The following is a 228,403-nucleotide window of genomic DNA, read 5'->3' as shown; positions in this document are numbered from 1 at the left end:
ATCGGGGGCCACTCCCAGGCGGAGGCCGCGCAGCGGCTCGAGGCCGGGCTCGCCGACAAGGTGAACCGGCCGATCGCCACCACGATCGGCGGCGAGGACGCAGAGGTCGACCCGGCCGCGCTCGGCCTGCGCGTCGACTACGACGCCTCGGTCGCCGAGGCCGGTGGCGAGGAGAGCTGGGACCCCGTCCGGCTCTGGAACTACTTCACCGGCGGCGACGCGCTCGACGCCGTCGTGACCGTCGACGAGGCGGCCTACCAGACCTCTCTGGCCACCCTCGACGAGCAGCACGGCACGCCCGCGGTGGACGGCACCGTCACCTTCGAGGGCGCCGAGATCGCGAAGACCGACCCGACGACGGGCAAGGCACTCGACCCGAGCGACACGCTGACCGCGCTGCGGGCGGCGTACCTCCAGGACGACCCCGCCGTCGTCGCCCTGGAGCTGACCGACGTCGTCCCCGACATCGACGCGAGCGACGTCCAGGAGGCCCTCGACACCTTCGCCTCCCCGGCGGTGGCGGCGCCCGTGACGCTCAGCTTCGACGGCTCGGACGTGAAGGTCTTCCCGGCCGACTACACCGAGGCGCTGAGCCTGGTGCCGACCGACGGCGAGCTGGTGCCGACCCTCGACGCGGCGAAGCTCACCGAGGTCGTCGGCTCGAAGGTCACCGCCGGCGCGGCCGTCGACGCGAGCGTCGCGCTCGTGGACGGCCGGCCGCAGGTGATCCCGGCCAGGCCCGGCGTCACCTTCGACGACCAGCAGCTCGAGGACGGCTTCCTCGACGCCGTCGCCAAGCCCCAGGGCGAGCGCACGCTCACCCTCGACGCCAAGGTCGCGCAGCCGGCGTTCACGACCAAGGACGCACGCGCGCTGCAGGTGAAGGAGCGGGTCTCGAGCTTCACGACCTACTTCCCCTACGCGGAGTACCGCAACGTCAACATCGGCCGCGCCGCCGAGCTCATCAACGGCACGCTGCTCAAGCCGGGGGAGACCTTCTCGCTCAACGACACCGTCGGCGAGCGCACGGAGGAGAACGGCTTCACCGAGGGCTACGTCATCAACGACGGGATCCTCGTCACCGACCTCGGAGGCGGCGTCTCGCAGATGGCGACGACGACGTTCAACGCGATGTTCTACGCCGGCCTCGAGGACGTCGAGCACAAGCCGCACTCCTTCTACATCGACCGCTACCCGGTCGGCCGAGAGGCGACGGTGGCCTGGGGTGCGGTGGACCTGAGGTTCAAGAACGACACGCCCTACGGGGTCCTCATCCAGGCCAACGTCACCCCGTCGACACCCTCGTCGTCCGGCGTCGCGACGGTGAGCATGTGGTCGACGAAGTACTGGGACATCACCGACTCGACGGGCGAGCGCTACAACCTCACGAAGCCGAAGACGCGCCGCGTCGACACCGTCCAGTGCCACCCCAACACCGGCTACGGCGGCTTCGACATCGACGTCGTCCGATACTTCCGGCCCGTCGGCGCCAACACCGAGACCCGCGGCGACGAGACGTTCCACACGACCTACACCCCCAGCGACACGGTCATCTGCACCAACCCCGACGCCACCGACGGCTGATCAGGGCGCCAGCCGGTGCAGGTCGCGCGGGAACAGCGTGACCTCCCGGACGTTGGCCGTCTCCACCAGCCGGCCGATCCAGCGCTCGAGCCCGATGGCGAAACCGCCGTGCGGCGGCATGCCGTGGCGGAACGCCTGCAGGTAGGCCAGGTAGTCGGCCGGGTCCTCGCCGCGCGCGCGGATCGCGGCGTCGTACGCCGACGCGCGGTGCAGGCGCTGCCCGCCCGTCACCAGCTCGAGCCCGCGGAAGAGCAGGTCGAAGCTGTTGGACCACCGCTCGTCGTCGGGCTGGGGGTGCGTGTAGAACGGCCGCTTCGCCATCGGGTAGCCCTCGACGGCGAGGAAGTCGCTGCCGTGCTCGGCCAGCGCCCACGCCCCGAGCGCCCGCTCGTGCTCGGGCGCCAGGTCGGGCTCGTCGGCAGGAGCACCGACGAGCGTGAGCGCGTCGGCGAAGTGGATGACGGGGATCTCGGCAGGTACGACGGGCACGCGGGCGCCCGTGCGCTCGACGGCCTCGTCGGCCGACGCGACCTCCTCCACCATCCCGGCGAGCACCTCGCGCAGCACCGCGAGCACGTCGCGGTGGTCGCGGACGAAGCCGAGCTCGACGTCGAGCGAGCGGTACTCGGCGAGGTGGCGCACGGTGTCGTGCGGCTCGGCGCGGAAGACCGGCCCGACCTCGTAGACGCGCTCGAAGACCCCGACGAGCTGCTGCTTGTAGAACTGCGGGCTCTGGGCGAGGTAGGCCGGCCGGCCGAACCAGTCGACCTCGAAGACCGACGAGCCGGTCTCGGTCGCCGACTCGACGATCTTCGGCGTCGCGACCTCGGTGAACCCGAGGCCGTCGAGCGTCGCGCGGAAGCCGCGCAGCGAGGCGGCGGCCAGCTCCCACCGGGCCTTCTGGGCGGGGTGCCGCCAGAGCACCGGGGCGTGGTCGAGCAGGACCGGCAGCGAGACGTCCAGGCTCGGTCGCCAGAGCTCGGCCGGCGGCGTCTCCGCCGGCTCGGTCAGCAGCTCGACGACCGCGTCGGTGACCTCCACCCCGCCGGGCGCCTGGGCGTTGGCCGTCGCCGTGCCGGTCACCCGGACGGTCGTCTCCTCGGGTGGCACCGGCGTGCCCGGCGGCAGCACGACCTGGGCCAGCCCGCTGCGGTCGCGCACGACCAGGAACGTGACCCGGGCCAGCTCGCGACGCCGGTGGACCCAGCCCTCGAGCGTGACGGCCGAGCCGGTCTCGGCCGTGGCGAGTGATGTGCAGAGCGTCCTCATGTGTCCTCCAGTGGCGTAGGCCCTGGAGGTGTGGGCGGGGGCGAAGTCGCGGTGCCACCACACCTTCGCCGGACTCACCCGTCAGGGACGTCCGGCCTCTCGTCGGTGACGTCGGACGCACGGACGACCGCTCCGCTGCCGGCGTGCAGGAGGGGTGTCAGGCCTCACGGTCGTCGACGCCATGGTGGGCGACGCCCGGGTCCGGCGACAACCGGATATCTCGTGCGGCCCCGGCCTAGGCTCGCCGCATGCTGGTCCACCTGCGGCTGACCGTGCCCGCCGACCTCACCGACGACGTCGTCGACCTGCTCTCCGACGACGACCGGTCTGCCAACCTCACGATGTGCCGTGGCGCGTCGATCTCGCCCGCCGGTGACCTCGTCGAGTGCGACGTCGCCCGCGAGCTCGCCGGTGAGGTGATCGGCCGGCTCAAGTCCCTCGGCCTCCACGAGACCGGCGGGATCGTGGTCACCACCCCGACGAGCACGCCGTTCGTCGCCGCGCGCCGGCTCGGTGACGTCGCGCCGGGCGACCCGGACGACGCGGTCATCTGGGACATGGTCGTCGAGCAGTGCTGGGCCGCGAGCCGGCCGACGGTGTCGTACCACCTGTTCTTCGTGCTCGCGACGTTGCTCGCCGCCATCGCGGTCATCACCGACTCCGCCGTGCTGGTGATCGGCGCGATGGTCGTCGGGCCGGAGTTCGGCACCGTCGCCGCGATCGCGACGGGTCTCGTCCTGCGGCAGCCGCGACTCGCCCGCCGTGCGGTCTCCGTGCTCGCGTGGGGCGTCGTCGTGTCGGTCGCGGTGGTGACCGTGCTGGCCCTCGTGGCGGGCCTCACCGGCCTGGTCACCGAGGAGATGGTCACCCGCGCACGGCCGCAGACCGGTTTCATCTGGCACCCGGACCGGTGGTCGTTCATCGTCGCGCTGATCGCCGGCGCCGCCGGGGTGCTGGCCATGACGACGTCACGGGCCAACGCGATGGTCGGCGTCTTCATCTCGGTCACCACGATCCCGGCGGTCGGCAACCTCGCGCTGGCCCTCGGCGTCTGGGCCCCGTCGGAGATCCGGGGCTCGGCGGCCCAGCTCGCCGTCAACATCGGCGGCATGGTGCTCGCGGGGATGGTCGTCCTGGTGCTGCAGCGGCTCCTCTGGGTGCCCGCCCTCACCGCGTCGCAGAAGCTCTTCGCCCGGAGTCAGCGCGCCGCGAGGTAGCGGTTGGAGTGGTGGGTGACGAACCCGAGCCGTTCGTACGTCGCCAGCGCAGGGACGTTGCCCACCTCGACGTGCAGCCACGCGGTCGTCGCGCCCAGCGAGCCGCCCCAGTCGAGCAGGTCGGCGATCACGGCGGTGCCGAGACCCTCCCGCCGACGGGTCGGGTCGACCTCGACCGTGTGCAGGCCGATCCAGTCGCCGTCGACGAACGCTTCACCGCGCGCCGTGCCGTCGCCGATCTCCACGACGCACGCCTGCCCGGTCTCGGTGATCCGGGCGTCGTCGAACCCGCGACCGGCGGCCCTCAGCGCGCGCGGGACCGGCGCGAGCTGGAAGTGCGAGTCGCCGCCGTCGACGACCTGCCAGCCGAGGCTGCGGAACCACCGCTCGAGGCTCGACTGCTGCTCCACCTGCACCATCGGCACCTGGCCGCGTGCCTCGTAGAACCTGCGGACCTCGTTCGTTGCGTGGCTGAGGGGGAGGTCGGCGTCGCCCATGGCCAGCGCCGAGTTGGCGCGCTTGCGCGGCCGGTCGCCGTCGGTCGCCGGACGGCAACGCAGGACCCACTCGCCGAGGTCGACGCGCTCCATGTCCGGCCACAGGCCGAGACCGTGGCCCTCGGCCTCCCGCGCCCGGACCTTCGCCCGCACGGAGGCGCGCGGTGGCACCGGCTTGCCCGTGACGACGTCGGCCAGCGCGATGGTGACCGGGCCGGCCCGGTCCGGGGGGCCGTCGCGGTCGATGGTCAGCGCGTCCGCGCCCCACGCCGTGCAGACGCCGAGGACGTCGCTGGCACGACCGTCGGGCAGGAGGTGGCGTACGACGATCCGCCGGCCGACGACGTGGGGGCCGAGCGTGTGGCTGCCGAGGCCCGTCCCGCCACTCGTCCCGCCACTTGTCTCGTCGTGGTGGGGTTCTGACGTCTCGGGCACTCCCCGGATACTAGAGTGGCGACGTTGCACCCATCGTTCCCCGCGTTGCTCTCAGGAGGATCTGGTGACCTACGTCATCGCCCAGCCGTGCGTCGACCTCAAGGACCGCGCGTGCGTCGACGAATGTCCCGTCGACTGCATCTACGAGGGCAAGCGGATGCTCTACATCCACCCCGACGAGTGCGTCGACTGCGGCGCCTGCGAGCCGGTCTGCCCGGTCGAGGCGATCTTCTACGAGGACGACACCCCGGAGGAGTGGAAGTCCTTCTACGACGCCAACGTGCACTTCTTCGACGACCTCGGCTCGCCCGGCGGTGCCGCCAAGATGGGCGTCATCGAGGCTGACCACGAGCTGGTCGCGGCGCTGCCCCCGCAGGAGCACGACGAGTGACGTCCCAGCCGGTCTCCGGCCGGCTGCCCGACTTCCCCTGGGACAAGCTCACGACGTACGCCACCACGGCGCGCTCCCACGCTGACGGGGTCTGCGACCTCTCGATCGGCACGCCGGTCGACCCGACCCCCGCTGTGGTCCAGGACGCGCTTCGGGCGGCGACCGACTCGCCGGGCTACCCGACGACCATCGGCCTCGAGGCGACGCGCCAGGCCGCGATCGACTGGCTGGCGCGCCGCCACGGCGTGACCGGCCTCGGCCTGGACGGCGTGCTGCCCGTGACGGGCTCCAAGGAGCTCATCGCCCACCTCGCGCTCCAGCTCGGCGTCGGCGCCGGCGACCTCGTCGGCTACCCCGAGCTCGCCTACCCGACCTACGAGGTGGGTGCCGCCCTGGCGGGCGCCGAGGCGATCGCGACCGACTCGCTGACGGCCTTCGGACCGCGCACGCCGCGGCTGCTGTGGATCAACAGCCCGTCGAACCCGTCGGGCCGGGTGCTCCCGCTCGACCACCTGCGCAAGGTCGTCGAGTGGTGCCGCGAGCGCGGCACGACGCTCGTCTCCGACGAGTGCTACATCGAGTGCGCCTGGGAGGGCGACGCGCCGCTCTCGATCCTCGACCCGCAGGTCAACGGCGGCTCGCTCGACGGCCTCCTCGCCGTCCACTCGCTCTCCAAGCGCTCCAACCTCGCGGGCTACCGCTGCGCCTTCGTCGCCGGCGACCACGCCCTGGTCGGCGAGCTCCTCGCCGTCCGCAAGAACCTCGGCCTGATGATGCCCGGCCCGCTCCAGCACGCGATGGTCGCCGCGCTCGACGACGACGCGCACGCCGACGCCCAGCACGCGACGTACGCCGCTCGCCGCACCGCCCTGCGCGCCGCGCTCGAGGGTGCCGGCTTCCGCGTCGACCACTCCGAGGCCTCGCTCTACCTCTGGGCGACGCGTGACGAGGACTGCTGGAAGACCGTCGCGGACCTCGCCGACCTCGGGATCCTGGTCGCGCCGGGGGAGTTCTACGGCGTCGCCGGGCGTCAGCACGTCCGCGTCGCCTTCACCGCGACCGACGAGCGCGTCGCCGCCGCGGTCTCCCGTCTCGCCGGCTGACGCCGCGCGCGCGGCCCGGCCCTCGGTCGGGCAAGGTGGAGGCAGCGACGGACGAGCACGGAGGTGCAGTGATGCGGGTGACGGTGCTGGGCACGGGCAACCTGGGCGCAGGGATGGCGCGCTCGCTGCTGCGCGAGGGCCACGAGGTGACCGTGTGGAACCGGACGCGCGAGCGCGCCGAGTCCCTCGCCGCCGACGGAGCCGTGGTGGCGACCGACGCTGCGCACGCGGTGCTCGGGGCCGAGGCGGTCGTGACCGTGCTCTTCGACACCGCCTCGGTGCTCGAGGTCATGTCGCAGGTGTCGCTCGACGAGGACTGCGTGTGGCTCCAGTGCGCCACGGTCGGTATCGAGGGTGCGACGGCCGTCGCCGAGCTCGCCCGCGACCGGGGGTGGCGGGTCCTCGATGCGCCGGTGCTCGGCACCAAGGGGCCCGCCGAGAAGGGCACGCTGGTCGTGCTGGCCTCCGGCGACGACGAGGTGCTGGCCGCGGCTCGGCCGGTCACCGACGCGGTGGGCAGCCGGGTGGTGCGCGCAGGTGACGAGCTCGGCGACGCCTCGCGGCTGAAGCTGGTCTGCAACGCGTGGGTGGCGTCGCTGACCGCAGCGCTGGGCCAGTCGGTGGCGCTGGCCGACAACCTCGGGCTGGCCCCTGCGTTGTTCTTCGAGGCGATCGACGGCGGACCCGTCGATGCGCCCTACGCCCACATCAAGGGGGCGGCGATGCGTTCGGGCGACTACGACACCTCCTTCGCCGTGGACGGCGTGGTCAAGGACCTCGGACTGATCCGCGACGCTGCGCGGGGCTCGTCGACCGACGACCGGCTGCTGGGCGCGGTCCTCGAGCTCTTCGAGGCCGCGAGCTCCGTCGGCCGCGGTGACGACGACATGGCCGCGGTGCGCACGGCGTTCTGAAGGTCAGCCCGCCCCACGACGCCGGAGGACCGGTGGCCGTCGCGGGGAACTGTGCACCCGAGTCTCCCGCTTCGGCACCCAGATCTCGGCCGACAAGCGGGGCGGTCACCGGATATCCGGTGACTCCAGCCGGGAAGACCGACCTCCTCAGTCGAGGACGTCGACGTGGACGTGGTCGCGATGCTCGAGGATCGCCCGGTCGCCGGAGGAGGACGAGGGGACGCGGTAGTCGCGCCAGCCCTGGCTGGAGCGGCGGGCCTGCCAGATGCGGCCGTCGAAGATGATCGTGCCGAGGTCGAGGCGGTCGGCGTTGGCGACGAGGTAGGTCGCGAGCGCCCAGCCGCGCTTGCGGTTGTCGGCGTTGATCGGGCGGTAGAAGACGTCGATCGCGCGACCCTCGTAGTGGGCCGAGCCCTCCATGTGGCCGGTCGAGACGCCGGCGGGCTCGAAGCCGCCGAGCGAGAGCGTGCCGAAGCGTGCCTCGAGGTCGGCCCGCACGGTGGCGGCCCGCGGCACGAGGCCCGCGGGGTCGAGCTCGTCGCTGGCTTCGTCGGCGTCGTCCGGGACCTCGCACCACATCGCCTCCGGCGAGTTGCCGGTCAGGGCCGAGGCCAGGGCACGGCCGTCGGCCTCGTGGTCGGCGTACGCGTCGGGATAGGCCGAGCGCTGCACCTCCTGCGCGGCGACGGTGATCTCCATCGTCTCGTAGCCGTCCACCTTCGCGAGGGCGTCGTAGAAGGCGTTGGTCGCGTAGACCGGGTCCATCAGCTCCTCCACGCTGCCCCAGCCCTGCGACGGCCGCTGCTGGAACAGCCCGACGGAGTCACGGTCGCCGTAGTCGATGTTGTAGAGCTTCGACTCCTGGAACGCCGTCGCCAGCGCGATGCTGGCCGCGCGCGCGGGCATCCCGCGCTCGATCGAGATCGCGGTGATGAGCGAGGCGTTCTCGGCCTGCTCGAGGTCGATGTCGACCGAGTGGCCGTCGACCTCGGCCGTGCAGCCGGTGCTCGCGAACGGCGTCGGGACGGTGCCCCGGTCGACGAGGACCAGCGTGGTCGCGACGGCGCCGATGGCCACCACCGCTCCGATGGTGGCCGACCGCAGGGTCGGCACGCGACCCGCTAGTTCGCGTGCAGCGCCGCGTTGAGGGCGATCCCGTCGCCCTTCCACGGCACTGCCTCGATGGCGCCGCTGACCGAGTTGCGGCGGAAGAGGACGTTGTCGACGCCCGAGAGGGTGGCGGCCTTCACGACCTGCGGCTTGCCGTCCATGTCGGTGACGGTGACCTTGGTGCCGGCGGTGACGTAGCAGCCCGCCTCGACCACGCAGTCGTCGCCGAGCGAGATGCCGATGCCGGCGTTGGCGCCGAGGAGGCAGCGCTCGCCGATCGAGATGACCTGCTTGCCGCCGCCGGACAGCGTGCCCATGATCGACGAGCCGCCGCCGACGTCGGAGCCGTCGCCGACGACGACGCCGGCCGAGATCCGGCCCTCGACCATCGAGGCGCCGAGCGTGCCGGCGTTGAAGTTCACGAAGCCCTCGTGCATGACGGTCGTGCCCTCGGCGAGGTGCGCGCCGAGGCGGACCCGGTCGGCGTCGGCGATGCGGACGCCGGTGGGCAGGACGTAGTCGGTCATCCGCGGGAACTTGTCGACGCCGAAGACCTGCACGACGTGGCCCGGCACGACCGTGCGCAGCCTGGCCCGGACCTTCTCGAAGCCCTCGACGGCGCACGGGCCGGCGGAGGTCCACACGACGTTGGCGAGCAGGCCGAAGATGCCGTCGAGGTTGACGCCGTGGGGCTTCACGAGGCGGTGGGAGAGCAGGTGCAGCCGCAGCCAGACGTCCTCGGTGGACGCCGGGGCGTCGTCGAGGTCGGCGATCTCCACGAGGCGTACGACGCGGGTGGTGCCGCGCAGGTCGTCCTCGCCGCCGTCGAGGTGGGCGAGCTCCTCGATGGGTCCGCCCTCGGTCGCACCGAGCACGGGGGAGGGGAACCAGGCGTCGAGGACGGTGTCTCCGTGGAGGGTCAGCAGGCCGTAGCCGGAAGCAGCAGTCACCCGGCCAAGCCTACGGATCGGGTCCCACGGGGAACGAAAGTAGGGTTTCCGGGCCGATGTGGTCCGGGGCACACTGACCGGGCCGGAGGGGGTCCGGTGTCGTACGGGGAGGACCGCACATGCGCAGGCACGTCTCGATCACGAGCACCATCGGACTGGTCGCCGCGCTGGCCGCAGCCGTGACCGCTGCCCCGGCCACCGCGGCGGACGACGATCCTCGGGTCGCGCCCCGCTCGTTCGAGATGCGTGCGCCCGCCTCGTCGTCGTACCGCACCGGGGAGGCGACGCGGCTCGTCAGCGCGACCGCGACCTTCACGCCGGCCAAGCGGGTGCCGGGAATGCCGACGAGCACTGCTCCGCAGCACCAGTTCGTCATGCCTGGCGGGAGCTTGTCGGTCACGGTGAGCTACGGATACGACTGGCGCACCGACGCGCTGACCTACCACTACAGCCTCGACACCGAGATGGGGGCGCCCGATCCGACGGGCAAGACCCGGACCCTGCTCGGCTTCGGCACGATCCAGGGCAACAGCTGCCAGGTCGAGGAGGCGACGTCGGCGTGGCTCTACAGCAACATCCCGGACGTCCTGCTCTACGACGACAAGGACACCCCCGACCTCGCCAGTGCCGCTGCGTGGAACTGCTCGGTGCTGCTCGTCGACAACGGCAGCACCAGCTCGACGCCGTACGACGCCTTCGTCAGCGCGCTCGACGTCGTGACCGCCACCCCGCAGCTCAGCGTGCGGACGCCGAAGCGGGACCGACTGGTGAAGAAGGTGTGGACCCGGATCCCGGTCACGGTCGCGAACGCCGCGCCGGAGGGCGTCGACGCTCGCGACGTCGTGGTCACCGGGTCCGGCAAGGGCGTGAAGGTGCGCCCCTTCGAGGTCGGCGCGCTCGAGGGCGAGGACGACACCGAGGGCTACGTCTGGGCCAGGCTGACGCGTCCGAAGGCGACCCTGAGGCTGGTGGTGAGCGAGAAGGGTGAGGTGCTCGGCCGCTCGACGGTGAAGCTCCGCACGCGACCCGCGCCGAGGCCTCCGCGCGCCGGATCGTGGTCGGCCGCGGGCGTCGACTTCACCGTGCGCGGCGGCAAGGTCCGCGGCTTCCGGATCACCACCCAGACCCGGTGCGGCGGCTACCCCGACATCCCGACCACCACCACCAACTCCTACTCCTTCGTGACGACCGCGATCCCGCGCAACAACGAGCTCGTCGGCACGGAGCGCAAGGACGCCGGCGACGCGTCGTACTCGGCCTACCTCGAGATCGAGTTCGTCAGCCCGACGAAGGCCAAGGGCTCGTTCTCCTACTACGGCCCCGCGCGGTGCGTGGCGGTCGACGGGTTCACCGCCAGGCTCTCGCGCTAGGACGCCGTCACTGCCCGGTGCGGCCGTCGACGCACTCGCGGACGAGGTCGGCGTGGCCGCAGTGGCGCGCGTACTCCTCGATCATGTGCACGATGATGTCGCGCACCTCGGTGGGGTCGCCCTTGGCGTCGACGACGGTGTCGAGGTCGGTGCGCTCGAGCACCTCGCGGGCGTAGGCGATCTCGCCCTGCCACAGCGCGTGGCTGGCGCGGACGAGGTCGTCGTCGACCTCGGGGAAGTTGAAGCCGGTGTCGCCGCCCTCCTCCTGGAAGAGCCGCGGGAGGTCCATCCGCTCCTCGATCACCCGGCGGAACCAGCTCTGCTCGACCCGCGCCATGTGGCGCACGAGCCCCAGCAGGGAGATGTTCGACGGCGGCACGGCCTTCGTTGCCAGCTGCTCGGCCGTCAGCCCGTCGCACTTCATCGCCAGCGTCTGGCGGTAGTGCTCGAGGTAGCCCACCAGGCAGGCCTTCTCACCCGTCGTCGCGCCCGCCTGCATCCGCGGGTCCTCGGCCTCGGGCAGCCACATGCCGTTGAAGTTCATGGGCGGCAGCCTTCCGCATGCGGTCGAGCGGGCCAAACGAGTTGTCCCCGTGAACCGATTGGCAGCAACCCGCGCCGGCGCCGTACGATCGCAGCAGGCGCTTGAGCCGTCATCAGCGGCGAGCCTCGGGAAGAACGGGTACGGCGATCCGGCCGCGGCCCCGGTAGAACCCGACGGGTACGGCCCGACACAGCCGCAACGAAGCGGGGATCCCCGGATCCCAAGCGAGGTGGTACCGCGGTCACTCGATCGTCCTCGTGGATGTCAGCCACGAGTCGAGAGTCGAGCCAGGACCCATGACGTACCCCAAGGTCAGCCACACCGCCCCGGACGAGGGCGCGACCGGCGTCGCCGGCAGCCCACGCTTCCCGGCGATCGAGGAGGCGGTGCTGGCCTACTGGGCCCAGGACGACACCTTCCGCGCGAGCGTCGAGCAGCGCGACGCGGGTGCGAACGGCGAGAACGAGTTCGTCTTCTACGACGGCCCGCCCTTCGCCAACGGCCTGCCGCACTACGGCCACCTGCTGACCGGCTACGTCAAGGACCTCATCCCGCGCTACCAGACGATGCGCGGGCACAAGGTCGAGCGCCGCTTCGGCTGGGACACCCACGGGCTGCCGGCCGAGCTCGAGGCGATGCGCCTCAACGGCATCAAGACCACCGACGAGATCGTCGAGCTGGGCATCGAGAAGTTCAACGAGGCCTGCCGCCAGTCCGTCCTGAAGTACACCGGCGAGTGGCGCGACTACGTCACCCGCCAGGCGCGCTGGGTCGACTTCGACAACGACTACCGCACCATGAACCCCGAGTTCATGGAGTCGGTCATCTGGGCCTTCAAGCAGCTCCACGACAAGGGCCTGGTCTACGAGGGCTTCCGGGTGCTGCCCTACTGCTGGCAGGACGAGACCCCGCTGTCCAACCACGAGCTGCGGATGGACGACGACGTCTACCAGATGCGCCAGGACCCGGCCGTGACCGTCGGCTACGACGTCACCACCGAGGGCCCGTTCCGGGGCGTCAAGGTGCTGATCTGGACGACGACCCCGTGGACCCTGCCGTCCAACCTCGCGGTCATGGTCGGCGAGGACATCGACTACGTCGTGGTCGAGTCCGACGGCCCCACCGGCAGCACCGAGCGCTACCTGATCGCCGAGGCCCGCCTGGCGTCGTACGCCCGCGAGCTGGGCGAGTCGCCCACCGTCACCTGGCGCGGCAAGGGCACCGACCTGCTCGGGCTCGAGTACGCCCCGCCGTTCAGCTACTACGCGGGCCACGACCGGGCCTTCCGCCTCGTGCCGGCCGAGTTCGTCACGACCACGGACGGCACCGGGCTCGTGCACACCGCGGGCGCCTTCGGTGAGGACGACAAGGTCGTCACCGACCGCGAGGGCATCGAGGCCGTCATGCCGGTCGGCAAGGACGGGCGCTTCACGTTCCCCGTCGTCGACTACGAGGGCATGCAGGTCTTCGACGCCAACCTCCACGTCATCGACCACCTCAAGGCCGCGACCAGGGGGGAGGGGGAGACGGGGAGCGTCACGCCCGGCACCGTCCTCGTCCGACGCGAGACCTACGACCACTCCTACCCGCACTGCTGGCGCTGCCGGCAGCCCCTGATCTACAAGGGCGTCTCGTCGTGGTTCGTCGAGGTGACCAAGGTCAAGGAGCGCCTCATGGCGCTCAACCAGGACATCCGCTGGGTGCCCGACCACATCAAGGACGGCCAGTTCGGCAAGTGGCTGGAGAACGCCCGCGACTGGTCGATCACCCGCAACCGCTTCTGGGGCAGCCCGGTGCCGGTGTGGAAGTCCGACGACGAGCAGTACCCCCGCATCGACGTCTACGGCTCCTTCGAGGAGATCGAGCGCGACTTCGGCCGGCTGCCGCTCGACCAGGAGGGCAACCCCGACCTGCACCGGCCCTACGTCGACGACCTGACGCGCCCGAACCCCGACGACCCGACCGGCAAGAGCACCATGCGCCGCGTCACCGACGTCCTCGACGTCTGGTTCGACTCGGGCTCGATGAGCTTCGCCCAGGTGCACTACCCGTTCGAGAACAAGGACTGGTTCGACCACCACTTCCCGGGCGACTTCATCGTCGAGTACATCGGCCAGACGCGCGGCTGGTTCTACACGATGCACGTCCTGGCGGGCGCGATCTTCGACCGCCCGGCGTTCTCGACGTGCCTGAGCCACGGCATCGTGCTGGGCAACGACGGCCAGAAGATGTCGAAGTCGCTGCGCAACTACCCCGACGTCCGCGAGGTCTTCGACCGCGACGGTGCCGACGCGATGCGCTGGTTCCTCATGTCGAGCCCGATCCTGCGTGGCGGCAACCTCGTCGTCACCGAGCAGGGCATCCGCGACTCGGTGCGCCAGGTGCTGATCCCGCTGTGGAACAGCTGGTCCTTCTTCAGCCTCTACGCCAACGCGTCCGCCGGGGGCGAGGGCCGCGACGCCACGTGGCGCACCGACAGTGCGCACCCGATGGACCGCTACATCCTGGCCAAGCTGCGCGACTACGTCGCCGCGATGACCGACCAGCTCGACAACTACGAGGTGGCCGCGGCGTGCGACTCGACGCGCAGCTTCCTCGACGTGCTCACGAACTGGTACATCCGCCGCTCGCGCGAGCGCTTCTGGGACGAGGACGGCGACGCCTTCGACACCCTCTACACCGTGCTGGAGGTGGTCTGCCGGGCCACCGCGCCGCTGATGCCGCTCACGACCGAGGAGGTCTGGCGCGGCCTCACCGGCGAGCGCTCGGTCCACCTCACCGACTGGCCGACGGTCGACGACCTGCCGGTCGACGACGCGCTGGTCGCGTCGATGGACACCGTGCGCGACGTCTGCTCGGCCGGCTCGGCTCTGCGCAAGGCCGCGAACCTCCGCAACCGCCTGCCGCTCTCGCGGCTGACCGTGGTCTCCGAGGCCGACCTCACCGGCTTCGAGTCGCTCGTCGCCGACGAGCTCAACCTCAAGTCCGTCGACGTGCTCGCGGCCGACGCGCCCGAGGCGACGGCGTACGGCGTCTCGCAGCGGCTCAGCGTCAACGCGCGCGCCGCAGGACCGCGGCTCGGCAAGGACGTCCAGCTCGCCATCAAGGGCTCGAAGTCCGGCGACTGGTCGGTGGCCGAGGACGGCACCGTCACCGCGGGCGGGCTCGCGCTGGTCGAGGGGGAGTACGCCCTCGAGACCGTCGCCGGGTCCGCCGACGACGACACCGCCATCGGCATGCTGCCGCGCGGCGGCTTCGTCGTGCTCGACACCGCCGTGACGCCCGAGCTCGAGGCCGAGGGCACCGCCCGCGACCTGGTGCGCGCGGTCCAGCAGGCCCGCAAGGACGCCGGCCTCCAGGTCAGCGACCGCATCGCGCTCACGGTGGCCGGACCGGAGGCGACCCTCGCCGCCGCCCGCACGCACGAGGCGCTGATCGCCGACGAGACGCTCTCCACCTCGGTGTCGTACGACGACGCGGCCGAGGTCGACGTACGTGTGACGCGCGCCTGATCCGGGTAGACGCCGACGCATGGACGCACCGACCGACCTCGACGCGCTCGCCGAGGCCCTGCGGGTCGACGGCGTCGTCGTCGACCGGGTCATGGGGTCGGGCGAGGCGCAGGAGGCCCACGACCGGATCGCGCAGCTCGTGCGCGAGACGCCGTTCCCGGTCTACGTCGCGCTCGTCCAGCAGCCGGACGGGCTGCCCGACGACGCCATCGAGTCGACCGAGGTGCTGGCCGGCCTGCTCAACCGCCGGCTCGGAGACGGGCTCTACGTCCTGCAGACGAGCGAGAGCATCCAGCAGGTGTACGCCTTCGGGCTCGGCACGGAGCCGGCGCGCCTGAGCCTGGGCGCGCACAGCAACAACGACCTGTTCGACGAGGCCATGCAGGACGTGGGCGGACACCCGTACGGGACGGACGGCTACGTCACGGTCCCGGCGGTGGCCAAGGCGGAGGCGCAGGCGCGCGCAGCCGAGGAGCTCGTCGAGATGGGCGGCGACAGCACCAGCGGCGACTACCCCGCCACCCTGACGCGAGCAGACGCCGATGACCTCGCCGAGCACGCGCTGGAAGTCCAGGCCGCGGCGCAGTGGCGCCCCTCCGTCGGCGACTACGTCGAGGTCCGGACCGCGTCGCGCGGGTTCTCCGCGCTCGTCGGCGGGCTGGTCGCACTCGTGATCGCGCTCCTGCTCGGCCAGACGCTGCGCGGGTGGCCCCGCAACGGCAGACCACGCTCCGGCGAGGCGGCGGTGAAGCGATCTGCCGTGACCGCGGCGGCCGCGCCGCCGCCCGACCTCGAGGTCGAGCGGGCGCGTGCGTCGCGGCTCGCCGACGTGCTGGCGAAGAACCTCGAGCGGACCGACTGGGACACCGTGCAGGACCGTGAGCTGGCGGGCCGGGCACTCAGCGCCCGCGACGCCGCCGAGCCCCTGCTCACCTCCGACGACGTCGCCGACCTCGTCGGCGCCCGGGTGCTCACGCAGATCGGCGCCGCGGACCTCGGCCGCGGCCGACGCGGGAGCGGACCGCCCTTCGTGCCGTGCTACTTCGACCCGCGACACAAGCCGGGAACGTCGACCGCGTCGTGGCGCCTCGGCGACGGGCAGGTCGAGGTGCCCTGCTGCGCGACCTGCGCCAAGGCGGTGGCCCGGGGCGAGACGCCGCAGCACCTGCGCCTGGCCGCTCGCCGCGGCACCGAGCCCTACTGGGAGCGCGACGACGTGTGGGCGCGCACCGGCTTCGGCGCCGTCTCGGACGACCTGGCGCGCGACGTCCTCGCCGATCGGGCGGGCCGACGATGAAGCGTCAGCTCGCCTGGGTGGTCGGTGCCGTCGTCGGCATCGTCGTCGGCACTGCGGCCGCCTTCGGTGTGCAGGGCTGGCAGGAGTCGCGCGAGGCCTCCGACCTGGACCGCCGCATCGCCAGCGACCAGCACGAGGACGTCGTACCCGCCCCGGTCGACGCGATCCGCGAGCTGCTCGCCCAGGACACCCTCGTCGTGGTGGACCCGCTCTTGGCCGACCGGGTGTCCGCGGAGGACCTGCAGCGCGCCGAGGAGGTCCTGGCGAGCTCGCCGGTCCCTGCGCGGATCGCCTACCTGTCCTACCCGGACGGCCTCGACGTCGGCTACACCGCCTCCGGCGCCGGCCCGCAGTGGTGGACCAACGTGGGCGAGGTGGGCCACTACGCGATCCTCTGGGACAACGGCTCCGCCGAAGTGGGGTCCGTCGGGCTCGAGCCCGACTACCTGACCGACCGCACGAAGGGCCAGCCCGGTCCGGCGCTGGAGCGCATCGCCGCGGAGATGGCGACCTGGGAGGCCGTGCCGATCGACGACGCTCCCTACGAGCCGGGGGACTTCGACTACTGGGAGGGCATCGGCGGCGGGCTCGCCGCGGCCCTCCTCTTCGGGGGGCTCGGCGTCGTGCCGGGCTTCCTGCTCCTGCGCTGGTACGTCGGCACGCGACGTCGGAAGGTTGGCTGATGGCCGAGATCACCGATGCGACGATCGCCGAGATCGAGCAGCAGCTGGCCGGGGACGGAGTCTGGATCGATCCCGCGTTCGCCAAGGGCCACGGCATCTCGGCGGCCGACGAGGCCGCGATCGAGCAGGCCGTCGCCGGCACGCAGGACGCCGACCTCAAGGTCGTCCTGGTCGACATCGACTACGGGGACCCGCGCTTCCAGGGGAGCTTCGCCAGCCTCACCGCCTGGCTGCAGGACGACTTCGGCGGCGACGCGACCTACGTCGGCTGGGACGATCCCGACCTCAGCGTGCAGGCCTTTGGCGACCAGCCGGACACCCTCTACGTCGACAACGTGGCCCAGCACGAGCACCCGGGTGACATCGCCGCGCAGGTCCTGATGGCGCGGGAGCTGCTCGAGGACGGCACCGCCGAGGCGCTGTGGAACGACATCCCACGCGACGAGCGCTACTCCTGGACCGCCGACGAGGGCATCCAGGCGTCCGAGGTGTTCGGCGGGATCGGCATCGTCGTGGCCGTCGGCGCCGTGGTCGCCGGGGTCGTCGTCTGGGCCCGCAGGCGCCGGGGGCGTCGTCCCGTCGGCTTCACCCTGCCGAGCACCGTCCTCCACACCATCCGGGCGGCCGAGGACCGGCGCCTGCGCGAGCAGGCCGAGACCGAGGTGCTCGCCCTGGGCGAGGCGATCGGGAGCGGCGAGGCCACCGGCACCGCCAACGGCCTCGCGGCCTGGCAGCAGGCGCTCGACCACTACGCCGCGGCCCGCTCGATCCTGTCGCAGGACGCGGCACCGGCCGACGTCGTCGGTGCGCTCGTCCTGGCCCGTCGCGGCGAGGACGCCCGCGCGACCGCGCAGGAGAGGAAGCCCTCGGCCTGGACGCCCCCGGTGCGTTGCTGGTTCAACCCGCTGCACGACGGACGCACCACCGAGGTCACGTGGCGGGATGGCGGCCGGGAGGTGGACGTCCCGGCCTGTGCGTCGTGCGCGGAGGACGTCCGCGCCGGCAGGGAGCCCGACGACGTCCTCGACTTCATCGAGGGCGACTCGACGGTCCACTACTACCGCCTCGACCTCGGCGCGTGGAGCACGACCGGCTACGGCACCCTCGACCGCGACCTCCTCGGTGCCCTGCGGACGAGCAGGTCGCGGCGCGGCATCGCCGGTCGTTGACCGTCAGCGGACGACCCGCAGCCGCAGGCGGTGCTTCGGGCTGGTGCCGGCCTTGTTGGTGGCGGTGACCACGACCGCGTAGCGACCGGGCCGCAGGACCTGGAACCGCCCCAGTCGCGCGGTGATGAGGAAGCTGCCCCTGCCCGCCTTCACCCTGCCGGTGAGGCGCAAGGGGGTGCCTGCGGCGAGGGGTCGTACGACGACCCGCACCCGCGCCGCGGTCGAGAGCTCGAGCGTCAGCTCGGACTCGGTCGGCACCGTCCCGCGCCCGCGCGTCGCGCGGATGGTGCGGTGCTCCAGCCGGGCGCTGGTGATCGCGGGAGCGCCGAGCGCCTCCCGGCAGCGGAACGTGGCGGCGTACGTGCACCGGGTCGCGTTGCCGACGGCGTCCGTGAGCGTCACGCGGACCGGCCGCGTGCTCCTGCTCTGGTGGGTGACCGAGGTCCCGGTGGCGGTGGTGCCGTCGGCGAAGGTCCACCGGGCGGTCCGGACCTTCGACCACACGTCGTGCGCCGTGACGGAGTACGACGTCCGCGCACCGGAGTGGCGCGAGGTGATGCCGGTGACGACCGGGCCGGCGGCGTCGAGTCCGCGGGCCTGGACGATCCAGTGGGCGCCGTCGTGGCGCGACCACGCGGTGGTGGCGTTGCCGTCGGCGTCGACGACGAGGGCGGGGTTCCAGGCGTTGCCGCCCGGCTCGGAGAGGTCGACGGGGGAGGTCCAGTCGCCACGCGCCGGAAGCCTGGCCGCCTGGACCGTGCGGGCGGTGTCGCCGTCCTTCCCGGCGAGCGACCACACGGCGGTGGCGTTGCCGTCGGTGTCGACGTCGACCTGCGGGGTCCACGCGTCCTGCCCGGCTGCCGAGAGGGCGGTGCGGGCGGACCAGTCGCGACCGATGCGGCCGGTGGCTGCGGTGACGATCCACCCCGACCCGTCGTTCTCCTGCCAGACCGCGGTCGCGCGCCCCCGCGCGTCGACGGCGACCTGCGGCGTGTCGAAGGCGTCGACCCCGGGGGAGGAGAGGTTCGTGACGTTGATCCAGTCTCCTGCCGCCGGTCGCGTCGCGGTCTGCACGACGTAGCTCGCGCCGGTGAAGCCGCCCCAGACGGCCGTGGCGTTGCCCGCCGGGTCGAGGGCGACGTCGGGGGTCGTGGTCGGTGCGGCCGTGCTGGACAGGTCGACCGGTGCCGACCAGGTCCCGGCGGTCCGGGTGACGGCCTGCACGCGGCTGCCGGCGGTCCAGAGCACGGTGGCCACTCCCGAGGCGGAGACCGCGACGTCGGGGTTGCGGGCGCCTGCCTCGGAGAGGTCCTGCGGAGCGGACCACGTCCCGTCGGGCTGCCGGGAGGCTGCCTGCACGATGAACGCACGCCCGTCGAAGTGCGACCACGTGGCGGTCACGGCTCCGTCCGCACCGGCGGCGACCTGGGGGAAGTCCGGCTTCTGGCTCAGGTCCCTCGACGCGTCGGACGCGACCTCGACCGGCGGGCTCCACGAGCCGCCGATCGGCCGGGTCGAGGCGAGGACGACGCTGGAGCCGAGCTCGTTGCGGCGCCACACGACGGTGGCCGCGCCGCCCGGTTCGACGGCGACCTGCGGCTCGAAGATGCTCGGGCCCCCGGCGATGTCGACCGGAGCCGACCACGCCCCGCCCGCCGGGCGCGACGACGCCTGGACGACGAGCTGCGTGCCGTCGTAGCGCGACCACACGGCGGTGGCGTTCCCGGCCGCGTCGACCCCGACGTCCGGGGTGTGGGCGTTCTGCCCCCCGGCCGACAGGTCGACGAAGACGTTCGTGACCGGTTGCCACGTCGGGGCCGCCGCCGTGGGTGCGGCGACCAACGTCGCTCCCACCACGCTTGCGGCGACCGCCACGACCAGCTGCTGCGTGCGTCGTTCCACCTGTTCCCCCTGTTGTCCTCGCGCTCGACCGTCGCCGGATCGTGCCACGCGCGTCCGGCTCGCGCATGCGACGAGCCCAGCTCCCGAAAAGTTGCGGGGGCCCACAGCCTCGTCACAGGCCCGCGCCACGTCCGGCACAGAGCGCGCCGCCACTGTCTCCGTCGAGGCCGCCCCGCACCCCCCGTGGGGCGGCCCACCAGACGAAGCAGACGAGGAGACGCCCGTGCGCGTGGGTTGGCCCGGCAGGTGGTTGAGGACCAGGCGGAGCAGGGTGGTGGCGGCAGCCGTCGTCGCGCTCGCCGTCGCCGCGAGTGCCGGAGGATGGCTCTGGCTCCGCCCGGACGCCGAGGCGGTGGCGACGTCGACGACGCAGACCGTCTCGACCTCCACCTTCGAGCAGACGGTGACCGCGAGCGGCACGCTCCGGGCGGCGAGGAGCGAGGACCTGTCCTTCGCGGTCGCCGGCACCGTGCGTGCCGTCCTGGTCAGCGAGGGCGACCGGGTGAGGAGGGGGACGGCGCTGGCCCGCGTCGACGCCACCTCGCTCGTCGCCGCACGCACCGCCGCGCGGTCGTCGTACGACGCCGCGCTGACGCAGCTCGACGAGGACCTCGACGCCGGTGCGTCCGACGTGCAGGTGGCGGCCGACCGGTCCTCGGTCGTCGCCGCGAAGGCGTCGTGGGTCGAGGCCCGCGAGGCCGTCGACGACGCCGTCCTGCGCGCCCCGATGGCTGGGACCGTCGTCGCGCTCGACCTCGCCGTCGGCGACACCGTCGGCTCCGGCTCGAGCAGTGGCTCCAGCAGCGGGACCGGGTCGGCCGGGGGCTCGACGACCGGGTCGAACAGCACCAGCACAAGCACTGGCACCAGCACGAGCACCGCCACCAGCTCGGCCCAGGTGACCATCGCGACCACCCGTCGCTTCGCCGTCGACGCCGAGGTCGCGGCCGCCGACATCGAGGGCGTGCAGGAGGGGCTCCAGGTCGAGCTCACCGTCAGCGGCGTCGACGAGGCCGTCTACGGCACGGTCGCCTCGGTCGGCGCGGTCGCCTCCACGAACAGCAGCGGAGCTGCGGTCTTCCCGGTCGAGGTCGAGGTCACCGGCAACCGCAAGGACCTCTACTCCGGCACCTCGGCCGACCTCTCCATCGTCGTCAGCCAGCGCACCGACGTGCTCACCGTGCCCACCCGGGCGGTCGGGACGGAGGACGGCCAGGCCTACGTCACCCTCGAGGTCGACGGCAAGGAGGTGCGGCGCGACATCGAGATCGGCGAGGCCTCCGGCGCCTCCACCGAGGTCACCTCCGGCCTGGCCGAGGGGGACACCGTCGTGGTGCCCGCCTTCTCCGGCCCGGGCGCCGGCACCGGCTCGGACGACGGGGGCCAGCAGGGCTTCCCCGGCGGCACGCCACCGAGCGGGATGCCGAGCTTCCCCGGCGGCGGCCAGATGCCGGGGGCTCCCCAGTGAGCGCCATCATCGAGCTCGCCGGCGTCCGCAAGTCCTACGGCACCGGAGACGCGGAGGTCCACGCCCTGCGCGGTGTCGACGCCCGCGTCGACGAGGGGGAGTACGTCGCGGTCATCGGCCCGTCCGGCTCCGGCAAGTCGACCCTCATGCACATCCTCGGCTGCCTCGACCTGCCCAGCGGCGGGTCGTACCACCTGGCCGGCGAGGACGTCTCCGGCATGAGCGAGGAGCAGCTCGCCGACGTCCGCAACCGCCGCATCGGCTTCGTCTTCCAGCAGTTCCACCTGCTGCCGACGCTGTCGGCGATCCGCAACGTCGAGCTCCCGCTCGTCTACGCGGGGGTCCCCGCCGACGTACGACGCCAGCGCGCCGGCGCTGCCCTCGACCGGGTCGGCCTCGGCCACCGCACCGGACACCGACCGGGCGAGCTCTCCGGGGGCCAGCAGCAGCGCGTCGCCGTGGCGCGCGCCCTGGTCACCGAGCCCGCGCTCGTGCTCGCCGACGAGCCGACCGGAAACCTCGACTCGACGTCGACCCACGACGTGCTCGGGCTGCTCGACGACCTCCACGAGGCCGGCCGCACGATCGTGCTCATCACCCACGAGCACGAGGTCGCCGCCCGGGCGGGGCGCAACCTCGTCATCGACGACGGCGCGATCACCAGCGACGTACCGACAGCGCGCGCCGCGCTGGGGGTGCGGTCGTGAGCTGGGCCGAGACCCTGCGGACCAGCCTCGAGGCCGTCCGCGCGCACCGGATGCGCTCGCTGCTCACGATGCTCGGGATCGTCATCGGCATCGCGTCCGTCATCCTCACCGTCGGCCTCGGCCAAGGCGCGCAGAAGGAGGTCCGCGACCAGATCGATGCCCTGGGGCGCAACCTGCTGATCGTCTCGCCCGGCAGCAGCACCGACAGCTCGGGCATGCGCGGTGGCTTCGGCTCCGCCTCGACGCTCGACCTCGACGACGCCGCGGCGATCGCCGACGAGACGGTGGCCCCCGACGTCGCTGCCGTCGCGCCGGTCACGTCGAGCAGCTCGTCGGTCACCGCCGGCGACACGAACTGGACCACGCAGGTCTCCGGGACGACCACCTCGTGGCTCGACGTCCGGGCCCGCACGGTCGCGTCCGGGAGGTTCTTCACCTCCTCCGAGGCCGAATCGGGTGCTGACGTCGTCGTGCTCGCCTCCGACACGGCCGGGGAGCTCTTCGACCGCGGCAACCCGGTCGGCCAGACCGTGCGGGTCGGCGGCACCGAGCTCACGGTGATCGGCGTGCTGGAGGAGTCCGGCGCCTCGACGAGCGGGACGTCGAGCGAGGACGACCAGGCGGTCGTCCCCCTCGCGACCGCTGCCCGGCTCACGGGTTCGTCGTCGACGTCGCTGTCCACGATCTACGTCGAGGCCACCGACTCCACCACGCTCAGCGCGGCCTACCAGGAGGTCGAGGCGCTCCTGCTCAACCTCCACGACGTCGGGGGCTCGGACGAGGCCGATTTCACCGTCTCGACGCAGGACTCACTCGTCGAGACCGCCAACTCCACCAACGAGACGATGACCGTCCTGCTCACCGGTGTCGCGGCCATCTCGCTGCTCGTCGGCGGCATCGGCGTCATGAACATCATGCTCGTCTCGGTCAGCGAGCGCGTGCAGGAGATCGGACTGCGCAAGGCGCTCGGCGCGACCCCGTCCTCGATCCGGCGGCAGTTCCTGCTCGAGGCGTCCGTGCTCGGCCTGGTCGGCGGGTTGCTCGGGCTGGGCGTCGGCATCGTCGGAGCGCTGGTCCTGCCCTCGCTGATCGACCAGACCGTCACCGTCTCGGCGCTCGCGGCAGTGGGCGCGGTCGGCACCGCCCTCGCGCTCGGCATCGGCTTCGGCGTCTACCCCGCGGGCCGCGCCGCCCGCCTCACCCCCATCGACGCGCTCCGCAGCAGCTGAGCGCACCCGTCCGTCGTACCCCCGAACCCAGGAGAACCACGTGAACAAGCACCTCACCCTCGCCCCGGCGGCGCTCGCCGTCCTCGCCCTCTCGCTGTCCGCGTGCTCGAGCAGCAACGCCGACACGTCCGATGCCTCGTCGGCGGGGGGTGGCAGCAGCAGTACGCCGTCCGCCGGCGCCGCGCCCGACGGCGGGCCGGGCGGTGGGCAGGGTGGCGGCGTCCCCGGAGCCAGCGGCGAGGTCGCGGCCGTCCAGGGCGACGTGCTGCAGGTGCAGAGCCAGGTGTCGGGCCAGGTCGCGGTGACGCTCACCGGCTCGACCGCGATCACCACGCAGGTGCCGACCAGCCTCGACGAGCTCACCGTCGGCAGCTGCGTCGTCGTCATGGGCACGACGGCCGACGACGACTCGGCGACGGCCGCGACCACCGTCCGGGTCACCGACCCGGTCGACGGGGAGTGCACGGGCGGCTTCGGCGGAGGCGCTGGCCAGCGCCCGTCCGGCGCGCCCTCGGACGCGCCGTCCGACATGCCGAGCGACATGCCGAGCGACCTGCCGTCCGGTGGGCCGGGTGGCGCCGGCGGCCCGGGCGGGATCGTCGCCGGTGAGGTCACCGCGCTCGACGACGGCGGCTTCACCGTCGCCGCTGTCGCGATGGGCGCACCGGGGGAGGACAGCACCGACGCCACCACCTCGGACGTGTCGGTCACCGTCGACGACTCCACGACCTTCACCACCACCGAGGACGGTACGGCCGACGACATCACCGTCGGCGTCTGCGTCTCGGCGCAGGGCGAGGCCGACGACACCGGCGCCGTCACCGCCGACTCGGTCTCCGTGAGCGACCAGGTCGACGGCGAGTGCTCCGTCGGCGGATTCGGCGGGATGGGCGGCGGCATGCCCGGTGGCCCGGGCAGTTCCGGCGACTCCACCACGGACTCCAGCCAGGACTCCAGCCAGGGCGCCTCGTGAGGCGCCCTCGCGGCCGGGCCGGCTGGCTCGCCGTGGTCGGCGTCTCCGGCGTCCTCGTGGCCGGAGGCGCGACCGTGGCCACCAGCTTCGGCGCCACCACGACCGGCGACTACCGCACCGCCACCGCGGCGACCGGGTCGGTCGAGGAGCACCTCGCCCTGTCCGGCACCGTGAGTGCCAGCGGGCGCACCGACCTCGCGTTCTCCACGTCCGGCTCCGTCGCGAAGGTCCTCGTCGAGCAGGGCGACGAGGTGGAGGCCGGACAGGTCATCGCCCGCACCTCCGGCACCGAGCTGCAGCGCAGCCTGGACCGTGCCCAGGCCACGCTCGATGCCGCGAAGGCGCAGCTCGAGGCCGACATCGACGCCCAAAGCGACGCGGTCGCCTCGGCGACAGCGTCGAGCACGAGCAGCAGTACGACGACCGCGAGCACCGTTGCGGCCAGGACCACGTCGTCGCCCACGATCACCACAGTCGCCGCGCGGACGACGGCCGTCCGTACTGTCTCCGCGAGCGAGGACCCCGCCGTCCAGGCGGCGCTCGCCCAGCTGGCGGAGCAGCAGCAGGCCGTGCTCGCCGCCCAGTCCGCCGCCACGACCGCCCTGGCCACGGCGAGCACCGCGCTCGAGGCCCAGACCACGACGTGCGCCGCCGACCCGGCCGCCCAGGCCTGCGCCGACGCACTGGTCGCCGTGCAGGCCGCGCAGCAGGCGGCGGCCACCGCGCAGGAGGACCTCCAGACCGCGCTCGGCACCCTCGGCAGCACCCTCACCACCGCGATCGCCGCCGTCGACGCGGCCGCGCAGGCCGAGACCGAGACCCCGAGCGAGACCCCGACCGAGACCCCGACGGGGGAGCCGACCGAGGAGCCGACCGGGACCCCGAGCGGGTCCCCGACCGGCCAGCCGGGGCAGTCCGGAGAGCAGCCCGAGGGTCAGGCCCCGACGGGTGGCCAGCAGCAGCTGCCGAGCGGGGGCACCGAGCAGTCGACGCCCGGTGGAGCCACGAGCGGCGGCGCGTCAGGCGGTGTGGGACAGAGCGTCACCGCCGCCACCCTCGCGCAGGACCAGGCGGCGATCGACCAGGCGAAGGCGGACCTCGTGGACGCAAGGCAGGCACTGGCCGCGACCGAGCTGACCGCGCCCACGGCCGGCACCGTCCGCTCGCTCGACCTCGCCGTCGGGGACGACGTCACGGCCGGTACGACCGTCGCCGTCGTCGTGGCCGCCGGTGCGACCACGGTGGCCGCCGAGGTCGACGTCGCCGACGTGGCGTCGATCTCGGTCGGCCAGGGCGTCGACGTCACCGTCCTCGGCGCCGACGACACCGTGACGGGCGAGGTCACCTCGGTCGCGGCCGAGCCCACCAGCGGCACCACGACGTACGCCGTCGAGGTCGTCCTCGACAACGCCGACCGGACCGTCCCGCTCGGGACCCCGGCCTCGCTCGAGGTCGTCACCGCGTCGGTCGACGACGTGGTCACCGTCCCGACCTCGGCGGTCAGCACCTCGCCGACGACCAGCGTCACGGTCCTCGCGGACGGCACGACCAGCCGCCGCCAGGTGACCCTCGGCGCCCGCGGCTCGACCCGCACCGAGATCACCGACGGGCTCGAGGCCGGCGACGTCGTCGTGCTCGCCCAGGTCGACGCCGACGTGCCCGCCGGTGGCACCACGACCACCACGGGAGGCTTCGGCGGCAGCGGGTTCGGTGGCGGGCTGCCCGGGGGCGGGGGAGGGTTCAGCGGACCACCCGGAGGGTGAGGACGACCCTCAGGGGACGATCCGGAGCCGGGTGACGGCCCGGTCGGAGCCGTAGCTGTTGGCGGCCCGCACCACGACCCGGTAGCGGCCCGGGGGCAGCAGCAGGCCGTTGCGGCGCGTGGAGAGCACGAGGTGGCGCTCACCCTCCCGGACGTCCTCCACCACCCGGCGCGCGGACCGATGACCTTCCACGGGACGGATCACCAGCCTGATGCGCGTGGTGTCCCACACGTCGGCGAGCCGGAAGGACAACCGGGCTCGACGCGGTGTCGCCGCCGTGTCGCCGTACGCCGACAGGGTGCCGGGCCGCAGGCGCACGTGGTGGAGCGTCGGCTGGCTGTACGTCGGCTCCGGTGGGAAGGGGTTCGGCAGGACGTTGATCGTCGCGCTGCCCGTGCTGGCGTTCCCCGCCCCGTCGGTCACCGTGACCATCGCCTTCACGACGCCGGCGGTCCTGAGCTCGCGCGTCACGGTCGCCCCCGATGCGGTGACGCCGTCGCTGAAGAGCCAGCTCACCGACGCGATCCCTGACTCGTCGTCGTGGGCGGCGGCCGTGAACTGGACCGTCGAGTACTGGTAGGGCTGCCAGCACTCGCACCTCACCGACTCGACCACGGGAGGTGTCGTGTCGCTGGCTCTCGCCCCAGCACCGGCCGGGACGAGCGCTGCGGCGACGGCGAGCGGCAGGGCGACGGCGACCCTCATCGCACCACCTTGAGGGTCAGCTTCCTCGCGGTGCTGGATCCGGCGGCGTTCGTGGCGACGGCGGTGACCTTCCACGTCCCGACGGTGAGACGCTTCTTCTTCCCGATCTTCGCGGTGAGGGTGAAGGTGTTCCTCCCGGCCCGAAGGTTCTTCGTCAGTCGCAGCGGCTTCTTCACGCCCTTCTTCTTGAAGGTCAGGGTGAGCTTCGACGCGGTCGTGACGGTGACGGTGACCTTCGCCCTGCGGTCCTTCTTCGGTCCGGTGAGGTGGATGGTGCCTGGCCTGAGCTTCAGCCCCGACACCGCCGGCCGCGCCGGCGCGGCGGCTGGTGCTGCTCCGACGGTGGCGGTGCTCGAGCGGCTGGTGGTGTTGCCGACGGCGTCGGTGACGGTGGCGGTGACGGTGTAGGTGCCGGGCGCTGTCCAGGTGTGCGAGACCGAGGCGCCGGATGCGGTGGTTCCGTCGCCGAAGGACCAGGTGGTGCCGGCGACGGCCGACCAGACGTCGTACGCCGACAGCGACAGGTTGACAGGCTGGCCGGCGGTCGCAGTGGCTGGAACGGCGAACCCGCCCACGACGGGACCTGCGGCATCGAGCCCGGCCACCTGCACCCGGTAGCGCCCGGTGTCGGGCAGGTAGTGGAACCAGGCGACGGACGCATTGCCCCAGGGGTCCACGACGGCGTCCGGTTCGACCGTCTCCCCGTCGAAGGCCGACACGGGCGAGCCGGCGCTCCAGGCCGCGCCGGGGTGCCGGAGCGCCGCTTGCACCTGGGTCGTGACACCAGGTCCGGCCAGCGTCCAGACGGCGACCGTGGTCCCGTCGCGACCGACGGCCAGGTCAACAAGTCCCTTCGTGGACCCGACGGGCGAGATCGTCTCGGGGACGGCCCAGCCCCCGCCCGGTGCGCGCGTGGCCGCGACCGCGCGTGTGTCGCCGCCGATGAGCTGGGTCCAGACCGCCGAGGCGTTCCCGGAGGTGTCGAGGCCGACGATGGGGCCGGCGAAGACGTCAGAACCGGGCTTGGACAGCGTTGTCGCGATGGACCACGGGCCGCCAGCCTGTCGAGAGCTGGCCTGCACGCGCAGGTTGCTGCCGTCGGACCGCGTCCACACCACGACGGCGGAGCCGGCCTGGCCCGCTGCGACCCGGGGTCGCGCCGCTCCATGGCCGGCTTCGGACAGGGTCGCCGGGATCGACCAGTCCCCGCCGGCAGGACGCGACGAGGCCTGGGCCAGGGAGTACGACCCGTCGTAGCGCGTCCACGCGGCGGTGAACGTGCCGCCGGCATCGACTGCGATGGCGGGGGAGATGGCATCGCCGCCGACCTCGCTGAGCGTGACTGGTGTGGTCCAGGTGCCGCCGACGGCGTGGGTGCTCGCCTGGATACGAATCGTGGCACCGTCGGACCGAGACCAGACGACGGCGGCCGTCCCTGAGTCGTCGATGGCCACGCGGACCCCGTTGGCGGACTGGCCTGCAGCAGACAACGTCTCGACGGGGGACCAGGCGCCATCGGGGGTCCTGGTGGTGACCTGGACCCGATCACGGCCCCCGTCGCTCCTGTACCAGGCGGCGACGGCGCCGCCCCGGGCGTCTACCTCGACCTGCGGGGTGTAGGCGTGCTGACCGGCCTGCGACAAGGTGACGGGAGCCGACCACGACCCGCCTGCCGGCCGCTGGCTCGTGGTCACGAGGTAGTGCGTGCCGTTCGTCTGCGTCCAGACAGCTGTCGTGGTGCCCGATGCGTCGACTGCGAGCTTCTGGCCCACAGCGTCGGAGCCGGCGGAGAGAGTCACGGGCGGGAGCCATGTCTCAGCCGCCTGGGCAGGCGCGACCAGTGCGGCCCCGGCCAGCAGAAGCGCACCACCCAGGACGACGGAGCCGATCCGCTTGCGCCTCATCGGACCACCTTCAGGGTCAGCTTCTTCGCGGTGCTGGATCCGGCGGCGTTCGCTGCGACGGCGGTGACCTTCCACGTCCCGACTGTGAGGCGCTTCTTCTTCCCGATCTTCGCGGTGAGGGTGAAGGTGTTCCTCCCGGCCCGAAGGTTCTTCGTCAGCCGCAGCGGCTTCTTCACGCCCTTCTTCTTGAAGGTCAGGGTGAGCTTCGACGCGGTCGTGACGGTGACGGTGACCTTCGCCTTGCGGTCCTTCTTCGGTCCGATGAGGTGGATGGTGCCTGGCCTAAGCTTGAGCTTGCCGAGGGTCGGAGCTGCCACCTGCGCTGCGGTCACGGTGGCCGTGCTCGAGCGGGTGGTGGTGTTGCCGACGGCGTCGGTGACGGTGGCGGTGACGGTGTAGGTGCCGGGAGCGGTCCAGGTGTGCGAGACCGAGGCCCCGGATGCGGTGGTGCCGTCGCCGAAGGACCAGGTGGTACCGGCGACGGCCGACCAGACGTCGTACGCCGTCAGCGACAGGCTGGTGGGCTGACCGACCGTGGCCGTGGCGGGAGCGGTGAAGCCCGTGATGACCGGGCCTGACACGTCCAGGGCGGACGCGCGAATGCGGTAGCTGGGCGCACCGTCGTCCTTGTCGCCCCAGGTCACGACGGCGTTGCCCGCGGGATCGACACCCGCGGCCGAGATGGTGGGGGTGCCGCTCGAGAGACGGACCGGAGCCCGCCAGGAGCCGTCGCCCGTGCGCGTCGAGGCCTGTGCCTGCGACTGGTCGGTCCCGGAGAGCAACCAGGTCACCACCGTGTGCGCTCCACGGCTGGCGACGGCGGGATACAGACCGTTCTGGCCTGCCACGGAGATCGCCGTGCCGGGGGTCCAGAGACCGTCCGGGCGGCGGATGCTGACCTGGATCCGGTAGTTGGCGCCGACGAGCTGCGACCACGCCACCGTGACGACACCGGCCGCGTCCACGGCCGCCGCCGGACCACCGAAGACGTTCTGGTCGGGGTCGGAGATGTTGACCGGGATGGACCAGCCCGAGCCCTGAGGCCGACTGGTTGCCTGGATGCGCGGACTGGCGCCGTCCGAGCGGATCCAGAGGGCCGTGGCGGTCCCGTCGTCGGCGACGGCGACGGTGGGCGCGGACGCGCTCTGGCCCGCATCGGAGATGGTGGACGCCACCGTCCAGTCGCCGTCCGGGGCGCGGGTGCTGCTCTGCACCCGGTAGTTCGCGCCGTCCGAGCGGCCCCAGACGGCGGTCAGCCGCCCGGTGCCGTCGACTCCCACGCTCGGCTGGCGGGCCGCGTTGCCGGCCTCGCTGAGCGTGGTCGGGGTGCTCCAGGCGCCGTTCGCGCCCCGCGAGCTCGCCTGCACGCGCCGGTTGGTCCCGTCACTCCTGACCCACAGGACGGTGGCGCGTCCGGTCCGGTCGATCGTCACGGAGGGGGACGACGCGCCCTGGCCCGCTTCGGACAAGGTCTCGGCCGCCGACCACCCACCGGAGGCGCCGCGCACGCTGGCCTGGATCCGCGACGTCGTGCTGGGCCCGGACTCCCAGACCGCCACGAGGTCGCCCCGGTCGTTGGCGGCCAGCTGCGGTGCGACCGCGGCGCCGACGTCGCCGGACAGCGCGACTGCGGCGGACCACGCGCCCGCTGCCGGACGTGAGCTCGCCCGGACCACGTAGGTGGTGCCGGACTTGCTGACCCAGACCGCGGTGGCGTTGCCGGCCGCGTCGACCTCCACGACCGGGTTGTAGCTGTCCACGTCGGCGTCCGACAAGTAGGTCGCCGGGAGCCAGGTCTCCACGGCCACGGCAGCCGGCGTGACGAGCGCGGCGGCGGCGAGCGCAAGCACCGTGGCGACCGAGATCGATGCGACGCGCGCCCGCCTCATCGGACCACCTTCAGGGTCAGCTTCTTCGCGGTGCTGGATCCGGCGGCGTTCGTGGCGACGGCGGTGACCTTCCACGTCCCGACGGTGAGGCGCTTCTTCTTCCCGATCTTCGCGGTGAGGGTGAAGGTGTTCCTCCCGGCCAGAAGGTTCTTCGTCAGTCGCAGCGGCTTCTTCACGCCCTTCTTCTTGAAGGTCAGGGTGAGCTTCGACGCGGTCGTGACGGTGACGGTGACCTTCGCCTTGCGGTCCTTCTTCGGTCCGGTGAGGTGGATGGTGCCGGGCCTGAGCCCCAGCCTCGACACCGCCGGCCGCGCCAGCGCGACGACCACGGTGCCGGTGCGGGTCGAGGAGTTGCCGACCGCATCGGTGACGGTGACCGCGACGGGGTAGGTGCCCGGCCCGGTGTAGGTGTGGCTCGCCGCGGCCCCCGTCGCGGTGCTGCCGTCGCCGAAGGCCCAGGCAACGGAGGCGACCGACGACCATGCGTCGGTCGCGGTCACCGAGAAGGCGGCCGCGGCGCCTGCCTGTGCGTTCGTCGGCAGGCTCAGACCGGTCACGCGCGGACCCGCGACGTCGAGGGCGCGGGCGTGCAGCGTGTCCGCGCCGTCGTACTGCCGCCACCCGACCAGCACGTCGCCGTCGGGGGCGAGGGAGGCGTCGATGGGCGTGCGCACCGGAGCGCCGGAGGTGTTGCTGAGGTCAGTGGTGCTGCTCCAGGTGCCGCCTGTCGGACGTGTGCGGGCCTGCACCACGGTGGGGTCCATCACCCCGAGGCCCCACACGAGGGTGGCGTTGCCGGCCGGCGTCACCACGACCTCGGGCGAGGTGGCGTTGACCCCGTCGGCGGTGAGCGCCTCGGGAGTCGACCACGCACCACCCTGCTGACGGACCGACGCCTCGACGACGTCGCCCGCCCCGCGGTCGCGTGCCCAGGTGGCGTACGCCGTGCCCTGGCCGTCGATGGCCAGGCTCGGGAGGCCGGCATTGGCCGCGGAGAGGTCCACGGGGCTGCTCCAGGTGCCCGTGGCGCCGGCCCGGGTGGCCGACCGGACGAAGTAGCCGGAGTTCCCCCAGGCGACCACGGCGCCGCCGCCCGGCGCGACACCCACCTGCGGGTAGTACCCGACCTCCCCGTCGGGCGAGAGGTTGGCCGGGGTCGACCACGACCCGTCGGTGTCGCGGACGGAGACCTGCACCTGGTAGCCGCCGTTCTGGAACCGGGTCCAGGCCACGGTGGCACGTCCGGCGGCGTCGAAGTCGACGTCCGCCAGGGTGGTGACGGCACCCCCGGCGCTGAGGTCGCGGACCGGCGACCAGGCGTCGCCGGAGAGTGTCGACGACTGCACGACCAGGGCGCGCGACCACACGGCGGTCACCCGGCCGGCGTCATCGACCGCGATCGTCGCCCAACCCGCCGAGGCGCCGGGTGCGGACAGCTGCGTCGGCGCGCTCCACGTCCCGGCGGGGGACCTTGTCGACGTCTCCACGACGCTCGTCCCGCCCACCGACCGCAGCCACAGCGCGACCCAGGAGCCGTCGGGCCGCGCCACCACGTCGGCGTACAGCACACCGGGGGCGAGGGCGGTCAGCGTCACGGGGGCCGACCACGCGCCGCCGGCCGGGCGTGCGGCGCTGCGCACGAGGCTGCCCGACCCGGTGTCCTGCACCCAGAGCGCGACGGCGTCGCCGGTGGGACCGAGCGCGACGCGCGACTCGCGCACGGCCTCGCCGGTCGGCGAGACCGTGGTGTCGGCCTGCCACGTCGGGGCCGCCGGCGCGGCGGCCGGGACCAGCAGGGAGGCGAGGACGACCAGCGAGGTGGTCGTGCCGAGGCGGGCGAGGCGGATGTTCATCGTCTGACCTGTCGGTGCGCAGGGGGCCCGGACGCGCACATGGACGAGCCCCCGAGCCGGCGTGCGCCCCCGTGACGCCCGCTGCCCCGACGGTCGGCGAGGTGGCGCGCGGTGGCAAGAGTGGTAGCACGGGGGACTAGACCACTGACGCGGGAGGCGGCTGGTTGAATCGGGGCATGCCACGCCTCGATCTCTCCGCCGACGTCGTCGCGCTCACCCGCCAGCTGGTCGACATCGAGTCGGTGAGCCACCACGAGGAGGAGATCGCCGACGCCGTCGAGTCCGCCCTCCGGACGCTGCCGCACCTCGCGGTGACACGGCGCGGGCACACGATCGTGGCCAGCACGGACCTCGGCCTCGGCGAGCGCGTCGTGATCGCCGGGCACCTCGACACGGTGCCGCTCAACGACAACCTCCCGGCCCGGCTCGAGGACGGCATCCTGCACGGTCTCGGCACCTGCGACATGAAGGGCGGCGACGCGGTGATGCTCAAGCTCGCCGCCGACGTGACGGCGCCCAACCGCGACCTCGCCTTCATCTTCTACGAGGCGGAGGAGGTCGACTCGGTCTTCAACGGTCTGCGCAAGCTCACCGAGTCCGACCCCGACCTGCTCCAGGCCGACTTCGCCATCCTCATGGAGCCCAGCAACGCCGCGATCGAGGCCGGCTGCCAGGGCACGATGCGCGTCGACGTCCGCACCACCGGCGAGCGCGCGCACAGCGCGCGGAGCTGGAAGGGCGTCAACGCCATCCACCTCGCCGGGCCGGTCCTGGCCCGCCTCAACGACTACGTCGCCCGGCAGCCCGAGATCGACGGCCTGACCTACCACGAGGGCCTCAACGCGACGGGCATCCGCGGCGGCGTCGCCGGCAACGTCGTACCCGACGAGTGCGTCGTCGAGGTCAACTTCCGCTTCGCCCCCGACCGCAGCGAGGCCGACGCCGAGGCGTTCGTCCGCGACTTCTTCGAGGGGTACGACGTCACGGTGACCGACCTGGCCGCCGGGGCCCTCCCCGGCCTCGACCGCCCGGCAGCGAAGGCGTTCGTCGACGCGGTCGGGGGAGGGGTCGCTCCCAAGTTCGGCTGGACCGACGTCGCGCAGTTCACCAAGCTCGGCATCCCGGCGGTCAACTTCGGCCCCGGCGACCCGATGTTCGCCCACAAGCAGGACGAGCACGTCCCCACCGAGCACGTCGAGCGCTGCGAGCGCATCCTCAAGGAGTGGCTGTCATGAGCGGGTCCACCGCCTCGCACCCGGAGCCGGCCGACCGGATGAAGGGGCCGGTGATCGAGCGTCGCGGCCAGGTCACGGAGGGCTCCACCACCGACCAGCGCCTGCTCGACTCGCGCGGCCCGACCGACTGGGTCCACACCGACCCGTGGCGCGTGCTGAGGATCCAAGCGGAGTTCGTCGAGGGCTTCGGCGCGCTGGCCGAGCTCGGCCCGGCAATCGGTGTCTTCGGCTCTGCCCGCACGAGGCCCGACCACCCGCACTACGCCGTCGCCGAGGAGGCGGGCCGCAAGCTGACCGAGGCCGGCTTCGCGGTCATCACCGGCGGCGGGCCCGGTGCGATGGAGGCCGCCAACAAGGGGGCGTGCGAGGCCGGCGGGGTGAGCGTCGGGCTCGGCATCGAGCTGCCCTTCGAGTCGGGCCTCAACCAGTGGGTCGACAAGGGGATCAACTTCCGCTACTTCTTCGCCCGCAAGACGATGTTCGTGAAGTACTCCCAGGGCTTCGTCGTGCTGCCCGGCGGACTCGGCACGCTCGATGAGCTGTTCGAGGCGCTCACCCTCGTGCAGACGCAGAAGGTCACGTCCTTCCCGATCGTGCTGATCGGCACCGACTACTGGTCGGGCCTGCTCGGCTGGCTGCGCGGGACCGCGCTCGCCGACGGCAAGATCAACGCCTCCGACCTCGACATGATGGTGCTCACCGACGACGTCGACGAGGCCGTCGCGATCATGGTCGCCGCGCGGGAGGACGGACGATGACCTGGCTCTTCGCGATCCTCGTCGTGCTCGCGATGGGCGGTGTGGCCCTCGTGGCCTCCGGCCGCGGCGGGTCGATGGCGCCGGCGTACGACGACCGCCCCGACGTGGTGCTGCCCACCGACCGCCCGATCGGGGCGGAGGACCTGCGCACCGTCCGGTTCCCGCTCGCGGTGCGCGGCTACCGGATGTCCGACGTCGACGCCCTGCTCACGCGGCTCGCGACCGAGCTCGAGGACGCGCGCTCCGAGGAGGGTCCGGACGCCGGTCGGGACGCCGGTCCGGGCGCCGGGGTCGACTCGTCTGGCGACGCGCCGAACGTCTAGGGCAGACTGCCGCGTCATGTCGTTCCAGATCGTCGTGTGGATCCTCACGGCCCTCGCGGCTGTGGCGATCGTGCTGACCCGCCTCCGCCTCAGCGGCGACGCATCGGCGGGCCAGTTCTCGATCAGCCGACGCCTGCCCGTCGCGCACTTCGTGTTCGGCACGGTCGCGCTGGTCCTGTGGCTCGGCGTCCTGGTGTCGCCGGAGGACACCTTCACCGGCGGCCCGCTGTTCGGCATCCTCGCGATCGCGTGCTGGTGGATCACCGCCGTGCTCGGCCTGCTCGTCCTGGCCCGGTGGCTGCCCTCACGCGGCCGCCACGTCCCCGACGCCGAGGGCGACAGCTGGAGCGACGGCCCCGGCCTGTCCCTGCTGGCCCACCTGGGCATGGTGGTCGGCGTGCTGGTCTTCACCTACGCCTACCTCACGGCCGCGGTCTGATGCGGCGCCTGCTGGTCGGCCTGCTCGCCGCGGCGGGCGTGCTCACCGGCAGCGTCGCGGCTCCCGGCCCGGCGACGGCGGTCGAGGCCGGTCCCGGTGACCGTCCCGCCGTCGTGGAGGTGCGCACGATCGGCACGTCGGTGCAGGGCCGCCCGATCCGGGCGTGGCGGCTCGGCGAGCCGGGCAGGCGGCGGATCGTCCTCATCTCCACGATGCACGGCAACGAGCCGCACACCCGCCGGATCCTCGAGACGCTCCGCGACGGCCGCCGCATCACGGGCGTCGACCTCTGGGTGATCCCGACCTACAACCCCGACGGGCTCGCGCGCGGCACCCGGCGCAACGCCCGCGGCGTCGACCTCAACCGCAACTTCCCCTACCGCTGGGCCGACCTCGACGGCAGCTACGAGTCCGGCCGCCGCCCCGGGAGCGAGCCCGAGACCCGCGCGGTGATGGCGTTCCTCACCGACGTCGACCCGATGCGGGTGATCAGCTTCCACCAGCCCCTCAACGGCGTGGACACCGACACCAAGGACCCGCGCTTCGCCCGCCGGCTGGCCCGCGCGCTCCGCCTGCCGCGGACGCGGCTCGACTGCGGCAGCCTGTGCCACGGCACGATGACGATGTGGTTCAACCACGAGTTCCGGGGCGCCGCCCTGACCGTGGAGTACCCCGGCCGCCCCTCCCGCCACCGGATGGTGGTCGCGGCGCCGCGCCAGCTCCTCGGCGCGCTCCACGCGCACCGCGGCCGGGAGAAGTAGCCGGGCCTACCTGCCCCGGAAGACCGGCTTCTCCTTCGCGACGAACGCGTCGACCGCGGCGAGGTGGTCGGCCGTACCGCCCGTGAGCGCCATCTTCTTCGCCTCGAAGGCGAGGGCGAAGTCGAGCGGCTGCGCGGCGGAGTACGCCACCGCCTGCCGGATGCTGCCGTAGGCCACGGTCGGGCCGGCGGCGAGGCGCGCCGCGAGCTCGGCGACGGCGGCGGGGAGCTCGTCGGCCGGGACGACCTGCGTGGCCAGTCCGAGCTCGAGCGCCTCCTGCGCGGAGACGGTGCGCGGGAAGTAGAGGAGATCCATCGCCTTGGCGGTGCCGACCAGGCGGGGCAGCGTCCAGCTCGAGCCGGTGTCGCACGAGAGCGCGACGCCGGCGAAGGAGGTGTTGTAGCCGGCCGAGTCGACGAGGATCCGGAAGTCGGCGGCGAAGGCCAGGCTGGCGCCGGCTCCCGCTGCGACGCCGTTGACGGCGGCGATGACCGGCTTCGGCATCGTCGCGAGCGCCTGCACGATCGGGTTGTAGTGCTGCGTGACGGTGTCCGAGAGCGGGATGTCGGCGTCGCCCTTCAGGCCCGCGAGGTGCTCCTTGAGGTCCTGGCCCACGCAGAAGGCCTTGCCGCTGCCGGTGAGCACGACGCAGCGCACCTCGGCGTCGTCGGCGACCTGCTGCACGGTGTCGCGCAGGAGCTCCTTCGTCGCGACGTCGAGGCCGTTCATCGCCTCCGGCCGGTTGAGGGTGATGGTGGCGACCGAGTCGGTGACGTCGAGGAGAACGGGTGCGGTGGTGGGATCAGCCATGAGGGGCAGTCTGCCGGAACCTTGACGCACATCGGTGCGCCCCTGTGGTGCCGATCACGCGGCTCATGAGGGATACTGGACGTCGTACGACGCCGATCGGGGCGGCCAGCGACATCCAGCCGCCTCGATTCGCATGTGAAGAGCCTCCATCCCGAACCGATGGCTGAACAGGAAGAGGTGCGCCGATGGCCGCCATGAAGCCCCGCACGGGCGACGGACCGCTCGAGGTGACCAAGGAGGGCCGCGGCATCGTGATGCGCGTCCCGCTCGAGGGTGGTGGGCGCCTGGTGGTCGAGCTGAACGCCGATGAGGCGACGGCTCTCGGAGACGCCCTCAAGGACGTCGTCGGCTGATCGTGGCCATCGCACAGCTGCCGACCCAGGTCTCACCTCCCGAGTTCGCGCTCTCTCCCGCGCTGCCCCACCAGGTCGGCGGCGCGGAGGTCTGGGCGTTCCCGGTCCTGCCGGGCGACGACGGGCCGCTGCTCGGCCCCGGCGCCGACGAGGCGTCCGAGGCGCTCGGGACCGACCTGCTCGCGGCGGTCGAGGCCGCCCGAGCGACCGGTCGCACCGGTGAGGTGACCACCGTCCCGGTGTCGGCGGCTGACGACGACGTGAGCCTGGTGCTCCTCGTCGGCGTGGGCGACGCCACCGTGACCGACTTCCGGCGTGCGGGCGCAGCCGTCGCCCGGGCCGCGAAGGACCGGGTCAGCGTCGTCACCTCGATCGCCGCCATCGCACCCGACGAGGGCCTCGCCGCCTTCGTCGTCGGGGCGATGCTCGGCTCGTTCTCCTTCCACTGGCGCTCGAACGGACCGAAGGAGCACCCGGTCGCGCGCATCGTGCTCGCCGACGTCAGCGACGACGGCGCGGCCGACGACGCGCTCGCCCGGGCCATCGCGCTCGGCGGGGCCGGCTGGCGCTCCCGGGCGCTCGCCACGGTCCCGGCCAACCTCAAGACGCCCGCGTGGCTGGCCGACCAGGCAGTGGAGGTCGGCGAGGCCGCGGGCCTCGACGTCACCGTCTGGGACGCGGAGCGACTCCGCGCCGAGGGGTTCGGCGGGATCCTGGCCGTCGGCGGCGGCTCGGTCAACGAGCCGCGGCTGATCCGGATGGACTACACGCCGAAGGGCGCCTCCAAGAAGGTGCCGACCGTCGTGCTCGTCGGCAAGGGCATCACCTTCGACAGCGGCGGCCTCGACATCAAGCCCAGCGAGGGCATGCTGACGATGAAGCGCGACATGAGCGGCGGTGGCGCCGTGATCGCGGCGATGGCGGCTCTGCGCGACGTCGACTGCCCGGTGCGCGTGGTCGGGCTCGTGCCCGCCGCGGAGAACTCCGTGAGCGGCTCCGCTATGCGACCCGGCGACGTGATCACCCACTTCGGGGGTCGCACCTCCGAGGTCAACAACACCGACGCCGAGGGCCGCCTCGTCCTCGCCGACGCCATGGCCTACGCCGTGTCCGAGATCGGGCCCGCCGCGATCCTCGACATCGCCACCCTCACCGGGGCGATGAAGGTGTCGCTGGGCCAGTGGACCGGCGGCTTCTTCGCCAACCACGAGGCGCTTGCCGAGCAGGTCGAGGCCGCTGCGTCGTCCTCCGGTGAGCTCGTCTGGCGGATGCCCCTGGTCGCCGACTACGAGGAGAAGGTGTCCTCACGCATCGCCGATGGCGACAACGCAGCCGGCGGCGCGGGCGCGATCACCGCGGCGCTGTTCCTCCAGCACTTCGCCGGTGACGTCCCGTGGGCGCACATCGACTTCGCCTCGGCGGCCGAGTCTCCGGCCGACCGCAACGAGTGGACGGCCGGCCCCAGCGGCTGGGGTCCGCGGCTCCTGCTCGCCTGGCTCGGCTCCGACGACCCGTTGGCCGGCATCGCCTGAGGCTGAGGCCGGGACCCGCCGTCCGGGCGGCGACCCGCTCCCGATGCTTCACCATGGGATGTCGGGGAGCACCACACTTCCCACGGTCAACTGCATGAGGGAAGTGCGGGTTCGGCGACATCCCATGGTGGAGCGACGCCAGGCGCGGGGTCAGGCCTCCTCGGGCGCCCACTCCTTCTTGGCGGCCAGCAGGCCGTCGCCGACGGGGAGCAGGACCGGCACGAGGGCGTCGTGCTCGAGGATCGCGCGGCCGAGGTCGCGGATGGTGACGGTCTCCTCGTCGCGCTGGGCCGGGTCGGCGACCCGGTCGTGCCAGAGCGCGTTGTCGAAGACCACCACGCCGCCGGGGCGCAGCAGCCGCAGCGCCTCCTTGAGGTAGGCGGCGTACTCGCGCTTGTCGCCGTCGCAGAACACGAGGTCGTAGTGACCGTCGGTCAGGCGCGGCAGCACGTCGAGCCCGGCGCCGGCGATCGTGCGGGCGCGGTTGGGAGGGATGCCGGCCTCGGTGAACGTCTCCTTCGCGAGGCGCTGGTGCTCGGCCTCGATGTCGACGGTCGTCAGCACGCCGTCGGCGCGCATGCCGCGCAGCAGCCACAGGCCGGAGACGCCCGTCCCGGTGCCGATCTCGACCACCGCGCGCGCGTCGAGCACGGATGCGAGGAAGCGGAGCGCCGCACCACCGCCCGACCCGATCGGCGTGACGCCGACCTCCTCGGCACGGCTGCGGGCTGCGGCGAGGATCTCGTCCTCGGCCACGAACGACTCGGCGTAGGACCAGCTCGCGGGCTTGATCGGCGTGGTGGTGGGCACGAGCGCGACTCTATCGCGGGGAACACTGGCGCCACCTCGCTCGTTGGACTGCTCAGCGGGCACCCGCCCGACGCCGGTTTCTTGGGCGGAGCGCATGGGGTTCACAGGGAACTCTCAGGCGCGCTACCTAGCGTCAGGAAGGACAGCGAACCGTTGCAGCTGCGGTCGAGGAAGACGAGTCAGGGAGACTCCGTGGGCGAGCAGGTCGACACCCGGGTGGACGCCGCAGGGCCCGCCGCCGTCCCGACGTGGGACGAGGTCGTCGAGCAGCACTCCGACCGCGTCTTTCGCCTGGCCTACCGGCTCACCGGCAACCGACCCGACGCCGAGGACCTCACCCAGGAGGTCTTCGTCCGGGTGTTCCGCTCCCTCGACACCTACACGCCCGGCACCTTCGAGGGCTGGCTCCACCGGATCACGACCAACCTGTTCCTCGACGGCGCCCGTCGCAAGCAGCGGATCCGCTTCGACCCGCTCTCCGACGAGCGCGCCGCCCGGCTGACCAGCCCGGCGCCGGCGCCCGAGCTCGCGGTGGCCGAGCAGACCTTCGACGACGACATCGAGACCGCCCTCGCCACGCTCCCGCCCGACTTCCGCGCGGCCGTGGTGCTATGTGACGTCGAGGGCCTGAGCTACGAGGAGATCGCCGAGATCATGGGTGCCAAGCTCGGCACCGTACGCTCCCGCATCCACCGCGGTCGCACGATGCTCCGCAAGGCCCTCGCGCACCGGGAGCCGGTCGCCGGCAGCGAGCGCTACCGGGGAGCGGTGTCCTGATGAGCCACCTCGGATCCCGCGTCAGCGCACTCCTCGACGGCCGGCTCGCGCCGGAGGAGGAGGAGCGCTGCTGGAACCACGTCCACGCCTGCCACGCCTGCCGCGACCTCGTCGAGGAGGAGGGCTGGGTGAAGACCCAGCTCGCGCAGCTCTCGTTCGGCGCGTGCGAGTCGCAGCCGTCCCACGACCTGAAGTCGGCGCTGCTCGGCCAGTGCCCCTCGAGCCAGCCCGGCGCCGGCTCCGCGCTGGCGGCCCCCCAGTTCCCGACGAGCCAGCATCGTGCCCGGCGTGGCCTGGTCGCGATCGGCGGTGGCGCTGCGAGCGCCTGTGTCGTCGGCGTCCTGGCCCTCGGCGTCGCGGGCTCCCCGCGGGTCGAGCCCCGCCCGCCGGCCACCGACCTGAGCCGCCCCGTCGGCCCGATCGCGCCCGCGATCAACGTGGAGGACCGGTCCGCGCGCCGCCCGGCCTCACCCTCCCGGACGCCCCTGGCTGAGCAGCTGGTGGCGTTTCGGGAGAAGATTGCTCCGTGACCGACGAGCACAGGCCAGACGAGCAGAGCGACCTCCCGGCGGACGAGCCCACCCAGCCGCTCGCCGGCTGGCGGCCCGCCGAGCCCGCGCCTGAGCCTGCCCACGAGCCGGCACCCGACCTGACGACCGATTCCGTCGCGGAGCCCGAGCCTGCGCCCGAGCCTGCCGCCCAGCCGCAGGGGCAGGCCTACGGGTCCGGCCCGGAGACGGTCGCCAGTGCTGATCCCGGTGCTGATCCCGGTGCCGACGACCCGGAGCCCGCCGACGACGCGATGCTCGCCGGCCCGCCGCCGTACGCAGCCCGCTTCGGCGAGGAGCCCACGCAGCCCCAGCAGGTGCAGCCGCACCCGACGACCCCGATGCCGGTCCAGGGCCCGCAGGGACCGTTCGGCCCGCCGCCGCCCCAGGGTCCGGGTGGCCCGGGCTGGTTCGGCCCCGGCCCGTACCCGCCTCGTCCCGCCTACGCCCAGCCCGTGCCCCGCAGGACCCCGCTCTGGCTGTGGCCCGCGGTGGCGTCGGTGGCGCTCGTCGTCGGCGTGCTCGGCGGCCTGGCCGGGGGAGCGCTGCAGGACGAGCTCGCGTCGCAGCGCGGCACCAACAGCAGCGGCCTCGGCGGCGTACGCACCCAGACGGCGGCACCGCTCGAGGCCGACAACGGCTCCGTGGCAGCCGTCGCCCAGGCGCTCCTGCCGAGCACGGTGCAGATCGTGGCCGAGTTCGACGGCCAGGCCGCCGGCGCCACCGGGTCGGGCTTCGTGCTCGACCGCGACGGGCACGTCGTCACCAACAACCACGTCGTGGCCTCCGCCGCCTCCGACGACGGGCCGATCGTGGTGATCGACCAGGCCGGCACCCGCCACGAGGCGACCATCGTGGGACGCAGCTCGGTCTACGACCTCGCCGTCCTGGCCGTCACGGACGCCGGTGACCTCGAGCCCGCCGCGCTCGGCGCCTCGCAGGTGCTGCACGTCGGTGACCCGGTCGTCGCGTTCGGCGCTCCGCTGGGCCTCAGCCAGACGGTCACCTCGGGCATCGTCAGCGCCCTCAACAGGCCGGTCACCACCTCCGGTGAGTCCGACGACGACTCCTCCTACATCAACGCCGTCCAGACCGACGCCGCGATCAACCCCGGCAACTCCGGTGGTCCGCTGGTCAACCTCGCCGGGGAGGTCGTCGGCGTGAACTCCGCGATCGCCACCACGGGCGGCGCGACCGCCGAGTCGGGCAACATCGGCGTCGGCTTCGCGATCCCGATCGAGCAGGTCCGCACCACCGTCGACCAGATCCTCAGGACGGGCGAGGCGCGCTACCCCGTGATCGGCGCCCAGGTGCAGACCGGCGGCCAGGCCGACTCGGTGGGCGCGACCATCACCGAGGTCCAGGCGGACACGCCTGCCGCGCGGGCCGGGCTCGAGGCCGACGACGTGATCGTGGCGGTCGACGACCAGCCGGTGCAGGACGGCATCGCCCTCATCGTCGCGATCCGGACCCACCTGCCCGGCGAGGTCGTCGAGATGTCGGTGCTGCGCGGCGGCGAGGAGCGCGTCGTCGAGGTCGAGCTCGACGGCAAGGTCGGCTGAGCCGACTCCGCGGGACCGGCGTCAGTCGCTCTCGACGTCGGCCTCGACGAACGGGTGCTGGTCGACGAAGGCCTTGGTGTCGGCGTACATCCGCTGGATGAAGTCCTCCAGCTGCGAGCGCTCGACGCGCCACTGGCCACGCCCCCCGATCTTGATGGCAGGCAGGTCGCCGCGACGGACCAGCGCGTAGACCTGCGCGCTCGAGGTGTTGAGAACCTCGGCGACGTCGGTGAGCGTCAGGAAGCGGGGGTCGTCGGCCATGGCCCAATCGTGCCACCGACGCAGGTGCCGCGCCGTCACCCGGGTCCGGCCCTGTGGAGGAGGACCCCTGTGGAGAAGCAGGTGTCAACTCGGCCCTGACGGGCAATGATGTCCCGCGTGTCTCGGATCCCGTCCCGTCCCGCGCGCGAGGTCGACGTGCCCGCCGCCGTCCGCACCCGCTCGCCCGGCTGGCGCGACCCACGCCTGTGGGTCGGCATCGTGCTCGTGACCGGCTCGGTGGTGGCCGGTGCGCGCATCCTGTCGTCGGCCGACGACATGACCCCGGTGTGGTCCGCCTCGTCCGACCTGGTCGTCGGGCAGACGATCACGGCCGACGACCTCCGGGCGACCAGCGTCCGCTTCGGCGACAGCGCCGACCACGACCGCTACCTCCCCGTCGACGAGGAGCTGCCCGCGGCGCTGACGCTGACCCGGCCGCTCGCGGCCGGTGAGCTGGTGCCGGCCGCTGCCCTGGGTGAGGCCGGTGACGACGACACCGTCTCCCTGTCCATCTCGGTGGCCACCGAGCACGTCCCCACCGACCTCACCCGGGGCTCGCGCGTCGACGTGTGGGTGGTCGACGACCGGATCGCCGGCGGGCGCGGGTCGCGCCCCGCGGCGGAGCTGGTGCTCGACGACATCGCCGTCCTCGACGCGCCCCTGGTCTCCGACACCTTCGCTGCTGCCACCACCCGGCAGCTCGTGCTCGCCGTCCCGCAGTCCGACGAGGAGCAGCTCGGCCTCGTGCTGGCCGCCAGCGGCGACAACCGCGTCCGCGTCGTCGGTCGGGGCTGAGGCCGTGATCTGCGTGCTCGTCCTCGCGGCAGGCGAGGCGTGGGAGTCGCCCGCCCTCGCCGCCCTCGAGGCCCACCCGGGCGTCGTCGTCCTCAAGCGCTGCGTCGACGTCGACGACCTCCTCGCCTCGGTGACCAGCGGCCAGGCGGACGTCGCCGTCATCGCGCTCGACGCGCCGGGTCTCGACCCCGCGAGCATCGTCCACCTGCGCCGCCACGCCGTACGCCCCGTCGCGGTGACCTCGGCACGGTCGGCCGACCTCGACGTCGCCGAGCACGCCCAGCGCCTCGGCATCGGCGCCGTGGTCGGTGCCGGTGAGCTCGCCACGATCCCCGACGTCGTCACCACGGTGGAGGACGTCGCCGACACCCGCGTCCGCGAGCGCGCAGCAGCCCCGGTCCCGGCCGAGCCCGACGACGCCCCGGGTGGCGGGCGGCTCGTGGCGGTGTGGGGTCCGGCGGGAGCCCCGGGTCGGACGACCGTCGCCACCAACCTCGCCGCCGAGGTCGCCCGGCGCGGGACGGACGTGGTGCTCGCCGACCTCGACCCCTACGGCGGTTCGGTGGCCCAGCAGCTGGGGATCCTCGACGAGGTCTCGGGGCTGCTCTCCGCCTCGCGCCTGGCCGCGTCCGGCCAGCTCGACGAGCGGTTCGCGTCGGTGTGCCGCGGTGTCGGCGAGCACCTCGCCGTCGTCACCGGCCTGCCGCGTGCCGACCGCTGGCGAGAGGTCCGCTCCGCGCAGGCCGACCAGCTGCTCGACCGGGCTCGCGGGCGGGGCGAGGTCGTGGTCGACACCGGGTTCTCGCTCGAGGACGACACGGCTGCCGACTTCGGGGGCCGGCCGGGTCGCAACTCGCTCACCCTGGCCGCGCTCGACCAGGCGGACGAGGTGGTGGTCGTCGGCTCGGCGGACCCGGTCGGCCTCACCCGGCTGGCCCGTGGGCTGGTCGAGCTCCGCGAGCGCGGCACCGCGGCACCGGTGCGGGTCGTGGTCAACCGGATGCGGGGCTCGATCGGGTGGTCGGAGAAGGAGATCGCCGGCATGGTCGAGGGGTTCAGCAGGGTCTCCGGGCTCCACTTCCTCCCCGAGGACCGCACTGGTGTCGACCGGTCGCTCGTGGCGGGGCTGCCGCTCGCCGAGGTCGGTGACTCCGCGCTCGTCCAGGGGCTGTCCGGGCTCGCCGACGCCGTGTTCCCGGCCACCGTCACGACCCCGCACGGGCGTCGTCGTGCCGGGCAGGGACGTCCCCGGCTCCTGGGTCGTCGCGCGGTGGGGTGAACCACATGACGTCACGTCACGTTCATCAGTTCAGCAGCCACGGGGTACGGATCCGCGTAGCCTGATGACGTCCCACGATGAGGAGAACTCGGTGACTTCCCCCGCTCGCGCATGTGCCTTCGCGCTCGCTGTGCTGCTGATCGGCGCGACCCCCGCCCACGCCGCTGCCGCCCGAGAGATGCGCGGCACGACGAAGAACGACGTGATCAACGGCAACCAGAAGCCCAACCGGATCATGAGCATCGGTGGCGACGACCAGGTCCGCGGTCGCAGCGGCGACGACACGATCTTCGCCGGCAACGGCAACGACATCGTCTACGGCGACGACGGCAACGACTGGATCACCGCGCAGCCCGGCAACGACTGGGTGGCGGGCGGCCTCGGCAACGACAAGGTCGACGGCGGCCAGGGCGACGACGTCCTCTACGGCGGCGAGGGCGACGACATCATCGCCTCCAACGTGGGCGACGACGTCGCCTACGGGGAGGCCGGCAACGACATCCTCAACGGGGGGCCGGGCAACGACCGGCTCATCGGCGGCGACGGGTCCGACAAGCAGGTCGGCAACGACGGGGACGACTACATCGACGCCGGCCCCGGCGACGACGGCGCCATCCAGGGCGGTCCCGGCAACGACGTGCTGATCGACGGTCCCGGCCACGACTGGCTGATCAAGGGCGACGAGGGCGACGACACGATCTTCCTCGGCCCCGGGGCCGACAAGGTCTTCGCCGAGCAGGGCAACGACACCATCTACGTCCTGCCCGACGGCTTCGAGGACCGAATCCACTGCGACGACCCGACGCAGGGCGACAACGGCACCGCCGACCGCGTCATCTTCGTCGGCTACCGCGACCCGCTCGACGTCATCGACTACCGCGGCTCGTGCGAGATCGTCACGGTCACCACCGAGGCGCCGCCCGGCTGGCCCTACGGCGAGGTGCTGACCCGTCCGGTCGGACCGGTCATGCCGCGAACAGCAGGTACAGACCTCCGACGGTGAAGCCCACCATCGCCACCAGCAGCGGCAGCTGACCCGTCAGCTGGTGCCGCTGGGGGAGCAGCTTGATCGCGCGGTCGTGCGCCGCCACCACGCCGACGACGTGGCCCAGCGCCACCGCGAGCACCTTGGTCACGGCCAGGAACGTCGGATGTGACGAGATCCAGTAGCTGACGCCCAGGTCGGCGGTGCCGAGGTAGTTGTCGCCGCGGCTGAAGGGGTCGCTGAGCTGGATGACGACCTGCTGGCCGTACTCCACGAAGTACGACAGGTAGTGGGCCACGATGTAGCCGACGATGATCGGCACGACGGAGTGGGCGAACAGGTCGGGCAGCGCGCGCCGCGGCGTCCGGCTCGTGACACCGGTCGCCATCGTGGCCACCGTCAGGATCAGCATCACGCCGCCGGAGAAGGCGATGAGCGCGAGCGTGTCGGGGACGAGGCGGGTCGTCGAGAGCGACTGGACGAGCTTGAGCCACACGGTCGACTCGCGGAAGGAGTCGAAGGCCGTGCTGCCGAAGAGCACGCCGACGACCCCGACGAGACCGGGCCGGGCGACGAGGGTGTCGAGGTTCGCCAGCGGGCTGCGCAGCACGAGGACACCGTCGCGGCGGCCCCAGACCGACAGCTTCGCGACCAGCGACGAGTAGACCTCGAACGGGTCGGCTCGCTCGAGGAAGGCGGTGCCCCAGACGGCGGAGCCGATCAGCATGATGCCGAGGTACGCCGCAGCCCACAGGCGGACCGGACCGAGGTCGGTCGAGTAGGGGTAGACCAGCTCGAGCCACACGAAGGCGAACAGCCCGAGCGCCGCCGGCCAGTAGCCCAGCCTGGCGGGATAGGCGTACATCCCCTCGCCCTCGGGGACACCGGAGATCTTCGCGAAGAGCATGCTGATCGTCCGGGCCGGGCTGATCGCCTTGAAGAACTCGCCGAACAGCAGCGAGGCCGGGACGAGGCCGACCCAGAGCAGGACGTAGAAGGTCCCGAAGAAGGGGTTGGTCAGCGCGTCCTTGCCGAAGACGGCGGCCGCGCCGACGTAGAGGAAGAACGCCATGCCCAGCACCCGCAGCGCGATCGCGAGCGCGCGGGACGAGACCAGGCGGTCGAGCCACTCGGGTGCCTCACGACCGCTGGTCGCGGGGTCGTAGCGCGGCTCGCGCCACGCGACGGCGAGGACCGTGAACGAGATGACCAGCGCGGCGACGGCGCCGGCGATGGCGAGCTCGGACGGGATCGGGAGGTCCTTGGCCCCACCGAGCCCGTGGGCCGAGATCGAGCCCAGGGGGCTCACCTGCCCGGCGCTCAACGCACTTCGAGCTGGAGCACGACCGAGGCCGGGTCGTGGCTCTCGACCTCGACGACGCCCGGGCGGTCGATGGTGATGTCGTGCTCGGAGGTGCCCTCGTCGTAGGCGATCTCCTGCTCCGGCGTGCTGTGCACGTGGAACTCGCCCGCCTCGTCGGCGGTGACCGTCAGCTTCAGGGTCTGCCCGATCCCGAGCTCGACGCGCTCGCCGTTGGGGGTGAAGGTGTCCTTGTCGCGGGTCACCGTGACCGCGACGGCGTCGCCGTCGGCACTCGGCGTGGCGGCCGGCGGGTCGGCGTCGCTGCCACCGCAGGCGGTGAGGCCGGCGGCGAGGAGCACGACGACGGGGACGAGGCGCGCGAGACCGCGACCGGACACAGGCTTCTCCTTCAGCTATGGGGCTCTGCCAGAATCCCACGAGAGCCAAGCACGTCGACGAGAGGGCAGGCATGAGTGAGCGGAGCGAGCGAATCGTCCAGCGCAGTGTGACTCGTGCCTCGTCCGCGCACGGAGCGAAGCGAGTACGTGGATGAGTGAGCGGTTGGGTCCGCGGGACCTGGCGATCCTGGCCGCGGAGTCCCCGACGACGCCGATGCACAACGCCACCGTCGAGATCTTCGACCCGGGGGAGTCCGGCTTCGACCACGACCGGCTGGTCGACCTGATCGCCGACCGCATCGCGTTCGTGCCGCGCTACCGCCAGCGCCTCCAGCAGGTGCCGGGCCGGCTGGCGAACCCCGCGTGGGTCGACGACGAGAACTTCGACCTCGGCTACCACGTCCGCCGCTCCGCGCTCCCGCGGCCGGGGACGATGGACCAGCTGCGCGAGCTCGTGGCCCGGATCGCCTCGCGGCCGCTCGACCGCAGCCGGCCGCTGTGGGAGTGCTACTTCGTGGAGGGCCTCGAGCACGGGCACGTCGCGCTGCTCACCAAGAGCCACCAGATCCTCGTCGACGGACGCGAGACCGTCGACATCGGCCAGGTCCTGCTCGACACCTCGCCCGACCGCTCGACCCTCGGCCACGACGACGACTGGCACCCCCGGCGTACGTCAGGCCCGGTCGGCGCCGCGGTCAACGCGGTCACCGACACCTTCGAGCGCCCGAGCATCCTGTGGCGCACCGCGGTCGCCAACGCCGAGTCGCTGGGACGCCAGGCCTCTGCCACCGGCGCCCGGGTCAGCGAGGTCGCCACCGCGCTCTCCGGCCGCCGGCCGGTCCACACCGGCCCGGTCAGCCGCAAGCTGTCGCAGCAGCGGCGCTTCGTCACCGTCCGCACCGAGCTCGCCGACCACCGCCGGATCCGCGAGGTGCACGGCGGCACCGTCAACGACGTCATCCTCGCCACGATCACGGGCGGCCTGCGCGGCTGGCTGATGACCCGGGCGGAGTCGATGGGCGGGCTGAAGTCTCTCAAGGCGATCGTGCCGATGTCGGTCATCGACGACGAGCTCGAGGCGACGTCGCTGGGCACCCAGATCACCGGCCACCTCCTCCGCCTGCCCATCGCCGAGGCCAACCCGGTGCTGCGCCTGCACCAGGTGAGCTACGACCTGAAGGCCCACGGCGACAACGGGCGCGCGGTCTCCGCCCGCCGGCTGTCGGGCATCGCCGGCTTCGCGCCCACGACGTTCCACGCGCTGGGCTCCCGGCTCGCCGCCGCCGAGCTGCGCCACGGGTTCCACATCTCGATCACCAACGTGCCCGGGCCACAGTTCCCGCTCTACGCCGACGGCGCGCGGATGCTGGAGTCGTACCCCCTCCACCCGCTCCTGCCCGACCACCCCGTGGCGATCGGGGTGACGTCCTACGACGGGGGCGTCTTCTACGGCATTACCACCGACCGCGACGCGGTCGCGGACGCCGACGTGCTCGGCCAGTGCCTCCTCGAGGCGCTCGAGGAGCTGCGCGACACCGACACCCGCCCGCGCGCACCGCGTGGCCGCAAGAAGGCCGGCGCCGGACCGAAGGGGTCACGCAGATGACGCGCCGCTACCTCCCCACGACGCTGCCGCTGCTCGCCGAGGACTGGGCGGGCGAAGGCCCCCGGGTCGCCGACCCCGTCCTCGCGCCCGACGACGGGGAGGAGACGGAGTACGCCGCCCTCATGACCGCCGCGGACGCCTCCGCCGAGCTGGTGGCAGGCCTCCCCGACGGCAGCCGGCGCCGGGTCGTGGTCGTCGTCGAGACGCCCCGTCCCGACGACGGGGTGCTGTGGCGCCACGTGGTCGCCGTGCACGTCGACAGCGACGACGACGCCGAGGCGGACGACGACCTGGCGTGGTGGGCGGTGCAGGAGGTCGGTGACCTCGTCGCCTCCCTCTGATCGGCGCCTTGGAGGCGCGCGCCCGTCTCTGACACGATCACCGGCATGGACGCGATCACCTTTCCTCCGGCTCCCACCAACGAGCCGAACCTGACGTACGCACCTGGCAGCGCGGAGCGGGAGACCCTCGTGACCGAGCTGGCCAGGCTCGAGAAGAAGCAGCAGACCTTCCGCGCCGTGGTCGGCGGGAAGCGTCGCAACGGTGGCGGCGCGGAGATGAAGGTCGTCCAGCCGCACGACCACGCCCACGTGCTGGGCACGCTGAAGAACTCCACGACCAAGGACGCCGAGGCCGCGATCAAGGCCGCGAACGACGCGGCGCCGGCCTGGCGCGCGATGCCGTTCGACGAGAGGTGCGCGATCATCCTCAAGGCCGCGGACCTGCTGGCCGGACCGTGGCGCCAGACGCTCAACGCGGCCACGATGCTGGGCCTGTCGAAGACGGCGTTCCAGGCCGAGATCGACGCGGCGTGCGAGCTGATCGACTTCTGGCGGTTCAACGTCCACTACGCCAAGCAGATCCTCACCGACCAGCCGATCGCCAACAGCCCCGGCATCTGGAACCGCACCGACCACCGCCCGCTCGAGGGCTTCGTCTACGCGATCACGCCGTTCAACTTCACCGCGATCGCCGGCAACCTGCCGACCGCCCCCGCGCTGATGGGCAACACGGTGATCTGGAAGCCGTCGCCGACCCAGCAGCTCGCCGCCTCGCTGACGATGGAGCTGCTGGAGGAGGCCGGCATGCCGCCCGGCGTCATCAACATGCTCCCGGGCGACGGCCTCGACGTGTCGAAGGTGGCGCTGGCCCACCGCGACCTCGCCGGCATCCACTTCACCGGCTCCACGCCGACGTTCCAGCACCTGTGGCGCACGGTGGGGGAGAACATCACCGGCTACCGGTCCTACCCCCGCATCGTCGGCGAGACCGGCGGCAAGGACTTCATCGTCGCCCACCCCTCGGCCGACCCCGACGTGCTGCGCGTCGCGATGATCCGTGGCGCCTTCGAGTTCCAGGGCCAGAAGTGCTCGGCCGCCTCGCGCGCCTACGTCGCGAGGTCGGTCTGGGCGAAGATCAAGGACCAGCTGATCGCCGACACCGAGGCGCTCGCGATGGGTGACGTCACCGACTTCACCAACTTCATGGGTGCCGTCATCGACGACCGCGCGTTCGCCAAGCACAAGGCCGCGATCGCCCGCGCCAAGCGGCAGAAGCACCTCACCGTCCTCGCCGGCGGCCAGGTCGACGACTCGGTGGGCTACTTCGTGCGCCCGACCATCGTCGAGTCGACCGACCCGACCGACCAGATGTTCTCCGACGAGTACTTCGGCCCGATCCTCGCCGTCCACGTCTACGACGACGACCGCTTCGAGAAGGTCGTGGAGCAGATGGAGTCGTTCGCCCCCTACGCCCTGACCGGCGCGATCATCGCGCAGGACCGGGCAGCGATCGCGTGGGCCCGCAAGACGCTGCGCTTCGCGGCCGGCAACTTCTACATCAACGACAAGCCCACCGGTGCCGTCGTCGGCCAGCAGCCCTTCGGCGGCGGCCGCGCGTCGGGCACCAACGACAAGGCCGGCGCTGCGGTCAACCTGCTGCGCTGGACCTCGCCGCGCTCGATCAAGGAGACCTTCGTGCCTCCGAAGGACCACCACTACCCGCACCAGGGCTGATGCACGTGCCGGTCACGGTCCCGCTGCGCCCCCTCTGGCACATGGGTGCCCTGCACCCCGTCGAGCAGTACCTCACGCTGCTGCTGGCGTTCGGCCCGTTCGTGGTGCTCGGGATCGTGATCTGGCTGCGCTCCAAGGAGCACGACGGGGCCGAGTAGGCCCTCAGCTGAACACCGGCAGCCGTACGTCCCCGAGGTCGGCACGCTCGGCGTCGGTGGGCTCGGCGCGACCGGTGCCGACGGTGGCCACCCGCTCGTCGCCCCACCCGTCCAGCGTTCGTCCCAGGAGCTCCTCGACGACCCTCCTCGCCTCGGCCAGTCCGGAGGGGGAGGGTCGGGTGGCCCCCGGTCCGAGGTGGGCGACGAGGTCGAGGTGGTGCAGCGTCGCCTCCACCGCCAGCGTGCTGGCCAGGTCGGACGCGGTGATGGCGTGTCCCTGGGTGGCCACGACGTCGCCTGGCCCGAGGGCGGAGACCGCGTCGACGGCGGCCGCGGACGCCTCCTGCCACCGCTCGCGCAGGGCCGCGAAGCTGCGGAGACCGGCCTCCACGCGCGTGAGCCGCCGGCTCTCCTCGTCGGCCTCGGGGTCGCTGCCCCACTGGCGCCAGTAGGACACCGCGTCGCAGTCGGCCGGCCGTCGCGCCGGCGAGTGGGCCGCCACCAGTGCGCGTACGGCGTCGGCGTGCAGGTGGAGGAGCAGGTCGCGCACCGTCCAGCCCACGCACCCCGTCGGGGTCCACGCGTCGTCCTCGCCGAGGGCGCCCACCGCAGCGGCGAGCGCGGCGTAGGACCCGGCCAGCACCGTCACCGCGTCACCCGCGGGCCAGCCACTCCACGCCCACCTGGTGCTCGACGTCGAGCGCGGCGCCCACCATGTCCTTGATGAGGCCCTCGACCTTGCCGCCGACCAGCGGGATCCGCACCGAGACGTCGAGCTGGACGACCTCGCTCGTGGTGCCGCCGGACTCGGTCAACGTGAGCGTCCCCGCCGCCTCGCCGGGCTTGCCCGGGATGGCGAGGTGCACGTCGGCCGAGGTGGGCGAGGTCCAGGTCTCCTTCTGGACGATCACGATCTCGTCGCCGACGAACTTCTGGGCGAACGACGGCAGGCCGTCGCTGGAGCGCACCTGCTCGATGGTCACGTGGTCGCCGTCGATGCTCGCCGAGCCGCGGGCCACCTTCTGCCTGGCCAGCACCTCCTCGCGGAACGCGACGTCGTCGAGCATGGCCGCGACCTGCTCCGCCGTGGCGTCGTACGTCAGCGTCTTGGTGAGCTTCGTGCCCATGGTGACCACCTGCATTCCGTGTCGTCGTGGTGTGGGGACGGGGCCTGCGAACGGGCCCGGATCCGGCGTCCATCATGGCCCAACGACGGAGCCGACGCGCGGGTACGACCCCGTGTTGTGACCGTCACTGAGGGGTTCTAGTGTCGGGGCGTGGCGACTCCCGAGGAGACCAAGGACCAGCAGCTCGACGCGGCGGCTCAGGCCCGTCCCGAGTGGGGCGACCTGCTCCGCAGCTACTACCGGCACGTGGCTCCGGAGGAGGTCGGCGAGCGGTCGCCGGAGGACCTCTTCGGCGCCCTCGGCTCGCACTACGAGCACGCCGTCTCCCGCCCGCAGGGCACCGCGGCGGTCCGCGTGGTCACCCCGACGACGGCCGAGTCGGGCTGGTCGGCGGGTGGCCGCTCGGTGGTCGAGGTCGTCACCGACGACATGCCGTTCCTCGTCGACTCGGTGACGATGGAGCTGAGCCGGCTCGGGCACAACGTCCACGCCGTCATCCACCCCCAGTTCAACGTCGAGCGCGACATCACCGGCGAGCTCCAGCACGTCCACGCCCAGGAGCCCGACGCGGACTCACACGAGGGTGCCGAGTCGTGGATGCACGTCGAGATCGACCGGCTCGACGACGAGGAGGCGGCCGAGGTCACCGACGGCCTCCAGCGGGTGCTGCGCGACGTCCGCGAGTCCGTCGAGGACTGGAACAAGATGCACGCCCAGGTGCTGTCGGTCGTCGCGGACCTCGACTCCGCCCCGCCGCCGCTCCCCGCGGACGAGCTGCGGACCGGCCGTGACTTCCTGGCGTGGCTCGCCGACGATCACTTCACGTTCCTCGGCTACCGCGAGTATGTCCTCGAGGTCGACGACGCCGACCCCGACGAGTGCGGTCTCCGCGCCGTCCCCGGCACCGGCCTGGGGATCCTGCGCCACGACCAGGACCTCTCCAGCGCCTTCGCCAAGCTGCCCCCGCTCGTGAAGGCGAAGGCCCGTGAGAAGACGCTGCTCGTCCTCGCCAAGGCCAACTCCCAGGCGACCGTGCACCGTCCGGCGTACCTCGACTACGTCGGCGTCAAGACGTTCGGCCCCGACGGCGAGGTCGTCGGCGAGCGCCGCTTCCTCGGCCTCTTCTCCAGTGCCGCCTACACCGAGTCGGTCACCCGGATCCCGGTGCTGCGCGAGAAGGTGAAGGAGGTGCTCCGCCGCGCCGGCTCCGACCCGCGCAGCCACGCCGGCAAGGCGCTGATGGACACCCTCGAGAACTACCCGCGCGACGAGCTCTTCCACACCTCGCCGGCCGACCTCGCGCCGGTCGTGCAGGACGTCATGTTCGCGCGCGAGCGCCGCCAGCTGCGCGCGTTCGTCCGGCGCGACACCTACGGGCGCTACGTCTCGGTGCTCGTCTACCTGCCGCGCGACCGCTACAGCACCGCGGTCCGCGAGCGGTTCTCCGACATCCTCCGCGAGGACCTCGGCGGCGACCACATCGAGTTCACCGTGCGGCTCAACGAGTCGACGAGCGCGCGCGTGCACTTCGTCGTGCACCCGCCGAAGGGAAGGAAGATCCCCGAGATCGACGTCCCCGAGCTCGAGCACCGCCTCATCGAGGCCTCGCGCTCGTGGCGCGACGACTTCACGGCGGCGGTCGTGGCCGAGCACGGCGAGGACCACGGCGCCCAGCTCGCGCGCGCCTGGGCCGGCGCGTTCCCCGAGGCCTACAAGGAGGACTACAACCCGCAGCGGGCCTCGGCCGACCTCGGCCGGATCGAGGCGATCGAGGGCGACGAGGGGATCGACCTCGCGCTCTTCGACCAGGACGAGCAGGGCGGCGTCTACCGACGTGGCGAGTCCCGGCTCAAGATCTTCCGGGTCGGCGAGCCGCTGTCGCTCTCGACCATCCTGCCCATGCTCACGTCGATGGGCGTCGAGGTCGTCGACGAGCGGCCGTACGTCCTGAGCGGGCTGTCGCGGCCGTCCTTCATCTACGAGTTCGGGCTCCGCCACGGGCGCTCGCTGCCGCCCCACGAGCGGACGAAGTTCGCCGACGCGCTCGCCGCGGTCTGGAGCGGCTTCAACGAGATCGACGGCTTCAACCAGCTGGTCCTCGCGGCCGGGCTCACCTGGCGCCAGGCGACGGTGCTGCGGGCCTACGCGAAGTACCTCAAGCAGGGCAACTCGCCCTTCGCCCTCGACTACATCGAGGAGGCGCTGCGCAGCAACGTCGACATCACGCGGCTGCTGGTCGAGCTCTTCGAGTCGCGCTTCGACCCCGGCCGCGACCGGGTCCTCGAGGCCGACGCCGAGGCCCGGGTCGCGAAGGTCGAGGCGATCGAGGAGAAGCTCGCCAGGGCGCTCGACGAGGTCGTCAGCCTCGACCACGACCGCATCCTGCGGTCCTACCTCACCCTCGTGCGCGCCACCCTGCGCACCAACTTCTTCCAGCGCACCGCCGAGGGCGAGCTCCACCCCTACATCTCGTTCAAGCTCGAGCCGTCCGCGATCCCCGACCTGCCCGAGCCGCGCCCGCGCTACGAGATCTTCGTCTACAGCCCGCGCGTCGAGGGCTCGCACCTGCGCTTCGGCGCGGTCGCCCGCGGTGGCCTGCGGTGGTCCGACCGGCGCGACGACTTCCGCACCGAGGTGCTGGGCCTGGTCAAGGCGCAGATGGTGAAGAACACCGTGATCGTGCCGGTCGGCGCGAAGGGCGCGTTCTTCTGCAAGCAGCTGCCCGACCCGTCCGACCGCGACGCGTGGCTGGCCGAGGGCGTGGCCTGCTACAAGACCTTCATCTCCGGCCTGCTCGACATCACCGACAACCTCGTCGGCGGCGAGACGGTGCCCCCGGCCGATGTCGTACGCCACGACGGTGACGACTCCTACCTCGTCGTCGCGGCCGACAAGGGCACCGCGACCTTCTCCGACATCGCCAACGGCGTCGCGAAGGACTACGGCTTCTGGCTGGGCGACGCCTTCGCCTCCGGCGGCTCCGTCGGCTACGACCACAAGGCGATGGGCATCACCGCGAAGGGCGCCTGGGTCTCGGTCCAGCGCCACTTCCGCGAGATGGGCATCGACTGCCAGGCCGAGGACTTCACGGCCGTCGGCATCGGCGACATGTCCGGCGACGTCTTCGGCAACGGGATGCTCTGCTCGGAGCACACCCGGCTGGTCGCGGCCTTCGACCACCGCGACATCTTCATCGACCCGGCGCCCGACGCCGCTTCGTCCTACGCCGAGCGCCGCCGGCTCTTCGACCTGCCGAGGTCGAGCTGGAAGGACTACGACACCTCGCTGATCTCCGAGGGCGGCGGGGTGTGGCCGCGCACGGCGAAGTCCATCCCGGTGTCCCCGCAGGTGCGGGAGGTGCTCGGCCTGCCGTCGTCGACCACGGCGCTGACGCCCGCCGAGCTGATGAAGGCGATCCTGCTGGCGCCGGTCGACCTGCTCTGGAACGGCGGCATCGGCACCTACGTCAAGGCGTCGGAGGAGACCGACGCCCACGCCGGCGACAAGGCCAACGACGCGATCCGCGTCAACGGCGAGGACCTGCGCGCCCGGTGCATCGGCGAGGGCGGCAACCTCGGGTTCACCCAGCTCGGCCGGGTCGAGTACGCGAGGTACGGCGTCGGCGGTAGCGGCGGCCGTATGAACACCGACTTCATCGACAACTCCGCCGGTGTCGACACCTCCGACCACGAGGTCAACATCAAGATCCTGCTCGACCGCGTCGTGCGGTCCGGCGAGATGGACGAGACCGCGCGCAACGCGCTCCTCGCCGAGATGACCGACGAGGTCGGCGAGCTCGTGCTCAAGGACAACTACGAGCAGAACCTCGCCCTCGCCAACGCCGAGGCGCACGCCCCGTCGCTGCTCCACGTGCACGAGGACTGGATGCGCGCGCTCGAGCGGCGCGGGGTGCTCAACCGCGACCTCGAGGGACTGCCCACGACGCGCCAGGTCCGGCGGCGCCTCGACCGCAAGCAGGCGCTCTCCGGCCCCGAGCTCTCGGTGCTGATGGCGTGGACCAAGATCGTGCTCGCCGACGAGCTCATCGAGTCCGACCTGCCCGACGACCCCTACCTGCGCGAGGACCTGCTCGCCTACTTCCCGAGGCAGATGGTGCCCGACCTGGTCGCGGCCATCGAGGACCACCCGCTGCGCCGCGAGATCATCGTGACCCAGGTCGTCAACGACCTGGTCAACGGTGCCGGCATGACCTTCTGGCCGCGGCTCGCGGGGGAGACGGGCGCCAGCCCGGCCGACCTCACCCGCGCGAACTTCGTCGCCCGCGAGATCTTCGGCTCGCTCGCGCTGCGCCAGGAGATCGCCTCCCTCGACAACGAGGTGCCCGCCGAGCGGCAGACCCGGATGCGGATCGAGATGCGCACGCTCGTCGAGCGCGCCTCGCGCTGGCTGGTCTCCAACCGGCGCCCGCCCCTCGACTCGATCGCGACAGTCGAGTTCTTCCAGTCCCGGGTGCAGACGGTCATGGCCGCGCTGCCCGGCATCATGAGCGGGCGCGAGCTCGACGACTACCTGGCCCGGCAGAAGCGGCTCACCGACGCGGGCATCGGCGACGACCTCGCCTCGCGCGTCGCGGTGCTGTCGCCGGCGTACGCCCTGCTCGGCATCGTGGAGACCGCCGACCGCCTCGACCTCGACCCGGTCGCGGTGGCGCGCGTCCACTTCGCGCTGGGGGAGCGGCTGGGCCTGCCCGCCCTGGTCGAGCGGATCTTCGCCCTGCCGCGCGACGACCGCTGGCAGACGATGGCCCGCGCCGCGGTGCGCGACGACCTCTACGGCGTGCACCAGCAGCTCACCGCCCAGGTCCTCGAGTCGACCAGCGCCGACGACGCGGCACCCGCCCGGGTGGCCGCGTGGGAGGACGCCGACGAGGAGCTCATCGGCCGCTCGGCCGCGACCCTCGAGGAGATCTGCCGCGAGGAGACCGCCGAGCTCGCGCGCCTGTCGGTCGGCCTGCGCGTGGTCCGCGGCCTGCTGTCCTGATCCGTCGCCCGGAGGGCGGTCAGAGCAGCAGGACCGCGGCCACGATGCCGGCCGCCACGACGGACCACCGGAAGACGCCGTCGGGCAGCTTGCGGCCGATGCGGGCACCGACGTAGCCGCCCACGAGCGAGCCGGCGGCGAGCAGTCCGGCGACGTCCCAGCGCGGGTCGGCGACGACGACGAAGATCAGCCCGGCGACGATGTTGCCGACCATCAGCGACAGCGTCTTGAGGCCGTTGACGATGCGCAGCTCGAGGTCGGTGCCGAGTCCGAGGACAGCCACCATCATCACGCCCGCGCCGGCGCCGAAGTAGCCGCCGTAGACACCGGTGACCGTCGCGAAGAACGTCGTGGTGGGGGACATGTGGCGGCGCTCGGCGAGCTGCTCGCCGTGCAGGCGCTCGTGGCGGGCCCGCAGCCAGGCCGCGACGCGCGGCTGGATGCCGACCAGCAGGCAGGTGAAGAGGATGAGGAACGGCACGATCGTCTCGAAGACGCCCGGCGGGAGGCCGAGCAGCAGGGCAGCGCCGAGCACTGCACCGACGGCGCAGACCAGCATGATGATCCAGGCGATCCGACCGGCTTCCCGGACCTCCTCGCGGTAGCCGACGACGCCGCCGACGCCGCCGGGGATGAGGCCGAGGGTGTTGGACACGTTGGCCACCACCGGCGGCAGCCCGAGCCCGACGAGGACCGGGAAGCTCAGCAGCGAGGCGACGCCGACCGTGGAGGAGAGCACGCCGGCGCCGAACCCGGTCACCAGGACCAGCAGCGCCTCGAGTGCGGTCACGGCTGCTCGCGCAGCAGGGCGACGTCGCTGACCATCGCCACGTGGGCGTGCATGGCCTCGGACGCGGCCTCGGGGTCACCGGCGCGGATCGCCTCGGCGATCGCGCGGTGCCCGGCCAGCGAGTCCTGGGGGCGGCCCGGCTGGCCGAGCGACTCGATCCGGGTCTCCTTGATGAGGTCGCCGATCTCGTCCATCAACCGGGCCAGCAGCAGCGAGTGCGAGGCCGCGGTGACGGCGCCGTGGAAGCGCTCGTCGCCCTCGACGCCACGACCTCCCGCCTCGATGTCGGCGGCCATGGAGGCGAGCGCGTCGTCGATGCGGGCGAGGTCGTCGTCGGTGCGGCGGGCGGCGGCGAGCGCGGCGATCTTGGTCTCGAGCGCGTCGCGGGTCTCGATGATCTCCGGGAGCCGGTCGGCGTGGCTGCGGATCGCCTCGACGATGCGGGTCGACTGCTGCTGGCGCTCGGTCACGACGGTCCCGTCGCCGTGGCGTACCTCCACGACCCCCACGACCTCCAGCGCGACGAGCGCCTGGCTCAGCGTGGCGCGGCTGACGCCGAGGCGCTGGGCCAGCTCGCGCTCGGGCGGCAGCTTGTCGCCGGCCCGCAGCCCGTTGTCGTCGATCCACGCGGAGATCTGGCCGGCCACCTGCTCGTAGAGGCGGGTGCGCAGCAGCCGCGGGGGGAACGAGTCGGACATGAGCACACACTATTGACTACCGGCTCATTGTCCTATTGGCTAGGCCACTGAGCCAACTGTGACGAGGACCACCCCCCGATCCCCGCGCCCGGCTCTCGACTCTGGAAGCTCGGAGGTTCGTCATGGGTCCGGAATGGATCGCGATCATCGCCCTGGTCGCCTTGTTCGTGGTCGGCACACTGCTGCCGATCAACATGGGAGCGCTGGCCTACGTCGCCGCGTGGCTCGTCGGGATGTACTCCCTCAACCTCGACGAGAAGGAGATCCTCGCCGGCATCAGTGCCGACCTGGTGCTGACGCTCATCGGCGTCACCTATCTCTTCGCGATCGCACGGCAGAACGGCACGGTCGACCTGATCGTGCGAACAGCCGTGGCCTCCGTCGGCGGCCGCGTGGCCCTGATCCCGTGGGTGATGTTCGCGGTCACCGCCGTGATCACCGCCATCGGGGCCGCGAGCCCCGCGGCGTGCGCGATCATCGGCCCGATCGCCCTCGGCTTCGCCGGGCGCTACGGCATCAGCCCGCTGATGATGGGCATGTTCGTCGTCCACGGTGCCCAGGCGGGTGGCTTCTCGCCGATCTCGATCTACGGCACGATCACCAACTCGGTGATGGAGGACGCCGGCATGGGCGCCTCGCACATGACGATCTTCCTCTCCAGCCTGCTGGTGAACACCGTGATGGCGGCCATCCTGTTCATCGTGCTCGGCGGCCGGAAGCTGATGAAGCTGCGGATGGACGGCGAGGGCGAGCTCGTCATGGCCGGTGGTGGAACCGTCGCCGCCGGGTCCGGAACCGGTGGTACGACGCGTCGCGACCGCACCGACGCGCAGTCGGCCACCGGCGCGAGCCCGAGCACCGGGACCCCCAACCCGGGCGATGCCGGCACCACGCTCGAGCACACCCTGACGCTGCTGGCCTTCGTCGCCGTGGCCGTCGTCGCGCTGGTCTTCGACAAGAACATCGGCTTCGCCGCGATCACCGCTGCCGTCGTGCTCTCGATCCTCACGCCGAAGGCCTACAAGGACACCGTCAAGCAGATCGCCTGGCCGACCGTGCTCCTCGTGGCCGGCGTCAGCACCTACGCCACGATCCTCACCACCGCCGGCTCCCCGGAGTTCGTCGGCAAGTGGGCCGCCGGGCTCGGTGCGGCCGCCATCGGCGCGCTGATCCTCTGCTACGTCGGCGGCATCGTGTCGGCGTTCGCCTCCTCGACCGCCCTGCTGCCGGTGATCATCCCGATCGCCATCCCGCTGGTCGCCGAGGGTGGCCTGTCCGCCGGGCTCTTCGTCGCCGCGCTCGCCGTGAGCTCGACGATCGTCGACGTGAGCCCGTTCAGCACCAACGGCGCGCTGATGCTGGCCAACCGGCCCGACAACATCGGCGAGACCACCTACTACAAGCAGATCCTCGGCTACGCCGCGATCGTGACCCTCGTCGGCCCGCTGCTCGTGTGGGCCGCCCTCGTACTCCCCGGATGGTGAACAACAACATGACCGGTCCTCTCTCCGACCTCCTCGTCGTCGACCTCACCCGCGCGCTCGCGGGCCCGCACGCCACCCAGATGCTGGGCGACCTGGGCGCCCGCGTCGTCAAGGTGGAGGCGCCGGGCTCCGGCGACGACACCCGCGGCTGGGGCCCGCCGTTCGTCGGCGAGCCCGACGCCCGCCAGTCGACGTACTTCCTCTGCACCAACCGCAACAAGGAGTCCATCGCGCTCGACCTCAAGGACGAGGGCGACAAGGCGGTGCTCCTCGGACTCGTCGACCGCGCCGACGTGCTGGTGGAGAACTTCCGCACCGGCGTGCTCGAGCGGCTCGGCCTCGGCATCGAGGAGCTGATGCGCCGCAACCCGCGGCTGGTCGTCCTCTCCATCACCGGCTTCGGGCACGACGGGCCCGAGGGCGGCCGCGCCGGCTACGACCAGATCGCCCAGGGCGAGGCCGGGCTGATGTCGCTGACGGGCTCGGGTCCCGACGACCCCCAGCGCGTCGGCGTACCGATCGCCGACCTGCTCTCCGGGATGTACGGCGCCTACGGCATCCTCGCCGCGCTCCACGAGCGGGCCTCCACGGGCAAGGGCCAGGTCGTGCGTACGTCGCTGCTCGCGTCCGTCGTCGGCGTGCACGCCTTCCAGGGCACCCGGTGGACCGTGGCCGGCGAGGTCGGCCGGGCGCAGGGCAACCACCACCCCTCGATCGCGCCCTACGGGCTGTTCCGCTGCCGCGACGGTGCGGTGCAGATCGCGCTCGGCAGCGAGGGCCTCTGGAAGAAGTTCTGCGCAGGCTTCGGGCTCGACCCCGATGCCGAGGGACTCGCCACCAACAGCGAGCGGGTCGCCGTCCGCGAGCGCGTGATCGAGGTCGTGGAGGAGGTCTTCGCCGACTGGGACTCCGAGCCGCTGCTCGCGCGCCTGGCCGAGGTCGGCGTGCCGGCCGGCAAGGTCCGCACGCTCGACGAGGTCTACGAGTGGGACCAGGTCGCCAGCCAGGGGCTGCTCGTCGACGTCGAGCACCCGACGCTGGGCGGGCTCACGCTGCCCGGCCCGCCCCTGCGGTTCTTCGACGCGACCGGCGACGAGGTGACCCGCACCGACCACACCGCGCCGCCGCTGCTCGACCAGCACTCCGAGTCGATCCGCTCCTGGGTGTCGTCCGGGGGCAGCCGGTGACCAAGCGCTGGACCGCCCACGAGCTGCTCGACCTGGTCTTCGACGAGGGCTCGTTCGTCTCCTGGGACGAGCCGATCGACCTGTCGTACGCCGACTCCTCGCCCGACCCCGGCTACCGCGCCGCCCTCGAGGCGGCCGCCGAGAAGGCGGGCACCGACGAGTCGGTGCTCACCGGCCAGGGCGAGGTCCGTGGCAGGCCGGTCGCGGTGGTGGTCAACGAGTTCCGCTTCCTCGCCGGCTCGATCGGCCGGGTCGCCGCGGACCGGATCACCTCCGCCGTCCGGCGTGCCACCGCCGAGGGCCTGCCCCTCATGGCCAGCACCGCGTCGGGCGGCACCCGGATGCAGGAGGGCACCCCCGCCTTCGTGCGGATGGTCGAGATCTCCCGCGCGCTCATGGACCACCGGGCGGCCGGCCTGCCCTACCTCGTGCACCTGCGCCACCCCACCACCGGCGGCGTCTACGCCTCGTGGGGCTCGCTCGGGCACGTCACCGTCGCCGAGCCCGGAGCGCTGGTGGGCTTCCTCGGGCCGAAGGTCTACGAGGGCCTCCACGGCCGGCCGTTCCGCCCGGGCGTCCAGGTCGCGGAGAACCTCGCCGCCACCGGCGTCATCGACGGCGTCGTCCCCGCCGAGCAACTCCCCGAGATGCTCGACCAGGCCCTCGCCGTGCTCGTGGACGGCCCCGGCCCCGGCCGGTTGACCGCGCGGGAGCCGCTCCCGATCGGCGACCACCCCGCGTGGGACAGCGTCGAGCGCACCCGGCGTACGGACCGGGTCGGCGTGCGCGACCTCCTCGCCCACGGCGCCACCGGCACCCTGCAGCTGCGCGGCACCGACGAGGGCGAGCGCGACTCGACGGTCCTGGTCGCCCTGACCCGCCTCGACGACCAGCCGTGCGTCGTCATCGGCCAGGACCGCTCGCGCCAGACGCCCGGGCACGCGATGGGGCCCGGCGCGCTGCGCGAGGCCCGGCGCGGGATGCGCCTGGCCCAGGAGCTGGGGCTGCCGCTGGTCAGCATCATCGACACCCCCGGCGCCGAGCTCTCCCCCGAGGCCGAGGAGCGCGCCATCGCCGGCGAGATCGCGCGGTGCATCGCGACCCTCACCACGATGAGCGTGCCGACGGTGTCGGTGATCCTCGGCCAGGGCTGCGGGGGAGGGGCGCTCGCCTTCCTGCCCGCGCGCACCGTCGTCGCGACTGAGCACGCGTGGCTCTCCCCGCTCCCGCCGGAGGGCGCGAGCCTGATCGTGCACGGCGACGTGACGCACGCGCCCGAGATGGCCTCCCGCCAGCACATCCGGGCGACCGACCTCCTCGCCGACGGCGTCGTCCAGCACGTCGTGCCCGAGGTCGACGGCGAGTCGCCGGCCGACCTCGCGGTTGCGGTGGCCGCCGAGATCGGGGCCCGGCTGCGCTCGCTCAGCGCCTGATCCGGTGTGGAGCGGTGAGTGAGCCACATTCCACGAGTCGGGAATGTGGGTCACGCACCGCTGGGCGGCGTGTCGTTGCGCGGCCCGGACGAGGCGGTGTCACAGCCACATCCGGCGCTCTCGGAATGTGGCTCACTCACCGCCCGCAGCAGGAGTACGACGACCGCGCGCCGGCGGCAGGCTCAGCTGGCCTTCTTCGCCGCGGCCTTCTTGGAGGTCGACTTCTTCGCGGCCGACTTCTTGGCGGCGGTCTTCTTGGCGGCGGTCTTCTTGGCGGCCGTCTTCTTCGCCGGGGACTTCTTGGCCGCCGACTTCTTGGCCGCGGGCGCGTCGGAGTCGTCCGACTCCTCGCCACGCGCGGTCTTCGCCGCAGCGACGGACTTCTGGAGGGCGGCGAGCAGGTCGACGACCTCGCCGGAGGTCTTGGTCGAGGTCTCGGTGCGCTTGATCTCGCCACCGTCGATCTTGGACTTCACGAGCGCCTCGACGGCGCCGGCGTAGTCGTCCTCGAACTCGGAGGCGTCGAAGTCGCCGGCCAGCGTCTCGACGAGCATGTGGGCCATCTTGACCTCCTGCGGCTTGGCGTCGTCGACCTCGACCTTGAAGTCGGGGACGCGCACCTCGTCGGGCCACATCATGGTCTGGAGCACGATGACCTCGCCGGCCTCGGTCTCGCGCACGCGCAGCACCGCGATCGTCGTCCGCTGGCGCAACGCCACCGTCACGACCGCCATCCGGTCGGCGTCCTTGAGGGCCTGGCGCAGCAGGGCGTAGGGCTTGGCGCCCTGGCCCTCGGGCTCGAGGTAGTAGGACTTCTCGAAGAGCAGCGGGTCGATCTGCTCGCGCGGCACGAACTTCTCCACGGCGATCTCGCGCGACGACGTCGACGGCAGCTCGGCCATGTCGTCGTCGGTGAGGATGACCATCTCGCCGTCCTCGGTCTCGTAGCCCTTCGCGATGTCGGCGTAGGCCACCTCCTCGCCGTCGAGGGAGCAGACGCGCTGGTACTTGATCCGGCCGCCGTCCTTGGCGTGGACCTGCCGGAAGGACACGTCGTGGCTCTCGGTGGCGGCATACAGCTTCACCGGCACGCTGACCAGGCCGAAGGAGACCGCGCCCTTCCAGATCGCTCGCATGCGACGACGATATCCCTCCGCGCCGACACAGGGGACCGGCGACGAGGACCTGATTGACTGCAGCTGTGCGCCCGATGCTCGCCAGCAAGACCGACCGCGTGCCGACCGGCGCGCAGTGGCTGCACGAGGTCAAGTGGGACGGCGTGCGCGTGCTGGTCGACGTCCGCGACGGCGTGGCGCGGATGACGAGCCGCAACAACAACAACGTCACCGCCGCGTGGCCCGAGCTGAGCGCCCCGCCGCTGGGGACGCGCGACCTGATGGTCGACGGCGAGGTCATCGCCCTCAACGAGCGCGGCGTCCCCGACTTCCGAGTCCTGCAGCACCGCATGCACCTGCGCAACACCACGGAGGTCGCGCGCCTGGTGAAGACGGTCCCGGCCACGCTGATGGTCTTCGACCTGCTGCGCCTCGACGGCGAGGACCTCACCGGCCGCCCGCTCGAGGAGCGTCGCGCCCTGCTGGAGGAGCTCCCGCTCGCCGAGTCGACCTGGCAGGTGCCACCGGCCTACGACGACGGCGACATGCTGTTCGACGCCACCCTCGCCCAGGGGCTCGAGGGGGTGGTCAGCAAGCGCCGGACCTCGCGCTACCGCTTCGACCAGCGCAGCGAGGACTGGCGCAAGCTCGCCCACCGCCACCGCGGCTCGTTCGTCGTGGGCGGCTGGCGCCCCCAGGTCGGTACGACGCACCGGCTGGCCGCGCTGCTCGTCGGCGAGCAGACCCCCGACGGCCTGCTCTACCGCGGACGTGTCGGCAGCGGCATCGCCGGCGCGACGGCCACCCGGCTCGCAAGCCTCCTCGCCCCGCTGAGCAGCGACACGAACCCCTTCGCCGACGAGGTCCCGCGTGTCGACGCCGACGGCACCTTCTGGGTCGAGCCGCGCGTCGTGGTCGACATCGACACCCACGGGCTGGGCTACGAGCGGCTCCGCCAGCCGTCCTTCCAGGGCGTCCGGGACGACCTCTCCCCGGAGGACCTCGCATGAGCCCGACCAACGAGGTCCACGTCGACGTCGAGGGCCGCACGCTGACGATCAGCAACCTCGACAAGGTGCTCTACCCGCGCACCGGCACCACGAAGGGCGAGGTGCTCAACTACTACGCCCAGGTCTCGCCGGTGCTGCTGCCGCACCTGGAGGACCGCGCCGTCACCCGCATCCGCTGGCCCCACGGGGTCGAGGGGTCGAGCTTCTTCGAGAAGAACGCTCCCGCCGGCACGCCGTCGTGGGTGCGTACGGCCACCGTCTCCACGACCGGCTCGCGCACCGGCAAGGGCGACGGCACGCTCCGCTTCCCGATCTGCGACGACCTCGCCACGCTGACCTGGATGGCCAACCTCGCCGCGCTCGAGCTGCACGTCCACCAGTGGACGGTCGACGCGAGGGGGAGACCGCGCAAGCCCAACCGCCTCGTCATCGACCTCGACCCGGGCGAGCCTGCCGGGTTGCACGAGTGCGCGCAGGTCGCGCTGATGGTCCGCGATGCGCTGGCCGAGCGCGACCTGGGGTGCACTCCGGTCACGAGCGGCAGCAAGGGCCTCCACCTCTACGCCGCGCTGCCCGACACCGGGCGGAAGTCGCTCGACAGCGACGGCACGACCGCACTGGCGAAGGAGGTCGCCGAGGAGCTGCAGAAGGAGCACCCCGACCTCGTCACCGCGACCATGACCAAGGCGAAGCGCCCGGGGAAGGTCTTCCTCGACTGGTCGCAGAACTCCGGGTCCAAGACCACCGTCTCGCCGTACTCCCTGCGCGGGCGCGACAAGCCGACCGCCGCCACCCCGCTCACGTGGGAGGAGGTCGAGGAGGGCGCGGAGGACGACCTCGCGCTCGACCAGTTCACCTTCGACCAGGTGCTGGAACGGGTCGCCGAGCTCGGCGACGTGTTCGGGGCCTGACGCGCCTGGTGTGGTCCGCCTGCCCGATCGTGCCCGGACACGCCCGAATGCTGGACAGCGATTGTCAAGGATTTTCGAAGGCACCGTGGACTGCCCGGTCGTGTCCGAAGGTGCCCGGATTCTTCGAATCTTTTGCCCTGCGTGACCGCTTTGAGGGTCTCTCGTGGATCTGGAAAACGCACTCTTTACCCATGTCCCGCATCCTGCTGATCCCCATCGCGGTGATCCTTGCTGCCGGCGGCGTCGTTCTCGGGCCCGGCGAGGACACCCCCGCCTCGCCGGCCCAGACGAGCATCACCCCGCTGGGCGACTCGGGGATTCACGCCACCAACCGCTGACCCGCCCTCTATGCTCAACGGCATGGCGCACGACGTACTGGTGGTTGAGGACGAGGAAGACATCGCCCTCCCGCTGATGCGCACCCTGGAACGTGAGGGCTACGAAGTCAGTCGAGTCTCGGGTGGAGCAGAAGCGGTGAGCTTCGTGATCGACGAAGGGCCGGCAGTCGTCATCCTCGACCTGGGCCTTCCCGACATGGACGGGATCGACGTCTGTCGCCAGATGCGATCTGATGGATATCTGGGCGGAATCATCATGGTGACCGCCCGCGCCGGTGAGCTCGACCGCGTCGTCGGCCTCGACGTCGGCGCCGACGACTACCTCGCGAAGCCGTTCGGTCTCGCCGAGCTCCTCGCGCGCGTGCGCGCACTGCTGCGGCGCAGCGCCCTGATCCCGGCCGACGACACCACCGTGACGACCTCCTCGGGCCTCAAGATCGACGCGGCGTCGCGCCGCGTCCACCTGGGCGAGCGGGAGATCGCGCTGACCGCGAAGGAGTTCGACGTCCTCGCGGTGCTCGCGTCCAACCACGACAAGGTCGTGCCGCGCGAGACGCTGATGAACCAGGTCTGGGACCAGAACTGGTACGGCTCGACGAAGACGCTCGACGTCACGATCGGGCGCCTGCGCAGCAAGCTCGAGGCCGCCGAGGCAGGCGAGCGCGTGGTCGCGATCCGGGGCGTCGGCTTCCGGCTCGAGACCGGCTCCTGACACGTGGGGTTCCTGGACCGCTTCCGGCGCGCGCCCTCGACCCCCGCTGCTCCTGTCGTCTCGGCGTCGTCCGACGTCAGCGACGACGACGTCCGCGAGGCGGCGCGCGAGCGCGTGCTGCCGGGCTTCATGGCGCGCGACGACGTCGTGGCCGCGGTCGGCGACTACCTCGAGATCGAGGGCGACCCGCGCGTCGAGCGCGTCGTCGGCGAGATCTGGGACCAGCGCCGGGCCGACGAGGACACCTGGACCGGCCCGGGCGACTTCGCCAGGGTCGAGGCGGCGTTCGCCGACCTCGCCGAGCAGGGCGTCGTCGGCCGGATGAGCTTCACCTGCTGCCAGACGTGCGGCACGGCCGAGATCGACGACGAGCGCACCCCGCTCGCCGACGTGCCCGACGGCGACTACGCCTTCCGCGAGTGGGGCTACACCTTCTTCCACGAGCAGGACGCCGAGCGGCTGGCCGACGACGAGGCCACCCTCTACCTCAGCTACAGCACGTTCTGCCCCGCCCCCGACGTCGACGAGTCGCTCCTGGCCCGCTGGCGCGAGGGCGACGAGTCGGCGCGCGGCGAGGTGATCGCCGCGAGCGACGCCGCGGTCGGCCACCGGGTCGCCGACGCCCTGCGCGCCCGGGGCCTCGAGGTCACCTGGGCCGGCGACACCGGCCAGCGGGTCGAGGTCGCGATCCGCGACTGGCGCAAGCCGCTGCCCCGCTGACCGGGCCAGACCACTCGGGCGCCGTCCTTTACCGTCGACTCCGCCAGGGCAGACGATGCTCGGATGGCCATCCGGGCGGCCCTCGAGCTGCGTGTGCACGGCGTGCACGGCACGTCGCCCTCCTCCATGCTCGGTGTCGAGGACCCCGAGCAGGTCGCGGGCGACGGCATCACCGGCGTCTTCCGGTCCGACGGCCCGCTCCCGCGACGTGAGCTGCAGCCGGGGCACGCGGTCGAGGCGTACTCCTGGGGCGCGCTGACCTCGGCGGTCAAGGGCGCGCTCGGCTGGGTGCAGCGGGTGCTCTGGCTCGGGCTGCTGCCCTTCGCGCTGGTCAACCTCGCCTACTGGGCGCGGCTCCACGTGAGCGACGCCGACGGCCGGGGCCGCTGGGGCGCCACGATGGTGCGGTGGGCGGCGCTGCTGCTGACCATGATGATCGTCCTGACCGGCTGCTTCATCGCCGTCGACCTCGTCGCGTGGCAGTGCTACCGCGGTGGCACCAAGAGCTGCGACGTGCTGCCCGGCGTCCTCGACTTCATGATGTTCCTCGCCCCGAGCCAGCGCCTCGCCGTGGCCGCGGTCGTGCCGCTCGCGGGCATCGGGGTGATGTGGTTCCTGTCGCGCCAGTCGCTCGCGCGCTACGAGGCGTGCTCCGACAGCCGCGAGATGGCCGGCGGCGGGTCGCACCTCCTCCAGGACCCGCGCTTCTGGAGCTCGACCCGGCGCACGCTGCGGCTGCAGCGCATCCACCTCGCCGGCGCGATCGCGACCGTGATGGCCTACGTCGGCGCGCAGGTCGACCGCCTCGCCGGCCGCCCCGGGTGGTGGACGGCGGCTGCGGTCGTGATCCTGGCGGTCGCCTTCGGGGCCCTCGCGCGGGCACACCCGCAGGACCTCGAGCACCGCGGGGTCGAGGACGACGAGCGCTCGCCGGACCACTGGGCCGGCCACTTCCTGCGGCTGGCGGTCGCGGCGGTGGTCGTGCAGCTCGGGTGGCTCGCGTCGCCGTGGGCGGGGGAGCGCTCCCTGCAGTGGGACTCCTCGGCGGGGTGGTACGGCCACAACCTCTGGTTCATCGGCGTCTTCGTGGCGATCTCGGTGGTCAACATCGCGGTGTTCGCGGCCGGCCGGCTGAGCCGCGCGGGCTCGTGGCTGGTCATCGGGCTCTTCGTCACCGCCGCCGCCTTCGCCACGTGGCTGAGCCTCGGCGTCGAGGGGGAGCGGACCGGTGCCGAGGTGCGCCCGATCCTCGCGGTGACCGGGTCCTTCGCGCTCGTCTTCTTCCTGTTGATGCTCCTCTGGCAGCTCGGCCAGCGCCGCCACCACCCGCAGGAGGCGTGGAACGGGGGCGCCGCGGCGGTGCTGATCGGTGCCGCCGGCTGGATCGCGCTGCTCTTCACCACCGCTGCCGTCACGGCCACCGCCGACTACCTCAACGGCTCCGACCAGTCGGTGTCCGACCTGACGTCGGCCCAGCGGGCGGTCGGTGACACGGCCGCGCCCGACGAGGTGGCGAACGCCGACCCCGACCTCGTGGTCGTGCTCTCCGAGGAAGCCGTGCTCCGTGACGCCGTCGTCGCGATGACCGACGGCGGCCCGCAGGTGGTCAGCGGGGTCGTCGAGGTCGGCACGGCCGAGGTCGCCGACGGCCCGCTGCGCCGGGTGCTGCCGGACACCGTCGTACGACGCGGGACGCTGGTGCTCGAGGGCGACACGATGCGGCTCGTCGACACCTGCTGGATCGACGCCGGGGAGCAGGTGCCGTCCACCTGCCACCCGGAGACACCCGGCTTCATCTCCGGTGCGGAGGTGACCGTCACGGGCCAGACCGTCGCCATCGCCCCGGACGGCCGGATCCGCGTCGAGGTCGCGCACCCGCCCAACACCCCGCTCGTGGTGCCGCAGGTGCTGGTCTGGGCGCCCGTGGTGCAGGTGCTCTGGGCACTGCTCGCCGCCCTCATCGCCCTGGCCTGCGCGGCCCGGCTCGAGCGTCGCATCGGCGCCGACATCAAGGCGTACGTCGTCCAGGACAGGGTGCCGACGGAGTCGCGGCTCGACGTGCGGCGCAAGCGGCTGCGGGCGGCGTACGCCCACCGCTCCGAGCGGCTGATCGAGCTCCTCGGCGCGATGACGGTCGTGTCGGTGCTGCTGTTGCTGTGCCTGTCGGCGACCGGGCTCCCGCCCAACACCCTGGTGGCGACGCTCTTCCCCGGGTGGCGCAGCGACCTGCCGCACCTGGTGCAGAGCCTGTCGCTCTACGTCGTGCTCGGGCTGAGCGCGAGCCTGGTGCTGCTGAGCAGCTACGTCCGGCGCTCGGAGGCGACCCGCAAGGCCGTCGGCATCCTGTGGGACCTCACGACCTTCTGGCCGCGCGCGGCCCACCCGCTGAGCCCCCCCTGCTACGCCGAGCGCGTGGTGCCCGAGCTGACCACGCGCGTGCGGTGGGGACTGGAGCGCGGCGGCATCGTGATCCTGTCGGGGCACAGCCAGGGGTCGCTGATCGCGGCGGCGACCCTCATCCGGCTCGACCGGCGCGAGCTCGACCACGTCAAGCTGGTGACGTACGGCAGCCAGCTGCGCGCGCTCTACGGCCGGATCTTCCCGCGGGTGCTCGGCCCCGCGGTGCTGGGCGGCACCCCGACGCACGGCAGCCCGACCTTCTCCGACGCGCACCCCGACGTGCCCACCGACTGCGGCAACGCGCCCGTCGGCCCGCCCGGCACCGGCACGCTGTGGGACCTGCTCGGCGTCGACGGCTGGCGCAACCTCTATCGTCGCTCCGACCCGCTCGGCTGGCGGGTCTTCTCCGACGGGACGTCGCCCTTCGACGTGCGCACCGCCGAGGTGCCGCCGCGCGTGGCGGGCGATCCCGGCCCGACCGTCGCCACGCACTCGGCCTACCAGCACACCTTCGAGTACCGCGAGGTCGTCTCCGGCTGGCTCGGGGAGCCACTCGTCCACGACGCCTTCTGGACCATCGCCGAGGTGCGACCCCTGCCGAAGCCCTGACCGGCGTTGTCCACAACCTTTACCGAGGCACTGTTTTCGAGCCGTGCGTCATGGGTAACTTGACGCCAGCACGATCTCGGGGAGGCAGGGCATGGCGGTTGATCTCGTGGAGCGGCTCGACGCGCAGGTGCGCGAGCGGGTCCGCCGCGAAGGCGTCGACCCGCAGCGCGAGGCGGTCGTCGTCCGCCGCATCGCCGAGGAGGTCGTGCGCGCCCACGACGAGCTGAGCCTCACCGGAGCGGTGGCGCCGGTGGCCGACGACGACGCGATGGTCGGCGACCTCGTGGCCCGGATCGCGGGCTTCGGGCCGCTCCAGCCGTTCCTCGACGACCCCGAGGTCGAGGAAGTATGGATCAACTCGCCGGAGCGGGTCTTCATCGCCCGGCGCGGTCGCCACGAGCTCACCAACCTCCGCCTCGACGCCGCCCAGGTCGACGAGCTCGTCGAGCGGATGCTCAAGTCGAGCGGTCGCCGCCTCGACATCAGTACGCCGTTCGTCGACGCGATGCTGCCGGAGGGCCACCGGCTCCACGTGGTGCTCGAGGGCATCACACGCGGCTTCACCGCGGTCAACATCCGCAAGTTCCTCCTGCGCGCCCACCGCCTCGCCGACCTCGTCGCGCTCGGCAGCCTCACGCCGCAGGCGGCGCGTTTCCTCGAGGCGTCCGTGCGGGCCGGGATGAACATCCTCGTCGCAGGCGGGACCCAGGCCGGCAAGACCACGATGCTCAACTGCCTCGCCGCCTCCGTGCCCGGCGGCGAGCGGGTCGTCAGCGCCGAGGAGGTCTTCGAATTGCGGTTCAGCCACCCGGACTGGGTGGCCATGCAGACCCGTCAGGCCGGCCTCGAGCAGACCGGCGAGATCGTGCTGCGCGACCTGGTCAAGGAAGCGCTGCGCATGCGGCCCAGCAGGATCATCGTCGGCGAGGTCCGCGCCGCCGAGTGCCTCGACCTGCTCCTCGCGCTCAACTCCGGGTTGCCCGGCATGTGCACGCTCCACGCCAACTCCGCGCGCGAGGCGCTCGTGAAGATGTGCACGCTCCCGCTGCTCGCGGGCGACAACATCTCGGCGCGGTTCGTGGTGCCCACGGTGGCGACGTCGGTCGACCTCGTCGTGCACCTCGGCGTCGGGGCCGACGGCACGCGCCGCGTCAACGAGATCGTCTCCGTCCCGGGGCGGGTGGAGGCCGACGTCATCGAGGTCGAGCCGATCTTCGTCCGCCATGGCGACGAGCTGCGTCGCACGGGTGGCGTCCCGGCTCGGACCGAGCGCTACGAGCGTGTCGGGATCGACGTCCACGAGGTCCTCGCGGCCGGGCCGGCGGGGGACCACTGATGGGCGCGCTCGTCGGGCTCGGCGTCGGTGTCGGGCTGCTGCTGGTGTGGTCGGCGTTCGTGCTGCCGCGGTCGCCCCGGCCGGTCACGCCGACGTCCTCGGCCCTGCGGCGCCTCCTCGGACGCGCCGGGCTGGGCGACGTCACCCCGACCAGCGTGGTGACCCTCTGCGTCGTGCTCTTCGCCGTCGTCCTCGCCATCGTGCAGGCCGTGTCGCGCACGCTGCCGATCGCCGTCGTCTTCGCAGCCATGGCGGCGTACCTCCCCGTCGCGGTGCTGCGCCAGCGCGCCCAGCGACGCCTCCGCGACTTCGCCGAGGTGTGGCCGGAGGCGGTCGACAACCTCGCCAGCGCCGTGCGGGCCGGGCTGTCGCTGCCCGACGCCGTCTCCGCCCTGGGCACCACCGGGCCGGAGGCGCTGCGGTCGGACTTCGCGCAGTTCGCCCTCGACTACCAGGTCACGGGGCGGTTCAGCGAGTGCCTCGACCGGCTCAAGGAGCGGCTCGCCGACCCCGTCGGCGACCGCGTGGTCGAGGGGCTCCGGCTCGCGCGCGACGTCGGTGGTGGCGACCTCGGGCGGCTGCTCCGCAACCTCTCCGGGTTCCTGCGCGACGACGCTCGCACCCGCTCCGAGCTGGAGTCGCGCCAGGCATGGACGGTCAACGGCGCCCGTCTCGCGGTGGCCGCACCGTGGATCGTGCTGCTCCTCATGTCCTTCCAGACGACCGCGATCCGGCGCTACGCCTCGCCCGGAGGCGTGCTCGTCCTCGGCATCGGGCTCGGTGTCTGCGTGCTCGCCTACTCCGCGATGATGCGGATCGGCCGGCTCCCCGTCGAGAAGCGGATCCTGTCGTGAGCACCGCTGTGTGGGGTGCGCTCCTCGGTGCCGTCGCCGGCGCCGGGCTGCTCCTGGTCGTCACCAGGGTCGCCGTGCTGCGCCGGCCCCAGCTGTCCGACCGCGTGCTGCCCTATCTCCGCGACCTCCCGGCGCGCGACCAGGGACCCGCGCTGCGCCAGCCCTCGTCGTCGCCGACGTCCGCGGCGGCCGGCATCTTCGGTCCGGTGCTCCGCTCGGCCGCCGACGTCGTCGAGCGGGTGATGGGCGGCAGCTCGTCCGTACGCCGTCGCCTCGAGCGTGCGGGCCTCGACCGCTCGGTGCAGGACTTCCGCATCGAGCAGGTCGTCTGGGGCCTGGTCGGCTTCGGCAGCGCCGCAGCGATCGCGCTGCTGCGGGCGCTCGGCGGCGTGGGCGGCGCGGGGTCGGCGGTCGTCTTCTGCATCCTCGGGTTCGTGTGCGGGGTGTTCCTCCGCGACAACCGGCTCAGCACGCAGGTCAAGCAGCGCGAGCGCCAGATCCTCACCGAGTTCCCCACGATCGCCGAGCTGCTCGCGCTGTCGGTGGCGGCCGGCGAGAGCCCGGTCTCAGCGCTCGACCGGGTCGTGCGCCGCAGCCGCGGAGCGCTGTCGGAGGACCTCTCCCAGGTCCTGGCGCGCGTGCGCACCGGCGAGCCCGTCGGCGTCGCGTTCGAGTCCCTCGCCCGGTCGACCGGTCTGCCCATCGTCGCCCGGTTCGCCACCGGCGTCACCGTCGCCATGGAGCGTGGGACCCCGCTCGCCGACGTGCTCCACGCGCAGGCCGCCGACGTCCGGGAGGCCGGCCGCCGCCTGCTGATCGAGACCGCCGCCCGCAAGGAGATAGCGATGATGGCGCCCGTCGTCTTCTTCGTGCTGCCGGTGACCATCCTCTTCGCCTTCTACCCCGGCGTCCTGGGCCTGCGCCTCACCACTCCCTGATCCGCACCCTGATCGCACCAACGAAAGGACACACCCCATGCACCCGTCGATCTCGGGACTGCTCCTCCACCTCACGACGCTCGCGAAGGCCGACCGGCAGCGCGACGACCGCGGCGACGTCCCGGGCTGGGTCATGGTGACCCTGATGACCGCCATCGTGGTCGCCGCCCTGACGCCGTTCGTCGGCGACCAGCTGCGCTCGCTGCTCGAGCAGGCGTTCTCGATGGTGAGCGGCTGATCCGCACGTGATCCGTCGCGCTCGCACCAGCGAGCGCGGGGCCGCGGTGGTCGACTTCGTCCTGGTGCTGCTGGTCCTGCTGCCGCTGGTCATCGGCATCCTGCAGCTCGCGCTCGTGCTGCACGTGCGCAACACCCTGGCCTCGGCTGCCTCCGAGGGTGCGCGCCACGCCGCGGTCGCCGGCTCGTCGGCGTACGCCGGACAGGTGAAGACGCAGGGGCTCATCGACGGCGCCCTCTCGAAGGACTTCGACCGCACCGTCGTCGTACGCTCGGCGCTGGTCGGCGGTGCGCCGGGCTACGAGGCGGTCATCGAGGCCGACGTGGGCATCCTCGGCCTGGGTGTCCCGGGCGTCCACGTCCGCGTCGCCGGGCACGCCGTCGCCGAGGTCGGAGCGACCCCGTGAGGCGATCGGCGCGGAGGCGGGACGACCGCGGATCGGCGCTCATCGAGCTGAGCTGGCTCGCGATCATCCTGATCGTGCCGATCATCTGGATCATCCTGTCGGTCTTCGAGGTGCAGCGCGGCGCCTTCGCGACCAGCGCGGCCGCACGCGCAGCCGGGCGGGCGTACGCCCTCGCCCCCGACGACGCGACGGGTGAGCAGCGCGCCAACGCCGCGGCGCAGCAGGTGCTCGACGACCAGGGTGCGCGCGGGCAGCGGGCAAGGGTGCGCATCACCTGCGAGGCGCCCGCCGGTAACTGTCACGTCGGCACCGCCGTGATCACGGTCCGGATCACGTCGGGCGTGACGCTGCCGTTCGCGCCCACGATCCTCGGCAGGAGCGCGGCGACGTTCGCCCTGGACGCCACCCACACCGTGCCCATCGGCCAGTACGTCGAGAGCGCGCCCCAATGACGAGCGGAGTGAGGGACCGGGCCGGTCGCGACGAGGGCGGGCAGGTGACCCTGCTGATCATCGGCTTCGCCGCCATCTTGCTGATGGCGGTCGTGGTCGTCGTCGACGCGTCGGCGGCGTACCTCCGCCGGCAGGGGCTCGACAACCTCGCCGACGGAGCGGCCCTCTACGGCGCTGACCTCGGGTCGGCCGGCATCTACGAGCAGGGGCTCGACGCCGACCGGCTGCTCCAGCAGGAGGCGGCCGTCGAGGCTGCGGTGCGGGACTACCTCGGGCGAGCCGCTGCGGGGAGGAAGTTCCCCGGCATCGAGGTCGCCGTCGACGTCGACCCGGTCGGGCGGTCGGTCACGGTTCGCCTCCGCGCGCCGCTCGAGCTGCCGCTGTCGATCCCCGGCGGGCCCGACGCGCCGGTGGTGGGCGCCAGCAGCACCGCCGCGGTGACGATCCGACCCGGGTGAGGATCGACCGGCCGAGCGGGTGGGGGAGGTCGGCGTACTGTCCGAAGGCATGACACGGGTGGGGCGCTGGTGCGTGGTGGCACTGGCCGTGGGCCTGCTCGTCGTCGCGCCCCTCGTCGGACGCTGGCTGCCCGCGGGCGGGACCGACGCCAGCCCGGCCGAGCTGCTGGAGCAGGCACGCGCGGGCATCGACCAGCAGTGGTCGGGGACGGTCGAGACCACCGGGACCCTGCAGCTCCCGGACGCCGACCGGTTCGGCGGCGTGGCCGCCCTCTTCGGCGAGCAGACCACGATGCGGGTGTGGTGGCGCGACGCCGAGCACTGGCGCGTCGACCGGCTGCTGACCACCGGCGAGACCGACATCCGACGCGACGGCGACACGACTCTGGAGTGGAGCTTCGAGCGGGCCGAGGCGACCTACAGCCGCGACCCCGCGATCCGGCTGCCTCGTCCCGGCGACCTCGTCCCACCGGTGCTGGCCGAACGCATCCTGCGAGGCGTCACCGACGACGACGTGTCGCCCCTCCCGAACCGGCGACTGGCCGGCGAGTCGGCGGCGGGCCTGCGCGTCCGGCCACCCTCGGACCTGTCGAGCATCGACCACGTCGACCTCTGGACCGGGCAGGACTCCCACCTGCCCCTCCTGGTCGAGGTCTACGCCGCAGGCGAGGCCACACCCTCCGTCACCAGCCGCTTCAGCGCCGTCTCCACCGACCCGCCGGCCGACGAGATCCTCGCCTTCGAGCCCACCGCCACCACCGACGTCAAGGTCGAGGACGTCCTCGACATCGCCGACGCGGCCAACCAGTACGCACCCCTGCGGCCGCCCGCGACCGCTGCCGGCCTGGCGCTGGGGCCGGCGTCCGACGGCGCTGTGGGGGTCTACGGCGAGGGCACGGCCCAGGTGATCGCCATCCCGCTGCGCGACCGCGAGGCGGGCGCCCTGCGGGACCAGCTGACGCTGACCCCGGGCGTCGAGCAGGACGGGGAGCGGACCGTCGCCTCGGTCGGGCCGCTCGGTGTGCTGCTGACCGGCCGCGACGGTGATGGCGGCTGGCTGCTCGCGGGCACGCTCACCCGCGACGCCCTCGAACGTGCCGGTCGGGACGTGCTGGCCGGCTACGTCTTCCTGGAGCAGGCCGGATGAGCGCCGCCCGCGAAGGTGCTCCCAGCGTGATCCGCACCGCTGCCCTCACCAAGCGCTTCGGACGGGTGACCGCGGTCGACGCCGTCGACCTCGACGTCCGCGAGGGCGACGTCTACGGCTTCCTCGGCGCCAACGGGTCGGGCAAGACCACGACCGTGCGGATGCTGCTCGGGCTGGTGCTGGCCACCTCCGGCGAGATGGACGTGCTCGGCGAGCCGATGCCCGGGTCCGCGAGGTCCGTGCTGCCCCGGGTGGGAGCGATGGTCGAGGGGCCGGGCGCCTACCCGCACCTCTCCGGTCGCGCCAACCTGGCGATGTTCGACGCCACCGGTCCCGACGGCTCGCGCCGCACCCGCGGCCAGCGGGTCGAGGAGGCCCTCGAGCGCGTGGGCCTGGCCAGCGTCGACATGCGCCCGGTGCGGGCGTACTCCCTCGGCATGCGCCAGCGCCTCGGCCTGGCGGCCGCACTCCTGCGACGCCCCCGCCTGCTGGTGCTCGACGAGCCGACCAACGGCCTCGACCCGCAGGGCATCAACGAGATCCGCACGCTGCTGCTGGAGCTCAACCGCGAGGGGACGACCGTGTTCCTCTCCAGCCACCTGCTCGGCGAGATCGAGCAGATGTGCACCCGGGTCGGCGTGCTGGACGGCGGACGGCTCGTGCTGCAGGACCAGATGGACGCACTGCGCGGCCCCACCGGGCGCACCGAGGTGCACACCCCGGACCTGGACCTGGCCCGGAGCCTGCTCGCGACGGCGCACGTCGAGGTCGAGGCATCCGACGAGGCTTCAGACGGGGGTGGGCGGCTGCTGGTCCGCGGACTCGAGCCCGCCGACCTCAACGCGCGCCTGGTGGAGGGCGGCGTACGCGTCACGCAGCTGGGTCCGGAACGGCGACGCCTCGAGGACGTGGTGCTCGCGGCCACGACCTCCGGCACGGACCGCTTCGGTCGTGAGGGGGCGCGCGCGTGATCCGGGCCGAGCTCGCCAAGCTGCTGCGCAACCGGCGCACCTGGGGCACGATCGCGATCATCGACGCGCTGCCCACGCTGGTGGCCGTGCTGCTCGCCATCACCGACCTCGGGCCGCGTCCCGGCACCGGGCCGGCCTTCCTGTCCGCCGTGCTGACCGACGGGACGCTCTTCCCGCTGGCCGCGCTCGCGATGGTGCTGCCCCTCTTCCTGCCGATCGCCGTGGCCCTCACCGCGGGGGAGGCGATCGCGGGAGAGGCGCAGCAGGGCACGCTGCGCTACCTGCTGATCCGCCCGGTCGGCCGGACCCGCCTGCTCGTGGCCAAGCTGGTGGCCGTCATGGCGTTCGTCGTGGTCACCGTGCTCGTCGTCGCGGTGACGTCGTACGTCGTCGGGCTGCTCCTGCTGGGCGACCAGACGGTCACCGTCACGGGACCCACGACGAGCGTCTCGGGCACGCCCATGTCGACGCCCGAGCTGGTGGGCCGGACGGGCCTGGCCTTCGGCTACGCGATGCTCTGCATGCTGGGTGTCGCCGCCATCGCCCTGTTCCTGTCGACCGTGGCGCGCTCACCGCTCGGCGCGGCGATGGGTGCGATGACCCTGCTGGTGGCCTCGACGCTGCTGCTCACGCTCGACGCGGCGCAGGCGCTGCACCCCTACCTGCTGACCCGGCACTGGCTGGCGTTCGTCGACCTCTTCCGCGACCCGATCCGGTGGGACGACGTGCTGCGCGGGGTGCTGGTGCAGGGCGCCTACGTCGTCGTCTTCCTCGGCGCGGCCTGGGCGAGCTTCACCACCAAGGACATCACCGACTGAGCTCGTGCGAGCAGACCCGGGAGTCCGGCCTCGCGGGCGCCTCCGGACCGAGGGCCGCCTCGACCATCGCGACCACCGCCGGGGTGCGGGGCACGTCGGGATGGCCCACGGTGAGGTCGGGGCACACGCTCTGCACGGCGTAGTCGAGGGCTCCGTCGAGCTCGCCGGAGGTCGGCGGGACGACGGTCTTGTCGTCCTCGGTCCACAGCGCGACCCAGACCGGACCCCGCGGGGTCTCGTCACCGGCGTTGAGGTCGCGGAGCAGGTCGGAGTCCGGGGCCAGCTGCTGACAGGCCTCCGGGCAGGTCTCGGCGCCGAAGGAGGCGGCCAGGCCCGCGAGGTCGGTGCCGTGGTGCGGGGAGGACAGGGTCACCGCACGCCGGACCGTCGAGCCACCACCGAGGTCGGCGACGTAGAGCCGCAGCACGACGCCGCCCGCGGAGTAGCCGACGACGTCGACCGACGGCGCCCCGGTCTCCGCCAGCGCCGCGTCGACCGCGCGACCGAGGTCCGCGGCGCGGACCCGCAGGTCGCCGGTCCCGTTGCCCCGCGCCGGCACGATCCTGACGTCGCGACCGGTGGACTCGAGGTCCGCAGCGAGCACCTCCAGCGCGGCGGTCGAGCCGCCGAAACCCGGCACCAGCAGCACTGGTCCCGGCCGGTCCTGCGCGACGGGCTCCACCGACGGCCCACGGCGTACGACGACGGCGACGACGATGCCGACCACCGCGACGAGCGCGAGCACAACGGCCCCGACCACCAGTCGCCGACGCTGCGGGGACAGGGAGGGGAGCAGTCGAGCGGCCACGTCGTCCAGTGTGCCCGCCAGCGCGCGCGGTCGGGTGACGGTGGTCGCTCGGACCCCACCCCACTGGATGAGCGAGGAACGACTACCGGCCGGTCGCCGGTAGCGTCGTCGTCATGACGGAGACCTGGCCCGGAACGGCCTACCCCCTCGGCGCGACCTTCGACGGCAGCGGCACCAACTTCGCGCTCTTCAGCGAGGTCGCGGAGCGCGTCGAGCTGTGCCTGTTCGAGCCCGACCCCGAGCAGCCCGGCGCCTTCGTCGAGACGAAGCTCGAGGTCACCGAGGTCGACGCCTACGTGTGGCACTGCTACATCCCCACCGTCCAGCCCGGCCAGCGCTACGGCTATCGCGTCCACGGGCCGTGGGACCCGACCAAGGGGCTGCGCTGCAACCCGAACAAGCTGCTGCTCGACCCCTACGCCAAGGCGACCGCCGGTGAGATCGACTGGGACCAGTCGCTCTTCGGCTACGACTTCGGCGAGGAGGACAGCAGGAACGACGACGACTCGGCCGCGCACATGACGCACGGCGTCGTGATCAACCCGTTCTTCGACTGGGAGGGCGACCGCCGCCTCGCCATCCCCTACAACGAGTCCTTCATCTACGAGGCGCACGTCAAGGGCCTCACCCAGCTGCACCCCGACGTGCCCGAGGAGCAGCGCGGCACCTACGCCGGGCTCGCGCACCCCTCGATCACCGCCCACCTCACCAAGCTGGGCGTGACCGCGATCGAGCTGATGCCGGTGCACCAGTTCGTCCAGGACTCCACGCTCCTCGACCAGGGCCTGCGCAACTACTGGGGCTACAACACCCTCGGCTTCTTCGCCCCGCACGCCGACTACGCCTCGAGCCAGCAGGGCCAGCAGGTCCAGGAGTTCAAGGCGATGGTCAAGGCGATGCACGCCGCCGGCATCGAGGTCATCCTCGACGTGGTCTACAACCACACCGCCGAGGGCAACCACCTCGGCCCGACGCTGAGCTTCAAGGGCATCGACAACCCGGCCTACTACCGGCTCGTCGAGGACGACCAGCGCTACTACATGGACTACACCGGCACCGGCAACAGCCTCAACGTCCGGCACCCGCACTCGGTGCAGCTGATCATGGACTCGCTGCGCTACTGGGTGACCGAGATGCACGTCGACGGCTTCCGCTTCGACCTCGCCGCGACCCTGGCCCGCGAGTTCTACGACGTCGACAAGCTCTCCACCTTCTTCGAGATGGTGCAGCAGGACCCGGTCGTCAGCCAGGTGAAGCTGATCGCCGAGCCCTGGGACATCGGGCCCGGCGGCTACCAGGTCGGCGGCTTCCCGCCCCAGTGGACCGAGTGGAACGGCGACTACCGCGACACCGTCCGCGACTTCTGGCGCGGCGAGCCGTCGCTGGGCGACTTCGCCTCGCGCCTGTCCGGCTCCTCCGACCTCTACGAGCACTCCGGGCGCCGCCCCTTCGCCAGCATCAACTTCGTCACCGCCCACGACGGCTTCACCCTGCGCGACCTCGTGTCCTACAACGAGAAGCACAACGAGGCCAACGGTGAGGGCAACAACGACGGCGAGAGCCACAACCGGTCGTGGAACCACGGCGTCGAGGGACCGACGGAGGACCCGGAGATCCTGGGGGCGCGGGCCCGCGAGCAGCGCAACTTCATCGCGACGCTGCTGCTCAGCCAGGGCGTCCCGATGCTGCTGCACGGCGACGAGCTCAGCCGCACCCAGGACGGCAACAACAACACCTACGCCCAGGACAGCGAGATCAGCTGGGTCCACTGGGACGACGCCGACAAGCCGCTGATCGAGTTCACCGCGGCGGTGGCCAAGCTGCGCGCCGACCACCCGACCTTCCACCGCAAGCGCTTCTTCACCGGCACGACCGTGCGCACCGGCGACGGCGAGCGCCTCAACGACATCGTCTGGCTGGCGCTCGACGGCGAGCCGATGGCGGACGACGCGTGGGACGACGGGGCGAAGGCCATCGGGATGTACCTCAACGGCAACGGCATCGCCGGCAAGGACGCCCGCGGCGGCACGATCACCGACGCGCACTTCCTCCTCTACTTCAACGCCGACGGGCCGGCGCAGGTGACGCTCCCCCCGGAGGAGTACGCCGCCGCGTGGGACGTCGTGATCGACACGGGTGGGAACGCCGATGCGGAGGCCACGCTGGCTGCCGGCGCGACCTTCGACCTGACCACCCACACCCTCGTCGTCCTGCGCGAGCACACCCCTCCTGCCGAGAGCCCGGACCACTCGGTCGCGGCGTCCCTGGCTGCCAGGACGGGGACGGACGCCTGATGGCACCGACCGACCAGCGGGGGGTGGACCAGCGGAGGCCGCACAGCACGTACCGGCTGCAGGTCAGCCAGGACTTCACCCTCCACGAGGCCGCGGACGTGCTGCCGTACCTCCACGACCTCGGTGTCGACTGGGTCTACCTCTCGCCGCTCCTGGCCTCCGAGCCCGGGAGCACCCACGGCTACGACGTCGTCGCCTTCGACCACGTCGACCCCGAGCGCGGGGGCGAGGAGGGGCTGGCCGCCCTGTCCGCCGAGGCCCGCCGGCTCGGCATGGGCGTCCTCGTCGACATCGTCCCCAACCACGTCGGCGTCGCGACGCCGTCCGAGGACCCGTGGTGGTGGGACGTGCTGCGGCTCGGCCGCGAGTCCGAGCACGCCACCGCCTTCGACGTCGACTGGGCCGCCGGCGACGGGCGCATCGTGATCCCGGTGATCGGCGACGACGACGAGGGCTCGATCCGCATCGAGGGCGGCGAGGTCCGCTACCACGACCAGCGTTTCCCGCTCGCGCCCGGCACGACGACGCTCGAGGAGCAGCACTACGACCTCGTGCACTGGAAGGCCGCGGACGACGACCTCAACTACCGCCGGTTCTTCGCGGTCAACACGCTCGCCGCGGTCCGGGTCGAGGACCCCGAGGTCTTCGCCGAGACCCACGTCGAGATCAGGCGGTGGTTCGACGAGGGCCTGGTCGACGGACTGCGCGTCGACCACCCCGACGGCCTCCGCGACCCCAAGCGCTACCTCGACGACCTCGCCGCCCTCACCGGTGGTGCCTACGTGCTCGTGGAGAAGATCCTCGAGCCCGGCGAGGAGCTGCCCTCGGAGTGGGCGACCGCCGGCACGACCGGTTACGACGCCCTCGCGCTCATCGACCGGCTGCTGACCGACCCCGCCGGCGAGGCTCCGCTCACCGCGCTCGAGAACCGGCTGCGTGGCACGCCGGTCGACTGGACGCGGATGGTCCACGACAACAAGCGCGCCGTCGCCGACGGGATCCTGCACTCCGAGGTCCTGCGGATCACCCGCGAGGTCGCCAAGGTGCAGGAGACCCGGCAGGACACCGAGGACGAGGGTGTCGACGAGGACGCCGTCGCCGACGCGATCGCCGAGCTCCTGGCCTGCTTCCCGGTCTACCGCTCCTACCTCCCCGAGGGACGCGCGCACCTCGACCAGGCCTTCTTCGCGGCCCGCACCGCCCGCCCCGACCTCGGGGCGACGTACGACGCCATCGAGCCCGTGCTCCACGACGAGTGGAGCCAGCCGGCCCGGCGCTTCCAGCAGACCTCCGGCATGGTGATGGCCAAGGGCGTCGAGGACTGCTCCTTCTACCAGTGGTCGCGCCTCACCTCGCTCAACGAGGTCGGTGCGGACCCGTCGATCTTCGCGATCGGCACCGACACCTTCCACGACGCGATGGCCGTCCGCCAGCGCGACTGGCCGGACGCGATGGTCACCCTGTCCACGCACGACACCAAGCGCGGCGAGGACGTCCGCGCCCGGATCACCGTGCTCGCCGAGGAGCCGCGCGAGTGGGAGCAGGCGCTCGACGAGCTGCTGCGGCTCGCACCCGTCCCCGACCCGGGCTTCGGGTCCCTGCTCTGGCAGGCGGTGCTCGGCGCCTGGACGCCCGACCACCTGCCCGACCTCCGGGACCGGCTCCACGGGTACGCCGAGAAGGCGATGCGCGAGGCCGGCGACCGCACGACGTGGACCGAGCCCGACGAGGCCTACGAGGCCGCGGTGCACGCCGCGGTCGACGCCGTCTTCGACGACACCGAGGTGCGGGAGGTCCTCACCGGGCTCGCCACGACGATCGACGCGGCCGCCCAGGCGAACTCGCTGGCGGCCAAGCTGCTCGCGATCACCATCCCCGGCGTGCCCGACGTCTACCAGGGCAGTGAGCTGTGGGAGACGTCGCTGGTCGACCCCGACAACCGGCGTCCGGTCGACTTCGACCACCGCCGCGCCGTGCTCGCCGGGACCGAGGAGGACGACGCGGCCGCCAAGCTCCACGTCACCTGCACGGCGCTCACCCTGCGTCGCGACCGGCCCGAGCTCTTCACCGACTACGAGCCGGTCGGCGCGACCGGCGCCACCGCCGACCACGTCGTGGCCTTCGACCGGGGCGGCGCCATCACCGTCGCCACCCGACTCCCGGTCGGGCTCGCCACCGACGGCGGCTGGGGCGAGACGGTGCTCGACCTCCCTGACGGCACCTGGCACGACGTGCTCACCGGCCTCGACACGGACGGCCGGCTGGCCGACCTGCTCGCCGTGCACCCCGTCGCGCTTCTGGTGAGGAAGGACTGAGATGGCCTCGCCGACCCCCAGAGGACCCTTCGACGTCTGGGCACCCCGCCCCGAGCGCGTCCGGCTGGTCATCGACAGCGACGGCGGTGGCGTCGTCGAGATGCGACGCGGCGACGACGGCTGGTGGAGCCCGGCCGAGCCGCTCCCGGTGCGGGCCGAGCACGACTACGTCGACTACGGCTACCTCCTCGACGACGACCCGGAGCCGCGTCCCGACCCGAGGTCGCGCCGCCAGCCCGGCGGCGTGCACGAGCTCTCGCGGCAGGAGCGGTCGACGTACGAGTGGCAGGACTCCGGCTGGACGGGCCGCCAGCTCGCCGGGTCGGTGATCTACGAGCTGCACGTCGGGACCTTCACCCCCGACGGAACCCTCGACTCCGCGATCGGCCGGCTCGACCACCTCCTCGACATCGGCGTCGACCTGGTCGAGGTGATGCCGGTCAACGCCTTCAACGGCACGCACAACTGGGGCTACGACGGCGTCGGCTGGTACGCCGTCCACGAGGGGTACGGCGGCCCGGACGCCTACCGACGCTTCGTCGACGCCTGCCACGCCAAGGGCCTCGGTGTCGTGCAGGACGTCGTCCACAACCACCTGGGCCCGTCGGGCAACTACCTGCCGCTGTTCGGGCCCTACCTGAAGGACGGCCGCAACACCTGGGGCGATCTGGTCAACCTCGACGGCGAGGGGTCGGCCGAGGTGCGGCGCTACATCCTCGACAACGTGCGGATGTGGTTCGAGGACCTCCACGTCGACGCGCTGCGGCTCGACGCCGTGCACGCGCTCAGCGACACCTCCGAGGTGCACCTGCTCGAGCAGATGGCCGTCGAGACGGCGACGCTGTCGGCCCAGCTGCGTCGGCCGCTGACCCTGATCGCCGAGTCCGACCTCAACGACACGCTGCTGGTGAAGCCGCGCGAGGCCGGTGGCTACGGGCTCGACGCCCAGTGGAGCGACGACTTCCACCACGCGGTCCACGTCGCCCTCAGTGGCGAGACGGCCGGCTACTACGCCGACTTCGAGCCGCTCGAGGCGCTGGCCAAGGTCATCGAGAAGGGCTTCTTCCACGACGGGACCTGGTCGTCGTTCCGCGAGCGCGACCACGGGCGCCCGGTCGACACCGCGCGGATGCCGGCCTGGCGGCTCGTGGTGACCAACCAGAACCACGACCAGATCGGCAACCGCGCCCGCGGCGACCGGCTGGCCGAGCACCTCGACGACGACCAGCTCGCGTGCGCCGCGCTGCTCACGCTGACCGCGCCCTTCACGCCGATGCTGTTCATGGGCGAGGAGTGGGCGGCCTCGTCGCCGTTCCAGTTCTTCACCTCGCACCCCGAGCCCGAGCTCGGCCGCGCGACGGCAGAGGGCCGGATCGCGGAGTTCGAGAAGATGGGCTGGGACCCGGCAGAGGTGCCCGATCCGCAGGACCCCGAGACCTTCCTGCGCTCCAAGCTCGACTGGAGCGAGCTCACCGAGGGCCGCCACGCCGTCGTGCTCGACTGCTACCGGCGCCTCGCCCGCCTGCGGCGCGACCTCGAGCAGCTGACCGACCCCGACTTCGCGGCGGTGTCGTGCTCGGTCGACGGGCGGCTGTTCACCATGCGGCGCGGCGACCTGCTCGTGCTCGTCAACGCGGGCGAGACCGAGGTCAGCGTCGAGGTGGACGCGAGCGAGGTGCTCTTCGAGACGCCGTCGGGAGTCACGCTCGACGACGCCGTCCTGACGATCCCTCCGCACGGCGGCGCCCTGCTCCGGTAGCCGACAACTTTTCCGGTGGGACCGGAGTCTCCCTCGCGAACAGGCCGACAGGGCCACTGCACGAGGGGGAACCTCATGAACCGCACCACCGCCTGGGTCGCGCTCGCCGGCCTCGCCGCGAGCTCGCTCGCTCTCACAGCGCCTGCGCAGGCTGCTCCCGAGCACGCGTCCACGAAGGCCGGCACCTACTCGGTCTCCGCCTCGATCAACGAGACCACCGCCATCGGCAAGGAGACCGTCCTCAAGATCCGCGGCCGGGTCAGCCCGAAGGCCGCGGGGGAGAAGGTCGTCCTCCAGCAGCGGGTCGACGGCAAGAAGAAGTGGAAGGCCACCGGCACCACGAAGGTCAGGGCCAACGGCACCTACAAGGTGACCGACGACCCGTCGACGCCCGGCACGCGTGAGTACCGCGTGGTCAAGCCGGCCTCCAACGGCTACGGCCAGGGCATCAGCAAGACCCTCGAGGTCGAGGTCTACTCGTGGGGCAGGCTCACGTCCCGCACGGCCGGGCCCCTGACCAACATGGGCTACCGCGGCGTGACCATCGGCACGGAGTACTTCGGCCAGAGCCTGGCCACCGTCACCGCCGGGTCGCCGTCCTCCGTGGAGTACACGCTGGGTCGCAAGTGCACCGAGCTGCGCGCGACGTACGCCCTCACCGACGACTCCGCGACCGGCGCGACCGGCTCGGTGACGGTCAGCGCCGACGGCTCGGTCCTCGGCTCGCACGCGCTCTCGGTCGGCACGATCGTCGCCGACGACACGATCGACCTCGACGGCGTGTTCCGGCTCCGGATCGACGCCACCGCGAGCGCCACGCCTGCCGCGATCACCGCGATCGCGACGCCCGAGGTGCTCTGCACGCGCTGACGCCGCAGCCGGCGAGGGCCGGCACCGAGACCGACGACGGCAGGTACGACCCGGGGTTACAGGCCCCCGGGAAGTGCCTGCCGTCGTCTTGTCGGGTCCGCGGGACGACCTTGGACGCGCCCGATATCTTTACTTTCGCTGTCACTCGCTCGGGAAGGACGACGATGGACGACCTGCAGGGGCCGCCCACCAGGAGCGCACGACTCGCCCCCTCGCGCCGCTCCGTGACCAGAGGAGCCGCCTGGAGCGTCCCGGTGATCGCGGTGGCAGCCGCCGCACCGGCGTACGCCGCCAGCTTCACGTGGACCCGGTCCGCCGCGGGCAGCTACACGCTGACGATCCCCGCCGGCGTGCGCGTCTTCACCTTCGACCTGGCCGGCGCCGGCGGTGGCGGCAGCGCGTCGTTCTCCGGCGGCAACGGTGGTCGGGTGACCGGCACGGTCACGCTGGCCGCCAACCAGACGGGTCAGGTCCTGACGGTCGTCGTCGGGGCCGGCGGCGGAGAGGGCATCGGCACGTCAGGCACTGCGGGGGTCGGTGGCACCGGCTTCGGCAAGGGAGGTGACGGCGGCAGGGGCACGAGCATCTACGGCGGTGCCGGCGGTGGCGGTACCGCGATCCTCATCGGATCCTCGCCGATCGCGGTCGGCGGGGGCGGCGGCGGGAAGGGGTCGACCAGCGTCAACAACGTCACTGGCGGCGCCAACCCGACCAACACCTCGATCACCACTCCGGGCAACGGCGGCAGCTCACTGGGCTCGGCCGGCGCCGGTGCGGGCGAGGCGTCCCAGACCGCCGGCACGATCGTCCTGTCTGCGGGTGGCGGCGGTGGCGCCGGCCCACTAGCGGTGGGTTCAGCGGGAGGCGCGGGCACCGGTGCGGGCAGCGGTGCCGCGGGTACGGCTGGTGGCAACCTGGGTTCGGGCTCCAACGGCGGAGGTGACGGCGCGGCCGGCGCACAGCGCTCCACCGGCGGCGCCGGTGGTGGAGGTGGCGGCTACCGGGGCGGCGGCTCGGGCGGTGTCCGCAGCTCCACCGCACCCAGCAACACGCAGGCGTTCGCCGACTCGGGAGGCGCAGGCGGGGCGGGCTCCTGCTACACCGGTGGCATCCTCGTCACCGCGACGGTCAGCAACGCCACGTCGCCGGTCAGCGCGGGCAACGCGGGCAAGGGGACGACCGCTGCTGCGCAGAAGGGCGACGACGGATACGTGACCATCACGTACTGAGGGCGCTACTGCTTCGACACCCCTCACGCACGAGCCGTACTGTTGGCTCTTGTGGCAGGCATCGACTACGACGCAGAGATCAAGCAGCTCCAGGCGACCATGAAGACGGTCGGCCAGGTCCTCAACCTCGACCGCATGCGCGGTGAGATCGCCGACCTCAGCGAGCAGGTCGCGGCGCCCGACCTCTGGGACGACGTGGAGAGCGCCACCCGCATCACCGGACGCCTCTCGGCGCTGCAGGGCGAGATGGACCGCTACACCGGTCTCGAGTCCCGCATCGAGGACCTCGGCCTCATGGTCGAGATGGCGCAGGAGGAGGGCGACGCCGACACGCTCGCCGACTCCGAGACGGAGCTCGGCCGGATCAAGAAGTCGGTCGAGTCCCTCGAGATCCGCACCCTGCTCTCGGGGGAGTACGACGAGCGCGAGGCGATCGTGACGATCCGCTCGGGCGCCGGTGGCGTCGACGCCGCCGACTTCGCCGAGATGCTCATGCGGATGTACACGCGCTGGGCCGAGCAGCACAAGTACGGCGTCGAGGTCTACGACGTCTCCTACGCCGAGGAGGCGGGCATCAAGTCCGCCGAGTTCGCCATCCACGCGCCCTACGCCTACGGCACCCTGTCGGTCGAGGCCGGCACCCACCGCCTGGTGCGGATCAGCCCCTTCGACAACCAGGGCCGCCGCCAGACGTCGTTCGCGGCCGTCGAGGTCGTCCCGGTCCTCGAGCAGACCGACGAGGTCGAGGTCGACGAGAACGACCTGCGCGTCGACGTCTTCCGCTCCGGCGGTCCCGGCGGCCAGTCGGTCAACACGACCGACTCGGCGGTCCGCCTCACGCACCTGCCGACCGGCATCGTCGTGTCCTGCCAGAACGAGAAGTCGCAGCTGCAGAACAAGGCGTCCGCGATGGTCGTGCTCAAGGCCAAGTTGCTCGCGAAGGCCAAGGCCGAGGAGGCGGCGCTGAAGAAGGACCTCAAGGGCGACGTCCAGGCCAGCTGGGGTGACCAGATGCGCAACTATGTCCTCAACCCCTACCAGATCGTCAAGGACCTGCGGACCGGCCACGAGTCCGGCAACCCCAGCTCGGTCTTCGACGGCGACCTCGACGACTTCATGGAGGCCGGCATCCGCTGGCGCCGGGGTGCGGAGAAGGTCGACGCCTGACCCCTAGGGTTCTGCCCATGGGACTCTTCAGCAAGCCGGAGGTCATCGGCCCCGGAGGCACGAACGACGCCGACCGTTCCCGCATCGCCGGGCTCGAGCAGCGCGTGGCCCGGCTCGAGGCGCAGCTCGCCCAGCTGACGGCCGCGCCCGCCGGGACCGTGGCTGCGGCCGCGGTCGCTGCCACCGAGGACTGGACGGCCGAGGTCCGCAGGCTCGTCGCCGATGACAAGCTGATCCACGCGATCAAGCTCTACCGCGAGAAGACCGGGTGCGGACTCCGGGAGGCCAAGGAGGCCGTCGAGGCGATGCAGCGCTGACCCTTACGTCATGGGGATCCCCGGTTCGCACCGAGGATCCCCATGACGTCGGCGTCACTCCCAGGGGATCCGCAGCCAGTCGTCCATCACGCGAGCGACGTCGTCGCCGACGCCGGCCGGCATGGCGTCCGCGGCACCGCCCACCCCGGTGACCATCGCGCGGTCGCCGACCGCGTGCAGCCACAGGGCGCCGTGGCCGGCCTGTCCGCCGACGTCGTACGTCACGAGGGTGACGCCCGCCGCGACCGTCGTGAGTGACATCCGGGGGTCGGTGCACGAGCGGATCTGGTCGAGCATGCGCTCGATGTTGGCAGGACCGGTGGTCTCGTCGTCGAAGCCGCCGATCTGCCAGGAGACGCCTCGCGGCGTGCCCGAGCCAGACGCGCTGACGCTCCCGGAGTCGACCTGTGCCGAGAGGCACGGAGCGTTCGGGATGGTGGATGCGGTGGCCCGTGAGGTGGCCTTCCAGCCGGCGAGGGCGCGGGTCAGGTCACTGTCCATCACCGGGGGTAGCTGCGGCTTCGCGTCCGGATCAACGGCGTTCGGGTCACCGTCGGACTGCTCCTGGCTCTCACCCGACCGGAGGCCTGCGACGACCGCCTCGGCCACCCGGTCGGCCACCGCTCCGGGTGCGACCCCGGCGCGGCCGGCGATCTCGAGCGTGAGCCGCTCGGTGCCGATCTGCGCGGTCCAGACGTCGGTCATCGCCGTGCGCGGCTCGCTCGGCGCCTCCGCGTAGTGCCAGACCTCGACGCCGTCGACGGTCGCGGTGGTGGCGCCCCGGCAGGTGGCGTAGGCCTCGGACTGCGCAGCCTCGGCGGTCGCGACATCGGGGTACTGGCCGAACGTCGCCGTCGTCATGGCGAACTCGCTGCCGACGAACTGCGAGATCCCCCACCCGACCTGCGGCTGCTTCTCGGTCAGCGTGTCGTCGCTGAGGCACTCGGGCATCGTGTAGCTGCCGCCTCCCTTGGGTGAGTTCGGACTCCACGCCTCCCAGCCCGAGAGCCACCCGGCCGTCGCCGTCTCCAGCGCCGCGGCGTCGAGCGGCTGCGCAGCACCGTTGGCGGCCACTCCGTCCACGTTCGCGGACATCATCCGCGGCACGGTCAGCCCACCGCCCACGACGACGAGGGTGGCGAGCGCGACGGCACCGACGCGCGTACGGCGTCGCTTCCGCACGGTGGCCATCGCGGCGGGGGCGCCGGGGCCGGGGGAGCGGGCGAGGTCGCGGGTGAGCGCGTCGAAGGCGCGGTCCAGGGCCGGGTCGAGCTGGTCGATGTCAGGCATGGGTGTGTGCTCCGTTCGGCTCGTCTGCCGGGTGGTCGGTGAGGAGGAGGGCGAGGGCGGCGCGACCCCGGGACAGCCGGGCCTTGACGGTCCCGGCCGGGCACCGCTCGATGCGGGCGACCTCGTCGACGGGCAGGTCGGCGAGGTGGTGCAGGACGACAGCCCGTCGCTGGGCCTCGGGGATCTCGAGCAGTGCCCGGACCAGTGCGGTCGAGGTCTCGTCGGGTGGTGGCACGTGCGCCTCGCTGCGGTTGCGGGCGAGCCAGGCCGCGGCGACCTTCGTCCGACGCCAGCGGCTGACCGAGAGCCGGGTCGCCACCTGGCGCACCCAGGCGGCCGGCTGGTCGTAGCGCGCGACCCGGCTCCAGTGCTGCCAGGCCCGGACGTAGGCCTCCTGGGCGATCTCCTCGGCCACTCCACGGTCTCCCGTGAGCCCGTAGGTCACCGCGAGCGTGCGCGACCACGTGGCTTCGTAGAAGTCCGCGAAGTCGCCCTCGGCTCCGTCCCGCATCCGTTCCCCCGTCGACCTGCTCGTCAGGGCGCCCCTGTCGGGCGCCGTCACCCACCCAACACGCCCACCGCGGGTGATCGGTTGCACCGCGGCGCGGGTTTCCGGTTCACGTCCACCCCTCACGTAGCCTCGATGCGTGATTCGCTTCGAGAAGGTCACCAAGACCTATCCCGGCCACCCCCACGCGGCGCTCGACAACATCTCCGTCGACGTCGAGAAGGGGGAGTTCGTCTTCCTCGTGGGCTCCTCGGGATCCGGCAAGTCGACCTTCCTGCGCCTCGTGCTCCGCGAGTACCGGCCGACGTCGGGCAAGGTCTACGTCGCCGGCAAGGAGATCAACCGGCTCGCCGGCTGGAAGGTGCCCCGCCTGCGCCGCGACATCGGCACCGTCTTCCAGGACTTCCGGCTGCTGCCCAACAAGACCGTCACGGAGAACGTCGCCTTCGCGCTCCAGGTCATCGGCAAGTCGCGCAAGGAGATCAAGGACGTCGTGCCCGAGACCCTCGAGCTCGTGGGGCTCGACGGCAAGGGCGACCGGATGCCCGACGAGCTCTCCGGTGGTGAGCAGCAGCGCGTCGCCGTGGCGCGCGCGTTCGTCAACCGGCCGATGATCCTGATCGCCGACGAGCCGACCGGAAATCTCGACCCGACCACGTCGGTCGGCATCATGAAGCTCCTCGACCGCATCAACCGCACCGGTACGACGGTGGTGATGGCCACGCACGACTCCGGGATCGTCGACCAGATGCGCAAGCGCGTCATCGAGCTCGAGAACGGCCACGTCGTGCGCGACCAGGCGCAGGGCGTCTACGGCCACCAGAACTGACGCCCCACCGACCTCAGCAGATCGAGAGCCCCCACTCCATGCAGCTTCGTTACGTCTTCTCCGAGCTCGGCCAGGGCCTGCGGCGCAACCTGTCCATGCACCTCGCCGTCGTGCTCACCCTCTTCGTCTCGCTCACGCTGGTCGGGCTCGGCCTGATGTTCCAGCAGCAGGCGACCAAGGCAGCCGAGCAGTGGGGCAACCAGCTCCAGATCACGGTGTTCCTGTGCCGCAACGGCGACAGCAACCCGACCTGTCCCAACGCCGTCACCGACGCGCAGAAGGTCGAGATCGAGCAGGTCGTCGAGGACAACCCCGAGGTCAAGGACTTCCACTTCGAGTCCAGCGAGACCGCCCTGGAGAAGGCCAAGGAGCTCTACGACGAGAGCATCTTCACCGGCGACAACCCGGTGCTCACGGCCGACGACATGCCGCAGACCGTGTGGATCACGCTCAACGACCCGGAGGAGTACGAAGGCATCACCAGCGCCGTCCAGGGGCTCGACGGGGTGTCGCGGGTCCAGGACCTGCGCCAGATCATCTCCCCGATCCTCGGCGCGCTGAACCTGCTGCAGTGGGTCGCGCTGGTGACGGCCGGCGTCCTGGTCCTCGCCGCGCTCCTGCTCGTGGCCAACACGATCCGCCTCGCCGCCTTCGCCCGGCGCCGGGAGATCGGCATCATGCGGCTGGTCGGCGCCTCGACGCTCTACATCGCGCTGCCCTTCCTCCTCGAGGCGCTGGTCACCGCCGTGCTCGGTGTGGCGCTGGCCGGCGGAGCGCTCGCGGCCGTCCAGCAGTTCGGCATCGAGGGCCGCGGCGACGACACCTTGAAGTTCATCCCGTGGATCGGCTGGCAGGAGTTCCGCGTGGCGCTGGGCGCCGTCGCGATCCTCGGTCCGCTGCTCACGTTGCTCCCGACACTCGTGTTGACGCGCAAATACCTCAAAGTGTGAGCCGGGCGGGTTAGCGTCATCTCGCCTGCCCGTGGCTCGGCTCGTGGGAGGCACCCTTCCCCGCTTCCCCAACGCAAAGGCTTCCCCCGGTGCGTCCCTTCCCCCGTACCTCCCTGCCCCGTGCCGCCCAGCGTCGCATGGCCGCAGCCCTCGTCGCCGTCCTGGCGCTGACGGTGACGGCAGCCCACGCCGACGACCTCAAGGACAAGAAGGACAAGGTCGAGCAGGAGCTCAAGGGCGCCCACCAGGACCTCGACGAGTCCAGCTCGCAGCTCGCGACGGCCACCGCGCGGCTCGACGCCGCCAAGTCGCAGCTCGTGACGGCCCAGGCCGACCTCGCCACCGCGCGCGGCAAGGTCGAGGTCGCCCAGGAGCGCGACGCGGAGATGCAGGCCGAGCTGGCCACGGCCGAGCAGGACCTCGTCGACGCCGAGGCCGCGCTGACGCAGGGCACGGCCGACCGCGAGGCCCAGCGCCAGAAGGTCGCCAACACCGTCGCCGACATGTACTCCGAGGGCGACCCGGAGCTGATCGCCTTCTCTTCGCTCCTCGAGGCCGACTCGACCGAGGAGCTCACCCGGCGCAACGGCGTGCGCGACGTCATCGTGGGGCAGGAGGCGAGGGCGTACGACGAGCTGAAGGCCGCCGAGGTGCTCCTCGAGGTCACCGAGCAGCAGGTCTCCGACGCGCGTGACGACGTCGCCGCCAAGCGCGAGGCCGCCGCCGAGCACCTCACCCTGATGCAGCAGCTCGAGACCGAGCAGCAGGCGGCCAAGGACGCCGTCGTCGCCCTGGTCGTCGAGCGGCGCGACGCCCGGGTCGACGCCCGCAAGGCGCGCGCCTCGGACGTCGCCAAGATCAAGAAGCTCGAGCAGGAGCAGAAGGCGCTGCAGGAGAAGCTGCGTCAGCGAGCGCTCGCCGCGCTGCGCCGCGAGCGCGCCGCCGGCCGCTCCACCGCGACCGGACCCACCGCGGGCACGCTCCTGCACCCGGTCGACGGCTACGTCACCTCACCCTTCGGCTACCGCGAGCACCCGATCTACCACTACTGGGGCCTGCACGACGGCGTCGACTTCGGCGGCGGCTGCGGCACGCCGGAGCGCGCCTCCGCGCCCGGCAAGGTGGTCGCCTCCTACTGGAGCGACGTCTACGGCAACCGCCTGGTCATCGACCTCGGCGTGATCGCCGGTCGCGGTGTCTCGATCATCTACAACCACGCCGAGCGCTACACGGTCGGCGTCGGCGACGTGGTCCAGGAGGGCCAGGTCGTCGGCTACGAGGGCTCGACCGGCTGGTCGACCGGCTGCCACCTCCACTTCACGGTGATGGAGAACGGCACGGCCGTCGACCCCATGGCCTACTTCTGATTCCGATTGGACACCGCCTGAGAGAATGGCGGGATGCCGAAGGAGCAGGGCCAGAAGATGGTGGCGCAGAACAAGAAGGCGCGCCACGACTACCACATCGAGGACACGTGGGAGGCCGGCCTCGTCCTCATGGGGACCGAGGTGAAGTCGCTCCGCCAGGGCCGTGCGTCTCTGGTCGACGGCTTCGCCGAGATCGAGAACGGCGAGGCGTACCTGCTCGGGGTGCACATCCCCGAGTACAGCCAGGGCACGTGGACCAACCACGCCTCCCGCCGACGACGCAAGCTGCTGCTCAACCGCTCCGAGATCGACAAGATCGAGCGCAAGATCACCGACAAGGGCTACACGATCGTCCCGCTGTCGCTCTACTTCAAGGACGGGCGCGCCAAGGTCGAGATCGCCCTCGCCAAGGGCAAGAAGTCCTACGACAAGCGGCACACGCTGGCCGAGCGCACGGCCAACCGGGAGAAGGTCGAGGCGGTCCAGCGCCGGCTCAAGGGCCACCGGGACTGATGCCCGAGCCCCTCGAGCCCACGGCGTTCGCAGAGCAGCTCGGACTGCCCGGCCTGATCGACCTGCACACCCACTTCCTGCCGCCGCGGGTGATGGCCAAGGTCCGCGCGCAGTTCGACTCCGCCGGCCCGCTCATCGGCCGCCCGTGGCCGCTGCGCTACCGCGACGAGGACGACGTGCTGGTCGAGACGCTGCGCACGTTCGGCGTGCGCCGCTTCACCGCGCTGCCCTACGCCCACAAGCCCGACATGGCCGAGTTCCTCAACGACTGGGCAGCGGGGTTCGCGGAGCGGGTGCCTGAGGCGGCGGTCTGCGGCACCTTCTTCCCCGAGCCCGGCGCGGCGTCGTACGTCGCCGCGCGCACCGACCCGTCGCCGCACCGGGTGGAGGTCTGGAAGGTGCACGTGCAGGTCGGCGCATTCAGCGTCACCGACCCGCTGCTCGACGAGGCGTGGGGCATCGTCGCCGAGGCCGGCACCCCGGTCGTCCTCCACGCGGGCAGCGGCCCGGTCGCCACCGAGCACACGGGTCCCGGACCGGTCGCCGCACTGCTCGCGCGCCACCCGCGGCTGCGGCTGGTGATCGCCCACGCCGGCGCGCCGGAGTACGCCGACTTCCTCCGGCTCGCGGAGGACCACGAGCGGGTCGCGCTGGACACGACGATGGCGTTCACGCCGTTCTTCGAGGAGATGGGCGGGGCCTACCCGCGCGAGCTGCTGCCCCGGCTGCGCGACCTCGGCCTGGACGGGCGGGTGCACCTCGGCAGCGACTTCCCGAACATCCCCTACGCCTACGGCGACCAGCTCTCGGGCCTCGCCTCGCTCGACCTCGGCGACGACTGGCTGCGCGCCGTGTGCTGGCACAACACCGCAGCACTCCTGGACTGACGCCACGTGTTCCGCGAGGTCCCGGTGCTCCCGGTCGTCCTGCCCCTCGGCGCAGCCGTCTGCCTGCTGCTGGTCTGGAGGTTGCACCGCCGCAGGATCTTCACGTGGCCGCGCGCGGCCGTCGCGCTCGCGCTCGGCGTGTATGCCGGCGGCATCGTGGCCAACACGGTCTTCCCGATCTTCCTCGACAAGCCGGCGCGGAGCGCCGAGTGGGACACCTACCTCGCCCTGACCCCGATCGCCGGCTACGGCGTCGCGGACGCCGTGACCAACGTCGTCGTCCTCGCGCCGCTCGGGGTGCTCGTGTCGCTGGTCCTCGCCCGGCCGACGTGGTGGCGCGTCGTCGCCGTCGCGGCCGCGGCCAGCCTGGGCATCGAGACGACGCAGTACGTCACGGCGCTCACCCTGGGCGGCGGTCACGTCGCCGACGTCAACGACCTGCTCTTCAACGTCGTCGGGGGAGCACTCGGCCTGGCCGTGCTGGCCGTCCTGGCGCGTGTCCCCGCCGTCGCCCGGCTCGTCGACCGGTTCCGCTGGCGCTGACCGGCGCGGGCACCGCCCTTTACTTCCCGGGCGCGGGGAGGGAAGGTAAAAGAAGTCCCGGACGTCGCAGACCCCTTGACGACGATAAGTAAGTGCGATGAACTAACTAATGTGACCTCGCACACTCCAGTCGGACGCCAGCTGCGGCCGCAGGGCAAGCTCCTCCAGGAGGACGCCCGGCGGCACCATCGCTCGCTGCTCCTGCAGCAGCTCTTCCGCGAGGGCCCGGCCAGCCGGGCCGACCTCGCGAGGGCCAGCGGGCTGACCCGCGTCACCGTCTCCGACCTCGTGGGCGAGATGCTCGCCGACGGGTTCGTGACCGAGCTCGGCGCGCCTGCCGGGAGCCGGGTCGGCAAGCCCCCCACGCTCGTGGGCCTGGCGGCCGACTCGCACCACATCATCGGCCTCGACCTGTCCGAGACCGACCGCATGTCCGGCGCCGTGGTCAACCTCGCCGGCACCGTCCAGGCCCGGCACGAGGTCCACGTCGACGGCGCGGAGGGGGAGCGGGCCGTCGAGCTCGTCCAGCGGCTCACGACCGAGCTCGTCGCGATGACCGAGCGCCCCTTGCTCGGCATCGGCGTGGGCAGCCCCGGCATCGTCGACCCCGCGGGCACCGTGATCGACGCGCCCAACCTCGCCTGGCAGGACACCCCGCTGGCGGCGCGCCTCGCGGAGGCATTCGACGTCCCGGTCTACGTCGCCAACGACGCCAACACCGCGGTGATGGGTGAGCACACCTTCGGCGAGTCCGGTGACGGCGGCCTGATGGTGCTGCGCGTCGGGACCGGTGTCGGAGCAGGCTTCGTGCTCGGCGGCTCGCTCCTCCACGGCCACCTCGGTGCCGCGGGCGAGATCGGCCACGTCGTGGTCGACGTCGACGGTGAGCTGTGTGCCTGCGGTCGCACCGGCTGCCTGGAGACCCTCCTGTCGGCGCCGCGCCTCCGGCGCCGCGTCGGGGAGCCCGACGTGGACGCCCCCGCCGCGCTCTCCGACGTCGGCAAGAGGCTGGGAGAGGTGCTGGCGCCGATCGTCGCCGCGCTCAACCTGCACGAGATCGTGCTGAGCGGCCCCGCGGAGCTGCTCGACGGTCCGCTGCTCGACGCAGCCGACCGGACCATCCGCGAGCGGACGATGCCGATCAGCTCCACGGGGCTGGCCGTCCGCACCTCCAAGCTCGGCGAGGACGTCGTGGTCGTGGGAGCGGCCGTGCTCGTCCTCTCCGCAGAGCTGGGCGTCTCCTGACGTCCCGGACGCCCAGAAGGAACATTTCATGAGAGGGAACAACACAGTGGTGCGCATCAAGAAGTCATTGACCGGTGTGGCTGTCGCCGCACTCGCGCTGACCACGCTGGCCGCGTGCGGCAGCGACGACAGCAGCTCGTCGAGCGAGGACGGCGGTCCCGAGAGCGCGGACATCCGGGTCTGGCTCAACGGCACGGACACCCCGCAGGAGGCTCGCGACTGGCTCAAGAAGACGTTCGAGGACGAGAACCCCGGCTCCACGCTCACCATCGAGCAGCAGGAGTGGGACGGCCTGGTCGAGAAGCTGACGACCTCGCTCTCCAGCGCGTCCGAGACGCCTGACGTCGTCGAGATCGGCAACACGCAGGCCCCGACCTTCACCTCGGCCGGCGCGTTCGCCGACCTCACCGGTGACCTCGGTGACCTCGGTGGCGACGACCTGCTGCCGGGCTTCGTGGAGGGTGCGACCGTCGACGGCAAGACCTACGCCGTTCCCTACTACGCAGGCTCGAAGTACATCTTCTACCGCAAGGACCTCCTCAAGAAGGCCGGTCTCGACGTGCCGACCACGCTCGACGAGTTCGTCGACACGGCCATCAAGCTCAAGGAGGCCAACCCCAAGCCGGCCAACTTCTCGGGCTTCTGGTTCCCCGGCCAGGACTGGCGCAACGGCGCCGCGTTCGTCTGGGCGGCCGGCGGCGACCTCGCGGTCGACGACGGCGGCACCTGGTCCGGCGACCTGACCGCCGACGGCTCGATCGCCGGCCTGGAGATGGCCCAGCAGCTGTTCGAGGACGCCTCCGGCGCGCCGAAGGACGGCAACGAGGCCGACCCGTGGACCCCGTTCTGCGCGGGTGAGGTCGGCATGATGTCGACCCCCGGCTGGGTCAAGGGCCTGATCGAGGCCGACGACACCGGCTGCCCGGACACCTTCGCCAAGCAGATGGGCGTCTTCGCCCTGCCGGGCAACGACGGCTCGCCCGCCCCGGTGCTGCTCGGTGGCTCCGACCTGGCCGTCGCCGCGAAGTCGCCCAACCAGGACCTCGCCCAGGAGGCGATCGCCCTCATGCTGAGCGACGACTACCAGACGATCCTAGCCAAGGCCGGCCTCACGCCCGCCAAGGTCTCGCTCGCCTCGGAGCTCGGTGACGACGAGTACGCCCAGGCCACGATCGAGGCCGCGTCCAACGCCAAGCTCACCCCGGCCGCGCCGGGCTGGGCCACGGTCGAGGGCTCCCGCGTCCTGGAGGACCTCTTCAGCGCCATCGCCCAGGGCGGTGACGTCGAGGAGCTCGCCAGCAAGGCCGACGAGCAGATGAACGGCCAGCTGAACGGCTGACCCGCACCACCCGATCCGGCTCCGGCGGGGGCGGCTCCATCGCCGCCCCCGCCGCTGCCTGCCCCCACCACGACCACGTGCCAGACCCCATGCCAGACCCCATGCCAGACCCCATGCCAGAGAGGAGCAGAGCCATGAGTGAGCGCGCCGACCGCGCCCGCGCCGCGTCCCTGCCCTACCTCCTCATCACCCCGGCGGTGCTCGCCCTGTGCCTGGCGCTGGGCTACCCGCTCGTCCGCCAGGTGGTGCTGTCCTTCCAGGAGTTCGGCCTCGCCCAGCAGTTCGGCACCCCGCCGGAGTGGGTCGGGCTGGAGAACTACCGCGACCTGGTGACCGACGCCTACCTGTGGAAGGTCACCCTCCGCACGATCGTCTTCTGCCTCGTCAACGCCGCCGTCACGATGGTGGTCGGCGTCGGCCTCGCGCTGGTCATGCGCGCGATGTCGAAGGGCGTACGTCTGCTCGCCCAGACCGGGCTGCTGCTCGCGTGGGCGATGCCGGTGGTCGCCTCGCTCACCGTGTGGCAGTGGCTGTTCGACACCCAGTACGGCGTCGTCAACTACCTGCTGACCGCACTGGGCGGCGACTTCCAGGGCCACGGCTGGCTGCTGCGGCCGCTCTCGTTCTACTTCGTCGCGACCGTGATCATCGTCTGGATGAGCGTGCCGTTCGTCGCGTTCACGGTGTACGCCGCCCTCACCCAGGTGCCGGAGGAGCTGATGGAGGCCGCCGAGATCGACGGCGCCGGGATGGGCCAGCGACTGCGCTACGTCATCATCCCGAGCATCCGGCCCGTCCTGATGGTCGTCGGCCTGCTCCAGGTCATCTGGGACCTGCGCGTCTTCGCGCAGATCTACATCCTCCAGAAGGCCGGCGGCAGCGCGACCGACACCAACCTGCTCGGCACCTACATCTACCGGCTCGGCATCGGCGGTGGTGACTTCGGCACGTCGGCCGCGGTCGCGATCTTCATGCTCGCGCTCACCGTCGTCCTGACCGCCCCCTACGTCCGGTCCATGATCCGGCAGGAGAGGAACCAGGCCTGATGTCCCGGACCACGTCCCGTCCCGCCCGCTGGCTGGCCAACACCGTCGGCGTGATCACCTTCGTGGTCGCCGCCTTCCCCGTCTACTGGATGGTCAACAGCTCGTTCCTCGACCGCAACGAGATCCGCAACCCGGTGCCGACCTGGGTGCCGTTCGGCGGCGACCTCGACAACTTCCGCACGGTCTTCGAGACCGACCAGTTCGTCAACGCGCTGAAGATGAGCCTGATGGTCACCGGCCTCACGATCGTGGTGTCGCTCGCCTTCGCGTTCGTCGCGGCGGTCGCCGTCTCGCGCTTCCGGTTCAAGGGCCGGATGTCGTTCATCGTCACGCTGCTCGTGATCCAGATGATCCCGGTCGAGGGCCTGTTCATCTCCCAGTACAAGATGCTCGAGACGATGGAACTGCTCAACACCGTGGTCGGCCTGACGATCGTCTACGTCGCCGGCGTGCTGCCCTTCACGATCTGGACGCTGCGCGGCTTCGTCGCCGGGGTGCCCTACGAGCTCGAGGAGGCGGCCATGATGGACGGCTGCACCCGCATCCAGGCGTTCTTCCGGATCACCTTCCCGCTGCTCGCACCGGGCCTCGTCGCCACGGGCGTCTTCGGCTTCATCCAGGCCTGGAACGAGTTCACCCTCGCCCTGGTCGTGATGACCCGTGAGGAGAAGCGCACGCTCCCGCTGTGGCTGTCGACCTTCACCGACGTCAACAGCGGCACCGACTGGGGGGCATCATGGCCGGCTCGACGCTCATCGCGGTGCCCGTCATCATCTTCTTCCTGATCGTCCAGGGACGGATGGTCAGCGGCCTCACCGCAGGTGCGGTGAAGGGATGATGACCGGGATGACCAACGACGTCCGCGCCCTGGCCCTGCAGGTGCAGCTGCCGGGCTTCCACGGCACCACGCTGCCCGACGACTACCGCGCCCTCCTCGAGGAGGGCCTCGGTGGGATCTGCTACTTCGGCAGCAACACCGCCGGAGGTCCAGACAGCATCCGTGCGCTGAGCGCCGCCATCACCGCCGCCAACCCGCTCGCCGTCATCGCCGTCGACGAGGAGGGCGGCGACGTCAGCCGACTGCACACCCTCGAGCCCAGCCCGGTGCTGGGCGCGGCGGCGCTCGGCGGTGCCGGCGACTTCCGGCTCACCGAGTCGGTCGGGCGCTGGATCGGCCACGAGCTCGCGGCGGTCGGCATCACCCTCGACCTCGCGCCGGTCGCGGACATCAACTGCAACCCCGACAACCCCGTCATCGGCACGCGCAGCTTCGGCACCGAGCCCGACGACGTCGCCGCGCACGTCTCGGCCTGGACCCGCGGACTCCAGGCGACCGGCGTGGGTGCCTGCGCCAAGCACTTCCCTGGCCACGGCGACACCGCCACCGACAGCCACCTCGCGCTGCCCCGCATCGACGTCGACGCGCAGACCCTGGCCGAGCGCGAGCTGGTGCCGTTCGCCGGCGTCGTCCAGGCCGGCATCGCGTCCGTGATGACCTCGCACATCGTCGTGCCCGCCATCGACCCCGACCGCCCGGCCACGCTCAGCCCGGCCGTGCTGCGGCTGCTGCGCGAGGACCTCGGGTTCGACGGGGTCATCGTCAGTGACGCGCTCGACATGGCTGGCGCGTCGGCCGAGACCGGCATCCCGGAGGCCGCGGTCCTCGCGCTGGCCGCGGGGTGCGACCTGCTCTGCATCGGTCCCGACAAGCCCGCCTCGCTCGTGGAGGAGATCCGCGACGCGGTGGTCCGCGCGGTCGACGAGGGCCGGCTCACCCGCGAGCGCCTCGCCGACGCCGTCGGGCGGGTGCGGGCGCTGAGCGTGCTCGCCTCCGAGGTCGACGTCACCGCACCCGACGAGGCGTGGCAGGCCGGCGCCGCGGCCTTCGCGATGTCGATCGACGGCGAGCTGCCCGACCTCACCGGCGCCGTCGTGGTCAGCGTCGAGACGGTCGCCAACATCGCGGTCGGCGAGGTCGCCTGGGGCATCACCCCGGACCTCCGGGTCGACCCGGAGGCGCTGGCCGTGCCCGACGACGTACCAGCCGGGGTCCCGCTCGTCGTGCAGGTGCGCGACGCAGGTCGGCGCCCCGAGCTGCTCGACTTCCTGCGGTCGCTGGCCGGGGCCGGCCGGACCGCCGTGGTCGTGGAGTGGGGCTGGCCGGCGGCGTACGACGTCGGGCTTGCGAGAATCAGCACGCGCGGCTCGTCGGCACCCGGCGTGGCCGCGGTGACCGAGCTGTTGCGAGAGGCAGGGTGGACGCGGTGAGGCCGGCACTGGCAGGGACGCGGTCCGTCGGTCTCGACATCGGCGGCACCAAGACCCACGGCGTGGTCCTCGGCGAGGACGGCGAGATCCTGGCCCAGGCCCGCAAGTCCACGCGGTCCGGCGCCGAGGGCGTCGTCGGGAGTGCGGCGCGGGTCTTCGAGGCGCTGGCGAAGGAGATCGGGGAGCCGCTGATCTGCCGCGTCGGCGTCGGTGTGCCCGGGCTGGTCGACACCGAGCGCGGGACGCTGCGCCACGCGGTCAACCTCGGCGTCAACGGCGACGACCTGCCGTTGCGCGACCTGCTCGCGATCCGGCTCGGGGTGCCGGTGGTCGTGGAGAACGACGTCAACGTCGCCGCCCTCGCCGCCCGGGCGCTGGTCGAGGCCGACGACGTCGTCTACCTCAGCGTCGGCACCGGACTGGCCGCCGGGCTGGTGATCGACGGCCGCCTGCGCCGCGGCGAGCACGGCGCGGCCGGCGAGATCGGCCACCTGCCCATCGACCCCGCCGGCGCCGAGTGCGGCTGTGGCCAGGTCGGCTGCCTGGAGACCATCGCGTCGGGTCGCGCGCTCGCGCGTGCGTGGCCCACCCCGGACGGACCGCCGGCCGCCGACCTCTTCGCGGCCGCGGCCGACGGCGACGTGAAGGCGATCGCCGTGCGTGACCGGTTCTGCTGGGGCGTGGCCTGCGCGATCCGCGCCCTCGGCCTGACGATCGATCCCGAGCGCATCGTGCTGGGCGGCGGTGTCAGCGAGGTCGGCGAGCCGCTCAGGGTGGAGGTCGTCCGCCAGCTGCGCTCGCTGGGGGAGGGCTCGCCCTTCCTCGACTCGCTCGGGCTGGCCGACCGGCTGAGCATGGTGCCGCAGCACTACCCGCTGGCGACCGTCGGCGCCGCGATCCTGGGGAGGGACTGATGGAGGTCGTACCACTCGACAGCGCCGAGGCCGTGGGCGCGCTCGCCGCCGACACGTTCGAGGCGCTGGTGCACAGCAAGCCGACAGCCGTGCTGGGGCTGGCGACCGGGTCGAGCCCGCTGCCGACCTACCAGGAGTTGGTCCGGCGGCACGAGGCCGGCACCGGGCCGTCGTACGACCAGGTCAGGTGCTTCACCCTCGACGAGTACGTCGGCCTGCCGCTCGGGCACCCGCAGACCTACCGCGAGACCATCTTCGCGGAGGTGACCGACGGGCTCGGCATCGACCGCGACCGCGTCGCCAGCCCCGACGTCGACCCCGCCGGCCTGCCGGAGGCGGGTGCGCGCTACGAGGCCGCGCTCGTGGACGCCGGGGGAGTCGACGTGCAGGTGCTCGGCATCGGCAGCGACGGCCACCTGGCCTTCAACGAGCCCGGCTCGTCCCTCGTCTCGCTGACCCGGCTCAAGACACTGACCGACCGCACGCGCCAGGACAACGCGCGCTTCTTCGACTCGATCGACGAGGTGCCACGCCACGTCCTGACGCAGGGCCTCGGCACCATCGGCCGGGCCCGCCACCTGCTCCTCGTGGTCTCGGGCGAGGGCAAGGCGCAGGCTGTCGCGGACGCGGTCGAGGGTCCCGTGTCCGCGTCCTGCCCCGCGTCCGTGCTCCAGCTGCACCCCCACGTCACCGTGCTGCTCGACCCGGGTGCGGCGTCGAGGCTGGGACGTGTCGACTACTACCGCGAGGTCTACGCCGGGAAGCCGGACTGGCAGGGGCTCTGACCCCTCTCGATAGGGTCGGCGCGTGGAATCGGGGTTGTGGGTCGACGTCCTGCTGGTGCTCGCCTTCGTGCTCGTGGGCGGGGTGTTCGCCGCGACCGAGATGGCGCTGGTGTCCCTGCGCTCCGCGCAGGTCGACCGGCTCGAGCGCGAGGGCGGTCGTGGTCACGCGGTCGCGGCGCTCGCGCGCGACCCCGGGCGGTTCCTGTCCGCGGTGCAGATCGGCGTCACCGTCGCGGGCTTCCTGTCGGCGTCGTTCGGTGCGTCCACCCTCGCGCCGTCCTTCGTCCCGTTCTTCGAGGGGATCGGGTCACCGGCGCCCGAGACGGTCTCCCTGATCGTGACGACCCTCGTCGTGTCGTACCTCTCGCTCGTGCTCGGCGAGCTCGTGCCCAAGAGGCTCGCGCTCCAGCGCTCGGCCGGCGTCGCGAAGCTCTTCGCACCGCCCCTCGGCAAGTTCGCCGTCGTGATGACGCCGGTGATCTGGCTGCTGTCGCTGTCAACCAACCTCCTGCTCCGCCTCCTCGGCGGCAACCCCGACGCCGCCGGCGACGAGGTCGACGAGGAGGAGCTCCGGATCATGATCTCCGGCCACGAGGACATCCCCGAGGGCGAGCGCAAGATCGTCGACGACGTCTTCGACGCCGGCGACCGCTCGATCAGCGAGGTGATGAAGCCCCGCGGCGACGTGGTCTTCCTGCGCGGCGACATGTCGCTCGCCGACGCGGTCTCGGTCATCGTCGGCGAGCCCTACACGCGCTACCCGGTGACCGGTGAGTCGTTCGACGAGATCCTGGGCTACCTCCACCTGCGCGACGTCCTCGGTCGCAGCGACGACGCGGCGACGCCGGTGTCCGCGATCGTGCGCGACCTCCCGGTGCTGCCGCGCACCAACCGGGTGCTGCCCTCGATCGACCAGCTGCGCAACCTCGGAGCGCACATCGCGCTCGTCGTCGACGAGTACGGCGGCACCGACGGCATCGTCACCCTCGAGGACCTGATGGAGGAGCTCGTCGGGGAGATCCAGGACGAGTACGACCGCGACGCCGAGCTGGCCGCGTCCGCCGATCCCGAGACGGTCGACGCCGGGCTCACCATCGAGGACTTCGCGGACCGCACGGGTGTCGAGCTCGAGGACGGCCCCTACGAGACGGTGGCCGGCTTCGTGCTCCACCGCCTCGCCCGGATGGCCGACACCGGCGACCGGGTGACGGTCGGCGACCGCGTCCTGGAGGTCGCCGAGGTCGACGGCCACCGCATCACGCGCGTACGGCTCCACGCCCCGGTCGCGGCAGCCGAGCCGACCCCGGATGGAGCGGCGCCCCCGGACGACGAGCAGTGAGGCCACCAGTCGGCCTCGCGCTCGCCGTCGCAGCCGCGGGGCTCGCGGCCTGCGGGAGCCCGGATGGCGCGTCCGACCGGGATCCCGCCGAGCTCACCCCTGAAGGAATGGCGGAGGTGGTCGGCGAGCACGTCGACCGTCGGCCCACCTCGGTCGAGTCGTGGGACGTGATGACCCGCGAGCTCGAGGTCGAGTCGCCCGGCGCCGCCCTGCGCTTCGGCGACGACTTCCTCGCCGTCGCGGTGACGCCCAGCACCGAGAACCCGTTCGTGTGCAGCGACACGTCCTTCTTCGACGCGTGCGTCACCTTCAGCCACGGTGGCAGTGACCTCGTCCTCGCGTGGCAGGAGCTGGAGCCCGAGGAGGACCCGGGAGTCGTGTACGTCGCCGACGTCCGCGACGACGAGGCCGTGCTGGCCCACTACTCCGGTGTCGGGATCACGGGCGATCCCCGCGACCTGGACCTCGGGATCACGGTCGACCAGATGGCCGACATCGTGACCGACGAGCGCCTCACCCTGCACTGAGCGGGAATGCGCGCGACGGCTGTCGGCGTTGGCACGTATGATCGACACACAACTCAAGAGGGGCTGATCGGTTTCGACTTGGGACGTTAGTTCCAGGAGAAGCGGGTCGAGAAGCCAGCGTCATCTCGTTAACGATCGCTGGAAACCTATAGTTGCCAACTCCAAGCGCAACGACTTCGCTCTCGCTGCCTGAGCAGTGATCGAAGGGTCTGACCGGGCATCCGTCTCCGTCCCGGACCCAGGCCTCATCTAGGAGACTTGCTGGTCACTCTCTGTCAGGAGGGGTGACCGGGACTCAATCCTGACTGAGCCTGTCGGCGACGTGTCTGTGCGAGCGCCGGGGCCGAGAAAAGCGACAGCACAGACTGCACCCGGAGAAGACCTGGTTCGACGCTCGAGGACCGGGGTTCGATTCCCCGCAGCTCCACTCAGGGGTCTTCGCAGAATAAGCGTGGACTCTTCGCAGAATTACCGGTCCCGGTGGGTCACACCGCCGGGAGCCAGCCCTCTTGAACGAGAGCCGTCTCGACACCCGTCGGGGCGGCTCTCGTGGTCTGTCTGCGGGCGTCGGAGGTGCCGCTTAGAGTTCGGGTGTGATCACCGGGGAGCTAAAGAGCAAGATCGACACCATCTGGAACGCGTTCTGGTCAGGCGGCATCGCGAACCCCCTCGAGGTGATCGAGCAGATCACCTACCTCCTGTTCGTCCGTCGCCTCGATGACCTCCAGACGCTGGCCGAGAAGAAGGCCAACCGCACGGGACAGCCCGTCGAGAACCCGCTCTTCCAGCCCGGGCAGGCCGACCTCCGGTGGTCGAAGTTCAAGGACCTCGAGCCCGGCGTGATGCACCAGGTCGTGGGCGAAGGCGTCTTCCCGTTCCTGCGCGCACTCGGCGGTGACGGATCGACCTACTCCACCCACATGAAGGACGCCCGCTTCACGATCCCGACACCGGCGCTGCTGTCCAAGGTCGTCGATCTGCTCGACGAGATCCCGATGAACGACCGCGACACCAGCGGTGATCTGTACGAGTACATGCTCAGCAAGATCGCGACCGCTGGCACCAACGGTCAGTTCCGGACGCCGCGCCACGTCATCGACCTCATGGTCGCGATGACCGCGCCACAACCCACCGACGAGATCTGCGACCCGGCCTCGGGCACGTCGGGGTTCCTGGTTTCGGCGGCTCAGTACGTCCGCGAGCACCACCCGTCCGTGATGACCGACGCCGCCCAGCGTCAGCACTTCCACCAGAGCATGTTCCACGGCTACGACTTCGACTCCACCATGCTCCGCATCGGCAGCATGAACATGCTGCTCCACGGAGTCGAGCAGCCTGACATCCGCTACCGCGACTCCCTCTCCGAGGGCGCGTCCGGTGAGGAAGGGACGTACTCGCTGATCCTGGCGAACCCGCCCTTCGCCGGCAGCCTCGACTACGAGTCCACCTCCAAGGACCTGCAGCGGGTCGTCAAGACCAAGAAGACGGAACTCCTGTTTCTCGCCCTCTTCCTCCGGCTGCTCAAGCCGGGAGGTCGGGCGGCGGTCATCGTCCCGGACGGCGTGCTCTTCGGGTCATCCACGGCACACAAGGACCTCCGCAAGATCCTTGTTGAGGACCAGAAACTTGACGCAGTGGTCAAGCTCCCCTCGGGGGTGTTCAGGCCGTACGCGGGGGTCTCTACCGCCATCCTCTTCTTCACCAAGACTAACTCTGGCGGCACCGACCATGTCTGGTTCTACGACGTTCAGGCTGACGGCTTCAGTCTTGACGACAAGCGCAGCCCGATCCAGGCAAACGATCTCCCAGACGTGCTGTCGCGCTGGGCGAATCGCGATTCTGACGAGCAGCACCGGGCCCGCACTGAGCAGAGTTTCTGTGTGCCCAAGGCCGACATCGAGGAGCAGGGCTACGACCTATCCCTGAACCGTTACAGGGAGATCGTCCACGACGAGACCGAGCACCGTGCTCCGCTCGACATCATCGCGGACTTGGAGAAGCTCGAGGAACAGATCCAACAGGAGCTTGGCGAGTTGAGGGCGATGCTCTCGTGACAAAACTGCGCGACGTGGTGGCTGTGCGAGGTGGGGGTACCCCTCGAAGGTCAACGGCTGAGTTCTACGGCGGTTCCATCCCCTGGGTGACTCCAAAGGACATGAAGCGGGCGATTGTGTCCGACTCTTCAGTCAGGCTGACGCAAGCCGGGGTGGACAATTCTCCCGCGAAACTGATCGCTTCCGGATCTGTCCTGGTTGTTGTGCGCTCGGGAGTGCTGAAGCACACGCTCCCCGTCGCTCTGACGACCGCACCGGTCACCGTGAACCAAGACATGAAGGCGTTGACACCTTCGGCTGAAGTCCATCCTGCGTTCCTTGCCAGACTGGTCAAGTCCCTTCAGCCGCGCGTACTGACCTGGGTCCGAGCGACTACAGCGGACAACTTCCCGATCGAGAGCTTGCTCGAGCTTGATGTCGAGATACCCCCCTCGACGAGCAGCGCCGTATCGCCGCGATCCTGGACCGGGCCGATGCCCTCCGCGCAAAGCGTCGCGAAGCCCTCGCCTACCTCGACGGTCTCGCCCAGTCGATCTTTCACGAAATGTTCGGCGAGCCCGACTCTGAGTGGCCGACGGTCACCGTGAAGGACATCGCATCGGTGAAGGGGGGTAAAAGGCTACCGAAGGGAGCCGATTACGCAGCCGCCCCGACGCCTTATCCGTACGTTCGGGTCGTGGACCTGAAGAACGGCGCCATCTCCACCGCAGATCTCCGGTATCTCACGTCCGACGTTCAGGCAACGATCAGTCGCTACACGGTTGCGTCAGGCGACGTTGTTATCTCCATTGCCGGTTCAATCGGGCTAGTAGCACCAGTACCGGACGAGCTCGTTGGTGCGAACCTCACGGAGAATGCCGCCAAGTTGGTCCCACATCAGAAGGACCTTTACGAGGCCGAGTGGCTGGCCGCCGCTTTGCGGTCCGCTGGTCTCCAGTCGCAGATCCGCAGCCACGTCGGCCAGGTGACGATTGGAAAGTTGGCATTGTTTAGGATCGAAAAACTCTCACTGATCCTGCCGCCGATTGAGGTTCAGCGGCGATTCATGAAGCGAGTGCGGAAAGCCGCCGCGTTGCGGGCGGTATTTGACCCGTGCTCGCGAGAAGTTGAAGAATTGTTCGAGGCGCTACAAGCTAGCGCGTTTCGGGGTGAGTTGTGACGTCTCCAGTGCCGACCTGGGATCAGTACATGGCGCCATGCCTACGGGTGCTGTCTGATGGGGAGGTGCATCGCACACGCCCGATCGTGGAGGGGGCAGCCGACCTCCTCGGGGTGACGGACGAGCAGCGGCAGATCCTGATTCCCTCGGGGCAGGAGCAGTGGGTGAACCGCGGCAACTGGGCGTTGTCCTATCTGGCCCGGTCGGGTGCGGCCGAGCGGCCGAGTCGGGGCCGCTACCGGATCACTGATGTCGGTCGGCAGCTCCTCTCGGAGCACCCGAACGGCATCACCGAGAAGCACCTGCGCGCGCTGTCCGGCGATGAGAACGCCCCGCACACCTTCAAGGCGTTTCCCTCGCCCGTGCAGGTGTCCGCGCCCGCTGCGGTGGAAGAGTCATCCAGGCTCGACCCCGAGGAGCAGATTGCGTCCGGGGTTGCTCGTATCAACGCTGATGTCGCCGACCAGTTGCTGACCCGCATTCTCGCGCAGGAGCCGGTCTTCTTCGAGCAGGCCGTGCTCGACCTGCTGATCGCCATGGGCTACGGCGGCGCGGAGGGGTCAGCGACCCGCACCCAGCTGTCCAGCGACGGCGGCATCGACGGGATCGTCGATCAGGATGCGCTCGGGTTGAGCAGGATCTACGTCCAGGCGAAGCGCTACGCCGAGGGCAACGCCATCGGTCGGCCGGCGATTCAGGCCTTCGTCGGTGCCTTGGCCGGTAATCAGGCCAACCAAGGGGTCTTCATCACGACCAGTCGGTTCAGTGGTGAGGCACAGGCCTACGCCGACCAGGTGCCGACGCGCATCGTGCTCATCGACGGCGAGAAGTTGACCAGGCTGATGATCCGCTACGGCGTCGGTGTACAGGTGAAGAGGACAGTCCAGATCGTCGAGATGGACGAGGACTTCTTCGAGTGAGCCACCTGGGGGCGAGCATGTTCGAGTCTCCGACGACGGACATAGCCGCGGTTGGCTACGAAGGCGGGGCCTGAGGTGTCGACCTACCAACGCCGTGGCCACTATCGCCGAGGTAGGGACGGACAGCTGCACTGGGTCTCGACTCATGCTGTGACCCGCAACCGGTCGTCACGGCGCGTACGTCGGGCCCCACGTGCCCGGAGAGCCCCTCGACCCAGCACTCCGGCGTTTCCACCTCCGGTGTTGTGGCGCCGAGTCCCGTCGGAGCCGAATGCGAACTGTCCGGTCTGCGGCGCCAGAGTCTGGTTCTTCCGCAACAGGCGAGGTGGCTGCGCTTACTTCGACGCCCTCGGCATCCCGTGGCCGAAACACCCGTGCATGGCTGGCTACCGGTTCGACGACCTGGCAGCACAACAGGCCAGGGCGGCCTACGAGCGCGGACAGAAGAGGGCTGAGGCAAGAGCTCGCAAGGTTGCGTTAGCCGATGAGCGGCGAGCGGCGCGGCGAGCCCAACGGGCTATGCGCAATGCCGAACGGGACGCACGCGTGACCAGCGGTCCTGGGGCAGTCTCCACGGCGCCCATCGCGGGCGCCCCAGCGCTCCAGTTTGCTGGTACGTCGTCGCAACGGACCATCGGCTGGTGGACCGTTCTGTCGATGCTTCTCGCCTGGTTCGTTTCCCTCCCACTCTCGGTCGCCTACCTCAATGAACCCAGTGCCTCTCTGCCGTGGGTCGATCACCTGCTCGTGACGATGCCCACGATCGTGAGCCTTCCGGCGATGGCTTGGTTCTTGTGGAAGGTCCCTGTCCCCAAGGCCAGTGCCGGTCGTGTGGCGGGGAGCGTCATCCTGGCGCCGATCTTCCTGACAGCTGGCGTCCTGTCGTTCCTGTTCACGGTGGGGCTCGGGTCATTTGTTTTCGCGTGGTTCTTGTGGCGGCAGACGCAGATCGCGTCGACGGCGAGGGGGACAGAAACGGTATGAGCAGCAACTTCGAGTTCATCAAGGCGGACTGGCCGCAGACGCACGCGGACTGCGCGCAGGCAGAGGGCTACCTGGCCTCGGACCCGCGCACCGCGTGCATCTACGCGCGTCGGGCTGCCGAGCAGCTTGTCGGCCTGATCTACGACGTGGACCGCCTGCCGTTGCCGTACAAGAACGATCTGGCCGCGCGGATCAACCAGGCAGAGTTCCGCAACCGGGTCGGTGTGGGGATCGGGCAGAAGCTCAACCTGATCCGCAGTCTCGGCAACAAGGCCGTCCACGACATTCAGCCGATTCCGGCGAAAGCAGCCGTCGACGTCCTTCGGGAGCTCCACCACGTCGTGGTGTGGACTGCCTTCCGCTACTCGACGAATCCGGCCTCTGTGCCCACCGGTGCGGTGTTCGACCCGTCGGTGGCCGGAAAGAACGCCCCGCTGAGTCGCGACGACGTCGTCAAGCTCGCGGAGAAGTTCCAAGCCCAAGACGAGGCGCACACGAAGGCGCTAGCTGAGCGCGACGACCTGGCCGCGGCCAAGGACGCCGAGATCGAGAAGCTCCGGGCGCAGATCAAGGCGGCACAGGCTGCCAACACGTTGCCGGACACCCGGGACTACTCCGAGGCCAAGACCCGCGAGCTGATCATCGACCAGCTGCTCCGCGAGGCGGGGTGGCTACTCACAGAGGTCCGGGACCGTGAGTTCGAGGTCACCGGCATGCCCAACGAGAAGAACACCGGCTACGTCGACTACGTGCTCTGGGGTGCAGACGGTCTGCCGCTGGCCGTGGTGGAGGCGAAGCGCACCACGGTTGAGCCGGCCGTCGGCCAGCAGCAGGCCAAGCTCTACGCCGACTGCCTCGAGCAGATGACCGGCCGACGCCCGGTGATTCTCTACACGAACGGCTACCAGACCTGGCTCTGGGACGACGCCGCCGGCTACCCACCCCGCAAGGTCGAGGGCTTCTTCACCGACGCCGAGCTGGAGCTCATGGTGGGACGCCGCACCGGTCGGCTCCCACTCGCCACCGCGACGATCACCAAGGAGATCGTCGGGCGGCACTACCAGCAACGCGCCATCCGCGCCGTCGGCGACGCCTTCACCGCCAAGCAGCGCGACGCCCTGCTCGTGATGGCCACCGGGTCGGGAAAGACGCGCGTGACGATCGCGCTGGTTGACCAACTCATGCGAGCCGGCTGGGTGAAACGTGTGCTGTTCCTCGCCGACCGCACCGCCTTGGTCCGCCAGGCAGCGAATGCGTTCAAGACCCACCTCCCCAACGTCACGACCGTCAACCTGGTCACCGAGAAGAACAACGACGGCCGCGTGTACGTCTCGACCTACCCGACGATGCTCAACCTCATCAACGACATCGACAGCGGCCGACGCCTGTTCGGACCCGGCTACTTCGACCTCGTCGTGATCGATGAGGCCCACCGGTCGGTCTACCAGAAGTACGGCGCGATCTTCTCCTGGTTCGACTCGCTGCTGGTGGGTCTGACCGCGACCCCCAAGGACGAGGTCGACCGCAACACCTACGGCCTGTTCAACCTGGAGGACGGTGTTCCCACCGACGCATACAGCCTCGACGAGGCCGTGGCCGAGGGCTACCTCGTCCCCCCGGTGGGGGTGTCCATGTCCACCAAGTTCCTGCGGCAGGGGATCCGTTACGACGAACTCTCCGAGGAGGAGAAGGACGACTGGGACTCCTACGAGTGGAGCGAGGACGGCGAGATCCCCGACGCCATCAGCGCCGAGGAGCTGAACCGGTTCCTGTTCAACGCCGACACCGTCGACAAGGTCCTGGCAACCCTGATGAAGGACGGTCACAAGGTCGCCGGCGGCGACCGCCTGGGCAAGACCATCATCTTCGCCAAGAACCAGAAGCACGCCGAGTTCATCGAGCAGCGCTTCAACCTCGCCTACCCCCACTACGCCGGCGACTTCGCCCGCGTGATCACCCACTCCGTCACCTACGCACAGTCGCTGATCGACGACTTCTCGATCAAGGACAAGGCACCGCACATCGCGATCTCTGTCGACATGCTCGACACCGGCATCGACGTCCCTGAGGTCGTCAACCTCGTCTTCTTCAAGGCCGTCCGGTCCAAGTCCAAGTTCTGGCAGATGATCGGCCGCGGCACCCGCCTGTGCGCCAATCTCTACGGCCCCAGTGAGGACAAGAAGAACTTCTATGTCTTCGACGTCTGCGGCAACCTCGAGTACTTCAGCCAGGACCTCCCCGAGACCGGTGGCAGTGTGCAGAAATCGCTGGCCGAGCGCCTCTTCGAGGCCCGCCTGGGTCTGGTCGCAGCCCTTGACCACACCTCTGGTGAGACGACCGAGGATCCGGAGGTGGGTGAAGGTGAGACGTCCGAGCGCGGGCTTAGGGTCGACGTCGCCTGGTCGCTCCACGAGCTCGTGGCGGGCATGAACGTCCACAACTTCCTGGTGCGCCCCGCTCGGCAGTGGGTCGAGACCTACGCCGAGTGGCGCTCGTGGAAGCATCTGGACACGGACAAGGCCGGTGACATCGCCCGGCATCTGGCCGGGTTGCCCTCCGCGCATCGCGACGAGGACGAGAACGCCAAACGCTTCGACCTGATCCTGCTGCGTCTGCAACTCGCCCGACTGGAGAGCGACGCACTCACCTACGAACGGCTGCGCAAGCAGGTCCAAGACATCAGCTCGGCGCTGCTCGGCCAGACGACCATCCCGTCGGTCAAGGCTCAGGTGCAACTGCTGGACCAGCTGGCCGGTGACGAGTGGTGGGTCGACGCGACCCTGCCGATGCTTGAGCTGGCTCGCCGACGGGTCCGAGGCCTGGTGCGGTTCGTCGACTCGACCAAGCGCGCCATCGTCTACTCCGACTTCGAGGACGAGCTCGGCGACTCCAGCATCGTCGACCTCCCGGGAGTCCTGCCCGGCACCAACTGGGAACGGTTCCGCGCCAAAGCCCGGGCCTACCTGCTTGACCACGAGGACCACCTCGCGCTGCAGCGCCTGCGCCGTAACCTCCAGCTCACCGCCGGTGACCTCACCTCCTTGGAGACGATGCTGCTGGAGTCCGGTGCCGGTACCGAGACCGACATCGCCAAGGCCCGCGAGGAAGCCCACGGCCTGGGCCTCTTTGTCCGGTCCCTCGTGGGACTGGACCGTGAAGCCGCCACGGCCGCATTCGACCGCTACCTCTCCGACACCTCGTTCTCGACCAACCAGCTCCGGTTCGTGCAGATGGTGGTCGAGGAGCTGACCGCGAACGGCGTGGTGGAGGTCGCCAGGCTCTACGAGTCCCCGTTCACCGACCACGCACCCAACGGGCCGGACTCGCTGTTCACCGACGCCCAGGTCGACGACATCGTCGCCGTCCTCGACGACGTCCGAACGCACGCCCTCCCGGACGTCACCGTGGCGTGAGACCGCGGCCGGGCGCCGCAGCCACGTCTCGCTGTTGAGTTGTCAAGGATCAAGCGCACTGCCGTGCACTGACGAAGCGGTGTCGGCTCAGGCGGCCTCTTCGGCGACCGTGCTGTTCTCCGTCCGAGCCACCAGCAGGTGGCGGGCGTCGATCTCCTTGGCCTGTTCCTTCGTCGGGTCGGTGAACCCCCAGTCGTGCGGGTCGGCCTGGAGGAGCGGGTGCTCGGCCGGACCGAGACCGGTCTCCTCGTGCCAGCTGCGCAGCTGCTCCTCGTTGAACACCGACGCCTTGAGGCCGTTGATGAGGTTGGCCATGGCGAGCCCGGGCAGCCGGTTCTGGCCGCGGCGCATGCGCTGCCTGCTGGGGTTCTTCAGGATCCCGAACGCGCCCTCCACGCTGGAGCTGAGGTTGAAGGCGCGCCGCCAGCGGCGGGTGCCGACGTACTCGCGCTGCATGAGCTTGCGCTGGTGGTGCGGGTTCTTCGGGTCCGGAGTGAAGTCCATGGTCTTGTTGGTGCAGCAGGGGCGCGTCTGCCAGTCCTCGGGCGGAGTGATGATGGGCAGGCCGGCCTCCCGGGCGACGGTGACGTTGTCCGTGCCTCGCGCCCAGCAACCGCCCCTGCCGGCCATGGCCGGGCAGATCCACTTCGAGGAGGGGTTGCGTCCCAGTCCGGACTCCTTGCGGTCGAAGGACCAGTTGGCCTTGAACTCCTCGACGGTGTCGTAGTGCTCCTCGTCCTCGTCCCGGGCGAAGGTCGCCGGCAGGGGGCGCTGGTCCATCGGCGCGGCGGGGCAGTGCATCCAGCCGTACTGCATGACGGCGCCGTTGATGTCGACGCACCCGCCTCCGTCCTCGCGCATGGCGAGGATCTGCTCGATGCCGCGCTGGGCCAGGGGCACTGCCCACCGGTCGGCCTTGAGGTTGGTGTAGAGCAGGTCCCCGGCGAGCCGGGTGATCTTGGAGCGGAGCTGGATGCGGTCCAGGAGCCGCAGCGAGGCGTCCACGACGTCCTCGTTGGCGGGCACGACGACCAGTCCCTCGACGAGCAGCGGCTCCGGCCGACCGGTGGAGTTCGGGTCGGCAGTCCGGACGACGGTGTGCTGGTGGAAGCCGTAGCCGACCTCCTTTTGGCCGCCCTTGCCGGTCTTGTAGCCCCACGCGGCGTCCAGGCAGTGGCGCAGCCGCGTCGTGGCGGCGCCCTTGGGTGCCGGTGTCGTGTCGTCGTCGGCGACGATGCTGGTGACCTGCAGGGCGGTCTCGACGTCCTCGCTGACGGCGTGAGCGGTGCCGGCCGCGAGGCGCTTCTGGGCGTTGCGCTGCTCCATCTTGGGCCCGATGTTCCACGACCACTGGCCGGTACCATCGATGGTCACGGTGCTGCACGTGCGGGGGATGACGGAGACCTTGATGAGGCGGTCCACGGCGTCCTCGACCAGACTCCGCCGACGAACCCGCTCTCCTGGAGGGAGGTCCGGCGCGGATCCGTGCCCGTAGTCGAGGCGGTCGCGCAGCTTGTTGGTGGCGTTGACGAGGTCGTCGTAGCCCAGGCGCTCGTACCCCAAGTCGGTCCAGATCTCCTTGCGCGGCTTGCCGTTCTTCGTCAGGCGCGCCGCCTCGGGGTCGTGGGCGGCACGCGTGGTCTCCTTGGTGGTGGTGAGGGGGCGCAGGACGCCGAGCTCCCACTGCATCTCCCGGGGCAGCGCCTGGGTGAGGACGTCATAGACGCCCTTGACCGTGGTCTCGTGGCCCATCCGGGTGCACAGGATCACGCCGATCACCCAGAGCCGGGTGTTGTCCCTGATCCGGCCCTTGCGGCCGCGCTGCCCTGCGGGCGTGGGCGGGGCGAGGACGTCCATTACGTTGCTCTCGTCGACGATCCACAGGGTGCGCTCGACCATCGGCCGGGTGAGGCGCTTTGCGCTCATCGCTGCTCACCGCGCATCCCGGCGCTGGGTGCCTCGGTGAGGCCCTTGTGCGCCAGCCAGGGCCCCAGGTGGGGCTGCAGCTCGGCGAGGGTACGGGCGGACTTCAGCCCGGCCGCCTGCAGGATGACCGCGAGGGGGATGGAGTCGGTCATCAGGTCCGCGATCCAGGTCGCGCGCAGGCGGGCGGGCTCGATGTGGGGGACGTTGTGCAGCGCGGCGCGCTCGGTGGCGCGGGCGGCGGTGTTGCGGCGGTCCTGCTTGCGGCCGATCAGAAGCTTGCCGGCCGGCTTGCCCTTGAGGGCGTCGCGCAGCAGGGACTCGAACGGCCGGCGCAGCACCACGACGCGCGGGCGGGGCCGCTGCACGTGGATGCGGATGCCCGCCTCGCCGAGGTCCTCGATGTTGTCGGTGAGCAGGTCGCGCATGTCGACGCTGTCGAGACCCGCGCCGCCGCTGAGTGCGACGACGATGGCCAGGTCGCGCTGGCGGGCTGCGGTGGGCTGGACCCGTGCCGCCCGCGTGATGACGGCGAGCTCGGCGGGGGAGTAGCAGGGCTTGACCGAGCTGTGCCCGATCGGGGTGAGCTTCGGCGGAACGCCCGGCCCGGGGTTGGCGCTCCGCGCCAGCGCCAGCAGTCGACGCCGGCGCTCGGCCCGGTTGTGCTCGGTCTCCTCCGCCATCTCAACGCGGACGTACTCGTCGATGAAGGCGGTGGTGAGGAGGGCGGTGACCTCGAGCGGCAGCCCACGCTTCAGGGCGAAGCAGGCCAGCTGCGTGATGTGGTTGCAGTGCTTGCGAACGCTCTCCTTGCCGTGCAGGCTCGACGCGGTGATGGCGTCGACTAGGAACGGGCGGACCTTCTCCATCGTAGTGTCGCTGACGCGGGCGGGCACGTAGGCCTCGATGACCGCGAGGACCTCGGCGGGCAGCTCGTCGTTCTTCGGCCGGGTCTCGACCTCTTCCCGCAGCCGGGCGACTGCGGCCTTGCTCGGGCGCTTCGTGCGCTTGGGATTCTTGGCCATCAGGCCGTTCCTCTCATCCAGTCACCCGTCATTGGCGGGCGATCTGGACGTGCACCGTGCCGCCGGGACGCCGGTGTGCAATCGCTGCACGCCAGCGGCCGAATGGGTCTGGCAGGGCGACTCCGCAGCCTCAGGCCGGGCCTCGAAGAAGGTCGTGGTGCGACGGAACGGGGACGTCGGGCAGGTCGCGCACGCGGGTGAACCCGAGGTCTAGGTCGCGGCGCGACAGCCCGTAGTCACGGATCACGATGGCGAGGGGTTGATCGGTGTTCAGGGTCTCGTGCGTGACGCAGGCCTTGAGCAGGCGCTGGGTCATGTTCCACCCGTACCGGCCCGCGAACTCACGAGCCGAAGTCCAGTCGTGTGCGCTCGCACCGGGGCCGGCACCCTGACCGCGCCGAGCCTCCCGGGCTGCAGAGATGGCCGCGATGAACGCGACGCCCTCGGCGTCGTCGACCATCGCGTGCGCGTGACCGAGGATGCGGTGCATGGTGTCGACTTCGGTGTGCGCGACCAGGTTGTCCGTGCGCGCCTCGGGTGACCGCTTCTCCGCGCGCCAGGGCAGGCCGCGGTGGACGGCCTGCAGGCGTCGGGTGATGCCGCGCTTGTTCTCCTTCGTCTTCTCACCCACCTCCAGGGACGTGTCGAACGAGAGCAGGGTGACGTCGCTGAGGGCCTCGTCCAGAGTCACGGGTCGTCCGCGCTCGATCAGGTGCGCGACCACCGCGCCGAGCAGCTGGATGTCCTTCTCCACCCGGAGCCGCGTCAGAGCGCCGGCGCGGAGCACGAGCTGCACCGCGTCGTCGGCGATGAGGGCCCAGTTCTCCTCGCTCACGCTGGTGGGTCGGTAGGCCGTCAGGAAGCGGTGGAGCTCCTCGGGTGCGTCGATGGAGTCGGAGGTGTTGGTGGCGTCGTGTTCTGTCATGGCGCCGACCGTCCGCCGTGGTCGTCGCTCCGCAACCACCGCCCTTCATGGCCGCGAGGCGGCTATCCGTCCGTACACATCGGCGATGTGTACACGCGGATAGCGCACTGAGTCGACCTCCGTTGGCGCGCGGCGCAGGGGCGGCGCGATCCGCAGAACAGTGGGGCGGGCCGAGTCGGCCCGCCCTACTGCGTGATGTCCGGCCGTCAGGCCGCGAGCGGTGAGCCCGAGTCTCCGCCGTTGTGCAGCGCGATGGCGTGGCACAGGCTGCAGGTCGCGGCCGTGACCATCGGGTGGTGCTCGGCCCCCACCTCCTCGTCGTCCCAGTCACCGACGTGGTCCTCGTAGGCGTCGGGGAACTCGTCAGCGAGGACCTGCTCCACCTCCAACTGCAGGAAGTAGAGCTCGATGTGCTCGTCGAGTCCGTGCGACCGGTACTCGGCGACGAGGTGCGCCACTGGCTTGCGGGTGTACAGCAGGTTCTCCAGGCGTCGGCGCCGCTTGACCTCGGGGAGGTCAGTGACGCGTCGACCCGCTGGGCTCAACTTGTTTGTGGACATCCGCCCTCCTGGGGCGTTGGTGCCCGGACCAGCCCGTATGCCGGGCCGTGGCACGGAGCGGCGAAGCGCTCGACGAGCACCGTTCGCGAGTGAAGCCGCGTCCCAAACCGGCGCTGGCACGAGTCGTTCCGGCACGTCCCTCGCTTTGCGTCGCGTGGTCACCAAGCCGTGAACAAGCCGTCCACGGCGGGTTGTGCAGCGTTTGCACGCGGCCGGACCCCGCCGCACGGTCCCGTCTCGCCACGGCAAGCAGCCGGGCATCGACCAAGACAAAGGACCAAGCAATGGACGCCTTCGACATCTTCACCCCGACCAACACTGACGGCCGCCTCACCGCCCTCGCCCTCCGGGACATGAACCTCCGCGCGGTCGTCGCCCTCGACGGCCTCCGGCTCGTCGCTCAGGGAGCCAAGACCTCCTCCGGGTGCTCTTCGACCGTCGTCGGCCCCAATTACCAGCCGAGGGACGAGAAGGGCCGGTTCGTCGCCTACTGGATGCTCTCCCTCGAGATCCTCACCGACTTCGCCGACATCGAGTACGAGCACGGACTCGAGGACTACCTGGACGAGCCGACGGACACGCCCTGACTGGACTGTCGTAGGTCGCAGCCGCCAATAGCCGGGGTGCAGTTCGATGAGCGTGATTCAGAGGCTGACAGACCTAGCAGTCATCGGCACCGGACGTCGCCCGCTTCCGAGAACGTCGTATGACTCTGACACGCACAACCGTCTTTGCCACGCCACTAACCGCGTATCGCTACTGTTGCGCCATGAAGCGGTGGTCTTACGACCTTGCCCTGGCCGTGGCTGCCGGCCTGATAGTGCTGGCCGTGACCGTCGGACTCGACTGGCTTGATGGCTGGCAAGCATGGGTAGCAGCGGCGGCAGTCGCGCTCGTGACCCTCGCGCTGCTGTTCTATGTCGCCCGACGCAGGGTCGGTTCCGAAAACGAAAACAGTTCGTACAACTTCGCTAGTGGTTTGCGGGCGAAGACGGATCTGGAGGTTCGGGACACGTCCGTCGGCTCCGCGGGAGACGCCGCGAGTCACGTGTCCGACTCAAAGGCCGGAGGTTCGATTCGAATCACTGGATCGAAGTTCACGCACAGAGATTCGCGGGGCGATCGGAGCAACGACGCGGATGGGTGACGGGACGCTCCCTGAGGTGCTTCAGATCGATTGGCGGGACCTGAAGTCTCGAATCTCGGAGCACATCGCGACCGTGACGGGAGTCATCCATGTGCGGGTTCCGGATGCGCAGGCCGCTGAAACCGTCTTCATTCGCACGTTGACTGAGCACTGGATCAATGAGCACTGGGACGATGACGAAGTCGTCGTCGTCCACGTCGATCCGTCTGATCCCGCGACTCATCACGTCGCTGGACTTGCGCAGAAGATTGCAAACGCCTGCGGGTTGTCGTCACCTGAAGAAGTTCACGGTGCTCCGTTGATTGAGATAATGAAGGATCTGCGCGCGCGAGGCGACATTGAAGTCAGAGATAACGACATCCGGGTCGTCGTAAACCAATACAAGGGTTTCGACAGCGCAGACCCCCTTGAAGTCCTGCGCGCTGGACTCGACGAGTTTCTGGTCAATCGGAAGCTTGTGATCGTTTTTCGAGATGTCCAATTGCTCAGCGAGCGCTCTCGGGTTACCCTATGCCGCGAATTGTGGAAGAACTGCCTAGCCGACTTTGCCGATTCTGGTGTAATGGCATTGTTTCTTTATGCGAGTGACTGCGGACTGGACATACCTGACGGAACTGGATTTCCGCCACCTGCGACCACCGTTATCGACCTTCCTGTCAGGATTGGACCTGATGATCAGCCGGATGCGATCGATGATGTGGCTGACATCGCTCTCGGCGCGGGGTGGTTCGTGACCCAGCCGGAGGCGCACGCTTTCGCAAGAGGACTCGTGATTGGCGCTGAGTCGGTGCGGTGGGTGCACACAAGACTACGCGTCTTCGGAGCCCTCCAATCGGGTTCAGAGCCAGGCGGATCTCATGACTGAGGCACTTGCCGCCGGAATGCCCAATGACATCGATCTGGTGCGTGGGATGTCCGAACGTGAGGATCGGGGGCTAATGGCGTTGTCGGTGCCAGAGGCAGTCACGGACGCTCTTGCAGTTAGCCTGCTTGAGGCATGCGGACTGGGCCAGTCAGCTCGAAGATTTGCAGGTCTAATTCGATCGTGCGCTTTCGTTGTGGACCGAAACGGCGAATGGCGTCTTAGTGACGACGCCAAAACGTATCTGCAACCATTGTGCTTCCAGGCAAAGGAGCTGTGGTTCGAAGTCAACTCGATTCTGTTCGACCTAGCGAAGTCTGCAGGCGCGAGGGACGAGAGCCTTCCGACCTACTTGAGGGACCCGGCTGGCCGCGCGTATCACTTGGCGGCCATCGATCCGGAAGCCGGAACGGCCACGTACTCGGACTTGGCGGTTGCGGCAGAGTTCGATGGGGATCAAAGCACCACGTGGCTCGCCAACCGTCTCGCCCGTGATCAGCAGCAACTAGGCGTGCTGCCTAACGAGTCAACTGCTCTCGACTTCTTGAACGCGATGAGTCTGTACAGCGACGGCGCTCGAAGCGCGGCGATTGAGGGCCTCCGCCCGGTCGCAGCAGCGAAAGGCGCCTCGATGCCGATCGCAGTGGCATGTCACCTCGTTGGGCGTTGGGACGGCGACCGCCGGTCTGATGTCGACTATCGCATTGCGGTAAAAATGCTCCGTCGGAGCATTCGCATCGGCGAGCAACTAGGCAACGCGTTGCATGTCGCCCAAGCGCAGCACAGCCTCGCATTGATTCTTCTCATCAACGATCGCGAACAGAAGCATCAGGAAGCTCACGCTTTGCTCGACAAGAGTCTGCAGACCTTGCTTCGGGAGCATGACTCGTTCGGCGCTGCAAAGGTCCTGCACACCTATGGGCAGTCTTTGGGGCGTAGCAGTCGGGCGTCAGACTGGCGTCAGGCTCAAGGCATGATGCTGCAAAGCCTCCGCATCGGCGAAGCCTTAGGCAAGCGGCGGCACGAAACGCTCGTGATGCGGTCTTTGGCTGACCTACTCGACAAGACGAACTCGAACCTTGCGGGGACCGTGCACGTACTGGCTGATCGCATGGGGTCCCGCGACATGCGCTGAGTCCGACGAGCCCTCTTCGCGATCCTTGCCCTGCAAGCAGGGGTATCCGCGTCGTCATTGCCCCCGACTGTCTCCGCCTCATGAGCTGCAAGCGTGTCGCCCCGTCAGCGGCCCGTCCCACGGGGTCGACGCCAGGTTTCGGCCGAGGGACGAGTTCCCGCTTGTCGCCTGCTGGCTGCTGCACCCTCGAGATCGACAGCGACCTCGTCGAGATCGAGAATGACTACTTCCATTGCGCGTAGACGTCCGGCAACACCACGCGGAGGTTCGTCGCCTGCAGGGCTGCCCGTAGCCGTACGAACGTGCCTCACGCGCCGGCTCCGTGTGTAAGCCTGTCCTCTGGCCGCTGGTAGGCGGCCGTTTTCACCGTGGAGGCATCTCGTGGCAGTTCAGGTCCGCATCGACGTCCGGATGTGGGAGTTCGTCAGCTTCGCTATGGCGCACAACTCGGTCGACTTTTTGAAGAGCATCAAGCTCTCCCGCCTACCAGACGATCTTGAATGCATCGCCGTCTCCATCGCCCTGGCTGACCGCGGCACACCGCTGAGCCGGCCGTGGGAAGCGGAAATCCTGATCCACCGCGGAGAGAGCGTGGACTTCACGCCATCGGTAAAGCTCGATCCGGCGGCGATGTGGGCGATCGAGGAGGACCGGACCGGAGAGGTGACGATCAGGGTCAGCGCCGATGACATCCTCATCGGTGAAACGAGCCGGTCGATCAGCGTCGTCAGCCCACGCTCGTGGCGGTTCATCGAGGACCAGCCCGAGCTCACCCATGAGCTGCTCGGCTCCTACGTCATGCCGAACGACCCGGCCATCACCGCGCTCGTCGCGGAGGCGCGCACGCTCCTCGAGCAGCGCACCGGCAGCTCCGCGACGCAGGGTTACCAGTCTGGCGAAAAGCGTGTCGACGAGATCGTCGAGGCGATCTGGGACGCGGCACGCAATCGGGACATCGCCTACAGCAACCCACCTGCCAGCTGGACCGCGGAACAGAAGATTCGGACGCCGGAAGAGGTGCTTGTCGGGCGAGCCGGCACCTGCCTCGACACGACCGTCGTTCTAGCCGCGGCCCTTGAGTCCGTCGGCATCAACACCACGCTCTGGTTGCTTCGCGGGCACGCATTTCTTGGCGTGTGGCGACACACGATCGACGACCTCACACCGATGAGCACCGGAATGCCCGCCACCGTCGACGCGTCCGGGCTGAAGAATCTGATCGACATCGGCGCACTGCGCATCATCGAGACGACGCTGGTCGCGGGGGGAGCCAACAGCGCACCTCTCGACCACGATGGCCACCGCAAGGCAGTGATCACCTACCTCTCCGGCGACATGTCCCAGGTCGACGGGGTGGTCGACGTCTACGCCTGTCGCAGGAGCCGAATCCTGCCGCTGCCGGCCACACACCACCGCGCGGACGGCGTGGTCGAGGTCGTTGAGTACCGGCCCGAGACCCACTCCGGGCAACACTTCGTCGCCGGCTCCGTCCCGGCTGAGGAGCAAGCCGGCGTGGACGGCCGGGGACGAGCAATCCCGCCGCGGGTTCAGCGGTGGAAGAACAACCTCCTCGACCTCTCTCTGCGCAACAAGCTCATCAACTTCACCGAGTCCGGGACCGTTGCACTCGCGATACCGGACGGCGCCTTGCCGCACGTCGAGGACCTGCTCAATGCTGGCAAGCCGATCACGCTGCTGCCCTCCGATGGGCACGATCACATTCAGCGCGCCCGCGGCGTCCAGTTCGGGGCGCACCTGCCGCAGGACCAGTTGCACGAGTTCCTCGACAAGGGCCAGGTGTTCACGCCGGTCAGTAGCGACACCTACCTGAGCCGGTTCCGAGGCCTGGCATACAAGGCGAAGACCATTGTTGAAGAGACCGGTGCCAACAACCTCTACCTTGCCCTCGGCTCGCTGAACTGGTCGGTCGCGCCAAAGCAGGGCGGTCCGCGGCGTGCCGTGAAGTCGCCGCTCATCTTGGTGCCCGTGACCCTGGTTCCCGGTCGGCGCGGCGGGCACTACCAGCTGGTTCTGGACGAGTCTGGTGCGAGCACCCCGAACTTCTGCCTGATCGAGAAGCTGAGGCAGGAGGAGAAGTTGTCCATCGCCGGCCTCGAGAACCCGGTCGAGGACGAGCACGGCATCGACCTTGCCGCGGCCTTCGACGCCGTGCGGAAGGCGCTCGCGGAGAACGGACTCGACTTCCACGTCGACGAGACCGCAGACCTTGCAATCCTGCAGTTCGCGAAGTTCCGGCTCTGGAAGGACCTCGACGACAGCTGGGAGCAGCTCGCCACCTCCCCGCTCGTCCGGCACATGATCGAGACGCCGGGGACGGACTACCGCGACCCGGCCGCCGACGCCGAGCTCGGTGACCTCAACGAGCTGGATGCCTCCTGCCCCATCCCGGCGGACGGATCTCAGCTGGAGGCGATCGCCGCGGCTGTTGCCGGAAGGACGTTCGTCCTTGAGGGACCTCCTGGGACAGGCAAGTCGCAAACCATCACCAACTTGCTCGCGCGGGCGATCGCCGAGGGCAAGAGGGTGCTGTTCGTCGCGGAGAAGCGGGCGGCCTTGGACGTTGTGAGCGCCCGCCTTGACGCGATCGGACTCAGTCCGTTTTGCCTGGACCTGCACGACAAGTCCAGCAAGCCGGCCGGAGTCCGGGCGCAGATCCTGCAGGCGCTCGACCTCGCCCCGGTCATCGACGAGCAAGGCTTCGCCGTGCAGCGCCAAGATCTCGACGCCTCGGCCCGTGCCCTCGACCTGTACGCCCGGCGTCTACACGAGAAGAACTCCGCCGGCTTCTCCTACTACTCCGCCCGCACCCAGGCCCTGGCCGTTGGCGAGGAGACGCCGGCGCTGCCGGTCCCGGTCGACGCGCTCAGCCGCCTTGCCGGCGAGGTCACCTCGAACTTGAGGCATCTGCTGGGTCGGCTCAACGAAACCGCAGATCTAGCTGTCCCGCGCGTGCACCACCCGTGGGGCTTCGTACAGGGCCCCGGCGTCGCGGTCGAGGAGCTCAAGGAAGCCGTGCGCCGCGCCGACACCGCCGCGCACCGGCTCACACAGGCGCCGGGTCTCCTAGGCGCGGCGTTGGAAAGCGTCGGATCGCCGGCCGATCTGCAGATCCTGCGCGCCGTGCTCACCGGACCCGCGGTCGGGCTGCGCGACCTGGACGAGGTCCGGACCCGGTCCTGGGCGGAGCGGCGCACGCAATACGAGCAGCAGCTCGCCTCGTTCACCGCGTCTGCTCATCCCGGCCTCGATCGGGCAGACCCGATGGTTCTCAACCTGCCGCTGGACCAGGTCCGGGTCGAGGTCGCCACCGCAGTGAATTCGGGCTTCTTCGGCCGCAAGAAGCGAATCGCCGCCGCCCTTGCGCCATTGGCGCCGCACCTGTCGGCCATGCCGAAGCGGAAGGAGGCATTGCCGCTGATCGACGCGCTGCTCGAGACCCGCAGCCACGCGGCCCAGCTCTCGCCGGCCCTCCACATCCTGCCCGCACTCCGATCGCCAGATCCCTGGAACCCGTGGGACCCTGCCACGCAGCAGCAGCTCCAGGACCACATCGCCTGGCTACTGTCGGTGGCGAGTGCGGTCGAGCCGGACAACGTTGCCACGAACCCTTACACCGCCGCTCTGCGCTCGTACCTTGAGGCCGACATGACGGCCCCTCAGGGTGTCGTGGACGACATTGCCGAGCTCGTGCTCGCCCTCGACCACCTGCACCAGGCCGCACCCGGCGCGAACCTAGTCGGCTGGCTGGCCGGCGCGCCGCTGCTGCGCACCTGGTCCGAGGGCCGCGCGGCCCGCGAGTCTGGCGCCGAGCACAGCATGGCGTTGACCCGGTGGCTGAATCATCTGCAGGCACTCGAGCCGCTGCGCGAGGCGGGCCTGCACGAGGCCGCCGACCAGTTGCGCGACGGCATCATCCCGGCGCACCTGGCGGCGAAGGCGTTCGAACGCGGCATCGCCGAGACTTCCTTGGTCGAGCGACGTGGTGCCACCGGCCTCGACGTGTTCGACCCGGGTGCCCACAACATGACGGTCGCCCGCTTTGGGGTGTCCTCCGGATCGGTCCGTGACCATCTCCGCACCGTCATCCCGCAACAGATCGTCGCGGCCCGCCCGTTCTCGGCCACCGCGGAACGCGGCCAGGTCAACGAACTGCGACGACAGCTGGGACGTCAGCGCGGTGGTATGAAGGTCCGCGCGCTCTTAGACCGGTACGGCGACTTGATCACCCAGCTCATGCCGTGTGTGCTGGTCAGTCCGGACTCGGTGGCCCGCTTCTTCCCGGTCGGCTCACAGTCCTTCGACTTGGTCGTCTTCGACGAGGCCTCACAGATCCGTGTCGCAGACGCGGTCGGGGCGATCGGCCGGGCCGAGGCGGTGGTCATCGTCGGCGACAGCAAGCAAATGCCGCCAACCTCGGTCGCGGAGTCCGCGGTCGACAACGAGGAGAGCCAGGAGCTCGACGGCATCCAGCTGGTCGCCGACGACGAGAGCATCCTGACCGAGGCTGTCAGCACCGGACTTTTCAGCCGCTCGCTGACCTGGCATTACCGCAGCCGCGACGAGGCGCTCATCGCGTTCAGCAACGAGCACTACTACCAGAACCAGTTGTCGTCCTTCCCGACGCCGCCGCCCGAGCTCGACGCCCACGGCCGTCCCACCGCGGGGCTGAGCTTCGTGCGGGTAGACGGCACATTCCTGCGCAGCGGCACCGGCAAGGCGCTACGGACCAATCCGGAGGAGGCGTCGCAGATCGTCGCAGAGATCCGGCGACGATTCGCTCTGTCCCCGGACCAGCCACCGTCGATCGGCGTCGTCACCTTCAACGCCCAGCAGCGCACCTTGATCGAAACGATGCTGCGTGACGCCGGCGACGAGCGCATCGTTGAGGCGCTCGACGGAAGCAACGGTGAGGGCCTCTTCGTGAAGAACCTAGAGAACGTCCAGGGCGACGAGCGAGACGTGATCCTGTTCTCGATCGCGTTCAGCAAGAACGAGAAGAACGTCCTACCGCTCAACTTCGGTCCGCTCGGCCTCGATCGCGGGGAGCGGCGGCTCAACGTCGCTGTCACCCGCGCGCGGCAGCAGGTGATCATCTACTGCTCGTTCGACCCCTCAGACTTGCGTGCCGAAGACACGAAGCATCTAGGCATCAAGCACCTGAAGAACTACCTCGAGCTCGCACAGCGCGGAACCGAATCACTGGCGAGTACCTCGTCGCGCGCCGTCGTCGACCGGCACCGCGACGAGCTCGCCGTCGCGCTGCGCACCCGCGGGCTGGTGGCCACCACAGATCTGGGGCTGTCCGAGTTCAAGATCGACCTGGCCCTGGCGACCGCCGCTGCACCCGACGAGCCGGTGGTGGCGGTGCTCCTCGACGGCGAGGGATGGGCTCGACGCCGCACGGTCGGCGACCGCGACGGGCTCCCCGTCACGGTGCTCAGCCAGATGATGCGCTGGCAGGCTGTCGAGCGGGTGTGGCTGCCCGAATGGCTGCGTGACCGGGAAGCAGTGCTCGACCGGCTCGTCGACTCCGTCCGGCGCGCCCGTGCAGGGGAGCCTGCGCCCGTGTTGGTCCCGGAGCCGACCCCTGCCCCGGTGCCGGCCGCTTCGGCTGCGCCGGTGGCTGCGGCAACCGGTGCAGCAGCGGCGCCGGCGTACGCCGCGTTCCCACCTGATGCCGGCGGGCGGATCGCGTCAATGCCCGAGGGCCTGAATGGGGCGTCGCCTTACCGCCGATGGACGCCGGAGTTGGCTGGGGACGTCAGTTGGCTGGACAACCTCCATGACCCCAGAGCGCGGACCCACGTCCGCAACGTGATGGCGACCATCCTGGAGACCGAGTCGCCGATCCTGCTGACGCGGCTGAGCAAGCTCACGGCGAACGCCTTCGGGCTGTCCCGCGTCACCCCAGGGCGGATCGAAGCGATCTCCGCCCAGGTGCCCCCGACACAGCGAGACAGCTTCGGCTTCGCCTGGCGGGAGCCGGCCGACATTGCGACCTTCACCGGGTTCCGAACGGCGACCAATGACGAACCGCGCGTGCTCGAAGAGATCCACCCACTGGAGATGGTGAACGCGATGGTAGCGATCAGCCGGTCCGCTTGGGGGATCAGTGAGGACGACCTGTATGCCGAGACGCTCACCCAGTTCGGCTGGAAGCGGCGGACCGCACCCGCGGTCGCACGTCTCCGCTCAACCCTGCACATGGCGCTGGACGACCAGTTGCTCGTTTGGGACAACAACGGACTGATCCGGGAAGGCTAGTCGGTCGGCGTTCTTCGGTTGACTGGTGTTGTCAGACGCTTCTTGACATACCACCTCCACGACACCGACCTCGCGATTAGGGTGCCGCGAGTGAATGGGGGATCGATGCGCACGAGCGATGAGTCTGGCTCGGCACTGTCGGCGGATCAGTCCGTCGAGCGTGCCGTCAATTACCAGTTCCTGACCGTCAACGTCATCCGTGGCCGTGAGACGGCCGCGAGGACGAAGCACGAAAGTGAAGGCTGGGAGTTCGTCAGTCAGACACCGGGGATTTTGGGTCAGAACTGACGTTCCGCAAGCCCAAGCCGAAGGCATTTGGCGCATACGTCGCCCAGGGGTATGCAGCCTTCCGCCGACTCGAGCCGACAACGCAGAAGCGAGTGCTCGCGGGCGTTGGCGGCGTGGTTGGTGTTCTAGTCCTGTGGGGCACGTTGTCCGCAGCGTTCGGGGGTGACGGCGAGAAGCCCGAGGCTTCCAAGCCAGCAGCCGCGCATGGCGAGAAGCCAACGGCAACCGCGGAGCCCACTGAAGACCAGTCTGGCGAGCCGTCAGAGGAATCCGCCGGGGAACCAGAGGCATCGGAGACCTCTGAGGTCGATTCGTACACCTACGAGGGACCAAAGTACGAGACCGTCATCACTGAGAGAACACTGGGCCCGGGAAAGCCAACTCAGTACTGGGTGCTCACGGCGGCCAAGTTCAACTTTGCCCACGATGGTTACAAGGACCAGGTCAAACTCATCCTTGCCGACCTTGCCCGCGACCATGGCTCGGCCGATTTCATCGCCAACGTGGTGACCAACAAGGAGATCGCGCTCGCGGAGTCGATCACCACGTCACTCGACTTCTCGGCTGAGCGTGGCGACGACTACGTGACCAACACAATCCTGCCGCTCGAGGAGATGGGGTGGGCCGCCAACTACACCGGTGGGGCCGACCCTGTTTCCGGAGAACCGAGCGACGATCCGTCGGCGTACGAGATTCTCTGGCGTCCATACGCGGACGGTGAGCTCGAGACGTGGCAGCCCGTCGTCTCGACTTCCCCGGACGCGACCGAGGCACCTTCTGCATCGGAGCCCTCCGCAGAGCCCGCGTCCGATGCCGGCGAGGAGGCCGAGCCGGTTGGACCGCTTCTCAAGGTTGAATGCGTCGATCCGAACAACCTGGATTCAGTCGTCGCATTCCCCATCAGTCGGTCTAATCCCGATTTCAGCGAGGCATGGACAACTCCGATCCCTGTCGACAAGAAGCTCGACTTTTCGATGTGCTCTGAGGCGGACACGGGGGTCTACGGCGGCGGACCCAAACTCACACCCGTCACTGCCGTCGAGCAGACGATCTGGAACAGCGCCAAGGGCAACAGCATCTACAAGAGGCAGCGTTCAACGCTGACCAATGTGTACGTTCAGTGCGTCGAGCACGACACGCCTGCCCTCTTGAAGGACTACCCGAGCGCGCCCAACCTCGTCGAAGAAGCCCGCAACATGCTCCTCCTGTGTCCCGATCACCCGAACGCCGCAGCCATCAAGAAGCGCATCGTGGTTCAAGCGGGCTTCGGACAGCAGATCGCCAACGGAGAGACCATCCGCGGTGACGACACCTTTGTCGTGGGTCAGGACGTTGAGCCAGGCACGTACCGAACCTTCACCGCCGGTGGAGTGTTCTCGTGCATCTGGTCGCGGCGTAACGCGTCCGACCTCCCGATCGCCCAAGGTGGCGCGAACCAGGGGCGGGCGCATGAAATCACCGTCACGATCGCCCCGAGCGACTACTCGTTTTACACGGAGGGTTGCGGCGTCTGGTTCCGGCTTTAGCAGTGCTTTCACACGCCGACGGGGACACGAGGCCGCGCACTCATGCGGCGTCGGTCCGTGGTCATGCCGAGCGCAGGAGGTCACGAGTCAAGGCCGCGCGCGACGGGCTTCGGTGGCGCCAGATTACGAGTGACGTCGCTTGACGTCAGACATGTCCCGTGACAGGATTCTCGTGTGACGTCATCCGACGTCACACGAAGATGCGGAGACAGCGCATGACAACTTGGACCACGGACACCGTGCTACTGCCGGTCCCGCTGAAACTGGCGCATCGCGTCGCGGCGTTTCTGGAGAGCCTCGAGGGCGAGAATGAGACGCCGGCGGCGCGCGGCGACGTCGGTACTGTTTCCGATGCTGACGCTGACGCGACGGTGTTGGTGCCCGACCAGGGGCTCTGGACAGAGGGCATGGTCCGGCAACTCGCTGACGGCCTCACTTACCCGGGCGTGACCGCACTTCTGGATCGTTGTGCCGCGGAGCCCGACCGGTGGGTGGTGAAATCGGACGTCGAGCAAGCGGGCGGCATCAGCCCGATTCAGCTTCGTAATGAGCTTGGCGCGCTGAGCAAGCTCACCAAGCGCTTGTTCGGGGGAGCAGCGACCTGGCCCATGCAGTGGCGCAAGGGCAAGGGCAAGTACTACTACCGGATGCCCGCCGCGGTCGCCGAATGGTGGCTGGCTGCGCGAGCAGGGAGTGAGGCTTGATGAACCGCCAGTACTGCCACTTTCACGCTGACGACGACATTGCCGGGGTTCGGCTCAACGACGAAGGTGGCTACACCTTCACGTGTGAGCACACCAGCGGGCACCCTCAACCCGGCTCCTACACCTGGCTCCAAGCCCCCGAGCCACCCGATTTCCCCGGGCTGTCGGGCCTTGCGGATGAGCTCGGGCTGCAAGTGGAGCTTCCTGCCGCCATCGCACGGAACTCAGGGCGCTGGGTCGAGTACGGGGTGGTTGAGGCCGCCTATGCCGAAGCAAACCCGGTGGACTTCGCGCGTCTGGTCGAGCGCTACGGCCACACCGCCATCAAGGCGAAGAACTACACCGCATCCGCCTTCATCGCTGCGACCCTGGGTCGCCTGAGCCGAAGTGGAGACGTGCTGTTCCACGCCGGCCCAGCAACAGGCCGCTGGGACTACAACCAGCAGATCTCTTGGTGGGCCCTAGCTCCTGATCCCGACTGGGCGACTCGGACCAGCTGGCAAAGCCTCGAGATGCCGATGACGTACGTGCCCGGAGCCACAGAGATCTGTCCCAAGGGTTGGTGCACGAAGACGGACCCGGCCCAGTGTCCTCACTGATGGGTGCTGATTCCGAGACCCGTGGGTGCAACCGCCGGGCGCTCTTCGCGAAATCCAACCCCTGACCTGCACCTTCAGGAATCCACGAACACCCCACTCACCTCTGGCCGACGTGTGCCTGCGCACGAGCGCAGGCCACGTCGGTTCGTCATCTGTGCCGCGCTCCGCGCGGCGGACGGGGGCTTCGCCACCCGCACCCCCTGTTCCGAGGGCCTGTCCGTGTGAGCGGGCGCTTCGCCACCCGCACCCCCTGCTCCGAAGGCCTGCCTCGGGCCACCAACCCGTCGATTCGGCGACCGGGGGAGCACCGAGGCCCCTACGCTCCGAGCATGAAGCCCCTCTCGGCCGCGCTGGCCACGGTCCTCACAGCAGTGCTGGCGGTCGTCGTCCTGGTGTCACCGCCCGCGCAGGCCGGGACCGCGTCCACCCTGGGCGTCGGGTCCTCGCCGTCGATCTACGTCGACCCGGCGACCGGCACGGCCCACGTGGTGTGGATCAACACGGCCGACCACACGCTCACCTACTGCCGCGTCCCACGGGGCGCGACGTCGTGCTCGGTCACGACCAGCCTCCCGGCTCCGGCGGGCGGGCCCATCGGCTTCCCAGCGCGAGCGACCATCCTGCGCACGTCCCCGTCGTCGCTCGCCGTCGTCATGGCGATCCCCGAGACGGACAAGACCTACAGCTGGGTGTCGTCCAACGGTGATGGCGCCTGGCTGCAGGCCGGGGTGCACGGCTCCGTCGGGCAGCAGGTGGCCGCCGGACCGGCGTTCTACAACCCGGTGGGCTGGAAGGGGTTCGTCCTGGGTGCCGGTGGCCGGGTGTGGCGGACCATGGGCACCGACGACGCCTCGTCCACCACGCACGCGACCCTGACCGGCGGCGGCGTCATCGACTTCCAGGTCGCCCCGCTCCCGACCGGCAACCAGACCATCGCCGTCGGCAACGACGGCACGACCGCGACGCTGTGGCGCACGCCGACCGGCAGCGACCCCCGGAACCAGGCGGGATGGGGACCGGCGACCGCTCTCGGTGCCATGAGCAACACCCGCCTCGGCCACGGCCCCAGCGGCGTCTACCTGTTCGGCAGCAGCGCCGCGGGACAGGTCGTGCGGAAGTGGGACCAGGCCTCGACGTCGTTCGGGCCACCGACGGTGGTCGCCAACGAGGCGGGCCACGTCAACGACGTCACGGTCGGACCCTCGGGAGCGGTCGCGGCCATCTGGCGACGCAACGAGGCCGCGGGTGGCAACCGGCTGCAGCTTGCCCTCTCGCCCGACGGCACGTCGTACGGCGTCACCACGATCGCCCGCGAGGACAGCGCGATGGCCGACATGGAGGTCGCCCTCTCCGACAACGGCGGCTTCGCGGTCTGGGAGGGAGCGACCACCGGCGCCACCTCGCAGATCCGGATCGCGGACCTGTCGACGGTGCCCGATCCTGTCCCGCCGCCGACCACGCCGACCACGACACCCATCACGCCGACGCCCACGACGCCGACAGCGGCCACCAGGACCGTCACGGCGAAGGTCGCCGGCGGCACCGTCTCGCTCACCGTGCCCAACCTCTGCGTCCCGCCCGGCACGAAGCTGGTCGCGAAGGTGGACGGCAAGAAGGGCGCAGGGAGGAAGGCCACGTTCAAGAAGGTCGTCCGTGTGGACTTCTTCTCCGGCAAGCTCCTGAAGAAAGACAGGTCGGCGCCCTTCACGCAGACGCTCCGGATCCCGAGGCCGAAGGCGGGCGCGACCTACACGGTCACGGCGAAGGTGCACGTCTCGGTCACTCGGGGAAAGGCGGCGACGAAGAAGATCGCCGCCACGGTGACGACCTGCGGCTGATCGAGGCCCGGCCGGCTGCCCGACGGTGGAGCCAGCCGCCCGACCTACGGGCCGCCGGCTCCACTGTTGCCCGATCGCGCGCGCACACGGTCGCGAGCACTACGGACGCAGGCGAAGGTGCTCGTCGACCCCCGTCGCTGACCCGTCCACGGCATCGGGGTGCAGGATCCCGGCCAGCACCTCGACGCCCTCGACGAGCCGCGGACCCGGCCGGGCGAAGAGCCCGTCGGCGTCCACGGCCCACACGGGCGTGCCGGGGAAGCGCTGTCGTACGTCCTCGGCCAGCGCCGCGCTGCCCTCGACGTCGTACCCGCACGGGGCGCACACCACGACGTCCGGTCGTGACGCGACGGCGTCGTCCCACGTGATCCGGCTCGAGCGGGCGCCCGCGACGCCGAGCGACGGCACGCCGCCCGCGAGGTCGACCATCTCCGGGATCCAGTGGCCGGGGGAGAAGGGCGGTTCGGTCCACTCCAGCACCAGCACGCGGGGACGCTCGCGGCCCGCGACCCGGTCGGCCACCGCTGCCAGGCGGGCGCGGAAAAATGCGATCACCGCCTCCGCCTCCGCGGTGCGGCCGGTGAGGCGCCCGACCTCCGTGATGGTGCCGAGCACGTCGTCGATGGTGTGGGGGTCGAGCGTCGCCACCTCGGCGCGGCAGCCGAGGTGGGACAGCGCCTCGTCGACGGTGTCGACGTCGATCGCGCACACCGCGCAGAGGTCCTGGGTCACGACCAGGTCGGCGTCGACCTCGGCGAGGGCGCCCGCGTCGAGCCGGTAGAGGTTCTCGCCGGCATGCACGGCGGCGGCGACGAAGTCGTCGATCTCCTTCGGCGCCAGGCCCTCCGGCATCGCCGACGTCGACACGATGCGACGCTCACGGGCCTCCGGCGGGTGGTCGCACTCGAAGGTCACCGCGACCACGTCGTCACCCGCACCGACCGCGAACAGGATCTCGGTGGCCGACGGGATGAGCGAGACGATGCGCATCCCTCGACCGTAGGTCAGTCGTCGAAGACGTTCCAGCAGATGTCGCTGCGACGCTGCTGGTCCTCGAGCACGAGGTCGCGGACGTCGGCCGGCAACCGGTCGCGCTGCCACGCGCGCTCCGCGAGCCTGGTCGACTCCGCGGCGTCGGCCGGCGCCGCGGCCACCGCGGCCCTGATGGCGTACGCCGCCGCCCCCAGGTCGTGCTCGGCCACGTGCGCCACGACGGCGGCCTGCCCGGCGGCGTACGCCGCGAAGCGCGGGGCGCCGACCAGCTCGCGGGCGGCTCCCATCGCGTGCCCGCCGACGGCACGGGTCGCCATCATCGGAGCCTCGCCGCGGGCCCAGCGGCGCGTCGCCCCGATCGCGTCCCGCGGTCGCGCGTCAGACGGCTGCGCGGTCTCGAAGTGGTCCAGCACGTGCTCGGCGCACGCGGCCGCCCACAGGGCGAGGAGCCGGTGGTGGTCGTCGGTCAGGCTCCCGCCGCGACGGATCGTGACCAGTCGGGGATCACGGACCTGAGGCAGGATCATGGGAGGGACGCTATCGCCGGAGAGACACCGGGTGTCGCCGCGCAGACCCCGGGCGAGTAGGAATGGCAGGTGACCCACGACCCGACGGACCGCTTCGTCCACGTGCGGGGAGCCAGCGAGAACAACCTCCGCGACGTCGACCTGGACCTCCCCCGCGATGCGATGGTGGCCTTCACCGGCGTGTCGGGATCCGGCAAGTCCTCCCTCGCCTTCGGCACCCTCTACGCCGAGGCCCAGCGGCGCTACTTCGAGTCCGTCGCCCCCTACGCCCGCCGGCTGCTGCAGCAGGTCGGTGCACCGCACGTCCGGGAGATCACCGGGCTGCCGCCGGCGGTGGCCCTGCAGCAGCGTCGCGGCGCGCCGAGCTCGCGGTCCACGGTCGGCACGCTGACGACGCTGTCCAACCTCCTCCGCATCCTCTACTCCCGTGCCGGCACCTATCCCGAGGGAGCGCCGCCGCTGGCCGCCGAGGCCTTCTCGCCGAACACGGTGGCTGGCGCGTGCCCCACCTGCCACGGGCTGGGGGAGGCCCACGACGTCGCCGAGGACCTCCTCGTGCCCGACGAGTCGCTGAGCATCCGCGACGGTGCGATCGCTGCGTGGCCGGGCGCCTGGCAGGGCAAGAACCTGCTGCGGGTGACCAAGGCGGTCGGCATCGACGTCGACGTGCCGTGGCGCGAGCTGGACCGGAAGGACCGGGACTGGTTGCTCTACACCGACGAGCAGCCGCGGGTGCTCATCGACCGACGCGGGGAGGCCGACGACACCACCGGCCGCGACTACCACGGAACCTTCTGGAGCGCTCGCAAGCACGTGCGCCACACGCTGGCCGACACCAAGAGCCAGATGATGCGGGACAAGGCGATGCGCTTCGTGCGCAGCACCGTCTGCCCGGTCTGCCACGGCACCGGTCTGCAGCCGGAGTCGCTGGCGGTCACCTTCCGTGGGCTGAGCATCGCCGAGACGAGTGCGCTCACGTTCGCCGAGCTGGCCACGTTCCTCCGCCCGGAGAGCGAGGACGGCGAGGGCGAGGTGGCGAGGCGCCTCACCCAGGACATCGTGGAGCGCGTCGAGGTCCTCCTGGACCTGGGCCTGGGCTACCTCGCGCTCGGTCGGAGCTCGACGACGCTCTCGCCGGGCGAGGCCCAGCGGCTCCGGATCGCCACCCAGCTGCGCTCGGGGCTGTTCGGCGTCGTCTACGTCCTCGACGAGCCGTCAGCCGGTCTGCACCCGGCCGACGCCGAGCCCCTGCTCGACGTGCTCGACCGCCTGAAGGACTCGGGGAACTCGCTCTTCGTCGTGGAGCACGACCTCGACGTCGTACGCCGTGCCGACTGGATCGTCGACATCGGCCCGGGAGCCGGTGAGGCCGGGGGACAGGTCCTCTACTCCGGGCCGGTCGCCGGCCTCGAGGAGGTCGGGGACTCGGTCACCGGGGCGCACCTCTTCGGTCGCGTCGCACCCCTCGAGCGCCACGGACGCACCCCGCACGGCTGGCTGCACCTGCACGGCGTCAGCCGGCACAACCTGACCGACCTGTCCGTCGACCTCCCGCTCTGCGTGCTGACCGCGGTCACCGGGGTCTCCGGCTCGGGCAAGTCCACCCTCGTCACGCAGGTGCTCGCCGAGCTCGTGCGGCGCCACCTCGGGCAGGCGCCGGACGACGCCGAGGACAGCGAGCTCGAGATCGACGTCCACGACGTGACGGGCCTGGAGTCGTTCGACCGCCTCGTGCGCGTCGACCAGCGCCCCATCGGCCGCACCCCGCGGTCCAACCTCGCGACCTACACCGGCCTCTTCGACGCGGTCCGCAAGGTCTTCGCCGCGACACCCGAGGCGATGGCGCGCGGCTACGGCGTCGGCCGGTTCTCCTTCAACGTCGCCGAAGGTCGCTGCGAGACCTGCCAGGGGGAGGGCTTCGTCTCGGTCGAGCTGCTCTTCCTGCCCGGCACCTACGCACCGTGCCCGACGTGCCGCGGGGCCCGCTACAACGCCGAGACCCTCGAGATCACCTGGCACGGCCTGACCATCGCCGACGTCCTCGACCTGACCGTGGAGCAGGCGGTCGACGTCCTGGCCGGGACGCCGGCGGCCGCCCGCAGCCTCCAGACCCTGCGCGAGGTCGGGCTCGGCTACCTGCGCCTGGGGCAGCCGGCCACCGAGCTCAGCGGCGGCGAGGCGCAGCGCATCAAGCTCGCGACCGAGCTGCAACGCGCCCGTCGTGGTCACGCCCTCTACCTGCTCGACGAACCCACCGCAGGCCTGCACCCCGCCGACATCGCGCTGCTGCTGCGCCAGCTGCACCGACTCGTCGACGCCGGCAACACCGTGGTGCTCGTGGAGCACGACCTGGACACCATCGCCACCGCCGACTGGGTCATCGACCTCGGCCCGGGAGGTGGCGACCAGGGCGGTCGGGTGGTGGCCACGGGGACGCCGGCCGACATCGCGGGCACGGCGGGCAGCGCGACCGCGCCGTACCTGGCCCGCCACCTGCACCGGCAACCGGCCCGGCAACCGGCCCGTCAACCGGACCGGCGCGGGTCGTGACAGGCCGTGGCGGGCACACTGGTCCGGTGGCCGACTGCGTGTTCTGCCGGATCGTCGCCGGTGACCTCCCCGGTCACGTCGTGCTCGAGACCGACGACTTCATGGCGTTCCTCGACACCCGCCCGGTGTTCAAGGGGCACGTCCTGCTGGTGCCGCGCGTGCACGTCGAGACCCTGCCCGAGCTGCCCGAGGAGCTCGGGGCCGGGTTCGTCAGGGCCTCCCAGCGGCTGGCGACCGCGGTGATGGAGGGGCTCGGCGCGCAGGGGTCGTTCGTGGCGATCAACAACACGGTGAGCCAGTCGGTCCCGCACCTGCACCTGCACGTCGTGCCCCGGACGAAGGGCGACGGCCTGCGCGGCTTCTTCTGGCCCCGCACGAAGTACGCCGACGGGGAGGCCGAGGACCACGCCGAGCGGCTGCGCGCGGCGCTGGACGCCTAGCGGCGGAGGTCAGTCGACCTGGGTGTCGAGCGGACGGACCTCGACGCGGGCGGACTCGTCGAGTGCCGCGCGGAACGTCCAGGGCTCGGCACGCCGTCGGAGCGGGTTGCCGGTCGCCACCGCGGCGATCACGAAGGCAGCGGCGCCGACGACGACGCCCGCCAGGACGTCGACGAAGAAGTGCCAGCCGAGGTAGACCGTGGCCACCATCGTCAGCCCGAGGAAGACCCAGGCCACGGCACGCAAGACCACGGGGAGGCGCATGGCCTCCGCCACCAGGCAGAGGGTGACCATCACCGCGACGTGGAGCGAGGCGAACGCGGCGATCGTCTGGACCGTGTGCGTGTCCCACGGTCCGGCGAGGACCTCGATGCGGTCGGAGAGGAGCGTGTCGCGCACGGCGGTGTTGGGCGTCCGTGCGAGGGAGGCGAACCACTCGGGGGAGGAGTACGTCGGCCCCAACGAGGGGACCGCGTAGTAGAGGATCGCGCCCAGGCACCAGTCCACCGAGATCGCGGTGACGTACCAGGCGCCGTAGACGGACCGGCGCGTCCAGACGAGCGCGACGGCCAGGCTGGCGGGCACGAGCCCGATCCAGATCAGGTAGACCGCGGCCACGACCCAGTTGGCCCAGGTCGTGCCGAGCACGTCGTGGAGGACGACGGCCGGGTCGTGGCCGAGCCACAGCAGCCGGTCGATCCTGGCCAGCTCCGGGTCGGCGAGGCGGTCGGTGACGAAGGGGACGTAGCTCTTGAGGTTGCGGAACGCCACGTAGGCGACGTACCAGGTCACCAGTCCGCTCAGCGTGAAGCGGATCTGGTCGCGGTTCCACCGCTCGACGGCCACGACCCGCAGGGTGGTCGACCCCGGGGATCCGGAGCGCCACGCCAGCAGCGCCCACCGGGCGAGGATGTCCAGGACGATCGCGGAGCCCACGATCACCGGGAGGCGGAACCACGTCGGCAGGTTGGCCCCGTCGGGGTCACGGATGGGCAGGTGGTGCTCCCACGCCACCAGCACCGCGGCGAGGGCCATCGCCGCCGCCACGACCCCAGCGGCCCTGAATTCCCCTCGACGCACCTGCACACCGTAGCCATGTCCGCGCACGGACGGGTGCGGAGACGTCCTCGGGAGGGGTGGTGGACCCGCCGGTCTAGGGTGACAGTCGCACTGTCATCCACGCGTCAGGAGTCATCGAGATGGGTCGTTTCGACCACCGCGTCGCCGTCGTCACCGGAGCCGCCCGGGGCATCGGGTTCGGCATCGCCCAGCGCTTCGCGAGCGAGGGCGCCTCGATCGCGATCCTCGACCTCGACGAGGCCGCCGCCCAGGACGCTGCCGGCCGGCTGGAGCTGACCGAGGGAGCGCGCGCCGTCGGCATCGGCTGCGACGTCGTCGACTCCGCAGCGGCGGAGACGGCTGTCCAGCGCGTGGTCGACGAGCTCGGCGGCATCCACGTCCTCGTCAACAACGCCGGCATCACCCGCGACAACCTGCTGTTCAAGATGACCGAGGACGACTGGGACCTCGTCATGGGCGTCCACCTCAAGGGCGTCTTCAACATGACCAAGTCCGCCCAGTCGCGATTCGTGGAGCAGAAGTACGGCAAGATCCTCAACCTCTCGAGCGTCTCGGCGCTCGGCAACCGCGGCCAGGCCAACTACTCGGCCGCCAAGATGGGCATCCAGGGGCTGACCCGCACGCTGGGCATCGAGCTCGGCCCCTACGGCATCACCGCCAACGCCATCGCGCCCGGCTTCATCGTCACCGAGATGACCGACGCGACCGCTCGCCGCCTCAAGATGGAGCCCGAGGAGCTGCAGCGCCTCAACGCCGAGGCCACGCCCGTACGACGCGTCGGCCAGCCCGAGGACATCGCCGCCGCGGCCGCGTTCCTCTGCAGCGACGATGCGTCCTTCATCACAGGACAGACGCTCTACGTCGACGGAGGACGCAAGCTCGGCTGAGCGTGAAGTCGAGTGGACCACTCGACTTTGAGTGAGGTACGTCACGGCCCGGTGCCGCCAGCGAGGCGGCGCCGGGCCGTGGTCGGTTTGCGGCCGTCGGGACGGTCTGTCACGTTGTTTCGCGGCCTTCGTGGCCGAACCGCCCCGGACAACGCCGAGTCCTGCCCGGCCGGGGCGTCCCCCGAGAACACGTCGAGGGCAGGAGTGGGGGACCCACAGGTTCCACGCCGACACGCGTCGGCTCGGGGCGAAGCCACCGCCGGTGGCAGGGCACTTTCCAGCCCTAGCCCGACAGCTCACCTCACAGGCGTGGGAAGGAACGACACTCATGCCTGCGATCTCTCGTACGGCCCGAGCCGGTGCGCTCGCGCTCGCCGGACTCGGCCTCACTGCATCGACGATGGTGGCCCTCCCGGCCACTGCTGCCCCCACGGGCACCGACGCGAGCCCGCTCGTCGTCGCGAAGGACAAGCACCACCAGTCCGCGAAGGACCGGAAGGAGAAGCGCGAGCGCCGGGCGGCCGAGCGGCTCGACACCCGCGTCCTCGGCGCCCTCGGCACCGCGATGCGCCAGCGCGGCGACGCCTATTCCTACGGGGCAGCCGGCCCGAACGCCTTCGACTGCTCCGGCCTCGTCTACTACAGCTACCGCCGTGCGGGCTTCCCCGTGCCGCGCACGTCCGGCGCCCAGGCCGGCTACACCTCGCGCGTCGCGAAGCGCGACATGCGCCCCGGCGACCTGATGTTCTTCCACGGCTCCGGCGGGGTCTACCACGCCGCGGTCTTCCTGCGCTGGGTGCGCGGGCACGCGCTGATGGTCCACGCGCCCGGCTCCGGCCAGCGGGTCCAGGTGGCCGTGCCGTGGACGTCGTCGTGGTTCGGCGGGACCTTGCGCCGCTGACCTACCTTTTGTGGCGCGCCTACCCCGAACGGGGTAGGCGCGCCACCACACTTTCCACGAGATCACCCGCATTCCCCGTTCGATCGGAGCCCCCCGTGCGTCACCGCCCCCACCTCACCTCGTCCCGAGCAGTGGTCGCCACGCTCGTCGCCGCCTCGCTCCTCCTCGCGGGCTGCGCCGGCGGGTCGGACGAGGAGGAGCCGAGCGACGCCTCGTCCTCCGAGCCGAGCCCGTCCGCGACGAGCGAGCCGCCGGAGCCGACGTACTGGCCGCTGACCGGCCTCGAGCGCACGGGCAAGGCGCCGAAGCACCCGGTGATCGTGACGAAGGTCGACAACACCTCCTCCAGCGCGCCGCAGGTCGGCCTGGGCTCGGCGGACCTCGTGGTCGAGGAGCTCGTCGAGGGCGGCTACACCCGCCTGGCGGCGTTCTACTACTCCCAGGTCCCGGCCGACATCGGTCCGGTCCGCTCGATGCGCGCCAGCGACATCAGCATCGTGCCCGAGGGCGCGACCGTGGTGACCAGCGGCGCCGCGCAGATCACGATCAACCGCATCAACGCCGCTGGGATCCCGTGGATCACCGAGGGTGCGGCGGGCGTCTACCGCGACAGCTCGCGCTCCGCGCCCTACAACCTCTTCGCCCACCTGTCGGAGATCTCGAAGCGCCTCACCACGAAGGACGAGCCGCCGGCCTACCTCCCGTGGGGCACCGAGGCCGACCTCCCCAAGGGGGCAAGGCGACGTCCCTGACCGCCGACTTCGGCAACCACTCCACCTCGTGGCAGTACCAGGGCGGCACCTACGTCAACACCAACTCCTACGCCGCGCAGGGCGACCAGTTCCCGGCCGACTCCGTGCTCGTGATGCGGGTCAAGGTCGGCGACGCGGGCTACCGCGACCCCGCCGGCTACCCGGTCCCGGAGACCAAGTTCGAGGGCACCGGCGCCGCGCTGCTCTTCCACGGCGGCCGGGTCGTGCGCGGCACCTGGGAGAAGGACGGCCTGACCGGCACGATCCAGCTGTCCACGAAGGATGGCGAGCTCACCGTCCCGGCCGGGCACGTGTGGGTCGAGCTGGTGCCCGCCGTCAACGGCGACGTCACCTTCGCGAAGTAGCCCCGCTCTCCAGCAGCTGCTGGAGGCCGGCCATGATCAGGCCGATCGCGCCCTCGACCCGCGCCGCCGCGGCGGCCGGGTCTTCGCTCGCCGCCACCGACGTGCCGGCGGCCGACATCGCGCCGAAGAAGATCCGGGCGAAGGTGTCGAGCATCGCGTCGTCGAGCTCCCACGCGTCGTCGCCGAGCACCGAGCGCACGATCTCGTCGACGAGGGCGTACGTCGACCGCTCCTCCTGCTCGCGGTAGCGCTCGTGGCCCAGCACGGAGGGCCCGTCCGCGATGACGATCTGGCGGTAGCCGGGCTCCTGCACGGCCGCGAGGAACGCGCGCAGCCCGGCCTGCGACTTGGCCCACGGGTCGTCGTGCCCCGCGGTGGCCTCCGCGATGCCCGACGTCGCGCGCTGCTCGACCCGCTCGAAGGCGGCCTCGAAGACCGCCTGCTTGCCGCTGAAGTGGTGGTAGAGCGCGCCCTTGGTGACGTCGGCGCCGGCCACGATCGCATCGAGCGACGTGGCGGTGTAGCCGTGCTCGGTGAAGAGCTGCTCGGCGACGTCGACCAGCGCGCGCTTGGTCGACTCGGAGTAGCGCTGACGCCTGGTCATCGCCGTGTCGTCTCGTTCCGGGCTGTCTCCATCCGGCTCACCCTAGGTGAGCGGGCTCACCAGCGGGAGCCTTCGGCATGCCGTCGGTATCGGGCATACTGAAAGTACGTACCCACGGTATGTCACCAAGGAGACCGTCATGACCTGGACGTCCCACCACCAACGCGGAGACGTGCTCCGCGAGGTGATCGCCGCCGCCGACACCCGGCTGGCCGCCCACCCCGACACCCGTCGCCCCGCCCTGCCGACCGTGCCGCTTCCCATGGACGTGGCCGGCGTCGCCGAGACCTTCGGCGACGAGACCACCCTGCTCGGCGCGCTGCAGCTGCGCTGGCACACCCGCCTCGCCGGCCGCATCGAGCGCGAGCTCGCCGACCAGCCCCTCGACCTGGCCGAGGCGGTCACCCGCGCCTGGCGCTCGGCCGCCGCGGAGATGCCCGGCACCAGGGCGGTCATCGACCACCACCTGGCCCACCCGACCAGCCCCGAGATGGCCCGCACGAGCGCGATCGCCACGGCCAAGGAGCACGAGCTGCTCGCCCTGATGGCCGGCCACGCCAGCGCACCGGGCGTCGCTGCCCAGCGGGCGGGCCGGGAGATCGAGGCCGCCGCGCGGTCGTCGTACGACGCCGGGGATGCCGCTGTGGACGCGGCCGCGGACCACCGCGGGGGATCGCCGAGCCTCGTCCAGCGCCTCAAGGCGGTCCTGGCCGCCTGACGGACCGCGCGCTGACGACCGCGCCGGCCCCCTGCCATAGTGGACGCCATGGCGCTGTCCTCGGGAATGCTGCTGGTGGCGACGCCTGCCCTGCAGGACCCGAACTTCGCCGACACCGTCGTGCTGCTGCTCGACGTCAACGACGAGGGTGCGCTCGGCGTGGTGCTCAACCGGCCCTCGCAGGTGCTCGTGGCCGACGTGCTGGCGCCGTGGCGTGACGTGGTCGCGGAACCCGAGGTGCTCTTCCGGGGAGGCCCGGTCGGCCTCGACGGAGCCCTGGCGGTCGCACGGCTGCGCAACCCCCAGGACGCCCCGGTCGGCTGGCGACCGGTCGACGGCCGTGTCGGCATGGTCGACCTCGACACCCCGACCGAGCTGGTCGACGGCTCGGTGTCCGCGATGCGGGTCTTCGCCGGCTACGCCGGGTGGGGTGCGGGCCAGCTCGACGGCGAGGTCGAGCGCGGTGACTGGTACGTCGTCCACGCCGAGTCGGGCGACGCGTTCCGCCCCGACACGACCGGGCTCTGGCGCGACGTGATGCGCCGCCAGCCGGGCATGCTCGCGTGGCACGTGAACCGGCCCGTCGACCCCGACATGAACTGACCATCGCTCCGGGCGCGTTAGGCTTGCCCATCATGAGCACCATCGGATTCTCGCCTGGCAGCCAGACGGTCGAAGAGCGACAGACGGTGCCCACCGACGAGGGCGACCACGAGCGGTTCTCGCACTACGTCCCCAAGGACAAGCTCACCGAGGCGATGGTCCTGGGCACCCCCGTGATCGCCCTGTGCGGCAAGGTCTGGGTCCCTTCGAGGGCCCCTGAGAAATTCCCCGTGTGCCCGGACTGCAAGGAGATCTGGGAGTCGATGAAGCCGGGCGACGGCGACGACTCCGGTTCGGGTCCCGAGGCGTGACCGGGCGGCCTGACGCGCCGCTGCCCCCCGCGTGGCCCGACCGGGCCGCCTGGGGCACCGCGCCCTCCCTCCGTGCCTGGCAGCAGGCGGCGATGGACACCTACACCTCGCGCCAGCCGCGCGACTTCCTCGCCGTCGCGACGCCCGGAGCCGGCAAGACGACCTTCGCGCTGACGGTCGCGGCCGACCTGCTGAGCCGTCGCGTCGTCGACCGGATCACCGTCGTCGCGCCGACCGAGCACCTCAAGACGCAGTGGGCCGAGGCTGCCGCGCGCGCCGGCATCCCGATCGACCCGACCTACTCCGCCGGCAAGGGAAAGACCTCCGACGACTACGTCGGCATCGCGGTGACCTATGCCGGGGTCGCGGTCAACCCGCTCGCGATGCGCATCCGCACGGAGCGCTTCAAGACCCTCGTGATCCTCGACGAGATCCACCACGCCGGTGACGCGCTGTCGTGGGGCGAGGGCGTCCGCGAGTCCTTCGACCCGGCCACCCGCCGGCTCGCGCTGACCGGCACCCCGTTCCGCTCCGACATCAACCCGATCCCGTTCGTGAGCTACGCGCCGGGCGAGGAGGGCATCCCGACGTCGGCGGCCGACTTCACCTACGGCTACGCGCACGCGCTGGCCGACCACGTCGTCCGCCCCGTGCTCTTCATGGCCTACTCCGGCGAGATGCAGTGGCGCACCCGCGCCGGTGACGAGGTCGTCGCCCGGCTCGGTGAGCCGCTCACCAAGGACATGCACGCCCAGGCGCTGCGCACCGCGCTCGACCCGAAGGGGTCGTGGATCCCCGCCGTGCTCGAGGCTGCTGACAAGCGGCTCTCGGAGGTACGCCGCCACGTGCCCGACGCCGGTGGCCTGGTCATCGCCGGCGACCAGGAGACCGCGCGCGCCTATGCCGCGATCCTCAAGAAGGTCTCCGGCGAGACGCCCACCGTGGTGCTGTCCGACGAGAAGGGCTCCTCGAGGAAGATCGAGAAGTTCACCGCGTCCGAGGACCGCTGGATGGTCGCTGTGCGGATGGTGTCCGAGGGCGTCGACGTGCCGCGGCTCGCGGTCGGGGTCTGGGCCACGACGGTCTCGACACCGCTGTTCTTCGCGCAGGCCGTCGGCCGCTTCGTGCGCGCCCGGTCGCGCGGCGAGACCGCGTCGGTCTTCCTGCCGTCGGTGCCGCACCTGCTGGAGTTCGCCTCCGACATGGAGGCCCAGCGCGACCACGTGCTCGGGCGCCGGGTGAAGGACGAGGACGACATCTTCGCCGGCGAGGAGGGCCTCCTCGCGGAGGCCCAGCAGGGCGAGGGTGCCTCCGACGAGCTCGAGATGTCGTGGGAGGCGCTCGGCTCGACGGCGTCCTTCGACCACGTGCTCTACGAGGGCGCCCAGTTCGGCCACTCCGGCGAGGTGCACGTCGGCTCCGAGGAGGAGATGGACTTCCTTGGCATCCCCGGCCTGCTCGAGGCCGACCAGGTGCGCGAGCTGCTGCACTCGCGCCAGAGCGAGCGGGCCCGCAAGCAGAGGTCCGAGGGCAAGGGCGACCGCGTCGTGGAGTCCGTGGAGCAGCTCAGCACCCACCAGCAGCTCGGTGTGCTGCGCCGCGAGCTCAACGGACTCGTCGCCGCGTGGCACCACCGCACCGGCCAGGCGCACGGCATCACGCACTCGGCGCTGCGCAAGGAGTGCGGGGGCCCGCCCGCCGCGGTGGCCAACGCCGAGCAGCTCAGCGAGCGGATCGACCGCATCCGCGACTGGGCGATGCGCCAGTCCAGCTGACCGCGGTGTACGGCGTCCTCGTGCCCCGCTAGTGTCGTGAGGTGGCCTCGGAGACCTCCCAGACGCTCGACCGAGGGCTCCGGGTCCTGCGGGTGCTGGCCGGGAGCCCCGAGGGACTGACGATCACCGAGCTGTCCGCCCGGCTCGAGGTCAACCGCACGGTCGTCTACCGCCTGATCAGCACGCTCGAGCAGCACGGGCTCGTGCGACGCGACGCGCGCTCCCGCCTGTTCGTCGGCCTCGGCGTGCTCCACCTCGCGAGCGGCGTGCAGCCGCTGCTGCGCGACCTCGCGATGCCAGTGCTGAGGCGGCTCGCCGAGTCGATCGGCTCGACCGCGCACCTGACTGTCGCCGACGGCGACGAGGCCCTGGCGCTCGCCGTCGTCGAGCCGACGTGGACCGACTTCCACGTGTCCTACCGCGTCGGCGCCCGCCACCCGGTCACGCAGGGCGCGGCCGGCAAGGCCATCGGCCTGCTCGACGGGGAGGACGCGGCGTACGCCGTCACGATCGGTGAGCTGCAGTCGGGCGCGCGCGGCCTCGCGGCACCGGTGCGCGGCGTCGACGGGCTGCGGGCGAGCGTCGGCATCGTGACGCTCGACGAGGCGATCGACGAGGACGTCGTGGCGCCGCAGGTGATCGCGGCCGCGCGCGAGGTGGCCGAGCGGCTCAGCTGAAGGGCTTGATCCCCGGGCCGGGGCGGCCGACGACCTCGCGCTCGTCGTCGAGGACGTGCCCGGCCTCGCAGGTGATCTGCAGCTCCACCGGGGCGTCGCAGCCCCGGTGGGCGAACTCGATGGGTGGGCCCTCCGGATCGGCGTAGTAGCGATCGCCCCACTGGGAGACGGCCACCATCACCGGGAACAGCTCGAAGCCCTTCCGGGTCAGCCGGTACTCGCTGCGCTCGCGCTGCCCTGCCTCGCGGTAGGGCACGCGACGGAGGATGTCGTGCTGGACGAGCACGGCCAGCCGGTCGGTGAGCACCTGGCGCGGCATGCCGGTGTGGCGGCGCATCTCGTCGAAGCGTCGGATGCCGTTGGCGACCTCCCGCAGCACGACCAGCGTCCAGCGCTCGCCGAGCACCGACATGGCGCGACCGATCGTGCAGTTGTCGGTGGAGTAGGCCATCGCCGGCGGGGTGGTCATCGTCGGAGTCTAGGTCTGCTTGACAGACTCAGACAAGGACCGGCACGCTGGATCCATGACCCAGACCCAGCGGCCGGCACACGAGTTCGAGACCGAGAGCCGCACCTTCAGCTGGGCCACGCCCGGGCAGGGCGACCTCGCGAAGCTCGTCGAGCTCGACGGCCTCGGGCAGCTGCACGCGATGCGCGACGGGCTGATGCCGCCCCCGCCGATCATGGCCACCCTCGGCTTCACCGACCTCCGCGCCGAGCGCGGCCGCGTGGTCGTGGAGATGCCGGCCGCAGAGTTCCACTACAACCCGCTCGGCGGGGTGCACGGCGGCGTGATCGCGACGATGCTCGACACCGGCGCGGGATGCGCGGTGCACTCGACCCTGGCGGTCGGCGAGCTCTACACCTCGGTCGACCTCACGGTGAAGTTCCTCCGCCCGGTCACGGTCGACTCCGGGCTGCTGACCTGCGAGGGCACCGTCATCCAGCGCGGACGGCGTACGGCGCTCGCGCAGGCGCAGCTCACCGACGGCGCGGGCAGGCTGGTCGCTCACGCCACGTCGACCTGCCTGATCATGCGTCCGGGCGAGTAGCCGCTGCTGCCAGCGGCACCACGCGGTAGGGGATCTGCGTCGCGAGCGCGATGACGGTGGTCGAGCGGTCGATGCCGGGCTCGGTGAGGACGAGGTCGATGACGCGCTGGAGGTCGGCGTTGGAGCGGGCGACGACACGCGCCCACATGTCGCCGGCGCCGGTGATCGTGTAGGCCTCGAGCACCTCGGGGATGCCGGCGAGGTGGCCAGCGACGGCGTCGTGACCGGCCCCTTGCCGGATCTCGAGGGTCAGGAAGGCCGTCACCGGGTAGCCGATCGCCTCAGGGGAGAGGTCGGGCCCCCAGCCGGTGATCACACCGGACGCGGCGAGCTTGTCGAGCCGCGCCTGCACGGTGCCGCGCGCGATGCCGAGCCGTCGGCTCGCCTCCAGCACACCCAGCCTGGGCTCGCTGGCGAAGAGCTCGATCACCTTGCCGTCGATCTCGTCCATCTGGCCGCCCTTCATCATACAGATTGACCAGCGTTTCGACGTACTGTTGCACACCTTGCCGTGACTGGGCAGGGTTCGACCCATGACGACTGACATCGCCTCGACTGGTGGCGCCCTGACCGTGGACGAGATGAAGGCCGACCTCTCCCTCGAGCAGCTGCAGCAGCTCGTCGGGCTCGTGGAGTACGACGCCGAGTCCGACCCCTTCCCGGTGACCGGCTGGGACGCGATCTGCTTCGTGGTCGGCAACGCCACGCAGGCCGCCCACTACTACGCCTCGGCCTGGGGCATGGACCTCGTTGCCTACTCCGGCCCGGAGAACGGCAACCGCGACCACAAGTCGTTCGTCCTCAAGTCGGGCTCGATCAAGTTCGTGCTGAGCGGTGCGGTCTCGCCCGACAGCGACCTGATCGCGCACCACGCCAGGCACGGCGACGGTGTCGTCGACATCGCGCTCGAGGTCCCCGACGTCGACCAGTGCATCGCGCAGGCGCGCCGGGCCGGCGCCACCGTCCTGCGCGAGCCGCAGGACGTCAGCGACGAGCACGGCACCGTCCGCATCGCCGCGATCGCGACCTACGGCGAGACCCGCCACACCCTCGTGCAGCGCACCGTCGACGGCGTGACCTATGCCGGGCCCTACCTCCCCGGCTACGTCGCCGCCCCGCCGAGCTGGGAGAAGAAGGACGGGCAGCCGAAGCGGATCTTCCAGGCCCTCGACCACATCGTCGGCAACGTCGAGCTCGGCGAGATGGACAACTGGGTCCAGTTCTACAACCGCGTCATGGGCTTCGTGAACATGGCCGAGTTCATCGGCGACGACATCGCCACCGACTACTCCGCGCTCATGTCGAAGGTCGTCGCCAACGGCAACCACCGCGTGAAGTTCCCGCTCAACGAGCCGGCGATCGCGAAGAAGAAGTCGCAGATCGACGAGTACCTCGAGTTCTACAACGGCCCCGGCGCCCAGCACCTCGCCGTCGCGACCGGCGACATCCTCTCCAGCGTCGACGCCCTGCGCGCCAACGGCGTGGAGTTCCTCAACACCCCCGACTCCTACTACGAGGACCCCGAGCTGCGTGCCCGCATCGGCGAGGTCCGGGTGCCGATCGAGGAGCTGCAGAAGCGCGGCATCCTCGTCGACCGCGACGAGGACGGCTACCTCCTCCAGATCTTCACCAAGCCGCTCGGCGACCGGCCGACGGTCTTCTTCGAGCTCATCGAGCGCCACGGCTCCCTCGGCTTCGGCAAGGGCAACTTCAAGGCGCTCTTCGAGGCCATCGAGCGCGAGCAGGACGCCCGCGGCAACCTGTGAGCGTCTCCGCGAGCGGTGAGTGAGCCACATTCCTCGGCCGTGGGACGTGGCTCACTCACCGCTCCTGCGCGTGTCGGCGTACGGCGCGCCGACGGGCGGTGTGCGACCCACACTTCGACCGCCGGGAACGTGGCTCACTCACCGCTCCTGCGCGTGTCGGCGTACGGCGCGCCGACGGGCGGTGTGCGACCCACACTTCGACCGCCGGGAACGTGGCTCACTCACCGCTCCTGCGCGTGTCGGCGTACGGCGCGCCGACGGGCGGTGTGCGACCCACACTTCGACCGCCGGGAACGTGGCTCACTCACCGCTCCTGCGCGTGTCGGCGTACGGCGCGCCGACGGGCGGTGTGCGACCCACACTTCGACCGCCGGGAACGTGGCTCACTCACCGCCCGGGGCCGACATCTAGGCTGAGCCGCATGATGATCCGACCGGCCGAGCTGGCCGCGATCAAGGCGGGCACGATCGACCTCGCGTTCCGCCGGTGGGCCCGGCCGCGGGTCGTCGTCGGGACCCGGATGCGCACGGGCGTCGGGCTCATCGAGGTGACGAGCGTCGAGCAGGTGAGCGTCGGCAGCCTCAGGGCCGAGGACGCCCGCCGTGCGGGCGCCGCCTCGCTGGCCGCGCTGAAGCAGGGTCTCGCGGCGCGGTCGGAGGATCCGGCGTGGCGCATCGGGGTGGCGTACGCCGGACCCGACCCGCGCGAGGCCCTGCGGTCCACCGTGCCGACGGACGACGAGCTCGCCACGATCCTCGCCCGCCTGGACCGCCTCGACGCGGCGTCGGCCGCTGGTGCCTGGACGCGCGAGACGCTCGACCTGATCGACCTCAACCCCACCGTGCGGGCGCCCGACCTGGCGGCACAGGTGGGTCGGGAGACGCAGGACTTCAAGAAGGACGTCCGCAAGCTCAAGGAGCTCGGCCTCACGGAGTCGCTGGCGATCGGCTACCTGCTCTCGCCACGCGGCGAGGCCGTCGTCGACGCCGGGCTGCCCGAGCCACGGGTGCGCGAGCCGCGGGCGCAGGGCACCCAGCTCCCGCGCTCGATCGGAGCCCCGGCGACCCGGGCCCTGCGCGAGGCGGGCGTGACCACGCTCGAGCAGGTGGCGGCGTACTCCGCCGCGCAGCTCGCCGCGATGCACGGCGTCGGGCCGATCGCGATCGCCCGGCTCGGTGAGGCGCTCGCCGAGCAGGGGAGCGGGCTGGCCGCCGACTAGCCCCGTCGCGTCAGAGCGGCGCGCCGTCGCAGCAGTTGGCCTTCATGTGGCAGTGCGGGCACAGCCAGCGCGTGGAGATCGGGTCGAACTCTTTCCCACAGAAGTCGCACGGCATGGGCGCGACGCTACTGCGCCGCGCCCACGCCGCCGGGGAGACGCGCTGGCTCAGGCCAGGTCGCCGACGAGCTCGCTCTCGGCCTCGGTCACGCCGTGCTCGGACGGGGCCGCGCCGAGCGCGGTGCTGATGGTGCGCGAGCCGGCGGCGACGATCACGACACCGATGGCGACGGCGCCAGCACCGAACCAGAACGGCGCGTGGAGGTCGACGTCCTCCGCCAGCTTGAGCGCCACCCACGGGCCGAGGGCGCCGCCGGTGAAGCGGACGAAGGAGTACGCCGCTGACGCGACAGGCCGCTCGACCGGGGCCGCGCCCATCACCGCTTCGGTGACGAGGGTGTTGGTCACGCCGAGGAAGGCGCCCGCGGCGATGATGCCGCCGGTCACGACCGGCTCGTGGGCCGCTCCCAGCGCCATGACGGCGAGGTCGATCGCGAAGAGGGCGAGCACCGCGGTCAGCGTCGGCAGCGTCCCGAAGCGACGCTGCAGGCGCGGGGCCAGCCACACCGAGGTGAAGGCCAGCAGCAGGCCCCAGCCGAAGAAGGTCCAGCCGATGCCCATGATGGAGTACGACGGCAGCGCGAAGGGGCCGGCGGCCATGAGGGTGAAGAAGCCGAGGTTGTAGAAGATCGCCACCAGTGCGAGCAGCAGCAGGGCGCGGTGCTTCAGCGCGCGGAACGGATCGAGCAGCGACGTGGGTCGTCCGGTCGGAGGTGTTGTCGGCAGGAAGATCGCGGTCGCGACGAGGGCGACGGCCATCAGCACGGAGACGCCGAAGAACGGGCCGCGCCATGAGATCCCGCCGAGCAGGCCGCCGATCAGGGGACCGGAGGCGATGCCGAGGCCGAGCGCGGCCTCGAACAGGATGATCGCCTGGCCGACCGGTCCGGCGGAGGCGCTGACGATCGTGGCGAGCGCGGTGGCGACGAAGAGCGCGTTGCCCAGGCCCCAGCCGGCGCGGAAGCCGATCACCGCGCCGACGCTGTCGGACATCCCGGCCAGGCCGGCCGAGACGATGATGAGCGCGAGGCCGGCGAGCAGCGTGCGCTTCGGGCCGATGCGGCTGGAGACGACGCCGGTGACGAGCATCGAGACGCCCATGACGGCCATGTAGCTGGTGAAGAGGAGCGAGACCTGGCTCGGCGTGGCGTCGAGCTTGGCGGCGATCTCCTTGAGGATCGGGTCGACGAGCCCGATGCCCATGAAGGCGATGACGCAGGCGAAGGCGACGGCCCAGACGGCGCGGGGCTGCTTGAGGATGGAGCCGGTCTCGGCCGTGGTGGAGCTGGTGGTGGATGGGCTGCTCACGGGGTGGTGTCCTCCTGCGGTGTGGAACCGCTGGTCAGGTCGAGGACGTCCCGGAGCACCGCGACGGCGGTCGCGACCTCCTCGGCAGTGTGGTGGGTCTCGGAGAGCCGGGCCATGACGAGCTCGGCGTTGGCCCGGCGGATGCGCGCGAGCTCGGCGCGGCCGGGGTCGGTGAGGACGACGACGCGCGCCCGGCCGTCGGTCGGGTGCGGTTCGCTGGCGACGAGGCCCTGCTCGAGCAGCGCCTTGACGGTGGCGGTCATCGTCGGCTGGCTGCACCGGTCGGCTGCCGCCAGCGCCGTCACGCCGCTCGGGCCGAGCTCGTCGAGCAGCGAGAGCGCCCGGACGCCGGCAGGGTGCTCGAGCTCGCGGCGCACCGAGCGGGTCAGTCGCGCCGCCAGGACGACGAGGTCGCTGGCGAGGTCGGGGAGAGGGGCGGTCACGACCACCAATATACATAGGAAACCTATGTATATCCACCGGCAGTGACTGATCCCACTGTCGATCACCGAACCTGTCGGCCCGTGCACGGCCTGACAACTTCAGTGATCCCCGGCTGGCCGGGGATCACGCGAGGAGGTCGGGGCGGAGCAGCGACCTCAGTGGGCGAGCAGGCCGATCCCGAGGGCGCCCATGATCACGGCGATGCCGGAGTCCAGCACGCGCCAGGCGGCGGGGCGGGCGAAGAGGCCGCGCAGCAGCCGGGCGCCGAAGCCGAGGCCGAAGAACCACAGCAGGCTGGCCGTCAGCGTGCCGGCGAGGAACCACCAGCGGTCGGTGCCGAAGCTGTTCGCCACGGTGCCGAGCATGAGGACGGCGTCGAGGTAGAAGTGCGGGTTGAGCCAGGTCAGCGCGAGGGTCAGGAGGACGGCGCGGCCGGGGGTGAGGGCGGCGCCCTCACCGGCGTCGAGCTTGCCGGGCTTCCACGCGCGCATCGCGGCGTGGACGCCGAAGGCGATCAGGTAGAGGCCGCCGAGGACCTGGGCCACCGGGAGGACGGCCGGCCAGCGCTCGAGGACCACGCCGAGCCCGGCGACGCCGAGGGTGATCGCGACGACGTCGGAGAGCAGGCAGGTCAGCACGATCGGCAGGACCTGTTCGCCGCGGATGCCCTGACGCAGGAGGAATGCGTTCTGGGCGCCGACGGCGACGATGAGGGCGAGTCCGGTGAGGAGACCGGTGAGTGCAACCTGGAACATGTCCACAACTGTAGAAAGCAAAGTGCCTTCAATCCAGCGAACTATTCTGAGGAATCATTAGGATCTCTAAGTATGAAAGACCTCACTCAGCTGGACCCTGTGGCCCTGCGCACACTGGCCGTCGCGGTGCGGCTCGGCACCTTCGAGGCAGCGGCCCGCGAGCTCCACGTGACGCCGTCCGCGGTGAGCCAGCGGATCAAGGCGCTGGAGACCCGGATCGGTCGCGTCCTGCTGCACCGCGTCAAGCCGCTGGAGCCGACCGAGGCCGGCCTGGTGCTCGTCCGGCTGTCCACCCAGACCGAGCTGCTGGAGCGGGAGGCGGTCGCGGAGCTCGTCGAGGAGGTCGACGACGAGTCGACGTTGTACACCTCCCTGCCGATCGCGGTGAACGCCGACGCCCTCTACGGCTGGTTCGTCGATGCGCTGGCCGACGTGCAGACCCGGCACCGCGTGGTCTTCGAGGTCGTGCGCGAGGACCACACCCGCACGGCGGAGCGGCTGCGGCGCGGTGAGGTCATGGCAGCCATCACCGGCGAGCCGAAGCCGGTGCCCGGCTGCCGGGTGGTGCGCCTGGGCCGGCTCAGGTACGCCGCCGTGGCGACGCGCGACTTCCACGCGCGGCACTTCGCCGACGGCGTCGGTGCGGCGAGCCTCGCCGAGGCGCCGATCATCGCCTTCGACCGCAGCGACTCGCTGCAGCACGACTTCGTCCGCAGGGTCACCCGTCGCCACCTCGCGCCGCCGGTGACGTACCTGCCCTCCGTGCGCGAGTTCGACCGCGCGGTCCGTGTCGGGATGGGCTGGGGGCTGCTGCCCGAGTCCGACGTGGCGGACGAGCTCGAGCGCGGCGACCTCGTCGAGCTGGTGCCCGGCCGACGCCCGGAGGTGCCGCTGTTCTGGCAGCACTGGCGGCTGGGGTCGGGGCTCGTCGCCGACCTCACCGAGGCCGTGGTGAGCGCCGCGCGGGACTGGATGGTTGCATGAACATTGACAAAGCAGAATGTCGATTCCTCTGACACGGGCTCGGGGCCGTCCCTACGCTCGCGAAGGTGCGGGCATCGCGCTCGCCCTCTGACCCGATCGGGGAACCACCGTGGCACGCAGTCGAAAGGCCGTCTGGGCCGCCGCCGTCGGCGTCGGCCTGCTCGTCACCGTGACCGGGTGCGGTGGCTCCGGCACCGCCGCCGCCACCAAGACCGAGGACTCCCAGCTCCTGGGGCAGAAGCTCGGCGCGATGGTCTCGCAGGTCGACAAGATGGGCGTCATCGAGTGGCACGGCCAGCTGCTCACCAAGAACCCCGACAAGGGCGGGAAGATGATCGTCGGGATCGACGGGCGCTACAGCCCGTCGACGGGCTACAGCGAGCTCTCGCTCCGTCAGCAGCGCGGCGGCTCCGACGAGCAGGTCGACTACCTCGTGATCAACGACCGCACCTACTTCAACAGCGACCTGTGGGGGCCCAACTCCGCGGACTGCTGGTCCGAGATCACCTCGGACCTCGAGCGTTCGTGGGCGCTGCCGACCGACTTCGACCCGAGGTGGCCCTTCCCGGCCGCCCGCGCGATCGAGGCCGACGGCGACGACGTCTCCGTGGCCATCGGGTTCAAGGCCGTGAAGCCCGGCCTGCCCCGCGGCCTGGTCCCGGCCCTCGCCAACGTGCCCTACGACACCGAGGCGAGTGCGTTCTTCGCACCCCACGGCCCGCTGGTCGAGGTCGGTGTCGACCTCAACAGCATGTGGCGCAAGCTCCCCAAGGGCCAGCGCAACAACGTCGACACTCGCGACGCGGGCTGGTGGACGATGACGCTCCAGGCCTCGCAGGACGGCAGCGGCATCGTGCCGCCGAAGTACATCTTCGACAACAAGGTGACGCCTCCCAGCCAGTGCAAGCGGGGCTGAGCGCGGTCCGTACCGGCTAGAGCACCTTCGAGAGGAACGACTGGGTCCTCTCGTGCTGGGGGTCGGCCAGGACGGTGCGCGGGTCGCCCTCCTCGACGATCACGCCGCCGTCCATGAAGACGAGCTTGTCGCCGACCTCGCGCGCGAAGCCCATCTCGTGGGTCACGACCATCATGGTCATGCCCTCCGAGGCCAGGTCCTTCATCACGGCCAGCACGTCGCCGACCAGCTCGGGGTCGAGCGCGGACGTGGGCTCGTCGAAGAGCATCATGTCGGGGCTCATCGAGAGAGCGCGGGCGATCGCGACGCGCTGCGACTGGCCGCCGGACAGGTGCGCGGGGTAGGCCGACTCCTTCTCGGAGAGCCCCACCTTCGCCAGGGTGGAGCGGGCGATCTGGACCGCCTCATCCTTCTTGCGTCCCTTGACCTTCTCCTGCGCGATCGTCAGGTTGCGCAGGACCGTCATGTGCGGGAAGAGGTTGAACTGCTGGAAGACCATCCCGATCCGCGCCCGCAGCTTGTCGATGTCGGCGTCGGGATCGGTGATCTCCGCACCCTCGACGAAGATCTTGCCGCTGGTGGGGGTCTCCAGCATGTTGACGCAGCGCAGCAGGGTCGACTTGCCGGAGCCCGACGGTCCGATGACGCAGACCACCTGGGCCTTGCCGACGTGGAAGTCGATCCCCTTGAGCACCTCGTTGGCGCCGAAGTACTTGTGGAGGTCCTGGACGTCGATCGCCGCGGTGGAACGATCGGTCGGCGTGGCGGGGGTGGGGGTGGTCATCAGCGGGCCCTCTCGGCGCGGGCTTCCATGCGGCGCACGACGACCGACAGCGGCACCGTGATCAACAGGTAGCACAGCCCGATCACGATGATCGGGGTGAGGTTGGAGGCGGAGTTCATGCCCTCGCGGCCGAACTTGGTGAGCTCGTAGTCCGACAGCGAGAGACCGAGGATGTAGACCAGTGAGGAGTCCTTGGTCAGCAGGATCAGCTCGTTGGTCAGCGGCGGGAGGATGATGCGGAACGCCTGCGGGATCACCACGCTGACCATGGCGCGACCGTGTGACATCCCGAGCGAGCGGGCGGCCTCCAGTTGGCCCTTGGGCACGGCCTGGATGCCGGCGCGGATGGTCTCGGCCATGTAGGCGCCCCCGACGAGGCCGAGGGCGAGGGTCACGACGCCGAGGTTGCCGAAGGGGATCTCGTAGGCCGGGAAGGCGAGGTTGAAGCCCACGCTGAGCGCGATGAAGACCACCAGTGCGGGCAGCCCGCGGAACAGCTCGATGATGCCGGTCGCGAGCCAGCGGTAGGGCCCGACGCTGGAGAGCCGCATCAACGCCAGCACCAGGCCGAGCAGCAGACCGAAGGCGAACCCGCACGCGGTGTAGATGAGCGTGTTCTTCAGCGCGACCGTCAGGACGCGGGGGAACTGCTCCTTGACGAGCTCCCAGTTCCAGAACGCGCGCTGGATCTGGCCCCAGTCGGCGACGAGGAGGATGGCGAGCAGCACGACCACGAGGACGGCGTACTGGACGTAGCGCCACCGGGCGGCGCGCTGGCGGGGACTGGCCATGGACTCACGTCACCTTCGTCGAGTGGGCAGGGCTTCACTGCGTGGGCGCGGTGCCGAACCACTTCTCGTAGACGGTGTCGTAGTCGTCGCTCGCGATGGCGTCGTTGATCGCGGTGAGCAGGTCGTCGTTGCCGTCCATCTTCACCGAGAAGCCGTACTCCTCGCCGGTCTCGAACTCGGTGACCACCTCGACCTCGGGGTTCTCGCTGACGAAGTAGTTGAGGAGCCCGTTGTCGTTCACGCCCGCGTCGGTCTTGCCGGTCAGGACCGCCTGCTGCATGAGGGAGGAGTCCTCGAAGGAGATGACCTCGGTGTCCGCCGGTGCGTTCTCGCGGACGTAGTCGGCGCCGGTGGTGCCGTCCTGGACCGCGACCTTCTTGCCGGCCAGGTCCTCCAGCGACGTGATGCCGGACCCGGTCTTGGTCATGAGGGCCTGGGTGGCCGTGAAGTAGGGGTCGGTGAAGTCCATGACGGCAGCCCGCTCGTCGTTGATCGTCATCGCGCCTGCCGCGACGTCGCACTGCCCCGTGTTGAGGGCCTCGCCCGTCGTGATGGTCTCCCACGCCACGTCGACGACCTCGGTGTCGAGCCCCTCCGCCTCGGCGGCGATCTCGAGCACGCCGGGGTCGAAGCCCACGACCTCGCCACCCTGGGTGAACTCGAAGGGCTCGTAGGGCAGGTGCGTGCAGATGGTCAGCGTGCCGTCCTTCACGAGCGAGATGCCCGACTCGGTGGTCGTGGTGGTGTCGTCCTTCGCACATCCCGCCGCGACGAGGGCGAGGGCAGCGACGCTGATTCCAGTGGCCAGGCTTCGGGGGAACATGTGCACCACCCTAGACCGCGCCGACTTCGGCGCCGGGCGGCATGATCGGGGCATGCCCACCTACGTCGCGTTCCTGCGCGCCATCAACCTCGGCGCGACGCGCAAGTTCCCCAAGGACGCGATCAAGGCCGCGACCGAGGCCGCCGGCGGGTCCGACGTCGAGACCTACATCAACACCGGCAACGTCCGGCTGACCCACGCGGCGCGGTCCGTCGCCAAGGTGCAGGCCGCGCTGGAGGAGGCGTACGCCGCCGATGCCGGCTTCGAGGTCCCCACAATCGTCTTCACGGCCCGGGACCTGGCGGCGCTCACCGAGCGCGGCGAGGAGCTGCACGACGGCCACGAGGGCGACGTCGGCAACCACTACGTGACGCTCTACGCGACGGCACCGACCGCGGCCGCCGTGGAGGCTGCCCACGCACTGGATCACGCAGGGGAGAGGATCGTCGTGGACGGGCGGGCGGCCTACGTCCTCCTGGACGGCAACATCCACACCTCGAAGCTGCTGGCGAGCAAGGAGTTCAAGGCTCTCGGGCAGGGCACCGCCCGCACGATCAAGGTGCTGCGGACGGTCACCGGGAAGTGGTGCTGAGGGCTGTCCGCCGCTAGGCGATCTCGACGCCGGCCGCGGTCATCTCGAGGATGGCTGCCGCAGTCGTCTCCTCGGCGACGCCGGCGCACAGCGCCGTCAGCACGCGGGTGTCGAAGCCCTCGCGTGCGCTGTCCAGCGCCGTGGCGCGGACGCAGTGGTCGGTCGCGATCCCGCACACGTCGACCTCGTCGACGCCGCGCGTCCTCAGCCAGCCGGCCAGGTCGTCGCCCGTCGTCGTACGCCCCTCGAAGCCGGAGTAGGCGGCCTCGTGCTCGCCCTTGAAGAACACCTCGTCGAAGGGCTGCGGGTCGAGGTTGGGGTGGAAGCCGGCGCCCTCGGTGCCGACCTTGCAGTGCACCGGCCACGAGTCGACGAAGTCGGGCTTCAGGGACCAGTGCTCGCCCGGGTCGACGTGGTGGTCCTTGGTGGCGACCACGAGGTCGTACGTCGGCGCGCCGGGCACCTGCGACGACCACCGGTGCAGCAGGTCGCCGATGTCGGCGGCCACGCAGGCGCCGCCGGCGACCGCGAGGGACCCGCCCTCGCAGAAGTCGTTCTGGACGTCGACCACGATCAAGGCTCGTGCCATCCGCTCAGGCTAGCGAGGTTCGAGGTGGAGCGTCGGGATCACGGCCTCGCCGGCGGACATCTGGGTGATCGCGCGCGGCAGCTCGGCGAGCGAGGCGCGGTGGCGGGCGCGGGCGTCGTCGAGGCTCGCGCGGCCGATGACCTCGCCCGACTCGACCAGCGGCACCAGCAGCGCGCGGTCGTCGCCGTCGTCCTCGGGAGCCGCGCCGATGCCGATCACCTCGGCCTCGGCGACCCCGTCCGACGACCGGCGGCGCAGGGCGTACTTCCGGCCACCGATCGAGAGCTTGTCCTTCGACTTCTTCGCCACCGACACCATCTCGCCGTCGTCGCCCTCGCGGGCGACGAGCTTGTAGACGAAGCCGCAGGTCGGGTGGCCCGAGCCGGTGACGAGCTGCGTGCCCACGCCGTACGCGTCGACCGGGGCCGCCGCAAGCGCCGCGATCGCGTGCTCGTCGAGGTCGCTGGTGACGACGATCCGCGTCGAGGTCGCGCCCAGGTCGTCGAGCTGCGCGCGCACCTCGCGGGCGACCTCGGCCAGGTCGCCGGAGTCGAGCCGCACCGCTCCGAGCTCCGTGCCGGCCACCTCGACCGCGAGGCGGACGGCCTCGGCCACGTCGTAGGTGTCGACCAGCAGGGTCGTGCCGACGCCGAGCGTCTGCACCTGCGCCCGGAACGCGTCGGCCTCGGCGTCGTGGAGCAGCGTGAACGAGTGGGCGGCGGTGCCGGTCGAGGGGACGCCGTGACGGACCCGCGCGGCCAGGTTGCTGCTCGCGTCGAACCCGGCGACGTACGCCGCCCGCGCGGCGGCCACGGCCGCCTCCTCGTGCGTGCGGCGCGAGCCCATCTCGATGCAGGGCCGTCCGGCCGCGGCCAGGGTCATGCGCGAGGCGGCGGAGGCGATCGCCGAGTCGTGGTTGTAGATCGAGAGGAGCACCGTCTCGAGCAGGACGGCCTCGGCGAAGGTGCCCTCGACGACGAGGAGCGGCGAGTGGGGGAAGTAGGCCTCGCCCTCCGCGTAGCCCCAGACGTCGCCGGAGAAGCGGTAGGACGCCAGCCAGTCGAGCATGCCGGCGTCGACGACGCCCTCGAGCGCGGCGACCGTGGCGGCGTCGAAGCGGAAGTCCTCGATCGCGTCGAGCGCGCGGCCGACGCCGGCCACGACGCCGTACCTGCGGCCCTGCGGGAGCCGTCGCGGGAACAGCTCGAAGACCGCCCGCCGGTCGGCGGTCCCGGCCTGGCGCGCCGCCTGCACCATGGTGAGCTCGTAGTGGTCGGTGAGAAGGGCTGAGCTCGTCACGACCCGTACTGTGCCACGATGGTGCTCGTGTCAGCCGCCAGTCCCGTAGAGGTCGAGCCGACCCTCGCTCCCGACGAGATCACCTTCCTGTCCAAGCCGTGGGTGACGCTCGTGTGGGACGACCCGGTGAACCTCATGTCCTACGTCTCCTACGTCTTCCAGAAGTACTTCGGCTACGACAAGGCGAAGGCCGAGAAGCTGATGCTCGAGGTGCACACCGACGGCAAGTCGGTCGTGTCGACCGGCACCCGCGAGGAGATGGAGCGCGACGTGCAGGCGATGCACGAGTACGGCCTCTGGGCGACGATGGAGAAGGCGTCGTAGTGCACCGGTCCCGCATCTCCGTGGTCATGATCGACCACCCCGAGGAGTCCTTCGAGCCCGCGGCCGCCTTCTGGGCCGCCGCGCGGGGCTCGCACCGGACCGTCAACGAGTCGCCCGAGTACGAGGCGCTCGACCGGCTCCCGGGCAACGTCGCGCTCGAGCTGCAGCGCACCGGCGCCGGGACGCCGCCGCGGGTGCACCTCGACCTCGAGACCGACGACGTCGACGCCGAGGTGGCGCGGCTGGAGTCCCTCGGCGCCTCGGTGACGACCCGCCACGACACCTGGGCCGTCATGGGCGACCCGGGCGGGCTGGTCTTCTGCGTCGTGCCCGTGTGGACCGACCAGGACGACTTCGACCGTCACGCGGTCACGTGGGGTGCGCCGTGAGCGGCTTCGAGCGGCACCGGAAGTCCGGCAAGGTCATCGCGACCTTCTCCGGCTTCGAGGCCGACCTGCTCCGCTCGCTGGCCTCGCAGATGGTCGAGCTGCTGCGCAACGAGCGCGCCGAGCCGGCCACCCCGGCCGACGACCCGTTCGAGGTGCTGATGACGGAGTTCTCCGGGGCGACCACGATCCCGGACGACCCGGTGCTCGCCCGCCTGTTCCCGACGGCCTACCTCGACGACGAGGAGGCGGCCTCCGACTTCCGGCGCTTCACCGAGAGCGGCCTCCGTGACGGCAAGGCCGCCGCCGCCGGCCTGATCATCGACACCCTCGAGGACGCCGGGCTGCCGCCCGAGCTCACCGAGGACGGGCTGGTCATCGACGTCGAGCTGACCGCCGGCGAAGCCGAGACCTGGATGCGCGCCTTCACCGACATCCGGCTCGCGCTCGCGACCCGGCTCGGCATCGAGGCCGACGACGAGGACTACTGGCACTCGCTGCCCGACGACGACCCCCGGGCGCAGGCGCACGACATCTACGAGTGGGTCGGCTACCTCCAGGAGACCGTGGTCGGGGCGCTGACCTCATGAGTGCGGCGCCGTGAGCCCGATCCCCGACTTCGTCGTCGAGATCCGCAGGAAGATCGGGCACGACCCGCTGTGGCTGCCCGGCGTCACCGCGGTGATCCGGCGCGGCGACCAGGTGCTGCTCGTCAGGCGCTCCGACAACGGCCGCTGGACGCCGGTGACCGGGATCCCCGAACCGGGGGAGGAGCCCGCCGTCGCCGCGGCGCGTGAGGCGATGGAGGAGACCGGCGTGCGGATCCGGGTGGACCGCCTCGCCTCGACGGCGGTCCACGGCGAGATCCTGCACGTCAACGGCGACCGGGCGACCTACCTCGACCTCACCTTCGCCTGCACGTGGCTCGAGGGGGAGGCCCACGTCGCCGACGACGAGTCCAGCGACGTGCGGTGGTGGCCGGTCTCCGGGCTGCCGCCGATGAGCGAGGAGATGGTCGCCCGCATCGGTGCCGCGCTCAGCAGCGAGCGCGAGGCGCGCTTCGTCGCGCCCGACGGGCAGTCCGACCTCGAGCCGCCGCCGGTGCTCGCCCCGCCGGCGCCGGTGCTCGGCGTGGACGCCTGCCCGGGCGGCTGGGTCGGGGTCGTGCTGGACACCGACCTCAGTCCCCGGGTCCGCACGGCCGCGACGATCACCGACCTGCTCGCCCTGGTGCGCGAGACCCACGACGTCCGGGTGATCGCGATCGACATCCCGATCGGCCTGCCGGACGCCGGCGGCCGGCTGGCCGACGCCGAGGCCCGGAAGGTGCTCGTCGGGAAGGCGTCGTCGATCTTCTCCACCCCGGTGCGCGCGGCCCTGGAGGCGGAGACCTACGAGGCCGGCCGGGCGGCCAACCTCGCCGCGACCGACGGTCGGACCAGCGTCAGCGCGCAGGCGTACGCGCTCCGCGAGAAGGTCCTGCAGGTCGACGCCTGGGTGCGCGGTCGTCCCGGCGCCCAGGTGATCGAGGTCCACCCCGAGCTCAGCTTCACCCGGATGGCGGGTGCACCCGTGCTGGAGCGCAAGAAGGACGCCGACGGCGTGCGCGTACGCCGCGAGGTGCTCGCCGCGCACGGGATCGTCGCGCCGCCGTGGTTCCGCGGCGCCGGGTTCGGCGAGGACGACCTGCTCGACGCGTGCGCGGCAGCCTGGACGGCCGTGCGCCACGCGCTGGGGGAGTCGGAGTCGTTCCCCTCGACGCCCGAGGTCTTCTCCGACGGGATCCCGGCGGCGATCCGGGCCTGAGGCGCCTAGCCGGAGTGGGACAGCACGCCGTAGCGCTCGCGCGAGGCGAGCGCCCAGCGGGAGACCGGCACCGACACGAGCGCGACGGCCAGCATCAGCGCGCCGAGCACGAGCCACCCGGTCTCGCCCATCTGCACGCACAGCAGCGTCACGACGGGCGGGGCGACGACCGAGACGACGCTGAAGCCGAGGCCGGCGAAGCCCTGGTACTGGCCCTGCCGCTCGTGCGGGGCGAGCCCCATCTGGAGGCCCCACTGACCGCCGGAGCCGATCATCTCGCCGACGACGTGGGCGAGCGAGCCGACCACGAGGACGGCGATCGCGAACTCGGCGTCGCCCCGGTCGGCCAGCGAGATGATCGCGAAGCCGACGGCCATCCAGACCGCACCCCGCACCAGGGCCCGCGCGCCGGCCTGGACGGAGTCGGCGCGGCGTGAGAGCCGGACCTGGAAGAGCGCGACGCAGGCCGTGTTGAGGATGAGCAGGATCGCGACCATGACCGGCGGCGCGGACGTGCGCTCGGATATGTAGAGCGCGAGCCCGAGCTCCATCACGAAGAAGTGCAGCGAGAAGAGCCCGGTCAGCGCGACGACGGCGACGTAGGGCCAGTCGCGCAGCACGGCCAGGCGCGGCTCGCCCTCGCCCCGGACGTACGCCGGCAGGTCGGGCAGGCGGGTCGTGTTCCACGCCGCGAACCCGGTGAAGACCGCGTTGAGGACGAACACCGACACGTAGGCCCACGACTCGTCGATCACCAGCGCGGCGCCGCCGAAGACCGAGCCGAGGCCGATCGCGGTGTTGGTCACGGCGCGCAGGTAGGCCTTGAACAGGACGCCGCGCCCGCCCGTCGCGAGCTGCGCGATCACGCCCTGCTGGACCGAGCCGGCCGACCGCTCGAAGAGGGCGAGCAGGCCGAGCAGCAGCGCCAGCTGCCACGGCGTACGGGCGAGGACGGGCAGTGCGCTGGTGAGCGCGGCGCCCACCATGAAGAGCGTGAGGGCCTTGCGCGGGCCCCGGCTGTCGCCGAGGTGGCCCGCCGGAACCTGCACGAGGATGCCGACGATCGCCGAGGCGGCGATCGCGAAGGAGACCTCCGCCGCGGAGAAGCCGACCTGGCGGGTGAAGTACAGCGCGCTGGTGGTCATCACCGCGCCGGCGCCGAAGCGGTTGGCGAACGAGCCGAGTGCCAGCACCCGCAGGTCGCGCTCGACGGGGATGCCCCGCCGGGTCAGTGGTGCCGTCGTCTCGCTCAGCGACATCTGTTCCTCTCGCGGGCGGGTTCTTCCGCACAAAGTCTCTCGACGTCGAGACTATGTCCTGAGACGTGGCCGGGCCACCTCGTTTTCCGACCTACCCTTGGCCACGTGCTGAGCATCACGCAGGAGCTGTACGACGCCATCGTGGCGCACGCCAGGCGCGACCACCCCGACGAGGCGTGCGGGGTCGTCGCGGGTCCCGAGGGCAGCGACCGTCCCGAGCGGTTCGTGCCGATGGTCAACGCCGCCGGGAGCCCGACGTTCTACGAGTTCGACTCCACCGAGCTGCTCCGGCTCTACCGGGACATGGACGCACGCGACGAGGAGCCGGTGGTCGTCTACCACTCGCACACCGCCACCGAGGCCTACCCCAGTCGCACCGACATCGGGCTGGCCAGCGAGCCGCACGCGCACTACGTGCTGGTCAGCACACGCGAGCACGGGAATAGTGAAGGGCCTGTGGAGTTCAGGTCCTACAGAATCATCGACGGAGTCGTGACCGAGGAAGAGGTCACGATCACGCCTACAGAGAAGAGCACCCCCTGATGGCCATCGAGGTCCGGATCCCGACCATCCTGCGCACCTACACCGACGGCGCAAAGTCCGTCGAGGCCGACGGCAGCACCCTGGCCGCTCTCATCGACGACCTCGAGGCCAACCACCCCGGCATCAAGGACCGCCTGATCGACGACGGCGACCTGCGCCGCTTCGTCAACGTCTACATCAACGACGAGGACGTCCGCTTCATCGGCAGCCTCGAGGCCGAGCTCTCCGACGGCGACCAGGTCGTCGTGCTCCCGGCTGTCGCCGGCGGCCAGTGACCCGCTACGACCACCTGCTGGCCTCCGTCGGCAACACGCCGCTGGTGGGCCTCCCGCGGCTCTCGCCGAGCCCGGACGTCCGCATCTGGGCGAAGCTGGAGGACCGCAACCCGACGGGCTCCATCAAGGACCGGCCCGCGCTCAGGATGATCGAGCAGGCGGAGAAGGACGGCACCCTCCGCCCGGGCTGCACGATCCTCGAGCCCACCAGCGGCAACACCGGCATCTCGCTGGCGATGGCCGCCAAGCTCAAGGGCTACCGCATCGTCTGCGTGATGCCGGAGAACACCTCCGAGGAGCGCCGTCAGCTGCTGCGGATGTGGGGCGCCGAGATCGTCTCCTCGCCGGCCGCCGGCGGTTCCAACGAGGCCGTCCGCGTCGCCAAGAAGATCGCGGGGGAGCACCCGGACTGGGTGATGCTCTACCAGTACGGCAACGACGCCAACGCCCTCGCGCACGAGGAGGGGACCGGACCCGAGCTGCTCGCCGACCTCCCCGAGATCACCCACTTCGTCGCCGGTCTCGGCACCACCGGCACGCTGATGGGCGTCTCCCGCTTCTTCCGCAAGGCCAAGCCGGACGTACGGATCGTGGCCGCCGAGCCGCGCTACGGCGAGCTCGTCTACGGCCTGCGCAACCTCGACGAGGGCTTCGTCCCCGAGCTCTACGACGCCTCGCTCATCGACTCGCGCTTCAGCGTCGGCCCGCGTGACGCCGTGCGCCGAGTGCGCGAGCTGCTCGAGATGGAGGGCATCTTCGCCGGCATCTCGACCGGCGCGATCCTCCACGCCGCCCTCGGCCAGGCGGCCAAGGCACTGAAGGCCGGCGAGCGCGCCGACATCGCCTTCGTGGTCTGCGACGGTGGCTGGAAGTACCTCTCCACCGGCGCCTACGAAGGCACCGTCGACGAGGCCGAGGACCGCCTCGACGGCCAGCTCTGGGCCTGAGTCCCACCTCGCCGCTGGTTGAGCCGGGCGTCCAGCGCTTGCCTCCGCCGCTGGTTGAGCAGCGAGCGCCAGCGAGCGTGTTGAAACCAAGGCGAGTAGCTGGTCGCCGTCGGTCGAGGAGGGCGCCCTGGCGCCCGTCACGAGACCAGACCCACTCTTGACCGAACCTCGCACCTCCGACCATGGCCGCTGTCGGACCCGTCGCCTACAATCGAACACATGAGCGAAGCGCTGGCAGTGATTTCAGAGGCAGAGGTCGACAACCTCACCGCCTCCGCCCTGCTCGCCTCGATTCGCTCCGAGCGCGACACCGAGAACGCCGCCGCCGCACGCCAGCTCGACATCGCCGCCCGGTGGGCTGATCTCCACCCACCCGAGTCGATCCACCTCGCCGCAGCGTTCACCACCCCCGGCTCGGAGCACGAGGAGCCGATCGCCGGCGAGGGCTGCCCGCTGGTCGCGGAGTTCTGTGTCGCCGAGCTCGGCGCCGTGCTCGGCATCAGCACGACCGCTGCGAAGAAGCTCATCGGGCACGCCCTCGAGCTCCGCCACCGCCTCCCCAGGCTCTGGCACCAGGTCCACGCCGGCATGGTGCCGGCGTGGCGGGCGCGGTCGGTCGCGGAGGCGACCATCCACTCTGTTCCTTCGCTGACCCGTGACGCCGCGAGCTGGGTCGACGACCAGGTCAGTGCGGTCGCCGGACGAGTCGGTGTCGCGCAGCTCGACCGCCTCGTCCAAGAAGCCATCAAGCGGTTCCAGCTCGCTGCACCTGGTCCCGCGGCTGACCCGGACGACGGCTACCTGTACGTCGACCCCCGCCACGTCACCGTCCACGACCAGGACGTCCACTTCGCCGGCACCATCCACGTCGAGGCCGACCTCGACCTCGCCGACGGCATCGACCTCGACCACGCCCTCGCCCACGACGCCGCGACTCAGAAAGCCCTCGGCTCCACCGAGACCCTCGACGTCCGCCGCGCCAAGGCCCTCGGCAACCTCGCCCGCACCCAGACCGCCCTCGACCTCGCCGCCACCGCCTTCTCTTCGGGTGGTCGAGTGGCCGACGAGGAACGAGGAGGCGTATCGAGACCCGACCTCCCCAACCTTCCGGCGGCCCGAGAAGTCGTGCTGCACGCCCACTTCGACGCAGACATGGTCGAGGAGACGACGGTCTTCGGTCCCACCGGACGGATGGAGAACCGGCAGAAGCTCCTCTTCCTCGAACAGCTCCAGTCCTGGTGCGGCGACTCCCGCACCACGATCACCGTGAAGCCGGTCATCGACCTCAACCAGAACCTGAGCGCACCCGGCTACGAGATCCCCGCCAGGATCCGCGAGCAGGTGATCCTGCGCGACCGCACCTGCGTCTTCCCGCACTGCACGAGACCCGCCCGTGGTTGCGACATCGACCACGTCACCGCGTACGACCACGACGCCGAAGCAGAAGGCAGATACCAACCCGGACCGACGCAGTCCGACAACCTCGCCTGCCTGTGCCGCTCCCACCACCGGCTCAAGACCTTCACCACCTGGCACTACGCCATGACCCAGCCCGGCGTCTTCGAATGGACCTCACCCCACGGCCACCAGTTCCGACGCGACAGATCAGGGACCAGTCGGATCGAGCCCGAGCCGCCCGCACGACCATGACCCCGCCCCACACCCCGCCTGACCACACGTAGGCGGGGCCACAGGCACGCTCGCGTCCCTCGAGCGGCGAGTCGGCACCGATGTCCGCGAAGCCCGGACAGGACCCGCACGTTGCTGGAATCGTTCGGTCCCGGCGGCATCGGGTCGCCGTTCTGATCGAAGGGTCCTCTCATCAACATCACCAAGCCGTCCGGCTGGATCGCAGGATCGGTGACGGGGGCGCTGCTCGCGAGCGTCCTCACCATCGCCTGGTCCTCTCCCGCCCACGCCGCGACGACCTACCAGGTCGTCGACACCATCGACCTCGGCCGCGCGGCCGGCGATGGCATGGCGATCGACCCGGTGGGTCGATCGGCCTACGTCGTCCACCCGGCGCAGAACGTCGTGTCGGTCGTCGACCTCGACACCCACGAGGTCACCGCGGTGGTCCCCGTGGGCGCACAGCCGTTCCGGGTCGCAGTGGACCCCGAGCTCAGGCGCGCCTACGTCAGCAACAGCGCGAGCAACTCGCTGTCGGTGATCGACACGACGACGCACACACTCGTCCGCACCATCCCCGGCTTCAGCAACCCCCGCGGCGTCGCGGTCGACCCGACGACCCACCTGGTGTACGTCGCCAACTTCACGGGGGGCGAGAACCTGGCGGTCGTCGACCCGACCGTCACGCCCGCGACCATCAACGTCACCGGCTACCTCGGCAGCCGTCCGTGGGCCGTCGACGTCGACCCCACCACGCACCGGGCCTACGCCTCGACGCTGTTCGGCGGCAGGCTCGGCACCGTCGCCGGGTCCACCATCATCGACGACCTGCTCGCCTTCGACGGTCCCACCACGGTCTCGGTCGACCCGGTGGCCGATCGTGCGTACGTCGCCCACCGCAACACGATGAGCATCGTCGACATCTCGGCCGTGGATGCTGCGGTCGTCGGGAACCTGCCAGCCGGTGTCCAGCCGAGCGACGTCGCGATCGACCAGGCGTCGGGCACGCTCTACGTCTCCAACAGCACGCCGGGAACCGTGTCGGTGGTCGACCGTGCGACCTCCACCCTCGTCGCGACGGTCCCGGTGGGTCCCGCCCAGAGCGCTATCGAGATCGACCCCGTCACCCGCCAGGTGTACTCCCTGTCTGGCACTGGCGTCCTGACGGTGATCGCCGCCCTGTCGAGCCAGGCGATCACCTTCACCTCCGCCGTGCCGTCGGACGCCGCCGTGGGTGGCACCCACACGGTCACCGCGACCGGTGGCGGCTCCGGGAAGCCGGTGACCTTCAGCACGACCAGCACGGCCTGCAGCGTCAGCTCCACCGGCACGGTCGCCTTCGAGCACGCCGGCTCCTGCGTCGTCTCCGCCGACCAGGCGGGCGACGGCAGCCACACGGCCGCCCCGACCGCCACCCAGACCATCACCGTCGCCCGGGGCCCGCAGGCCATCACGTTCACCTCGGTGCCGCCCGCCGGTGCCGCGATCGGCGACTCCTACCCGGTCTCCGCGACCGGAGGCGCCTCCGGCCAGCCCGTGGCCTACTCGGTCCGGAGCCCCGAGGTCTGCTCGATCAGCGGGGCAGTGGTCTCCCTCGAGAGCACCGGCACCTGCGTGATCGCCGCCGACCAGGCTGGCAGTGCCGACTACACGGCCGCGCCGACCGCCACCCAGGAGGTGGCCGTCGGTCTCGTCGCCACCTCCACCGTCGTCTCCCTCGGCACCCCGAGCGTCGTGTCCGGCCAGGCGGTCACCGCGACCGCCACCACCTCCGGCACCTCCGCCGGGTCGGTCCAGTTCACGCTCGACGGGAAGCCGGTCGGCGCTCCGGTCACCCTGCGCGCGGGAAGCGAGATCCGCAGCCCCGATCTCACCATCGGCGGCCTCCCCGTCGGTGCGCACGCCGTGGGCGCGGTCCTCACCCCCGACGACCCCGAGACCTACACAGGCTCCACGGCCACTCCGGTGACCCTGACCGTCAGCCCAGCCGCGACGACCACCACCGTCGTGGTCGGCGGTGACGCCCTGAGCGCCACCGTCGCGCCGGTCGCACCGGGCGCCGGCACCCCGACCGGCGTCGTGCGGTTCCTGGTCGGCGGCACCGAGGTCGGCCGGGCCACCCTGTCGGCGGGCCGCGCCACGCTGGCCCATGCGGTCGCCGCGGGTGCCGAGCGTCGGGTGAGTGCTGTCTACGACGGCGACTCCAGCTTCAGCGGTTCGTCGGCCTCGACGGCTCGCCGCGACCCCGTGATCACCGCGACGACCTCGAGCCGTGAGCGTGCCCGCAACGGTTGGTACCGCACTCCGGTCACTGTCACGTTCGAGTGCGCCGCGACCTCGGCTCCGCTCACCGGGGCCTGCCCGCAGCCCGTGAAGCTCTCGGCCGACGGCGCAGGTCGGACGGTCACCCGCACCATCGTGGCTGCGGACGGCGGAGCCGCGACCGCCACGGTCTCCGTCGACATCGACCGGGCGGGCCCGAAGGTCCGGATCCCCGGGGTCCGAGCCGGTGCGACCTACTTCGCCAGCGGCCCCGACGCCCGCTGCCGCGCCACAGACCGCCTCTCCGGGGTCGACCGCTGCACCGTCCGCCGTACGGTCCGCGGCGCCAAGATCGTCTACGTCGCCACCGCGACCGACGAGGCGGGCAACCGCACCCGCAAGCGGGTGGTCGCCCGCTCGACGCCGGTGACCATCGTCGGTGCGCGCACGGTCTCGGGCGAGCACGTGGTCCGCCTTGGTCGCACCTACACGGTGCTCGTCTCGGCACGCACACGACCGACCTACGTGTTCGCGGCGACGACCCCGAAGCGGCCCGTCGGTGGCAACGTGCCGTTCCACCGTGCCGGCCCTAACCGCTGGGCCCTCGGCGTCACGTTCACGGAGTCCATGGGCAACCGGCCCCGCTGGAACATCGGGGTCCGCATCGGCCAGGACCTCGTGGTGAAGACCGTGCGCGTCCTCCGCTGAGACGCCCGACCCCTCGATCGGGCCGACCGCCATGGTCGGCCCGATCGTCGCGGGGACCTGTGTCGATCGACCGCGACAACGGGACGGGAGGCACCTAGGCTCCCCCCATGCCCCGGGTCGTCCGACTAGCGCTGCTGACGTCGCTGCTCACCGTCCTGCTCGCGACGCCGGGCCGCGCAGCTCCCGACGACGCGACCACGCACCGGCGTACGACACCCACGCCCCCGCAGCAGACGGCGGAGGGATACGCGATCCCGGTCACCCGGCGGGTGACCTACTCCGTCGTCACCCGCGGCCGGACGAGTGCATCGCTGGCGTTGTTCAGGCGCCAGGCGCAGGAGACGTACGACGACCCGCGCGGGTGGCGGGCCGGGGGAGTCGAGTTTCGGCGGGTGCGACGGGGCGGCGACTTCACGCTGGTGCTGTCGGTGGCGGGCGCGGTGCCGTCGTTCTCCTCGCAGTGCTCGACGCGGTGGTCGTGCCGGGTCGGGCGGTTCGTGATCATCAACCAGACCCGCTGGCAGCACGCGTCACCGGCGTGGAACGCGGCCGGGAGGTCGCTGCGCGACTACCGCCACATGGTCGTCAACCACGAGACCGGGCACTGGCTGGGGCGCGGCCACGCGACGTGCAGCGGCGGTGGCCGGGCGCCGGTGATGATGCAGCAGTCGAAGGGGACGGGCGGCTGCTCCTTCAACCCGTGGCCGCTGGAGTGGGAGGCCGCCGCCGTACGCCGCTGACCGCCGGTGGCTACCTGCGGTTGCGGGCGATCGCGACGATCGCCGTCGACGGTGAGCCCAGGAGGACGTCGCCGCTGGCGCCGGTGACCTCGACGTGGACCAGCTCCCGGCCCTCGGTGCGCTTGTCGTCGAGGACCTGGACGGGCACGTAGTGGCGACGCTCGCCCGGCTGGAACGTCAGCGTGCCCTGCGCTGCCACGAAGTCCACGCCCGGCTCGGCCTTCTTGAGCGCGGTGACGGTCCACGGCACGTCGACCGCAGCTGTCGCGGGGGAGTGGAGCACGACCGGCACCCACACGGTCCGCGCACGCTCGGTCGTCGGGATCCGCACGTCGGCGACCCGCACCTCGTTCTGGCTGAGCCACTGGGCCCGCGTGCCGAGCCAGCTCGCGAGGAAGTCGACCTCACCCGCCCGCGACTGCGCGCGTCGGGTCCACTCGAGGTCGCTGCCGTCCGCGTGCCACTGCTGCCAGTCGGCGTCCGCGCTCGCACCGAGGGTGGCGGAGGCGGTCCGGAGCTGCGACAGGACGAGGTCGACGGCGGGACGCAGCTCGTACCACCGGTTCTTGACCCGGCGCGCGAAGGCCGGGTCCTGGAGCATCCGCGACACCCAGTGCGTGCCGGTGCGGGTGTACCAGCCGGTCGGCGAGCTGGTGGTCTTCCACTTCGTCCCGGCGCTGAGGTCGAAGTCCCACACCGGCCCCATGACGAACCGCTGCCCGGGCGACCAGCTGAAGTTCACGCTGGACTGGAAGTTGGAGTCCTGGTTGGCGAAGAGCTCCTCGACGAGGTACCAGTCGATGAGCCGGGACACGTTGATGTAGCGGGCGTAGCCGCGCCTGCGGTCGGCGAACGACGGGCTCCACAGCACGTTCTCGAAGCGCGACACCGCACGGTGGACCGAGCGGCGCTGGCGCTTGGTGACCTCGTCGGGGTCCTTGAAGGCGACGGGCGTGCCACGCCGGGTGCGGAAGCCCGGCTCGTCGTCACGCAGGTAGCGCCGGTTGACCTCGAGCAGGAAGCCGTCCTTCGGCAGGTCGACACGGCCCGTGCCCTCCTCCACCTGCTCGGTGAGCAGGTAGAGGCCCTGCGGCTGGCCGTTGAGGACGACGTCGACGAAGCGGAGCTTCGGCGTCCACGCCAGCCGGGTCTGCGCCGCGATCGCGAACGCCGCCGCGGTCCGCAGGGCGCTGCGGTCGCCGTAGCCCGCGAGCAGGACCCACTCGTCGTGCGGCACGTCGCCGACGAGCGCGGCGTCGTCCTCGAGCTTGAGCTTGTAGGGCTTCTTCGCCCAGCCCCAGGTCGAGTTGCCGCGCCCGCGCACCTCCGTGACGTGGGTGATGCCGTCGAGCGTGACCGACCCGGGCACGTAGTCCTCACGCGAGATGGGGGCGCCGGCGGTGTCGATGACCAGCTGCGTCGGCGGGGCCGGAGGCCATCCCACGGCGGCTGCCGCCGCAGGGTCGGGCAGCACCTCGGGCGCCGGGGCCCTCCCCGTCGACGCGGGCGCTGCCGACGGCAGTCCCGCCAGCAGCGATCCGGCCACGAGCGCCACGAGCAGCAGCCTCGGCTTCGTCATGGTGCTCTCCCTCGTCCCGCCCGCGTGCGCCGGTCGTCACACGTCGGGTCAGTGGATCACTCGGTGGCTGAGACGTCGAGGTCCTGCAGGAAGTTGTGCTCGCTCCCGGGGACGGCGGGCAGCCCGAGCAGGTCGAGGGCCAGGTTGGCCACGTCGCCGTTGCGCACCGGCTGGCGGCGCTGGTCGTAGGTCGTACGCCGGTTGCCGGGGTCCTTGTAGTCGTCGTTGAGGTCGTAGAGGTCCGCACCCGCGTCGACGCCCGGACCGGCGACCATGAAGGCGATCCGGTAGTTCTCGATGCTCCGGGCGTCGGAGTGGGACGCGCCGCGGCCGCCGTGGTCGGACGTCACGATGATCGCGGTGCTGCCTGCACGGGTGGGGTCGGACTCGACGGAGTCGACGATCTGGCCGACCAGTCCGTCCACCTGCTCGACCGCCCGGAGGTAGGCCCGGGACATGAAGCCGCGCTCGTGCCCGACGTTGTCGGGCAGGGACAGGTGGACGAAGCGCAGCTCGCGGTCCTCGCGGCGGATGTCACGGACGACCGCGCGGGTGAGCACGGTGTTGTCGAGTCGGATGCGCGTGAGGTCGATGCTCGCCGGCCAGCTGCGCTTCCAGAGGCTGAACTTCGTCTTGCTCGCGAACAGTGCCGTCGACCCGCCCGACCCGTGGACGGAGGTGAACACCGACTCCACGGGACCTCCCGCGGCGGCCTGGACGGTGGCCGGGCGCCGGCGGTCATCGTTCCAGGTCACGCCGTGGCCGCCCGTCGACGCCTGGATCCGGCGCCCGGTGACCATTCCCGTGTGGTTGGGGAGGGTGATGGTGAGCTCGTGCTCGGTGCGGGCGTTGAGCGTGGAGGCGCCTGCGTCCATCAGGTCGTGGAGGTACGGGGTGCGCGCGCGGCCGAGGCGGGTCAGCGCCGTCGGGTTGAGGCCGTCGAGCGATATCGCCACCACGGAGGTGACGTCCGACTCGGCCGCGCGCGCCGCCGGTGCGGCGGGACGGTCGTGCCCTGCCGGCACGACCGCGAGGGCCTGCGCACCCGTGAAGGTGACGAGGACGGAGGCGAGCAGGGCGGCGAGCGGGCTTCGGGTCTGCACCGCGCGACGATAACCCGCCTCTGTTCCCGTCACCGACAGCCTCAGGCCAGCGCGGCGCCCACGGCGTCGGCGAGCGAGGTCGTCGGCCGACCGATGAGCCGCGACAGATCGCCGGAGTCGGTGCGCAGCTCGCCCCGGGCGATCCCGAGGTCGGAGTCGGCGAGGACCGCGGCGTACGGCTCGGGCAGGCCCGCGCCGACGAGGACGGCGGTGTAGTCGGGGGCGGGGAGGTCGCGGTAGACGACCTCGGTGCCGGACGCGGCCGCCAGCGCGGCGGCGTACTCCTCGAGGGTGAAGGCGGTGTCGCCGCCGAGCTCGTGGACCTGGCCGGCCTGGTCGTCGGCCACCAGCGCGGCGGCGGCCGCGGCGGCGTAGTCGGCGCGGGAGGCCGCGCTGACCCGACCCTCTCCGGCGGCACCGAGGACGGCACCGTGCTCGAGCGCGGTGGCGACCTGGCCCGTGTAGTTCTCGAGGTACCAGGAGTTGCGCAGCAGCACGACCGGGAGCCCGGACGCGGCGAGCAGCCCCTCGGTGGCGCGGTGCTCGTCGGCGAGCGCGAGCGTGGAGGTGTCGGCGCGCGTGATGCTCGTGTAGGCGAGCAGCTCGACGCCGGCCTTCTTCGCGGCCTCGATCACGTTGGCGTGCTGGGCCACGCGCTCGCCCACGGCGCTGGAGGAGACCAGCAGCACGCGGTCGACGCCCGCGAGGGCCTGCTCGAGCGACGCGGGGTCGGTGTAGTCGGCGGTCCGTGTCTCGACGCCGAGGTCGGCCAGGTCGGAGATCGCGGCGGTGTCGCGGGCGGTCGCGACCACGTCGGAGGCGGCGACGCCGCGCTCGAGGAGGGCCTGGACGGCGAGCCGGCCGAGGTGTCCGCTGGCGCCGGTGACGAGGTAGGTGGTCATGGGAGTTCCTGTTCGTGAGGTGTCGGTCGTGCCTGTCGACCGGGCCAACGAGCGGTCCCTCCTGATGCTTCCCAGAAGTTAGTACCCACTTTGAAGTAAGGTACTGGCATGAAGGTAAGTGACGAGCTCCGCGACTACTTCCCCGACGGCGTCTTCTCCCAGGACTGCCCGAGCCGGGTGCTGCTCGACCACGTGATGAGCAAGTGGGGCGTGCTCGTCCTGCTCGCGCTGTCCGAGGGCGAGCCGCTGAGGTGGAGCGAGCTGCGCCGGCGCGCCGAGGGCGTCAGCGAGAAGATGCTCGCCCAGACCCTCCGCACGCTGGCCTCCGACGACCTCGTCGAGCGCCACGCCAAGCCGGTGGTCCCGCCCCACGTGGAGTACTCCCTGACGCCGGCCGGGCAGGAGCTCGCCGCGCACCTCGTGCCCCTGATGCGATGGGTCGCGGTCCACGCCGGCGAGTCGGGAGTGTGACCGGACCGACGCTCGTGGTGGCGTGACCGGTGGCGGCCCGAGCGCCTAGCCTGCTGCCTGTGCCGACCCCCTCGACCGCGACGAACGCCGACGCCCCCATCGGCATCTTCGACTCCGGTTTCGGCGGGCTGACGGTCGCCCGTTCGGTGATCGACCAGCTCCCGCACGAGTCCGTGCTCTACCTCGGCGACACCGCGCGCCAGCCCTACGGCCAGAAGCCGATCGGCGAGGTCCGCGAGTACGCGCTGGAGTGCCTCGACCACCTCTACGACCAGGGCGTCAAGGCGCTGGTCATCGCGTGCAACTCCGCCAGCGCGGCCATGCTCCGCGACGCCCGCGAGCGCTACGACGTACCCGTCGTCGAGGTGATCCTGCCCGCCGCCCGCCGGGCCGCGGCCGCCACGCGCAACCGCAAGGTCGGTGTCATCTGCACGCGCGCCACCGCGAGCTCGATGGCCTACGACGACGCCTTCGCCGCCGTGCCGGACCTCGACGTCCACATCCGGGCGTGCCCGCGCTTCGTCGACCACGTCGAGCAGGGCGTCACCGGGGGCGACGAGCTGATGGCCGCCGCGCACGACTACCTCGACCCGCTGGTCGAGGCCGGTGTCGACACCCTCATCCTCGGCTGCACCCACTACCCGCTCCTCACGGGCGTCATCTCCTACGTCATGGGGGACAAGGTCACCCTGGTCAGCTCGGCCGAGGAGTGCGCCAAGGACGTCTACAAGATGCTGGCGAGCACCGGCCTGATGCGGGTCGACGGCGAGGCCGCCTACACCTTCTCGACGACCGGCAGCCCGGAGGACTTCGCGACCATCGGTCGCCGGTTCCTCGGCTCGGAGCTGCTCGGTGCGTCCCAGTTCGCAGGGGGTCTCGCGTGAAGCTCACCATCGTCGGCTGCTCGGGGTCCTACCCCGGCCCGGAGTCCGCCGCGAGCTGCTACCTCCTCGAGGCAGAGCACGACGGCCGCACCTGGCGGGTCCTGCTCGACCTCGGCAACGGCGCGCTCGGCCAGCTCCACCGCTACGCCGACCCGCTGACCATCGACGCGGTCCTGCTGAGCCACCTGCACGCCGACCACTGCCTCGACCTCTGCGGCTACTACGTGATGCGCAAGTACCACCCGACCGGCCCGCAGCCGCAGATCCCGGTCTGGGGTCCCGCCGGTACGGCCGAGCGGATGGCGCGCGCCTACGACCTGCCCCTCGACCCCGGCATGACCGAGGAGTTCGCCTTCCACGACTGGGCCGGCGAGGACGCGGTCGAGGTCGGCCCGTTCCGGATCGAGCCGCGCGAGGTCGTCCACCCCGTCGCGGCCTTCTCGCTGAAGGTCACCGTCGGCGGCCGCACGCTCGTCTACTCCGGCGACACCGGTCCGTGCCCGGCGCTCGACGAGCACGCCGTCGACGCCGACCTGCTCCTCGCCGAGGCGTCCTTCCGTGACGCCGACGACAACCCGCCCGACCTCCACATGACCGGCTCCGACTGCGGTCGCACTGCGTCCAAGGCCGGCGTCGGCCGGCTCGTCCTGACCCACGTCCCGCCGTGGCACGACGAGGCCGACGCCGAGGCCGAGGCCCGCACCCAGTGGGACGGACCGCTCGAGCTGGCGCGGGCCGGCGCGACCTACGAGATCTGAGCCCGGGATCCGGGCCGGGATCCGGGCCGGAGTCCGAGCCGTGGTCCGAGCCGTCGGCCCTAGACGAGCCCGGCGTCGTGCACGACCATCGCGACCTGCACCCGGTTGGTGCTGTCGAGCTTGGTCAGCAGCCGTGACACGTGCGACTTCACCGTCGGCACCGACAGGTAGAGCTCGCTCGCGATCTCGGAGTTGCTGAGCCCGCGTCCCACGCACACCGCCACCTCGAGCTCGCGCTCGGTGAGCACCGTGAGCCGGTCCGCGGCCGTCGAGACCCGGTCGGACGACGTGGTGCTGCGCAGCCGCGACACCAGGCTGCGCGTCGCCGAGGGCGACAGCATCGCGTCGCCCGCGGCCACGGTGCGGATCGCGCTGACGATGTCACCGGGCGGGGTGTCCTTGAGCAGGAACCCGTCGGCCCCGGAGGCGATGGCGCGGAGCACGTGGTCGTCGGCGTCGAACGTCGTCAGCACCACCACGTGCGGCGGCTCCGGGCGCTGGTGCAGGACCTGGGTGGCCTCGAGGCCGTCCATCACAGGCATCCGGATGTCCATCAGCACGACGTCGGGCTCGAGCTCGGTGACGAGGTCGAGGCCCTCCTCGCCGTTGGAGGCCTCGCCGACGACCTCGATGTCGCGCTGGCCCCCGAGCATGAGGGACAGCGCCGACCGGACCAGCGGGTCGTCGTCGACGAGGAGGACGCGGATCACGCCGACCACGGTAGCCACGCTTCCAACACGAAGGTGTCGTTCTCGGCACTCTGCTCGAGCCGTCCGCCGCGCAGGCCGGTGCGCTCGCGCAGCCCGATCAGGCCGAGCCCGGCACCGGGAGCGGACGTGCCGCGTGTGCTGAGGGGGTTGGAGAGCCGGACGGTGATGCCGGCTCGCTGGTCTCCGCTGCTGGTGATCGCGAGCCGCGACCCCGGAGCGTGCTTGCGCACGTTGGTGATCCCTTCCTGGACGATGCGGTAGACGGTGCGACCGGTCGCGGCCGGCACCGGGTGGGTGGGGTCGACGTCGTCGGAGTAGTCGATCCCGAGGCCGAGCGACCGTGCCTCCGCGACGAGCGCCGCGATGTCGTCGTACGTCGGCTGGGGGCGCGCCGTCGCCGGCCCCTCGTCGTCCTCGCGGAGCACGCCGAGGACGTCGCGCAGCTCGTGCAGCGCGTCGTTGGCCTGGCCCTGGATCTGCCCCAGCCCCTCGCGCAGGCGCGGGGCCTCGAGGTCGTCGCGGAACGCGAGGGCACCCGCCTGCATGGAGACCTGGCTGATCCGGTGCGCGAGCACGTCGTGCATCTCGCGGGCGATCCGGGCGCGCTCGGTGGACCGGGCCTGGGCGACCCTCAGCTCCTGCTCGAGCTCGGCGCGCTCGGCACGCGCGCGCAGGCTCCAGAGCAGCTCGCGCCTCGACCCGATGTAGAGGCCCCAGCCCATCACGCCGATGTTGACGGCGAGGTTGACCAGCGTCGTGACGAGGTACTCCTGGTCCTCGATCGGCGCGATGGTGAGCCAGACCTGGGTCGCGACGACGTTCGCGCTCCCGACCAGCAGCACCTCGCGGTAGTCGCGCCTCGTCGCGACCGACACCGCGGCCAGCGTCCCCGGCCCGGAGGCGACGCCGGAGAACGCGCTGAGCCCGGCGACCGCCACGGCCACGGGCACGGGCGCGCGCCGACGGAACCCGACGAGGACGAATGCCAGGGCGCCGAAGGCGAGCTCGATGAAGAAGAAGTGCCGGTAGTCGTGCCACTCCATCTCGGCGACGGACGACCACACGACCGAGGAGTAGACGAGGCAGAGCGCGAGCCTCCATGCCTGCGAGACCCAGGTCAGCTCCGGCTGGGTCTCGACGTGGGAGGGGCGGCTGTCCACGGGCGTCAGGGTAACGATCTAGGGTCGAGCCATGACTGACGCCACCCCCAGCTCGAGCCCCAGCACGCGCGCCGACGGCCGCGCCGACGACGAGCTCCGCCCGATCACGATCACCCGCGGCTGGCTCGACCACGCGGCCGGTTCGGTGCTCGTGGAGTTCGGCGGCACGAAGGTGCTGTGCGCCGCGTCGGCGTCCGAGGGCGTGCCGCGCTGGCGCAAGGGCTCGGGCCTGGGCTGGGTGACGGCCGAGTACGCCATGCTCCCGGCGGCCACCAACACCCGCTCCGACCGCGAGTCCGTGAAGGGTCGCATCGGTGGACGCACCCACGAGATCTCGCGGCTGATCGGCCGCTCCCTGCGCGCGGTCATCGACTACCAGGCGCTCGGCGAGAACACGATCGTCCTCGACTGCGACGTGCTCCAGGCCGACGGCGGCACCCGGACCGCCGCGATCACGGGGGCCTACGTCGCCCTCGCGGACGCGGTCGCGCACCTCCGGGCCAGCGGCGCGCTGACCGGCGAGCCCCTCACCGGGTCGGTCGCGGCGGTGTCCGTGGGCATCATCGACGGCGTCCCGCGCCTCGACCTGCCCTACGTCGAGGACGTCCGGGCCGAGACCGACATGAACGTCGTGATGACCGGGGAGGGGAAGTTCGTCGAGGTGCAGGGCACTGCCGAGGGCGCCGCCTTCGACCGCGCCGAGCTCGACGCGCTCCTCGCGCTCGCCGAGAAGGGCTGCGCCGACCTGACCCGGATGCAGCAGGAGGCCCTGCGCGCATGAGGATCTTCCTCGCCTCGGGCAACCAGAAGAAGATCCTGGAGATGCAGCGCATCCTCGGCGAGCAGGTGCCCGACCTCGAGGTGCTCGGGATCGACGACGTCGACGGCTACGCCGAGCCCGTCGAGGACCAGCCCACCTTTGAGGGCAACGCGCTCCTCAAGGCCCGCGCCGGCGTCGCCGCGACCGGGCTGCCGACGGTCGCCGACGACAGCGGTCTCTGCGTGGCCGCGCTCAACGGCATGCCCGGCGTGCTCTCGGCCCGGTGGTCGGGGCCTCGCACCCTTCGAGACGGCTCGTCCCTCACCTCCTCAGGGACCGACGGTGTCTCGCTCCGCTCGAGCCAGGACGCACGCAACAACGAGCTGCTGCTGGCCCAGCTCAGCGACGTACCCGACGAGCGGCGTGACGCCTACTTCACCTGCGCCATCGCGTGGGTGATGCCCGACGGGCGCGAGCGCGTCGTCGAGGGTCGGATGGACGGGCGGATCCTGCGGGAGGTGCGAGGGAGCGGCGGGTTCGGCTACGACGTGCTCTTCGTGGCCGACGAGCACGCCGACGAGGGCCTGACCTCCGCCGAGCTCGACCCGGCCGACAAGGACCGGATCTCCCACCGCGGTCGCGCGCTGCGCGAGCTCGCCCCGCTGGTGGCGACCGACCTGTCAGACGGCTGAGGCCTGCTGGTCGCGGGCAGTGACCTGCTTGCTGACCCATGCGCCCCAGAGCGCGGCGAAGAGGAACATGACCAGCGAGTAGACCGCCGCCGGCACCGAGGCCTCGACCTCGTCGAGCACCTCGACGGCGACGAAGATCGCGAGCGTCGCGTTGTGCACCCCGACCTCCATCGACGAGGCGATCGCCTGCGGGCCGGTCACGCCGAACGCCTTCGGCACGACGTAGCCCACGACGAGGCTGATCGCGCAGAACAGTGCCGTGATGAGGCCGACGTCGGCGAGGTAGTCACCGACGCTCTCGATCTGGTCGAGCAGGATGCCGAGCACCAGGATCGCGAGGATCACCGCCGACCCGATCCGCACCGGCTTGTCCATCCGGCGTGCGAAGCCGGGCGAGCGGGCGTTGACGACCATGCCGATGCCCACCGGCAGCAGGATCAGCGCGAACACCTTCACGATCTCGACGAGCGGCATCGAGACGTCGTCCTGCCGGTCGAAGAACGCGATGGCGAGGCCGGTGATCAGCGGGAGCGTGACGACCGCGATCACGGTGTTGATCGCGGTGAGGGTGATGTTGAGGGCGACGTCGCCCTTGAAGAGGTGGCTGAACAGGTTGGCCGTCGTGCCGCCGGGCGACGCGGCCAGCAGCAGCATGCCGATCCCGAGCAGCGCGGGCAGGTCGAAGAGCACGACCAGGCCGAAGCAGATCGCCGGCAGCAGCACGACCTGGCACACGAGCGCGACGGCGACCGCCCTCGGCGCGCGCCCCACCCGGCGGAAGTCGGCGACCGTCAGGTCCAGGCCGAGGCCGAACATGATGATCGCGAGCGCGAGCGGCAGACCGACGGTCGTCAGCGCGGAATCCATGCGCGGACACTAGTGGTGACGTGGGTCACACGGGAGTGCGCGACGCGAAGTAGCGACTTAGGTCGCGGGTGCGCTCGGAGAGACTCGAACTCTCACTGGCCAGGACCTAAACCTGGTGCCTCTGCCAATTGGGCTACGAGCGCGGAGGGTCAATCCTCACACGTGTCCGAGATGTCGCCCCCCGGACGGTCGATCGAGGGCAGCATCTCGGACACGTGTGGCGGTTCTGGCCCGCGGGGCGGTACGTCGAGGGCCACCTCCGCCGCACGTGCGACGGACCGCGGACGGCGTACGACGCGTCAGTCGAGCCCCAGGTCGCGCCGCAGCTTGGCGACGTGGCCGGTGGCCTTGACGTTGTACTGCGCGAGCTCGACCTTGCCGGCCTCGTCGACGACGAACGTCGAGCGGATCACGCCCTCGACCTCCTTGCCGTAGAGCTTCTTGGTGCCGAAGGCGCCGTAGGCCCGGTGCACCGCGAGGTCCTCGTCGGACAGGAGGGTCAGGGTCAGGGCGTCGCGCTCGCGGAACTTCGCCAGCTTGGCCGGCTTGTCCTTCGAGACGCCGAGCACCTCGTAGCCGGCGCCGCGCAGCGAGTCGAGGGACTCGGAGAAGTCGCACGCCTGCTTGGTGCAGCCGGGGGTCATCGCCGCCGGGTAGAAGTAGACGATCACCTTCTTGCCGCGCAGGTCGGCCAGCGAGACCTGGTCGCCGGCGTCGCTGGTGAGGGTGAAGTCGGGGGCGGCGTCGCCGGGGGTGAGGCGGTCGGACATGGGGGTCTCCTCTGCGCGCGGGGCGGGACGGTGTGGTTGTTGCAAGATGATTGCAATAAGGTCGGAGGGTGCCGGCCCGGTATCGGGGGATCCGCGTCGGCCACCAGACATCCAACCAGCCCGACCCCTCACGATTGCGAGCGACCACGTGCACGTGCCCGACGGCTTCCTCGACGCCCCGACCTCGGTGGCGACCGGTGTGGTCGCGGCCGCCGGGGTGGGCCTCGCGCTGCGCGGCGCACGCCGCGAGCTCGACGACCGGACGGCCCCGATGGCGGGCCTCGTCGCGACCTTCATCTTCGCCGGCCAGATGATCAACTTCCCGGTCGGGGCCGGCACGAGCGGTCACCTCATGGGCGGGGCCCTCGCCGCGGTCCTGGTCGGGCCGTGGACGGCCGTGCTGTGCATGGCGGTCGTGCTCCTGGTGCAGGGCCTGGTGATGGCCGACGGCGGCATCACCGCGCTGGGCACCAACATCACGCTCATGGGCCTGATCACCGCGGGCGTCGGCTGGGGCGTCTTCGTCGTGCTGCGCCGGGTCCTCCCGCAGCGCCTCGCGATGGTCGCTCCCGCCGCGGCGGTGGCGGCGTTCGTCAGCGTGCCCGTCGCGGCGATCGCCTTCACCGGGCTCTTCGCCGTCGGCGGCACGGCGCCCGTCGACCTCGGCGCGGTCGCGACCGCGATGATCGGATGGCACCTCCTCATCGGGATCGGTGAGGCGGTCGTGACCGGACTGGTCGTGGGGAGCGTCGTCGCGACCCGACCCGACCTGGTCCGCGGGGCGCGTCCCTTCCTCGACGCCCGCGACCTCGAGATCCGCATCCCGAAGGCGGCGACCCCGTGAGCAAGCGACCCAGCAACCGTGCGGTCTTCGTCTCCTTCCTCCTCGTCTCGCTGCTCGTCGCCGGAGTCGTGAGCTACTACGCCAGCGCCCACCCCGACGGGCTCAACTACGTCGCGGAGAAGACCGGCTTCATCGACGCCGAGACCACCCACGCCTCGTCCGACAGCCCGCTCGCCGGCTACTCCACGAAGGGCGTCGACAACGACCGCCTGAGCGGAGGCATCGCGGGTGTGGTCGGCGTGCTCCTCATGCTGCTGCTCAGCACCGGCCTGTTCCGCGTGCTGCGCCGGCGTGACGAGCCCGAGGACGAGTCGGCGGACGACCACGCGGACGAGTCCGCCGGCAGCAGGGGCTGATGGGCGCCGGCCACGGGCACCGGCTCTACTTCCACGGCCACAGCGCGGTCCACCGGGCGCCGTCCCACCTCAAGCTGCTGGCCCTGCTCGCCTTCATGCTCCTCGTCGTCGCGACGCCGCGCCAGGTCCCCTGGCTCTACGCCGTCGAGGCCGGCGTCCTGGTCTCCGTCGTCCTGCTCTCCCGGGTGCCGCTGACCTACCTGCTCCCGCGGATGGTGGTCGAGCTGCCGTTCGTCGTGTTCGCCGTGCTGGTGCCGTTCATCTCGCACGGCCCGCGCACCGAGGTCCTCGGTGTCACCGTGTCCGAGCCCGGCCTGCACGCGGGCGCGGCGCTCCTCGTGAAGGGCACGCTCGGCGTCCTCGGCTCGCTCACCCTGGCCGCCACGACCGAGCCGCAGGACCTGCTCCGGGGCCTGCAGCGCCTGCGGATGCCCGACCTCATCGTGCAGATCATGGGCTTCATGATCCGCTACCTCGACGTCGTCACGGCCGAGCTCGGCCGGATGATGACGGCCCTGCGCTCACGCGGCTGCGACCCGCGCTCGCCCCGGCACTGGCCGGTGCTGGCCCGCTCGCTGGGCGCGCTCTTCATCCGCTCCTACGAGCGTGGCGAACGCGTGCACCTCGCGATGCTGTCGCGGGGGTACGACGGTAGGTTGCCGTCCGTGTCGAGCGGCGTGGAGGACAGGTGAGCACCCCGGTCCTGGACGTCCAGGGTCTGGCGTTCGCCTACCCCGACGGCCACCAGGCGCTCTTCGGGGTCGACCTCCACGTCCACCAGGGCGAGCGCGTCGCCCTGCTCGGTCCGAATGGGGCCGGCAAGACCACCCTCGTGCTCCACCTCAACGGCATCCTCACCGCTGGGAAGGGAACGGTCACCGTCAGTGGCCTCCCTGTCGCCAAGGCGCACCTCAAGGAGATCCGACGCCGCGTCGGCATCGTCTTCCAGGATCCCGACGACCAGCTCTTCCTCGGCACGGTCCGCCAGGACGTCGCCTTCGGGCCGGCCAACCTCGGGCTCAAGGGACCCGAGCTCGACCGCCGGGTGATGGACGCCCTGGACCGCGTCGGGATGGCCGACTTCGTGGACCGGCCGCCGCACCACCTGTCGTACGGCCAGCGTCGCCGCGTCGCGGTCGCCACCGTGCTGGCGATGGAGCCCGAGGTCCTCGTGCTCGACGAGCCGTCGTCGAACCTCGATCCCGCCTCGCGCCGCGAGCTCGCCGACATCCTGCGCAGCCTCGACGTGACGGTCCTGATGGTCACCCACGACCTGCCCTACGCGCTCGAGCTGTGCCCCCGCAGCGTCGTGCTGAGCGAGGGCGTGGTCGTCGCCGACCGACCGACCTTCGACGTGCTGACCGACGACGAGCTGATGGCCGCCCACAGGCTCGAGCTGCCGTGGGGTTTCGATCCCCGTCGCATTGGTAGCCTTCCCGGGTGACCCAGGACATGAGCGCGCTCGAGCGCGAGATCGAGGAGACGCGCCAGCGTCTGGCCTCGACCATCGACCAGCTCGCCTACCGCGCCCACCCCAAGACCATCGTCGGTCGCCAGGTGACGACGGTGAAGTCGCACTTCGTCGACCTCGAGTCGGGCGCCCCGCGCACCGACAACATCCTCAAGGTCGCCGGTGCCGTCGTCGGCACGATCGTCCTGTTCGCGATCGTGCGCAAGGTCGCCAGCTGAGCGCCGTGTCCAGCAGCATCGCGGCGGGCGGCAGCGCACCGATCAAGATGCTGCACGACCGTCTCCTGGTCGAGGTCGACAAGGAGGCCGGCGAGCGCCGCTCGACCGGCGGCATCGTCATCCCCGCCACCGCCGCGATGGGCGCCCGCCGGCTCGCGTGGTCGCGCGTCATCGCCGTCGGCCCGCACGCCCGGGCCGTCGAGATCGGCGACCGCGTGCTGTTCGACCCCGAGGACAAGGCCGAGGTCGAGGTCCACGGCGAGGTCTACGTCGTCATGCGCGAGCGCGACGTCCATGCGGTCGCCGCCGAGCGCCTGGAGGGCGGCTCGACGGGGCTCTACCTCTAGCCTCCACCCAGAACCGCTGAGCAGGAGGGTCGATGGCCTACCTCGTCAAGCAGTCCCACCGCGCGGCCGCCGTGACCGCACCGGTGCCGGTCGACGAGACCCTGCCGCGCGCGTGCGTCATCGGCGCCGGCTCGTCCGGCATCACCGCGGCCAAGCACCTCCACCTCGCCGGCATCCCCTTCGACTGCTTCGAGCGGGGTCACGACATCGGCGGCACCTGGGTGTTCGACAACTCCAACGGCCAGTCGGCCTGCTACGACACCCTCGAGATCAACACGTCCTGCCCGCGGATGGCGTACTCCGACTTCCCGATGCCCGACGACTACCCCGACTACGCGAGCCACGAGCAGGTCCACGCCTACTTCGAGCAGTACGTCGACCACTTCGGGTTCCGCGACGCGATCACCTTCGACACCACCGTCGAGGATGTCTCGCGCGCCGCTGACGGCCGTTGGGACGTGCGCATCTCCGGGCCCGACGGCACCGAGACCCGCACCTACGACGCGGTGCTCGTGGCCAACGGCCACCACTGGGACGCGCGCTGGCCGGAGCCGGCCTACCCCGGCACCTTCGACGGCCAGCAGATCCACGCGCACGACTACCGCTCGGCCGACCAGCTGGCCGGGCGCGACGTCGTCGTGGTGGGCGCCGGCAACTCGGCGATGGACATCGCCGTGCAGTCCTCCCTCGTGGCGCGGACGACGACGTGGTCGGTGCGGCGGACCGAGTGGGTGCTGCGCAAGTACTTCCTCGGCAAGCCCAGCGACCAGGGCCTCCTGCCCCCGGGGTGGGTGCCGTGGTGGGTCACCGCCCTGAGGCTGCGCATCGGTGCGCTGACGGCGGGCAGCATGACGAAGTACGGCCTCCCGGCACCCGACCACAGGCCCGGCCAGTCGCACCCGGTCCAGTCCGAGCGGATCCGCGAGCGCCTCGACGCCGGCGCCGTCGAGGCGCGACCCGCGATCGAGCGGCTCGACGGTGACCGGGTCGTCTTCGTCGACGGCACGAGCGTGCCGGCCGACCTCGTCGTGTGGGCCACGGGCTACCGCGTCACGTTCCCGTTCCTGTCCGAGGAGCTGGTGCCGGTCCGCGACAACGACCTCCCGCTCTGGAAGCGGGCCGTGCACCCCGACCTGCCGGGCCTGTGGTTCCTCGGCCTGCTCCAGCCGATCGGCGCGGTCATGCCGCTCGCCGAGGCGCAGGCGCGCTGGATCGCCGAGACCCTCTCCGGGCGCTACGTCCTGCCGCCCGCCGACGTGGTCCGGCGGAAGATGGCGGCCGACCACGCCCGCGACACCCAACGGTTCTACGCCTCGCCTCGCCACACGATGGAGGTCGACTTCGACCGCTACCTGTGGGACCTCGAGCGCGAGCTCAAGGAAGGACGTGCTCGTGCTGCGTCGTAACCTCGCCCGCCTCGTCCTGCGCGCCGTCCGGTGGAAGGCGGTGGGGGAGGTGCCGCAGCGCAGCGTGCTGGTCGGTGCGCCCCACACCTCCAACTGGGACTGGGTGCTGACCATGCTGCTCGCCTGGCAGTACGGCATCACCATCCGGCTGCTGGTGAAACAGGAGCTCTTCGTCGGACCGCTCGGCTGGCTCCTGCGCCGCACCGGTGCGGTGGAGCTCGATCGCAAGAACCCTGCCGCGACGATCAAGCAGCTGCTCGCCGAGTCGGAGGGCGACGACCCCTGGCTCATCGGCATCGCCGCAGAGGGCACCCGTTCGCGCGGCGAGTTCTGGAAGTCCGGCTTCTACCGCATCGCCCGCCAGACCGGCCTCCCCGTCACCCTGGCGTTCCTCGACGTGCCCTCGCGCACCGTCGGGTGGGGCCCCACGTTCCACGTGACGGGCGAGGTGAGCGCCGACATGGACGTGCTGCGCGCGTTCTACGCCGACAAGACCGGCTTCAAGCCCGAGGGATTCACACCTCCCCGCCTGCGCGAAGAGGGCTGATAACGAACCCCGCCCTAGGGGTGTGGGCGACTTTCGGACACCTCGCGCAGAGGGCTACGTTGGGTGGACAACTGAAGGGAGCATGAACATGTTGTTTCTGCTGTGGATCCTCGCCGTCATCCTCGTGGTGTCCGGCATCGTGTCACTGGTCCGGGGCCAGATGCTCTGGGGCATCGTCCTGATCATCGTCGGCCTCGCGGTCGGCCCGGGTGGGTACAGCATCTTCAAGTAGCGCCACCACACGTGTGAACGACGAAGGGCCGGTCCTGGTGGACCGGCCCTTCGCGCGTCCGGAGCGGTGGTGCGTCCGGGTCGGTGCAGCGCGGGCTACGACGCCCGGAGGAAGTAGTCCTGACGTGGCACCGGTGGGCGACCTGCCCGTGGCACGACGAAGGGCCGGTCCGAGAGGACCGGCCCTTCGCTCCTGTACGCCATCAGGGACTCGAACCCCGAACCCGCTGATTAAGAGTCAGCTGCTCTGCCAATTGAGCTAATGGCGCGTGCGGTGAAGCGAGAGGAACACTACCTCGTGGTGTCGGGCAGGCGAAATCGAGGGCGTCCTCGCGGCCGGCCCGGTCAGAGCTCGGCGAGCACGGCCTGCGCGGCGTTGTGACCGCCGAGCCCGGAGACCGCACCGCCGCGGCGCGCGCCGGAGCCGCACAGCAGCACCGCGTCGTGCGCGGTCTGCACGCCCCACTGCTGCGCGGGGGTGTCGAGCAGCATCCGCTGCGGCGCCCACGGCCACTCGAGGTCGCCGTGGAAGATGTGCCCGCCCGGCATGGCGAGGTCCTTCTCGATGTCCTGCGGGATCTTGGCCTCGATGCAGGGGTTCCCGTCGGCGTCGCGGGCCACGCAGTCCTCGATCGGCTCGGCCAGCACCGCGTTCAACGACGCGAGGGCCCGCTGGGTGGCGACCTCGCGCGCGGCAGGGTCGGCGTCGAAGATCCCGGCCGGCGTGTGGAGGCCGAAGTAGGTCAGCGTGTGCGCGGAGCCCGCGCGGTCGCCGAGGATCGAGGGGTCGGTGAGGCTGTGGCAGTAGACCTCGCCCGGCATCGGGTCGGGCACCCGGCCCGCGGCGGCAGCGGCGTACGCCGTCTCCAGCTGGCTGTAGTCCTCGGCGAGGTGCAGCGTGCCGGCGAACGCGACGGCCGGGTCGGCCCCGGACCTCAGGGCGGGAAGCCGGTCGAGGAGGAAGTTGACCTTGAGCTGGGAGCCGGCCGGCTTGGTGGCCGTGTCCTCGCCCTCCCCGAGCAGGATCCGCAGCACCCACGGGGCCACGCCCGAGAGCACGCGCCGGCCCGTGACCGACCGCTCGCGCTCGCCGTCGTGCCACGTCACCTCGGCGCCGTCCGACGCAGGCGTGATGCGGCTGACCCCGGCACCGGTGAGGACCTCCGCGCCCGCCTCGACCGCGGACCTGGCGAGCGCGTCGGTGACCGCGCCCATCCCGCCGACCGGCACCCGCCACTCACCCGTGCCATTGCCGATGAGGTGGTAGAGGAAGCAGCGGTTCTGGATCAGCGACGGGTCGTCCATCGAGGCGAAGGTGCCGATCAGGGCGTCGGTCGCGACGACCCCGCGGACGGTGTCGTCGGTGAACCGCTCGGTGACGGTGCGTCCGAGCGGGTGCTCGACGACGTCGGCCCAGGTCCGCTCGTCGACCAGCTCGCGCAGGTCGCGCTCGTGGGGGAGCGGCTGCAGGAGGGTGGGCGCCACGACCTCGGCCAGTCGGCCGACCTCGCCGTAGAACGCCTGCCAGGCGGCGTACTCCTCGTCGCCGCCGGTCAGCTCGCGGAACGACGACCGCGTCGCCTTGCCCTCGGGGCGCTCGACGAGCAGGCCGCCCGTGCGCCCACCGCGCGTCCAGGGGGTGTACGACGCCGTGGTGCGGGAGGCGAGCCGGACGTCGAGGCCCAGGTCGGCCATCAGCTGCTCGGGCATCAGGCTCACGAGGTAGGAGTAGCGCGAGAGCCGGGCCGGCTGGCCGGCGAACGGCTCGACGGAGACCGCCGCGCCGCCGGTGTGGCCGAGGCGCTCGAGCACGAGCACGGACAGCCCGGCACGCGCGAGGTAGGCGGCCGCGACCAGGGCGTTGTGGCCGCCACCGACCACGACGACGTCATAGCTGCTCTTCGCGGGGTGCATCGATCCAACGTAGACCCGCCGGGCGGCGGTGCCCGCGACCGACTCCCGCAAATGCGTCGAGGCCCTGACCACCGGGTCAGGGCCTCGACGTGTTGGGGTGAGTAACGGGACTTGAACCCGCGACATCCGCCACCACAAGGCGGCGCTCTACCAGCTGAGCTATACCCACCATGTCTTCTCGCGCATCACGCGAGGACGACGAGAAGTGTAGGGCACTCAGTCCGTGGAGCCGGAATCGGCAGCCCCACCGGACGGCTCCGTGGGACCGAGGCCGGTCAGCTGGCCGCCGTGACGGGCCGCGATCTCGCGCGCCTGGGCGCTGTCGGGGCCGGGCTGCGGGACGAAGACGGCCTCGCGGTAGTAGCGCAGCTCCTCGATGCTCTCCTGGATGTCGGCGAGGGCGCGGTGGTTGCCGCGCTTGGTCGGCGCGGAGAAGTAGGCGCGGGGGAACCAGCGGCGCGAGAGCTCCTTGATCGAGGAGACGTCGACGATCCGGTAGTGCAGGAACGACTCCAGCGCCTGCATGTCGCGCGCGAGGAACGAGCGGTCGGTGGCGACGGTGTTGCCGGCCAGCGGCGGGCGACTGCCGTCGGCGCAGTGCTCCTTGATGTAGGCCAGCACCTGCTCCTCGGCGTCGGCGAGCGTCGTCCCGCTCGCGAGCTCGTCGAGCAGCCCCGACTTCTCGTGCATGCTGCGGACGAACTCGACCATCTGGTCGAGGGCCTCGTCGGACGGCTTGATGATCACGTCGACGCCCTCGCCGAGGACGTTGAGCTCGAAGTCCGTGACGAGCGCGGCCACCTCGATCAGCGCGTCGGCGCCCAGGTCGAGTCCGGTCATCTCGCAGTCGATCCACACCAGTCTGTCGCTCACGTCGAGCACCCTACCCACCGCCTCCCGCGCCACCTCTCAGGGACGATTAAGGCTCACCTCATAACCTTCGGGTGTTGCACCGATCCCGATGACCGCTCGCACGAAGGACAGCTCGATGGCGCAGAAGAAGAGCAGGAACCCCCAGGACAAGGCCGCCGCGGCCGCCAAGCGGGAGCAGCGCCAGGCCCGCAACGAGCGCGCCAAGGCACTCGCCGAGGAGCGCCGCAAGGCCGCGAAGCGTCGCGAGACGCTGACCCGGTTCGGTGTCGTCGGCGGTGTGCTCGCGGTCGTCGTGGTCGTCGTCCTGCTCTTCACGGTCTTCAACAAGCCCAAGGACGACACCGCGCCGGCGGGCGCGACCAGCGACTACGGTCTGGTCGTCGGCGACGCCGACGCCCCGAGGTCGGTCGTGATCTACGAGGACTTCCTCTGCCCGTTCTGCGGCCAGCTCGAGGCGACCGTGGGCGACCAGCTCAACGAGCAGATCGAGGCCGGTGACGTCCGCGTCGAGTACCGCCCGATCCCGTTCCTCTCGCGCATCAGCGACTACTCGCCCGACGCCGCCAACGCCTTCGCGGTCGTGCTCGACAAGGCCGGCCCCGACGTCGCGAAGAAGTTCCACGACCTGCTCTACGAGAACCAGCCCGAGGAGTCCGGTCCCTACCCGAGCACCGACGACATCGTCGACCTCGCGGTGGAGGCGGGCGCCACCGAGTCCGACGTCCGTCCCGGCATCGAGGACAAGACGTTCGAGGGCTGGGTCGACGCGGCCGGCAATGCCGCGGACGACGCCGACGTGAACTCGACGCCGACCGTGATCGTCGACGGCCAGCGGGTGGAGGGCGCGAACCTCACCATGGCCGACATCGCGCAGGCCATCCTCGGCTCGGGAAGCTGACCCTCCTCCTGAGACACTGCGAGGCGTGAGCCTCCAGAACTTCATCGCCGGCCTCCCGAAGGCCGAGCTGCACGTCCACCACGTCGGGTCGGCGTCGCCGCGGATCGTCTCCGAGCTCGCGGCGCGCCACCCCGGTGCGGGAGTTCCCTCCGACCTGGAGGGCCTCAAGGAGTTCTTCACCTTCCGCGACTTCGCGCACTTCATCGACGTCTACCTCGCCGTGGTCGATCTCGTCCGCACGCCCGAGGACATCCGCCTGCTGACCTACGAGGTCGCCCGCGAGATGGCCGAGGGCCAGAACCTGAGGTACGCCGAGCTCACCTGCACGCCGTACACCTCCGTCCTGCGGGGGCTGCGCATCGAGGACTACACCGAGGCGATCGAGGACGCTCGGGTCGCGGCCGAGCGTGACTTCGGCCTGGTGCTGCGCTGGATCTACGACATCCCCGGAGAGTCGGGCATCCCGGCGGCCGACGCGACGCTGGAGTACGCCCTCGAGCACCGCACGGACGCCCTCGTCGGCTTCGGGCTGGGTGGGCCGGAGATCGGGGTGCCGCGGGCGCAGTTCGCCGAGCACTTCTCCCGGGCGCGTGCGGCGGGCCTGCACTCGGTGCCGCACGCCGGGGAGACCACCGGCCCCGAGACGATCTGGGAGTCGGTCCGACTGCTCGGTGCCGAGCGCATCGGGCACGGGACGTCGGCCGCGCAGGACCCGGAGCTGCTGGCCCACCTCGCCGAGAACGGGATCGTGCTCGAGGTCTGCCCGACCTCCAACGTCGCCACCCGCGCCGTCGACCGGATCGAGGACCACCCGCTCCGTGCCTTCGTCGACGCGGGCGTGACGGTCACGATCAACTCCGACGACCCGCCGATGTTCTCCACGACGCTCACCCACGACTACGAGGTCGCCGCCGAGCTGCTCGGCCTCGACGAGGCCGGAGTCGCTGACCTGGCCCGTGCGGCCGTCGACGCGTCCTTCGCACCCGACGACGTCAAGGTGCGCATCCGCGGCGAGATCGACGCCTACGCCGGCGGGTCCTGAAATCTGTTCGGCCCCGCTACCTCATACGTGGCGGGGCCTGCGTTCATCCTGACGTGGCGACGCCCCGCAGCCGGGGAGGCGGCGGGGCGTGTCGCGCGGGCGATCGTCAGTGCCGCGACTCGGGGGAGTAGATGCAGAGGACGTCGACCTGCGACTTGTCCGACGGCTTCAGGTGCGTGCCGTGGCGATCGGACCAGACCGATCGGAACGCGACGAGCAGCGTCCCGGATCTCGACGACCGGTACTTGACCTGGACCCGGTGGAACACGTCGTCCCGGTAGGCGACCAGGTCGAACTCCGCGTGCTCGGTGGCAGGGAAGAGCACCAGGAATCCACGCTCGACCAGGTCCGCGTGCGCCTTGGCCGTCCCGAGGTCGCCCTTGTCCTTCGTGTGGTGCACCGCCATCCGGGAACACTAGGAGGACTGCGCACGCGGAGGGCAGCCACATGATTGACTTGTGGATGAGCCAGCCCCCGTAGCTCAGCTGGACAGAGCGAGTCACTTCTAATGACTGGGCCGCAGGTTCGAGTCCTGCCGGGGGCGCGCAACGACGTGCTCGGGCCGTCGGACGGCATCGGGCCTGCCTCGCAGGCCCGATGCCACCCGCTGAGCGGTCAGGCGGCGGCGTGCGCCGGCTCCTCGGCGGGTGCGTCCTCGCGCCAGGCGGTGCGGCCGCGCGGGGCGTCGTACGCGTCCTGGTCGATGATGCCCTCGCGCTTGGCGACGATCGTCGGGACGAGCGCCTGGCCGGCGACGTTGACCGCGGTGCGGCCCATGTCGAGGATCGGGTCGATGGCGAGCAGCAGCCCCACGCCCTCCAGAGGCAGGCCGAGCGTCGACAGCGTGAGGGTGAGCATCACGGTCGCGCCGGTGACGCCCGCGGTGGCGGCGGAGCCGATGACCGAGACGAACGCGATCAGGACGTAGTCGGTGATCGAGAGGTCGAGGCCGAAGAACTGCGCGACGAAGATCGCCGAGATCGCCGGGTAGATCGAGGCGCAGCCGTCCATCTTGGTGGTCGCGCCGAGCGGCACGGCGAAGGAGGAGTACGCCCGCGGGACGCCGAGGTTGCGCTCGTTGACCGACTGGGTGAGGGGCATCGTGCCGACCGACGAGCGGGACACGAAGGCCAGCGAGATCGCCGGCCAGGCGCCGGAGAAGAACTGCTTCACCGACAGGCCGTTGGCGCGCAGCAGCACCGGGTAGACGACGAGCAGCACGAGGGCGAGGCCCACGTAGATCGCCACCGCGAAGGTGCCGAGCGACCCGAGGGCGTCCCAGCCGTAGCTCGCCACGGCGTTGCCGAGCAGGCCGACGGTCGCGATGGGGGCGAGCAGGATGATCCACCACAGCACCTTCTGCACGACGGCCAGCGCCGAGCGGACGAAGGCGAGGAACGGGTCGGCGGCCTCGCCGACCTTGAGCGTGGCGATCCCGATCGCGATCGCGACCACGAGGATCTGCAGCACGTTGAAACCCAGGTTCACGCTGCCGTCGCCGCCGGCCGAGCCCTCGAGGCCGAGCACGTTGGCGGGCACCAGCCCGGTGAGGAAGTCGAGCCACGAGCCCTGGGTGCTGGACGCCGTCGCCGCGTCGGCGGCCACGCTGGTGTGGTCGCCGGGGCGCAGCACGAGGCCGAGCGCGATCCCGATCGAGACGGCGATCAGCGCGGTGGCGGCGAACCACGCGAGGGTCTTCCACGCCAGGCGTGCGGCACCGGTGACGTCGCGGAGGTTGGCGATCGAGGCGACGATCGCGAGGAACACGAGGGGCGGGACGATGGCACGCAGCAGCGTGACGAAGGTGCCGCCGATCGTGCTGAGGGTCTCGGTCAGCCAGTTGGGGTCGACCTCACCGGTGGTGGCGTCGACGCCGTCGGCGCCCATGCCGCGGGCGACGAGACCGAGGGCCACGCCGAGCACCAGTCCGATCAGGACCTGGACGCCGAACGAGGGGAGCGCGAAGCGGCGGGTGTGCTGCTCCGGCTCGGTAACAGAAGTATTCATACTGAAAAGATAACCTTTCGGACCGGCACACCGCGATCGCGGGTGCCGCCTGGGGAGTGGAGCGCGGGAGTGGTTCAGGCGGCGGCGCGGGAGGGGCGACACAGCGCGCTCTCCGTGCGGGCGAGGTCGACGGCCCGTCGCTGCGTCAGCAGGTCGCCGACGGACGTCGGGACGGTCGTGGAAGCGGGCACGTCAGGGCCAACCGGACGTTCATCCTTTCGATTCCGTGCGTCGGGTCACACCGGGTCGCGGCGATACCTACGATGCGCGGCATGACCTCACGTGCCGGCGCCAGGATCGCCGCTCTGCTCCTGCCCGCCGCCCTGCTGCTCCCGACCGCAGCGTTCGCCCAGACGGCGTCGTACGACGACGGCGCCGGCGACGCCGAGGCCCTCAACGTGGGTGCCACTCTCGGCGAGCTCATCGGCGGCGCGCCCACGGAGGGGCCGTTCTTCCTCGACGCCCCGGCGGAGACCTCGACCGACATCGTGAGGACCACGATCGACCACGCCACGAAGCGCCTGACCCTGACCGTGCAGTTCCGCGAGCTGGTCGACGTCGAGGAGCACTCGGTCGAGTTCCGCCTCTTCACTCCGCGCGTCCGTTACCTGCTCAACGTCGGAATGTCCGGCGGCCGGACGGAGGCCGACCTGGTCTTGATGGGCTTCAGGGGCAACGGCACCTACCACGCCAACCGGGACCCGCTCCAGCCCTGTCGGTCGGTCCGCGCCCGCTACGACCTCGCGGCGAGCACGCTGACCACCTCGGTCCCCACGGCCTGCATCGGCGCGCAGAAGTGGGTCCAGGTCGCCGCCTTGGCGACCCGTTTCAAGGTGACTCCGCTGGAGGACGGCTCGGCCAACCTCGCCGGCTACGCCGACGATGCCTTCCGCGGTGGCGTGAGCCTGAAGAGCAAGGGTCGCAGCCCGAAGATCCGCCGCGGCTGACCCAGCCCGCCCGTCGTACGACAGAGGCCCGGTCCCCCCACGAGGGGACCGGGCCTCTGCCGTGGGACGAGGTGGCTACGTGCCGACCTTGACCGCGACCTTCGTGCCCTCGCGGGTCTCGACCTTGGCGGGGATCGCCTGGGTGAGCACCGTGCCCCTCTTCGACTTCGCTGCCTTCGCCCTCGACACCTTCCCGAGGTCGCAGCCGGCCTTGTCGAGCGCGGCGGTGGCCTTGGCGAGGGTGAGGCCGGTGAGCTTCGGCACGACGCAGTACGTCGCCGGGACGGGCGTGGGCACGTAGACCGGCACCTGGACCTGCACGGGCACCTGCACCGGGGCCGGCGTCACCGGGGTCGGTGCCGGAGCGCAGGCCGCCGCGACGTCGGTGAAGGCCGAGTCGGTGGCGTTGCCGACCATCGTGTTGCCGCACATGTCGTGGACGGCCGCGTTGGTCTTCACGACGCCGACGTTGTTGAGGCTCAGGCTCGAGCCGGACACCCACACCTCCGAGCCGGGGCCGGCGACGAGCGCCTGGTTGGAGGTGCTGATGTGCGAGCCGCTGAGCACGACGCGGGTGTGCTTCCCGTCGGCCGGCTCCGCGGCCACACCGGCGGTGCAGTTGTTCATGGCGTCGACCCGGTTGAGGGTGACGTCGACGAAGACGTCCGAGCTGGAGCCGCTGACGGGAAGGTTGACGGCCCGCTGGAACCCGGAGATCCGGACGTCGTCGAGGCGCACCGACGTCGCGGCGACCACGTTGACCCCGTTGAGTGACGCGCACCCCGGCACGGAGTCGACCCCGGTGATGTCGACGTCACGCAGCACGACCTCGGCGTCCGGGTTGTTGACCACCACGCCGTTGGTGCCGGAGGCCAGCAGTGACGCCTGTGCGCCGGTGCCGTCGATGACGATCGACTTCGTGATCGTGAGGGCGCCGAAGCCCCCGCTGTCGAGGACGCTGATCGTGCCGCCGGCCGCGGTCTTGGAGATCGCGCCCGCGAAGGTCTTGCACGGCGCGGTCCGTGAGCACGGGTTCGCGTCGTCGCCGACTCCAGAGACCCAGGTGCGGGTCGCCTGCGCGTTGGCGGCGGGGGCGGTGAAGGCGATGAGCCCTGTGGAGACGACGGTCAGCACGGCGGCGGCAGCGCCGCGGCGGAGGAGTGAGGTTCGCACCTCCGGACGATGGCACCAGTGGGCGACCCGCGTGGCGGTTTCGGGCCAACTGGCCTCACCGGTCCAGACGCACGACCACCTCGTAGTGGTCGGTGTGCGGGAACATGTCGAGCACCCGGGCCTCCACCGGCCGCAGCGTGTGCATCAGGGCCAGGTCGCGGGCCAGCGACTCCGCGTTGCACGACGAGTAGACGACGTGTCGCACCCCCGAGGCCTCGAGCCACCCGGCGAGGTCAGCGCCGATGCCGCGGCGGGGCGGGTTCACGACGACGAGGTCGGGGACGTCGTCCTGCTCGAGGGCCCACGCCGTGGCGTCGGCCGCCACGAAGGCGGCGCCCGCCACCTGCGCGCTCCGGGCCGAGCGGATCGCCTCGGCCGAGGCCTCGACGCCGACCACCTCGCGCCCCGGGCCCACGAGGTGCAGCGCGAACCCGCCGACTCCGCAGTAGAGGTCCCAGATGCGGGTGACCTCGAGGTCGCCCACCCAGTCGCGCGCCTGCTCGTAGAGGGACTCCGCGACGAAGGTGTTGGTCTGGAAGAACGACTGCGGACCCAGCCACAGCGTCACCCCGGTGGCGAGCCTCATCGGCATGGTCGACTCCGGCGTCAGCACGATCTCGCGCTCGCCCTCGAGGACCGCCTTGTGCTCGGGCTGGATGTTGAGGGTGACCACCCGCAGCCCCGGCACCGCCTCGCGCAGTGCCGGCAGCCGTGAGCGGATCCGCGCCTCGTGCGCGGTCGACCTCAGCACCAGCCGGAGCATCAGCTCGGCGTCGGGGGACTCGGTCAGCAGGACGTGCTTGAGCTCGCCCGCCCTCGCTCGGACGTCGTACGGCGTCAGGGCGGCGTGGCGGATCCACTCGCCGACCCGGTCGAGCGCCGTCGTCAGGCCGGGGGAGTGCAGGCCGCAGTCACGCAGGTCGACGCCGGCCAGGTCGCGGTCGAGGATCCCGAGCGTCGGCGCCCCCACCGTCCCGCCGACCACCATCTTGGCCTTGTTGCGGAAGCCGGCACCCGCACCCGCGACCGTCGGCAGCCAGGTGGGGCAGTCGACGAGCGAGCGCGCGTGCGCCTCCTTGTCGGAGAGCTGGCGGGCCCGCGGGACCTCGAGCAGGCTGCACGACCGGCACTCGAAGGCGTCGAAGTGGTGGCAGCGGAGGCGGCCGTCGACGGTGACGAGGCTCAGCGCAGCCGTCCCATCCACTCCTCGACGTCGGCAGACGTGCGGGGGAGCGAGGCGGAGAGGTTCCGGTGGCCGTCGGCGGTGACGAGGATGTCGTCCTCGATGCGGATGCCGATGCCGCGCAGCTCCTCGGGGACGAGCAGGTCGTCCTCCTGGAAGTAGAGGCCGGGCTCGACGGTCAGCACCATGCCCTCGGTGAGGTCGCCCTTGGGGTAGATGTCGACCGAGGTGCGGCCGCAGTCGTGCACGTCCATGCCGAGCATGTGCGAGGTGCCGTGCAGCGTCCAGCGGGCGTAGACCTTCGACTCGGGGTCGAGCGCCTCCTGGGCGGAGACCGGCAGCAGGTCCATGTCCTCGAGCCCGTGCGCGAGCACCGCCATCGCGGCGTTGTGCGCGGCCAGGAACGGCACCCCCGGACGTACGGCGTCGATGCCGGCCTGCTGCGCGGCCTGGACCAGGTCGTAGAGCTCGCGCTGCAGCGGCGTGAAGGTGCCGTCGACGGGGAGCGTGCGGGTGACGTCGGCGGTGTAGAGGTTGTGGCCCTCGACACCCATGTCGAGCAGCACGAGCTTGCCGGGCTCGATCGAGCCGGTGTTGTCGATCCAGTGCAGCGTCGTCGCGTGCGAGCCGCCGGCGCAGATCGAGTCGTAGCCGATGTCGTTGCCCATCGCGCGGGCGCGGCGGAAGAAGGTGCCCTCGATCCAGCGCTCGCCGAACTCGCGGACCCGGTCCCACTCGCGCACCGAGTCCTCGAAGCCGAGCGCGGTGATGTCGCACGCCTCCTGCAGTTCGCCGACCTCCCAGTCGTCCTTCACCAGGCGCAGCTCGTCGGCGACCCGGGCGAGGTCCTCGTCCGTCGTCAGGTCGCGGGTCTTGCGGTCGTCGTCCCAGGACGGCAGGTCCTTGACGTGGCGCACCTCGATGCCGAGCGAGTCGGAGATCTCCTGCGCGGACGGGCGGCGGCCGGCCCAGAGCTCGCCGTACTGCCGGTCGCGGAAGAACTCGTCCGTGTCGCGCTCGGAGCGCGGACGCGCGTAGAGCACCGACTCGCCGTCCTCGACGACCAGCACGGCGTCGGAGGTCTGGTTGCCGGTGAAGTAGGTGTGCGCGGTGTCGGGGCGGAAGCGGTAGTCGGTGTCGTTGGCGCGCACCTTGTAGGTGCCGGCGGGAAGCACGAGCCGGTCGTCGGGGAAGGCCTCCGCGAGCTTCGCGCGGCGGGCCGCGGCGAGGTCGGCGACGGGGTGCCGGGGCACGTCGAGGGGGCGGTCCCCCAGCCCTCGCGCATGAAGGCGGCGTAGGCCGCGGGCACGGCCGGGTCGTGCGACTCGGTCTTCGGCTGGTCGCCACCGGTGGCGGTCTCGGCGACGGTCTCGGCAGGGGTCTCGGCAGTCGGCTCGCTCACCCGGCCACTGTACGACGCGGCGCGCCGCGGGCGTCACGCGCCAAGGGCGACCTGACGCCCCTCCGATCCGCGTCGTTCACCCGTCGTACGGGATCGATTCACGCACCACCTGTGGCATGCGCCCATGCCGTCCGCGAGATCCGTCCTGACCCTTGCCGCCTCTCTCGCCGTCACCGCCGGGACCCTCGCCGTCACCACGGCGCCGGCCCGGGCGGCGGAGGACCTGCCGGCCCTGCTGGTCACCGAGATCAACGTCGACTCGAGCAACCGCACCGAGGTCGGCGGCAGCTCGGTCGACGCATTCGAGTTCGTCGAGGTGCACAACACGACCGACGCGGCGATCAACCTCACCGATGCCGGCTACTCGGTCGTCTACGCGAGCGGCTCGACGCAGAAGACCCTCACCCACGGTGCGGGCGCCACGGTCCCGGCCCACGGCACGCTCGTGATGTGGCCCCGGCACAGCGGCTTCACCGGGGCCGCCGCCCTCACCGAGCAGGACTTCCGCGACTTCTACACCGGACTCGGCTGGACCGGCTCCTACGACGTCGCCGTCCTCGAGGGCCAGAACGGCCTCAACAACAGCGGCAGCACGCTGTGGCTGCGCCACACCGCCGCCGGCACCACCACCGACGTCGCGCAGGTGAGCTGGGTAGCGACGGAAAAGGGCGTCGACAAGACGGTGGAGTACGCCGCCCCGGCCGACGGCACCGCCGTGCAGAGGGTGCTCGCCACCCAGCAGGACCCGAACCCGGGCGTCGTGCGCGACGAGCAGCTCGACACCACCCCGCCGCCCACTCCGCCGACGGCGCCGGAGCTGTTCGTCTCGGAGGTCCTCCCGGACAACGGCAGCCACACGTTCACCGACGCCGGTGGTGTGCAGCGCACCAGCACGCAGGACAACTTCGAGCTCATCGAGGTCGCCAACACCACGTCGGCCGCGATCGACCTCGCCGACTACTCCCTGGTCTACAACGGCACGGCCACGCTGTCGCTCGCCGCCGGCACGCCCCGGTCCGTCCCTGCCCACGGCACTCTCGTGCTCTGGCTCGACTACCAGACGGGGTCCGCGGACGGCTGGTCGAGCGGCAGCCCGAACTCCTCGCTCTTCACCGACGCCGACTTCCGCAGCCACTACGGGATGCCCGCCGGCACCCCGGTCGGGCACGTGACCGGCCAGGCCGGCCTCGCCAACAGCGGCACCCGCAGCATCGAGCTCCGGACCGCGGCCGGGGCCGTCAGCCGGTCGACGTACGTCGCCGCGAACGACATCGGCCCCGAGCTGTCCGCGCACTACTCCGCACCGGGCGTCGGTGCCATCGAGGCGCCGGTCTTCGCGTCGAAGGCCGCGCCGACCCCCGGCGTGCTCGCGCCCGGCCAGGGCGTCACGCCGCCGGAGGAGACCGGTGTCCCCGCCCAGCCGCCGGCCCCGCCGACCGACCCGTCGCTGAAGGCTCCCGTCCTCCAGGTCACCGAGGTCGCGCCCGACACCGCCAACGCCGGCGGTGGAGACGCCTACGAGTTCGTCGAGGTCTACAACGCCTCCGACGCCCCGGTGCAGTTCCGCGACTTCGTCCTCACCTACCTCTACATCGACGCCAACGCCGTCACGACCAACCAGGCGCTCTGGCCCGCGACGCCGCGCGACGCCGTGATCGACCCGGGCCAGACGCTCGTGCTCTGGGTCAGGAACGGCACCAACGAGGCGCTCGGCCAGGCCGACTTCAACGCGGCCTTCGGTGCCCACCTGACCCTGGGCGAGGACCTGGTCGAGGTGCACACCGCCGGCATGTCCAACGGAGGCCTCCGCGGCATCCGGGTGGCGACCGACACCGGCATCGACACCAGCACGACGTACTACTTCGACGACGCGCAGACCACGCCGACGACGGCGATCCAGTACGCCTGGAACCCGGCCGACTCGCCCGACCACCTGTGGGTGCCGCAGCCGAGGAACGGCACCGTCCAGACGATGACGGGCCTCGCCACGCCGACGCCCGGCTACACCCACCCCGACCAGGTGCCCGCCGGCCTCGTGCGGACGCCCGCCAACGACACCGCGCCGACGATCGACGACCTCACCGGTGGACCGCTGCTCCCGGAGACCGAGGACCTCACGCTCGGCTTCGACGTGCGCGACGACCACCAGGTCCGCACCGCGGAGCTCACCCTCGCCACCGACGTCGGCGACCCGATCGTCCGGTCGCTCCAGTTCGAGTCGCCCGAGCGGTTCGTCTACACCGTCCCGGCCGTCGACCTCTACGGCAAGCAGTGGGTCGACTACACCCTCGAGGTGTCCGACGGCACGCACACCACCACGCTCGGCCCGGTCCGCATCGACCTGTCGGGAGGCCCGCGTCCACCCGTCCGCCTCAACCACGCCGACGGCGACTTCCTCTCCGGCGACGCGCCGATCACCGCGACCACCGACGGCGACCCGGCGGACCTGTCGCTCACCATCGACGACCAGCAGGTCGGTGACGCCGTACCGTCCCTGGAGGCCTCGCCCCGCTTCGCCTTCGAGGCGACCAACACCGACGCCTTCTTCCGCAACGGCGTGAAGATCGGTGACGAGGTGCTGACCGTCTTCGACGAGGGCTACTACGAGCGCACGGTGACGGTCTCCGCCGACGTGCCGCTCGAGAAGGTCGTGCAGGGCCAGCAGGTCACGCTCGGGATCTACGCGGGCACCAAGGCGTGGCCCGACCCCGACCCGAACGAGAACAACGACGACTTCGTCGGCATCGACCCGCGGCTCGCCCTGCCCGACGGCCGCGTGCTGCGACCGGTGTCGTGCGCCAGTGCGGGGGAGGGACAGCAGCCGACGACCCGGGCGTGCCCTGCTCCCGATGCCCGCATCGGCTTCAACGACGCCTCGCTCGTCTACTTCCTCGCCACGTTCGACGTCCCGGCCGACGCCTTCGACTCCGTCCTGCACCAGTGGGACACGACCGCCGTCGCGGACGGCGAGCACACCGTCGCGGCAGCCGCAGGAGCCGGTACGGCGTCGCGCACGCTCGTCGTCGACAACTCGGCGCCGCAGATCACGTCCTCGGTGGCCGACGGCGCGAAGATGCGCGGCTCCTTCGACGTGGACGCCACGGCGACCGACGCGGGCTCCGGCCTCGAGTCGCTCACCGCGACCCTCGACGGCGAGGAGGTCACGCTGCCGCACCCGACGTCCTCGGTCGAGCTCGAACCCGGCGACCACGAGGTCGTGCTGACCGCGGTCGACGTGCTCGGCAACACCCGCACCCGCACGGTCGCCTTCACCACCCCGGAGGAGCAGCCGTCCGCGACCCTCCGGGCGCCGGCGGACGGCGCCGAGGTCCCGTCAGGGGAGGTGGCGCTGCAGGCGACGCCCAGCGACCCCGAGGGCGACGTGCTCGACGTCGAGCTGCGCCGCGGCTTCCACTTCGCCGCGGACGACGAGGCCGTCACCGCGAAGGCGGGCGTCGCCAACGACGCGAGCCGCGTCACGCGCGACGGCGCCGTCCTGCTGACGCAGGAGGAGCTCGCCGCGATCACCACCGAGGACGGGCTCGCGGCGACCACCGCGTCGAAGGACCTGTTCCCCTACCAGCTGTTCACCGTCGACGTGCCCGAGGGCGCGGGCGACGACTTCACCGCCCGCATCCACTGGTCCGGCTCCGCCAACGCCGAGGCACGCGTCGGCCTGCACGTCCTCGACGTCACGGCCGGCGAGTGGGACCAGGTCGACGAGCACCTCACCACGGGCGGCGCGCCGACCGACTTCGACCTCGACGCCCTCGTTCCCGCTGCCGACCACGTGCAGGACGGGAGGATCACCGTCCTGGTGCAGCACTCCGAGGGCTTCACCACGCCCGGCCAGAGCCGGCGCGGCGACCAGGTGGCGCCGTACTCCGGCAAGGGCGTCACGCCCCGCGACCAGTACGACTTCACGGTCGCGTGGGAGTCGGACACGCAGTACTACAACCAGAACCCGGACTTCTACCCGCACCAGCGGGCAATCCACGACTTCCTCGTGGCCCAGCGGTCCAACCTCGACCTGCAGTACCTGATGCACACCGGCGACATCGTCAACGACTGGGACCAGCCGGCCCAGTGGCAGCGCGCCGACGTGGCCTACCGCGACCTCGACGAGGCCGGCATCCCCTACAACGTCCTCGCCGGCAACCACGACGTCGGCCACCACAGCAACGACTACGGCGCCTACGGCCGGTGGTTCGGCGAGGCGCGCTACGCCGGCAACCCCTGGTACGGCGGGTCGCACGAGAACAACCGCGGCAGCTACAACCTGGTCAGCGCCGACGGCATCGACCTGATGGTCGTGACGATGGGCTGGGGCGCCGGTGATCCGCAGATCCGGTGGATGAACCGCGTGATCCGCGAGCACCCCGAGCGCAAGGTGATCATCAACCTGCACGAGTTCATGCTCACCACGGGCGGGCTCGGACCGATCCCGCAGCGGATCATGGACGAGGTCGTGCGGACCAACCCCAACGTCATCGCGGTCGGCTCCGGGCACTACCACGACGCCTACACGCGCACCGACGAGATGGACGACGACGGCGACGGCGTCGCGGACCGCACCGTCTACTCGATGCTCTTCGACTACCAGGGCCTGCCCGAGGGCGGCCTCGGCTACCTCCGGCTGCTCCACTTCGACAACGACGGCGGCCGCATCATCGTCCGCACCTACTCGCCCTCGCTCGACGACTTCGACTCCGACGACCCGTCGCTCGACCAGGTGCACCAGGAGTTCGAGATCCCCTACGCCGCCTCCGGGCTGCAGGCGCGGACCAAGGAGCTGTCGACCGACGAGCTGAGCGTCGACATCCTCACGACGGAGACGATCGAGGCGTACGACGACGTCGCGAGCGGCACCGCACTCGAGGCGACCTGGACCGTCGACCCCGGCGAGCACGGGTGGTACGTCCGGACGGCCGACCCGTACGGCGCCGTCGACCACTCGGTCGTGCACACGTTCACCGCCACCGGGTCGACCGACCCCACGGACCCCCCGACGCCGGAGCCGACCGACCCGCCGACCACCCCTCCGACGACCGAGCCCACGACCCAGCCGACGCCCGTCCCGGGTGCGGTCGTCCCCGGCACCCCGGCGGTCTCGGGCCGGGCCCGCGTGGGCGAGACGCTCACCGTCGACCCGGGGGCGTGGGCCGCCGGGACGTCGCTGGCGTACTCGTGGTCCGCCGACGGCCAGCCGCTGGCGGGGGAGACCGGTCCGACGCTGGTCCTGCGGGCCAGGCACCGGGAGGCGCGGATCAGCGTCACGGTCACGGGCAGCGCGCCGGGCCTCACGCCCGGTGCGGCCACCGCCTCCGCCCGCCGCGACGTGCGCGAGGGCCGGCTCGCGGCGAGCAGGCCGCGCGTCGCCGGCAGGCCTGTCGTCGGCCGGGCGCTGCGGGTGCGGACCGGTGACTGGACCCCCGGCGCGAGGCTGCGGATCGTGTGGCTCGTCGACGGGAGGAAGGTCGGCACGGGCACGCGCCTCGTCGTCCGGCCGGCGCTCCGGGGCGAGCGCATCGCGGTCAGGGTGGTGGGCCGGCTGCGCGGCTACGGGACCGTCACCAGGACCAGCGCGCCGACCCGGGCCGTACGCCGCTCCTGACCCGGCCCACACCCAGGGGTGCGCTCCCGGTCCGTCGACCGGGGGCGCGCACCCCTGCTCCGTTAGGGTTCGGACATGCATCGAGGCCGTCGCGACAGTGTCGCCTTCACCGTCGTGGTGGGCATCCTCGTGCTGCTCGGTGCGCTGGCGATGGCGCTCGTCATCGCGCTGTCCGGTGCGCCGGGATCACTCGCCCTCGCGGCCTTCCTGGCCGCCATCCCCGTCGGCCCGCTCGTCGGCTGCTTCATGTGGCTCGACCGCTACGAGCCCGAGCCCCGCAACCTCCTCGTGGCGGGCCTGCTCTGGGGCGCGTTCGTCGCCACTGCCGCGGCGCTGGTCTTCCAGGGCATCGGCATGGCAGGCGGTGCGAGCGAGCGCGACAGCCTGGCCGTCGTCGCGCCCCTGACGGAGGAGGCGACGAAGGGTGCCTTCCTCCTGCTGCTCCTGTGGTGGCGGCGCCACGAGCTCGACGGGGTCCTCGACGGCATCGTCTACGCCGGCATGGTCGGGATCGGCTTCGCCTACACCGAGAACATCCTCTACCTCGCGGCTGCCTACGACGGCACCAGCGGTCTCGGGCCGGGCGGCACCGAGGCGCTCACCGGCACCTTCATCGTGCGCTGCCTGATCAGCCCCTTCGCGCACCCCTTCTTCACGGTCTTCACCGGCATCGGCGTCGGTCTCGCGATCGCCTCGCGGCACTGGTGGGCGCGGCTGCTCGCACCCCTCGCGGGGTTCGCCATCGCCGCCTTCCTGCACGGCCTGTGGAACTCCTCGACCCTCGACGGCGGCGGCCACTTCTTCGTCGTCTACGGCACGCTCATGTTCCCGGCGTTCCTCGGTGTCGTCGCGTTCGCCGTCTACCGGCGCCGCTCCGAGCGCCCGCTCCTCACGTCCGCGCTCCAGGACGCCGCGGCTCGCGGCCTGCTCCCCGCCACCGACATCCCCTGGCTGGTCGACCTGTCCGCCCGCCGCCAGGCACGGCGGTGGGCGAAGGCCCGGGCCGGGCAGCAGGGCGAGCGGGCGATGCGCGGCTACCAGGCCGCCGCCATCGAGCTCGGCTACCTCCACCACCGCTACCTCCGCGGCACCGCTCCCGACGACTTCTCCGTCCGCGGGCAGGAGCACGTCGACGAGCTCCGGCGGATCCGCCCCTACATCTCCTTCCCCGGACAGGTGGTGCCCACCCGATGAGCGACAACACCGCAATGGTGACCTCGCTGGTCCGCCTGCGCGGCGCCCTGCAGGGCGCGCGCCTGCCGCTCGACCTGCCGGGCGCTGCCGAGCAGCGCGCCAGCCGCGACGAGATGGTCGACCAGCTCGAGGACTACGTCATCCCGCGCCTGATGACCCTCGACGCGCCGCTGCTCGCGGTCGTCGGCGGCTCCACCGGCGCCGGCAAGTCGACGCTGGTGAACTCGCTCGTCGGCACCCGCGTCACCATCCCCGGCGTGCTGCGCCCGACCACGCGCTCGCCCGTCCTGGTGCACCACCCCGACGACGCGAAGTGGTTCGGCCAGGACCGGCTCCTGCCCGAGCTCGAGCGCGTCGACCGCCAGACCAACGACCCCGAGGCGCTCCAGCTGGTGGCCTCCACCGCGATGTCGCCGGGCCTGGCGATCCTCGACGCCCCCGACATCGACTCGGTCGAGGAGCGCAACCGCGTGCTCGCCGCGCAGCTGCTCGCCGCGGCCGACCTCTGGCTGTTCGTCACCTCGGCCGCGCGCTACGCCGACCAGGTGCCGTGGGAGTTCCTCCGCAAGGCCGCCGAGCGCTCGGCGGCGGTCGCGATCGTGCTCGACCGGACCCCGGCCGACGCGGTCGCCACGATCTCCACGCACCTCGCGCGGATGCTCGCCAGCCGCGGCCTCAAGGACTCCCCGCTCTTCAGCGTCGAGGAGGGCGAGGTCTCCGACATGGGGCTGCTGCCCTCCAGCTCGGTGATCGAGATCCGCCAGTGGCTCCAGGCCCTCGCCGAGGACCAGGACGCGCGCCAGGCGGTCGTCCAGCAGACCCTCGACGGCGCCATCCGCACCATGGGTCGTCGTACCCACACCGTCGCCGACGCCGAGACCGAGCAGATCGACGCCGTACGCCGGCTGCGCGACGACGCGAACGCCGCCTACGACCGCGCCGTGACGGCGGTCAGCGAGGCCTCCGCCGACGGCACCCTGCTGCGCGGAGAGGTGCTCGCGCGCTGGCAGGAGTTCGTCGGCACCGGCGAGCTGCTCCGCACGCTCGAGACGAAGGTCGGCTGGATCCGCGACCGCGTCGTCAACGCCGTCAAGGGCAAGCCCCAGCAGGCCGAGCGCGTCACCGTCGCCGTCGAGTCCGGGCTCGAGACGCTGATCCTCGAGCACGCCGAGGCCGCCGCCGAGCGGGCCGAGGCGTCCTGGCGCGGCACCGTGGCTGGCCAGGGCCTGCTCGCCGACGCGGGGGAGGACCTGGGCCGCGCGTCGCGCGACTTCCGCCGCAGGGCCGAGCGCGCGGTCCGCGACTGGCAGGGCGACGTGCTCGAGATGGTGCGGCAGGAGGGCGCCGACAAGCGCTCGACGGCCCGCTTCCTCGCCTTCGGCGTCAACGGCCTGTCCGTCGCCCTGATGGTCGTCGTCTTCGCCCACACGGCCGGCGTCAGCGGCGCCGAGGTCGGCATCGCAGGCGGGTCGGCCGTCCTCGGCCAGAAGCTGCTCGAGGCCGTCTTCGGGGACCAGGCCGTCCGGACCCTGGCCGAGCGTGCCCGGCAGCGCCTCGAGACCCAGTTGGGCGACCTCCTCGACGGGGAGCGGCGGCGCTACACCGACCTCCTCGACAGCCTCGAGGTCGAGCCCGAGTCGCCCGAGCGGATGCGCTCGGCGGCCCGCAAGGTCGACGACCTGCGCTACGCCGCGACCCACCCGGGGGAGCCGGCCCCCAGTCAGCCGGGGCAGGTGTCGGACGATGGTGACCTCGCCCCCTAGGGTTGAGGGTCCACGCACTACCACCGGACCGTGAGGGAGAGATGACGTCGTTGCTCGAAGGGGCCAAGAAGCTGGTCACCAGGAGCTCTGACATCGGCGCCCGCGTCGACGGACTCGAGCGCGCCGCCGCTGCCGCGCGCGGTCGCGTCGACGACGCCGTGGTCGACGACGTCACGACCGTCGCCTCCCGGGCCGCGAGCCGGCTCAAGCTGTCGGCCGACCACACCGTGGTCGCCCTCGCCGGCGCCACCGGCTCCGGCAAGTCCTCCACCTTCAACGCGCTCAGCGGGCTCGAGCTCGCCGCGGTCGGCGTACGCCGTCCCACCACCTCGTGGGCCACGGCCGTCGTGTGGGGCAAGGAGGGCGCCGAGGAGCTGCTCGAGTGGCTCGGCATCCCGGCCCGTCACCAGGTCACCCGTGACTCGATGCTGTCGAAGGCCGACGAGGACGTCGAGATGCGCGGCGTCGTGCTGCTCGACCTCCCCGACCACGACTCCACCGAGGTCTCCCACCACCTCGAGGTCGAGCGACTCGTGCAGCTCGCCGACATGATGGTGTGGGTCCTCGACCCGCAGAAGTACGCCGACGCCGCCATCCACGACCGCTTCCTCAAGCCGCTCGCCGGCCACGCCGACGTGATGCTGGTCGTCCTCAACCACATCGACACCGTGCCGGAGGACCGGCGCGCCACGATGGTGGAGGACGTACGCCGCCTCCTCGAGGCCGACGGCCTGGCCGGGGTCCCGGTGCTTCCGGTCAGCGCTCGCCAGGGCTGGGGGATCGACGAGCTGCGCGGCCTGGTCGCCAAGCGCGTCGCGGAGAAGAAGGTCACCCGCTCGCGCCTCGAGGCCGACGTGAAGTCCGCCGCGCAGCGCCTCCAGGACGCCGCCGGCGCCGGCAAGGTGCCGACGCTGTCGAAGGAGCGGGTCGCCGCGCTCGACGACGCATTCGCCGAGGCGGCCGGCATCCCGACGGTGGTGAAGGCCGTCGGCGACTCGACCCGGATGCGGGCCAACCGCGCCACCGGCTGGCCGGTCACCGCGTGGTTCTCCCGGCTCAAGCCCGACCCCCTCAAGCGACTCCACCTCGACCTCGGCTCGTCCGGCAAGCAGCTCACCGGCGCCGCCCGCACGTCCGTGCCGAAGGCGACCGGTGTGCAGCGCGCGCGCGTCGACACCGAGGTGCGTGCCCTGGCCGACCAGGTGGGCGAGGGCATGGCTCCGTCGTGGGCGAGCGCCGTGCGCGCCGCGTCGGTGTCGCGCCTGCCAGACCTCGGCGACCGCCTCGACCGCGCCGTCGGCCAGACCGACCTCGGCGCCGAGAAGATCCCCGCCTGGGCGGGGCTGGTGCGCGTCCTGCAGTACCTCCTGATCATCTCCGCGATCGTCGGGGCCCTGTGGCTGGGGGTGCTGGCCCTCGGCACCTACGCCCGGGTGCCGGAGCCGCCGACGCCGTCGGTGGGTCCGTTCGCGCTGCCGACGCTGATGCTGGTCGGGGGGATCGTGCTCGGCCTCCTGCTCGCGCTCGTGTGCCGGTGGCTGGTTGCCGCCACGGCGAGGTCTCGCTCGCGCACCGCCGACAAGCGCCTGCGCGACGCCATCTCCGAGGTGTCGGCCGAGATGGTCGTCGCGCCGATCCAGGCCGAGCTCGCGTCCTACACCGAGGTCCGCGAGGGCCTCGCCGTCGCCCTGCGCTGACTCCTGCTCGTCGGTCCCGGTCCTTCGGTGGGCCGATCGTGGGCCGGTAACCGTCCACAGGCGGGTGTTCGCGGCCGTCGTCCACAGGGTCACCGACGGGGGACTGGGAACCGTCGGTCGCGCTGCGGAGCCTTGGGAGCACCGCGGCGGACCCACCGCCGCCCATCCCAGGAGACGCAGCGATGTACGACACCCAGATCACCCTGACCGGCTGGATCGGCGGCGAGGTCACCCACCGCGAGCTCGCCGAGGGCCGCTCGGTCGCGTCCTTCCGCGTCGCGTGCACGCCCACCCACTACCGCGACGGCGCGTGGGTCAAGGGCACCACGTCGTGGCACACCGTCAAGGCGTGGAACCGGCTCGCCCGCCACGTCGCCGACTCGCTCAGCAGCGGCGACCCCGTCGTGGTCCACGGCCGGCTCGTGGCCGACGTGTGGGAGCGCGACGGCAAGCAGCAGACGTCCTACGAGGTGGTCGCCAGCAGCATCGGCCACGACCTCTCGCACGGCACGTCACGCTTCACGAAGCCGGTGGCGCCGGAGGAGCGGGTCGAGGTGCAGGTCGAGGAGCAGCAGGTGGCCGCCTGAGGGCCTTCTGCGACGGGTGAGGCTCCGGCGGCCCGGGACGCCGGAACCTCACGCCTCCCGCACGGTCCGCGCGCGCGGGTGCGATTGTCGGCAGGAGGTCGGTTCCCCGTAGGCTCGCGGGCATGGCTGAGTACGTCTTCACACTGCGCAACGTGCGCAAGGCCCATGGTGACAAGGTCGTCCTCGACAACGTCACCCTCTCCTTCCTCCACGGCGCCAAGATCGGTGTCGTCGGACCCAACGGAGCGGGAAAGTCCACGCTCTTCAAGATCATGGCCGGGCTCGAGCACGCCAACAACGGCGACGCGATCAAGGACCCGGAGGCCACAGTCGGCATGCTCCAGCAGGAGCCGCCGCTGACCGAGGGCAAGACCGTCCTGGAGAACGTCGAGGAGGCCGTGGCCGACCTCAAGGGCAAGATGAAGCGCCTCGAGGACGCCTACATGGAGATGGGCGAGCCCGACGCCGACCAGGACGCCCTCATGCAGGAGACCGGCGACCTCCAGACCGAGCTCGACAACGCCAACGCGTGGGACCTCGACAGCCGTCTCGACCAGGCCATGGACGCGCTGCGCTGCCCGCCGCCGGACGTGCTGGTCGACAACCTCTCCGGTGGTGAGCGCCGCCGCGTTGCCCTCTGCAAGCTGCTGCTCGAGCAGCCCGACCTCCTGCTCCTCGACGAGCCCACCAACCACCTCGACGCCGAGTCGGTCCAGTGGCTCGAGGGCCACCTCAAGACCTACCCGGGTGCCGTCATGGCGATCACCCACGACCGCTACTTCCTCGACAACGTCGCCGAGTGGATCGCCGAGGTCGACCGCGGCCAGATCCACGGCTACGAGGGCAACTACTCGACCTACCTCGAGACCAAGCGCGACCGGCTCAAGGTGGAGGGGCAGAAGGACGCCAAGCGCGCCAAGATGCTCGAGAAGGAGCTGGAGTGGGTCCGCTCCAACGCCAAGGCCCGCCAGACCAAGAGCAGGTCGCGTCTCGCGCGCTACGAGGAGATGGCGGCTGAGGCCGACCGGATGCGCAAGATCGACACCTCCGAGATCAACATCCCCGCCGGCCCCCGGCTCGGTGACATCGTGCTCGAGTCCGAGAAGCTCGAGAAGGGCTTCGAGGGTCGCCTCCTCATGCACGACCTGTCGTTCAAGCTGCCCCGTGCCGGCATCGTCGGCGTGATCGGTCCCAACGGTGTCGGCAAGACCACGCTGTTCCGGATGATCACCGGCCAGGAGGAGCCCGACGCGGGTGAGCTCAAGGTCGGCCAGACCGTGAAGATCTCCTACGTCGACCAGACGCGTGGCGGCATCGACCCCAACAAGAACGTCTGGGAGGTCGTCTCCGACGGCCTGGACTTCATCAAGGTCGCCAACTTCGAGATGAACAGCCGCGCCTACGTCGCGTCGTTCGGCTTCAAGGGCCCCGACCAGCAGAAGAAGGCCGGCGTGCTCTCCGGCGGTGAGCGCAACCGCCTCAACCTCGCGCTGACGCTGAAGATGGGCGGCAACATGCTGCTCCTCGACGAGCCCACCAACGACCTCGACGTGGAGACGCTGTCCTCGCTCGAGGACGCGCTGCTCGACTTCCCCGGGTGCGCCGTGGTCACCTCCCACGACCGGTGGTTCCTCGACCGCGTCGCGACCCACATCCTCGCGTGGGAGGGCGACGACCAGGACCCGGCCAAGTGGTTCTGGTTCGAGGGCAACTTCGCGTCCTACGAGGAGAACAAGGTCGAGCGCCTCGGCATCGACGCTGCGCGCCCCCACCGGGTCACGCACCGCCGCCTGACGCGCGACTGACCGAGCTTCGCACCCGAGTCTCCCGCTTGTCGGCCCGGATCTGGGCCGACAAGCGGGGGAGTCACCGGATATCCGGTGACCGCCCCGGGCTCAGGACTGCCTGATCTCCGACTCCGGGTGGCGGTTGACCAGGTGGTCGGCGACGGCGTCGAAGACCCGGCCGACGGCGGCGAAGTCGGCCTCGGGGACGAGGTCGAGGATGTTGCGCCGCACGCTCTCCACGTGGCACGGAGCGGCGCGCACGAGCAGGTCGTAGCCGGACTCGGTCATGGTGGCGACGACCCCTCGTCCGTCCTCGGGCGTGGTCCCGCGGGTGACGTAGCCGGCCTGCTCCATGCGGGCGACGGTGTGCGTCACGCGGCTGCGCGAGTGCGCCATCGCATCGGCGAGCTGGGCCATCCGCATCGCGCGCCCGGTCCGCTCGGACAGGCGCACGAGCACCTCGTACTCGGTCAGTGACATGCCGAACTCGCGGCGCAGGTCGTCGTCGAGCCGCTCCTCGAGCAGGGTCATGCCCATCATCAGGGCACGCCACGCGTGCTGCTGGCCGTCGTCGAGCCAGCGCGGCTCCCCCTCGGAGGTCATGGAAGGCACCCTAGTGCGGCCGGGCCGTCGAACGGCTCAGGCCGTGCGCTCCAGGATCATCGCCATTCCCTGGCCGCCGCCCACGCACATGGTGATCAGGCCGGTGGACTTGTCGTGCCAGTCGAGGCTGTTGAGCATCGTGTTCTGCAGCCGGGCGCCGGTCATGCCGAAGGGGTGGCCGACGGCGATGGCGCCGCCGTTGACGTTGAGCCGGTCGAGGTCGATGCCGAGGTCCTGGTAGGACGGCACCACCTGGGCGGCGAAGGCCTCGTTGATCTCGACGAGGTCGATGTCGCCGATGCTCATGCCGGCGTGCTTCAGGGCGTTCTTCGTCGCCTCGACCGGGCCCAGGCCCATGATCTCCGGCGAGAGGCCCGAGACCCCGGTGGAGACGATGCGCGCGAGTGGGGTGAGGCCGAGCTCCTTGGCCTTGGTGTCGGACATGACCACGACGGCCGCGGCGCCGTCGTTGAGCGCGCAGCAGTTGCCGGCCGTGACGACGCCGTCGGGGCGGAACACCGGGTCGAGCCCGGCGATGGCGTCGTACGTCACTCCGGCGCGGGGGCCGTCGTCCTTGGTCACGACGGTGCCGTCGGGGGTGGTGACGGGGGTGATCTCGCGCTCCCAGAAGCCGTCGGCGATGGCCTTCTCGGCGAGGTTCTGCGAGCGGACGGCGAACTCGTCGAGCTCCTTGCGGTCGAGGCCGCGCAGGCGGGCGACGTTCTCCGCGGTCTGGCCCATGGCGATGTAGATGTCGGGGAGCAGGCCGTCCTCGCGCGGGTCGTGCCAGTCCTGCCCGCCCTTGGCGTACTCGTCCGTGCGGGCGTTCGCGTCGTCGAAGAGCGGGTTGCGGGTGCCCGGGATGTGGTCGGAGGTGCCCTTGGCGAAGCGGGAGACGGTCTCGACACCGGCGGAGACGAAGATGTCGCCCTCGCCCGCCTTGATCGCGTGGAAGGCCATCCGGGTGGTCTGCACCGACGAGGAGCAGTAGCGGGTGACGGTCGCGCCCGGGACCTCGAGGCCGAGGAGCGTGGTGACGACGCGCGCCATGTTGTTGCCGGACTCCCCACCCGGGAGACCGCAGCCGAGGAGCAGGTCCTCGATGGTGTGCGGGTCGAGCCCGGGGACCTTGTCGAGCGCGGCCTGCACGGCCAGGACGGTGAGGTCGTCGGGGCGGAAGTCCTTCAGCGAGCCCTTGTTGGCCCGGCCGATGGGGGTGCGCGCTGCGGAAACGATCACTGCCTCGGGCATGGAGAACTCCGGTTACTGGTCGGTCACATCTGTCCTCTGCAGCGTAGTCCGGTCTGCCTCGTTCAGGGAGTGTCGGGGTCGCCGCCGAGGCCGGTGAGCAGCTGCTCCACGCTGTCGTCCACGAAGGCGCGTCGTCTCCTCGCCGGCAGCAGCAGCGAGGCCAGGAGCACGCCGTCGAGCGCGGCCACGAGGGTCTCGGCGGCGCCGCCGCCACCCTTGCCCGCGCTGCTGAGCACCTCGCGCACCATGGCGACGAGATCGTCCCGCCACTGGGTGAACCGCTCCGCGAGCCTCGGGTCGCGGGTCGCGGCGACGGTCAGCTCGAGTCGGGCAGCCAGCAGGTCCGGCTGCTCGAGCCACCGGGAGAACAGCTTCGACACCTCGACGACCGCACGCTCGTGGTCGCCGGGGCACGACGCGAGTCGTACGCCGAGGGCCTGCACGTCCGCGGCCAGCCGGTCGGCGACGAAGTCGCCGAGGGAGCCGATGAGCGCCTCTCGTGTGCGGAAGTACGCCGACGAGCTGCCCTCGGCGAGACCCGCCTCGCGGTCGACGGCGCGGTGGGTGAGCCCGCGGTTGCCCTGCTGCGCCAGCACCGTCGTCGCGGCGGCCAGGATCTCGCGGCGCCGCGGGGACAGCTCCTCGGTCGCTGGGCTCACGGCTCTCCTCACGGCTCGGGCGGGCGCGGGGCCCTCGTGACGCAGGACACTACCGATCCGGGTTGCGCTGCTCGGGCAGAGGCGTAGTCTTCTACATACGTAGAAGTTCTTCACCTGTAGAAAGGCCCCGATCATGCAGCTCATCAGCGCCTCCGCCACCATCACCCTCCTGGTCGTCGTCGGCATCGCCGCCCTGGCCGCCATCGCGATGGCCGCCGTCGCGGTCCCGGCCACCCTCCGCGAGACCCGCCGCGACCGCGTCAGCCGCCGCGAGTCGATCCCCACCTACTACGGCCGCCTCCACTTCGCGCACTGATCTCCGCTGAGTGATCCCCGGCTGACCGGGGATCACGAAACCCCCCGATCGCCCCGCTTCTGCGACGATCGGGGCGTGCGCCACCTCTACCGCTGCCCGCTCCGGTGGGCCGACCTCGACCTGCTCGGCCACGTCAACAACGTCACCTACGTCGACTACCTCCAGGAGGCGCGGGTGGACATGTTCCGCACCCACGCCCCCGACAGCCGCAGCGAGGACCTCGCCGAGGGCGTGGTCGTCGTACGCCACGAGGTCACCTACGTCTCCTCGCTCACGTTCGGCTTCGAGCCGGTCTCGATCGAGTGCTGGGTCACCGAGATCCGGGCGGCGAGCTTCACGATGGCCTACGAGGTCTTCGCCGAGGACGGGTCGGGGGAGCGCGCGGTCTACCTGCGTGCCCGCACGGTGCTGACGCCCTACGTCTTCGCCACCGAGCGCCCGCGCCGCCTCCACCCGGAGGAGAAGGAGTCGCTCGGCCGTCTGCTCGAGGCCGACGAGCCGGTGCGCCCCACCGCGGCGCCCGAGCCGGTCGACGTCCCGGGAGGGGCGTACGACGTCCACGTCCGGTTCAGCGACGTCGACGTCTACGGCCACGTCAACAACGTGAAGTACTTCGAGTACTTCCAGGAGGCCAGGATCCAGCTGATGGTCGCCCAGGGTCGCGAGCTCGGCGAGGGGTTCCACCTCGTCGTCGCGCAGACCGACGTCGACTACAGGCGACCGATCCTCTTCCGTCCCGAGCCCTACGACTGCCGCACGTGGGTGTCGCACGTCGGGAGCACGTCGGTCGTCTTCGAGTCGGTCGTGCGAGACGGCGACCAGGTGCTCGCGCGCGCCCGCGTCGTCGGCGTCTGCATGGACAACGAGACCGGTCGCCCGACGCCCGTGCCGGACAGCTTCCGCGCGGCGGCGACGATCCCGGCGGCCGGCTAGACCTCTTCGAGGGTGTTGACCATGAACTGGGCGGCGTGGGTCACGTAGTCCCAGAACCGCTCGTCCTGGTCGGCCGGCAGTGCAGCAGCGTCGAGGCCGGCGCGGAAGTGCACCAGCCAGCGCTCGGCGGCGGCCGGGGTGACACGGAACGGCGCGTGGCGCATCCGCAGGCGCGGGTGCCCGCGGTCGTCGGAGTACGTCGTAGGCCCGCCCCAGTACTGCATGAGGAACAGCGTGAACCGCTCCTCCGCCGGGCCGAGGTCCTCCTCGGGGTACATCGGGCGCAGCAGGTCGTCGCCGGCCACGCCCTCGTAGAAGCGGTGCACGATCGTGCGGATCGTCGCCTCGCCGCCGATCTCGTCGTAGAACGTGTCACTCACGAGACCCATTCTCCCGGCCGCGTGGTCACGCCTTCTCGGTGGGCTCCCCGGAGGCCGCGGACGGGGCGCTCTGCTGCCACGTGACGCGCTGGGCCACCGCGAGGTTGATGCCCTCCGCCTCGAAGCGCGCCTTGACGCGCTCACGCATGGTCCGGGCGATGGCCCACTGCTGCAGCGGGGCCGTCTTGAGGGTCACCCGCATGACGATGCCGTCCACGCCGAGCGACTCCACGCCCCAGACCTCGGGCTCCTCGATGATCTGGCCCTGGAAGTCCTCGTCGTCCCACAGGGAGTGGGCGACCTCCTCGAGCACCTGGCGCACCTTCACCAGGTCCTCGGTGTAGCCGACGGTCACGTCGAGCACGGTGCGGGCCCAGTTCTGGCTCATGTTCCCGACCCGCAGCACCTCGCCGTTGCGGACGTACCAGACCGTGCCGTTGACGTCGCGCAGCCGGGTGACCCGCAGGCTGACGGCCTCGATCGTGCCGGAGGCCTCCCCGAGGTCGACGACGTCGCCCACGCCGTACTGGTCCTCGAAGATCATGAAGATGCCGGACAGGAAGTCCTTCACCAGCGTCTGCGCGCCGAACCCGAGCGCCACGCCCAGGATCCCGGCACCGGCGATGAGCGGGGCGATGTCGTAGCCGAGCTCGGAGATGAACATCAGCGCGATCACGGTGAACACGACACCGGTGACGATGCTCTTGAGCAGCGACCCCATGGTCGCCGCGCGCTGGACTCGGCGGGTGTAGCCGGCGTCCTCACCGAGGTTGAGGTACTCGCCGACCCTGCCGGCCACCTTGCCGCCGGAGATGGCGCGGCTGAGCCGGTCGGGCAGCACGCCCACCTCGGCCTGCTTGACGACGCGGTCGATGACCCGGTGCAGCAGCCACCGGACCAGGAGCCCGATGACGACCAGTCCGACCAGGGCGCTCGGCTTGCCCACGACCCAGTCCGCGACGTTGGCCAGCGGCTGGTTGTCGGTCCTGTCGAGCACCAGGTTGCAGAGCCACTCGTCGCTCGCGCAGGCGGCCATGGTGTCGATCGATGTGGTCCCGCTCCCGGAGACCTCGGTCACAGTCATGATCGGGGTGATGAGGGGGTGAGGCATGCCCGCCAGTATGCAGATAGCCTTCTACCCGTGAGCACGCACGCCACCCGACCCCGCACGTCTCGTCCAGGCCTCCGGCGCCTCTCGATGGCCTCCGTCCTGGCGTCCGCGCCGGCGCTGGCCCTGCTGGCCGCGCCGGCCCATGCCGACGTGCCGAAGGGCTGGGGTGGCGAGGAGGTCCACTACGAGCCCGACGCGCTGCACGCGCTCGGCCTCTACCTCGGTGCGCCCCTCCTGCTCTTCGTCGTGATCGCGGTGCTGATCTACCTCCCGGCCATGATCCGCGGGGAGAAGCTGCTCCCGCACCACGACGCCGTCGACGGCGAGGGCCAGTGGATCGGCGGACCGCGCCAGGGCATCGCCGAGCTCCCGGCGGCCGACGGTGAGGACTCGCGGGCAGGCGGCGCAAGTGGCCGCTGGTGAACCGCTGACCGAGGCCGACCGGCTCGCCCTCGACCGCACCATCCGCATCGCCGAGCAGTCCAGTCGCTTCGAGTTCTCGGTCTACGTCGGCCCGGCTCAGGGTGACGACACCCGTGCCTGGGCCACCCGCCTGCACAACCGCCTCGTCGCGCCCGCGCGCAGCGTGATGGTGATCGTCGATCCCCGCCGACGGGTGATCGAGGTCGTCACCGGCGGCGACGTACGCCGGCACCTCAGCGACGCCGAGGTCGAGCTCGCCGTGCTGGCCATGTCGTCGGAGTTCGCCTCCGGCAACCTGCTCGCCGGCCTCCAGCGCGGCATCACGATGCTCGCCGAGCACGCACGCCCGCAGAACACTTTGCACGCCTAGCCTCTGGCGCTCGCTCCGCTCGCGCGTGCTCGCCGCCCCGGAGGACGTCGTCCTTCCTCCTCGCTCGACCTCCGCTGCCTCGCTGCGCTCGTCACGCTTGCTCGCTCGTCGTCACGACAACGTGGGGCGGCGAGCGCGACGGCTGAAGTGGCGGCAACCCGTCCCGCTCCGCTCGCGCCTTTCGGTGGAGCGCTACCGAACGGTACGGCGCCCGCCACGGCGTGTCGGGGCCCCGACTGTTCGGTAGCGACCCCCAGCCACACGCACGAGCCCCTCCCCGCGATCGCTCGCGGGAAGGGGCTCGTGGTGTCAGTACGTCGCTCAGCCCCTGTCGTGGACCTGGGCTGCGAGAGCGCGGGCGATGTCGGCGCGGGCCTCGCCGATGTAGCGCTGGGCCTGCTTGGGCGCGTTGTTGTCGGCGAGCCACTCGTCGAGGCGGGCGATCGTGGCCTCGGAGCCGAGCGACTTGGGGAAGCCGTACTCGAGGACCGTCGAGGCCTTGTGGAAGCCGAGCACGTCGACCAGCGTCTCGGACGCGGTGAGGAACTTCTCCAGGTAGGGCGCGAGGACGTCGTCCTGGCCGAAGCGGAAGATCGAGAAGGCGATCTCGCGCGCGGTCTCGTTGGGCGTCGACGGGTCGAGGATCGCGTTCCAGGCGGCCTCCTTGGCCTCCGGGGTGGGCTGCGAGGCCCGGGCGGCGGCCGCCTGCTCCTTGCCCGAGATGGTCTTGTCGACCTCGAGCTCGGCGTCGATCTCGGCATCGCCGAAACGACCGGACTTCGCCAGCGCGGTGATGAGCCCCCAGCGCATGTCCTGGTCGATCTCGAGGCCCTCGACCACGAACGAGCCGTCGAGCAGGCCGATGAGCTCGTCCAGGGCCGCGTCGCTGCGCGCGGCAGCGGCGTAGGACCGGGCGAAGGTGAGCTGGTGGTCGCTGCCCGGCTCGGCGGCGAGCAGCAGCTCGCGCAGGCCGGACTCCCACGTGGCCGACAGCTCGTCGCGGTGCGCGGGGTCGGAGTAGAACGCGACGGACAGCGCGGTCGAGGCGGGGATCCGGGTGACGGCCCACGCGTCGGTCTCGGCGCCGATGTTGGCGAGGACGAGGTCGACCCAGTCGCGGGTGCGCATCTCGGCGTCGCGGGTCATGTCCCACGCGGCACCCCAGATGAGGGCCCGGGGGAGGGAGTCGTCGAACGTCGACAGCGACGAGATCGCGGTCGCGAGCGAGCGCTCGTCGAGGCGGATCTTGGCGTAGGCGTGGTCCTCGTCGTTGAGCAGCAGCAGCGCGGGCTGCTGCACGCCGACCAGCTCGGCGACGCCGGTGCTGGCGCCCTCGACGTCGATCTCCACGTAGTCGCGGCGCACGAGGCGGCCGCCCACCTCGTCGTACAGGCCGATGCCGAGGCGGTGGCGGCGCAGGGTCGGCCAGTCCGGGTGGGCCGACTGCTCGACGGAGAACGACGAGTAGGCGCCGTCGGCGTCGAGCTCGAAGCGCGGCGTCAGGGTGTTGACGCCGGCGGTCTGGAGCCACTCCTGGGCCCAGCCCTGGAGCTCGCGGCCCGAGGACTTCTCGAGGGTGGCGAGGAGGTCCTTGAACTCGGGGTTGCCGTACTCCCACTCGCGGAAGTAGGCACGCAGGCCCTCGAGGAACGGGTCGATGCCGACCCACGCGACGAGCTGCTTGAGCACCGAGGCGCCCTTGGCGTAGGTGATCATGTCGAAGTTGACCTCGACCGCGTGGAGGTCGACGTTGTCGGCCGCGATCGGGTGCGTCGAGGGCAGCTGGTCGGCGCGGTAGCCGGTCTGCTTGCGGGCGTTGGCGAAGCCGGTCCAGGCGTCGTCGAACTCAGTGGCGTTGGCCTCGCACCAGTAGCAGGCCCACTCGGCGAACGACTCGTTGAGCCAGAGGTCGTCCCACCACTTCATCGTCACGAGGTCGCCGAACCACATGTGGGCCATCTCGTGGGTGATCACGGAGGCGCGGAACTCGAAGAACGAGCGCGCCTGCCGGCTGCGGGGGAGGTACTCGTCACGCAGCGTCACGCAGCCGGCGTTCTCCATCGCGCCGGCGTTGTACTCGGGGACGTAGAGCTGGTCGTACTTCCCGAAGGGGTAGGGGTAGTCGAACTGCTCCTCGAAGAACGCGAAGCTCTGCTTGGTGAGCTTGACCAGCTCGGCCGTGTCCATGTGCTCCTTGAGCGACTGGCGGCAGTAGTGGCCGAGCGGGATGGTGCCGAACTTGCCCTCGTAGGTGTCGAACTCGCCGTGGTACTCGCCGGCGACGATCGCGGTGATGTAGGTCGACATCTTCTTGGTGGTGGGGAAGTTCCACACCGCGACGCCGTCGCTGACCGGCGTGGGCTCGGGGGTCGCCGCGTTGGAGACGACCACCCAGTCGGCCGGTGCGGTGACGTTGAAGGTGAAGACCGACTTGAGGTCGGGCTGCTCGAAGGTGGTGAAGACGCGGCGGGCGTCGGGCACCTCGAACTGGCTGTAGAGGTAGACGCGGTCGTCGACGGGGTCGACGAACCGGTGCAGGCCCTCGCCCGTGTTGGAGTAGGCGCAGTCGGCGACCACGACGAGCGTGTTGGTCGCCTCGAGGTCGTCGAGCGCGATGCGGCTGTCGGCGTACGCCGTCGCGGGGTCGAGGCTGCGGCCGTTGAGCGTGATCTCGCGGACGCTCGGCGCGACGAGGTCGGCGAACGTGCTCGACCCTGGCTGGCGGCAGGTGAACTCGAGGGTGGTGGTGGAGGCGAAGGTCGACTGGTCGGCGTTCGTGGCGCTCGTGAGGTCCAGGTCGACGGCGTACGACGTCACGTCCAGCAGGGTGGCGCGGGCGGCGGCTTCGTCGCGGGTGAGGTTGGTTCCAGGCATGGGTGGCATCCTGCCACCGGGCCAGTGGAATAGACCCGGCCGGTGGGGGATTGTGGTGGTCATGGCTACCGCTGACCTCTGGTTCGACCCGCTCTGCCCGTTTGCCTGGATCACCTCGCGCTGGATCCGCGAGGTCGAGCAGGTCCGCGACATCGACGTGCAGTGGCACGTGATGTCGCTGGCGTACCTCAACAAGGACAAGGACATCCCCGACGGCTACCGGGAGATGCTCCAGGGCACGGAGAAGCCGGTCCGCGTCGCGATCAAGATCGCGCAGGAGCACGACAACACGACGCTGGGCGACTGGTACACCGCCATCGGCACCCGTCGCCACAACAACGGCGAGGAGCTCTCGAAGGAGACCGTCGCCGCGTCGCTCGCCGACGTCGGCCTGCCCGCCGAGCGGATCGAGGCCTGGGACGACGAGTCGCTCGACGAGGCCGTCGCGAAGAGCCACCACGAGGGCATGGACCCGGTCGGCGACGACGTCGGCACGCCGACGATCCACGTCAACGGCTCGGCGTTCTTCGGCCCGGTGCTCTCGAAGATCCCGCGGGGCGAGGAGGCCGGCGAGCTGTGGGACGGCACCGTGGCCGTCGCGAAGTTCCCGTACTTCTACGAGCTCAAGCGCACCCGCACCGGCGACCTCGACTTCTCCTGAGCGTCCGGTCCCACCTCGTCTGATCACGGGCGCCACCCGGGGAAACCGGGTGGCGCCCGATCACTAGGCTGACCCCATGACACGTGTCCTGTCCGCCGTCGCCTGGCCGTACACCAACGGCCCGCGCCACATCGGCCACGTCGCCGGTTTCGGCGTGCCCTCCGACGTCTTCAGCCGGTTCATGCGGATGGCGGGCCACGACGTGCTGATGGTCAGCGGCACCGACGAGCACGGCACCCCGATCCTGGTCCTGGCCGACAACGAGGGCCTGCCGCCGCGCGAGCTCGTCGACAAGTACAACCAGGTCATCGTCGACGACCTCTGCGGGCTGGGCCTGTCCTACGACCTCTTCACCCGCACCACGACGGGCAACCACTACGCAGTGGTGCAGGAGATGTTCGAGACCTGTCGCCAGAACGGCTACATGGTCGAGGAGACCACCAAGACCGCGATCAGCCCGTCGACCGGGCGCACGCTGCCCGACCGCTACATCGAGGGCACGTGCCCGATCTGCGGCTACAAGGAGGCGCGCGGCGACCAGTGCGACAACTGCGGCAACCAGCTCGACGCGACCGACCTGATCGACCCGAGGTCGAAGATCAACGGCGAGACGCCGGAGTTCCGCGACACCCAGCACTTCTTCCTCGACCTGCCCGCGCTGGCCGAGGCGCTCGGGGAGTGGCTCGACCAGCGCGAGGCCACCGGCCTCTGGCGGCCCAACGTCATCCGGTTCAGCCAGAACATCCTCAAGGAGATCCGGCCGCGGGCGATGACGCGCGACATCGACTGGGGCATCCCGGTGCCGGGCTGGGAGGACCAGCCGACCAAGCGCCTCTACGTCTGGTTCGACGCCGTCATCGGCTACCTCTCGGCCTCGATCGAGTGGGCGCGACGGCTGGGTGAGCCCGACAAGTGGCGCGAGTGGTGGAACGACGCGGACGCCGAGTCCTACTACTTCATGGGCAAGGACAACATCGTCTTCCACTCCCAGATCTGGCCTGCCGAGCTGCTGGCCTACAACGGGGCGGGCGACAAGGGCGGCGAGCCCGGCACCTTCGGCGTGCTCAACCTGCCCACCGAGGTCGTCTCGAGCGAGTTCCTCACCTTCGGCGACTCGCAGTTCTCCACCAGCCGCGGCAACGTGATCTACGTCGGCGACTTCCTCGCCCGCTACGGCGCCGACGCGCTGCGCTACTACATCTGCGCCGCCGGCCCGGAGACCTCGGACGCCGCCTTCACGTGGGCCGACTTCGTCACCCGCAACAACTCCGAGCTCGTCGCCGGCTGGGGCAACCTGGTCAACCGCACGGCCACGATGATCGCCAAGAACTTCGGAGAGATCCCGGTGGCCGGCCCGCTCGAGGAGGTCGACGAGCAGGTGCTCGGCACCGTCCGCGACGGCTTCGCAGGAGTCGGCGACCTCATCGAGAAGCACCGGCTCCGCGCGGCGATCGCCGAGGCGATGCGCGTGGTGGGCGAGGTGAACAAGTACCTCACGGTCACCGAGCCCTACAAGATGAAGGACGAGTCGCAGCGCGAGCGGCTCGGCACGGTGCTGCACGTCGCCGCCCAGTGCGTGAGCGACTGCAACACCCTGCTCTCGCCGTTCCTGCCCCATGCCGCCAATAAGGTCCACACGACCCTGGGCGGCGAGGGCGAGCTCATGCCGATGCCGCGCATCGAGCAGGTCGAGGAGCTCGAGCCGGACAACGGCGCCGGGCACACGTCGTACTCGGTCATCACCGGCGACTACGCGGGCACCCCGGCCTGGGAGTCACGCCCGATCCTGGTCGGGTCGAAGGTCGACAAGCCGACGCCCGTCTTCACCAAGCTGGACCCGTCCATCATCGAGGAGGAGCTGTCGCGATGACTGCCGACATGTACCTGCCCCACTTCGTCGTGAAGCAGAAGCTCACGATGATGATCAACCGCTACGAGGTCTCCGAGTCCGACGCGGTCGGCAACCCGACCCGGCTGATGGCGCTGGCCGAGCAGAAGCGGATGGCGTTCAAGGAGCAGGTGACCTTCTTCTCCGACACCGGCAAGTCGCGCCCGGTGTTCGGCTTCAAGGCGCGCCGCAAGCTCGACCTCAACGCCGGCTACGACATCACCGACGAGCAGGGCGCCCAGATCGGCTACTTCAAGAAGGACTTCGGCGCCTCGCTGCTCCGCTCGACCTTCCACGTCGAGGGCCCGGGCTTCGCCGGCACCGGTCAGGAGCGCAACCAGCTGGTCGCGATCCTGCGGCGCTTCACCGACCTGCCTTTCCTGCCCGTGCACTTCGACTTCCTCGACCCCGAGGGCAAGCCGCTCTTCTCGGTCGAGCGGAAGATGTCGATCGGCGACCGCTACCGGGTCACCGTGCCCGACCAGCGGGTCGACTTCCGCGTCGCCGCGGCGATCGCCGTCGGGCTCGACGCCCTCATGTCGCGGTGATGTACCCCGAGGTACGACGAGCGGTCGAGGCGGAGCAGGCGTCCGGTCTCGACCTGCGCGCGCCCGGCTTCGACCTCGCCGCGCACCGCGAGGAGGTCCGGCTCGCCAACCTCGCCCAGCCCCGTGAGGACGTCGCGGCGGTCGAGGAGGTCGACGCTGACGGCGTCCGGTGCCGGCTCTACACGCCCGCCGACGCACTGCCCGGCCTGGTCGTGCACGCCCACGGCGGTGGCTTCGTGCTCAACGACATCGACGTGCACGACGCGATCTGCCGCCGGTTCGCCAACCGCGTGCGCCGCCCGGTGCTGAGCGTGGACTACCGCCGCCCGCCCGAGGCGAAGTTCCCCGCCGCCCCCGACGACCTGGACACCGTCGTCGCGTGGCTGCGGCGCGAGGGACCCGCAGGCCCGTACGCCGCCCACGGCGACTCCGCGGGCGGCAACCTGGCGCTGGTGGCCGCGCTGCGAAACCCCGGCTTCTTCGACGTGCTGGCGCTCGTCTACCCGTTCCTCGACCCGCGCAACGGCTTCCCGTCGTGGGAGCTCGGCGCCGCCAACGGCTTCGACCCGTCCGAGGCCACCTGGTACTGGGAGCACTACGCCCGCACCGAGGCCGACTACGACGACCCCGACCTCGCGCCGCTGCTCTCCGACCGGCTCGGCACCCTGCCGCCGACGTTCGTGGCTACCGCCGAGGCCGACCCGCTGCGCGACGAGGGCGAGGAGCTGGCCCGCCGGATCGTCGAGACCGGCGTCGAGACCGTCGGCATCCGGTGCCTCGGGCAGACGCACGGCTTCTGGCGCCACGCCGCCTTCACCGCCTCCGAGCCGCTGGTGCGGTCGGTGGCCGGCTACCTCGACCAGCACCTGTCCTGACGCTCTGGGAGACTCCTGACATGCGCGTTCACCTGGGATCCGACCACGCCGGCCTCGAGCTCAAGGACCACCTCACCACCTGGCTGGTCGACCACGACTACGAGGTCGTCGACCACGGCCCGTTCGTCTTCGACGCCCTCGACGACTACCCCGTCTTCTGCCTGCGCGCGGGGGAGGGCGTGGCCGCCGACCGTGCCGAGGGCCTCGACAGCCTCGGCGTCGTCATCGGCGGCTCGGGCAACGGCGAGCAGATGGCCGCCAACAAGGTCACAGGCATCCGCTGCGCGCTGGTCTGGTCGGAGGAGACCGCCGTCCTGGCCCGCGAGCACAACGACGCCAACGTGGTCTCGGTCGGCGGCCGGATGCACTCGGTCGACGACATGACCCGCTTCGTCGAAGTCTTCCTCGCCACGCCGTTCTCCGGGGACGAGCGCCACGTCCGTCGCATCGGCCAGCTCACGACCTACGACGAGACGCGCGAGCTCCCGCCGCTGCCGGCGTCGGCGCTGCAGGGGTCGGTCGAGGGCGGTACGGCCGGGGATGCCTGAGGGCCACACCCTCCGCAAGCTGGCCGACGACCTCACGGCGGCGTTCGCGGGCCGCACGGTCCGGGTGACCTCGCCGCAGGGCCGGTTCGCGGCCGACGCGGAGCAGGTCGACGGCTCGCGCCTCCTCGGCGCCGACTCGGCGGGCAAGCACCTCTTCGTCGAGCTCGAGAGCGAGCGGTGGATCCACGTGCACCTCGGGCTGATCGGCCAGTTCGACGTGCATGAGCACGCCTCCGAGGTGCCCCAGCCGGTGGGTGCGGTCCGGCTGCGGCTGGTCAGCGTCGACGACGACCCGCGCGGGACGTCGTACGCCGATCTGCGCGGCGCCATCGTGTGCGACCTCATCGGCGCGACCAGGCGCGGCCAGGTGCTGGGCAAGCTCGGCCCCGACCCGCTGCGGCACGACGCCGATCCCGACCTCGCCTGGCGGCGCATCTCGCGAAGCCACCGCCCGATCGGCGACCTGCTCATGGACCAGGCGGTGCTCGCCGGCGTCGGCAACGTCTACCGTGCCGAGGTGCTGTTCCGGCACCGCATCCATCCGCTGCGCCCCGGCACCACCCTGCGCGTGGGCCAGTGGCGCGCGATGTGGGACGACCTCGTCGAGCTGATGGCCGAGGGCGTGCGCACCGGCCGCATCGACACCGTCCGCCCCGAGCACACGCCCGAGGCGATGGGCCGCGACCCCCGCAAGGACGACCACGGCGGCGAGGTCTACGTCTACCGCCGCACGTCGATGCCCTGCCTGGTCTGCGGGTCCGTCATCAAGACTGGGGAACTGGTGGGGCGCAACATCTTCTGGTGCCCGCGGTGTCAGCCGAAATTCCGCTCCCGGGCCGTACGATCTGGCTCAACGTCCGGGACCTAGGGAGGGAGCTCGGCGATGAGTTCTTCCCTGGAACGCCACCCGAGCGCACTGGCGCGGGCCTTCGACCGCGTCTCGTCGCGCCTCGTGCCGAGGGGCTCGCGCATCGCCACGGTCCTCGTCGTGGTCACCGTGCTCGTCGGCGTCGCGATCTGGCAGGTGCCCGACTTCGTGCCGCTGGTCAGCCTGCTGCTCCCGCTCGTGGTCTCCAGCCTCCTGCTCGGTCCACGCCAGCTGCAGTGGTTCGTGGTGTTCGTGCTGCTGGTGCTGGCGCTGGTGGTGACGTCCCAGGATCCCGGTCCCCGCGTGATCAGCGCCGTCGTCATCATGTTCGCGATCGGGCTCATGTTCCTGGTGTCGTCGTTCCGACGCGCGCGGCTCGGCGTCGCCGGGATGCAGGGCGAGATGATGTTCGTCGACCTGCGTGACCGGATCCTGCGCCAGGGCGGCATCCCCGAGCTGCCGAACCAGTGGTACGTCGACGCCGAGCTCCGCTCCGCCGGGGGGACGCCGTTCGCCGGTGACTTCGTGGTCGCCACGGAGGTCGACGGGCGGCTCGAGGTCGTCGTGGTCGACGTGTCCGGCAAGGGCCAGGCGGCCGGCACGCGGGCGCTGCTGCTCTCGGGTGCGATCGGCGGCCTGCTCAGCGCGCTGCCGCCGGCGGAGTTCCTCCCCGCCGCCAACACCTTCCTGATCCGCCAGGACTGGGACGAGGGCTTCGCCACCGCGGTCCACCTCTCGCTCGACCTCGCGACCGGCCGCTACGACCTCCGCACCGCCGGGCACCCGCCGGCCGCCGCGCTGCACGCCGGGTCCGGCCGCTGGGAGGTGGTCGAGACCGAGGGCCCGATCCTGGGGCTGATCGACGACGTGGTCTACGAGGGCGTCTCGGGCCAGATGCTGCCCGGCGACGCGCTGCTGCTCTACACAGACGGCATGGTCGAGACCCGCACGCGCGACATCGGGCTCGGCATCGACCGGATGCTCGGCCAGGCCGAGCGGTTGCTGCGCGGCGGGTTCGAGGGTGGGGCCACGCGACTCATCGAGGCGCTCGGCTCGCGCAACGACGACCGCGCCCTGCTGCTGGTTCACAGGCGATGACGCGCGTGTGGCACCATGACTCCCGCACCGGCGGTCAACGGCCGACCGGGGCGCGCGGATGTAGCTCAATGGTAGAGCCCCAGTCTTCCAAACTGGCTACGCGGGTTCGATTCCCGTCATCCGCTCCAAGCAGGCTCCTGGGCCCCGTTTCCGGGGCTCTCCGGGCCCGTTTGGCGGGGCGTAGCGTAGTGGCTAGCGCGCCTGCTTTGGGAGCAGGAGACCGCAGGTTCGAGTCCTGTCGCCCCGACATGGACGTCCGTGCCACGCCGCTCGTGCGCTGCCTGCGCGCACTGCTGCTGGCTGCGGTCGTCGTCGCCGCCGGGTCGCTCGCGCACCTTACCGCCGCCGGCCGGATGCCGGACTGGCCCGGCCTCGTGGCGCTCTACGCCGTCGTGGCCGCCGCCTGCGCCCTGGCGCTGGGGCGCGAGGCGTCCGCACCCCGGCTCGTCGCCCTCACCGTCGGCGGCCAGCTGGTCGTGCACGGTGCGCTGTCCGGGATGGCCGGCCACGACCCCGGCCAGATGTCGCAGGCGATGGCCCACGGCCCGCACGGCGGGATGGTCCACCCGGGCTCCACGTCCTTCCTCCCCGAGTGGCTGTCCCACGGCGTCGAGGACATGCTCGCCCACCCGTTCATGGCCGTCCTGCACGTGCTCGCCGCGACGACGGTCGGGCTCTGGCTGGCCGTGGGGGAGCGCGCCCTCTTCTCGCTCGTCCGGCTGGCCCGCTGCGGCGCCCGCGCGGCTCTCGCGCGGGCCGCGGGGGCGCTCGGCCTGCTCCCCGTCGTGCTGCGCGGCGTGCCCCGCCTCGTCGGCGTACGACGCCGGCTGGTCGATCCCCTTCCGCTCCTCCCGGTCTGGTCGCGCGGTCCCGCGCGCCGTGGACCACCCCCGGTGCTCCTGCCTCGCTGAGCCCGTCCGCCCGCCCGCACACGGCCCCGGACCCCTCGGTGAGCGCTGCCATCCGCCGCTCCGGGCGACCTTGCGTCGCGCCGGTGCGGTGACACGTCTCTGTGCGAGGAGCACCCATGACCACCCTCCAGCGTGTGCGGACCGCCGCCGCGCGACCCCGGACGACCCCGTCCGGCCTCTTCCGCGCCTTCTGGCGCTGGCACTTCTACGCGTCCTTCGTCGTCGTCCCGGTCTTCGCGGTCCTGGCCGTGACGGGACTGATCTACCTGCTGCGGTTCCAGCTCGAGCCGCTGATGCACCCCGACCTCATGAAGGCCGAGGCGCCGGCCGGGCAGCAGCTGGGCTACGTGCTGTCCGACCAGCTCGACCTCGTCGAGGCGGCCTACCCCGACGACGAGGTCGGGCTGATCCGCGAGGGCCGCGGCCCCGACGACACGACCGCGTTCGCCGTCACCAAGGACGACGGCACCACGGTCGACGTCTTCGTCGACCCGTGGCGCGGCAAGGTCCTCGGCGAGCTCGACCCGGACACCACCCTGTCCGGGTACGCCATCCGGCTCCACGCCGACCTGATGGGCGGCGTGCTCGGCGACCGCCTCATCGAGATCGCGGTCTGCTGGGCGATCGTCATGTCGCTCACCGGGTACTACCTGTTCTTCGCCGGGCGCAGGGCGCGGCTGCGACGGCGTACGAAGAAGGCCCCCGGCGCGAAGCTGCGCAGCCGGCACGCCCTCATCGGCTCCGTCGCCGGGGTCGGGCTGCTGGCGATGGTCGTCACCGGTCTGCCGTGGACCGGGTTCTGGGGCGCCAAGGTCCAGGAGCTCGCGACCTCGCAGGGCTCGTCGCTGTGGAGCCTCGACCACGGCGCGCAGTCGAAGCCGGGTTCGCGGCTCGACGAGTCGCTCCCGCACAGCCACGCGGTGCGCGAGGTGCCGTGGGCGCAGGGCGCGACCGAGGTGCCGTCGTCCGACCCGGACGGCGCGGGAGGTGAGGGGATGGAGTCGGTCGCCAACGTCGACACCGCCGTGGTCGTCGCCGAGCGGGAGGGGCTGACCCACCCGATGACGGTCGTGCTGCCGAGCGGCGAGGACGGCGTCTTCTCCGTCATCGGCGACGCGTTCCACGACCCGAGCCGGGAGCGGACGGTCCACGTCGACCAGTTCTCCGGCGAGGTGCGCTCGCAGTACGGCTTCGGCGACTACCCGCTCGCCGCGAAGGCCGTCGCGCAGGGGATCGGCTTCCACGAGGGCCGCAGCCTCGGGCTCGTCACCTTCTGGTTCGCCCTCCTCTTCTGCGTCGCCGTGCTGGTGATGTGCGTGACCGGCCCGCTCATGTGGTGGCGGCGACGCCCGGCACGCAGCGGGTCGGTCGGGGCGCCCCGCGGCAGGTTGCCGATCCGGGCCACCTGGTGGCTCGCCGGGGCGCTGGTCGTGCTCGGCGTCGTGCTGCCGATGTTCGGTGTCACCCTGCTCGCGGTGCTGCTGCTCGACCAGCTCGTGCTGCGCCGGGTGCCACGCCTGAGGGCGGCGTTCGACACGGTCGACTGACACCGCCAGCCACACCCGTTCCGGGGCTCGGTCCGACGGTGTGGGCGTGATTCGGCCAGCGCCCACACCGTCGATAGACTGACGAGGTTTGCAGCCGCGTGCAGCACCCCATGCCGCAGCACCCAT

Annotated in this window: 213 protein-coding genes, 6 tRNA genes, 1 other RNA gene, 1 pseudogene and 1 riboswitch (1 of these 222 running past the window's edge); of the genes and pseudogenes, 156 read left to right on the top strand and 65 right to left on the bottom strand. The window is 71.3% G+C overall.

The window, feature by feature from the left end; translation table 11 throughout:
• Positions 1–1,584, top strand: partial view of a VanW family protein gene (locus BLV76_RS01750; RefSeq protein ID WP_090967585.1) — the 3' portion only. The gene continues 168 nt to the left of window position 1, outside the view; the window shows 1,584 of its 1,752 coding nt (coding positions 169–1,752); the start codon falls outside the window, past its left edge; its stop codon occupies positions 1,582–1,584.
• Here the strand turns inward: BLV76_RS01750 and aspS are convergent, their stop codons facing one another.
• Positions 1,585–2,853: an aspartate--tRNA(Asn) ligase gene (gene aspS / locus BLV76_RS01745; protein WP_090967584.1), complete on the bottom strand. Its 1,269-nt coding sequence runs from the start codon at positions 2,851–2,853 to the stop codon at positions 1,585–1,587.
• A 248-nt stretch (positions 2,854–3,101) separates the two neighbouring features.
• Between aspS and BLV76_RS01740 the strand changes: the two genes are divergently transcribed.
• Positions 3,102–4,070 carry a DUF389 domain-containing protein gene (locus BLV76_RS01740; protein WP_090967583.1) on the top strand — a complete coding sequence of 323 codons (969 nt, stop codon included), beginning with the start codon at positions 3,102–3,104 and terminating at the stop codon, positions 4,068–4,070.
• On the opposite strand, the gene BLV76_RS01735 is transcribed toward BLV76_RS01740, so the two are convergent.
• Positions 4,052–5,002: a GNAT family N-acetyltransferase gene (locus BLV76_RS01735; RefSeq protein WP_090967582.1), complete on the bottom strand. Its 951-nt coding sequence runs from the start codon at positions 5,000–5,002 to the stop codon at positions 4,052–4,054. The genes BLV76_RS01740 and BLV76_RS01735 overlap by 19 nt on opposite strands.
• 64 nt (positions 5,003–5,066) lie before the next feature.
• Between BLV76_RS01735 and fdxA the strand changes: the two genes are divergently transcribed.
• From fdxA to BLV76_RS01720, 3 genes are all read left to right on the top strand, one after another.
• Positions 5,067–5,393, top strand: a complete 327-nt coding sequence (gene fdxA / locus BLV76_RS01730) for a ferredoxin (RefSeq protein ID WP_090967581.1) — start codon at positions 5,067–5,069, stop codon at positions 5,391–5,393.
• Positions 5,390–6,496 (top strand): succinyldiaminopimelate transaminase, encoded by a 1,107-nt coding sequence (dapC, locus tag BLV76_RS01725; RefSeq protein WP_090967580.1) that lies wholly within the window; start codon positions 5,390–5,392, stop codon positions 6,494–6,496. The genes fdxA and dapC overlap by 4 nt, the downstream gene beginning before the upstream one ends.
• Before the next feature lie 71 nt (positions 6,497–6,567).
• The gene (locus BLV76_RS01720) at positions 6,568–7,410 is read left to right on the top strand and encodes an NAD(P)-dependent oxidoreductase (protein ID WP_175539527.1); all 843 of its coding nucleotides are present in this window, start codon (positions 6,568–6,570) and stop codon (positions 7,408–7,410) included.
• A 147-nt stretch (positions 7,411–7,557) separates the two neighbouring features.
• Here BLV76_RS01720 and BLV76_RS23415 read toward each other — a convergent pair whose 3' ends face one another.
• Complete coding sequence (locus tag BLV76_RS23415; RefSeq protein WP_175539526.1) at positions 7,558–8,523, bottom strand: VldE C-terminal domain-containing protein; 966 nt, start codon at positions 8,521–8,523, stop codon at positions 7,558–7,560.
• Between the two features lie 8 nt (positions 8,524–8,531).
• A complete protein-coding gene (gene dapD / locus BLV76_RS01710) occupies positions 8,532–9,488 on the bottom strand; it encodes a 2,3,4,5-tetrahydropyridine-2,6-dicarboxylate N-succinyltransferase (protein WP_217630424.1) in 957 nt (318 codons plus the stop codon).
• Positions 9,489–9,589: 101 nt separating this feature from the next.
• Here dapD and BLV76_RS01705 point away from each other — a divergent pair, with 101 nt between their 5' ends.
• A complete protein-coding gene (locus BLV76_RS01705) occupies positions 9,590–10,840 on the top strand; it encodes a hypothetical protein (protein ID WP_090967578.1) in 1,251 nt (416 codons plus the stop codon).
• A gap of 7 nt (positions 10,841–10,847) precedes the next feature.
• On the opposite strand, the gene BLV76_RS01700 is transcribed toward BLV76_RS01705, so the two are convergent.
• Positions 10,848–11,384 (bottom strand): DinB family protein, encoded by a 537-nt coding sequence (locus BLV76_RS01700; protein WP_090967577.1) that lies wholly within the window; start codon positions 11,382–11,384, stop codon positions 10,848–10,850.
• Positions 11,385–11,680: 296 nt separating this feature from the next.
• Between BLV76_RS01700 and ileS the strand changes: the two genes are divergently transcribed.
• From ileS to BLV76_RS01680, 4 genes are read left to right on the top strand one after another with little or no spacing between them, the layout of a single operon-like run.
• Positions 11,681–14,896 (top strand): isoleucine--tRNA ligase, encoded by a 3,216-nt coding sequence (gene ileS / locus BLV76_RS01695; protein WP_090967576.1) that lies wholly within the window; start codon positions 11,681–11,683, stop codon positions 14,894–14,896.
• A 19-nt stretch (positions 14,897–14,915) separates the two neighbouring features.
• Positions 14,916–16,193 (top strand): hypothetical protein, encoded by a 1,278-nt coding sequence (locus BLV76_RS22345; protein WP_090967575.1) that lies wholly within the window; start codon positions 14,916–14,918, stop codon positions 16,191–16,193.
• On the top strand, positions 16,190–16,876 hold the full coding sequence (locus BLV76_RS01685) for a hypothetical protein (RefSeq protein ID WP_090967574.1): 687 nt from the start codon (positions 16,190–16,192) through the stop codon (positions 16,874–16,876). Before BLV76_RS22345 ends, BLV76_RS01685 begins: the two co-directional genes overlap by 4 nt.
• Complete coding sequence (locus BLV76_RS01680) at positions 16,876–18,045, top strand: hypothetical protein (protein ID WP_090967573.1); 1,170 nt, start codon at positions 16,876–16,878, stop codon at positions 18,043–18,045. Before BLV76_RS01685 ends, BLV76_RS01680 begins: the two co-directional genes overlap by 1 nt.
• 3 nt (positions 18,046–18,048) lie before the next feature.
• Here the strand turns inward: BLV76_RS01680 and BLV76_RS01675 are convergent, their stop codons facing one another.
• Positions 18,049–19,947, bottom strand: a complete 1,899-nt coding sequence (locus tag BLV76_RS01675) for a PKD domain-containing protein (RefSeq protein WP_090967572.1) — start codon at positions 19,945–19,947, stop codon at positions 18,049–18,051.
• Positions 19,948–20,218: 271 nt separating this feature from the next.
• Between BLV76_RS01675 and BLV76_RS01670 the strand changes: the two genes are divergently transcribed.
• The 5 genes from BLV76_RS01670 to BLV76_RS01650 are packed head-to-tail and all read left to right on the top strand — an operon-like array spanning position 20,219 to position 26,087.
• On the top strand, positions 20,219–21,415 hold the full coding sequence (locus tag BLV76_RS01670) for an efflux RND transporter periplasmic adaptor subunit (RefSeq protein WP_090967571.1): 1,197 nt from the start codon (positions 20,219–20,221) through the stop codon (positions 21,413–21,415).
• The gene (locus BLV76_RS01665) at positions 21,412–22,122 is read left to right on the top strand and encodes an ABC transporter ATP-binding protein (RefSeq protein WP_090967570.1); all 711 of its coding nucleotides are present in this window, start codon (positions 21,412–21,414) and stop codon (positions 22,120–22,122) included. The genes BLV76_RS01670 and BLV76_RS01665 overlap by 4 nt, the downstream gene beginning before the upstream one ends.
• Positions 22,119–23,351, top strand: a complete 1,233-nt coding sequence (locus tag BLV76_RS01660; RefSeq protein ID WP_090967569.1) for an ABC transporter permease — start codon at positions 22,119–22,121, stop codon at positions 23,349–23,351. The genes BLV76_RS01665 and BLV76_RS01660 overlap by 4 nt, the downstream gene beginning before the upstream one ends.
• A 40-nt stretch (positions 23,352–23,391) precedes the next feature.
• A complete protein-coding gene (locus BLV76_RS01655) occupies positions 23,392–24,324 on the top strand; it encodes a hypothetical protein (protein ID WP_090967568.1) in 933 nt (310 codons plus the stop codon).
• Entirely contained in the window at positions 24,321–26,087 is a 1,767-nt protein-coding gene (locus tag BLV76_RS01650) for an efflux RND transporter periplasmic adaptor subunit (protein ID WP_139306436.1), read from the top strand. The genes BLV76_RS01655 and BLV76_RS01650 overlap by 4 nt, the downstream gene beginning before the upstream one ends.
• Positions 26,088–26,096: 9 nt before the next feature.
• Here the strand turns inward: BLV76_RS01650 and BLV76_RS01645 are convergent, their stop codons facing one another.
• The 4 genes from BLV76_RS01645 to BLV76_RS01630 form a co-directional block, all read right to left on the bottom strand.
• Positions 26,097–26,792, bottom strand: a complete 696-nt coding sequence (locus BLV76_RS01645; protein ID WP_090967566.1) for a PKD domain-containing protein — start codon at positions 26,790–26,792, stop codon at positions 26,097–26,099.
• Positions 26,789–28,591 (bottom strand): PKD domain-containing protein, encoded by a 1,803-nt coding sequence (locus tag BLV76_RS01640; RefSeq protein ID WP_245734496.1) that lies wholly within the window; start codon positions 28,589–28,591, stop codon positions 26,789–26,791. Before BLV76_RS01640 ends, BLV76_RS01645 begins: the two co-directional genes overlap by 4 nt.
• A 101-nt stretch (positions 28,592–28,692) precedes the next feature.
• Positions 28,693–30,585, bottom strand: coding sequence for a PKD domain-containing protein (locus tag BLV76_RS01635; protein WP_090967564.1), 1,893 nt, complete (start codon positions 30,583–30,585; stop codon positions 28,693–28,695).
• On the bottom strand, positions 30,582–32,438 hold the full coding sequence (locus BLV76_RS01630) for a PKD domain-containing protein (RefSeq protein WP_090967563.1): 1,857 nt from the start codon (positions 32,436–32,438) through the stop codon (positions 30,582–30,584). The genes BLV76_RS01635 and BLV76_RS01630 overlap by 4 nt, the downstream gene beginning before the upstream one ends.
• Positions 32,439–32,614: 176 nt before the next feature.
• On the opposite strand from BLV76_RS01630, the gene dapE reads away from it, so the two are divergent.
• From dapE to BLV76_RS22745, 5 genes are read left to right on the top strand one after another with little or no spacing between them, the layout of a single operon-like run.
• Complete coding sequence (gene dapE / locus BLV76_RS01625; RefSeq protein WP_090967562.1) at positions 32,615–33,673, top strand: succinyl-diaminopimelate desuccinylase; 1,059 nt, start codon at positions 32,615–32,617, stop codon at positions 33,671–33,673.
• Positions 33,670–34,431, top strand: coding sequence for an LOG family protein (locus BLV76_RS01620; protein WP_090967561.1), 762 nt, complete (start codon positions 33,670–33,672; stop codon positions 34,429–34,431). The genes dapE and BLV76_RS01620 overlap by 4 nt, the downstream gene beginning before the upstream one ends.
• On the top strand, positions 34,428–34,754 hold the full coding sequence (locus BLV76_RS01615; protein ID WP_090967560.1) for a DivIVA domain-containing protein: 327 nt from the start codon (positions 34,428–34,430) through the stop codon (positions 34,752–34,754). The genes BLV76_RS01620 and BLV76_RS01615 overlap by 4 nt, the downstream gene beginning before the upstream one ends.
• Before the next feature lie 16 nt (positions 34,755–34,770).
• The gene (locus tag BLV76_RS22340; protein WP_090967559.1) at positions 34,771–35,193 is read left to right on the top strand and encodes a hypothetical protein; all 423 of its coding nucleotides are present in this window, start codon (positions 34,771–34,773) and stop codon (positions 35,191–35,193) included.
• A complete protein-coding gene (locus tag BLV76_RS22745; RefSeq protein WP_090967558.1) occupies positions 35,193–35,954 on the top strand; it encodes a M14 family zinc carboxypeptidase in 762 nt (253 codons plus the stop codon). Before BLV76_RS22340 ends, BLV76_RS22745 begins: the two co-directional genes overlap by 1 nt.
• 6 nt (positions 35,955–35,960) lie before the next feature.
• Here BLV76_RS22745 and BLV76_RS01600 read toward each other — a convergent pair whose 3' ends face one another.
• Positions 35,961–36,764 carry an enoyl-CoA hydratase/isomerase family protein gene (locus tag BLV76_RS01600; protein WP_090967557.1) on the bottom strand — a complete coding sequence of 268 codons (804 nt, stop codon included), beginning with the start codon at positions 36,762–36,764 and terminating at the stop codon, positions 35,961–35,963.
• Positions 36,765–36,949: 185 nt separating this feature from the next.
• Between BLV76_RS01600 and BLV76_RS01595 the strand changes: the two genes are divergently transcribed.
• Entirely contained in the window at positions 36,950–37,117 is a 168-nt protein-coding gene (locus tag BLV76_RS01595; protein WP_090967556.1) for a DUF3117 domain-containing protein, read from the top strand.
• Positions 37,118–37,119: 2 nt separating this feature from the next.
• On the top strand, positions 37,120–38,649 hold the full coding sequence (locus tag BLV76_RS01590; RefSeq protein ID WP_090967555.1) for a leucyl aminopeptidase family protein: 1,530 nt from the start codon (positions 37,120–37,122) through the stop codon (positions 38,647–38,649).
• 150 nt (positions 38,650–38,799) lie between these two features.
• Here BLV76_RS01590 and BLV76_RS01585 read toward each other — a convergent pair whose 3' ends face one another.
• Positions 38,800–39,459, bottom strand: coding sequence for an O-methyltransferase (locus BLV76_RS01585; protein WP_245734495.1), 660 nt, complete (start codon positions 39,457–39,459; stop codon positions 38,800–38,802).
• 192 nt (positions 39,460–39,651) lie between these two features.
• Here BLV76_RS01585 and sigE point away from each other — a divergent pair, with 192 nt between their 5' ends.
• Genes sigE through BLV76_RS01570 form a run of 3 tightly spaced genes read left to right on the top strand, consistent with a single transcriptional unit; the run spans position 39,652 to position 42,346 of the window.
• On the top strand, positions 39,652–40,236 hold the full coding sequence (gene sigE, locus BLV76_RS01580) for an RNA polymerase sigma factor SigE (protein ID WP_217630230.1): 585 nt from the start codon (positions 39,652–39,654) through the stop codon (positions 40,234–40,236).
• Positions 40,236–40,766: an anti-sigma factor family protein gene (locus BLV76_RS01575; RefSeq protein ID WP_090967552.1), complete on the top strand. Its 531-nt coding sequence runs from the start codon at positions 40,236–40,238 to the stop codon at positions 40,764–40,766. Before sigE ends, BLV76_RS01575 begins: the two co-directional genes overlap by 1 nt.
• Positions 40,763–42,346, top strand: coding sequence for a S1C family serine protease (locus tag BLV76_RS01570; RefSeq protein WP_090967551.1), 1,584 nt, complete (start codon positions 40,763–40,765; stop codon positions 42,344–42,346). Before BLV76_RS01575 ends, BLV76_RS01570 begins: the two co-directional genes overlap by 4 nt.
• Positions 42,347–42,367: 21 nt before the next feature.
• On the opposite strand, the gene BLV76_RS01565 is transcribed toward BLV76_RS01570, so the two are convergent.
• Positions 42,368–42,607 carry a helix-turn-helix domain-containing protein gene (locus BLV76_RS01565; RefSeq protein ID WP_090967550.1) on the bottom strand — a complete coding sequence of 80 codons (240 nt, stop codon included), beginning with the start codon at positions 42,605–42,607 and terminating at the stop codon, positions 42,368–42,370.
• A 117-nt stretch (positions 42,608–42,724) separates the two neighbouring features.
• Here BLV76_RS01565 and BLV76_RS01560 point away from each other — a divergent pair, with 117 nt between their 5' ends.
• From BLV76_RS01560 to BLV76_RS01550, 3 genes are all read left to right on the top strand, one after another.
• On the top strand, positions 42,725–43,402 hold the full coding sequence (locus tag BLV76_RS01560) for a CpaB family protein (RefSeq protein ID WP_139306434.1): 678 nt from the start codon (positions 42,725–42,727) through the stop codon (positions 43,400–43,402).
• Between the two features lie 4 nt (positions 43,403–43,406).
• Positions 43,407–44,681 (top strand): CpaE/TadZ family protein, encoded by a 1,275-nt coding sequence (locus BLV76_RS01555; protein ID WP_090967548.1) that lies wholly within the window; start codon positions 43,407–43,409, stop codon positions 44,679–44,681.
• A gap of 91 nt (positions 44,682–44,772) precedes the next feature.
• A complete protein-coding gene (locus BLV76_RS01550) occupies positions 44,773–45,684 on the top strand; it encodes a calcium-binding protein (RefSeq protein WP_175539525.1) in 912 nt (303 codons plus the stop codon).
• Here the strand turns inward: BLV76_RS01550 and BLV76_RS22330 are convergent.
• The gene (locus BLV76_RS22330) at positions 45,647–46,975 is read right to left on the bottom strand and encodes a hypothetical protein (RefSeq protein ID WP_090967546.1); all 1,329 of its coding nucleotides are present in this window, start codon (positions 46,973–46,975) and stop codon (positions 45,647–45,649) included. The genes BLV76_RS01550 and BLV76_RS22330 overlap by 38 nt on opposite strands.
• A gap of 11 nt (positions 46,976–46,986) precedes the next feature.
• On the bottom strand, positions 46,987–47,367 hold the full coding sequence (locus BLV76_RS01540; protein WP_090967545.1) for a DcrB/PsbP domain-containing protein: 381 nt from the start codon (positions 47,365–47,367) through the stop codon (positions 46,987–46,989).
• Between the two features lie 151 nt (positions 47,368–47,518).
• On the opposite strand from BLV76_RS01540, the gene BLV76_RS01535 reads away from it, so the two are divergent.
• From BLV76_RS01535 to BLV76_RS22325, 4 genes are read left to right on the top strand one after another with little or no spacing between them, the layout of a single operon-like run.
• A complete protein-coding gene (locus tag BLV76_RS01535) occupies positions 47,519–48,973 on the top strand; it encodes a WS/DGAT/MGAT family O-acyltransferase (protein ID WP_090967544.1) in 1,455 nt (484 codons plus the stop codon).
• Positions 48,970–49,314, top strand: a complete 345-nt coding sequence (locus tag BLV76_RS01530) for a DUF6912 family protein (protein ID WP_090967543.1) — start codon at positions 48,970–48,972, stop codon at positions 49,312–49,314. Before BLV76_RS01535 ends, BLV76_RS01530 begins: the two co-directional genes overlap by 4 nt.
• A gap of 45 nt (positions 49,315–49,359) precedes the next feature.
• Positions 49,360–50,988, top strand: a complete 1,629-nt coding sequence (pruA, locus tag BLV76_RS01525; protein WP_090967542.1) for an L-glutamate gamma-semialdehyde dehydrogenase — start codon at positions 49,360–49,362, stop codon at positions 50,986–50,988.
• Between the two features lie 5 nt (positions 50,989–50,993).
• Positions 50,994–51,146: a hypothetical protein gene (locus tag BLV76_RS22325; protein WP_175539524.1), complete on the top strand. Its 153-nt coding sequence runs from the start codon at positions 50,994–50,996 to the stop codon at positions 51,144–51,146.
• 4 nt (positions 51,147–51,150) lie between these two features.
• Here BLV76_RS22325 and BLV76_RS01520 read toward each other — a convergent pair whose 3' ends face one another.
• Both BLV76_RS01520 and BLV76_RS01515 read right to left on the bottom strand, forming a co-directional pair.
• Positions 51,151–51,795, bottom strand: a complete 645-nt coding sequence (locus tag BLV76_RS01520; RefSeq protein ID WP_217630229.1) for a maleylpyruvate isomerase N-terminal domain-containing protein — start codon at positions 51,793–51,795, stop codon at positions 51,151–51,153.
• A 4-nt stretch (positions 51,796–51,799) separates the two neighbouring features.
• Complete coding sequence (locus BLV76_RS01515; protein ID WP_175539523.1) at positions 51,800–52,273, bottom strand: DUF2505 domain-containing protein; 474 nt, start codon at positions 52,271–52,273, stop codon at positions 51,800–51,802.
• A 150-nt stretch (positions 52,274–52,423) separates the two neighbouring features.
• Between BLV76_RS01515 and BLV76_RS01510 the strand changes: the two genes are divergently transcribed.
• Positions 52,424–57,274: an NAD-glutamate dehydrogenase gene (locus BLV76_RS01510; RefSeq protein ID WP_090967540.1), complete on the top strand. Its 4,851-nt coding sequence runs from the start codon at positions 52,424–52,426 to the stop codon at positions 57,272–57,274.
• A gap of 19 nt (positions 57,275–57,293) precedes the next feature.
• Here BLV76_RS01510 and BLV76_RS01505 read toward each other — a convergent pair whose 3' ends face one another.
• Positions 57,294–58,064, bottom strand: a complete 771-nt coding sequence (locus tag BLV76_RS01505; protein ID WP_090967539.1) for a sulfite exporter TauE/SafE family protein — start codon at positions 58,062–58,064, stop codon at positions 57,294–57,296.
• Positions 58,061–58,762, bottom strand: a complete 702-nt coding sequence (locus BLV76_RS01500; protein WP_090967538.1) for a FadR/GntR family transcriptional regulator — start codon at positions 58,760–58,762, stop codon at positions 58,061–58,063. Before BLV76_RS01500 ends, BLV76_RS01505 begins: the two co-directional genes overlap by 4 nt.
• Before the next feature lie 122 nt (positions 58,763–58,884).
• Between BLV76_RS01500 and BLV76_RS01495 the strand changes: the two genes are divergently transcribed.
• Genes BLV76_RS01495 through BLV76_RS01485 form a run of 3 tightly spaced genes read left to right on the top strand, consistent with a single transcriptional unit; the run spans position 58,885 to position 62,866 of the window.
• A complete protein-coding gene (locus BLV76_RS01495; protein ID WP_090967537.1) occupies positions 58,885–60,246 on the top strand; it encodes an SLC13 family permease in 1,362 nt (453 codons plus the stop codon).
• Between the two features lie 8 nt (positions 60,247–60,254).
• The gene (locus tag BLV76_RS01490; protein ID WP_090972186.1) at positions 60,255–61,433 is read left to right on the top strand and encodes a CaiB/BaiF CoA transferase family protein; all 1,179 of its coding nucleotides are present in this window, start codon (positions 60,255–60,257) and stop codon (positions 61,431–61,433) included.
• Positions 61,430–62,866, top strand: coding sequence for a carboxyl transferase domain-containing protein (locus BLV76_RS01485; protein ID WP_090967536.1), 1,437 nt, complete (start codon positions 61,430–61,432; stop codon positions 62,864–62,866). The genes BLV76_RS01490 and BLV76_RS01485 overlap by 4 nt, the downstream gene beginning before the upstream one ends.
• A gap of 182 nt (positions 62,867–63,048) precedes the next feature.
• Here BLV76_RS01485 and ku read toward each other — a convergent pair whose 3' ends face one another.
• Entirely contained in the window at positions 63,049–64,002 is a 954-nt protein-coding gene (ku, locus tag BLV76_RS01480) for a non-homologous end joining protein Ku (protein WP_090967535.1), read from the bottom strand.
• A gap of 53 nt (positions 64,003–64,055) precedes the next feature.
• On the opposite strand from ku, the gene ligD (BLV76_RS01475) reads away from it, so the two are divergent.
• From ligD (BLV76_RS01475) to BLV76_RS01405, 16 genes are all read left to right on the top strand, one after another.
• A complete protein-coding gene (gene ligD / locus BLV76_RS01475; protein ID WP_245734494.1) occupies positions 64,056–64,991 on the top strand; it encodes a non-homologous end-joining DNA ligase in 936 nt (311 codons plus the stop codon).
• Positions 64,988–65,902, top strand: coding sequence for a non-homologous end-joining DNA ligase (gene ligD, locus BLV76_RS01470; protein ID WP_090967533.1), 915 nt, complete (start codon positions 64,988–64,990; stop codon positions 65,900–65,902). Before ligD (BLV76_RS01475) ends, ligD (BLV76_RS01470) begins: the two co-directional genes overlap by 4 nt.
• A gap of 191 nt (positions 65,903–66,093) precedes the next feature.
• Positions 66,094–66,240 carry a hypothetical protein gene (locus BLV76_RS22320; RefSeq protein ID WP_175539522.1) on the top strand — a complete coding sequence of 49 codons (147 nt, stop codon included), beginning with the start codon at positions 66,094–66,096 and terminating at the stop codon, positions 66,238–66,240.
• Between the two features lie 22 nt (positions 66,241–66,262).
• A complete protein-coding gene (locus BLV76_RS01465) occupies positions 66,263–66,952 on the top strand; it encodes a response regulator transcription factor (RefSeq protein ID WP_175539521.1) in 690 nt (229 codons plus the stop codon).
• A 3-nt stretch (positions 66,953–66,955) separates the two neighbouring features.
• Positions 66,956–67,672, top strand: coding sequence for a DUF6891 domain-containing protein (locus BLV76_RS22315; protein WP_217630228.1), 717 nt, complete (start codon positions 66,956–66,958; stop codon positions 67,670–67,672).
• Between the two features lie 63 nt (positions 67,673–67,735).
• A complete protein-coding gene (locus BLV76_RS01455) occupies positions 67,736–70,681 on the top strand; it encodes a hypothetical protein (protein WP_090967531.1) in 2,946 nt (981 codons plus the stop codon).
• 91 nt (positions 70,682–70,772) lie between these two features.
• Positions 70,773–72,017 carry a TadA family conjugal transfer-associated ATPase gene (locus BLV76_RS01450; protein ID WP_090967530.1) on the top strand — a complete coding sequence of 415 codons (1,245 nt, stop codon included), beginning with the start codon at positions 70,773–70,775 and terminating at the stop codon, positions 72,015–72,017.
• Positions 72,017–72,871 carry a type II secretion system F family protein gene (locus BLV76_RS01445; protein ID WP_090967529.1) on the top strand — a complete coding sequence of 285 codons (855 nt, stop codon included), beginning with the start codon at positions 72,017–72,019 and terminating at the stop codon, positions 72,869–72,871. The genes BLV76_RS01450 and BLV76_RS01445 overlap by 1 nt, the downstream gene beginning before the upstream one ends.
• A complete protein-coding gene (locus BLV76_RS01440) occupies positions 72,868–73,809 on the top strand; it encodes a type II secretion system F family protein (RefSeq protein WP_090967528.1) in 942 nt (313 codons plus the stop codon). Before BLV76_RS01445 ends, BLV76_RS01440 begins: the two co-directional genes overlap by 4 nt.
• Before the next feature lie 37 nt (positions 73,810–73,846).
• On the top strand, positions 73,847–74,047 hold the full coding sequence (locus BLV76_RS01435; RefSeq protein WP_245734493.1) for a hypothetical protein: 201 nt from the start codon (positions 73,847–73,849) through the stop codon (positions 74,045–74,047).
• A 7-nt stretch (positions 74,048–74,054) separates the two neighbouring features.
• Positions 74,055–74,453 carry a TadE/TadG family type IV pilus assembly protein gene (locus tag BLV76_RS01430; protein ID WP_245734492.1) on the top strand — a complete coding sequence of 133 codons (399 nt, stop codon included), beginning with the start codon at positions 74,055–74,057 and terminating at the stop codon, positions 74,451–74,453.
• The gene (locus tag BLV76_RS01425) at positions 74,450–74,905 is read left to right on the top strand and encodes a hypothetical protein (RefSeq protein ID WP_090967527.1); all 456 of its coding nucleotides are present in this window, start codon (positions 74,450–74,452) and stop codon (positions 74,903–74,905) included. The genes BLV76_RS01430 and BLV76_RS01425 overlap by 4 nt, the downstream gene beginning before the upstream one ends.
• A gap of 8 nt (positions 74,906–74,913) precedes the next feature.
• Positions 74,914–75,363 carry a pilus assembly protein TadG-related protein gene (locus tag BLV76_RS01420; protein WP_245734491.1) on the top strand — a complete coding sequence of 150 codons (450 nt, stop codon included), beginning with the start codon at positions 74,914–74,916 and terminating at the stop codon, positions 75,361–75,363.
• A 49-nt stretch (positions 75,364–75,412) separates the two neighbouring features.
• Positions 75,413–76,510 carry a hypothetical protein gene (locus BLV76_RS01415; protein ID WP_139306433.1) on the top strand — a complete coding sequence of 366 codons (1,098 nt, stop codon included), beginning with the start codon at positions 75,413–75,415 and terminating at the stop codon, positions 76,508–76,510.
• Positions 76,507–77,481 (top strand): ABC transporter ATP-binding protein, encoded by a 975-nt coding sequence (locus tag BLV76_RS01410; protein ID WP_217630227.1) that lies wholly within the window; start codon positions 76,507–76,509, stop codon positions 77,479–77,481. Before BLV76_RS01415 ends, BLV76_RS01410 begins: the two co-directional genes overlap by 4 nt.
• On the top strand, positions 77,478–78,299 hold the full coding sequence (locus BLV76_RS01405) for an ABC transporter permease (protein WP_090967523.1): 822 nt from the start codon (positions 77,478–77,480) through the stop codon (positions 78,297–78,299). The genes BLV76_RS01410 and BLV76_RS01405 overlap by 4 nt, the downstream gene beginning before the upstream one ends.
• Here the strand turns inward: BLV76_RS01405 and BLV76_RS01400 are convergent.
• Positions 78,289–79,107, bottom strand: a complete 819-nt coding sequence (locus tag BLV76_RS01400; RefSeq protein ID WP_217630226.1) for a lipase family alpha/beta hydrolase — start codon at positions 79,105–79,107, stop codon at positions 78,289–78,291. The two genes, BLV76_RS01405 and BLV76_RS01400, sit on opposite strands and share 11 nt — an antisense overlap.
• A gap of 113 nt (positions 79,108–79,220) precedes the next feature.
• On the opposite strand from BLV76_RS01400, the gene glgX reads away from it, so the two are divergent.
• From glgX to BLV76_RS01360, 7 genes are all read left to right on the top strand, one after another.
• Positions 79,221–81,401 carry a glycogen debranching protein GlgX gene (gene glgX, locus BLV76_RS01395; protein WP_090967522.1) on the top strand — a complete coding sequence of 727 codons (2,181 nt, stop codon included), beginning with the start codon at positions 79,221–79,223 and terminating at the stop codon, positions 81,399–81,401.
• A complete protein-coding gene (gene treY, locus BLV76_RS01390) occupies positions 81,401–83,716 on the top strand; it encodes a malto-oligosyltrehalose synthase (RefSeq protein WP_090967521.1) in 2,316 nt (771 codons plus the stop codon). The genes glgX and treY overlap by 1 nt, the downstream gene beginning before the upstream one ends.
• A gap of 1 nt (position 83,717) precedes the next feature.
• Positions 83,718–85,475 (top strand): malto-oligosyltrehalose trehalohydrolase, encoded by a 1,758-nt coding sequence (gene treZ, locus BLV76_RS01385; protein WP_090967520.1) that lies wholly within the window; start codon positions 83,718–83,720, stop codon positions 85,473–85,475.
• Positions 85,476–85,550: 75 nt separating this feature from the next.
• Positions 85,551–86,345 (top strand): NPCBM/NEW2 domain-containing protein, encoded by a 795-nt coding sequence (locus BLV76_RS01380; protein WP_090967519.1) that lies wholly within the window; start codon positions 85,551–85,553, stop codon positions 86,343–86,345.
• 164 nt (positions 86,346–86,509) lie between these two features.
• Positions 86,510–87,574: a hypothetical protein gene (locus BLV76_RS22310; RefSeq protein WP_175539520.1), complete on the top strand. Its 1,065-nt coding sequence runs from the start codon at positions 86,510–86,512 to the stop codon at positions 87,572–87,574.
• 51 nt (positions 87,575–87,625) lie between these two features.
• Positions 87,626–88,741: a peptide chain release factor 2 gene (prfB, locus tag BLV76_RS01365; protein ID WP_090967517.1), complete on the top strand. Its 1,116-nt coding sequence runs from the start codon at positions 87,626–87,628 to the stop codon at positions 88,739–88,741.
• A 17-nt stretch (positions 88,742–88,758) separates the two neighbouring features.
• Positions 88,759–89,058, top strand: coding sequence for a hypothetical protein (locus BLV76_RS01360; protein ID WP_090967516.1), 300 nt, complete (start codon positions 88,759–88,761; stop codon positions 89,056–89,058).
• A 54-nt stretch (positions 89,059–89,112) separates the two neighbouring features.
• On the opposite strand, the gene BLV76_RS01355 is transcribed toward BLV76_RS01360, so the two are convergent.
• A complete protein-coding gene (locus tag BLV76_RS01355; protein WP_090967515.1) occupies positions 89,113–90,348 on the bottom strand; it encodes a hypothetical protein in 1,236 nt (411 codons plus the stop codon).
• Positions 90,341–90,859: a SigE family RNA polymerase sigma factor gene (locus BLV76_RS01350; protein ID WP_090967514.1), complete on the bottom strand. Its 519-nt coding sequence runs from the start codon at positions 90,857–90,859 to the stop codon at positions 90,341–90,343. The genes BLV76_RS01355 and BLV76_RS01350 overlap by 8 nt, the downstream gene beginning before the upstream one ends.
• Before the next feature lie 136 nt (positions 90,860–90,995).
• Here BLV76_RS01350 and ftsE point away from each other — a divergent pair, with 136 nt between their 5' ends.
• From ftsE to BLV76_RS01240, 21 genes are all read left to right on the top strand, one after another.
• Positions 90,996–91,685, top strand: a complete 690-nt coding sequence (ftsE, locus tag BLV76_RS01345; RefSeq protein ID WP_090967513.1) for a cell division ATP-binding protein FtsE — start codon at positions 90,996–90,998, stop codon at positions 91,683–91,685.
• A gap of 38 nt (positions 91,686–91,723) precedes the next feature.
• Positions 91,724–92,635, top strand: a complete 912-nt coding sequence (gene ftsX, locus BLV76_RS01340) for a permease-like cell division protein FtsX (protein WP_090967512.1) — start codon at positions 91,724–91,726, stop codon at positions 92,633–92,635.
• Between the two features lie 89 nt (positions 92,636–92,724).
• Positions 92,725–94,002: a peptidoglycan DD-metalloendopeptidase family protein gene (locus BLV76_RS01335; RefSeq protein ID WP_139306432.1), complete on the top strand. Its 1,278-nt coding sequence runs from the start codon at positions 92,725–92,727 to the stop codon at positions 94,000–94,002.
• Positions 94,003–94,035: 33 nt separating this feature from the next.
• Positions 94,036–94,515: an SsrA-binding protein SmpB gene (smpB, locus tag BLV76_RS01330; RefSeq protein ID WP_090967510.1), complete on the top strand. Its 480-nt coding sequence runs from the start codon at positions 94,036–94,038 to the stop codon at positions 94,513–94,515.
• Entirely contained in the window at positions 94,515–95,402 is an 888-nt protein-coding gene (locus BLV76_RS01325; protein ID WP_090967509.1) for an amidohydrolase family protein, read from the top strand. Before smpB ends, BLV76_RS01325 begins: the two co-directional genes overlap by 1 nt.
• Positions 95,403–95,408: 6 nt before the next feature.
• A complete protein-coding gene (locus BLV76_RS01320) occupies positions 95,409–95,945 on the top strand; it encodes a VanZ family protein (RefSeq protein ID WP_090967508.1) in 537 nt (178 codons plus the stop codon).
• A 111-nt stretch (positions 95,946–96,056) separates the two neighbouring features.
• Entirely contained in the window at positions 96,057–97,190 is a 1,134-nt protein-coding gene (locus BLV76_RS01315; RefSeq protein ID WP_090967507.1) for an ROK family transcriptional regulator, read from the top strand.
• A gap of 28 nt (positions 97,191–97,218) precedes the next feature.
• Positions 97,219–98,529 (top strand): extracellular solute-binding protein, encoded by a 1,311-nt coding sequence (locus tag BLV76_RS01310; RefSeq protein WP_090967506.1) that lies wholly within the window; start codon positions 97,219–97,221, stop codon positions 98,527–98,529.
• Between the two features lie 134 nt (positions 98,530–98,663).
• On the top strand, positions 98,664–99,575 hold the full coding sequence (locus BLV76_RS01305) for a carbohydrate ABC transporter permease (RefSeq protein WP_217630225.1): 912 nt from the start codon (positions 98,664–98,666) through the stop codon (positions 99,573–99,575).
• A complete protein-coding gene (locus tag BLV76_RS01300) occupies positions 99,575–100,360 on the top strand; it encodes a carbohydrate ABC transporter permease (RefSeq protein WP_217630224.1) in 786 nt (261 codons plus the stop codon). The genes BLV76_RS01305 and BLV76_RS01300 overlap by 1 nt, the downstream gene beginning before the upstream one ends.
• 61 nt (positions 100,361–100,421) lie before the next feature.
• A complete protein-coding gene (locus BLV76_RS01295) occupies positions 100,422–101,843 on the top strand; it encodes a glycoside hydrolase family 3 protein (protein WP_245734490.1) in 1,422 nt (473 codons plus the stop codon).
• On the top strand, positions 101,840–102,757 hold the full coding sequence (locus BLV76_RS01290; protein WP_217630223.1) for an ROK family protein: 918 nt from the start codon (positions 101,840–101,842) through the stop codon (positions 102,755–102,757). Before BLV76_RS01295 ends, BLV76_RS01290 begins: the two co-directional genes overlap by 4 nt.
• On the top strand, positions 102,757–103,542 hold the full coding sequence (locus BLV76_RS01285; RefSeq protein WP_090967503.1) for a glucosamine-6-phosphate deaminase: 786 nt from the start codon (positions 102,757–102,759) through the stop codon (positions 103,540–103,542). Before BLV76_RS01290 ends, BLV76_RS01285 begins: the two co-directional genes overlap by 1 nt.
• Before the next feature lie 22 nt (positions 103,543–103,564).
• The gene (locus tag BLV76_RS01280; RefSeq protein WP_090967502.1) at positions 103,565–104,881 is read left to right on the top strand and encodes a hemolysin family protein; all 1,317 of its coding nucleotides are present in this window, start codon (positions 103,565–103,567) and stop codon (positions 104,879–104,881) included.
• Positions 104,878–105,408 (top strand): hypothetical protein, encoded by a 531-nt coding sequence (locus BLV76_RS01275; RefSeq protein WP_139306431.1) that lies wholly within the window; start codon positions 104,878–104,880, stop codon positions 105,406–105,408. The genes BLV76_RS01280 and BLV76_RS01275 overlap by 4 nt, the downstream gene beginning before the upstream one ends.
• A gap of 59 nt (positions 105,409–105,467) precedes the next feature.
• Positions 105,468–105,838, top strand: a transfer-messenger RNA (tmRNA) gene (ssrA, locus tag BLV76_RS01270).
• 163 nt (positions 105,839–106,001) lie between these two features.
• Positions 106,002–107,462, top strand: a complete 1,461-nt coding sequence (locus tag BLV76_RS01265) for a type I restriction-modification system subunit M (RefSeq protein WP_090967500.1) — start codon at positions 106,002–106,004, stop codon at positions 107,460–107,462.
• A complete protein-coding gene (locus tag BLV76_RS23440; protein ID WP_090967499.1) occupies positions 107,459–108,049 on the top strand; it encodes a restriction endonuclease subunit S in 591 nt (196 codons plus the stop codon). The genes BLV76_RS01265 and BLV76_RS23440 overlap by 4 nt, the downstream gene beginning before the upstream one ends.
• A complete protein-coding gene (locus BLV76_RS01255; protein WP_090967498.1) occupies positions 108,007–108,621 on the top strand; it encodes a restriction endonuclease subunit S in 615 nt (204 codons plus the stop codon). Before BLV76_RS23440 ends, BLV76_RS01255 begins: the two co-directional genes overlap by 43 nt.
• Positions 108,622–108,650: 29 nt before the next feature.
• Positions 108,651–109,541 (top strand): restriction endonuclease, encoded by an 891-nt coding sequence (locus BLV76_RS01250; RefSeq protein ID WP_090972173.1) that lies wholly within the window; start codon positions 108,651–108,653, stop codon positions 109,539–109,541.
• Positions 109,542–110,269: 728 nt separating this feature from the next.
• Positions 110,270–113,938: a DEAD/DEAH box helicase family protein gene (locus BLV76_RS01240; protein ID WP_245734489.1), complete on the top strand. Its 3,669-nt coding sequence runs from the start codon at positions 110,270–110,272 to the stop codon at positions 113,936–113,938.
• Between the two features lie 87 nt (positions 113,939–114,025).
• Here BLV76_RS01240 and BLV76_RS01235 read toward each other — a convergent pair whose 3' ends face one another.
• The 4 genes from BLV76_RS01235 to BLV76_RS01220 form a co-directional block, all read right to left on the bottom strand.
• The gene (locus BLV76_RS01235; RefSeq protein ID WP_139306430.1) at positions 114,026–115,864 is read right to left on the bottom strand and encodes a hypothetical protein; all 1,839 of its coding nucleotides are present in this window, start codon (positions 115,862–115,864) and stop codon (positions 114,026–114,028) included.
• The gene (locus BLV76_RS01230) at positions 115,861–116,886 is read right to left on the bottom strand and encodes a hypothetical protein (RefSeq protein WP_090967494.1); all 1,026 of its coding nucleotides are present in this window, start codon (positions 116,884–116,886) and stop codon (positions 115,861–115,863) included. Before BLV76_RS01230 ends, BLV76_RS01235 begins: the two co-directional genes overlap by 4 nt.
• 130 nt (positions 116,887–117,016) lie before the next feature.
• Positions 117,017–117,811, bottom strand: coding sequence for a hypothetical protein (locus BLV76_RS01225; RefSeq protein ID WP_090967493.1), 795 nt, complete (start codon positions 117,809–117,811; stop codon positions 117,017–117,019).
• Positions 117,812–118,017: 206 nt separating this feature from the next.
• Complete coding sequence (locus BLV76_RS01220; RefSeq protein WP_139306429.1) at positions 118,018–118,371, bottom strand: hypothetical protein; 354 nt, start codon at positions 118,369–118,371, stop codon at positions 118,018–118,020.
• A 284-nt stretch (positions 118,372–118,655) separates the two neighbouring features.
• Here BLV76_RS01220 and BLV76_RS01215 point away from each other — a divergent pair, with 284 nt between their 5' ends.
• From BLV76_RS01215 to BLV76_RS01175, 10 genes are all read left to right on the top strand, one after another.
• Complete coding sequence (locus tag BLV76_RS01215; protein ID WP_090967491.1) at positions 118,656–118,958, top strand: hypothetical protein; 303 nt, start codon at positions 118,656–118,658, stop codon at positions 118,956–118,958.
• Positions 118,959–119,140: 182 nt separating this feature from the next.
• Entirely contained in the window at positions 119,141–119,518 is a 378-nt protein-coding gene (locus tag BLV76_RS21940; protein WP_139306428.1) for a hypothetical protein, read from the top strand.
• A 16-nt stretch (positions 119,519–119,534) separates the two neighbouring features.
• A complete protein-coding gene (locus BLV76_RS21935; RefSeq protein ID WP_139306427.1) occupies positions 119,535–120,383 on the top strand; it encodes a hypothetical protein in 849 nt (282 codons plus the stop codon).
• Positions 120,376–121,515 (top strand): hypothetical protein, encoded by a 1,140-nt coding sequence (locus tag BLV76_RS01205; protein WP_139306426.1) that lies wholly within the window; start codon positions 120,376–120,378, stop codon positions 121,513–121,515. The genes BLV76_RS21935 and BLV76_RS01205 overlap by 8 nt, the downstream gene beginning before the upstream one ends.
• 381 nt (positions 121,516–121,896) lie before the next feature.
• Entirely contained in the window at positions 121,897–127,800 is a 5,904-nt protein-coding gene (locus tag BLV76_RS01200) for a DUF3320 domain-containing protein (RefSeq protein ID WP_090967488.1), read from the top strand.
• Between the two features lie 105 nt (positions 127,801–127,905).
• Positions 127,906–128,088 (top strand): hypothetical protein, encoded by a 183-nt coding sequence (locus BLV76_RS01195; protein WP_090967487.1) that lies wholly within the window; start codon positions 127,906–127,908, stop codon positions 128,086–128,088.
• 92 nt (positions 128,089–128,180) lie between these two features.
• Entirely contained in the window at positions 128,181–129,614 is a 1,434-nt protein-coding gene (locus tag BLV76_RS01190; RefSeq protein WP_090967486.1) for an Rv1352/Rv1906c domain-containing protein, read from the top strand.
• 215 nt (positions 129,615–129,829) lie between these two features.
• Positions 129,830–130,318 carry a hypothetical protein gene (locus BLV76_RS01185; protein ID WP_139306424.1) on the top strand — a complete coding sequence of 163 codons (489 nt, stop codon included), beginning with the start codon at positions 129,830–129,832 and terminating at the stop codon, positions 130,316–130,318.
• Positions 130,318–130,917, top strand: a complete 600-nt coding sequence (locus BLV76_RS01180; RefSeq protein ID WP_090967484.1) for a hypothetical protein — start codon at positions 130,318–130,320, stop codon at positions 130,915–130,917. The genes BLV76_RS01185 and BLV76_RS01180 overlap by 1 nt, the downstream gene beginning before the upstream one ends.
• A 329-nt stretch (positions 130,918–131,246) precedes the next feature.
• On the top strand, positions 131,247–132,755 hold the full coding sequence (locus tag BLV76_RS01175; RefSeq protein WP_090967483.1) for a hypothetical protein: 1,509 nt from the start codon (positions 131,247–131,249) through the stop codon (positions 132,753–132,755).
• 99 nt (positions 132,756–132,854) lie between these two features.
• On the opposite strand, the gene BLV76_RS01170 is transcribed toward BLV76_RS01175, so the two are convergent.
• The gene (locus BLV76_RS01170; RefSeq protein ID WP_090967482.1) at positions 132,855–133,745 is read right to left on the bottom strand and encodes a cobalamin-binding protein; all 891 of its coding nucleotides are present in this window, start codon (positions 133,743–133,745) and stop codon (positions 132,855–132,857) included.
• Positions 133,746–133,759: 14 nt separating this feature from the next.
• Entirely contained in the window at positions 133,760–134,275 is a 516-nt protein-coding gene (locus tag BLV76_RS01165; RefSeq protein WP_090967481.1) for a putative immunity protein, read from the bottom strand.
• Between the two features lie 69 nt (positions 134,276–134,344).
• On the opposite strand from BLV76_RS01165, the gene uvrA reads away from it, so the two are divergent.
• Both uvrA and BLV76_RS01155 read left to right on the top strand, forming a co-directional pair.
• Positions 134,345–136,825 carry an excinuclease ABC subunit UvrA gene (gene uvrA, locus BLV76_RS01160; RefSeq protein ID WP_090967480.1) on the top strand — a complete coding sequence of 827 codons (2,481 nt, stop codon included), beginning with the start codon at positions 134,345–134,347 and terminating at the stop codon, positions 136,823–136,825.
• 26 nt (positions 136,826–136,851) lie between these two features.
• Positions 136,852–137,265, top strand: coding sequence for an HIT family protein (locus tag BLV76_RS01155; RefSeq protein ID WP_090967479.1), 414 nt, complete (start codon positions 136,852–136,854; stop codon positions 137,263–137,265).
• Between the two features lie 9 nt (positions 137,266–137,274).
• Here BLV76_RS01155 and BLV76_RS01150 read toward each other — a convergent pair whose 3' ends face one another.
• The gene (locus BLV76_RS01150) at positions 137,275–138,345 is read right to left on the bottom strand and encodes a phosphatase PAP2 family protein (protein WP_139306423.1); all 1,071 of its coding nucleotides are present in this window, start codon (positions 138,343–138,345) and stop codon (positions 137,275–137,277) included.
• Between the two features lie 119 nt (positions 138,346–138,464).
• Here BLV76_RS01150 and BLV76_RS01145 point away from each other — a divergent pair, with 119 nt between their 5' ends.
• The 4 genes from BLV76_RS01145 to BLV76_RS01130 all read left to right on the top strand — a co-directional run bounded on the left by BLV76_RS01145 (position 138,465) and on the right by BLV76_RS01130 (position 141,250).
• A complete protein-coding gene (locus tag BLV76_RS01145) occupies positions 138,465–139,232 on the top strand; it encodes an SDR family NAD(P)-dependent oxidoreductase (protein WP_090967477.1) in 768 nt (255 codons plus the stop codon).
• Positions 139,233–139,412: 180 nt separating this feature from the next.
• Positions 139,413–139,557, top strand: a riboswitch (cyclic di-AMP (ydaO/yuaA leader).
• Between the two features lie 3 nt (positions 139,558–139,560).
• A complete protein-coding gene (locus BLV76_RS01140) occupies positions 139,561–140,133 on the top strand; it encodes a C40 family peptidase (protein WP_090967476.1) in 573 nt (190 codons plus the stop codon).
• A 95-nt stretch (positions 140,134–140,228) separates the two neighbouring features.
• Complete coding sequence (locus BLV76_RS01135) at positions 140,229–140,885, top strand: DUF3048 N-terminal domain-containing protein (RefSeq protein WP_175539517.1); 657 nt, start codon at positions 140,229–140,231, stop codon at positions 140,883–140,885.
• On the top strand, positions 140,837–141,250 hold the full coding sequence (locus tag BLV76_RS01130; protein WP_175539516.1) for a DUF3048 C-terminal domain-containing protein: 414 nt from the start codon (positions 140,837–140,839) through the stop codon (positions 141,248–141,250). Before BLV76_RS01135 ends, BLV76_RS01130 begins: the two co-directional genes overlap by 49 nt.
• Here the strand turns inward: BLV76_RS01130 and BLV76_RS01125 are convergent.
• Positions 141,234–141,854, bottom strand: coding sequence for a TetR/AcrR family transcriptional regulator (locus BLV76_RS01125; protein ID WP_090967474.1), 621 nt, complete (start codon positions 141,852–141,854; stop codon positions 141,234–141,236). The genes BLV76_RS01130 and BLV76_RS01125 overlap by 17 nt on opposite strands.
• Positions 141,855–141,993: 139 nt before the next feature.
• On the opposite strand from BLV76_RS01125, the gene BLV76_RS01120 reads away from it, so the two are divergent.
• Genes BLV76_RS01120 through BLV76_RS01100 form a run of 5 tightly spaced genes read left to right on the top strand, consistent with a single transcriptional unit; the run spans position 141,994 to position 145,938 of the window.
• The gene (locus BLV76_RS01120) at positions 141,994–142,572 is read left to right on the top strand and encodes a hypothetical protein (RefSeq protein WP_090967473.1); all 579 of its coding nucleotides are present in this window, start codon (positions 141,994–141,996) and stop codon (positions 142,570–142,572) included.
• Between the two features lie 48 nt (positions 142,573–142,620).
• The gene (locus tag BLV76_RS01115) at positions 142,621–143,175 is read left to right on the top strand and encodes a YqgE/AlgH family protein (RefSeq protein WP_090972168.1); all 555 of its coding nucleotides are present in this window, start codon (positions 142,621–142,623) and stop codon (positions 143,173–143,175) included.
• A 32-nt stretch (positions 143,176–143,207) separates the two neighbouring features.
• The gene (locus tag BLV76_RS01110; protein WP_090967472.1) at positions 143,208–143,486 is read left to right on the top strand and encodes a DUF3039 domain-containing protein; all 279 of its coding nucleotides are present in this window, start codon (positions 143,208–143,210) and stop codon (positions 143,484–143,486) included.
• Entirely contained in the window at positions 143,483–145,261 is a 1,779-nt protein-coding gene (locus BLV76_RS01105) for a DEAD/DEAH box helicase (protein ID WP_090967471.1), read from the top strand. The genes BLV76_RS01110 and BLV76_RS01105 overlap by 4 nt, the downstream gene beginning before the upstream one ends.
• Positions 145,262–145,302: 41 nt before the next feature.
• Positions 145,303–145,938 (top strand): IclR family transcriptional regulator, encoded by a 636-nt coding sequence (locus BLV76_RS01100; protein ID WP_090967470.1) that lies wholly within the window; start codon positions 145,303–145,305, stop codon positions 145,936–145,938.
• Here BLV76_RS01100 and BLV76_RS01095 read toward each other — a convergent pair.
• Positions 145,931–146,407: a winged helix-turn-helix transcriptional regulator gene (locus BLV76_RS01095; protein ID WP_217630222.1), complete on the bottom strand. Its 477-nt coding sequence runs from the start codon at positions 146,405–146,407 to the stop codon at positions 145,931–145,933. The two genes, BLV76_RS01100 and BLV76_RS01095, sit on opposite strands and share 8 nt — an antisense overlap.
• Positions 146,408–146,462: 55 nt before the next feature.
• On the opposite strand from BLV76_RS01095, the gene BLV76_RS01090 reads away from it, so the two are divergent.
• Positions 146,463–146,990 carry a PaaI family thioesterase gene (locus BLV76_RS01090; protein ID WP_090967468.1) on the top strand — a complete coding sequence of 176 codons (528 nt, stop codon included), beginning with the start codon at positions 146,463–146,465 and terminating at the stop codon, positions 146,988–146,990.
• On the opposite strand, the gene BLV76_RS01085 is transcribed toward BLV76_RS01090, so the two are convergent.
• The gene (locus BLV76_RS01085; RefSeq protein ID WP_090972166.1) at positions 146,971–147,441 is read right to left on the bottom strand and encodes an Lrp/AsnC family transcriptional regulator; all 471 of its coding nucleotides are present in this window, start codon (positions 147,439–147,441) and stop codon (positions 146,971–146,973) included. The genes BLV76_RS01090 and BLV76_RS01085 overlap by 20 nt on opposite strands.
• Positions 147,442–147,523: 82 nt before the next feature.
• On the opposite strand from BLV76_RS01085, the gene hppD reads away from it, so the two are divergent.
• Positions 147,524–148,756 (top strand): 4-hydroxyphenylpyruvate dioxygenase, encoded by a 1,233-nt coding sequence (gene hppD, locus BLV76_RS01080; RefSeq protein ID WP_090967467.1) that lies wholly within the window; start codon positions 147,524–147,526, stop codon positions 148,754–148,756.
• A 421-nt stretch (positions 148,757–149,177) separates the two neighbouring features.
• Entirely contained in the window at positions 149,178–149,975 is a 798-nt protein-coding gene (locus BLV76_RS01075) for a hypothetical protein (RefSeq protein ID WP_175539514.1), read from the top strand.
• Between the two features lie 165 nt (positions 149,976–150,140).
• Here the strand turns inward: BLV76_RS01075 and BLV76_RS01070 are convergent, their stop codons facing one another.
• From BLV76_RS01070 to BLV76_RS01060, 3 genes are all read right to left on the bottom strand, one after another.
• Entirely contained in the window at positions 150,141–151,400 is a 1,260-nt protein-coding gene (locus BLV76_RS01070; RefSeq protein WP_245734488.1) for an MFS transporter, read from the bottom strand.
• Positions 151,397–151,843 carry a MarR family winged helix-turn-helix transcriptional regulator gene (locus tag BLV76_RS01065; RefSeq protein WP_245734487.1) on the bottom strand — a complete coding sequence of 149 codons (447 nt, stop codon included), beginning with the start codon at positions 151,841–151,843 and terminating at the stop codon, positions 151,397–151,399. Before BLV76_RS01065 ends, BLV76_RS01070 begins: the two co-directional genes overlap by 4 nt.
• A 156-nt stretch (positions 151,844–151,999) precedes the next feature.
• A complete protein-coding gene (locus BLV76_RS01060; RefSeq protein WP_090972158.1) occupies positions 152,000–152,599 on the bottom strand; it encodes a LysE/ArgO family amino acid transporter in 600 nt (199 codons plus the stop codon).
• Between the two features lie 72 nt (positions 152,600–152,671).
• On the opposite strand from BLV76_RS01060, the gene BLV76_RS01055 reads away from it, so the two are divergent.
• Positions 152,672–153,583: a LysR family transcriptional regulator ArgP gene (locus BLV76_RS01055; RefSeq protein ID WP_090967466.1), complete on the top strand. Its 912-nt coding sequence runs from the start codon at positions 152,672–152,674 to the stop codon at positions 153,581–153,583.
• Between the two features lie 109 nt (positions 153,584–153,692).
• Positions 153,693–154,499, top strand: coding sequence for a hypothetical protein (locus BLV76_RS01050; protein ID WP_090967465.1), 807 nt, complete (start codon positions 153,693–153,695; stop codon positions 154,497–154,499).
• Between the two features lie 16 nt (positions 154,500–154,515).
• Here the strand turns inward: BLV76_RS01050 and BLV76_RS01045 are convergent, their stop codons facing one another.
• The 3 genes from BLV76_RS01045 to BLV76_RS01035 are packed head-to-tail and all read right to left on the bottom strand — an operon-like array spanning position 154,516 to position 156,897.
• Complete coding sequence (locus BLV76_RS01045) at positions 154,516–155,283, bottom strand: amino acid ABC transporter ATP-binding protein (protein ID WP_090967464.1); 768 nt, start codon at positions 155,281–155,283, stop codon at positions 154,516–154,518.
• On the bottom strand, positions 155,283–156,074 hold the full coding sequence (locus BLV76_RS01040) for an amino acid ABC transporter permease (RefSeq protein WP_090967463.1): 792 nt from the start codon (positions 156,072–156,074) through the stop codon (positions 155,283–155,285). The genes BLV76_RS01045 and BLV76_RS01040 overlap by 1 nt, the downstream gene beginning before the upstream one ends.
• Positions 156,075–156,108: 34 nt before the next feature.
• Complete coding sequence (locus BLV76_RS01035) at positions 156,109–156,897, bottom strand: transporter substrate-binding domain-containing protein (RefSeq protein ID WP_090967462.1); 789 nt, start codon at positions 156,895–156,897, stop codon at positions 156,109–156,111.
• A gap of 52 nt (positions 156,898–156,949) precedes the next feature.
• Between BLV76_RS01035 and BLV76_RS01030 the strand changes: the two genes are divergently transcribed.
• Complete coding sequence (locus BLV76_RS01030; protein WP_090967461.1) at positions 156,950–157,489, top strand: DUF1697 domain-containing protein; 540 nt, start codon at positions 156,950–156,952, stop codon at positions 157,487–157,489.
• A gap of 13 nt (positions 157,490–157,502) precedes the next feature.
• Here the strand turns inward: BLV76_RS01030 and BLV76_RS01025 are convergent, their stop codons facing one another.
• The gene (locus BLV76_RS01025) at positions 157,503–158,078 is read right to left on the bottom strand and encodes an isochorismatase family protein (protein ID WP_090967460.1); all 576 of its coding nucleotides are present in this window, start codon (positions 158,076–158,078) and stop codon (positions 157,503–157,505) included.
• A 9-nt stretch (positions 158,079–158,087) separates the two neighbouring features.
• A pseudogene (locus tag BLV76_RS01020) lies at positions 158,088–159,392 on the bottom strand (nicotinate phosphoribosyltransferase); the annotation flags it as partial.
• 3 nt (positions 159,393–159,395) lie between these two features.
• On the opposite strand from BLV76_RS01020, the gene clpS reads away from it, so the two are divergent.
• From clpS to BLV76_RS01000, 4 genes are read left to right on the top strand one after another with little or no spacing between them, the layout of a single operon-like run.
• Positions 159,396–159,701, top strand: a complete 306-nt coding sequence (gene clpS / locus BLV76_RS01015; protein ID WP_090967458.1) for an ATP-dependent Clp protease adapter ClpS — start codon at positions 159,396–159,398, stop codon at positions 159,699–159,701.
• Positions 159,701–160,090 carry a VOC family protein gene (locus BLV76_RS01010; protein WP_217630220.1) on the top strand — a complete coding sequence of 130 codons (390 nt, stop codon included), beginning with the start codon at positions 159,701–159,703 and terminating at the stop codon, positions 160,088–160,090. Before clpS ends, BLV76_RS01010 begins: the two co-directional genes overlap by 1 nt.
• Entirely contained in the window at positions 160,087–160,677 is a 591-nt protein-coding gene (locus BLV76_RS01005; RefSeq protein ID WP_090972155.1) for a DUF2017 domain-containing protein, read from the top strand. Before BLV76_RS01010 ends, BLV76_RS01005 begins: the two co-directional genes overlap by 4 nt.
• Before the next feature lie 10 nt (positions 160,678–160,687).
• The gene (locus BLV76_RS01000) at positions 160,688–161,893 is read left to right on the top strand and encodes a DUF429 domain-containing protein (RefSeq protein ID WP_090967457.1); all 1,206 of its coding nucleotides are present in this window, start codon (positions 160,688–160,690) and stop codon (positions 161,891–161,893) included.
• Between the two features lie 5 nt (positions 161,894–161,898).
• On the opposite strand, the gene BLV76_RS00995 is transcribed toward BLV76_RS01000, so the two are convergent.
• Positions 161,899–163,152: an MFS transporter gene (locus BLV76_RS00995; protein ID WP_090967456.1), complete on the bottom strand. Its 1,254-nt coding sequence runs from the start codon at positions 163,150–163,152 to the stop codon at positions 161,899–161,901.
• A 105-nt stretch (positions 163,153–163,257) separates the two neighbouring features.
• Between BLV76_RS00995 and BLV76_RS00990 the strand changes: the two genes are divergently transcribed.
• From BLV76_RS00990 to BLV76_RS00965, 6 genes are all read left to right on the top strand, one after another.
• Positions 163,258–163,695: a M67 family metallopeptidase gene (locus BLV76_RS00990; protein WP_090967455.1), complete on the top strand. Its 438-nt coding sequence runs from the start codon at positions 163,258–163,260 to the stop codon at positions 163,693–163,695.
• The gene (locus BLV76_RS00985) at positions 163,695–163,970 is read left to right on the top strand and encodes a MoaD/ThiS family protein (RefSeq protein WP_090967454.1); all 276 of its coding nucleotides are present in this window, start codon (positions 163,695–163,697) and stop codon (positions 163,968–163,970) included. The genes BLV76_RS00990 and BLV76_RS00985 overlap by 1 nt, the downstream gene beginning before the upstream one ends.
• Positions 163,967–164,917 (top strand): PLP-dependent cysteine synthase family protein, encoded by a 951-nt coding sequence (locus tag BLV76_RS00980; RefSeq protein WP_090967453.1) that lies wholly within the window; start codon positions 163,967–163,969, stop codon positions 164,915–164,917. Before BLV76_RS00985 ends, BLV76_RS00980 begins: the two co-directional genes overlap by 4 nt.
• A gap of 219 nt (positions 164,918–165,136) precedes the next feature.
• Entirely contained in the window at positions 165,137–166,567 is a 1,431-nt protein-coding gene (locus BLV76_RS00975) for an HNH endonuclease signature motif containing protein (RefSeq protein WP_139306422.1), read from the top strand.
• A gap of 210 nt (positions 166,568–166,777) precedes the next feature.
• Positions 166,778–169,516: a YncE family protein gene (locus BLV76_RS00970; RefSeq protein WP_090967451.1), complete on the top strand. Its 2,739-nt coding sequence runs from the start codon at positions 166,778–166,780 to the stop codon at positions 169,514–169,516.
• A 107-nt stretch (positions 169,517–169,623) separates the two neighbouring features.
• Complete coding sequence (locus tag BLV76_RS00965) at positions 169,624–170,256, top strand: DUF3152 domain-containing protein (RefSeq protein WP_090967450.1); 633 nt, start codon at positions 169,624–169,626, stop codon at positions 170,254–170,256.
• A gap of 10 nt (positions 170,257–170,266) precedes the next feature.
• Here the strand turns inward: BLV76_RS00965 and BLV76_RS00960 are convergent, their stop codons facing one another.
• Genes BLV76_RS00960 through BLV76_RS00950 form a run of 3 tightly spaced genes read right to left on the bottom strand, consistent with a single transcriptional unit; the run spans position 170,267 to position 173,840 of the window.
• Positions 170,267–171,835 (bottom strand): CotH kinase family protein, encoded by a 1,569-nt coding sequence (locus BLV76_RS00960; protein ID WP_090967449.1) that lies wholly within the window; start codon positions 171,833–171,835, stop codon positions 170,267–170,269.
• A 56-nt stretch (positions 171,836–171,891) separates the two neighbouring features.
• Positions 171,892–172,938, bottom strand: a complete 1,047-nt coding sequence (locus BLV76_RS00955) for an alkaline phosphatase family protein (protein WP_175539513.1) — start codon at positions 172,936–172,938, stop codon at positions 171,892–171,894.
• 41 nt (positions 172,939–172,979) lie between these two features.
• Positions 172,980–173,840 (bottom strand): SDR family oxidoreductase, encoded by an 861-nt coding sequence (locus BLV76_RS00950; protein WP_090967447.1) that lies wholly within the window; start codon positions 173,838–173,840, stop codon positions 172,980–172,982.
• Between the two features lie 108 nt (positions 173,841–173,948).
• Here BLV76_RS00950 and BLV76_RS00945 point away from each other — a divergent pair, with 108 nt between their 5' ends.
• From BLV76_RS00945 to BLV76_RS00935, 3 genes are read left to right on the top strand one after another with little or no spacing between them, the layout of a single operon-like run.
• Positions 173,949–174,311, top strand: a complete 363-nt coding sequence (locus BLV76_RS00945) for a winged helix-turn-helix transcriptional regulator (protein ID WP_090967446.1) — start codon at positions 173,949–173,951, stop codon at positions 174,309–174,311.
• A gap of 53 nt (positions 174,312–174,364) precedes the next feature.
• Positions 174,365–175,195, top strand: coding sequence for a glutamate racemase (gene murI / locus BLV76_RS00940; protein WP_425433739.1), 831 nt, complete (start codon positions 174,365–174,367; stop codon positions 175,193–175,195).
• Positions 175,192–175,953, top strand: a complete 762-nt coding sequence (locus tag BLV76_RS00935) for an MBL fold metallo-hydrolase (protein WP_090967444.1) — start codon at positions 175,192–175,194, stop codon at positions 175,951–175,953. Before murI ends, BLV76_RS00935 begins: the two co-directional genes overlap by 4 nt.
• Before the next feature lie 59 nt (positions 175,954–176,012).
• On the opposite strand, the gene BLV76_RS22965 is transcribed toward BLV76_RS00935, so the two are convergent.
• Complete coding sequence (locus BLV76_RS22965; RefSeq protein ID WP_245734486.1) at positions 176,013–176,663, bottom strand: response regulator; 651 nt, start codon at positions 176,661–176,663, stop codon at positions 176,013–176,015.
• Positions 176,660–177,823, bottom strand: coding sequence for a sensor histidine kinase (locus BLV76_RS22960; RefSeq protein ID WP_245734485.1), 1,164 nt, complete (start codon positions 177,821–177,823; stop codon positions 176,660–176,662). Before BLV76_RS22960 ends, BLV76_RS22965 begins: the two co-directional genes overlap by 4 nt.
• A gap of 31 nt (positions 177,824–177,854) precedes the next feature.
• Between BLV76_RS22960 and rph the strand changes: the two genes are divergently transcribed.
• Positions 177,855–178,604, top strand: a complete 750-nt coding sequence (rph, locus tag BLV76_RS00925; protein WP_090967443.1) for a ribonuclease PH — start codon at positions 177,855–177,857, stop codon at positions 178,602–178,604.
• Entirely contained in the window at positions 178,601–179,275 is a 675-nt protein-coding gene (locus BLV76_RS00920; RefSeq protein ID WP_090967442.1) for a non-canonical purine NTP pyrophosphatase, read from the top strand. Before rph ends, BLV76_RS00920 begins: the two co-directional genes overlap by 4 nt.
• On the opposite strand, the gene BLV76_RS00915 is transcribed toward BLV76_RS00920, so the two are convergent.
• From BLV76_RS00915 to bcp, 3 genes are all read right to left on the bottom strand, one after another.
• The gene (locus BLV76_RS00915; RefSeq protein ID WP_090967441.1) at positions 179,264–180,142 is read right to left on the bottom strand and encodes a bile acid:sodium symporter family protein; all 879 of its coding nucleotides are present in this window, start codon (positions 180,140–180,142) and stop codon (positions 179,264–179,266) included. The genes BLV76_RS00920 and BLV76_RS00915 overlap by 12 nt on opposite strands.
• A gap of 69 nt (positions 180,143–180,211) precedes the next feature.
• Positions 180,212–180,285 (bottom strand) — tRNA-Leu (locus BLV76_RS00910).
• Between the two features lie 156 nt (positions 180,286–180,441).
• On the bottom strand, positions 180,442–180,912 hold the full coding sequence (gene bcp, locus BLV76_RS00905) for a thioredoxin-dependent thiol peroxidase (RefSeq protein WP_090967440.1): 471 nt from the start codon (positions 180,910–180,912) through the stop codon (positions 180,442–180,444).
• A gap of 148 nt (positions 180,913–181,060) precedes the next feature.
• On the opposite strand from bcp, the gene BLV76_RS00900 reads away from it, so the two are divergent.
• The 9 genes from BLV76_RS00900 to BLV76_RS22300 all read left to right on the top strand — a co-directional run bounded on the left by BLV76_RS00900 (position 181,061) and on the right by BLV76_RS22300 (position 186,333).
• Complete coding sequence (locus tag BLV76_RS00900) at positions 181,061–181,756, top strand: energy-coupling factor ABC transporter permease (RefSeq protein WP_175539512.1); 696 nt, start codon at positions 181,061–181,063, stop codon at positions 181,754–181,756.
• A complete protein-coding gene (locus BLV76_RS22305) occupies positions 181,753–182,112 on the top strand; it encodes a PDGLE domain-containing protein (RefSeq protein WP_175539511.1) in 360 nt (119 codons plus the stop codon). The genes BLV76_RS00900 and BLV76_RS22305 overlap by 4 nt, the downstream gene beginning before the upstream one ends.
• Complete coding sequence (cbiQ, locus tag BLV76_RS00895) at positions 182,112–182,804, top strand: cobalt ECF transporter T component CbiQ (RefSeq protein ID WP_090967439.1); 693 nt, start codon at positions 182,112–182,114, stop codon at positions 182,802–182,804. The genes BLV76_RS22305 and cbiQ overlap by 1 nt, the downstream gene beginning before the upstream one ends.
• The gene (locus BLV76_RS00890) at positions 182,801–183,556 is read left to right on the top strand and encodes an energy-coupling factor ABC transporter ATP-binding protein (protein ID WP_090967438.1); all 756 of its coding nucleotides are present in this window, start codon (positions 182,801–182,803) and stop codon (positions 183,554–183,556) included. The genes cbiQ and BLV76_RS00890 overlap by 4 nt, the downstream gene beginning before the upstream one ends.
• On the top strand, positions 183,553–183,801 hold the full coding sequence (locus BLV76_RS00885) for a DUF3618 domain-containing protein (protein ID WP_090967437.1): 249 nt from the start codon (positions 183,553–183,555) through the stop codon (positions 183,799–183,801). Before BLV76_RS00890 ends, BLV76_RS00885 begins: the two co-directional genes overlap by 4 nt.
• Positions 183,802–183,848: 47 nt before the next feature.
• A complete protein-coding gene (locus BLV76_RS00880) occupies positions 183,849–184,148 on the top strand; it encodes a GroES family chaperonin (protein WP_090972151.1) in 300 nt (99 codons plus the stop codon).
• A gap of 32 nt (positions 184,149–184,180) precedes the next feature.
• Complete coding sequence (locus BLV76_RS00875; protein WP_090967436.1) at positions 184,181–185,554, top strand: flavin-containing monooxygenase; 1,374 nt, start codon at positions 184,181–184,183, stop codon at positions 185,552–185,554.
• Positions 185,541–186,101 (top strand): 1-acyl-sn-glycerol-3-phosphate acyltransferase, encoded by a 561-nt coding sequence (locus BLV76_RS00870; RefSeq protein WP_245734484.1) that lies wholly within the window; start codon positions 185,541–185,543, stop codon positions 186,099–186,101. Before BLV76_RS00875 ends, BLV76_RS00870 begins: the two co-directional genes overlap by 14 nt.
• A gap of 82 nt (positions 186,102–186,183) precedes the next feature.
• The gene (locus BLV76_RS22300; RefSeq protein WP_175539501.1) at positions 186,184–186,333 is read left to right on the top strand and encodes a GPGG-motif small membrane protein; all 150 of its coding nucleotides are present in this window, start codon (positions 186,184–186,186) and stop codon (positions 186,331–186,333) included.
• Positions 186,334–186,528: 195 nt separating this feature from the next.
• On the opposite strand, the gene BLV76_RS00865 is transcribed toward BLV76_RS22300, so the two are convergent.
• The 4 genes from BLV76_RS00865 to orn form a co-directional block, all read right to left on the bottom strand.
• Positions 186,529–186,601 (bottom strand) — tRNA-Lys (locus BLV76_RS00865).
• A gap of 76 nt (positions 186,602–186,677) precedes the next feature.
• Complete coding sequence (locus BLV76_RS00860) at positions 186,678–188,246, bottom strand: phytoene desaturase family protein (RefSeq protein ID WP_090967435.1); 1,569 nt, start codon at positions 188,244–188,246, stop codon at positions 186,678–186,680.
• A 93-nt stretch (positions 188,247–188,339) separates the two neighbouring features.
• Positions 188,340–188,415 (bottom strand) — tRNA-His (locus tag BLV76_RS00855).
• A gap of 47 nt (positions 188,416–188,462) precedes the next feature.
• Positions 188,463–189,119: an oligoribonuclease gene (gene orn, locus BLV76_RS00850; protein WP_090972147.1), complete on the bottom strand. Its 657-nt coding sequence runs from the start codon at positions 189,117–189,119 to the stop codon at positions 188,463–188,465.
• A gap of 88 nt (positions 189,120–189,207) precedes the next feature.
• Between orn and BLV76_RS00845 the strand changes: the two genes are divergently transcribed.
• Together BLV76_RS00845 and BLV76_RS00840 are read left to right on the top strand one after the other, a co-directional pair.
• Positions 189,208–190,017: a DsbA family protein gene (locus BLV76_RS00845; protein WP_090967434.1), complete on the top strand. Its 810-nt coding sequence runs from the start codon at positions 189,208–189,210 to the stop codon at positions 190,015–190,017.
• A 25-nt stretch (positions 190,018–190,042) separates the two neighbouring features.
• Positions 190,043–191,059, top strand: a complete 1,017-nt coding sequence (locus BLV76_RS00840) for an adenosine deaminase (RefSeq protein ID WP_217630218.1) — start codon at positions 190,043–190,045, stop codon at positions 191,057–191,059.
• A gap of 106 nt (positions 191,060–191,165) precedes the next feature.
• Here BLV76_RS00840 and BLV76_RS00835 read toward each other — a convergent pair whose 3' ends face one another.
• Positions 191,166–191,465 carry a group I intron-associated PD-(D/E)XK endonuclease gene (locus BLV76_RS00835; protein WP_175539510.1) on the bottom strand — a complete coding sequence of 100 codons (300 nt, stop codon included), beginning with the start codon at positions 191,463–191,465 and terminating at the stop codon, positions 191,166–191,168.
• A 64-nt stretch (positions 191,466–191,529) separates the two neighbouring features.
• Between BLV76_RS00835 and BLV76_RS00830 the strand changes: the two genes are divergently transcribed.
• A tRNA-Arg gene (locus BLV76_RS00830) sits at positions 191,530–191,603 on the top strand.
• Positions 191,604–191,674: 71 nt separating this feature from the next.
• Here BLV76_RS00830 and BLV76_RS00825 read toward each other — a convergent pair.
• On the bottom strand, positions 191,675–193,066 hold the full coding sequence (locus BLV76_RS00825; RefSeq protein WP_090967432.1) for a dicarboxylate/amino acid:cation symporter: 1,392 nt from the start codon (positions 193,064–193,066) through the stop codon (positions 191,675–191,677).
• Positions 193,067–193,338: 272 nt separating this feature from the next.
• On the opposite strand from BLV76_RS00825, the gene BLV76_RS00820 reads away from it, so the two are divergent.
• On the top strand, positions 193,339–194,013 hold the full coding sequence (locus BLV76_RS00820; RefSeq protein ID WP_139306421.1) for a hypothetical protein: 675 nt from the start codon (positions 193,339–193,341) through the stop codon (positions 194,011–194,013).
• Positions 194,014–194,088: 75 nt separating this feature from the next.
• Here the strand turns inward: BLV76_RS00820 and BLV76_RS00815 are convergent, their stop codons facing one another.
• The 3 genes from BLV76_RS00815 to BLV76_RS00805 are packed head-to-tail and all read right to left on the bottom strand — an operon-like array spanning position 194,089 to position 197,622.
• Positions 194,089–195,186, bottom strand: a complete 1,098-nt coding sequence (locus tag BLV76_RS00815; RefSeq protein WP_090967430.1) for a PASTA domain-containing protein — start codon at positions 195,184–195,186, stop codon at positions 194,089–194,091.
• Positions 195,187–195,241: 55 nt separating this feature from the next.
• Positions 195,242–196,390 carry a methyltransferase domain-containing protein gene (locus tag BLV76_RS00810; RefSeq protein ID WP_245734483.1) on the bottom strand — a complete coding sequence of 383 codons (1,149 nt, stop codon included), beginning with the start codon at positions 196,388–196,390 and terminating at the stop codon, positions 195,242–195,244.
• Positions 196,369–197,622, bottom strand: a complete 1,254-nt coding sequence (locus BLV76_RS00805; protein ID WP_245734482.1) for an aminopeptidase P family protein — start codon at positions 197,620–197,622, stop codon at positions 196,369–196,371. Before BLV76_RS00805 ends, BLV76_RS00810 begins: the two co-directional genes overlap by 22 nt.
• 273 nt (positions 197,623–197,895) lie before the next feature.
• On the opposite strand from BLV76_RS00805, the gene BLV76_RS00800 reads away from it, so the two are divergent.
• The 6 genes from BLV76_RS00800 to ettA all read left to right on the top strand — a co-directional run bounded on the left by BLV76_RS00800 (position 197,896) and on the right by ettA (position 210,431).
• Positions 197,896–203,385: a lamin tail domain-containing metallophosphoesterase family protein gene (locus BLV76_RS00800; RefSeq protein ID WP_090967429.1), complete on the top strand. Its 5,490-nt coding sequence runs from the start codon at positions 197,896–197,898 to the stop codon at positions 203,383–203,385.
• Positions 203,386–203,460: 75 nt separating this feature from the next.
• Entirely contained in the window at positions 203,461–204,579 is a 1,119-nt protein-coding gene (locus BLV76_RS00795; protein ID WP_090967428.1) for a PrsW family intramembrane metalloprotease, read from the top strand.
• The gene (locus tag BLV76_RS00790) at positions 204,576–206,342 is read left to right on the top strand and encodes a GTPase domain-containing protein (RefSeq protein ID WP_245734481.1); all 1,767 of its coding nucleotides are present in this window, start codon (positions 204,576–204,578) and stop codon (positions 206,340–206,342) included. The genes BLV76_RS00795 and BLV76_RS00790 overlap by 4 nt, the downstream gene beginning before the upstream one ends.
• 41 nt (positions 206,343–206,383) lie before the next feature.
• Complete coding sequence (locus BLV76_RS00785; protein WP_090967426.1) at positions 206,384–208,039, top strand: YfjP family GTPase; 1,656 nt, start codon at positions 206,384–206,386, stop codon at positions 208,037–208,039.
• 182 nt (positions 208,040–208,221) lie between these two features.
• On the top strand, positions 208,222–208,626 hold the full coding sequence (locus BLV76_RS00780) for a single-stranded DNA-binding protein (RefSeq protein WP_090967425.1): 405 nt from the start codon (positions 208,222–208,224) through the stop codon (positions 208,624–208,626).
• A 122-nt stretch (positions 208,627–208,748) separates the two neighbouring features.
• Complete coding sequence (gene ettA, locus BLV76_RS00775; RefSeq protein ID WP_090967424.1) at positions 208,749–210,431, top strand: energy-dependent translational throttle protein EttA; 1,683 nt, start codon at positions 208,749–208,751, stop codon at positions 210,429–210,431.
• Positions 210,432–210,521: 90 nt separating this feature from the next.
• On the opposite strand, the gene BLV76_RS00770 is transcribed toward ettA, so the two are convergent.
• The 3 genes from BLV76_RS00770 to BLV76_RS00760 all read right to left on the bottom strand — a co-directional run bounded on the left by BLV76_RS00770 (position 210,522) and on the right by BLV76_RS00760 (position 212,926).
• Positions 210,522–211,016, bottom strand: coding sequence for a MarR family winged helix-turn-helix transcriptional regulator (locus tag BLV76_RS00770; RefSeq protein WP_090967423.1), 495 nt, complete (start codon positions 211,014–211,016; stop codon positions 210,522–210,524).
• A 36-nt stretch (positions 211,017–211,052) separates the two neighbouring features.
• Complete coding sequence (locus tag BLV76_RS00765; protein WP_090967422.1) at positions 211,053–212,267, bottom strand: acetyl-CoA C-acetyltransferase; 1,215 nt, start codon at positions 212,265–212,267, stop codon at positions 211,053–211,055.
• Between the two features lie 62 nt (positions 212,268–212,329).
• Entirely contained in the window at positions 212,330–212,926 is a 597-nt protein-coding gene (locus BLV76_RS00760; RefSeq protein WP_175539508.1) for a TetR/AcrR family transcriptional regulator, read from the bottom strand.
• Between the two features lie 133 nt (positions 212,927–213,059).
• Between BLV76_RS00760 and BLV76_RS22295 the strand changes: the two genes are divergently transcribed.
• Both BLV76_RS22295 and BLV76_RS00755 read left to right on the top strand, forming a co-directional pair.
• Positions 213,060–213,242 (top strand): hypothetical protein, encoded by a 183-nt coding sequence (locus BLV76_RS22295; RefSeq protein WP_175539507.1) that lies wholly within the window; start codon positions 213,060–213,062, stop codon positions 213,240–213,242.
• 75 nt (positions 213,243–213,317) lie between these two features.
• On the top strand, positions 213,318–214,175 hold the full coding sequence (locus BLV76_RS00755; RefSeq protein ID WP_090967420.1) for an acyl-CoA thioesterase: 858 nt from the start codon (positions 213,318–213,320) through the stop codon (positions 214,173–214,175).
• On the opposite strand, the gene BLV76_RS00750 is transcribed toward BLV76_RS00755, so the two are convergent.
• Both BLV76_RS00750 and BLV76_RS00745 read right to left on the bottom strand, forming a co-directional pair.
• Positions 214,172–214,564, bottom strand: a complete 393-nt coding sequence (locus BLV76_RS00750) for a globin (RefSeq protein WP_090967419.1) — start codon at positions 214,562–214,564, stop codon at positions 214,172–214,174. The genes BLV76_RS00755 and BLV76_RS00750 overlap by 4 nt on opposite strands.
• 16 nt (positions 214,565–214,580) lie before the next feature.
• Positions 214,581–215,666, bottom strand: coding sequence for a mechanosensitive ion channel family protein (locus tag BLV76_RS00745; RefSeq protein ID WP_245734480.1), 1,086 nt, complete (start codon positions 215,664–215,666; stop codon positions 214,581–214,583).
• Positions 215,667–215,696: 30 nt separating this feature from the next.
• On the opposite strand from BLV76_RS00745, the gene BLV76_RS00740 reads away from it, so the two are divergent.
• Both BLV76_RS00740 and BLV76_RS00735 read left to right on the top strand, forming a co-directional pair.
• Positions 215,697–216,089, top strand: coding sequence for an intracellular growth attenuator family protein (locus tag BLV76_RS00740; RefSeq protein WP_139306420.1), 393 nt, complete (start codon positions 215,697–215,699; stop codon positions 216,087–216,089).
• Positions 216,076–216,459 carry a DUF5130 family protein gene (locus BLV76_RS00735; protein ID WP_245734479.1) on the top strand — a complete coding sequence of 128 codons (384 nt, stop codon included), beginning with the start codon at positions 216,076–216,078 and terminating at the stop codon, positions 216,457–216,459. The genes BLV76_RS00740 and BLV76_RS00735 overlap by 14 nt, the downstream gene beginning before the upstream one ends.
• A gap of 321 nt (positions 216,460–216,780) precedes the next feature.
• On the opposite strand, the gene pepN is transcribed toward BLV76_RS00735, so the two are convergent.
• Complete coding sequence (gene pepN / locus BLV76_RS00730; RefSeq protein ID WP_090967416.1) at positions 216,781–219,333, bottom strand: aminopeptidase N; 2,553 nt, start codon at positions 219,331–219,333, stop codon at positions 216,781–216,783.
• A 61-nt stretch (positions 219,334–219,394) separates the two neighbouring features.
• On the opposite strand from pepN, the gene BLV76_RS00725 reads away from it, so the two are divergent.
• From BLV76_RS00725 to BLV76_RS00675, 11 genes are all read left to right on the top strand, one after another.
• Positions 219,395–219,994, top strand: a complete 600-nt coding sequence (locus tag BLV76_RS00725) for a mycothiol-dependent nitroreductase Rv2466c family protein (RefSeq protein ID WP_090972141.1) — start codon at positions 219,395–219,397, stop codon at positions 219,992–219,994.
• A gap of 76 nt (positions 219,995–220,070) precedes the next feature.
• Positions 220,071–221,864, top strand: coding sequence for a methionine--tRNA ligase (gene metG / locus BLV76_RS00720; RefSeq protein ID WP_090967415.1), 1,794 nt, complete (start codon positions 220,071–220,073; stop codon positions 221,862–221,864).
• On the top strand, positions 221,861–222,430 hold the full coding sequence (locus BLV76_RS00715) for an LURP-one-related family protein (RefSeq protein WP_090967414.1): 570 nt from the start codon (positions 221,861–221,863) through the stop codon (positions 222,428–222,430). The genes metG and BLV76_RS00715 overlap by 4 nt, the downstream gene beginning before the upstream one ends.
• The gene (locus tag BLV76_RS00710) at positions 222,430–223,305 is read left to right on the top strand and encodes an alpha/beta hydrolase (protein ID WP_090967413.1); all 876 of its coding nucleotides are present in this window, start codon (positions 222,430–222,432) and stop codon (positions 223,303–223,305) included. The genes BLV76_RS00715 and BLV76_RS00710 overlap by 1 nt, the downstream gene beginning before the upstream one ends.
• Positions 223,306–223,325: 20 nt before the next feature.
• Positions 223,326–223,853, top strand: coding sequence for a ribose-5-phosphate isomerase (locus BLV76_RS00705; protein ID WP_090967412.1), 528 nt, complete (start codon positions 223,326–223,328; stop codon positions 223,851–223,853).
• A complete protein-coding gene (locus BLV76_RS00700) occupies positions 223,846–224,721 on the top strand; it encodes an Fpg/Nei family DNA glycosylase (protein WP_090967411.1) in 876 nt (291 codons plus the stop codon). Before BLV76_RS00705 ends, BLV76_RS00700 begins: the two co-directional genes overlap by 8 nt.
• A 15-nt stretch (positions 224,722–224,736) precedes the next feature.
• Positions 224,737–225,819, top strand: a complete 1,083-nt coding sequence (locus BLV76_RS00695) for a PP2C family protein-serine/threonine phosphatase (RefSeq protein WP_090967410.1) — start codon at positions 224,737–224,739, stop codon at positions 225,817–225,819.
• Between the two features lie 54 nt (positions 225,820–225,873).
• A tRNA-Gly gene (locus BLV76_RS00690) sits at positions 225,874–225,947 on the top strand.
• Between the two features lie 46 nt (positions 225,948–225,993).
• Positions 225,994–226,066 (top strand) — tRNA-Pro (locus BLV76_RS00685).
• A gap of 1 nt (position 226,067) precedes the next feature.
• A complete protein-coding gene (locus tag BLV76_RS00680) occupies positions 226,068–226,730 on the top strand; it encodes a hypothetical protein (RefSeq protein ID WP_090967409.1) in 663 nt (220 codons plus the stop codon).
• Positions 226,731–226,846: 116 nt separating this feature from the next.
• On the top strand, positions 226,847–228,277 hold the full coding sequence (locus tag BLV76_RS00675) for a PepSY-associated TM helix domain-containing protein (RefSeq protein ID WP_090967408.1): 1,431 nt from the start codon (positions 226,847–226,849) through the stop codon (positions 228,275–228,277).
• Positions 228,278–228,403 lie beyond the last annotated feature (126 nt).

The sequence above is a fragment of the Nocardioides exalbidus genome (assembly GCF_900105585.1).
Classification (GTDB): Bacteria; Actinomycetota; Actinomycetes; order Propionibacteriales; family Nocardioidaceae; genus Nocardioides; species Nocardioides exalbidus.
This window is presented reverse-complemented; position numbering and strand designations above follow the sequence as displayed.

What these genes read in the sequence shown, in the direction of transcription:
- aspS (WP_090967584.1), bottom strand. Translation starts at nt 2,853, where the DNA reads ATGAGGACGCTCTGCACATCACTCGCCACGGCCGAGACCGGCTCGGCC.
- BLV76_RS01740 (WP_090967583.1), top strand. Translation starts at nt 3,102, where the DNA reads ATGCTGGTCCACCTGCGGCTGACCGTGCCCGCCGACCTCACCGACGAC.
- BLV76_RS01720 (WP_175539527.1), top strand. Translation starts at nt 6,568, where the DNA reads ATGCGGGTGACGGTGCTGGGCACGGGCAACCTGGGCGCAGGGATGGCG.
- BLV76_RS01705 (WP_090967578.1), top strand. Translation starts at nt 9,590, where the DNA reads ATGCGCAGGCACGTCTCGATCACGAGCACCATCGGACTGGTCGCCGCG.
- BLV76_RS01700 (WP_090967577.1), bottom strand. Translation starts at nt 11,384, where the DNA reads ATGAACTTCAACGGCATGTGGCTGCCCGAGGCCGAGGACCCGCGGATG.
- ileS (WP_090967576.1), top strand. Translation starts at nt 11,681, where the DNA reads ATGACGTACCCCAAGGTCAGCCACACCGCCCCGGACGAGGGCGCGACC.
- BLV76_RS22345 (WP_090967575.1), top strand. Translation starts at nt 14,916, where the DNA reads ATGGACGCACCGACCGACCTCGACGCGCTCGCCGAGGCCCTGCGGGTC.
- BLV76_RS01685 (WP_090967574.1), top strand. Translation starts at nt 16,190, where the DNA reads ATGAAGCGTCAGCTCGCCTGGGTGGTCGGTGCCGTCGTCGGCATCGTC.
- BLV76_RS01680 (WP_090967573.1), top strand. Translation starts at nt 16,876, where the DNA reads ATGGCCGAGATCACCGATGCGACGATCGCCGAGATCGAGCAGCAGCTG.
- BLV76_RS01645 (WP_090967566.1), bottom strand. Translation starts at nt 26,792, where the DNA reads ATGAGGGTCGCCGTCGCCCTGCCGCTCGCCGTCGCCGCAGCGCTCGTC.
- BLV76_RS01635 (WP_090967564.1), bottom strand. Translation starts at nt 30,585, where the DNA reads ATGAGGCGGGCGCGCGTCGCATCGATCTCGGTCGCCACGGTGCTTGCG.
- BLV76_RS01630 (WP_090967563.1), bottom strand. Translation starts at nt 32,438, where the DNA reads ATGAACATCCGCCTCGCCCGCCTCGGCACGACCACCTCGCTGGTCGTC.
- dapE (WP_090967562.1), top strand. Translation starts at nt 32,615, where the DNA reads ATGCCACGCCTCGATCTCTCCGCCGACGTCGTCGCGCTCACCCGCCAG.
- BLV76_RS01620 (WP_090967561.1), top strand. Translation starts at nt 33,670, where the DNA reads ATGAGCGGGTCCACCGCCTCGCACCCGGAGCCGGCCGACCGGATGAAG.
- BLV76_RS01615 (WP_090967560.1), top strand. Translation starts at nt 34,428, where the DNA reads ATGACCTGGCTCTTCGCGATCCTCGTCGTGCTCGCGATGGGCGGTGTG.
- BLV76_RS22340 (WP_090967559.1), top strand. Translation starts at nt 34,771, where the DNA reads ATGTCGTTCCAGATCGTCGTGTGGATCCTCACGGCCCTCGCGGCTGTG.
- BLV76_RS22745 (WP_090967558.1), top strand. Translation starts at nt 35,193, where the DNA reads ATGCGGCGCCTGCTGGTCGGCCTGCTCGCCGCGGCGGGCGTGCTCACC.
- BLV76_RS01600 (WP_090967557.1), bottom strand. Translation starts at nt 36,764, where the DNA reads ATGGCTGATCCCACCACCGCACCCGTTCTCCTCGACGTCACCGACTCG.
- BLV76_RS01595 (WP_090967556.1), top strand. Translation starts at nt 36,950, where the DNA reads ATGGCCGCCATGAAGCCCCGCACGGGCGACGGACCGCTCGAGGTGACC.
- BLV76_RS01575 (WP_090967552.1), top strand. Translation starts at nt 40,236, where the DNA reads ATGAGCCACCTCGGATCCCGCGTCAGCGCACTCCTCGACGGCCGGCTC.
- BLV76_RS01565 (WP_090967550.1), bottom strand. Translation starts at nt 42,607, where the DNA reads ATGGCCGACGACCCCCGCTTCCTGACGCTCACCGACGTCGCCGAGGTT.
- BLV76_RS01535 (WP_090967544.1), top strand. Translation starts at nt 47,519, where the DNA reads ATGAGTGAGCGGTTGGGTCCGCGGGACCTGGCGATCCTGGCCGCGGAG.
- BLV76_RS01530 (WP_090967543.1), top strand. Translation starts at nt 48,970, where the DNA reads ATGACGCGCCGCTACCTCCCCACGACGCTGCCGCTGCTCGCCGAGGAC.
- pruA (WP_090967542.1), top strand. Translation starts at nt 49,360, where the DNA reads ATGGACGCGATCACCTTTCCTCCGGCTCCCACCAACGAGCCGAACCTG.
- BLV76_RS01515 (WP_175539523.1), bottom strand. Translation starts at nt 52,273, where the DNA reads ATGGGCACGAAGCTCACCAAGACGCTGACGTACGACGCCACGGCGGAG.
- BLV76_RS01500 (WP_090967538.1), bottom strand. Translation starts at nt 58,762, where the DNA reads ATGTCCGACTCGTTCCCCCCGCGGCTGCTGCGCACCCGCCTCTACGAG.
- BLV76_RS01495 (WP_090967537.1), top strand. Translation starts at nt 58,885, where the DNA reads ATGGGTCCGGAATGGATCGCGATCATCGCCCTGGTCGCCTTGTTCGTG.
- BLV76_RS01490 (WP_090972186.1), top strand. Translation starts at nt 60,255, where the DNA reads ATGACCGGTCCTCTCTCCGACCTCCTCGTCGTCGACCTCACCCGCGCG.
- ku (WP_090967535.1), bottom strand. Translation starts at nt 64,002, where the DNA reads ATGCGAGCGATCTGGAAGGGCGCGGTCTCCTTCGGCCTGGTCAGCGTG.
- ligD (WP_090967533.1), top strand. Translation starts at nt 64,988, where the DNA reads ATGAGCCCGACCAACGAGGTCCACGTCGACGTCGAGGGCCGCACGCTG.
- BLV76_RS22320 (WP_175539522.1), top strand. Translation starts at nt 66,094, where the DNA reads ATGTCCCGCATCCTGCTGATCCCCATCGCGGTGATCCTTGCTGCCGGC.
- BLV76_RS01465 (WP_175539521.1), top strand. Translation starts at nt 66,263, where the DNA reads ATGGCGCACGACGTACTGGTGGTTGAGGACGAGGAAGACATCGCCCTC.
- BLV76_RS01455 (WP_090967531.1), top strand. Translation starts at nt 67,736, where the DNA reads ATGGCCATCCGGGCGGCCCTCGAGCTGCGTGTGCACGGCGTGCACGGC.
- BLV76_RS01450 (WP_090967530.1), top strand. Translation starts at nt 70,773, where the DNA reads ATGGCGGTTGATCTCGTGGAGCGGCTCGACGCGCAGGTGCGCGAGCGG.
- BLV76_RS01445 (WP_090967529.1), top strand. Translation starts at nt 72,017, where the DNA reads ATGGGCGCGCTCGTCGGGCTCGGCGTCGGTGTCGGGCTGCTGCTGGTG.
- BLV76_RS01435 (WP_245734493.1), top strand. Translation starts at nt 73,847, where the DNA reads ATGCACCCGTCGATCTCGGGACTGCTCCTCCACCTCACGACGCTCGCG.
- BLV76_RS01415 (WP_139306433.1), top strand. Translation starts at nt 75,413, where the DNA reads ATGACACGGGTGGGGCGCTGGTGCGTGGTGGCACTGGCCGTGGGCCTG.
- BLV76_RS01410 (WP_217630227.1), top strand. Translation starts at nt 76,507, where the DNA reads ATGAGCGCCGCCCGCGAAGGTGCTCCCAGCGTGATCCGCACCGCTGCC.
- glgX (WP_090967522.1), top strand. Translation starts at nt 79,221, where the DNA reads ATGACGGAGACCTGGCCCGGAACGGCCTACCCCCTCGGCGCGACCTTC.
- treY (WP_090967521.1), top strand. Translation starts at nt 81,401, where the DNA reads ATGGCACCGACCGACCAGCGGGGGGTGGACCAGCGGAGGCCGCACAGC.
- treZ (WP_090967520.1), top strand. Translation starts at nt 83,718, where the DNA reads ATGGCCTCGCCGACCCCCAGAGGACCCTTCGACGTCTGGGCACCCCGC.
- BLV76_RS01380 (WP_090967519.1), top strand. Translation starts at nt 85,551, where the DNA reads ATGAACCGCACCACCGCCTGGGTCGCGCTCGCCGGCCTCGCCGCGAGC.
- BLV76_RS22310 (WP_175539520.1), top strand. Translation starts at nt 86,510, where the DNA reads ATGGACGACCTGCAGGGGCCGCCCACCAGGAGCGCACGACTCGCCCCC.
- BLV76_RS01360 (WP_090967516.1), top strand. Translation starts at nt 88,759, where the DNA reads ATGGGACTCTTCAGCAAGCCGGAGGTCATCGGCCCCGGAGGCACGAAC.
- BLV76_RS01355 (WP_090967515.1), bottom strand. Translation starts at nt 90,348, where the DNA reads ATGCCTGACATCGACCAGCTCGACCCGGCCCTGGACCGCGCCTTCGAC.
- BLV76_RS01350 (WP_090967514.1), bottom strand. Translation starts at nt 90,859, where the DNA reads ATGCGGGACGGAGCCGAGGGCGACTTCGCGGACTTCTACGAAGCCACG.
- ftsX (WP_090967512.1), top strand. Translation starts at nt 91,724, where the DNA reads ATGCAGCTTCGTTACGTCTTCTCCGAGCTCGGCCAGGGCCTGCGGCGC.
- smpB (WP_090967510.1), top strand. Translation starts at nt 94,036, where the DNA reads ATGCCGAAGGAGCAGGGCCAGAAGATGGTGGCGCAGAACAAGAAGGCG.
- BLV76_RS01325 (WP_090967509.1), top strand. Translation starts at nt 94,515, where the DNA reads ATGCCCGAGCCCCTCGAGCCCACGGCGTTCGCAGAGCAGCTCGGACTG.
- BLV76_RS01310 (WP_090967506.1), top strand. Translation starts at nt 97,219, where the DNA reads ATGAGAGGGAACAACACAGTGGTGCGCATCAAGAAGTCATTGACCGGT.
- BLV76_RS01305 (WP_217630225.1), top strand. Translation starts at nt 98,664, where the DNA reads ATGAGTGAGCGCGCCGACCGCGCCCGCGCCGCGTCCCTGCCCTACCTC.
- BLV76_RS01300 (WP_217630224.1), top strand. Translation starts at nt 99,575, where the DNA reads ATGTCCCGGACCACGTCCCGTCCCGCCCGCTGGCTGGCCAACACCGTC.
- BLV76_RS01295 (WP_245734490.1), top strand. Translation starts at nt 100,422, where the DNA reads ATGACCAACGACGTCCGCGCCCTGGCCCTGCAGGTGCAGCTGCCGGGC.
- BLV76_RS01285 (WP_090967503.1), top strand. Translation starts at nt 102,757, where the DNA reads ATGGAGGTCGTACCACTCGACAGCGCCGAGGCCGTGGGCGCGCTCGCC.
- BLV76_RS01255 (WP_090967498.1), top strand. Translation starts at nt 108,007, where the DNA reads ATGTTCGGCGAGCCCGACTCTGAGTGGCCGACGGTCACCGTGAAGGAC.
- BLV76_RS01250 (WP_090972173.1), top strand. Translation starts at nt 108,651, where the DNA reads ATGGCGCCATGCCTACGGGTGCTGTCTGATGGGGAGGTGCATCGCACA.
- BLV76_RS01235 (WP_139306430.1), bottom strand. Translation starts at nt 115,864, where the DNA reads ATGAGCGCAAAGCGCCTCACCCGGCCGATGGTCGAGCGCACCCTGTGG.
- BLV76_RS01230 (WP_090967494.1), bottom strand. Translation starts at nt 116,886, where the DNA reads ATGGCCAAGAATCCCAAGCGCACGAAGCGCCCGAGCAAGGCCGCAGTC.
- BLV76_RS01225 (WP_090967493.1), bottom strand. Translation starts at nt 117,811, where the DNA reads ATGACAGAACACGACGCCACCAACACCTCCGACTCCATCGACGCACCC.
- BLV76_RS01220 (WP_139306429.1), bottom strand. Translation starts at nt 118,371, where the DNA reads ATGTCCACAAACAAGTTGAGCCCAGCGGGTCGACGCGTCACTGACCTC.
- BLV76_RS01215 (WP_090967491.1), top strand. Translation starts at nt 118,656, where the DNA reads ATGGACGCCTTCGACATCTTCACCCCGACCAACACTGACGGCCGCCTC.
- BLV76_RS21940 (WP_139306428.1), top strand. Translation starts at nt 119,141, where the DNA reads ATGAAGCGGTGGTCTTACGACCTTGCCCTGGCCGTGGCTGCCGGCCTG.
- BLV76_RS01205 (WP_139306426.1), top strand. Translation starts at nt 120,376, where the DNA reads ATGACTGAGGCACTTGCCGCCGGAATGCCCAATGACATCGATCTGGTG.
- BLV76_RS01195 (WP_090967487.1), top strand. Translation starts at nt 127,906, where the DNA reads ATGCGCACGAGCGATGAGTCTGGCTCGGCACTGTCGGCGGATCAGTCC.
- BLV76_RS01185 (WP_139306424.1), top strand. Translation starts at nt 129,830, where the DNA reads ATGACAACTTGGACCACGGACACCGTGCTACTGCCGGTCCCGCTGAAA.
- BLV76_RS01180 (WP_090967484.1), top strand. Translation starts at nt 130,318, where the DNA reads ATGAACCGCCAGTACTGCCACTTTCACGCTGACGACGACATTGCCGGG.
- BLV76_RS01175 (WP_090967483.1), top strand. Translation starts at nt 131,247, where the DNA reads ATGAAGCCCCTCTCGGCCGCGCTGGCCACGGTCCTCACAGCAGTGCTG.
- BLV76_RS01170 (WP_090967482.1), bottom strand. Translation starts at nt 133,745, where the DNA reads ATGCGCATCGTCTCGCTCATCCCGTCGGCCACCGAGATCCTGTTCGCG.
- BLV76_RS01165 (WP_090967481.1), bottom strand. Translation starts at nt 134,275, where the DNA reads ATGATCCTGCCTCAGGTCCGTGATCCCCGACTGGTCACGATCCGTCGC.
- BLV76_RS01145 (WP_090967477.1), top strand. Translation starts at nt 138,465, where the DNA reads ATGGGTCGTTTCGACCACCGCGTCGCCGTCGTCACCGGAGCCGCCCGG.
- BLV76_RS01140 (WP_090967476.1), top strand. Translation starts at nt 139,561, where the DNA reads ATGCCTGCGATCTCTCGTACGGCCCGAGCCGGTGCGCTCGCGCTCGCC.
- BLV76_RS01125 (WP_090967474.1), bottom strand. Translation starts at nt 141,854, where the DNA reads ATGACCAGGCGTCAGCGCTACTCCGAGTCGACCAAGCGCGCGCTGGTC.
- BLV76_RS01120 (WP_090967473.1), top strand. Translation starts at nt 141,994, where the DNA reads ATGACCTGGACGTCCCACCACCAACGCGGAGACGTGCTCCGCGAGGTG.
- BLV76_RS01115 (WP_090972168.1), top strand. Translation starts at nt 142,621, where the DNA reads ATGGCGCTGTCCTCGGGAATGCTGCTGGTGGCGACGCCTGCCCTGCAG.
- BLV76_RS01110 (WP_090967472.1), top strand. Translation starts at nt 143,208, where the DNA reads ATGAGCACCATCGGATTCTCGCCTGGCAGCCAGACGGTCGAAGAGCGA.
- BLV76_RS01095 (WP_217630222.1), bottom strand. Translation starts at nt 146,407, where the DNA reads ATGACCACCCCGCCGGCGATGGCCTACTCCACCGACAACTGCACGATC.
- BLV76_RS01090 (WP_090967468.1), top strand. Translation starts at nt 146,463, where the DNA reads ATGACCCAGACCCAGCGGCCGGCACACGAGTTCGAGACCGAGAGCCGC.
- BLV76_RS01085 (WP_090972166.1), bottom strand. Translation starts at nt 147,441, where the DNA reads ATGGACGAGATCGACGGCAAGGTGATCGAGCTCTTCGCCAGCGAGCCC.
- hppD (WP_090967467.1), top strand. Translation starts at nt 147,524, where the DNA reads ATGACGACTGACATCGCCTCGACTGGTGGCGCCCTGACCGTGGACGAG.
- BLV76_RS01075 (WP_175539514.1), top strand. Translation starts at nt 149,178, where the DNA reads ATGATGATCCGACCGGCCGAGCTGGCCGCGATCAAGGCGGGCACGATC.
- BLV76_RS01060 (WP_090972158.1), bottom strand. Translation starts at nt 152,599, where the DNA reads ATGTTCCAGGTTGCACTCACCGGTCTCCTCACCGGACTCGCCCTCATC.
- BLV76_RS01055 (WP_090967466.1), top strand. Translation starts at nt 152,672, where the DNA reads ATGAAAGACCTCACTCAGCTGGACCCTGTGGCCCTGCGCACACTGGCC.
- BLV76_RS01045 (WP_090967464.1), bottom strand. Translation starts at nt 155,283, where the DNA reads ATGACCACCCCCACCCCCGCCACGCCGACCGATCGTTCCACCGCGGCG.
- BLV76_RS01040 (WP_090967463.1), bottom strand. Translation starts at nt 156,074, where the DNA reads ATGGCCAGTCCCCGCCAGCGCGCCGCCCGGTGGCGCTACGTCCAGTAC.
- BLV76_RS01035 (WP_090967462.1), bottom strand. Translation starts at nt 156,897, where the DNA reads ATGTTCCCCCGAAGCCTGGCCACTGGAATCAGCGTCGCTGCCCTCGCC.
- BLV76_RS01030 (WP_090967461.1), top strand. Translation starts at nt 156,950, where the DNA reads ATGCCCACCTACGTCGCGTTCCTGCGCGCCATCAACCTCGGCGCGACG.
- BLV76_RS01025 (WP_090967460.1), bottom strand. Translation starts at nt 158,078, where the DNA reads ATGGCACGAGCCTTGATCGTGGTCGACGTCCAGAACGACTTCTGCGAG.
- clpS (WP_090967458.1), top strand. Translation starts at nt 159,396, where the DNA reads ATGGTGCTCGTGTCAGCCGCCAGTCCCGTAGAGGTCGAGCCGACCCTC.
- BLV76_RS00995 (WP_090967456.1), bottom strand. Translation starts at nt 163,152, where the DNA reads ATGTCGCTGAGCGAGACGACGGCACCACTGACCCGGCGGGGCATCCCC.
- BLV76_RS00985 (WP_090967454.1), top strand. Translation starts at nt 163,695, where the DNA reads ATGGCCATCGAGGTCCGGATCCCGACCATCCTGCGCACCTACACCGAC.
- BLV76_RS00975 (WP_139306422.1), top strand. Translation starts at nt 165,137, where the DNA reads ATGAGCGAAGCGCTGGCAGTGATTTCAGAGGCAGAGGTCGACAACCTC.
- BLV76_RS00965 (WP_090967450.1), top strand. Translation starts at nt 169,624, where the DNA reads ATGCCCCGGGTCGTCCGACTAGCGCTGCTGACGTCGCTGCTCACCGTC.
- BLV76_RS00960 (WP_090967449.1), bottom strand. Translation starts at nt 171,835, where the DNA reads ATGACGAAGCCGAGGCTGCTGCTCGTGGCGCTCGTGGCCGGATCGCTG.
- BLV76_RS00950 (WP_090967447.1), bottom strand. Translation starts at nt 173,840, where the DNA reads ATGACCACCTACCTCGTCACCGGCGCCAGCGGACACCTCGGCCGGCTC.
- BLV76_RS00945 (WP_090967446.1), top strand. Translation starts at nt 173,949, where the DNA reads ATGAAGGTAAGTGACGAGCTCCGCGACTACTTCCCCGACGGCGTCTTC.
- rph (WP_090967443.1), top strand. Translation starts at nt 177,855, where the DNA reads ATGACTGACGCCACCCCCAGCTCGAGCCCCAGCACGCGCGCCGACGGC.
- BLV76_RS00920 (WP_090967442.1), top strand. Translation starts at nt 178,601, where the DNA reads ATGAGGATCTTCCTCGCCTCGGGCAACCAGAAGAAGATCCTGGAGATG.
- BLV76_RS00915 (WP_090967441.1), bottom strand. Translation starts at nt 180,142, where the DNA reads ATGGATTCCGCGCTGACGACCGTCGGTCTGCCGCTCGCGCTCGCGATC.
- bcp (WP_090967440.1), bottom strand. Translation starts at nt 180,912, where the DNA reads ATGTCCGACCGCCTCACCCCCGGCGACGCCGCCCCCGACTTCACCCTC.
- cbiQ (WP_090967439.1), top strand. Translation starts at nt 182,112, where the DNA reads ATGGGCGCCGGCCACGGGCACCGGCTCTACTTCCACGGCCACAGCGCG.
- BLV76_RS00880 (WP_090972151.1), top strand. Translation starts at nt 183,849, where the DNA reads ATGCTGCACGACCGTCTCCTGGTCGAGGTCGACAAGGAGGCCGGCGAG.
- BLV76_RS00875 (WP_090967436.1), top strand. Translation starts at nt 184,181, where the DNA reads ATGGCCTACCTCGTCAAGCAGTCCCACCGCGCGGCCGCCGTGACCGCA.
- BLV76_RS22300 (WP_175539501.1), top strand. Translation starts at nt 186,184, where the DNA reads ATGAACATGTTGTTTCTGCTGTGGATCCTCGCCGTCATCCTCGTGGTG.
- BLV76_RS00860 (WP_090967435.1), bottom strand. Translation starts at nt 188,246, where the DNA reads ATGCACCCCGCGAAGAGCAGCTATGACGTCGTCGTGGTCGGTGGCGGC.
- BLV76_RS00845 (WP_090967434.1), top strand. Translation starts at nt 189,208, where the DNA reads ATGACCGCTCGCACGAAGGACAGCTCGATGGCGCAGAAGAAGAGCAGG.
- BLV76_RS00835 (WP_175539510.1), bottom strand. Translation starts at nt 191,465, where the DNA reads ATGGCGGTGCACCACACGAAGGACAAGGGCGACCTCGGGACGGCCAAG.
- BLV76_RS00825 (WP_090967432.1), bottom strand. Translation starts at nt 193,066, where the DNA reads ATGAATACTTCTGTTACCGAGCCGGAGCAGCACACCCGCCGCTTCGCG.
- BLV76_RS00820 (WP_139306421.1), top strand. Translation starts at nt 193,339, where the DNA reads ATGACCTCACGTGCCGGCGCCAGGATCGCCGCTCTGCTCCTGCCCGCC.
- BLV76_RS00800 (WP_090967429.1), top strand. Translation starts at nt 197,896, where the DNA reads ATGCCGTCCGCGAGATCCGTCCTGACCCTTGCCGCCTCTCTCGCCGTC.
- BLV76_RS00795 (WP_090967428.1), top strand. Translation starts at nt 203,461, where the DNA reads ATGCATCGAGGCCGTCGCGACAGTGTCGCCTTCACCGTCGTGGTGGGC.
- BLV76_RS00790 (WP_245734481.1), top strand. Translation starts at nt 204,576, where the DNA reads ATGAGCGACAACACCGCAATGGTGACCTCGCTGGTCCGCCTGCGCGGC.
- BLV76_RS00785 (WP_090967426.1), top strand. Translation starts at nt 206,384, where the DNA reads ATGACGTCGTTGCTCGAAGGGGCCAAGAAGCTGGTCACCAGGAGCTCT.
- BLV76_RS00780 (WP_090967425.1), top strand. Translation starts at nt 208,222, where the DNA reads ATGTACGACACCCAGATCACCCTGACCGGCTGGATCGGCGGCGAGGTC.
- ettA (WP_090967424.1), top strand. Translation starts at nt 208,749, where the DNA reads ATGGCTGAGTACGTCTTCACACTGCGCAACGTGCGCAAGGCCCATGGT.
- BLV76_RS00770 (WP_090967423.1), bottom strand. Translation starts at nt 211,016, where the DNA reads ATGACCTCCGAGGGGGAGCCGCGCTGGCTCGACGACGGCCAGCAGCAC.
- BLV76_RS00765 (WP_090967422.1), bottom strand. Translation starts at nt 212,267, where the DNA reads ATGCCCGAGGCAGTGATCGTTTCCGCAGCGCGCACCCCCATCGGCCGG.
- BLV76_RS22295 (WP_175539507.1), top strand. Translation starts at nt 213,060, where the DNA reads ATGCAGCTCATCAGCGCCTCCGCCACCATCACCCTCCTGGTCGTCGTC.
- BLV76_RS00750 (WP_090967419.1), bottom strand. Translation starts at nt 214,564, where the DNA reads ATGGGTCTCGTGAGTGACACGTTCTACGACGAGATCGGCGGCGAGGCG.
- BLV76_RS00745 (WP_245734480.1), bottom strand. Translation starts at nt 215,666, where the DNA reads ATGCCTCACCCCCTCATCACCCCGATCATGACTGTGACCGAGGTCTCC.
- pepN (WP_090967416.1), bottom strand. Translation starts at nt 219,333, where the DNA reads ATGCCTGGAACCAACCTCACCCGCGACGAAGCCGCCGCCCGCGCCACC.
- BLV76_RS00725 (WP_090972141.1), top strand. Translation starts at nt 219,395, where the DNA reads ATGGCTACCGCTGACCTCTGGTTCGACCCGCTCTGCCCGTTTGCCTGG.
- metG (WP_090967415.1), top strand. Translation starts at nt 220,071, where the DNA reads ATGACACGTGTCCTGTCCGCCGTCGCCTGGCCGTACACCAACGGCCCG.
- BLV76_RS00715 (WP_090967414.1), top strand. Translation starts at nt 221,861, where the DNA reads ATGACTGCCGACATGTACCTGCCCCACTTCGTCGTGAAGCAGAAGCTC.
- BLV76_RS00710 (WP_090967413.1), top strand. Translation starts at nt 222,430, where the DNA reads ATGTACCCCGAGGTACGACGAGCGGTCGAGGCGGAGCAGGCGTCCGGT.
- BLV76_RS00705 (WP_090967412.1), top strand. Translation starts at nt 223,326, where the DNA reads ATGCGCGTTCACCTGGGATCCGACCACGCCGGCCTCGAGCTCAAGGAC.
- BLV76_RS00700 (WP_090967411.1), top strand. Translation starts at nt 223,846, where the DNA reads ATGCCTGAGGGCCACACCCTCCGCAAGCTGGCCGACGACCTCACGGCG.
- BLV76_RS00695 (WP_090967410.1), top strand. Translation starts at nt 224,737, where the DNA reads ATGAGTTCTTCCCTGGAACGCCACCCGAGCGCACTGGCGCGGGCCTTC.
- BLV76_RS00680 (WP_090967409.1), top strand. Translation starts at nt 226,068, where the DNA reads ATGGACGTCCGTGCCACGCCGCTCGTGCGCTGCCTGCGCGCACTGCTG.
- BLV76_RS00675 (WP_090967408.1), top strand. Translation starts at nt 226,847, where the DNA reads ATGACCACCCTCCAGCGTGTGCGGACCGCCGCCGCGCGACCCCGGACG.